This is a genomic window from Neobacillus sp. NPDC097160 (genome assembly GCF_044762155.1).
GTDB lineage: Bacteria > Bacillota > Bacilli > Bacillales > Cytobacillaceae > Neobacillus.
On record NZ_JBIWDU010000013.1, the window covers coordinates 1 to 186,396 of the forward strand.

General features: G+C 39.0%; 182 protein-coding genes, 1 tRNA gene, 1 rRNA gene, 1 pseudogene, 3 riboswitches and 1 other annotated feature. Of the genes and pseudogenes, 41 read left to right on the forward strand and 144 right to left on the reverse strand.

Annotation, left to right across the window (positions count from 1 at the left end; all coding sequences use genetic code 11):
* Positions 1–168 (reverse strand): 16S ribosomal RNA (locus ACIQXV_RS18275); the annotation flags it as partial.
* A 419-nt stretch (positions 169–587) separates the two neighbouring features.
* On the opposite strand from ACIQXV_RS18275, the gene ACIQXV_RS18280 reads away from it, so the two are divergent.
* The 4 genes from ACIQXV_RS18280 (at position 588) to ACIQXV_RS18295 (ending at position 3,644) form a co-directional block, all read left to right on the forward strand.
* On the forward strand, positions 588–1,283 hold the full coding sequence (locus tag ACIQXV_RS18280; protein WP_402960806.1) for an MgtC/SapB family protein: 696 nt from the start codon (positions 588–590) through the stop codon (positions 1,281–1,283).
* An 86-nt stretch (positions 1,284–1,369) separates the two neighbouring features.
* Positions 1,370–1,442, forward strand: a tRNA-Ala gene (locus ACIQXV_RS18285).
* Positions 1,443–1,779: 337 nt separating this feature from the next.
* Complete coding sequence (locus tag ACIQXV_RS18290; protein WP_402960808.1) at positions 1,780–2,106, forward strand: DUF485 domain-containing protein; 327 nt, start codon at positions 1,780–1,782, stop codon at positions 2,104–2,106.
* The gene (locus ACIQXV_RS18295) at positions 2,106–3,644 is read left to right on the forward strand and encodes a solute symporter family protein (protein ID WP_402960810.1); all 1,539 of its coding nucleotides are present in this window, start codon (positions 2,106–2,108) and stop codon (positions 3,642–3,644) included. Before ACIQXV_RS18290 ends, ACIQXV_RS18295 begins: the two co-directional genes overlap by 1 nt.
* A gap of 48 nt (positions 3,645–3,692) precedes the next feature.
* Here the strand turns inward: ACIQXV_RS18295 and ACIQXV_RS18300 are convergent, their stop codons facing one another.
* The gene (locus ACIQXV_RS18300) at positions 3,693–5,042 is read right to left on the reverse strand and encodes a DEAD/DEAH box helicase (RefSeq protein WP_402960812.1); all 1,350 of its coding nucleotides are present in this window, start codon (positions 5,040–5,042) and stop codon (positions 3,693–3,695) included.
* Positions 5,043–5,214: 172 nt separating this feature from the next.
* Here ACIQXV_RS18300 and ACIQXV_RS18305 point away from each other — a divergent pair, with 172 nt between their 5' ends.
* Complete coding sequence (locus tag ACIQXV_RS18305; RefSeq protein WP_402960814.1) at positions 5,215–5,790, forward strand: RBBP9/YdeN family alpha/beta hydrolase; 576 nt, start codon at positions 5,215–5,217, stop codon at positions 5,788–5,790.
* 41 nt (positions 5,791–5,831) lie between these two features.
* On the opposite strand, the gene ACIQXV_RS18310 is transcribed toward ACIQXV_RS18305, so the two are convergent.
* From ACIQXV_RS18310 to ACIQXV_RS18330, 5 genes are read right to left on the reverse strand one after another with little or no spacing between them, the layout of a single operon-like run.
* Positions 5,832–6,284 (reverse strand): OsmC family protein, encoded by a 453-nt coding sequence (locus ACIQXV_RS18310; RefSeq protein ID WP_402960816.1) that lies wholly within the window; start codon positions 6,282–6,284, stop codon positions 5,832–5,834.
* Between the two features lie 13 nt (positions 6,285–6,297).
* Positions 6,298–7,467, reverse strand: a complete 1,170-nt coding sequence (locus ACIQXV_RS18315) for a vitamin-B12 independent methionine synthase (protein WP_402960818.1) — start codon at positions 7,465–7,467, stop codon at positions 6,298–6,300.
* 18 nt (positions 7,468–7,485) lie between these two features.
* Positions 7,486–8,199, reverse strand: coding sequence for a sulfurtransferase TusA family protein (locus tag ACIQXV_RS18320; RefSeq protein WP_402960820.1), 714 nt, complete (start codon positions 8,197–8,199; stop codon positions 7,486–7,488).
* A gap of 15 nt (positions 8,200–8,214) precedes the next feature.
* Complete coding sequence (locus ACIQXV_RS18325; RefSeq protein ID WP_402960821.1) at positions 8,215–8,577, reverse strand: DsrE family protein; 363 nt, start codon at positions 8,575–8,577, stop codon at positions 8,215–8,217.
* A gap of 46 nt (positions 8,578–8,623) precedes the next feature.
* The gene (locus ACIQXV_RS18330; RefSeq protein ID WP_402960823.1) at positions 8,624–8,857 is read right to left on the reverse strand and encodes a sulfurtransferase TusA family protein; all 234 of its coding nucleotides are present in this window, start codon (positions 8,855–8,857) and stop codon (positions 8,624–8,626) included.
* A 152-nt stretch (positions 8,858–9,009) separates the two neighbouring features.
* Here ACIQXV_RS18330 and ACIQXV_RS18335 point away from each other — a divergent pair, with 152 nt between their 5' ends.
* Positions 9,010–9,894: a selenium metabolism-associated LysR family transcriptional regulator gene (locus ACIQXV_RS18335; RefSeq protein ID WP_402960824.1), complete on the forward strand. Its 885-nt coding sequence runs from the start codon at positions 9,010–9,012 to the stop codon at positions 9,892–9,894.
* A gap of 80 nt (positions 9,895–9,974) precedes the next feature.
* Here ACIQXV_RS18335 and ACIQXV_RS18340 read toward each other — a convergent pair whose 3' ends face one another.
* The 11 genes from ACIQXV_RS18340 to ACIQXV_RS18390 all read right to left on the reverse strand — a co-directional run bounded on the left by ACIQXV_RS18340 (position 9,975) and on the right by ACIQXV_RS18390 (position 22,232).
* Complete coding sequence (locus tag ACIQXV_RS18340; protein ID WP_402960826.1) at positions 9,975–11,456, reverse strand: acyl-CoA synthetase; 1,482 nt, start codon at positions 11,454–11,456, stop codon at positions 9,975–9,977.
* Positions 11,457–11,914: 458 nt separating this feature from the next.
* The gene (locus ACIQXV_RS18345; protein WP_402960828.1) at positions 11,915–12,097 is read right to left on the reverse strand and encodes an SDR family NAD(P)-dependent oxidoreductase; all 183 of its coding nucleotides are present in this window, start codon (positions 12,095–12,097) and stop codon (positions 11,915–11,917) included.
* A gap of 4 nt (positions 12,098–12,101) precedes the next feature.
* The gene (gene phaZ, locus ACIQXV_RS18350; RefSeq protein ID WP_402961140.1) at positions 12,102–12,992 is read right to left on the reverse strand and encodes an intracellular short-chain-length polyhydroxyalkanoate depolymerase; all 891 of its coding nucleotides are present in this window, start codon (positions 12,990–12,992) and stop codon (positions 12,102–12,104) included.
* A gap of 1 nt (position 12,993) precedes the next feature.
* On the reverse strand, positions 12,994–14,007 hold the full coding sequence (locus ACIQXV_RS18355) for a 3-oxoacyl-ACP synthase (protein ID WP_402961142.1): 1,014 nt from the start codon (positions 14,005–14,007) through the stop codon (positions 12,994–12,996).
* 17 nt (positions 14,008–14,024) lie between these two features.
* A complete protein-coding gene (locus tag ACIQXV_RS18360; protein WP_402960830.1) occupies positions 14,025–14,204 on the reverse strand; it encodes a hypothetical protein in 180 nt (59 codons plus the stop codon).
* A gap of 12 nt (positions 14,205–14,216) precedes the next feature.
* Positions 14,217–15,215 carry a branched-chain amino acid ABC transporter permease gene (locus tag ACIQXV_RS18365; RefSeq protein WP_402960832.1) on the reverse strand — a complete coding sequence of 333 codons (999 nt, stop codon included), beginning with the start codon at positions 15,213–15,215 and terminating at the stop codon, positions 14,217–14,219.
* 4 nt (positions 15,216–15,219) lie between these two features.
* Positions 15,220–16,080, reverse strand: coding sequence for a branched-chain amino acid ABC transporter permease (locus ACIQXV_RS18370; RefSeq protein ID WP_402960834.1), 861 nt, complete (start codon positions 16,078–16,080; stop codon positions 15,220–15,222).
* A gap of 18 nt (positions 16,081–16,098) precedes the next feature.
* Positions 16,099–16,806 (reverse strand): ABC transporter ATP-binding protein, encoded by a 708-nt coding sequence (locus ACIQXV_RS18375; RefSeq protein WP_402960836.1) that lies wholly within the window; start codon positions 16,804–16,806, stop codon positions 16,099–16,101.
* Positions 16,784–17,557: an ABC transporter ATP-binding protein gene (locus ACIQXV_RS18380; RefSeq protein WP_402960838.1), complete on the reverse strand. Its 774-nt coding sequence runs from the start codon at positions 17,555–17,557 to the stop codon at positions 16,784–16,786. The genes ACIQXV_RS18375 and ACIQXV_RS18380 overlap by 23 nt, the downstream gene beginning before the upstream one ends.
* 85 nt (positions 17,558–17,642) lie before the next feature.
* A complete protein-coding gene (locus tag ACIQXV_RS18385; protein WP_402961143.1) occupies positions 17,643–18,854 on the reverse strand; it encodes a substrate-binding domain-containing protein in 1,212 nt (403 codons plus the stop codon).
* A gap of 135 nt (positions 18,855–18,989) precedes the next feature.
* Entirely contained in the window at positions 18,990–22,232 is a 3,243-nt protein-coding gene (locus ACIQXV_RS18390; RefSeq protein WP_402960840.1) for an AfsR/SARP family transcriptional regulator, read from the reverse strand.
* Positions 22,233–22,407: 175 nt separating this feature from the next.
* Between ACIQXV_RS18390 and ACIQXV_RS18395 the strand changes: the two genes are divergently transcribed.
* Positions 22,408–24,933 carry an EAL domain-containing protein gene (locus tag ACIQXV_RS18395; protein ID WP_402960842.1) on the forward strand — a complete coding sequence of 842 codons (2,526 nt, stop codon included), beginning with the start codon at positions 22,408–22,410 and terminating at the stop codon, positions 24,931–24,933.
* 18 nt (positions 24,934–24,951) lie between these two features.
* Here ACIQXV_RS18395 and thrB read toward each other — a convergent pair whose 3' ends face one another.
* From thrB to ACIQXV_RS18410, 3 genes are read right to left on the reverse strand one after another with little or no spacing between them, the layout of a single operon-like run.
* Entirely contained in the window at positions 24,952–25,869 is a 918-nt protein-coding gene (gene thrB / locus ACIQXV_RS18400) for a homoserine kinase (protein WP_402960844.1), read from the reverse strand.
* Positions 25,866–26,927 carry a threonine synthase gene (gene thrC, locus ACIQXV_RS18405; protein ID WP_402960846.1) on the reverse strand — a complete coding sequence of 354 codons (1,062 nt, stop codon included), beginning with the start codon at positions 26,925–26,927 and terminating at the stop codon, positions 25,866–25,868. The genes thrB and thrC overlap by 4 nt, the downstream gene beginning before the upstream one ends.
* Positions 26,924–28,219 carry a homoserine dehydrogenase gene (locus ACIQXV_RS18410; RefSeq protein WP_402960848.1) on the reverse strand — a complete coding sequence of 432 codons (1,296 nt, stop codon included), beginning with the start codon at positions 28,217–28,219 and terminating at the stop codon, positions 26,924–26,926. The genes thrC and ACIQXV_RS18410 overlap by 4 nt, the downstream gene beginning before the upstream one ends.
* Positions 28,220–28,509: 290 nt before the next feature.
* Positions 28,510–28,722, forward strand: a binding site (T-box leader).
* 172 nt (positions 28,723–28,894) lie between these two features.
* Here ACIQXV_RS18410 and serA point away from each other — a divergent pair.
* Positions 28,895–30,538: a phosphoglycerate dehydrogenase gene (gene serA, locus ACIQXV_RS18415; RefSeq protein WP_402960850.1), complete on the forward strand. Its 1,644-nt coding sequence runs from the start codon at positions 28,895–28,897 to the stop codon at positions 30,536–30,538.
* A 66-nt stretch (positions 30,539–30,604) separates the two neighbouring features.
* On the opposite strand, the gene ACIQXV_RS18420 is transcribed toward serA, so the two are convergent.
* The 14 genes from ACIQXV_RS18420 to ACIQXV_RS18485 form a co-directional block, all read right to left on the reverse strand.
* Positions 30,605–31,729: an HAD family hydrolase gene (locus ACIQXV_RS18420; protein ID WP_402960852.1), complete on the reverse strand. Its 1,125-nt coding sequence runs from the start codon at positions 31,727–31,729 to the stop codon at positions 30,605–30,607.
* 155 nt (positions 31,730–31,884) lie between these two features.
* A complete protein-coding gene (locus ACIQXV_RS18425) occupies positions 31,885–32,202 on the reverse strand; it encodes a DUF3870 domain-containing protein (protein ID WP_402960854.1) in 318 nt (105 codons plus the stop codon).
* Between the two features lie 123 nt (positions 32,203–32,325).
* Positions 32,326–33,534 carry an acyl-CoA dehydrogenase family protein gene (locus ACIQXV_RS18430; RefSeq protein ID WP_402960856.1) on the reverse strand — a complete coding sequence of 403 codons (1,209 nt, stop codon included), beginning with the start codon at positions 33,532–33,534 and terminating at the stop codon, positions 32,326–32,328.
* Between the two features lie 12 nt (positions 33,535–33,546).
* Positions 33,547–34,728, reverse strand: a complete 1,182-nt coding sequence (locus ACIQXV_RS18435) for a CaiB/BaiF CoA transferase family protein (RefSeq protein ID WP_402960858.1) — start codon at positions 34,726–34,728, stop codon at positions 33,547–33,549.
* A gap of 221 nt (positions 34,729–34,949) precedes the next feature.
* Entirely contained in the window at positions 34,950–36,371 is a 1,422-nt protein-coding gene (locus tag ACIQXV_RS18440; protein WP_402961145.1) for an NAD-dependent succinate-semialdehyde dehydrogenase, read from the reverse strand.
* Between the two features lie 38 nt (positions 36,372–36,409).
* Positions 36,410–37,780, reverse strand: a complete 1,371-nt coding sequence (gene gabT / locus ACIQXV_RS18445; RefSeq protein WP_402960860.1) for a 4-aminobutyrate--2-oxoglutarate transaminase — start codon at positions 37,778–37,780, stop codon at positions 36,410–36,412.
* A 156-nt stretch (positions 37,781–37,936) separates the two neighbouring features.
* Positions 37,937–39,298 (reverse strand): putrescine aminotransferase, encoded by a 1,362-nt coding sequence (locus tag ACIQXV_RS18450; protein ID WP_402960862.1) that lies wholly within the window; start codon positions 39,296–39,298, stop codon positions 37,937–37,939.
* A gap of 21 nt (positions 39,299–39,319) precedes the next feature.
* Positions 39,320–40,813, reverse strand: coding sequence for an aldehyde dehydrogenase family protein (locus ACIQXV_RS18455; RefSeq protein ID WP_402960864.1), 1,494 nt, complete (start codon positions 40,811–40,813; stop codon positions 39,320–39,322).
* Positions 40,814–40,996: 183 nt separating this feature from the next.
* On the reverse strand, positions 40,997–43,120 hold the full coding sequence (locus ACIQXV_RS18460; protein WP_402960866.1) for a sigma 54-interacting transcriptional regulator: 2,124 nt from the start codon (positions 43,118–43,120) through the stop codon (positions 40,997–40,999).
* 104 nt (positions 43,121–43,224) lie between these two features.
* Positions 43,225–43,473 carry a biotin/lipoyl attachment domain-containing protein gene (locus ACIQXV_RS18465; protein ID WP_402960868.1) on the reverse strand — a complete coding sequence of 83 codons (249 nt, stop codon included), beginning with the start codon at positions 43,471–43,473 and terminating at the stop codon, positions 43,225–43,227.
* 18 nt (positions 43,474–43,491) lie between these two features.
* The gene (locus ACIQXV_RS18470) at positions 43,492–43,782 is read right to left on the reverse strand and encodes an SAV0927 family protein (RefSeq protein ID WP_402960870.1); all 291 of its coding nucleotides are present in this window, start codon (positions 43,780–43,782) and stop codon (positions 43,492–43,494) included.
* Positions 43,783–43,803: 21 nt separating this feature from the next.
* The gene (locus ACIQXV_RS18475; RefSeq protein ID WP_402960871.1) at positions 43,804–45,087 is read right to left on the reverse strand and encodes a Glu/Leu/Phe/Val family dehydrogenase; all 1,284 of its coding nucleotides are present in this window, start codon (positions 45,085–45,087) and stop codon (positions 43,804–43,806) included.
* 189 nt (positions 45,088–45,276) lie between these two features.
* Complete coding sequence (locus ACIQXV_RS18480) at positions 45,277–46,629, reverse strand: APC family permease (RefSeq protein WP_402960873.1); 1,353 nt, start codon at positions 46,627–46,629, stop codon at positions 45,277–45,279.
* A gap of 406 nt (positions 46,630–47,035) precedes the next feature.
* Positions 47,036–47,638, reverse strand: coding sequence for a cell wall hydrolase (locus tag ACIQXV_RS18485; protein WP_402960874.1), 603 nt, complete (start codon positions 47,636–47,638; stop codon positions 47,036–47,038).
* Positions 47,639–47,994: 356 nt separating this feature from the next.
* Here ACIQXV_RS18485 and ACIQXV_RS18490 point away from each other — a divergent pair, with 356 nt between their 5' ends.
* The 3 genes from ACIQXV_RS18490 (at position 47,995) to ACIQXV_RS18500 (ending at position 50,863) form a co-directional block, all read left to right on the forward strand.
* The gene (locus ACIQXV_RS18490) at positions 47,995–48,441 is read left to right on the forward strand and encodes a Dps family protein (protein ID WP_402960876.1); all 447 of its coding nucleotides are present in this window, start codon (positions 47,995–47,997) and stop codon (positions 48,439–48,441) included.
* A gap of 137 nt (positions 48,442–48,578) precedes the next feature.
* On the forward strand, positions 48,579–49,874 hold the full coding sequence (locus tag ACIQXV_RS18495; protein ID WP_402960878.1) for an FAD-dependent oxidoreductase: 1,296 nt from the start codon (positions 48,579–48,581) through the stop codon (positions 49,872–49,874).
* 134 nt (positions 49,875–50,008) lie between these two features.
* Complete coding sequence (locus ACIQXV_RS18500; RefSeq protein WP_402960880.1) at positions 50,009–50,863, forward strand: tetratricopeptide repeat protein; 855 nt, start codon at positions 50,009–50,011, stop codon at positions 50,861–50,863.
* Positions 50,864–50,950: 87 nt separating this feature from the next.
* On the opposite strand, the gene ACIQXV_RS18505 is transcribed toward ACIQXV_RS18500, so the two are convergent.
* The 7 genes and pseudogenes from ACIQXV_RS18505 to ACIQXV_RS18535 form a co-directional block, all read right to left on the reverse strand.
* Entirely contained in the window at positions 50,951–51,655 is a 705-nt protein-coding gene (locus tag ACIQXV_RS18505) for a response regulator transcription factor (RefSeq protein WP_402960882.1), read from the reverse strand.
* Between the two features lies 1 nt (position 51,656).
* Positions 51,657–54,308: an ATP-binding protein gene (locus tag ACIQXV_RS18510; protein ID WP_402960884.1), complete on the reverse strand. Its 2,652-nt coding sequence runs from the start codon at positions 54,306–54,308 to the stop codon at positions 51,657–51,659.
* Positions 54,309–54,443: 135 nt separating this feature from the next.
* Positions 54,444–55,382, reverse strand: coding sequence for a carbamate kinase (gene arcC / locus ACIQXV_RS18515; RefSeq protein ID WP_402961146.1), 939 nt, complete (start codon positions 55,380–55,382; stop codon positions 54,444–54,446).
* Positions 55,383–55,424: 42 nt separating this feature from the next.
* A pseudogene (locus ACIQXV_RS18520) lies at positions 55,425–56,285 on the reverse strand (oxamate carbamoyltransferase subunit AllH family protein); the annotation flags it as partial.
* Between the two features lie 10 nt (positions 56,286–56,295).
* Positions 56,296–57,558: a YlbE family protein gene (locus ACIQXV_RS18525; RefSeq protein WP_402960886.1), complete on the reverse strand. Its 1,263-nt coding sequence runs from the start codon at positions 57,556–57,558 to the stop codon at positions 56,296–56,298.
* A 78-nt stretch (positions 57,559–57,636) separates the two neighbouring features.
* Positions 57,637–59,385 carry an acyl-CoA synthetase FdrA gene (gene fdrA, locus ACIQXV_RS18530; RefSeq protein WP_402960888.1) on the reverse strand — a complete coding sequence of 583 codons (1,749 nt, stop codon included), beginning with the start codon at positions 59,383–59,385 and terminating at the stop codon, positions 57,637–57,639.
* A gap of 109 nt (positions 59,386–59,494) precedes the next feature.
* Positions 59,495–60,763 carry an MFS transporter gene (locus ACIQXV_RS18535; protein ID WP_402960890.1) on the reverse strand — a complete coding sequence of 423 codons (1,269 nt, stop codon included), beginning with the start codon at positions 60,761–60,763 and terminating at the stop codon, positions 59,495–59,497.
* Positions 60,764–60,992: 229 nt separating this feature from the next.
* Here ACIQXV_RS18535 and ACIQXV_RS18540 point away from each other — a divergent pair, with 229 nt between their 5' ends.
* Complete coding sequence (locus ACIQXV_RS18540; RefSeq protein WP_402960892.1) at positions 60,993–61,862, forward strand: alpha/beta hydrolase; 870 nt, start codon at positions 60,993–60,995, stop codon at positions 61,860–61,862.
* 176 nt (positions 61,863–62,038) lie between these two features.
* On the forward strand, positions 62,039–62,134 hold the full coding sequence (locus ACIQXV_RS18545) for a YjcZ family sporulation protein (protein ID WP_402960894.1): 96 nt from the start codon (positions 62,039–62,041) through the stop codon (positions 62,132–62,134).
* Between the two features lie 149 nt (positions 62,135–62,283).
* Here the strand turns inward: ACIQXV_RS18545 and ACIQXV_RS18550 are convergent, their stop codons facing one another.
* The gene (locus tag ACIQXV_RS18550; RefSeq protein ID WP_402960896.1) at positions 62,284–63,876 is read right to left on the reverse strand and encodes an acetolactate synthase large subunit; all 1,593 of its coding nucleotides are present in this window, start codon (positions 63,874–63,876) and stop codon (positions 62,284–62,286) included.
* 131 nt (positions 63,877–64,007) lie between these two features.
* Here ACIQXV_RS18550 and ACIQXV_RS18555 point away from each other — a divergent pair, with 131 nt between their 5' ends.
* Complete coding sequence (locus ACIQXV_RS18555; protein WP_402960898.1) at positions 64,008–64,901, forward strand: DUF2935 domain-containing protein; 894 nt, start codon at positions 64,008–64,010, stop codon at positions 64,899–64,901.
* Positions 64,902–64,918: 17 nt separating this feature from the next.
* Here ACIQXV_RS18555 and ACIQXV_RS18560 read toward each other — a convergent pair whose 3' ends face one another.
* Both ACIQXV_RS18560 and ACIQXV_RS18565 read right to left on the reverse strand, forming a co-directional pair.
* A complete protein-coding gene (locus ACIQXV_RS18560) occupies positions 64,919–65,344 on the reverse strand; it encodes a disulfide oxidoreductase (protein WP_402960900.1) in 426 nt (141 codons plus the stop codon).
* 1 nt (position 65,345) lies between these two features.
* A complete protein-coding gene (locus ACIQXV_RS18565) occupies positions 65,346–66,050 on the reverse strand; it encodes a DsbA family protein (protein WP_402960902.1) in 705 nt (234 codons plus the stop codon).
* Positions 66,051–66,212: 162 nt separating this feature from the next.
* Between ACIQXV_RS18565 and ACIQXV_RS18570 the strand changes: the two genes are divergently transcribed.
* The 3 genes from ACIQXV_RS18570 (at position 66,213) to ACIQXV_RS18580 (ending at position 68,781) form a co-directional block, all read left to right on the forward strand.
* On the forward strand, positions 66,213–67,271 hold the full coding sequence (locus tag ACIQXV_RS18570) for a lactonase family protein (RefSeq protein WP_402960904.1): 1,059 nt from the start codon (positions 66,213–66,215) through the stop codon (positions 67,269–67,271).
* 159 nt (positions 67,272–67,430) lie between these two features.
* Positions 67,431–67,895 carry a VanZ family protein gene (locus tag ACIQXV_RS18575; protein WP_402960906.1) on the forward strand — a complete coding sequence of 155 codons (465 nt, stop codon included), beginning with the start codon at positions 67,431–67,433 and terminating at the stop codon, positions 67,893–67,895.
* A 181-nt stretch (positions 67,896–68,076) separates the two neighbouring features.
* On the forward strand, positions 68,077–68,781 hold the full coding sequence (locus ACIQXV_RS18580) for a DUF421 domain-containing protein (RefSeq protein ID WP_483874207.1): 705 nt from the start codon (positions 68,077–68,079) through the stop codon (positions 68,779–68,781).
* A 121-nt stretch (positions 68,782–68,902) separates the two neighbouring features.
* Here ACIQXV_RS18580 and ACIQXV_RS18585 read toward each other — a convergent pair whose 3' ends face one another.
* The 40 genes from ACIQXV_RS18585 to ACIQXV_RS18780 form a co-directional block, all read right to left on the reverse strand.
* Positions 68,903–69,619 (reverse strand): metallophosphoesterase family protein, encoded by a 717-nt coding sequence (locus tag ACIQXV_RS18585; protein ID WP_402961148.1) that lies wholly within the window; start codon positions 69,617–69,619, stop codon positions 68,903–68,905.
* Positions 69,620–69,651: 32 nt separating this feature from the next.
* The gene (locus ACIQXV_RS18590) at positions 69,652–71,859 is read right to left on the reverse strand and encodes a right-handed parallel beta-helix repeat-containing protein (protein ID WP_402960910.1); all 2,208 of its coding nucleotides are present in this window, start codon (positions 71,857–71,859) and stop codon (positions 69,652–69,654) included.
* Between the two features lie 72 nt (positions 71,860–71,931).
* On the reverse strand, positions 71,932–72,750 hold the full coding sequence (locus ACIQXV_RS18595; protein WP_402961150.1) for an acyltransferase family protein: 819 nt from the start codon (positions 72,748–72,750) through the stop codon (positions 71,932–71,934).
* A gap of 130 nt (positions 72,751–72,880) precedes the next feature.
* A complete protein-coding gene (locus tag ACIQXV_RS18600) occupies positions 72,881–73,414 on the reverse strand; it encodes a KdsC family phosphatase (protein ID WP_402960912.1) in 534 nt (177 codons plus the stop codon).
* Entirely contained in the window at positions 73,415–74,398 is a 984-nt protein-coding gene (locus tag ACIQXV_RS18605) for a KpsF/GutQ family sugar-phosphate isomerase (RefSeq protein ID WP_402960914.1), read from the reverse strand.
* A gap of 19 nt (positions 74,399–74,417) precedes the next feature.
* On the reverse strand, positions 74,418–75,245 hold the full coding sequence (kdsA, locus tag ACIQXV_RS18610) for a 3-deoxy-8-phosphooctulonate synthase (RefSeq protein WP_402960916.1): 828 nt from the start codon (positions 75,243–75,245) through the stop codon (positions 74,418–74,420).
* A gap of 24 nt (positions 75,246–75,269) precedes the next feature.
* On the reverse strand, positions 75,270–75,935 hold the full coding sequence (locus ACIQXV_RS18615; RefSeq protein ID WP_402960918.1) for an acylneuraminate cytidylyltransferase family protein: 666 nt from the start codon (positions 75,933–75,935) through the stop codon (positions 75,270–75,272).
* Between the two features lie 282 nt (positions 75,936–76,217).
* Positions 76,218–77,378, reverse strand: a complete 1,161-nt coding sequence (locus ACIQXV_RS18620; protein ID WP_402960920.1) for an acyltransferase family protein — start codon at positions 77,376–77,378, stop codon at positions 76,218–76,220.
* Positions 77,379–77,407: 29 nt separating this feature from the next.
* Complete coding sequence (locus ACIQXV_RS18625) at positions 77,408–78,616, reverse strand: leucine-rich repeat domain-containing protein (protein ID WP_402960922.1); 1,209 nt, start codon at positions 78,614–78,616, stop codon at positions 77,408–77,410.
* A gap of 178 nt (positions 78,617–78,794) precedes the next feature.
* Complete coding sequence (locus ACIQXV_RS18630) at positions 78,795–79,694, reverse strand: SP_1767 family glycosyltransferase (RefSeq protein WP_402960924.1); 900 nt, start codon at positions 79,692–79,694, stop codon at positions 78,795–78,797.
* A 35-nt stretch (positions 79,695–79,729) separates the two neighbouring features.
* A complete protein-coding gene (locus ACIQXV_RS18635; protein WP_402960926.1) occupies positions 79,730–80,779 on the reverse strand; it encodes a glycosyltransferase in 1,050 nt (349 codons plus the stop codon).
* Positions 80,780–80,866: 87 nt separating this feature from the next.
* Complete coding sequence (locus ACIQXV_RS18640; RefSeq protein WP_402960928.1) at positions 80,867–81,712, reverse strand: 6-hydroxymethylpterin diphosphokinase MptE-like protein; 846 nt, start codon at positions 81,710–81,712, stop codon at positions 80,867–80,869.
* A 90-nt stretch (positions 81,713–81,802) separates the two neighbouring features.
* Positions 81,803–82,972, reverse strand: a complete 1,170-nt coding sequence (locus ACIQXV_RS18645; protein ID WP_402960930.1) for a protein kinase family protein — start codon at positions 82,970–82,972, stop codon at positions 81,803–81,805.
* 105 nt (positions 82,973–83,077) lie between these two features.
* A complete protein-coding gene (locus ACIQXV_RS18650) occupies positions 83,078–83,992 on the reverse strand; it encodes a PIG-L deacetylase family protein (protein WP_402960932.1) in 915 nt (304 codons plus the stop codon).
* A gap of 43 nt (positions 83,993–84,035) precedes the next feature.
* Positions 84,036–85,202 (reverse strand): glycosyltransferase, encoded by a 1,167-nt coding sequence (locus ACIQXV_RS18655; RefSeq protein WP_402960934.1) that lies wholly within the window; start codon positions 85,200–85,202, stop codon positions 84,036–84,038.
* A gap of 27 nt (positions 85,203–85,229) precedes the next feature.
* The gene (locus ACIQXV_RS18660) at positions 85,230–87,011 is read right to left on the reverse strand and encodes an ABC transporter ATP-binding protein (protein WP_402960936.1); all 1,782 of its coding nucleotides are present in this window, start codon (positions 87,009–87,011) and stop codon (positions 85,230–85,232) included.
* A gap of 31 nt (positions 87,012–87,042) precedes the next feature.
* Positions 87,043–88,218, reverse strand: coding sequence for a polysaccharide deacetylase family protein (locus tag ACIQXV_RS18665; RefSeq protein ID WP_402960938.1), 1,176 nt, complete (start codon positions 88,216–88,218; stop codon positions 87,043–87,045).
* 120 nt (positions 88,219–88,338) lie between these two features.
* The gene (locus ACIQXV_RS18670; RefSeq protein ID WP_402960940.1) at positions 88,339–89,301 is read right to left on the reverse strand and encodes a glucosamine inositolphosphorylceramide transferase family protein; all 963 of its coding nucleotides are present in this window, start codon (positions 89,299–89,301) and stop codon (positions 88,339–88,341) included.
* Positions 89,302–89,339: 38 nt separating this feature from the next.
* Positions 89,340–90,524: a glycosyltransferase gene (locus tag ACIQXV_RS18675; RefSeq protein WP_402960942.1), complete on the reverse strand. Its 1,185-nt coding sequence runs from the start codon at positions 90,522–90,524 to the stop codon at positions 89,340–89,342.
* A 27-nt stretch (positions 90,525–90,551) separates the two neighbouring features.
* The gene (locus ACIQXV_RS18680; protein WP_402960944.1) at positions 90,552–91,742 is read right to left on the reverse strand and encodes a glycosyltransferase; all 1,191 of its coding nucleotides are present in this window, start codon (positions 91,740–91,742) and stop codon (positions 90,552–90,554) included.
* A gap of 21 nt (positions 91,743–91,763) precedes the next feature.
* Positions 91,764–92,792 carry a glycosyltransferase family 2 protein gene (locus tag ACIQXV_RS18685; protein ID WP_402960946.1) on the reverse strand — a complete coding sequence of 343 codons (1,029 nt, stop codon included), beginning with the start codon at positions 92,790–92,792 and terminating at the stop codon, positions 91,764–91,766.
* Positions 92,789–93,775, reverse strand: coding sequence for a glycosyltransferase family 2 protein (locus ACIQXV_RS18690; RefSeq protein ID WP_402960947.1), 987 nt, complete (start codon positions 93,773–93,775; stop codon positions 92,789–92,791). Before ACIQXV_RS18690 ends, ACIQXV_RS18685 begins: the two co-directional genes overlap by 4 nt.
* Positions 93,776–93,794: 19 nt before the next feature.
* Positions 93,795–94,217 carry an FAD synthase family protein gene (locus ACIQXV_RS18695; protein ID WP_402960949.1) on the reverse strand — a complete coding sequence of 141 codons (423 nt, stop codon included), beginning with the start codon at positions 94,215–94,217 and terminating at the stop codon, positions 93,795–93,797.
* Positions 94,198–95,397, reverse strand: a complete 1,200-nt coding sequence (locus ACIQXV_RS18700) for a CDP-glycerol glycerophosphotransferase family protein (RefSeq protein ID WP_402960950.1) — start codon at positions 95,395–95,397, stop codon at positions 94,198–94,200. Before ACIQXV_RS18700 ends, ACIQXV_RS18695 begins: the two co-directional genes overlap by 20 nt.
* 76 nt (positions 95,398–95,473) lie before the next feature.
* A complete protein-coding gene (locus ACIQXV_RS18705; protein WP_402960952.1) occupies positions 95,474–96,505 on the reverse strand; it encodes a glycosyltransferase family 2 protein in 1,032 nt (343 codons plus the stop codon).
* A 1-nt stretch (position 96,506) separates the two neighbouring features.
* Positions 96,507–96,857 carry a helix-turn-helix domain-containing protein gene (locus ACIQXV_RS18710; RefSeq protein WP_402960954.1) on the reverse strand — a complete coding sequence of 117 codons (351 nt, stop codon included), beginning with the start codon at positions 96,855–96,857 and terminating at the stop codon, positions 96,507–96,509.
* Between the two features lie 30 nt (positions 96,858–96,887).
* On the reverse strand, positions 96,888–98,027 hold the full coding sequence (locus ACIQXV_RS18715) for a DegT/DnrJ/EryC1/StrS family aminotransferase (protein ID WP_402961152.1): 1,140 nt from the start codon (positions 98,025–98,027) through the stop codon (positions 96,888–96,890).
* Positions 98,028–98,075: 48 nt separating this feature from the next.
* Entirely contained in the window at positions 98,076–98,726 is a 651-nt protein-coding gene (locus tag ACIQXV_RS18720; RefSeq protein WP_402960956.1) for an acetyltransferase, read from the reverse strand.
* On the reverse strand, positions 98,723–99,337 hold the full coding sequence (locus ACIQXV_RS18725) for a sugar transferase (protein WP_402960958.1): 615 nt from the start codon (positions 99,335–99,337) through the stop codon (positions 98,723–98,725). Before ACIQXV_RS18725 ends, ACIQXV_RS18720 begins: the two co-directional genes overlap by 4 nt.
* Positions 99,338–99,350: 13 nt before the next feature.
* Positions 99,351–99,506 carry a YwzD family small protein gene (locus ACIQXV_RS18730; protein WP_402960960.1) on the reverse strand — a complete coding sequence of 52 codons (156 nt, stop codon included), beginning with the start codon at positions 99,504–99,506 and terminating at the stop codon, positions 99,351–99,353.
* Between the two features lie 24 nt (positions 99,507–99,530).
* A complete protein-coding gene (gene galE, locus ACIQXV_RS18735) occupies positions 99,531–100,604 on the reverse strand; it encodes a UDP-glucose 4-epimerase GalE (RefSeq protein WP_402960962.1) in 1,074 nt (357 codons plus the stop codon).
* A 25-nt stretch (positions 100,605–100,629) separates the two neighbouring features.
* Entirely contained in the window at positions 100,630–101,826 is a 1,197-nt protein-coding gene (locus ACIQXV_RS18740) for a glycosyltransferase (RefSeq protein WP_402960964.1), read from the reverse strand.
* A gap of 5 nt (positions 101,827–101,831) precedes the next feature.
* Positions 101,832–103,013 (reverse strand): glycosyltransferase family 1 protein, encoded by a 1,182-nt coding sequence (locus ACIQXV_RS18745; RefSeq protein ID WP_402960966.1) that lies wholly within the window; start codon positions 103,011–103,013, stop codon positions 101,832–101,834.
* A 13-nt stretch (positions 103,014–103,026) separates the two neighbouring features.
* The gene (locus ACIQXV_RS18750; RefSeq protein WP_402960968.1) at positions 103,027–104,109 is read right to left on the reverse strand and encodes an EpsG family protein; all 1,083 of its coding nucleotides are present in this window, start codon (positions 104,107–104,109) and stop codon (positions 103,027–103,029) included.
* 74 nt (positions 104,110–104,183) lie between these two features.
* Entirely contained in the window at positions 104,184–105,083 is a 900-nt protein-coding gene (locus tag ACIQXV_RS18755) for a glycosyltransferase family 2 protein (protein WP_402960970.1), read from the reverse strand.
* A 5-nt stretch (positions 105,084–105,088) separates the two neighbouring features.
* Positions 105,089–106,198 carry a glycosyltransferase family 1 protein gene (locus tag ACIQXV_RS18760; protein ID WP_402960973.1) on the reverse strand — a complete coding sequence of 370 codons (1,110 nt, stop codon included), beginning with the start codon at positions 106,196–106,198 and terminating at the stop codon, positions 105,089–105,091.
* A complete protein-coding gene (locus ACIQXV_RS18765) occupies positions 106,183–107,334 on the reverse strand; it encodes a glycosyltransferase family 4 protein (protein WP_402960975.1) in 1,152 nt (383 codons plus the stop codon). Before ACIQXV_RS18765 ends, ACIQXV_RS18760 begins: the two co-directional genes overlap by 16 nt.
* Before the next feature lie 39 nt (positions 107,335–107,373).
* On the reverse strand, positions 107,374–109,200 hold the full coding sequence (locus ACIQXV_RS18770) for a polysaccharide biosynthesis protein (protein ID WP_402960977.1): 1,827 nt from the start codon (positions 109,198–109,200) through the stop codon (positions 107,374–107,376).
* 265 nt (positions 109,201–109,465) lie between these two features.
* Entirely contained in the window at positions 109,466–110,125 is a 660-nt protein-coding gene (locus ACIQXV_RS18775) for a CpsD/CapB family tyrosine-protein kinase (RefSeq protein ID WP_402960979.1), read from the reverse strand.
* The gene (locus ACIQXV_RS18780; protein WP_402960981.1) at positions 110,112–110,846 is read right to left on the reverse strand and encodes a YveK family protein; all 735 of its coding nucleotides are present in this window, start codon (positions 110,844–110,846) and stop codon (positions 110,112–110,114) included. The genes ACIQXV_RS18775 and ACIQXV_RS18780 overlap by 14 nt, the downstream gene beginning before the upstream one ends.
* A 323-nt stretch (positions 110,847–111,169) precedes the next feature.
* Positions 111,170–111,286, forward strand: a riboswitch (SAM riboswitch).
* Positions 111,287–111,426: 140 nt separating this feature from the next.
* Here ACIQXV_RS18780 and ACIQXV_RS18785 point away from each other — a divergent pair.
* The 9 genes from ACIQXV_RS18785 (at position 111,427) to ACIQXV_RS18825 (ending at position 123,789) form a co-directional block, all read left to right on the forward strand.
* The gene (locus ACIQXV_RS18785; protein ID WP_402960983.1) at positions 111,427–112,539 is read left to right on the forward strand and encodes a methionine biosynthesis PLP-dependent protein; all 1,113 of its coding nucleotides are present in this window, start codon (positions 111,427–111,429) and stop codon (positions 112,537–112,539) included.
* Complete coding sequence (gene metC, locus ACIQXV_RS18790; protein ID WP_402960985.1) at positions 112,539–113,729, forward strand: cystathionine beta-lyase; 1,191 nt, start codon at positions 112,539–112,541, stop codon at positions 113,727–113,729. Before ACIQXV_RS18785 ends, metC begins: the two co-directional genes overlap by 1 nt.
* Entirely contained in the window at positions 113,729–115,591 is a 1,863-nt protein-coding gene (locus ACIQXV_RS18795) for a bifunctional homocysteine S-methyltransferase/methylenetetrahydrofolate reductase (protein ID WP_402960987.1), read from the forward strand. The genes metC and ACIQXV_RS18795 overlap by 1 nt, the downstream gene beginning before the upstream one ends.
* Entirely contained in the window at positions 115,569–119,018 is a 3,450-nt protein-coding gene (gene metH / locus ACIQXV_RS18800; RefSeq protein ID WP_402960989.1) for a methionine synthase, read from the forward strand. Before ACIQXV_RS18795 ends, metH begins: the two co-directional genes overlap by 23 nt.
* Positions 119,019–119,490: 472 nt before the next feature.
* Positions 119,491–119,904, forward strand: coding sequence for a MarR family winged helix-turn-helix transcriptional regulator (locus tag ACIQXV_RS18805; RefSeq protein WP_402960991.1), 414 nt, complete (start codon positions 119,491–119,493; stop codon positions 119,902–119,904).
* 14 nt (positions 119,905–119,918) lie between these two features.
* A complete protein-coding gene (locus tag ACIQXV_RS18810) occupies positions 119,919–121,133 on the forward strand; it encodes an MFS transporter (RefSeq protein WP_402960993.1) in 1,215 nt (404 codons plus the stop codon).
* Between the two features lie 66 nt (positions 121,134–121,199).
* A complete protein-coding gene (locus tag ACIQXV_RS18815; protein WP_402960995.1) occupies positions 121,200–121,409 on the forward strand; it encodes a hypothetical protein in 210 nt (69 codons plus the stop codon).
* 128 nt (positions 121,410–121,537) lie between these two features.
* Positions 121,538–122,101, forward strand: coding sequence for an NAD(P)/FAD-dependent oxidoreductase (locus ACIQXV_RS18820; RefSeq protein WP_402960997.1), 564 nt, complete (start codon positions 121,538–121,540; stop codon positions 122,099–122,101).
* A 173-nt stretch (positions 122,102–122,274) separates the two neighbouring features.
* Positions 122,275–123,789: an MDR family MFS transporter gene (locus ACIQXV_RS18825; RefSeq protein ID WP_402960999.1), complete on the forward strand. Its 1,515-nt coding sequence runs from the start codon at positions 122,275–122,277 to the stop codon at positions 123,787–123,789.
* A gap of 265 nt (positions 123,790–124,054) precedes the next feature.
* Here ACIQXV_RS18825 and ACIQXV_RS18830 read toward each other — a convergent pair whose 3' ends face one another.
* From ACIQXV_RS18830 to ACIQXV_RS18855, 6 genes are all read right to left on the reverse strand, one after another.
* A complete protein-coding gene (locus tag ACIQXV_RS18830; RefSeq protein ID WP_402961001.1) occupies positions 124,055–124,450 on the reverse strand; it encodes a cytosolic protein in 396 nt (131 codons plus the stop codon).
* A gap of 164 nt (positions 124,451–124,614) precedes the next feature.
* On the reverse strand, positions 124,615–124,761 hold the full coding sequence (locus ACIQXV_RS18835; protein WP_402961003.1) for a hypothetical protein: 147 nt from the start codon (positions 124,759–124,761) through the stop codon (positions 124,615–124,617).
* Entirely contained in the window at positions 124,758–125,990 is a 1,233-nt protein-coding gene (locus ACIQXV_RS18840; protein ID WP_402961005.1) for a tetratricopeptide repeat protein, read from the reverse strand. Before ACIQXV_RS18840 ends, ACIQXV_RS18835 begins: the two co-directional genes overlap by 4 nt.
* Positions 125,991–126,205: 215 nt before the next feature.
* A complete protein-coding gene (locus tag ACIQXV_RS18845; RefSeq protein WP_402961007.1) occupies positions 126,206–127,144 on the reverse strand; it encodes a magnesium transporter CorA family protein in 939 nt (312 codons plus the stop codon).
* A gap of 216 nt (positions 127,145–127,360) precedes the next feature.
* Positions 127,361–128,266: a cation diffusion facilitator family transporter gene (locus ACIQXV_RS18850; protein WP_402961008.1), complete on the reverse strand. Its 906-nt coding sequence runs from the start codon at positions 128,264–128,266 to the stop codon at positions 127,361–127,363.
* Between the two features lie 114 nt (positions 128,267–128,380).
* Positions 128,381–128,518 (reverse strand): hypothetical protein, encoded by a 138-nt coding sequence (locus tag ACIQXV_RS18855; protein ID WP_402961010.1) that lies wholly within the window; start codon positions 128,516–128,518, stop codon positions 128,381–128,383.
* 93 nt (positions 128,519–128,611) lie between these two features.
* Between ACIQXV_RS18855 and ACIQXV_RS18860 the strand changes: the two genes are divergently transcribed.
* Complete coding sequence (locus tag ACIQXV_RS18860; RefSeq protein WP_402961011.1) at positions 128,612–128,818, forward strand: YozQ family protein; 207 nt, start codon at positions 128,612–128,614, stop codon at positions 128,816–128,818.
* A 56-nt stretch (positions 128,819–128,874) separates the two neighbouring features.
* Here ACIQXV_RS18860 and ACIQXV_RS18865 read toward each other — a convergent pair whose 3' ends face one another.
* Positions 128,875–129,633, reverse strand: coding sequence for a TraR/DksA C4-type zinc finger protein (locus tag ACIQXV_RS18865; RefSeq protein ID WP_402961013.1), 759 nt, complete (start codon positions 129,631–129,633; stop codon positions 128,875–128,877).
* Positions 129,634–130,035: 402 nt separating this feature from the next.
* On the opposite strand from ACIQXV_RS18865, the gene ACIQXV_RS18870 reads away from it, so the two are divergent.
* Positions 130,036–131,352: an amino acid permease gene (locus ACIQXV_RS18870; RefSeq protein ID WP_402961015.1), complete on the forward strand. Its 1,317-nt coding sequence runs from the start codon at positions 130,036–130,038 to the stop codon at positions 131,350–131,352.
* Between the two features lie 33 nt (positions 131,353–131,385).
* Here the strand turns inward: ACIQXV_RS18870 and ACIQXV_RS18875 are convergent, their stop codons facing one another.
* The 4 genes from ACIQXV_RS18875 to ACIQXV_RS18890 all read right to left on the reverse strand — a co-directional run bounded on the left by ACIQXV_RS18875 (position 131,386) and on the right by ACIQXV_RS18890 (position 135,182).
* Positions 131,386–132,012 (reverse strand): LysE family translocator, encoded by a 627-nt coding sequence (locus tag ACIQXV_RS18875; RefSeq protein ID WP_402961017.1) that lies wholly within the window; start codon positions 132,010–132,012, stop codon positions 131,386–131,388.
* 110 nt (positions 132,013–132,122) lie between these two features.
* On the reverse strand, positions 132,123–133,163 hold the full coding sequence (locus ACIQXV_RS18880; protein ID WP_402961019.1) for a glycosyltransferase family 2 protein: 1,041 nt from the start codon (positions 133,161–133,163) through the stop codon (positions 132,123–132,125).
* Between the two features lie 19 nt (positions 133,164–133,182).
* Positions 133,183–134,859, reverse strand: coding sequence for a DUF6044 family protein (locus tag ACIQXV_RS18885; RefSeq protein WP_402961021.1), 1,677 nt, complete (start codon positions 134,857–134,859; stop codon positions 133,183–133,185).
* Between the two features lie 158 nt (positions 134,860–135,017).
* Positions 135,018–135,182: a Spo0E family sporulation regulatory protein-aspartic acid phosphatase gene (locus tag ACIQXV_RS18890; protein WP_402961023.1), complete on the reverse strand. Its 165-nt coding sequence runs from the start codon at positions 135,180–135,182 to the stop codon at positions 135,018–135,020.
* 185 nt (positions 135,183–135,367) lie between these two features.
* Here ACIQXV_RS18890 and ACIQXV_RS18895 point away from each other — a divergent pair, with 185 nt between their 5' ends.
* Positions 135,368–136,360 carry a potassium channel family protein gene (locus ACIQXV_RS18895; protein ID WP_402961025.1) on the forward strand — a complete coding sequence of 331 codons (993 nt, stop codon included), beginning with the start codon at positions 135,368–135,370 and terminating at the stop codon, positions 136,358–136,360.
* Between the two features lie 286 nt (positions 136,361–136,646).
* Here ACIQXV_RS18895 and ACIQXV_RS18900 read toward each other — a convergent pair whose 3' ends face one another.
* The 5 genes from ACIQXV_RS18900 to yugI all read right to left on the reverse strand — a co-directional run bounded on the left by ACIQXV_RS18900 (position 136,647) and on the right by yugI (position 142,478).
* A complete protein-coding gene (locus ACIQXV_RS18900; protein WP_402961027.1) occupies positions 136,647–137,993 on the reverse strand; it encodes a glucose-6-phosphate isomerase in 1,347 nt (448 codons plus the stop codon).
* A 112-nt stretch (positions 137,994–138,105) separates the two neighbouring features.
* The gene (locus ACIQXV_RS18905; protein WP_402961029.1) at positions 138,106–139,269 is read right to left on the reverse strand and encodes an iron-containing alcohol dehydrogenase; all 1,164 of its coding nucleotides are present in this window, start codon (positions 139,267–139,269) and stop codon (positions 138,106–138,108) included.
* Between the two features lie 167 nt (positions 139,270–139,436).
* Positions 139,437–140,708, reverse strand: a complete 1,272-nt coding sequence (locus ACIQXV_RS18910; RefSeq protein WP_402961031.1) for a Glu/Leu/Phe/Val family dehydrogenase — start codon at positions 140,706–140,708, stop codon at positions 139,437–139,439.
* A 27-nt stretch (positions 140,709–140,735) separates the two neighbouring features.
* Positions 140,736–141,935, reverse strand: a complete 1,200-nt coding sequence (locus tag ACIQXV_RS18915) for an ornithine--oxo-acid transaminase (protein WP_402961033.1) — start codon at positions 141,933–141,935, stop codon at positions 140,736–140,738.
* 144 nt (positions 141,936–142,079) lie between these two features.
* Complete coding sequence (gene yugI, locus ACIQXV_RS18920) at positions 142,080–142,478, reverse strand: S1 domain-containing post-transcriptional regulator GSP13 (RefSeq protein WP_402961035.1); 399 nt, start codon at positions 142,476–142,478, stop codon at positions 142,080–142,082.
* Positions 142,479–142,702: 224 nt separating this feature from the next.
* Between yugI and ACIQXV_RS18925 the strand changes: the two genes are divergently transcribed.
* The gene (locus ACIQXV_RS18925) at positions 142,703–142,936 is read left to right on the forward strand and encodes a helix-turn-helix domain-containing protein (protein WP_402961037.1); all 234 of its coding nucleotides are present in this window, start codon (positions 142,703–142,705) and stop codon (positions 142,934–142,936) included.
* A 162-nt stretch (positions 142,937–143,098) separates the two neighbouring features.
* Here ACIQXV_RS18925 and ACIQXV_RS18930 read toward each other — a convergent pair whose 3' ends face one another.
* Positions 143,099–143,362 (reverse strand): DUF1871 family protein, encoded by a 264-nt coding sequence (locus ACIQXV_RS18930; protein WP_402961039.1) that lies wholly within the window; start codon positions 143,360–143,362, stop codon positions 143,099–143,101.
* An 88-nt stretch (positions 143,363–143,450) separates the two neighbouring features.
* On the opposite strand from ACIQXV_RS18930, the gene ACIQXV_RS18935 reads away from it, so the two are divergent.
* Positions 143,451–144,614 (forward strand): MalY/PatB family protein, encoded by a 1,164-nt coding sequence (locus tag ACIQXV_RS18935; RefSeq protein ID WP_402961041.1) that lies wholly within the window; start codon positions 143,451–143,453, stop codon positions 144,612–144,614.
* A 170-nt stretch (positions 144,615–144,784) separates the two neighbouring features.
* On the opposite strand, the gene ACIQXV_RS18940 is transcribed toward ACIQXV_RS18935, so the two are convergent.
* The 5 genes from ACIQXV_RS18940 to ACIQXV_RS18960 form a co-directional block, all read right to left on the reverse strand.
* Positions 144,785–145,969, reverse strand: coding sequence for an alanyl-tRNA editing protein (locus ACIQXV_RS18940; protein WP_402961043.1), 1,185 nt, complete (start codon positions 145,967–145,969; stop codon positions 144,785–144,787).
* Between the two features lie 135 nt (positions 145,970–146,104).
* Positions 146,105–146,464 (reverse strand): hypothetical protein, encoded by a 360-nt coding sequence (locus ACIQXV_RS18945; RefSeq protein ID WP_402961045.1) that lies wholly within the window; start codon positions 146,462–146,464, stop codon positions 146,105–146,107.
* 135 nt (positions 146,465–146,599) lie between these two features.
* Positions 146,600–147,151 carry a superoxide dismutase family protein gene (locus ACIQXV_RS18950; protein ID WP_402961047.1) on the reverse strand — a complete coding sequence of 184 codons (552 nt, stop codon included), beginning with the start codon at positions 147,149–147,151 and terminating at the stop codon, positions 146,600–146,602.
* Between the two features lie 105 nt (positions 147,152–147,256).
* Positions 147,257–147,466, reverse strand: a complete 210-nt coding sequence (locus tag ACIQXV_RS18955; RefSeq protein WP_402961049.1) for a hypothetical protein — start codon at positions 147,464–147,466, stop codon at positions 147,257–147,259.
* Between the two features lie 92 nt (positions 147,467–147,558).
* Positions 147,559–148,305 carry a peptidylprolyl isomerase gene (locus tag ACIQXV_RS18960; protein ID WP_402961051.1) on the reverse strand — a complete coding sequence of 249 codons (747 nt, stop codon included), beginning with the start codon at positions 148,303–148,305 and terminating at the stop codon, positions 147,559–147,561.
* A 123-nt stretch (positions 148,306–148,428) separates the two neighbouring features.
* On the opposite strand from ACIQXV_RS18960, the gene kapB reads away from it, so the two are divergent.
* Positions 148,429–148,809: a kinase-associated lipoprotein KapB gene (kapB, locus tag ACIQXV_RS18965; protein WP_402961053.1), complete on the forward strand. Its 381-nt coding sequence runs from the start codon at positions 148,429–148,431 to the stop codon at positions 148,807–148,809.
* Between the two features lie 39 nt (positions 148,810–148,848).
* Here the strand turns inward: kapB and kapD are convergent, their stop codons facing one another.
* The 10 genes from kapD to ACIQXV_RS19015 all read right to left on the reverse strand — a co-directional run bounded on the left by kapD (position 148,849) and on the right by ACIQXV_RS19015 (position 155,812).
* Positions 148,849–149,472 carry a 3'-5' exonuclease KapD gene (kapD, locus tag ACIQXV_RS18970; protein ID WP_402961154.1) on the reverse strand — a complete coding sequence of 208 codons (624 nt, stop codon included), beginning with the start codon at positions 149,470–149,472 and terminating at the stop codon, positions 148,849–148,851.
* Positions 149,473–149,652: 180 nt separating this feature from the next.
* Positions 149,653–150,036 (reverse strand): hotdog fold thioesterase, encoded by a 384-nt coding sequence (locus ACIQXV_RS18975; protein ID WP_402961055.1) that lies wholly within the window; start codon positions 150,034–150,036, stop codon positions 149,653–149,655.
* 155 nt (positions 150,037–150,191) lie between these two features.
* A complete protein-coding gene (locus ACIQXV_RS18980; protein ID WP_402961057.1) occupies positions 150,192–150,422 on the reverse strand; it encodes a hypothetical protein in 231 nt (76 codons plus the stop codon).
* 121 nt (positions 150,423–150,543) lie between these two features.
* Positions 150,544–152,055 carry a leucyl aminopeptidase gene (locus ACIQXV_RS18985; protein WP_402961059.1) on the reverse strand — a complete coding sequence of 504 codons (1,512 nt, stop codon included), beginning with the start codon at positions 152,053–152,055 and terminating at the stop codon, positions 150,544–150,546.
* A 63-nt stretch (positions 152,056–152,118) separates the two neighbouring features.
* The gene (locus ACIQXV_RS18990; RefSeq protein WP_402961156.1) at positions 152,119–152,499 is read right to left on the reverse strand and encodes a DUF309 domain-containing protein; all 381 of its coding nucleotides are present in this window, start codon (positions 152,497–152,499) and stop codon (positions 152,119–152,121) included.
* Positions 152,500–152,588: 89 nt separating this feature from the next.
* Positions 152,589–153,200, reverse strand: coding sequence for a 3D domain-containing protein (locus ACIQXV_RS18995; protein WP_402961061.1), 612 nt, complete (start codon positions 153,198–153,200; stop codon positions 152,589–152,591).
* 95 nt (positions 153,201–153,295) lie between these two features.
* Positions 153,296–153,619, reverse strand: coding sequence for a YuiB family protein (locus tag ACIQXV_RS19000; RefSeq protein WP_402961063.1), 324 nt, complete (start codon positions 153,617–153,619; stop codon positions 153,296–153,298).
* 130 nt (positions 153,620–153,749) lie between these two features.
* Positions 153,750–153,875, reverse strand: coding sequence for a YuiA family protein (locus ACIQXV_RS19005; protein ID WP_402961065.1), 126 nt, complete (start codon positions 153,873–153,875; stop codon positions 153,750–153,752).
* A gap of 157 nt (positions 153,876–154,032) precedes the next feature.
* On the reverse strand, positions 154,033–154,524 hold the full coding sequence (locus tag ACIQXV_RS19010) for an NUDIX domain-containing protein (protein WP_402961067.1): 492 nt from the start codon (positions 154,522–154,524) through the stop codon (positions 154,033–154,035).
* 70 nt (positions 154,525–154,594) lie between these two features.
* The gene (locus tag ACIQXV_RS19015) at positions 154,595–155,812 is read right to left on the reverse strand and encodes an NAD(P)/FAD-dependent oxidoreductase (RefSeq protein ID WP_402961069.1); all 1,218 of its coding nucleotides are present in this window, start codon (positions 155,810–155,812) and stop codon (positions 154,595–154,597) included.
* Positions 155,813–156,280: 468 nt separating this feature from the next.
* Between ACIQXV_RS19015 and ACIQXV_RS19020 the strand changes: the two genes are divergently transcribed.
* A complete protein-coding gene (locus ACIQXV_RS19020) occupies positions 156,281–157,279 on the forward strand; it encodes an NAD(P)/FAD-dependent oxidoreductase (protein ID WP_402961070.1) in 999 nt (332 codons plus the stop codon).
* 41 nt (positions 157,280–157,320) lie between these two features.
* On the opposite strand, the gene ACIQXV_RS19025 is transcribed toward ACIQXV_RS19020, so the two are convergent.
* Both ACIQXV_RS19025 and ACIQXV_RS19030 read right to left on the reverse strand, forming a co-directional pair.
* Positions 157,321–157,686 carry a HesB/IscA family protein gene (locus tag ACIQXV_RS19025; protein WP_402961072.1) on the reverse strand — a complete coding sequence of 122 codons (366 nt, stop codon included), beginning with the start codon at positions 157,684–157,686 and terminating at the stop codon, positions 157,321–157,323.
* Positions 157,687–157,850: 164 nt separating this feature from the next.
* Entirely contained in the window at positions 157,851–158,090 is a 240-nt protein-coding gene (locus ACIQXV_RS19030) for a YuzB family protein (RefSeq protein ID WP_402961074.1), read from the reverse strand.
* Between the two features lie 214 nt (positions 158,091–158,304).
* Between ACIQXV_RS19030 and ACIQXV_RS19035 the strand changes: the two genes are divergently transcribed.
* Positions 158,305–159,372 (forward strand): NAD(P)/FAD-dependent oxidoreductase, encoded by a 1,068-nt coding sequence (locus ACIQXV_RS19035; RefSeq protein ID WP_402961076.1) that lies wholly within the window; start codon positions 158,305–158,307, stop codon positions 159,370–159,372.
* A gap of 43 nt (positions 159,373–159,415) precedes the next feature.
* Here the strand turns inward: ACIQXV_RS19035 and ACIQXV_RS19040 are convergent, their stop codons facing one another.
* Positions 159,416–159,742, reverse strand: a complete 327-nt coding sequence (locus ACIQXV_RS19040) for a YuzD family protein (protein WP_402961078.1) — start codon at positions 159,740–159,742, stop codon at positions 159,416–159,418.
* A 140-nt stretch (positions 159,743–159,882) separates the two neighbouring features.
* Here ACIQXV_RS19040 and ACIQXV_RS19045 point away from each other — a divergent pair, with 140 nt between their 5' ends.
* Positions 159,883–160,116: a NifU family protein gene (locus tag ACIQXV_RS19045; protein WP_402961080.1), complete on the forward strand. Its 234-nt coding sequence runs from the start codon at positions 159,883–159,885 to the stop codon at positions 160,114–160,116.
* A 53-nt stretch (positions 160,117–160,169) separates the two neighbouring features.
* Here the strand turns inward: ACIQXV_RS19045 and ACIQXV_RS19050 are convergent, their stop codons facing one another.
* Together ACIQXV_RS19050 and yutH are read right to left on the reverse strand one after the other, a co-directional pair.
* Positions 160,170–161,159, reverse strand: a complete 990-nt coding sequence (locus tag ACIQXV_RS19050) for a 2-hydroxyacid dehydrogenase (protein ID WP_402961082.1) — start codon at positions 161,157–161,159, stop codon at positions 160,170–160,172.
* Between the two features lie 82 nt (positions 161,160–161,241).
* Entirely contained in the window at positions 161,242–162,255 is a 1,014-nt protein-coding gene (gene yutH / locus ACIQXV_RS19055) for a spore coat putative kinase YutH (RefSeq protein WP_402961083.1), read from the reverse strand.
* Between the two features lie 189 nt (positions 162,256–162,444).
* Between yutH and ACIQXV_RS19060 the strand changes: the two genes are divergently transcribed.
* Positions 162,445–162,957, forward strand: a complete 513-nt coding sequence (locus ACIQXV_RS19060) for a phosphatidylglycerophosphatase A family protein (protein ID WP_402961085.1) — start codon at positions 162,445–162,447, stop codon at positions 162,955–162,957.
* Between the two features lie 36 nt (positions 162,958–162,993).
* Here the strand turns inward: ACIQXV_RS19060 and ACIQXV_RS19065 are convergent, their stop codons facing one another.
* Both ACIQXV_RS19065 and ACIQXV_RS19070 read right to left on the reverse strand, forming a co-directional pair.
* Positions 162,994–163,758, reverse strand: a complete 765-nt coding sequence (locus ACIQXV_RS19065) for a TIGR01457 family HAD-type hydrolase (protein WP_402961086.1) — start codon at positions 163,756–163,758, stop codon at positions 162,994–162,996.
* Positions 163,759–163,798: 40 nt separating this feature from the next.
* The gene (locus tag ACIQXV_RS19070; RefSeq protein WP_402961088.1) at positions 163,799–164,236 is read right to left on the reverse strand and encodes a DUF86 domain-containing protein; all 438 of its coding nucleotides are present in this window, start codon (positions 164,234–164,236) and stop codon (positions 163,799–163,801) included.
* Between the two features lie 171 nt (positions 164,237–164,407).
* Here ACIQXV_RS19070 and ACIQXV_RS19075 point away from each other — a divergent pair, with 171 nt between their 5' ends.
* Complete coding sequence (locus ACIQXV_RS19075; protein WP_402961090.1) at positions 164,408–164,674, forward strand: DUF3055 domain-containing protein; 267 nt, start codon at positions 164,408–164,410, stop codon at positions 164,672–164,674.
* Positions 164,675–164,728: 54 nt separating this feature from the next.
* Positions 164,729–165,025 carry a cytosolic protein gene (locus ACIQXV_RS19080; protein ID WP_402961092.1) on the forward strand — a complete coding sequence of 99 codons (297 nt, stop codon included), beginning with the start codon at positions 164,729–164,731 and terminating at the stop codon, positions 165,023–165,025.
* Between the two features lie 23 nt (positions 165,026–165,048).
* Here the strand turns inward: ACIQXV_RS19080 and ACIQXV_RS19085 are convergent, their stop codons facing one another.
* Positions 165,049–165,324 carry a YutD family protein gene (locus ACIQXV_RS19085; protein WP_402961094.1) on the reverse strand — a complete coding sequence of 92 codons (276 nt, stop codon included), beginning with the start codon at positions 165,322–165,324 and terminating at the stop codon, positions 165,049–165,051.
* A gap of 117 nt (positions 165,325–165,441) precedes the next feature.
* On the opposite strand from ACIQXV_RS19085, the gene ACIQXV_RS19090 reads away from it, so the two are divergent.
* On the forward strand, positions 165,442–166,083 hold the full coding sequence (locus ACIQXV_RS19090) for a YhcN/YlaJ family sporulation lipoprotein (protein WP_402961096.1): 642 nt from the start codon (positions 165,442–165,444) through the stop codon (positions 166,081–166,083).
* 39 nt (positions 166,084–166,122) lie between these two features.
* On the opposite strand, the gene lipA is transcribed toward ACIQXV_RS19090, so the two are convergent.
* Positions 166,123–167,043 carry a lipoyl synthase gene (gene lipA / locus ACIQXV_RS19095; protein WP_402961098.1) on the reverse strand — a complete coding sequence of 307 codons (921 nt, stop codon included), beginning with the start codon at positions 167,041–167,043 and terminating at the stop codon, positions 166,123–166,125.
* A gap of 48 nt (positions 167,044–167,091) precedes the next feature.
* On the opposite strand from lipA, the gene ACIQXV_RS19100 reads away from it, so the two are divergent.
* Both ACIQXV_RS19100 and ACIQXV_RS19105 read left to right on the forward strand, forming a co-directional pair.
* Positions 167,092–167,235 carry a hypothetical protein gene (locus ACIQXV_RS19100; protein WP_402961100.1) on the forward strand — a complete coding sequence of 48 codons (144 nt, stop codon included), beginning with the start codon at positions 167,092–167,094 and terminating at the stop codon, positions 167,233–167,235.
* Between the two features lie 135 nt (positions 167,236–167,370).
* Positions 167,371–168,366: a M23 family metallopeptidase gene (locus tag ACIQXV_RS19105; RefSeq protein ID WP_402961102.1), complete on the forward strand. Its 996-nt coding sequence runs from the start codon at positions 167,371–167,373 to the stop codon at positions 168,364–168,366.
* A 26-nt stretch (positions 168,367–168,392) separates the two neighbouring features.
* Here the strand turns inward: ACIQXV_RS19105 and yunB are convergent, their stop codons facing one another.
* From yunB to ACIQXV_RS19195, 18 genes are all read right to left on the reverse strand, one after another.
* On the reverse strand, positions 168,393–169,172 hold the full coding sequence (yunB, locus tag ACIQXV_RS19110) for a sporulation protein YunB (protein WP_402961104.1): 780 nt from the start codon (positions 169,170–169,172) through the stop codon (positions 168,393–168,395).
* Positions 169,173–169,300: 128 nt separating this feature from the next.
* Complete coding sequence (locus ACIQXV_RS19115) at positions 169,301–169,603, reverse strand: YunC family protein (protein WP_402961106.1); 303 nt, start codon at positions 169,601–169,603, stop codon at positions 169,301–169,303.
* Between the two features lie 49 nt (positions 169,604–169,652).
* Positions 169,653–171,017 carry a bifunctional metallophosphatase/5'-nucleotidase gene (locus ACIQXV_RS19120; RefSeq protein ID WP_402961108.1) on the reverse strand — a complete coding sequence of 455 codons (1,365 nt, stop codon included), beginning with the start codon at positions 171,015–171,017 and terminating at the stop codon, positions 169,653–169,655.
* A 3-nt stretch (positions 171,018–171,020) separates the two neighbouring features.
* A complete protein-coding gene (locus tag ACIQXV_RS19125; RefSeq protein WP_402961110.1) occupies positions 171,021–171,842 on the reverse strand; it encodes a sulfite exporter TauE/SafE family protein in 822 nt (273 codons plus the stop codon).
* Positions 171,843–171,925: 83 nt separating this feature from the next.
* Positions 171,926–172,771: a DUF72 domain-containing protein gene (locus ACIQXV_RS19130; protein ID WP_402961112.1), complete on the reverse strand. Its 846-nt coding sequence runs from the start codon at positions 172,769–172,771 to the stop codon at positions 171,926–171,928.
* 284 nt (positions 172,772–173,055) lie between these two features.
* Positions 173,056–174,453 (reverse strand): Fe-S cluster assembly protein SufB, encoded by a 1,398-nt coding sequence (sufB, locus tag ACIQXV_RS19135; protein ID WP_402961114.1) that lies wholly within the window; start codon positions 174,451–174,453, stop codon positions 173,056–173,058.
* A 50-nt stretch (positions 174,454–174,503) separates the two neighbouring features.
* Complete coding sequence (gene sufU, locus ACIQXV_RS19140) at positions 174,504–174,941, reverse strand: Fe-S cluster assembly sulfur transfer protein SufU (RefSeq protein WP_402961116.1); 438 nt, start codon at positions 174,939–174,941, stop codon at positions 174,504–174,506.
* Entirely contained in the window at positions 174,931–176,160 is a 1,230-nt protein-coding gene (locus ACIQXV_RS19145; protein WP_402961118.1) for a cysteine desulfurase, read from the reverse strand. Before ACIQXV_RS19145 ends, sufU begins: the two co-directional genes overlap by 11 nt.
* The gene (sufD, locus tag ACIQXV_RS19150) at positions 176,160–177,464 is read right to left on the reverse strand and encodes a Fe-S cluster assembly protein SufD (RefSeq protein ID WP_402961120.1); all 1,305 of its coding nucleotides are present in this window, start codon (positions 177,462–177,464) and stop codon (positions 176,160–176,162) included. The genes ACIQXV_RS19145 and sufD overlap by 1 nt, the downstream gene beginning before the upstream one ends.
* A gap of 21 nt (positions 177,465–177,485) precedes the next feature.
* Positions 177,486–178,271 carry a Fe-S cluster assembly ATPase SufC gene (sufC, locus tag ACIQXV_RS19155; RefSeq protein WP_402961122.1) on the reverse strand — a complete coding sequence of 262 codons (786 nt, stop codon included), beginning with the start codon at positions 178,269–178,271 and terminating at the stop codon, positions 177,486–177,488.
* 389 nt (positions 178,272–178,660) lie between these two features.
* Positions 178,661–179,488: a MetQ/NlpA family ABC transporter substrate-binding protein gene (locus tag ACIQXV_RS19160; protein ID WP_402961124.1), complete on the reverse strand. Its 828-nt coding sequence runs from the start codon at positions 179,486–179,488 to the stop codon at positions 178,661–178,663.
* Positions 179,489–179,504: 16 nt separating this feature from the next.
* Positions 179,505–180,170, reverse strand: a complete 666-nt coding sequence (locus ACIQXV_RS19165) for a methionine ABC transporter permease (RefSeq protein WP_402961126.1) — start codon at positions 180,168–180,170, stop codon at positions 179,505–179,507.
* Positions 180,163–181,188, reverse strand: a complete 1,026-nt coding sequence (locus ACIQXV_RS19170; protein WP_402961128.1) for a methionine ABC transporter ATP-binding protein — start codon at positions 181,186–181,188, stop codon at positions 180,163–180,165. Before ACIQXV_RS19170 ends, ACIQXV_RS19165 begins: the two co-directional genes overlap by 8 nt.
* Before the next feature lie 194 nt (positions 181,189–181,382).
* Positions 181,383–181,492, reverse strand: a riboswitch (SAM riboswitch).
* Between the two features lie 133 nt (positions 181,493–181,625).
* On the reverse strand, positions 181,626–182,942 hold the full coding sequence (locus tag ACIQXV_RS19175; protein WP_402961130.1) for an O-acetylhomoserine aminocarboxypropyltransferase/cysteine synthase family protein: 1,317 nt from the start codon (positions 182,940–182,942) through the stop codon (positions 181,626–181,628).
* A gap of 61 nt (positions 182,943–183,003) precedes the next feature.
* A riboswitch (SAM riboswitch) is annotated at positions 183,004–183,105 on the reverse strand.
* Positions 183,106–183,185: 80 nt separating this feature from the next.
* Positions 183,186–183,542 (reverse strand): hypothetical protein, encoded by a 357-nt coding sequence (locus ACIQXV_RS19180; protein WP_402961132.1) that lies wholly within the window; start codon positions 183,540–183,542, stop codon positions 183,186–183,188.
* A 124-nt stretch (positions 183,543–183,666) separates the two neighbouring features.
* Positions 183,667–184,923 (reverse strand): MFS transporter, encoded by a 1,257-nt coding sequence (locus ACIQXV_RS19185; RefSeq protein WP_402961134.1) that lies wholly within the window; start codon positions 184,921–184,923, stop codon positions 183,667–183,669.
* Between the two features lie 476 nt (positions 184,924–185,399).
* Complete coding sequence (locus ACIQXV_RS19190) at positions 185,400–185,708, reverse strand: thioredoxin family protein (protein ID WP_402961136.1); 309 nt, start codon at positions 185,706–185,708, stop codon at positions 185,400–185,402.
* Positions 185,709–185,714: 6 nt separating this feature from the next.
* On the reverse strand, positions 185,715–186,071 hold the full coding sequence (locus tag ACIQXV_RS19195) for a toprim domain-containing protein (protein ID WP_402961138.1): 357 nt from the start codon (positions 186,069–186,071) through the stop codon (positions 185,715–185,717).
* Positions 186,072–186,396: the final 325 nt, after the last annotated feature.

Below are 186,396 nucleotides of genomic sequence, written 5' to 3' on the forward strand. Positions count from 1 at the left end.
TAGCTCCGGTTTCCCGAAGTTATCCCAGTCTTACAGGCAGGTTGCCCACGTGTTACTCACCCGTCCGCCGCTAACCAATGGGAGCAAGCTCCCAATGATTCGCTCGACTTGCATGTATTAGGCACGCCGCCAGCGTTCGTCCTGAGCCAGGATCAAACTCTCCAAGAAAGTTGAGTAGCTCATTTGTTACGTTGGCTTAGCTTCATAAGAAGCTAATAATTTATTGTTTGTTGACGTTTTTGTTTGTTTAGTTTTCAAAGAGCAAATGTCTCTGCCGCTCAAAAGCGACTTCTTTAATTTATCATATCCAACATCATAATGTCAAAAACTTTTTAAAATAATTTTTATCATTGTTTGACGCTCTCGATGAGGACGAGATTTAATATAACATGATAAATAAATGATTGCAATATAATTTATAAAGATTTTTTAATTTATATTTTCTTTTTTTCTAATCAAGGATAAATTAATAAGGAGTGTTAAATTCATAAAACAAACTAGATATGTATATGTAATATGAGTAAAGTATTTTTTATCACTTTAACAAAGCTTTCATTAACTGACTATATAATTGGACGTGAATTGATATGAGCAATGCGGATGTAGATATTTTAATTAAGTTAGGCATTTCTGCCATCTTCGGGCTGATCATTGGACTTGAACGCGAATTAAAAAGAAAGCCGGTTGGTCTTAAGACAAGTCTCGTTATATCAGTTGTAAGCTGTTTGCTAACGATTGTATCCATTCAATCGGCGTATATGTTTCCAAACTCAGATGAAGTAAAAATCACAATGGACCCGCTCAGGCTGGCAGCACAGATTGTCTCGGGAATTGGTTTTTTAGGTGCCGGTGTTATTTTAAGAAGAGGAAATGACAGTATTTCAGGTTTAACAACGGCTGCCATGATTTGGGGGGCCGCTGGAATTGGCATTGCAGTGGGTGCAGGCTTTTATTTAGAAGCGTTTGCCGGTGTAGCCTTACTTATTATTAGTGTAGAACTAATTCCTTTTTTAATGAAACTCTTTGGACCTAAACAATTACGAGAAAAGGAAATTACGTTGCAACTATTTATTAGAGACCAAGCGCAAATCGAAACAGCTATTTCTTTTTTACTGGAGAAAAAATATATTATTCGCAGGCTTCGAATTAAAGATTTAGACAACGGAGATCATTTAGTTCAAATAGTAGTAGCAGTAGATTATCGTGAAAAAACTACTGAAGTTTATATGGCTGTATCTGAAATAGACGGTGTAAAAAAGGTAGAAATTGAAAGTATGAGCTAACAGAAAAATATATATCAACTTTCCCGAAATTTCCTCTTGCAAGAATTTTATAATACAGATATAATTCTTCTTGTAACAAATTATTTGGGGGCTTAGCTCAGCTGGGAGAGTGCTTGCATGGCATGCAAGAGGTCAGGGGTTCGATCCCCCTAGTCTCCATAATCCGAAAACCTTTGCGTAGCATGGGTTTTCTTTTTTTGTTTCTGAATATTTTTGTAAACTTCAAATTTTTTGTAAAAAGGTAATCGAATTTTCCTATTTTTAGTATTTCCTCTTGCACATTTTATTTTCTTATTACTATAATTAAAAAATAAAGTTTAAAAATTTAGAAAAATCTGCATACAAGGAGATAATAGGGCAGGAGAAATTTTATATTCCTGTACATCGTACATCCTCCTGTACACATGTTTTTCTTCATCATTGACCCATCAGCATTGTCTTTTCTTTTTACCTCATGTTTAGCAAAAGGTTTTTTATATGAGAGGGGGAGCTTCCATTGGAGGCACGAAAAACTAAGGCATATTCTGAAAGCGATTACAGCCGCATTGTTCAATCATCATCATTTCAAACATTACTATCTGAAAAGAAAAAATTTATTATTCCCATCACAATCTTCTTTTTTTGCTTTTATTTTGCACTTCCAATATTAACTTCCTATTCAACGATATTAAATCATAAGTTTATCGGCAGTATTACATGGGCATGGGTTTTTGCATTCTTACAATTCGTTATGACATGGGGATTATGTATGCTTTACTCAAAGAAAGCGGCTAGGTTTGATGAATTAGCAAATAAAGTTGTCCAAGAAGGGGGGAATAACTGATGAACACTCCTGCTTTTATCATGTTTCTTGGAATCGTTTTTGTAACGTTAATCATTACATATTACGCCTCTAAAAAAACCAAAAATGCCAGTGAATTTTATACGGCTGGCGGCGGGCTGACGGGCTGGCAAAATGGACTGGCCATCGCTGGGGATTATATGTCTGCTGCATCATTCCTGGGTATTGCCGGTGCCGTGGCCTTAACAGGTTTTGATGGATTCTTTTATAGTATTGGGTTTCTTGTTGCCTATCTAGTTGTCCTTTATTTAGTGGCTGAGCCACTTAGAAATCTCGGAAAATATACATTTGCTGATATGATTGCTGCCCGTTTCAATGCCAAAAAGATTCGCGGGTTTGCAGCAATGAATACGGTGACAATCTCGATCTTTTATATGATTGCGCAGCTTGTCGGGGCCGGTGCACTTATTAAATTATTATTGGGTCTATCCTACACCACATCCGTTCTGATTGTTGGAGTCTTGATGACTGTATATGTTATTTTTGGCGGTATGCATGCTACAAGCTGGGTGCAAATCATTAAAGCAGTACTTTTAATGGGTGGGACTTTCATCATTTCGATGATTGTGTTTGCTAAGTTTAATTGGAGTATTACCGATATGTTTGCTCAAATGAAAACCGCAACACCATTGAAGGAATCGTTCTTAAATCCTGGTGTTAAATACAAGATCGGCCTTGATACGATTTCATTAAACATGGGACTGGTACTGGGAACAGCAGGTTTGCCGCACATTCTTGTTCGCTTCTTTACGGTAAAGGATGCGAAAACAGCTCGTTCTTCCGTTGTGTATGCGACATGGGTTATCGGAATCTTTTATGTTATGACCATTTTTCTTGGCTTTGGTGCCGCAGCCTTTGTAGGAAATTCTGAAATTATAGCTGCAAATCCTGCCGGGAATATGGCTGCACCACTTTTAGCACAAGCGATTGGTGGCAATATGTTATTTGCCTTTATTTCCGCAGTGGCTTTTGCAACTATTTTAGCAGTTGTAGCAGGGCTGGTTCTTACAGCGGCATCTGCATTTGCCCATGATTTCTATAATGAAATCTTACGAAAAGGAAAAGCTACGGAAAAGCAGCAAGTTAGTATGGCACGGTGGGCAGCTATTGGGGTTTCTGTCATTTCGATTATTTTAGCATTAGGGGCACAAACACTTAATGTTGCCTTCCTTGTTTCACTTGCCTTTGCTGTTGCTGCCAGTGCGAACCTTCCAGTCATTATTTACACAATCTACTGGAAACGCTTTAATACAACCGGTGCCGTATGGGCGATGGTGGTTGGACTTATCTCGGCAATTGGGTTAGTTCTCATCAGTCCAAACGTTTTTAGTCCGGAAGTTGGAAAGGCTATTTTTGTCGGGAATCCCATTTTCCCATATACAACACCGGGAATCGTTTCCATCCCGATTGGTTTCCTTGCCGGTTATCTTGGAACCATCTTCTCCAGCCAAAAAGCTGATTTGAAAAAATTTGAGGAAGTATTGGTTAAGTCAAATACTGGAATTGGAATAAATAGCTAAACTGCAAAATGGGACTGAAATCAACCTCAGTCCCATTTTCCTATTCGTCTATTTGTGTCTTCCTGAACTTGTATTTTTTCTCCCGGACTTAAAGGTTGGTTTCTTTGCGCTTGTTCGTTTTCCTTGCGCCGGTTTGAAGCTCCCTTTTCGTTCATCCCTGCTATCTGTTTTGCTCCGATTACGATCATCTCTACCTTGTTTTTCTCTTCCCGCACCGCGTTTGTCGTTTTGACCATGTGGACGAACCTTCTTAGCATCCCGCGAATTTTCTTTTTCCTGATTTGTATTTTCTTGATTTTGTTTTTGAATCGTAATCTTAAGGTCTTTTTCAATTAACTGAAGGGCTGGCTGGTCCTTCGCTGAGTATAATGTTATCGCCAAGCCGGTCATCCCCGCCCTGCCTGTTCTTCCAATACGATGGATATAACTTTCTGAATCCTCAGGAATATCATAGTTGAACACATGTGTAACACCTTCAACATCAAGTCCCCTAGCAGCCACATCGGTTGCAACCAGTAACTGGATCTCGGCATCCCTAAAACGCTTCATCACTTGTTCCCTTTTTGACTGTGACAGGTCTCCATGTAATTCATCACTAGGAAATCCGTGCGCTTTTAGTGCATCATAAAGTTTACTCACTCTTCGTTTTGTTCGGCAAAAGATTACCGCTAAAAAAGGGCGATGCGTTTCAATGAGGTCAATAAGTGTTCCTTGCTTTGCCCGGTCTGTCGTATGGATTGCCAGCTGCTTTACATTTTCAGCAGGGCCTTGTGTTTTTTCGATTTGAATATATTCCGGAGCGCGCATATGTTTTGCTGCTAACTTCCGAATTTCCGGCGGCATTGTGGCCGAGAACAACATGGTTTGCCGGTTTGCAGGTGTTTCCCTAATGATATCTTCTACTTCGCCCAGAAACCCAATGTGAAGCATTTGATCCGCTTCATCTAACACAAGGAATGAAATTTCCGATAATCGAACCGTTTCTCTTCTTATATGATCTAGCAGCCGACCAGGAGTCCCAACGACAATTTGCGGATTCCTTTTTAATTTTTTCAACTGTTTTTCAACGTCCTGCCCACCGTATGCAGCTAAAACAGCTACTCCCGGTAGATCTGCAATCAATTTTTCAACTTCTTCTGTAATTTGCAACGCTAATTCTCGTGTTGGCGTAACAATAAGCGCTTGAATATGTGCTGCTTCCGGATTAATTTTTTCTAAGATCGGCAGGATAAAGGCAAATGTCTTCCCTGTACCAGTTTGTGCCTGTGCAATAATATCGTTACCATTCATCACAAGTGGAATGGCTTGTTCTTGAATTGGTGTTGGGTTTGCGACTCCATAGCCGCGTAATTTATCCACTACTGTTTCCGAAATACCTAATGATAAAAAATCTGCCAAAAAAACCCCTACTTTCTAAATAACCTATCCATTCATATTGATGGTTTATCGCTGCAATTGCAAATGTATATTTCGACCATTTGTTGCTTTGTTTGTTAAAAACGATTATAATCTTATTAATACCAACTTAATCAATCGGAATAGTTAAATTAAAATAGGAAGGCGGGATTATATGAACGGACAGAGTTATTTAATACTCCACGGATTAGGGGGCAGCGGGCCAGATCATTGGCAAACTTGGCTGGCTAATGAATTAGCACAAAGAAACTTTCATGTTTCCTATCCAACCTTCTCACAGTTCGATTCACCAGATAAAGATGTTTGGCTCGAGGAATTACATTCGGTGGTTAAAGCCATCCCAACAGATCATCAACTCACCGTAATTACCCATAGTCTTGGCTGCTTACTTTGGCTTCATTACGCAGCGATCCAACCGAAAAGGATTGCAGAGCAAGTCATTCTCGTTGCACCGCCATCTCCGAAAGTTATAATCCCGGAGGCGAAAACTTTTTATCCTGTTCCTTTGAAAAAAAATAATCTATCGAGATCTGCTGCGGAGACTCTGTTTGTCCATTCATCTAATGACCCTTACTGCAGTATGGAGGATGCCAAAAACTATCAAAACTTAGCTCATCCTTCTATTGTAATACCTAATGCTGGTCATATTAATTCAAATTCCAGGCACGGAAAATGGCCTTGGATGTTGGATCAATGCCTTACTAACGAAAAAATTTCTCTAAATATATAAAAAGAAGGAGTGAGTTTTTAATCCATCACTCCTTCTTTTTATTATACTGATATGACAGCTTTCACCCATTGATTTTCAACCCGAATTCCTGCATCTTTTAAAGTTCTAAAAACAGGGCATCTTTGGTCAACTGCTTTTTGCAATTCATCAATTCTTTCTTGTTGTTCGGATGTTTCTACAACCGCCTTTACTTTGACATGCTGGAAGTAAGGTTTGACTGTTGGATCTCCCATTAACCCGGCCATATCTAAATCGCCTTCAACATCAAAGGAAATCCCTTGAAGATCAAACTTCATTTCCTGCGATATTAGTTGGGCCATGACATTTTCACAGGCAATCAGAGAGGATAGAAATGCTGACAGTGGATCTATCGCTGAGTCCTTCCCGCCCAATGATACCGGTTCATCAATTGCGATGGTATGCTTGCCTGCAGCCGCATCAAGGCGCATTCCAGTTCCTTTGCCTTCTACTTTAAAGTTCATTATTTGTCCCATTTAAAAATTCCTCCTATGCCAAAACCATTTCTCTAAGCTTCTTTGCTGCCTCTGACATTACTTTTAATTTTTCAAAAGCGATCTCTTCACTATTCATTGGTCTCTGTGCGAACGTACCAAAGCCGCAATCCGGGTTTAAAAAGATTTTTTCATCCGGCAAATACTTTCTGACCTCTTGAACACGCTCTATGATTGTCTGAGCAGTTTCGATTGTTTCTGTCCGAGGATTGACTACGCCGAAGCCAAGCTCTTTGCCGCCAAAATCACGGATCACATCTAGCTCTCCGGCACGAGGGGTGGCATATTCAAGAATTAGCTGATCAACCTTTACATGTGCAAGATAAGGAATTAACGGATCATATGGCCCGCGAAGCAGAACTTGCTCCTGTGTGCTCCAATTACCGCGACAGACATGAACACCGATTCTTGACCCTCTGCCTAACATGCCATCTGTTACTTGATTCATTAAATCAAGTGCAAAGGCAATTTCTTCATCAGCATCAGCTTTTGCCGTTAATGCACCGCACATAAACGTACGGTTGGCATTTTTTTGCGTGAAAACAAGCTCCGTTAGAACAGGCTCGTCGAATTGAACAAAGTCTACACCAGCGGCGATTAAGTCTTCCAGTTCCTCACGCAGGACTCTAATAATGTCTACAGATAAATCCTCTTTAGTCGGGTATGCGTCCTTGGATAGGCCTTCTACCCACATTGCCCGGGTTAATAGGTACGGGCCCGGTAATGTCACTTTAATCGCTTTGTCCGTATGCTTTTTCAAAAATAAATAATCATCAAGTGCCAGCGGCTTCTTACGGCTGATTTTTCCGGCAGCTGCAGGATTTGACATCGAGAATGCTGGCACATCTAATGTTCCGAGGATTTCCTCAAAGCTTGCTTTATCCTCGACATATTCAAGCAGCTCTGACACCATCAACATCCGGACATTGTTTAAATGTTCGGCTACAAAGGAAATAAAATTATCACGGCGCTGTTCGCCGTCACAAACAATATCAATGCCGGCTTCCTCCTGCCATTTCAAACATTGTAAGACGGCTTGATCAGCAATTACTTGGAACTCTTCTTCATTAATCCTTCCAGCACGTTTATCGCGCATGGCCCTTTTTACTTCATTCGACCGTGGCCAGCTGCCAATAACGGTGGTGGGGAATATTAGTAAATTCATATCGGTAAGTACCCCCTGTTAAAATACAATCGAGAGCTTAATATCAATTTTGACTGTTTGGTTAAGAGTTTGAAAGATTGGCGACCGTTCGAGCGTATTTTCCCATAAATCTGTGAGTGCCGCTTCTGATTCGGGTGATGACACATAAAAGGTTCCGAAGATCTGGTTCAGTTTTGGATTCCCCTCATCTTCTAGTTCCATATGGTACAACACATTGTCCAATCCGCCTTTTAAAGCTAGTTCAAGATTATCAATCTCGATATTACGCTTAGAAGCTTGTGCCTTATAGCCAACTGTCAAACAGGATCCCAGCGATGCCAGCAGATAATCGATTGCACTCGGCGCATTGACCTTTGGACTAAAATCAGCAGGCTGTCCCGCTAAAAAGGTTTGGTTTCTTGAATGGACTTTTGCAGTGAGATCCCTTTCGCCCCGAACACGTACACTCCATTGATAGCCCTTCGCCCCCTCTAAATCCTGCTCTAATTCAGCCTGTGCAGATCCTTTGCGAATAAAGTACCGTGTTGTATTTTCACCAGGTTCCGAACCTAAAAATCCATGTTCAACCATCCGGCACCATGCCGGCAGATCCTCAGCCACTGTTCTCTCCCTGCTGCGGACTTCAAGAATTTGACCATCTAACAAAGGATCCATTGCTTTTTTAATAATCAATAACAAGCCCGATCCGCAATCTAAATCTCCGCCATCACAGACTGCATGTGGTATTTCCACTTTGTTCACCAACTATTAGTACGTAATGGAAACTGCACCTTGGCTAAGGAACTCTACTAATTTTGCTCCGCCCACAATGGTTGCACCTTCAATTAATTGTTCTTCTTCCAATCCGCGTTTTTTAAAGCATGGGCTGCACACCCAAAGAGTTCCGCCTGCCTCAACAAATTGATCCATTAATTGTTTTAATGGGGCAAAGCCTTCTTCATGAATCTCCTCTGCATATCCTTTTGATGCAAGGTAAGCACCTTCAACATTTAAAAATACAACGGTTTCTTGTCCAGATGCTACTGCAGCGTTTGCAACCACAAATCCAACCGTTGCTTTATCAGGATCATTCTTTGCATTTGTTAAGCTTACTAAAAATTTGCCAGCCATTATTCATTCCTCCATTATTTTGGTTTTTATATGTAAAAGGTTATGATTAACCTTTTTCAATAAAGTAGTGGCTTGTTTTACCGGAATCACTGCGTTCAAGAAGAGTATGTTTTTGCATTCTGCACCATGCCGGCAGATCTTCTCTAGCACCGGGGTCATAAGAAATCACTTCAATGATTTGACCACTTTCCAACTTTTTCATGGTTAGAAATAGATTCATAATCAATTCTCCACAGCCAGTTGGTCCTGCATCATAAAGGAAATCTGGTTCATATGACATAAATTCCTCTCCCTTTGGCAAATCTGTCAAAAATATTTCATTTAGTTGAGTCAATTTCATTATAGAGAAGTGGTACGCTTAGATAAATTCAATTTATCTATTTTATCAATGGCTATTAATCGATTTTATGAATACTCAAGGAGAGGATTCCGATGGATTTACACCAACTCTATGTTTTTACAAAGGTGGTTGAACATAAGAGCTTTTCTAAGGCAGCAGAGGATGTTTTTCTTAGTCAATCCACGGTTAGCTCCCATATTCAAGCATTGGAGAAATTGCTGGGGCTTAGACTTTTTGACCGAGTTGGCAGAGAAAGCATTCTTACCCCACATGGAGAAAGGTTATATCAGTGGGCTCTTCAACTGTTACTCCTAAAAGATCAAGCATTGCTAGATTTAAAGCAAGGGATGACAGAGCTAAGAGGAACGATTCGAGTTGAGACAAGTTCTGTACCCGGCCAGTTTATGATTCCAAAAATGGTCAAACATTTTAGAGAGCAATATCCTGAGGTCATGTTTCATATTAGCCAGTCTTCATCAAGACAGGTTGCTGAAAAGGTGCTGAATGGTTCTGTTGATATCGGGATATTGGGTGAAAAATACGTGGATGATAAACTCTGCTATATTCCTTTGATAAAAGAAAAGTTGGTACTGATTACTTCGAATCAGATCGAATTATCAGGAAGTGTTAATCTCGAAGATATATTGAAGTATCCTTTTGTGATGCGAAATTCTGATTCTGGAACGAATGCGATTCTTGAGCGGTTTCTGAAAAAAAATAACATTACGAAAGACAAATTAAATATCATTTCGTACATAGAGGATGGGCAGAGTTTAATTCAGTTTGTGATGCAGGATGTAGGTATCTCAATTGTTTCGGAAATAGCCGCAAGGGGATATGCCGCAAAAAACATGCTTAAGATGTATGATATTAATAGGTTCGACGATGATAGATATTTCTATCTTGTTTACAACATTAATAAAACGCAATCGCTTCTTTCAACATTATTTATTGATAGTGCCAGTGATTTGATTTAGCTATAGATTACCTTTCTCTTTTATTTTTAACGGTTCTTCCCGAAAAAAGCTAAAAGGGAGAACGACACCTGTTCTCCCTTTTACATTTGAATACTCATTTCTTTTAATTTCTTTTTATCTATTTTTCCTACATGAGTTTTTGGCAGTTCCTCTAAGCGAATGAACTGTTTTGGAATTTTGTATCGGCCTAATTTTGACTCACAATATTTTTTCAATTCCTCTTCTGATAGCGTGTATGTTTGCTTTAAAACAATGAACGCGGCCACGATTTCACCCCATTTTTCATCCGGCAATCCGAGGACTGCCACTTCGTCAATCTCCGGGTGTGCAGCCAGCCACTGCTCTACTTCAAGTGGGTAGACATTCTCTCCGCCTGTAATGATCATATCTTTTTTCCGGCCGACGATATAATAGAAACCTTGTTCATCCCTTTTCGCTAAATCACCCGTATGAATCCAGCCATCCTTAATCGTTTCTCTTGTTTCCTGTTCCTGGTTCCAATAAAACGAAAAGCCATGCTTCCCTTTTAATAAAAGTTCTCCGACCTCATTGGCCTTTGTCTCGCAACCGCCTGTTTTTATTAGTTTTATTGAATTAAACAGCATCGGCTTGCCGACAGATCCTCGTTTCGTTTGCGCATCTTCCGGATATATATAAAAATTATTCGGCCCAGCCTCGGTAAGACCATACCCCTCTTTAAAGGCTAACCCCTTTTTCTGAAAAGCCTCGTAGATTGGCAATGGGCAAGGTGCTGCACCTGATAAAAAGATTTTCATCGAAGGAAAGTCGCTGTTTTGAAATTCGTCTGTTTGAATAAGCATATGATACATGGTTGGGACAAGGAGAATCGTTGTACAATGATAGCGATTCAGGGATTCCACCGCATTTTTCCCTGTAAATGGCTTACCTATTACAACTGTCCCGCCAATCATTAGGATTGGAATGCTCAGTGCATTTAGTCCGCCGGTATGAAACATAGGCATATAGTTTACCGTCACATCATCCTCCGCCAAACTCCAGCTTACGATGGTGTTAATGGCATTCCAGAGAATGGATTCATGACTTAACACAACACCCTTTGGTTTCCCGGTCGTTCCGCCGGTATAAATCATCGCCAGCGGGTCAGTTTCTAAGATGTCCTCTTTAATTGTGTAGGAAACCTGCGCTTCGTAATGGACATCCTCTATAAAAAAAGTACTTATATTATTTAGTTGTGGACGTATCGCTTCGAATTGCTGATGGATTCCGATTAAAACAGGTGTACAATCCGCCAATATCTCGTTTATTTCATGCGGTGATAAGCGCCAATTAATCGGAACGAAGATGGCACCTATTTTTCCGCAGGCAAACAATAAGTCAAAATAGCTAATATCGTTTGGCGATAATAAGGCCACCCGATCGCCTTTTTTTACGCCCTTGTCTTGAAGCCAGCACGCAGTCAAGCTTGCCCGCTTATTCAATTGTTCAAATGTCCAGGCTTTGTTTGTCTTTTCATCTATAATTGCATCCTTATTTGGCGATAATCGTGCCCGATTTTCCAGCCAATCCAGTTCCCACCTCACCGACCAATCGCTCCTTCGCTACTAGATGGAACTATCGTACTCAATTTTAGTTACTGGGCAGTTACAGATGAGGATTTTGACAAAATTATTGCTGTTTTCATTTAAATTTTTGTTTCCAATTAAGTTCCAAGTGAAAAAGACGTAATTTTAGTGTAAATTTACACTGGATTATTAAATTCCCATGATTTATTTAACGCCTCATCCATTTTATCGGCGAATTTTAGGGTTTTATCGGCGAATCTGAGTGATATATCGGCGAATTTAACAGTTATATCGGCGAATTTATCAATTTATCGGCGAATCTAAAAAAGTTACATTTTTTAAGAATATCCTCAACAAAAAAACGACCCTAAAAAAAGGCCGCTTCAACCATTACATCATAATTCCACCATCAACATGGAGTACTGTCCCATTAACATAATTCGATTCATCTGAAGTACTCTGACGGTCAGCAACGTTTACTTGAAAAAAAGTAACTTCAAGCCTTTCTGCCGCAGCTCACGAGCCCGTTCTTCCCCTTGCTCCACATTAAAATCGGCCATCGCCACCTTCGCGCCTTCTCGGGTAAACGCCTCAGCAGCAGTTAACCCGATTCCACCCGCCGCGCCGGTTATAATCGCCACTTTATCTTGTAATCTCATCCACTTAACCCTCCAAAAATTGCGTAATAGCCTTCAATAATTGTGGAAGATCATCCACTAATGGTGAATGTCCACAATCTTTTAATTCGATAAAGGCCGCTTTTTCTCCTAGGTCCTCAACAAGCTCTTCCGTCATCTCTTTTATAATCACCAGATCGCGATCCCCTTGCAGCACAAGGACAGGCACATCGATCAAATCCACTTTCCAATTCCCCTCAACAAGTCCATTATGGTGACGGCTAATATTAAAGGTATTATTACAATGGTGGATCTCTGCCAAATTCCGTTGGGTTCGCATGTCCTGAACATATTCATCATAAAGCTCAGGCGATGGTTGATTATGCGTATAAATAACAGCATTCCAAATGAGTTTTAATAATGCCGCATCATTTGTGTCATAAGCAGTTTGCACTGGAATCGTTCGAATCAAATCCCTTTTAATCTCCGAATGTAAGGCAAACCGCCGCGTCTCATCGTTTTCATTTATTTTTCCATCAAATGGATAGCCTCGTGTCGATTCTGACGCTAATAAGATCAGTTTATTACAATACCCCGGGTAATCAGCAGCAAATTGCATCGCAACCGCACCGCCCGTTGACCAGCCAACCACCGCGAAATCCTTTAAGCCAATTTCATCAACAAACAACTTCACATCGTCGGAAAAATCCTTAATCGACATTACTAGATTGTTATAGCTAGAACCACCAAAGCCGCGTAAATCAACCGCATATAGCTTATATTTCGGATCCATATTGTCAAGCACCAGATCCCAATGCTTCGATGATGTCATATTTCCATGGATTAATAATACTTTGACGTCGCCGCCTTCTCTCTCCCTGTAAGCCAATGTTTCTCCATTCGGCAAAAGTACTTCCTTCATTGAAACGTTAACCATTTCACTCACCCTTTCCCCACTTAATCGTTGTTGCTCCCCATGCATACCCAATTCCGGCACTGACAAGAACGACGACATCACCGTCTTTGATTTTCCCTTCCTTTAAGGCAAGCTCCAAGGACAAAATTTGATCGATTTGGCCAATATGACCGTAGTCTTCTAGATAAATAGATTGCGCTGCGGACAAACCTAACTCTTTTAAAACATATTCATGGGCTGATTTTTTCATGTGAAGTATTGCCAAATAGACAAGATCTTCCTCACTATAGCCGCTTTTTCTTAATGATTCGCGAATCACCTTTAAAAAGTTATCCATCGATTTTTGTTCTAACCTCTGTTTCATGCCTTCCAGGTCAAGCACATCGAGCTTATTAAGACGCTGGTCAAGCGCCTCTTTCGTAATCGGGTTCTTTGTTCCGCCGGCAACAACCACGACATCCTCAGAAAAAGAACCGTCCGTAATCAGTTCTGTTTCTAATAGAAGGTTTTCGTTATGCCCTTTACGTAAAAGAATCGCTCCGCCCCCTGCACCAAGATTAAACATGAAACGAGTTCTCGGATTCTCGTAATCAATGAAATCAACGTTCCGATAACCGCCTGCGAGCAGGACGGTTCGAATCTTAGAATCACCCATCATCATACTTTTTGCTACTTTCAACGCCATAACGGTCGTCCCGCATCTTAACGCCACATCAAATGCCCAGGCATTTAACGCTCCCACTTCTTCTTGCAGCTTGATCCCTGCCGTCCAAAGTGGGTACTCCTTATGTTCTTCGCCAATATAAATGACGAGATCAATGTCCAATGGATCAATTTCTGCTTTATCAATTGCTTTTTTCGCGGCGATAATCCCCATTTCACATGTATGGTCACCAGATCCTGGGATGTGCTTTTTCTTGATTCCCATTTTCTCTTCGACAACAGGAACTGGGATACCTGCCAGTTCCGCGATCTCTTTTCCGGTCAAAAATTCCTCCGGTAAATACATACCGGTGCTCAGAATTCCAATTTGCATACCCATCACCTACTCACCTAAGCTTCATTTGCCATTTCCTGCATAAATTCCATCGCTTCCGCAATCGACTCAAATAATGTTTCACGTTCCTCCTGTACATGGGTAACTTTTATACGCCATTGTTTTCTGCCTGTTTCCTTGTCAACGGCGGCCAATTGAAACCGAACGACGAAGGAAGCAATTTGATGATGATCCACTCGTTCCACCTTCTATCCAGCCACTTTTTCTTCTTTTTTAACAGCCTGCTGTTTTTTTCGTTTCCAAGATCGTGTACTTAACGTTCCGACAATCCCTCTTGGGAAAAACATTACAACTAAAATATAAATAATGCCGAAGAAGATTATCCAGCGTTCAAAAATCACATGCTCTTTTGCCAGTTCCGTCAACCAATGATGGGCGAATTCAATTAGCCCTGCACCGATGATGGCACCGACTAATGTCCCAACACCGCCAATAATCGTCATTAATAATGCATCTAACGTGATATCCATGGCAAACACGCTCGTATTCACAAACCGGAGTGAGATTGCATACAAAATTCCCGCAATTCCTGCTAATATGCCGGAAACCACACTTGCAACAATTTTATAATGTAAAACATGAAACCCTAGTGATTCAGTTCGCTGCTCATTTTCCCTGATGGCCAGCAGCACCCGTCCAAGCGGGGAATTGGTAAACCGCTTCAAGAGCAGAAATACGGCAACCATGACAATAAGACAAAGGAGATAGAAGTTAGTCCGATCAATAAACATTTCCGGAACTCGAAAGGTAAATCCATCATTGCCATAGGTCATCGTTCGCCACTTTTCCGCTAAGACGAGAAATAATCCTGATAAGGACAGAGTCAACATGGCGTAAAAATGACTTTTTAACCGAAGCGTCAATAGACCAACAAAAAAGCTGACAATCGCTGTTAGCACAATTGTCGTTATCACTGCCAAGAGGAAATAACCAATCGTTGGTTCAAACCGTTTCATAAAAATCCCCATTGAGTAAGCGCCAATGCCGAAAAACATCGCATGACCAAACGATACAATTCCTGTAAACCCCAACAACAGATCATAACTCATCGCAAAAATCGAAAAAACAAACACCTGTGTTAATAAAATGAATAAGTTTCTTGATTCATAGACAAACGGCAAAAGGAGCAGAAATGCGGTAACGACTAAAATGATGGCTGTCATCCTATTTCCTTGTATCAATCGCATGATCTCACCCCTTCGCCCCAAATAGGCCCTGTGGCCGGATAATTAAAACAACTGCCATTAGGAGCATGTTCACTGCCAGTGACAGATCGGGGACATAATATGCCATAAAAGAACCGGAGAGCCCAACCAAGATAGCAGCTAACACAGACCCTTTGAAATTCCCCATTCCACCGATAACAACCACAATGAATGCAAGGATGGCGAATTCCATTCCCATACCGGCATGAATGACACCGGAATAAGGGCCGAGCAGCACACCACCCAGCGCAGCCATGCCTGAACCAATCATAAAAACAAACATAAATACCTTCTGAATATTGATTCCAAGCGCCTGCACCATTTCTTTATTCATCACACCCGCTCGGACAACAAGGCCGATTTTTGTTTTTTTGAGTACAAATTGCACCACACCGAAGATCAGGAACCCAACGAAAATGATAAATACTCGGTACTTGATAATAATGACATCTCCTAGCTCCCAGCTGCCCTTTAAATAATCCGGGGGTGATGCCGTAATTTGATTTGGTCCCCAAATGACCTTCAGCATTTCGGATAAAACAAGCATAAGACCAAGGGTGATTAAAATCTGCTGCACATGGTTGCCATAAACCGGTTTTATGATCCACCTTTCGGTTATAATCCCGAGCAGAAACCCAGTCAGGATTGCGACAACGATCCCAATAATAAAACTCTCAGTCTGTGAATAAATCCAAAGACCGCTGTACGCTCCCCAGGCAAATAATCCGCCATGGGCAAAATTCAGCACATCCATCAAGCCGAAAATTAGCGTTAAACCAGCGGCCAATAAAAAGATCAGCATCCCTGTCGCCAGGCCATTTAAGGTTAAGTTGATGATTAAATCCACTAGGACGCCCCTCCTTTCTTACGCAATTCCTAAATATTTTCGTTTCATTTCTTCATCTGCTTTTAATTGCTCCATCGTGCCATGGTTCACTGTTCTGCCATCGTCAATGATGTAAAATTGATCGCCAATCGTGCTCGCCATCATGAAATTTTGCTCTACTAACACAATGGTGGTTTGATCTTTCATTTGCAAAATCGATTCCATTACCTTTTCCACCAAAATGGGCGCCAAACCTTTACTCGGCTCGTCTATTAACAGCAGCTCGTTTTCGTTCACATAAGCTCTTGCGATGGAAAGCATTTGCTTTTGTCCGCCACTTAACAGGCCGCCAGGTTTTTTCCAAAACTTTTTCAAGTCCGGGAACAAATTTAGGATCCATTCCATCCGTTTTGTCGTTTCCTCATTTTCTGATTGAATGGCGACTCTTATATTTTCCTCAACCGTTAATCCGGCAAAAATGCCCTGGTCCTCGGGAACATAACCTATGCCCTTTTTGGCAATCGTATAGGTTGGCAGAGACTGAATCGATTCTCCTTTATACGTGACACTTCCTTTCGAGGTCGGGTTCAGGCCCATAATCGTACGTAAAGTAGTTGTTTTTCCGGCCCCGTTTCTTCCAAGCAGGACGGTTACTTCTCCTTTTTTCACTTCAAAGGAAACACCTTGGAGAATATGGTATTGACCGATATGGGTCTCTACTTTATCAAGTTTCAATAGGTCGTTCATCGAATTGACCTCCTAAATAGGCAGACTGCACTGTTTCATTTTTCATGATCTCTTCAGGGGTCCCGTCGGCCAGTAGTCTTCCATTAAATAAGACCATGACCGAATCTGATAAATCGAGAATCATATCCATCTTGTGCTCGATGAGGATAATTGTCCGGTTCCCCTGTTCCTTAATTCTTTTTATCACTTCTAAAATGGCCGGAACCTCTTCAAGTGACATGCCTGCTGTTGGTTCGTCTAATAAAAGAACTTCCGTTTCAAGCGCCAGCAGCATCGCGATTTCAAGCTTCCGCTTTTCGCCATGGGCAAGGTTGCTTGCCAGTGAATCATTTTTTTCGTCTAACAGGACAAGCTTGAGCCATTCTAATGCCTTTTCTTCAAATGCTTGATATTTTTTATAATGAAACAGCATCTGGTAGCGAATTCCCGCCTGCGATTGAACTGCCAATCTTACATTTTCTAATACCGTTAAATTAGGGAATACATTGGTGATTTGAAAGGAACGGCCGATCCCTTCTCGTGTGCGGTTTGTCGACGAAAATTTCGTGATATCCTTACCGCGAAAATAGATTTTTCCTTGGGTTGGCATTAATTGACCACTTAGAAGATTAAAAAAGGTTGTTTTTCCAGCACCGTTTGGCCCGATAATCGACTTAAAGTGCTTCTCTGGAACGGAAATACTGACAGCATCCACGGCAGTATGGCCGCCAAATGTAATCGTTAGGTCAGTTGTTTCAATAAGCGAAGACATTCTTTTCACCGCCTTATATATAGAAATAGGAAGAGGGTGACCGTGTTTTATTTGGTCGAACCCCCGTCTTTTTTAGATATTTTTCTTACTTGTTCCGGATTGGAGGTGCCGTTTCTTCAGGAGTTAGTTCCCTGATCAGGACCGGCACTGGGTACGAGACACCGTCTTTCTTCTCAAGCTTAATTGCATACAATGTCTGCAGTGCTTGGTGGTCTTCCGGACGGTAGGTCATTTTTCCTTTCGGTGTTTCAAAACTCATGCCTTCCATCGTTTTGATTAATTTTTCGGAATCCGCATCACCTTCCGTTTTCTTCAACGCTTCGACAATGGAAATGGCTGCACTCATCCCGCCAGGAGTGAAAAGATCGGGAACGTCGCCGTTAAAACGCTTCTTATGCTCCGCCACTAACCAGTCGTTGATTTTGTTTTTCGGCAGGTCATGATAATAAACGGTGAAGCCTTCCATGCCAATCAACGGCTCCATTGTTGATAAGGCCGCAATATCCGGGGCACCTGTAGAAATTTTGATTCCTTTATCTTGCACCTTCATGTCGGCAATTTGCTTCCAAGGAGAGTTTGCACCTGCCCAAACGACGAAGAGGTAGTCTGGTTTTGCATCGATGATTTTTTGAATATTAGACGTAAAGTCTGTTGCAGCAGGATCTGCATATTCTTCCTTTACTATCTCAGCCCCTAGTTTTTTAGCTGCTTCTTTAAAGGCAGCTACACCATCACGGCCAAAGGAATAATCCGGTGCGAGCGTGGCAATTTTTACACCTTTTTTGGCAATGGCCGCTGCACCAGCAACCGCATCCTGTGAAGAGTTACGTGCTGAATGGAAAATATACTTATTAAACTCTGAACCTGTAATACTATCAGCAGCCGCCGGTTCGACGACCATGACCTTTTGATATTCCTCTGCCAGTGGTAACACTGCGAGCGTGTCTGCCGAGCTGGAGGATCCGACTAGAAAATCAACCTTATCTTCTTCTAATAACTTCGTGGCTTTTTGGACGGCTACTTCCGGCTTTGTCTCTGTATCTTCAACAATGAATTCAATTTTTCTGCCGGCAACCTCCATCTTTCCTTCCGTTGCATAATCAAGTCCCAGTTCGAAGCCTCTTAATGTTTGTTTTCCATAGGCTTCGAGGGCTCCTGTCTTGGAGGCAAGCACCCCAATTTTAATCGGTTCTTTATTTTCCGTTTTCTTCCCGCCATCGTCTTTCGGCTCTGATGATGATGATTTGTCTGAGCTGCACGCACTGGCAAAGATCATCATCAACATAAGTAAACCCATTAATGCCCATTTTCCGTGGTACCCCTTCACACTTTTTCCCCCTTAAAATGTTTTACTCTAAAACTTGCAAAGCTTTGATTTTATGATAGGAAAAGGAAGTTACAGGGGAGTTACAAAATAAAAAGCAGCCCCAAACTAAGGCTGCTCAATTGGATTAATATAGCTTTCTGATTCAATGATCATCTCGTACATATGCCTTGTCGGCTCTAAAGGGGTTACACCCAGTTCTTCCTCTAATACCGCCGTGCATTTTTGATACCACTTCATCGCCTGGGGGCGGTTGTTTTTTCGATAATAACAATACATTAATAAGCGATATGCCTCTTCCCATGTGCGGTCCCGTTCGAGAATTTTTTCGCACCAGTAAATAGCCGTGTCGTAGTTTTCACGGCGAACCATTAGCTGTGCCATTTTTTCGGCACCACGTAGAAAATAAACGAGCAGACTCTCTCTTTTACTAATACACCAATCATCATAACGGCGGTCAGGCAAATAATCTCCTTGATAAAGCGTCAATCCCCTCTCAAGGAAATAAATAACCTTTTCACCATCTTCTTTTTCATTTAAGCCGTCTTGAATCAACGTCTGAAAATGGGTTATGTCCACTTCTATCACAGCATTTGGATTTAACCCATAAAACATTCCTTCGCGAATAATGAAGAAAGGTGCTGCTCTTGCTTTCCGCATCGGTTCTAATACATGCTGAAGACTATTTAGGGCAACCTTGAAATCGCGGTCAGCATTCTTTTTGTCTTGGTACGGCCAAAGAATTTGGATGATTTCATCTTTGGATATCGGCTCATTCACGGTAATCAATAACTGAAACAATTCCTTCGCTTTTTCCCTTTGCCACTCCTTTTCCCCTGCCTCTTTCTCACCAAGCCAAAGCCGGAATTGGCCGAGGGTTTGAACGCGAATCGAATACCCGGGATGGGAATCAAATGTGTTAATCCCCAGATCCTGCAAAGTTTTCATGACAAATGGCTTCTGAATTTCCTCTTTCATACACTCAATTAACAATGGCACAAACGCTTGCAAATCCCGTGGGCCGAATACTGATCTGTTATAAAAAAAGAATTCAAAGTCATGAATTTCCACGAGAGTTAAAAATTCATCCATTGTTTGCTTAAATAAATCTTCCTTTTTCTCAAGATAAAAAAGATTCGACAGCCAAAACTTGCTGAGCATTTGTCCAAAGGAGTCTTCGCACTGTTGGAAGAGGGAATCCGTTTTTTCTAAATATACAAGCGCCTTTGCCAGCCGTTCATTATAAATACAGGTAATCCCCATGCAAAGAGTGATTAGGGCAGACAGCCAAACATCATGCACCTTTTCTGTTTCTTGGAGTGCCTTTTTTCCTACCTCCAATGCCCGTTCCAGTTCTCCCCTTGTCCCGTATAAAATACAAAGTCCCATTAACGGCTCAGCCTTCCCTCTGTCGACACCCAGCTGGTCCATGATTTCTAACGCCGTTTGGTAGCAGTTTTCGGCTAAATGGGAATCATATTTATTCAAAATTTGCACGGCATGGCCCATGCGGATCCAGCCGCAGGCCTCGACGAACGGAGCTTTAACACTTATTCCTTGTTGAATTCCTCGCTGGGCAAGCTCCTTCGCCTTTATTCCCTCGCCAGTGAAGGCTTCGATTAAGGCAAGTAATAAATCGGTTTCACGATGGGCCTTCGGCAACGAGGCAGCGATTGTCCCATTCACCACATCTTTGTAAAGGATTTTCCTCGCTTCCTCAAATCGGCCGGTTCGCAAATACAATCTTGCTTCTAAATTTCCATCAAAATTTGCTGCCTTCGATTTTTGAATCCACTTCTCCGCCTCCGATGCTTTCCCTGAGTTCAACAGATTCTCAGATAGCAATTGATAGAGCTTACCCCTTTCTTCATCCGAACTCCTACATTTTTCCCTGTAGACAATGGCTTCATATAAAAGCCGTTCGGCCAGATGCGGTTGAATCGTATCTAAATAAATCTTTGCTTTCCCTTCTAGCGCCATACTCATTCCAAGATCATCTTGCTTTTTCTCCGCACCGATAAAGGCCTTTTCATAACAATCCTCGGCCTCTTGGTATTGCGAATGGTAACGCTGAATCTCTGCTTTTAGATACCAAAGAAAGTAATACTGTTCCATATCCGCTTCAAGAAGAATCGTCAATTGCTCATTTAGACTTTCTAATTTTCCGCTTTCAAGCATCTTTAAACCATTCTCTTGAAGGATGGAGGCGATCGCTTTGTGGTGGCGAATTTTTTTATAATGATACAGTGCTTCCTCCCATAATTGTCTTTTTTCATAAAAACGGGCACATCTTTCGTGGAGTATAGCGTATGTACTTGGATTATTTTTTTGAAACGTTTTTTCCAAAAACTCTTTAAACAGGGCGTGATACCGATAATGCGTTAAACCAACCTTTTGAATAAATAAATTCCGGTCTTTCAATTGCTCAAGCATCGTGGAGGCCCCGTTTAGCCCAATGACTTCCTCACATATTTCTTCTTCTATCTCTTCAAAAATCGACGTTTGCTCAAGGAACTGCTGAATGATGGGCGGTTGTTTCGAAAAAACTTCCATCACTAAATACTGAAAAAAGTCTTGCAGGGAGTGTGAGGAATGCTCAAAAAGCTCAGAAATATCCTTTTTTAATGGAATCTGCTGTGCGATCATGCATAAGGCGATGACCCAGCCCTCTGTCATCTTGTAGATCGTTTGTAAATGATGGGGTTCAATTTCTAAACCATAAAGATCAGTTAAAAGCAGCTCCATTTCATCTAGGGTAAGGACCAAATCTTCTCTCGTAATTTCTAATAATTGCCCGCAGGCTTTCATTTTCGTCAGATGCTTCCACCCTGGGCGGCTTCGGCTTGAAATGACCATATGTAAATTAGCAGGGATGTGTTCAAGCAATTTTTCCATCCAGCTATTTATCGTATAGGAATGCTCAATATGATGAAAGTCATCCAAAATCAATGTAATCTGCGAGTCGGCTGCAAGGATTTCATTTATAAAAAAAGAACATAATACATTCAGCTCCTCATCACGGATATAGCGGTCCATTGTCGCTATATAAGCAGCTAATTCTGTTCCAAATTCAGGTATAACCCGGCGAATGGCATGAATGATATAGGAAAGGAAGGGAAGGATGTCATCATCCATCGAGGAAAGAGAGTACCAGCAGCCTGGAATTTTTTCGTCCCTCATAAATAAAGCAAGTGCCGTACTTTTTCCAAAACCAGCCCCAGAATGAATAATGGACAACGGATAGTCAGGAATCTTCTTCATTTTCCTTGTGAGCTTTGCCCTTCTGATAAATTCATCCTTCACAACCGGAATCCGGAGTTTTGATTGAATAATCGGCTGTTTCATATTCATGGTTCCCCCCTTTCCTATTTTCATAATATTTACACTATTTTACCATATCAGAGGCGTTATGTGCTCGAGGGTGAAAAACAAACTAATACTTGCTGGCGGAATTTTCCAAGCAACTTAAAGATATACTCTGATAAAACTAAGTATACAAAGTGAAATTAATTGGAGTGTTGCCTCATTGTCAATCAAAAGGAAAATTCCGCTCATTTTTTGCCTATTGGTTTTTCTTATTTTATTTACGAATAACGCCTTCCATTATATTCGGTCAAAAAACCAACTGCTCAAGTATAACGAAATAGTGATCAAAATGATTGCTAAGGAGGTTTCTTTCCAAGTAAAAAATACGAAAAATAGCAGCTTGTATGTAGAAGACATTCTTGGCAGGGATTTACGAACGGCATCATTGGTAATAAAACATGCACTTCCGGCTCGCTATCAGGATATTACCATCGAGCAGCTGAAAGCTTTGGCAAAAGAAACCGGTGTCTCTCATATTACCTTATTGGCAAAAACAAGCGATGACATCATCGGGGTAAAATCCTCTGACTCTCAGGAAATAGGCATGTCCACGAAAGGCTGGGGGTACTGGTATGAAGCCTATAATCAGCTTTTTTCCTTACAACCCGTTTCTGTCGGAAAAGGAATCACTTTGCCACATTATTGGTCCGGCCCGATTGAAGTCGCTTCATCCAATCCCAATCATATTGATAAATGGGGCTACTATTATGATGGTTCAACGAATTATATGATCAATCCGTATTTTCGCGATAAAATAACAGACTACGAAAAACGATTTGGCCCATGGAAAATAATCCAAGACTTTACGAAAGAAGAAGGGATTTTGGAGTTAACCGTATTTAATCCGAAAAACTTTGGAAAAAAGAAGGAAGTTGTCCATTTAAACGGAAATAAATATATTCGAATTTCGGCCCAGCCTATTTGGTATGGAAAGTACACTTATCAAAACATCGCAACAGATGCGAGACAGATCAAAAAGGCCATCAAAACGAAAAACATACAAACTTATCGAGACTCGCTTAATTGCAAAATGATTATGAAAACATTCGTACCTGTCTTTTCAAAAAATGACCAGCCTTTCGTTATTGGACTTGTTTATGATTATGGACTTATTCAAGCAGAACTTGTCCATGAGTTAAAAGTACATATTTTACTCTCGATAGCGATTATGATTATCGTCCTAATTGTAAGCTTTATTTTTTCAAGATCCATTACCCAGCCAATTGGCTATATCGTTGAGCAGGTTAATGAAATTGCCCAGGGAAATTTCGGTAAAAACTTGAAGTTAAAACGAAAAGACGAATTTGGCATGCTGGCTGAAAACGTTAATGCGATGTCGAATCGACTGCATAGCTATGTTGAGGATTTAAATCAGAGTAAAGAACTGATTGAATACCAGGCCTACCATGACCCATTAACAGGTTTGTTAAACAGACGGTTTTTTCAGGAAAAATTAAACCCAATCATCGCCCATGCAAATGAAACGGGTGAAACAGTGTCTGTCTTATTCATTGATTTGGATCGCTTTAAACAGGTGAACGATTCTTTTGGACATAACAAAGGGGATGAAATCCTAAAAATTGTCGCCCATAGGATTAAGGAGTGTTTTCCTGTTGATGACCATACAATCATTACAAGGCAAGGCGGAGACGAATTTATTATTTTACTCCAGAATCTTACTCTTCATGACACAACGACTACAGCGGAAAGAATCGTCAATAATCTAAAAAAACCATACTCATTAAATGGACAAGAAATTTATCTCAGCGCTTGCTGCGGCATAAGTATGTATCCGGACCATACAAAAAATGCAGACACGCTCATCATATATTCAGACTTGGCCATGTATTCTGCTAAAAAAGCCGGAGGCAATCGAGTAACCGTTTATTCCAATAAATTAAATCAATCGAACATTGAGAGGCCTCGTTTAGAAGCCCATTTAAGAAAAGCGATTGAAAATGAGAAAATTGACGTTTTCTATCAACCGAAAATCAATGTGAAGTCAGGCATTATTTTTGGAGCAGAAGCACTAGTAAGATGGACAGATGAAGAATTTGGAGTTGTCTCACCGGAGCTTTTCATACCGATTGCAGAAGATACGGGGTTAATTCAGCCTTTATGGGAACTAGTCATGAAGTCAGCTTGTCAACAGGTTAGCAAATGGAACGCTGCCCGCTCCCTTCCATTATCCATTTCGGTTAATTTCTCCGCCCGCCAATTTCAAGAACCATGTAGCATGGTTCATCGGGTCAAAGAGATTCTTTCTGCAAGTCAATTGCCCCCGGAGAATTTTGAAATAGAAATTACAGAAAGTATTCTCTTAAATAATTCAACAGAAATCGTCCAATCACTCGAATCCTTACAAAAAATGGGGATTGCCGTTTCCATTGATGATTTTGGCACAGGATACTCTTCATTAAGCTATTTAAAGGATTTACCTATTAACACATTGAAAATAGATAAGTCATTCATCCAAAATATTGATCAGGATTATGGAAATTCTGAGATTCCGGAAGCGATTATTAATCTCGCCAGAAGCCTTCATCTCAATGTCATTGCAGAAGGCGTCGAAAAAGAGTATCAAAAGGAGTTTTTGCTTTCGAAGAACTGTGTAGAAATGCAGGGGTATTTGTTTAGTAATCCGTTAAGCAAGGAAGATTTTGAGGAGTATATATTTAAAAAATAGGGCAGCGATTTTGCTGCCCTATTTTGCCAATTCCTTTACCTCATTTACACTACTTCCTGAATAGTCGATAGAAAGCTGTTTCACGGTCATGTCAGGAAACTCCATATCCAATGCCTGCTTTAAATTCTGGACTTTTCCTTTTTCACTAAAGCAAATCACGGTAGGCCCCGCTCCACTTAATGCCACGCCGAATGCTCCATTCCTTTTCGCGAATGTTTCAATATCATTATAAGAATGAATGAGTGGTTCTCGATACGGCTGGTGAAAGCAGTCTTGTTCCATCATTTTTCCTGCCAGAGACCAATTTTGATTTAAAAGGGCCGCGATCAGAAGATTAGCTGTTGAAGAAGCCTGGATGGCCTTTTTTCGTGAATAGGCATCCGGCAGAACATCACGCGATTCCTTCGTCAATAAGATTTCTTTCGGTATGACTACAACCGTTTCAAAAGGAAGGTTGGTGAATGACAGCATATCTACCTCATTTTGCTGGTAACACCCGACAACAAGTCCTCCATAAAGGGAGGCGCCAACATTATCCGGATGTCCTTCCAACTTTGTTGCAAGCAGAAGCTTTTCGTCTCTTGTTAATTGTAAGCGGCCAACCGCATCTGCAAGCTCAATCCCTGCTACAATGGCTGCAGCACTTGAACCAAGACCTCTTGCTAAGGGAATATCACTAATGACCTTGATTTTACAAGGGGGTAATTCAATTCCATATTGTGCAGCCGTTTTAATGGCAACTTGGCAGATAAAATGACTCTCATCTGTTGGAAGATCCTTCAATTCCTCGCATGAAGAATAGCATTCCCACTGATCATGTTTCTCGATTTCTAATGTTAAATACAAATTTAGGGCAAGTCCAATCGAATCAAATCCTGGCCCAAGATTAGCAGTACTCGCAGGTACTTTAATCAAAAAGCGGTCATGTAAGGTCATCCGCGGACAACTCCCCGAATATGTTCGGCTACAGCTTTTTCATCGTTTGGTAATTGGGTCGGCGTAACAAGGCTGCTGTGGATGGCTGTATCAGGGTCCTTTAAACCATTTCCTGTTAGGACAGCAACAATTTTCGTGCCTTTGGCAATTTTTCCATTTTGAATACTCTTATAAACACCGGCAATCGATGCGCAAGAAGCAGGTTCGGCAAATACGCCTTCTGATGCAGCTAATTTTTTATAAGCGGCAACGATTTCCTCATCGCTAACTTCATCAAATTGACCATGTGATTCCTCTACGGCATTAACAGCCAAATCCCAGCTTGCCGGGTTTCCAATCCGAATCGCCGTTGCAATGGTTTCCGGATTTTCAAATACACGATTATGGACAAGTGCGGCAGCACCTGCAGCTTCAAAGCCAAACATTCTTGGCAGTCCTGTCTCTTTCTTCTCGTTATATTCTTTAAACCCTTTCCAATAGGCACTGATATTACCGGCATTCCCAACTGGAATCGCTAAAATCTCAGGTGCATTCCCAAGCTGATCACACACCTCAAAGGCCGCTGTTTTTTGCCCTTCAAGGCGGAAAGGGTTGACAGAATTGACAAGTGTGATTGGCTCTACTTCGCTGATGTTGCGAACCATCTGCAACGCTTGATCAAAATTCCCTTCAATCGAGATAATTTCTGCCCCGTACATCATCGCTTGAGCAAGTTTGCCCAGCGCAATTTTTCCTTCTGGAATGACGACGATACAATTAATACCTGCCCGTGCCGCATATGCCGCAGCGGCTGCAGATGTATTTCCTGTTGATGCGCAGATGACTGTTTTACTGCCTTCCTCTACTGCCTTCGCAACCGCCATGACCATACCTCTATCTTTGAAAGATCCTGTTGGGTTGGCCCCTTCCACTTTGACATAAAGCTCAACGCCCCATTCCTGAGAGAGTCTTTCAAGCTTTATTAACGGGGTATTCCCCTCATTTAATGTAAGTTTTGGCGTTTCTTGATTGATGGGTAAAAATTCTTTATATGCTTCTAATAATCCCGGCCATCTCATAATGATTTCCTCACCACTCTATATGCACTTTTTACTTCTTTAACTGCACTTAAATCGTATAATTCTAGTAAAATTTTATCATAATTGGTTTCTGAAGCTTTGTGGGTAACTAACACAATTTCTGATGTCTCATTTTTCTTGATTGGCAGCTGCAGTATTTTTTCAAAACTTACCCCGTATTTGGCAAAAATGGCTGTAATATCAGCAAATACGCCAACTTCATCTTGAACATGAATGCGCAAGAAGTATTTGGAGTACTTTTCTTCATTATCCTTTAACCGCTTAGGGTATTGCGGTGTAACAGCACTTCGGCCATTTACGCCAAGCCTCAAGTTTTTAATGACACCAACAAGGTCTGAAACGACGGCAGTTGCTGTCGGCAAGCTTCCTGCACCAGGGCCATAAAACATCGTTTCCCCAACAGCCTCACCATAAACGTAAACTGCATTATACTCATTTTGCACGGAGGCAAGCGGATGATTGTTTGATAGGAACGTAGGCGCGACACTTACCTCTACTTTTTCTCCCTCACGATGGGCATAGCCGATTAATTTCATCGTATAGCCTAATTGTTTGCCATAGCGTAAGTCTTCTTCGGTAATACTGGAAATACCGCTCACCTTCACATCGTCCAAATCGATATGCATCGAGAAGCCTAATGTAGCGAGAATGGTCATTTTTCGGGCTGCATCGAGCCCTTCAACATCTGCGGTTGGATCGGCTTCTGCAAAGCCAAGCGCCTGGGCTTCTTTAAGGACCTCTTCATATGATCGACCTTCATCACTCATTTTGGTTAAAATATAATTAGTTGTTCCATTTACGATTCCCATCATTTGTGTAATCCGGTCTGAAGCAAGGCCATCGACAAGGCCTCTTAAAATGGGAATACCACCAGCCACACTTGCTTCATAAAACAAGTCGCAGCCATGTTCTGAGGCAACCGTTAACAACTCTGATCCATGGAGAGCCATCAAATCTTTATTGGCTGTTACTACATGCTTACCTTGACGGAGTGCAGTAATCAAATAGTCCTTTGTATCATTTACCCCGCCCATTACCTCAATAACGACATCAATTTCCTTGTCAAAAAGGATATCATCCGGGCTGGATGTTAATAACTTTGAATCTATTTCAACCGGTCTGCTTTTATGTAAGTCCTGAACCAGGATCTTTTTGATGACAACCGGACACCCCACTTGGTGGATTAATTTATCTTGATGATTTTCAATAATTTTTACAACACCTGTACCTACAGTGCCTAAACCTAATAACCCAATCGAGATTGCTTTCATGAATTCCCCTCCTGTGAATGTCCACCCACGGCACACAATTGTTTTTCCCTTGTAGACATTATATGATTCTCTTTATTTTTTTACAATAGATTTATTTCACTGTTTTAGTAGTGAAACCGCTTACTACCGCGCCATAAAAGGATTGCTTTTATGAGCTAAAATTTCTCTGAATAAAAAGATAAATATTTTCTACTTTATCCCTTTACAATCGTGAAGGTATGGTTGTAGAATAGTCCCTATATTCTACTATTTTTTGAAATTTCGAGCAAATGAGATTTATTATACTGTTGAAAAAAGTGTTGATGAAGACGGCAGTAAGAAAAAGCCTCAGAGAGCCGGTGGGTGCTGTGAACCGGTGCAATTTCTTATAATGCCCAGCCCTTCTGAACTGGCAGCTGAAACTTTCAGTAGGTATGCCCGGTAAAAACCGTTAACATGTAGAGGCTGCTTTTATTTTTCCGGCAGCAAAAGAGGGTGGCACCACGTTCATTCACGTCCCTTATAACATGACCATTAGTCTGTTATGAGGGGCGTTTTCTATTTTAGAAGAAAGGAGAAATTTCCGAAACTGAGACATTGGGTATTACACCACATTTGATGACATAAACGTATTTAGGAAGCATTGGAATTTAGAATTGGATCGCTTTTAAAAGAGCTGAGGAGGTTAGATGGAGCATGTATAAAGTACTTGTAACCGATGGAATTAGCAGCACAGGTTTAGTTACGCTTATTGAACATCCCCATTTTATTGTTGAGAGGCAGCCGACACTGCCAACAGAGGAGTTAAAAAAGATTATTGGTGATTACGATGCCTTAATTGTGAGAAGTCAAACAAAGGTAACCGAAGAACTGCTTTTGGCTGCAGACCGGCTTCGGGTCATTGCCCGAGCAGGTGTCGGAGTTGATAATATTGATGTCAATGCAGCAACAAGAAAAGGAATCATCGTCATTAACGCGCCAGGCGCCAATACGATTGCCGCAACAGAGCATACTTTAGCAATGATGCTGTCACTAGCGAGGAAAATTCCACAGGCACATCAAAAAACTTCTGCTGGCGAATGGGATCGCAACTCCTTTAAAGGGGTGGAATTGTACAAAAAAACGCTTGGCGTTATCGGTATGGGTAAGATTGGAACGGAAGTAGCGAAAAGGGCGAAAAGCTTTGGCATGAACATACTAGGGTTTGACCCCTATCTAACTGAAGAGCGGGCAAAGAAATTAGGAATGACGAAGGCAAGTCTGGATTTAATTGCCCAGGAATCCGATTTCATTACGGTTCATACCCCGCTGACTAATGATACCCGTGGACTCATAAATGATGACTACTTAAGCAAAACAAAAAAAGGTGTCCGCATTGTTAACTGTGCCCGCGGCGGTGTAATTGACGAGCGTGCTTTGGTTAGAGCGATCAAGGCTGGTCATGTGGCAGGCGCTGCCCTTGATGTGTTTGAAAAAGAACCGGTTGCAGATGTAGAATTGCTGCAAAATCCAAATATCATTGTGACGCCGCATCTCGGTGCCTCCACTGTAGAAGCACAGGAAAAAGTTGCACAAGAAGTGAGTGCCGAAATTATTGAGATATTTGAAACGCAGTCAATCCAGAACGCGGTTAATATGCCGCAAATGTCTGGAGAAACACAGGCAAAGCTGCAGCCATATTTACTCCTAGGCGATCAAATGGGGCAGCTTGTGATCCAATTATTAAACAAGCAGGCTCCTGCTAAAATCGAAATCAATTATTATGGCGATTTAATTGATGAGGATACGGAATTACTGACTCGTACTCTCTTAAAAGGCATCCTATCCTATCATTTAAGTGATTCTGTCAATCTGATTAATGCCCTTCATCTTTTGAAGGAGCAGGGTGTTTCCTATAATGTGGTGAAAAATGCTACCAATAAAGGATTTGCGAATTATATGGAGCTGACTGTCTCCAACGGGCAAGAAACTGCACGAATTGGTGCAACAGTCCTAAACGGTTACGGTGCGCGAATTTTAAAAATAAACCAATACCGCATTGATGTGAAACCGGAAAAATTCCTTTTATATATTAAGCACCGTGACGTACCAGGTATGATTGGCAGGGTTGGCTCTCTGCTTGGTGACTATCAGATCAACATTGGAACGATGCAGGTTGGTCGGACCGAGGTCGGCGGGGAAGCAATCATGGTGTTAACACTTGATAAAGCCTTAGGCGCGGAGGTCATTCGTGAGCTAACCTTAATCGAAGGTTTAGATGAAGCGCAATTGCTGGAGCTGACGAATATTGATTCATTCGTACCGGGGCGCATAGAGCCTGAGAAGGTGGAGAGTATTTAGTTTAGTTGTGTTGTGTTCAAGGAAAGAGGGCTTGTGCGGTTGTCTGCGAAGCCCTCTTTCCTTGTTTTATAAAATACCCTTAAGATCTAAAACGGAATCAAGGATATAATCTGCTTCATACTGTTCAAATTCATTTCGTGCATCTTTTCCAGAAAGGCCGGTTAATACAGCGGCAAACTGACAGCCTAGTTGTCTTGCTGCTAAAAGGTCTGCCAAAGAATCTCCGACCACAAGCACCTCTTCACCAGTTTCGATTGGCAGCACCGTATTTAAACATTCCTGTACAGATGTCCCCTTACTTTTAAGGCCCATTACGTATGTATATGGATGTGGCTTGGATAAGGATTTCCATTCTGGAAGCTCCTTTTCCGCTGCTAACACCTCATCAGCCGTCACAATCCGCTTTTCATCAAAATACTTTAACCAATCTAAATGCTGAAAGGGCTGAATTGTTTCTAAAGCCGGACGGCCTGTTCCGATTCCAATCATAAATCCGGCACTTTTTAGAAATTGAAACAGATCAGCAATTTTATCCCTAGGGGCTAATGTTGTTTCGTTTGCCAGGAAGCCTTGTTTGCCGGTTTGTACAGATGGACTCCCGGTAGAAGCAAGGACATGTTCATCGCCCACATACCATTCCTGTGAAACATGCTCACAAATGGACCAAAGCTCACCTTTTTCAAAAATAGATGTTTCTACCCCAAGCTTCTCCTTCGCAAGGACATTCAAATAACTCAGCAATTCCTGCTTCATTGCCTCCGACCGCGCAAAATCCTCTAAAAACAAGCTAAAATCCAATTCCACATGATAATTACTTAACACCCTGCCCATCTCAAGCAATGTTTCACGATTAATTGGTGCCTGACACCATTTGGTAATTTTTTCAATTTCATTTTCTTTGATTTGTGACAACAGATGGATGAGTTGGTGGCTGAATGATAGATGGATCATGTCCCAGTTAGCGTTTAGGCCGCGAGATTTCATAAATTTAAGGACTTGATCGTTTTCAAAAACTTTTTCTCTTATTGTTTTCATTTCAGCTTCACTATAGTCCGTTTTAAATTTTTCAGGTGCCAGTGCTAAGTAATTGCAGCTAATCAGCATCTCCCAAACCGTTAAGGCAGATGCATCAAAATAATGCTCTTCACTCAATAAAACTCCATCAACGTCAAACAAAATGGTTTTAATCAATGTCCTTCCCCACTTTCCAAGTCTGCTTTTATACTTTATCGTACCACAGTGAGACAACCTAATTGAAGTAAATTTAATTAATACAATTTTACCTATTTTAAATAAATATTAAAAAGCCGTGCGCTGGAATTTTCACCAGCAACACGGCATGTTTTTTAGTTCTCGTGATTTACATACTGCCCATATAAATCCTTTACAGCGGCAATTAGGGCATTTACCGCTTTTCCACGGTAGCCTTCTCTTAAATCCTCTAAAATATCATCAATCCCGTCCTGCAGGCTGTGCCCTTTTAAAATTTGCTTGACGTATGCCTTTCCGTGGTCGGTTGCCAGCGTACAAGAGGATTCAATGATGACACCGTATTTTTTATCCACCTCAACCGTTATCGTAAGTGAATCAAAAACACTTTGGGCCGCCATTCCCTGAGGCAGACGTGAGTGACCTGCAAGGAAATAAGTTTTAATGTTCGTCATGTAATTTCCTCGCTTTAAAATTGTTTATTTTCACCTGAAATTTGTTCATATCTCTCAGAATTTGTTCATAAATCAATAAAGTTTGTCCATATCGTTCCAATATTTGTTCATATCACACCTGTATCAGCATTTAATAGAGCTTTCTTCAAACGGCCATGCCGGAAGCATTTTTCGCAACGGTTTATCCTCTCTAAGCCCGAGTGCATATTCCCCTTGCATTATGGTATGAATTTCTCTTGTGCCTTCATAAATGACAGGGGCCTTGGCATTTCGTAAATAACGCTCGACCGGGAATTCATTTGAGAAGCCGTAGGCCCCGTGAATTTGGACGGCATCGTTGGCTGCCTCATAGGCGGCATCACAGGAAATCCATTTTGCCAAGGATGTTTCCTGCGTGTTGCGTTTGCCGTTATTTTTTAACCAGCCGGCTTTAAAAACAAGTAAGCGCGAAATCTCAAGGTTTGCTGACATTTTCGCAATCATTTGCTGAACGAGCTGGTGCCTGCCGATCTCCTTGCCAAATGTTTTTCGTTCTTCACAGTATTTGACACTTGCTTCAAGCGAGGCCATAATTGTGCCGCAGGCGCCTGCTGCTACGGTAAAACGGCCATTGTCAAGGGCAGACATCGCAATCTTAAAGCCCTCTCCTTCATATCCTAACAAGTTCTCAGCCGGCACTTTTACATTGTCTAAAAATACTTCTCCCGTATTTCCGGCGCGGATGCCGAGCTTTCCTTTTATCGCCTTTGAAGAAAATCCTTCGCATGTTCGTTCGACAATGAAGCAGGAAATACCGTGGTGACCTGCTTTCGGATCTGTTTTGGCAAAAATCAAGAAATGATCGGCCACATCACAAAGGGAAATCCAGGTTTTTGATCCATTTAAAATATAGTAATCTCCATCCTTAACAGCAGTTGTTTCCATTGCCGCTACATCTGAGCCGGCATTCGGTTCCGTTAGTCCAAAGGCGCCCACCTTTTCACCCTTTGCCTGTGGAACAAGGTATTTGTGTTTCTGCTCCTCTGTCCCCCATTGTAAAAGAGTCATACTGTTTAAACCTGTATGAACAGAAACAGCGGTCCTGAAGGCGGTATCCCCGCGTTCAAGCTCCTCGCAAACAATCGCAAGGGTATTGTAATCCATGCCAACGCCGCCATACTCCTCCGGGATACATACGCCCATGAGCTCCAGATCGGCTAAGCGTTTCAGGATATTTGTTGCAAAATGACCTTTTTCATCCCACTCCTTAATATAAGGAATAATTTCACGATCAACGAAGGCTCTGACTACCTTTCTTACACTCTTTTGTTCTTCTGTTAATGAAAAATTCATCTTACTTCCCCCTCAAATCATTTCTTGTTGCTTCATTTGAGCAATTTCCTGTTTCGAATAACCAAGCTTCATTAAAACTTCCTCAGTGTGTTCCCCGTGCATCGGCGGGTGTTTATCGATGGTAACCGGTGATTTTGAAAATTTTAGTGGTGAACCGACAAGCCTTAAATCCTGGATGACGGGATGCTTTACACTAACGACCATTTCCCTTGCGCTCGCCTGTTCCGATTCTAGGGCCTCTTTCACATTATTAATCGGCCCATTAGGGATTCCAGCTTCATCAAGCAATTGCTTCCACTCAGCCCTTGATTTTATTTTTATTTTCGCCGCGATGATGTTTTCAAGTTCGTCCTTATTGAGCAGCCGATCTGAATTTTTTTCGTATTTTAAAAGGGCTGGTTCTTCAAGTAAGATTGCTAGTTTTTGATATTGCCGGTCATTACCGACTGCGATAATAAAATCACCATCGTTTGCGGTAAAAACCCGGTATGGCACAATATTTGGGTGGGCATTACCGAGCCGTTCGGGAACCTTTCCTGAACAAAGATAATTGCTGGCAACATTCACTAAGGCAGCCAGCTGCGAGTCAAATAAGGAGATATCTACTTCCTGTCCCTCCCCCGTTCTGCTGCGATGCTGTATCGCCCCTAAAATGCCGATGCAAGTAAATAGTCCAGTGAGAACGTCTGCTATGGCTACACCGACCTTTGCAGGCTGTGCTTCTTTTTCACCGGTAATACTCATTAAGCCCGACATTGCTTGAATAATATAATCGTAGCCCGGCAGATGGGAGTAGGGCCCATCTGAAGACCCAAATCCGCTAATAGATGCTAAAATAATTCCTTCATTGACCTTTTTCATTTCCTGATAGCCGAAGCCTATCCTTTCGAGTGTTCCCGGCTTAAAATTTTGGACGACGACATCCGCATCCATCATAAGCTTCCGTAAAATTTCCTTGCCTTGCTGCGATTTCAAGTTTAAGGTGATCCCTTGTTTATTTCGATTGGCACATAGGTAATAGGCGCTCTCTCCTTCCACAAACGGCGGTCCCCAGCCCCTTGTTTCATCCCCGGAATCGACACTTTCAATTTTAATCACTTCTGCCCCCATATCGCCTAAAATCATCGTGCAATAGGGACCAGCCAACACACGGGATAAATCGATTATTTTGATACCATGGAGCGGACCTGTCATTGGGATTCTCCTTTCCATAAAGATTTCTATTAAAATTTGGTTTATCCTCCGTATGAAAGGGATGTAATTTGAAAAAAGCCAGCAAAAACAAACAATGACAAATAATGGCATTGAGTGTTTCACTGGCTTTTATTCGTGGTTTCTCCTCTGGATGGAGGATGAAGCGAATTAGGCAGCTACTTTTTCAAAATATGCTAGATTTAGTTTTCTTATACTAATTTTCAAATATCCAACCCAATGGATATATACTTCACTTCTAAAAACTCTTCAATCCCATAATGCCCGCCTTCACGGCCAAGGCCGCTCTCTTTATATCCGCCGAATGGAGCCTGAACGACTGATGGCAGGGCATCATTCAGGCCAATGATTCCATACTCAAGCTGCTCTGTGATTCTGAAGGAGCGGCTTAAATTTTCCGTATAGACATAGGCAGCTAAGCCGTAACAGGAATTGTTTGCCCGCTCAATGGCTTCTTCTTCCGTTTTGAAGGTTGAGATCGGCGCAAGCGGGCCGAAAATCTCATCTCTCATACATTCCATATCGTCCTGAATATCGGTCAAAATGGTCGGGGCATAGAAATAGCCGTTGTCTACATCAGGTTTAAGCCCGCTGTACGTGACCTTTCCACCCTTTTTCAGCGCATCCTTGACAAGTCCATCAACTTTTTTATATGCAGCTTTATCAATTAATGGTCCAATGTCTGTTCCTTCTTCAAGCCCATTGCCAACCTTTAGCTTTTCTAATTCCGCTTGAAAAAGCTTAATAAATTCGTCAGCTACACTTTCTTGCACATAAACGCGATTCGTGCAAATACAGGTTTGACCGGCATTACGGAACTTCGATTGAACAAGTCCCACTGCAGCCTTTGCTAAGTTTGCATCATCCATGACAATAAACGGGGCATTACCGCCAAGTTCTAGCGATACCTTTTTTACATTTTCAGCAGCGCCGCGCATCAATGTTTTTCCGACCTCAGTTGAACCTGTAAACGTAATTTTCGTTACGCGCGGGTCCTTCAGCCATACCTCGCCAATTTCGGAGGATCTTCCGGTGATCACGTTTAGTACACCCGCAGGAATTCCTGCCTCATGGGCAAGCTCAGCTATTTTTAAAGCTGTTAGCGGCGTTTGATTCGCCGGTTTGACTACCGCCGTACACCCGGCTGCAAGGGCAGGTGCTACTTTCCTCGTAATCATTGCTGCCGGAAAATTCCACGGTGTAATCGCTGCGATTACACCCACAGGCTCTTTCCTAACAAGTAACCTTTTATTAGGATGGGAAGCCGGAATCGTTTCACCATACACCCGTTTACCCTCTTCAGCATACCAGGAGATAAAACCATTTGCGTACTGGACCTCTCCTAGTGCTTCTTTTAGCGGTTTTCCTTGCTCAATCGTCATAATCCGAGCGATTTCATGCTTGTTTTTTTCTATTAAATAGAACCATTTCATCAAAAGGTGATAGCGCTCTTCCGCTGTCTTTTTCGACCAGATTTTGAAGGCTTTATGGGCAGCATCGACTGCCTGCTCTGCTTCAAAAGCACCGCCCGTTGGCACAGCAGCAATTATTTCCTTTGTCGCCGGATTGATGATTTCCGTAAAAACTTCATAATCACTGCCAACCCAGGTGCCATTCAGATACATTGGATAGATTTGATAATTTTGCTTGATGACATCCATTTTTATTCCCCCCCAACCGATAATGCCGGATCCTGTAGATATACTGCTTCCATTGCTTCCTCAAGAATTTGTAATCCTTCTTCAAGCTGGTCATCTGTGATGGTTAATGGCATAAGGAGGCGGATAACATTGCTGTAAAGCCCTGCGCTAAGTAACATGAGACCACGCTCAGTTGCCGCTTTTACAATTTTTCCAACCGCTTCTTTATCAGGGGTTTTAGACTGTCTGTCCTTGACGATTTCCATTGCGCACATCGCCCCAAGGCCGCGCACATCGCCAATTCCATCAAAACGGTCAGCGAGAAGCTGCATTTTTTCAAATACCCGTTCGCCTATCTTTTCGGCCCGATCATTAAGATTTTCACTTTCGATGATATCTAAAACTGTCAAGGCGGCCCTGCATCCAAGCGGGCTTCCAGAGTAGGTTCCACCGATTTCGCCCACCTCAGCAGTATTCATAATTTCCGCCCTGCCAATGACACCGCTGATTGGAACACCAGCCCCCATCGATTTTGAAATCGTTATTAAATCAGGCACAACATCAAAATGATCAATCGCAAAATACTTCCCAGTCCGGGCAAACCCCGTTTGGATTTCATCCGCAACGAATAGGATTCCATATTGCGTGCAGATTTCTCTTACCCGTTTAACAAAAGCGGCATCAGGCACGATAAATCCGCCTTCCCCTTGGACAGGTTCCATTACGACTGCAGCGATCGTTTCCGGGGCGACTTCCGCAAGAAGAAACTGTTCGAATTGCTCGATGATCATCGTGCTGTATTGCTGCTCGCTCATTCCATCTGGGCGGCGGTATACATATGGATATGGTGCCTTGTAAACCTCTGGAGCAAATGGCCCAAAGCCGAATTTATACGGCTTCACTTTGCTTGTCATTGTCATCGTCATTAACGTTCTGCCGTGGAAACCCCTTGTAAAAGAGACAATCCCTTGGCGCCCCGTGTATTTCCTGGCAATCTTGACGGCGTTTTCTACGGCTTCAGCACCGCTGTTAAAAAAAGCAGCCTGTTTATCGAAGTCACCAGGAGCAAGCTCGCAAAGCCGCTCAGCCAAAGTTATATAGGATTCATACATCATTACATTAAAGCCAGTATGGATAAATTGACTAGCTTGTTCTTGCAGAGCCCTGACCACTCTTGGGTGAGAATGGCCGACGTTTAGCGTTCCAATAGCACCAGCAAAATCAAGATAATGATTACCGTCCACATCTTCAACCATTGCTCCTTGTGCTTTTTTTACAAAGGAGTGGCAATTATTGCTGATTCCTTTTGGGACATATTTTTTTCTTCGCTCCAATATTTCTTTCGATTTTGGCCCGGGTATCTCTGTTTGGAGCTTAACATACTTCTTTTCCAATTCCGTGCTCCCCCCTTTTTTATAATTGCTCTATATAAGTAACCTGGCTACGTTGGATCTGTATCAATGCACAGTGACCATGCGTAGCGTTTTTTGTCCTCGATGGGTACCCTGGACTCCCTAAGCGCCCCCATCACTGAGAACCTATTAATATATCTATGCTTTCACATGCTCCAATACTTCTTTAAAAGTGCTGACCACTTTATCAATCTCATCATAAGCAATCGTCAGCGCAGGTTCAATTCGAATCGTTTTCGAGTTAATCAATGTACCTGCCACAAGAACCCCACGGTCAAACATACCTTTTGACACTTCATAGCCAATTTCATCCTGATGGAACTCGATGCCAATCATCAAACCTTGGCCGCGGATTTCCTGCACCTTATCTTCATGACCTTTTGAAGCCTTTTTCAATTCCTCTAGGAAATACGCGCCAACTTCTCCGGCTCTCTCAGGTAAATTTTCTTCAATTAATACACCAATCGTCGCAATCGCCGCGGCACATGCCAGTGGATTGCCGCCAAAAGTAGTCGTGTGCATAAATGGATTCGGGAACCAGCTCTTGAATACATCCTCTCTTGCGACAATTGCCCCAGCAGGCATCACTCCGCCGCCAAACGCCTTCGCTAGACAGATGATATCAGGAACCACATCATACAACTCAGCTGCGAACATTTTTCCAGTCCGTCCCATACCTGTTTGTACTTCATCAAAAATTAACAAGGTTCCGTATTGGTCACAAAGCTCGCGCACTTGATTTAAATACCCCTCTGGCGGAAGGATGATTCCCCCTTCACCTTGAATCGGCTCTAAAATAACAGCCGCTACATCTTCGCCAACAGCAGCGCAAACCTCAAACGTTTTTCGCATCATGTCGATATCGCCGAATGGCACGTGGCGGAAGCCTGGGATTAATGGCAGGAATGGTTTACGGAACATTCCTTTCGCCGTTCCGGACAAGGAACCTAAGCTTTTTCCATGGAATGCACGAGTTGTCGAAATAAATGTTGTCCGCTCACTGTACATTTTTGCCAGTTTAAGAGCAGCCTCAACACTTTCCGTTCCGCTGTTTGTAAAAAAGGCATACTTCAAGTCGCCAGGTGTAATATCTGCTAAAATTTTTGCCAGCATTGCCCTTAGAGGATCAAGTAAGTCTTGGCTATGAAGAGCCTGACGTTTTAACTGGTCGGTTACCGCTTTAACCACCTTCGGATTGCGGTGTCCAACATTATAAATACCGAATCCGCCAAGGCAGTCGATATACTCTTTGCCATTGACATCCTTAAAACATGAACCATTATCCGACCATTCGACTGCCGCAAATTGACCACCTTCCGTAACTGTTTTGCGGTATTCCAGGAATCCTGGGTTTACGTGCTCACGGAAGCCATCCACCGTTTCCTTCGTAATCCAGGCCGCTTCCGCCTCGTTAATTTCCTCTTTTTCTATTAAATCTAGAACCTTATTAATATATTCACTTACTTGTAGATTTTGCTTATTATTTATATCGATACTCATAATTTCATACCTCCAAATATATTAGTTTGAAAACCAACCTACTGGTTCGACTTGCAAATTGATGTTAATCTGTTTAATCTCCTGGAATTCCTCAAGTCCAAATGTTCCAAGGCTGCGGCCAATACCGCTTTGCTTATAACCGCCCCATGGTGCTTCGTTATAAGTAGGATGATAAGCATTTACCCAAGTAATTCCGGCGCGCAGCTTTTTAATTACCCGCAATCCCTTGGCGCCATCTTTCGTAAACACAGCACCGGCCAATCCATAAACCGTTCCATTTGCTAGCTTAAGAGCTTCTTCTTCATCCTTAAATTTCTGAATGACGACAACAGGACCGAAGATTTCCTCCTGCACGATTCTCATTTCTTGCTTCACATCGACAAAAACGGTCGGTTCAACAAAGTAACCCTGATCCAATCCTTCACGTACGATTCGATTTCCACCACAAGCAATCGTGGCGCCTTCCTGTTTTCCAAGTTCAATATAGTGGAGTACTTTTTCCAAATGCTGTTCGCTAACAAGCGGACCCATTTCTGTGGAAGATTCTTGACCAGGCCCTACTTGAATTTTCTTTGCCCGTTCAACAAATCGTTCAAGAAATTTGTCGTATATGCTCTCTTCAACAAGAATTCTTGATCCCGCTGAACACACCTGACCGGAACCGGCATAGATCCCGAATAAGGCATAATCGACAGCGGTTTCAAAATCAGCGTCCGCAAAAATAATATTCGGTGATTTTCCGCCTAACTCGAGCGATACCTTTTTCATCGTATCGGCAGCTTGTTTCATAATATGCTTGCCTGTTTTCGTACCGCCGGTAAACGAGACCATGTCAACTTCCGAATGGGAAGCGATTTCATTTCCAACCACTGGACCTGCGCCCATCACCATATTGGCGACCCCTCGTGGCAAACCTATTTCTTCGAAAATTTCAAACAGCTTTTTCGGTGTAACTGGTGTTACTTCTGATGGTTTAAACACAATCGTATTTCCTGCAGCAAGTGCCGGCGCGATTTTCCAAACACTCATTAACAGCGGATAGTTCCAAGGAACAATTAGACCGCAAACCCCAACAGGCTCGCGAACCACCATGGCCTGCATCGGATCCGCGACATGATAGGTCTGGCCATCAGGCTTCGTAATCAGTCCTGCATAATAGCGGAAGCATGCGGCCGCATCCGCGACATCAAAGCCTGCTTCCCTTAACGGTTTCCCGTTATCCATCGTTTCAAGCTCGGTTAACTCCGAAGCATATTCATCAATTTTGTCAGCAATTTTTAATAAATAGGAGGCTCGTTCCTGAGCAGAAATATCCGACCAAACACCTTCTTCAAAAGCTCGGCGTGCCGCATAAATTGCCGCGCGGGCATCGGCGACTGTTCCTTCAGGGGCATAGGAAATCACTTCTCCATTTGCAGGATTTATCACTGGGCGTGTTTCTTGATTTTCAGCATCTTTCCACTCACCATCAATAAACATCTTTAGGTTTACAACACGGTTCTTGACCTCGACCATTTTCAATTCCTCCTTTATTCACCCTCAATAACTATTATTGCAAGAAGCGTGCCAACACTAATAGCATAGTAAAATAGCAACTCTTGAAAAAATAACAATCGAAGCTATTCATTTTTGCATAACCTTATTTCAATTTGCATAATAAAAACTGATCCAGACAATTTAATCTGAATCAGCTTCAATTTAAAGCGTAGATAAGTTTTCAAGCTTAATATTTTTCTCTGTCAATATTTTTTGATATTTCCGGCTGACGGAGGATTGGCTGATTCCTAAAGCTTTCGCCGCCTTTGTCGTGGTCTTGTATTGCTTCATTGCCATGATGATTAGCTGTTCTTCTACATGATCGATGGCATCCTGCAATGGAATCACTCGGGTAATCACCGGTTTCATTTTTTTATGTTCATAGCCTAATGATAAAAATTGGCTGACGAACTCAGCGTCAATGGCCGGATGATCCGCCGTCACCACTAATCTTTCAATGATGTTTTGCAATTCCCTAACGTTACCCGGCCATGAATAAAATTCAAGGACATTGATGGCATCCGGTGTTAGATGATAATTTCGGTCATATTTTTCATTCAGTTGCTGGAGGAAATGGAAAGCCAACAATGATATATCCTCTGTCCGCTCTCTTAGTGCAGGAATTTGGATCGGGATGACATTTAAGCGATAATATAAATCCTCACGAAATCTTCCTTCCTCCACCATTTTCGCTAAATTTTTATTTGTGGCAGCGATGATTTGCACATTTACCGTAGTAGGTGTTGTGCTGCCTACAGGGATGATCTCCTGCTCTTGTAGCACCCGGAGCAGTTTTACCTGCAAGTGAACGGGCATCTCGCCGATTTCATCGAGAAACAGAATGCCACCATCAGCCTGTTTGAAGTAACCGTCTTTTCCATTTTTATCAGCACCAGTAAAAGCGCCCTTCGCATAGCCGAAAAGTTCACTCTCAAGTAGATTTTCCGGAATCGCACCGCAGTTTAATTTAAGGAACGGTTTTTTAGAGCGCCTTCCTAATTGATGAATGGCTTGGGCGATCACTTCTTTTCCTACCCCAGATTCCCCATGGAGCAGGACTGTCGAGGAAAAGTCGGCAATTTTCTTTACTTGGTTCATGATCTTTTCCATCTTGGGACTGCAATAAATCAACTTTTTCAAAAAGCGATCCTTGCTCTTAAAATCATCTAATTCCTTCTTATATTGTTCGGATATTTTTCGCATTTCCTGCAATTCACTTTTCAGCCGGGTTGTTTCGGTAATATCGCGTGAGGCAATAATAATCCGGTCAAGTTCCTTTTTTTCATTAAAAACAGGATTACCAACAGCGAGAATTTTTCTGCCGTTATGTGTTTCTTGCACAACGGAAACCTTTTTCTTTTTTTCCATGACGAGCCTTGTGACAGATGGAGTAAATAAACCACGATCCTCAAGTTCAAGAATGTTTTTTCCAATCAGCTCTTTTAAATCAACATTCCAAAAATCTTGAATGATATTTTCACTAAAACGGATCAATTCTCCTTTCGCATTCACCACGAGAATTTCATCATAAATACTTGAAAGAATCGCATTTAGGTCTTTATTCAAGTCTTTAATATATTCAATTTCCATTGCCATTTCCTCAACCATTGGCAAATCCTGAACAACGATAATGATCCCATCCACTTCGTTATCGTAGTTCAAAATCGGGCTATAGTCGACGAGAACGCCCATTTCGTTTGTGATTTCAAGATGGTTGAGAAGTGTCTTCCCCGTTGAAAACACTTTGTTAATGTGAGAGCTGCTAAAAATATTTTCAGCAGGAAAGTTTAACACCTTCTCTGCATTCGATTTGATCATTTTTATACCAGCTTCATTGCAATTAATGATGCGTTTTTCTTTATCTAAAATAAAAACTCCCATCGGAATCGAGGTCAGGATAATTTTAAGCAAGTCGACACTTTGATTTTCTTGTTTAAAAAGTTCTGCCAGGACATCTTCTCTTCGAATGTAACCCGATGGTTTTCCATCCTCACCCTTGATGATTGCAAACGGTTCGCCGATAATTTGGAACAATATGGGCAAGGAAATATGTTCACTCAAATGACAGATACTTTCAAGCGGTTTGGCATGTTCAAGCAGGAGTTCGACCGATGAAGCCTCTTTTTCCAGATTCCCAATTACCACATAGGCAAATAGTTGATTTTCCTTTTTTAAAAATAAAAAAGGTTCTTTAAGGTTACTTAAGGTCGAGCGAAATATTTCTTTTCTTTCTTCAACTGCAACTGAAATAATCGGTTTCAGTTTTTCTTTTGACACGGAAAACATCGTTACCTTCCCCCCTACAACCTTATCACTCTAATAGTACCACCTATTTCAGAATTTTTTAAATAATATTCCAAAAAAAGAGGATGTGAGAGTTGCCCCACATCCTAATCACTTCCGGTAATAAACAAATCTTCTTTAACATAGGCAAGAACCATCCCCGGAATAACATCATCGCCCTCTTGTACTTCCAGTGATTCTACTTCTCCGCTGACACTCGTTTGAATCATTTCCAGATTGCCATCTTTTGTTTTGATCGCAAACAATGGTTCCCATTCATAAAATCTTGACTCACTTTGTATGGAAATCTCCTCCACCTTCCCGTAGCACGGGCTAAGCACAACGCCAAAACACATGAAAATCACCCCCAAATTTTAGTATTGCTCTTGAAACGGCCGTGTTTGTAAAACAAGACGAAAGAATTCCTGAAATTCCGGGATATCTTCTTTTTCAATTCCAAGATAATCAGCCCAATAATCATCTGTATCCGTATCCTCCTGGCAAAGTAACACCATTTTTCCAGATTGTATCGAGGTCACCATTGCTTTCCCATAAAAATGATTGGAGTAGCCAATCGTCAAATCATAGCGATGGTTATTGGAAATGAGACAAAAATAATGCAAGAGCTGATTTTCCTTTTCTTCCGACAAAATTTCGAGCTTCATTCAAATTCCTCCTTTTATGTTTTAGTACTTTAACCATCCTCTCAGCCTTGAAGCTTCAGCTAATTTTTGAATGCCTTCGATATAAGCAGCAATTTTCATATTGACGCCATACCTTTTCGCTGTGTTATAGACATTTAAAAAGCTGGAAGTCATTTTTTCCTTTAGTCTTTCATCGACTAATTCCTCGGTCCAGTAATAACCTTGGTTGTTCTGGCACCATTCAAAATAGGAGACAATCACACCGCCGGAATTGGCGAGGATATCCGGGACAACAAGAATTTCACGTTCATCAAGTATCTTAAGCGCATCCTTGGTTGTTGGGCCATTGGCCGCTTCGATAACAAACTTGCAGTTAATCCGGCTGGCATTTTGTTTATTGATGACGCCTGAGATGGCTGCAGGAATGAGGACGTCGCATTCTTTTTCTAAAAGTTCTTGGTTGCTGATGGAGCTTTTAAAACGATTGGAAACAATGCCAAAGGAGTCTCTGCTTTCCAGCAGGTTCGGAATATCTAAACCGCCTTCATTGTATAAACCGCCAAGCACATCACTAATTCCAATGACCTTTGCCCCTAAATCATATAAATATTTCGCCAAATAACTGCCGACATTGCCAAATCCCTGAACGATTATGCGGGTATCCTTTAACTGCATCTTTTTTAATTCGCATACCATTTGCAGCGTATAAAGAACACCTTTAGATGTGGCTGTTTCTCTGCCCTTCGATCCGCCAAGGGCAATCGGTTTCCCTGTGATAAATCCCGGGGAATCAAATTCGCGGATATGGTCATATTCATCCAGCATCCAGGCCATGATTTGTGAGTTTGTATACATATCGGGCGCCGGGATATCTTTTGTTGGGCCGACAAGCTGGCTCACCGCTCTTACATAACCCCTGCTTAACCGTTCTAATTCATCTAAGCTCATATTGCGGGGGTCACAGACAATGCCGCCTTTTGCACCGCCATAAGGGAGGTCGGTAATCCCACACTTTAGGCTCATCCAGCCTGCCAGAGCCTTTACCTCCTCAGGTGTGACATCCGGATGGAAGCGAATTCCGCCTTTTGTCGGCCCTGACGCATCGTTATGCTGGGCACGGTAGCCTTGGAAAATCTCTGTTTTTCCGTTATCCATCCTTATTGGAATACTTACCTCTAAAAATCTCATTGGCTTTTTCAAAAATTCATATACCTGCACGGGATAGTTTAGAATGGTAACAGCTTCCTTAAGTGTCTCCTGAAACTCAATCAGCGAATTATCCTGTTCCTTTTCTTTCGTATTCATGTTTAGCGATTCAACCGCCATTACTAACACCTCATTTATTTTTGTTACTTAAGGTAATAGCAATTTCCGTGCCAACTTAAGAATGCGGATTCTCGGCGTTCTCTTATCATAAGATTGCAGGATTTATGATAATTTGACGGTTTTATTCACTTTTGCATAATTGGGAGAGGTAAAAAAACACATCCCAGATTGGAATGTGTTTTTTGCTCATTAAAGTGAAGAAGTTCTTTCCGCATCATCAATATTTAAATCTGTAATTTTTATTTTAAAGAATCTTGTTTGGAAAACCATATAGATTACTCCAATTACTATCCAAACGATCCCCCCGATGAGGGCATCTGCTTGTAAGTTATACCACAAGATTCCCGTTAAGCCTGCACCAAGGATTGGCATGATGAGGTAGGAGAAGATGTCCCTTGTTGTTTTAAATTTTTTTAAGCGGAAGACGAAATGTGCAATTACGGATAAGTTAACGAATGTAAACGCAATTAACGCGCCAAAATTAATAAAAGAAGAAATTAGCTCTAAGCTTGGTGCAATAGCAAGCAGTGAAACGACGCCAACGAGGACGACATTAAAAACCGGTGTCCGGAATTTTGGATGGACATAACCGAAAGCCTTTTTTGGCAGGACGCCATTTCGTCCCATAACATACAAAAGCCTTGATACACTTGCATGAGAGGCAAGTCCGGAAGCCACTGTTGCAGCAAAAGCACCTGAGAGGAAAATCAGCTTAAAGATTGTTCCACCGACAAACAAGCCAATTTCCGGTAACGTATCATCGGTAACCTTGAAGCCTGAAATATCTGGAAATAAGGCTTGGGCGAAATAACTGCAAACGAAAAAGATTGCGCCGCCGATAAAGACCGTTAACATAATCGCTCTCGGCATCGTTTTATGATCAATCGCTTCCTCTGCATACATAGTGACAGCATCAAAGCCAATAAACGAGAAACAAACCACGGTTGCTCCGGTCAAAATGGCGCCCAGGTGGACATTAGAGTGAAAAATCGGTTCCGTTGTGAAAATCGTTCCTTGTCCCATTCCCTTGGAAAGCTGGAGAAAGGCAAGCACGATAAATGCTGCAATTAAGACAACTTCAAAAATAACAAGCAGTGAATTTAGACTGGATGTTTTCCCCATACTCCAGGCATTAATGGCCGTGACGACAGCGACATACCCGACAACCCAAATCCATGCTGGAACATCCGGAAATACAGACACCATATAAATACGAATAATTAATGCATTTACCATTGGTAACAAGATGTAATCAAGCAGCGCTGCCCAGCCGACAATGAATCCAAGATGCGGGCTCATCGTCTCCCTTGTATACGTATAGGCCGATCCTGCACTTGGGAATACCTGTACCATTTTTCCATAGCTAATTGCCGTAAACAACATCACAACCAATGCGGCAAGATAGGCTAGCGGTACCACACCATTTGTTTCTTCAGACACAATGCCAAAGGTGTCAAACACTATGGTTGGTGTCATATAACCTAAACCAAGCATAACGATAGCCCATAGCCCAAGTGAGCGCTTAAGAGTAGTATTCTCCAATTTTATCAACTCTCCTTTAGTCACTATATTCGTTTATCAACTCCAATTGAAAGCATTTACATTTATTTATAATCATTTATGAATTAATCGTTTTTTGTAGTAGTTCCCCCTCTCATTTTAATTTAAAGTCCAATTATTTTAAATAGTTGCAATTTTCATACCAATTTTTATTTATAACTTCTATAAAAATTTATCAGCGTCATCTCTTTCTTCTTTCATCCTATTCGCTATCGATAAAACGTAAATTTTATGTAAATATGCATAAGCTACTCAGAATTGCATAAGACAACTGGCAAAATAGAAAAGTATAAAACACCACATAAAAAAAAGCAGCGGAATTCCATTTTCAGGAATCCACTGCTTTTTTGTTTAAAAATTTCATTTTTTGAAAAGCTATAATGAAAGCTTATTTTGCAAAACGGTGGTTACCGATTGTTACGGTAACTTCACGTGAAGTAATCCACTGACTTGTAGAAGTTTTTGGATTGTAGAAAAATAATGAACCATTCCCCTGACCTCTGAATGCTAAAGCTTCATTCACGGCTTGCTTTGAAGCAGCATCGGCAGGTTGATTAATCTGACCATTTTGCACAGGTGTAAATGCATAGTGTCCGTTAGCTATTTGATAAATAACTTCCCTAATAGAATTCGGAAAATCAGGACTAGATACTCTGTTCAAGATTACAGTAGCAACGGCTACTTTCCCAGCATAAGGTTCTCCAACTGCCTCTGCACGAACGAGACGTGCCATTAAATCTTTTTCTGCAGCAGTAATAGTAGAATTAGGGATTACTAGATTTTGACCGACATAAAGAGCACTGTTCGTTGCATTGTTTGTTTTCATTAAACTATTAACTGGAACTCCGAAATTGGTTGCGATTTTCCAATACGTCTCACCAGATTTTACTTTATGCGTAGTTGTTGCCGCTTCAGTTGTTCCATTTAACGTAAAAGCTGACATCGATAGGATCATTCCCGTTGCAATCACTAGTTTTTTTAGTTTATTCATATTATTACCTCCAAATTTAGTGTGCCGTTTCTCTAGTACTAAGGCTAACAGGTGTAACATTCTTATTCATCGTCCAATAAATGGAAATGGATAATCTACTAGATTCAGACCCGCCATAAATACTTTTCTCTACCTTTTGGAATTATCATCCAATTTTTGAGTGCTTCCACATAATTCCCTGTATGGATAGAAAAGGCCCCATTATTACACAATGTTGCATGCTTGTAACATAAGAACAACCACTTTTTCTGCGGCATCGTCACCAAATTGACAACAAATTCCCTAAATTGAAACAGGATTCCTCATTAAACTTTGGTAATAATATAAGAGAAGGCAAATTGAAGGAGGTTTTTTAAGTGAAAAATCAATTAGTCAGTGTATTGAACAAGCAAATTGCCAATTGGTCTGTCTTGTATATGAAGTTACATAACTATCATTGGTATGTGAAGGGCGGGCAATTTTTTACCCTGCACGCTAAATTTGAAGAATTTTATAATGAAGCTGGATTGCATGTTGATGAATTAGCAGAACGCCTGCTCTCAATCGGCGGAAATCCTGTTGCAACCATGAAAGAATGCCTTGAAATTTCCTCGATTCACGAAGCATCTGGTAATGAATCGGCGGATGAGATGGTGCAGTCAGTGATCAATGACTTTTCGATCATAATTGGTGAATTAAAGGAAGGTATGAGTTTTGCCGGTGAACTACATGATGAAACCACTGGAGATATGCTGCTTGCGATTCATTCCGGTCTTGAAAAACATGTTTGGATGTTAACTGCATTCCTAGGTAAATCAGTATAGCAATTAAAGTCCAACACTTCATGTTGGACTCTTTTCTATAATATTTTAATTAGAATAATTATTAAAAAAGTTTGACTTTTATTTAGTAATTATATTATTATTAATATTACAAAAGTGATAATTGGAGGTTTGAAAAAGTGTCCAAACATGAAGTAATCGTTTATAGCAGTACAGGCTGTCCGTATTGTGAAAAAGTTAAATCATTCCTAAAGGATCGCGGAATTGAATTTGAAGAGCGTAATGCTTCCGTACATAAAGAATATTTTGATCAACTAAAAGAACGGAAAATATATGGAACACCTGCAACCCTTATTAACGGAAAACTAGTCCTAGGCTTCCAAGAGAAAAAACTAAACAAACTCCTCGGACTCGATGAGGAAAACACTGCAGCCATAGGAGTAATGGTGCCTGTCACCAATAACACTACTGCCGCAGTGGCAACGGTGCCTGACACCCTTGATGCGGTTTTCCAGACTGTTGATGAAAAGGTGCTTTCGGATGTGTATGATTTTGTGACGATTGGCGGCGGGCCTGCCGGTGCTTCTGCTGCTGTTTATGCTGCCCGTGGGAAATTAAAAACACTTGTCATTGATAAGGCTCCTAAAGCAGGAACGCTGGCGATTACCCATAAGATTGCAAACTATCCGGGTGTCCGTGAAGAATTAACCGGTCTTGAACTCTTAATGAGAATGCAGGCACAAGCAAAAGACTTTGGAGCCGAGTTTATTCGCTCAACAGTCCTATCCGTTGACTTTTCAGATGAAATAAAAAAAATTGAGGTAGCTGAAGGTACCATCAAAGCGAAAAGCGTCTTTATTGGTGTTGGTGCAAAAGCCCCGTCCAATAAAATAAAAGGTGAAGAGGAGTTCACAGGCCGAGGTGTAAGCTATTGTTCAACCTGTGATGCTGCCTTCTATCAGGATCAAATCGTTGCTGTTGTCGGGGATAATGATGAAGCCATTCATGAAGCAGAAACATTGGCTAAATATTGTAAAACGGTAAAACTGTTAATCCCAACTGAACAATTAAAAGGTGATGCCGACCTTTCTTCACTAGAGGAAAATCCAAACGTAGAAATCTATCGTCGTCATCGTGTTAGAGAAATCGTGGGAACGGACAGTGTCGAGAAAATTGTCATCCTTAATGATAGAAAAGAAGAACAAGAATGGAATGTTGACGGTATTTTCTTATACCTTGGCGGCATGAAACCAGGTACAGACTTCTTAAAAGGCACAGTAATAAGAGATGAAGAAGGCTATGTAATGGTCGATGATCTCTTGCGTACGAATGTAGATGGTGTTTTTGCCGGCGGAGATGCCAGAAGAACACCAATTAAACAGGCAGTCATTTCTGCTGCCGATGGTGCGATTGCTGCATTAAGTGCCGAGCAGCATGTCAATAAACGCTCAAAACTGCGCCCACAATACAGTTAATACATTGAAAGGACACCAGCCCAGTCTGTCGATCTGGGCTGGTGCCCTTTTTTAATATTGTCAGAATCTGTCGGAAACTGTACAATTTTAACTATCAACTATCCTATCAAAAGGATCAACGAGGGGGAATTACAATGAAAAGGCTCACTCTTCTAATTCTGACTGCTCTTGTCCTTTCGGCATGTACGCCAAAAGCCTACACCGAGAGTTTCGATGCTGGAAAAGCAGCACTGCAAAAAGGAGACTTCGATCAAGCAATCAATAAATTTGAAAATGCTATAGAAGAGAAAGAAACGACCGAAGCGAAAGATTATCTTCATTTTGCTAAAAGCTTACAAGAAAGCCGCACACTCTACCATGATGGAGACTTTGATGCTGCCATCTATTCGATTAAGAAGCTGTTAAAAGAAACTTCTACTGAAAAATTAGAAGGAAAAGTCACTATACAAGCTAATGAACTTTTAAAAGATATTCAACAAGCCAAAACAGTTTCGGAAAAAATGAAGGAAAAAATGATCAAAGGAAAAACCCTTTTAGAAGACAATCAGTTTGACCAAGCTGCTGCAGCTTTCAAAGAAGTAGCAGAAACTACTGATTTACCGGATGTCACAGCTATCGAAACAATGGCTAAAGATGCCTCAAAGCTTCTTGAAGAAACGACGAAAAAGAAAAATTCCGCTGAGCAGAAAAAACAAAAGCAAACAGAAGAGAATACCAAAAACAAAGAAGAAGAAAAGCAGAAACAGGAAGAAGCAAACAAACCAATCACACAAGAACAAGCGGTGGATTTAGTAAGGCAGCATCTTAACATTTCATCTGAACAAAATGTAAAAGTTGTGTATGACCACGATGCTGCTAATGGGGACTACGTAATCCATGTATACGAATTTGTTGTCGATAATCCAAGTACAGGTGAAGGTCATACTGCGACTTGGGGCTGGTACGGTGTAAACAAACAAACAAAAGCTGTTTATGATGCGATGCAATAATATAAAATGAGAATTCTTTAATTTATCACAGTTCTAAAAACAAAAGGGATATCTCCATTTTTCGAGATATCCCTTTTTTCTACTTATCTAAAAACTGCGCAACATATAGCCCAGACCCGGGTACGTAACGATATAATCTTCTTTATCTCGTGACAGCTCTTTAATCTTTCGGCGGATTCTGGCAATACCGACCCGTAAATATTCAACATCATCCTGGTACTGAGTGCCCCAAACCTCTGACAATAATGTTTTATGCGGCACAATTTTATCCAAATTAAGCGCTAATATTTCCATAACCGAATACTCGGTTTGAGTAAGCTTCAATTCCTCATCATGAACCCAGCAGCGTTTACTGCCAAGATCAATTGTAACCTCGCCTGTGCGAATAACGGGACTATTCGCTAAATGTGTATCAATCAGATTAGCCTGGCTCCTTCTTAAGACAGCATTTACTCTGGCAAACAGCTCATCTAAGGAAAAAGGCTTCGTTAAATAATCATCTGCCCCGACATTTAACCCCTGAACTTTATCCTTTGGATTGCTGCGAGCCGTAAGCATGATGACGGGGACATTAGAAAATTTCCGTAGCTTCTCTAAGACTTGAAACCCGTCCTGCCCCGGCATCATAATATCAAGCAAAATTAGGTCTGGTGAAAACAGGTCAAATTTATCAAATAATTCTTCACCTGATCCTACTTTAGTCACTTCATAGCCAATCGATTTTAAGTTTGCTGAAACAAATCGTAAAATCTTTGGTTCATCATCAACGACACAAATCTTTTGTTTTTTCATATTACTCCCTTCCCTTCTTTACAGGAAAATAGAGGGTAAAGGTACTGCTTTTTCCCGGATCACTTTCCACTTCTATTCTTCCTTCATGCGCTTCCATAATCCCAATGCATATTGCCAGACCTAAACCGGTGCCACCTCTTCTTCTTGTTGCCGTGACATCAACCTGGTAAAAGCGATTAAATATTTTATTAATGTGATCCTTAGAAATGCCAATACCGTTATCAGAGACAGAAATACTAACGAATTCCTGTGCCTTATCCAAGGTAACATCAATTTCCTTCGTTTCCGCATCATTATAGCGCAAGGCATTCGTAAATAAATTGACCAAAACCTGCTGGACGCGCATTTTATCAGCATAAAAAAGAAAGTCTTTCTTTAGATAACTATGAAAGCGGAAAACAGCATCTTTTCGAAGTGCTAATGGAATTTGCTCCATTGATTTTTCAATGACATGATCAGCAGAAACCATTTCCCGTTCAACATGCATCGAACCGGATTCAATTTTTGAAATATCCATCCAGTCATTAACTAGATGCTGAATTCTTTCAATATCTTCATGAACCCCTTCCAAAAGCTCCAGCTGAAATTCAGGTTCCCACTCCACCTCAGGCCGCAGCAAGGTTTCAACACTGCCCTTAATATTGGTAATCGGTGTCTTAAACTCATGAGAAGTAAGAGAAATTAAATTATTCTTTAAAGTATCGATTTCTTCTTCCTTCGTAATATCTCGTAGCATTAAGCCTTCCCCGATGATGTCTTCATCAAGCATAACGGAAAATTTATGGAGGATATAGTATTTTGGCTTCTTGAACCTCTGCTTATATTCTAATTTTAAATCACCGTTTTTATCTGAAAAGAAAGCTGACAGTTCGTCCTTATCGACATCAAATAACTTAATAAATCGCCTGAACACATCATCTAGGTTAAATAACTCAAAGTTTTCAAGCTCCTGATCCGAAGCATCCGTCATATCCGGGATTCGGTCCCTAGCCGTAACAACATTGAGGAAAAATTCATTCACATACTCAACCTCTTTTTGATTGTTTACGAGCATCAGGCCTTCTGACATACTTTCTAAAACAGCCTCGAGGATGGCATGCTTATTACGGATTTGTTCAAATAAAAACTTATTTTGCAGCATGACGGCTAAAGAGCCGGCAAATGTATTTAGGAACTCCTGATCGCTAGCCGTAATGGATTGTTCGCCCTGGAGATCTACAATTAAAAAACCTTTATGATTCTTTTCAATTTGAATCGGCTCAATATGCTGTTGAACGCCAACCATATGCTTATTTAGATAGTCCAATAAATTTTGTTTTGTATAAATCATTTCGTTTGTAACAGCTAAGTCTTGGAAGTAGACATGGATTGAATAGCCAATAAACGGTTTAATTTTCCTTAAGCAATGCTGAATAAAATGAGCAAAATCCTTATCGGAAGAAACAGAGGTGATTAATTTATTTACTGCTTTTAGCTCGAGGTTTTTATTTTCCAAAACCGCAGTCCTTTCCTGTACTCTTCCTTCTAGCTCCATATTTAGTTCAATTAAACCCTTTCGATTCTTTTCCACCTCATCAATCATCCGATTAAAGTGAAAGTATAGTTCCTCCAATTCCTGCGGGCCTTGTTTCCTCTTCGTGATTGTCCGCTTTTCTTTAAAATCCTTCGTATAATCCTTGATATAATTTAGCAAATAGAGAATGGTCTTCTCCAATCGGTTCGTCAAGAAAAGACTGACGATCACCATTACAATTGCAGTCAACAGTAAAAAAACAGCAATTAGAATAATGGCACTTTTATACCTATTTGTAATAACCTCTGTAGGTTTACTAACCCAAACGGTCCAGTCAAGAACATTTACCTTTTCGATGGTACTAAATACATTTCTATGAGGATCTTCTAGCGTAAAATAACCGCTTCCTTTTCCTCTTTGCTGTTTTTTAAAATACTGGACAACTTCTGAATTAGAAAGGTTCACCAGTTCTCTTTTCGTATCCACAAATGGACTGACAACCACATTATTTTCTTGATCGACTACGACCGCATAACCTTCTTTACCAAAGCTGCGATCTCTAAGATGTTCACCCAACGTATTCAAATCTAAGGCACCAAGAACATAGCCTATCATATCACCTTTATTGTTAAGAATCGGGGAAACAATTGCGACCAGCAATGTATCTGTTCCGCCCCTGCCGTGAAATACAGGGGAAATAACTGTGGTCCGGGTGTTTACTAGTTCCTTATAATAGGAGCGATCACTAAAATTTAGATTGTCTCTTCTTTCTCCATCAGTATAAACTTCAGGGTAGAAAACAAGTGATTGCCCCATATTATTCCCTACGTACAAATTGACGAAGCCGGGGAAATTTGTTTTTATATCTTTTAACTGCTTCTGAATACTAGCAGTATCTTCCTTTTCAAACGGCTCCTTTACATTGAGCGCTTCTGTTTGAATCATCTTTTTATGCTCTAGCACATAATTACCGATATAATCCGAAAGATATTTCGTAGTCTGCGCCTGACTGCTTTGATTTTCTTTGATTAAAGAAGATATTTGGTAAATTTGAAAGCAGCCAAGAAAAGCAATAGAAAAGAAAGCAATGGTCAAAAAGGAATAAATGAGTTCTTTTTTAAAGGAACGAGCCTTTTTCATTTCAAAACCTCCTTCCCGTAAAAAATCCTAATATTATATAAATATATTAAACTAAAAAATAGGAAAAAGGTATCCAATCTAGCTTATAGTCAAATAAAGCCGGAACGGATACCAATGGAAATTACACTATCTATATTATTTTGTAATTTGTGTTCCAGCCTGGCCCTCTAAAGCAAGATCGGCTTGATCTAGTGAGCAGATGATGGCCCTGCCTCCTTGTTCAGCAAATTTAATTGCCGCCTCCATTTTAGGTCCCATGCTCCCTGCAGAAAATTGCCCTTCGTTCACATATTGCCATGCTTCATCTAGAGACACATTTGTTAAGGCCTTTTGATCCGGCTTCCCGTAATTCACATACACATTTTGCACATCTGTTAAAACCATGAAGACATCAGCCTTTACTTCTTCAGCTAATTTGAAGGCACTCCGGTCCTTATCAATAACCGCTTCGATCCCGGTAATCGTACCGTCAGTATTTTTCACGACAGGTATCCCGCCGCCGCCAGCAGCAATCACAATCCCCTGTTCATCTGTCAATTTCTTCACGATATCGGATCCAAGGATAGATTTAGGCATTGGTGAAGCAACGACACGTCTCCAGCCGCGTCCTGCGTCCTCCTTCACAACCCAATTGTTTTCTTCTGCTAGCTTCTTAGCCTCGTCCTCTGAGAAAAATACACCAATTGGCTTTGTAGGATCCTCGAAGGCCGGATCATCCATGGCTACTTCTGTCTGTGTCAACAAGCTGACAACAGGATGGTCCAATTCTAGCTTTAATAGTTCATTTTTCAAGGTTTGATCCATCATATATCCGATGAATCCCTGTGATTCAGCACTGCATACATCTAATGGGAGTGGAGGAACAACTTCCTTTGCCTCCTCATTTTGCCTAAGAATATTGCCTACCTGCGGACCATTTCCATGCGTAACAATAACACTATGGCCATTTTTTACGATACGAGCAATGACTTCACTGCTTTTCCTTACATTTTCTAATTGGTTTTCATAGGTTGCTTCCTGTTTTGGTTGTAAAATTGCGTTTCCGCCTAAGGCGATAACCACTTTTTCTGACATAATTTTCTTCCCCCGATTCGTCATTGATAGTAAGCCGATTAACATTCCAAATGCAGTATCTACACCGGAACTATGTCCCATCGTCAGTAAATCTAATAGGTGTTTTTCTAATGCTTGAGGTTGATTGGCGATTATAGCATTTAAAATAGATACAATTGATAAGCTAAATTCACCGTTTAAGGCATGGAATAAATATTCTTTTCCAATATCAGTTGTAATCATTTCGCGTTCAAGAATATTTTGTAATGTCTGTAAAAATACCGGGTTAAATGCTTGGGAAATTTGCTGTATCGCTAATAACCCAACGAGATGGTCATCTCCAGATGGAGTCAGACCTTTGCCCCTTCCTAAAAAATAGCGGATAACCTTTTCTACTTCATTCGGATCTTCTGCATAAAGGGCAGCCATTAACCGATAAACCTGCTGGGCGGTAATCGTGTCCGGTTGGCGCTTTTCTAAATAATCAATTACAAATTGCCCAATATCCAAATCTAAACCCGTCGCTTCTCCATTACTAAGCAGCACTTGGATAAAATCTTTTACACTTTGAGCAGTTAGTTTTTGGGTTGATATTGGTAAAATTATATTGCGAAACGGTCTGCCATTTTTTAGACTGATGGCCACCCGCTCATTTTCAAATATTAATTGTTTCGATGCTTCATCCCATTCGACTTTTGAAGCAGTATGGATTGAAGCGATCAGTTCTTTCAGTTCATTCTTTTGCAGATGAATCCCAAAGGGAAGCCGGCCATTTTTCATCGCACCTATGAAAAATAATCGTTCGCCCATCCCGATGTTTACACCATTTTCAAAGACGCTGTGTACGATTCCGGTCTTATTTTTTATCAGGAAAAGAGGAATATTTTGCTGATATTCCTCTACAAAAAATATTTTGTTATCCATTATATTGAAATTAAATTAAACCTAATTTTTCCGCATATGCTTCAAGCGCTTTTTCAAAGCATTCTTTTGGTGCACGAACAGTACCTGCTCCAACTTGTCCGACACCCGCTTGTTTGTGGGCAATACCAGTGTTAATCACAGGCTCAATCCCTGTTTCAACAACTTTACGTGCATCAATGCCAAGGCAGGCTCCTTGAAAGTCCCAAGTTGGAATCGTGAAATTGCTGTTTTGGTCAATACAGATTTCCATCATTTCGTTGCTCGTTGAAAGAGCATCCTGGAAGCCGCCGGCGCCAACAAAACGGGTAACACCAGGTGCAGCAATCATTGCCATGCCGCCGACACCAAAGGTTTCAGTTATCGCACTGTCACCAATATCTGGATTGGCATCATCTTGAGAATAACCGGTAAAGAACAAACCTTTCGGAGTATTAACCGGTGCTGTAAACCATTGATCCCCCATGCCGCTGATGCGAATACCAAAGTCCCTACCATTACGGCACATCGCTGTTACCACTGTACCTTCCTCGATTTTTCTCGCACCATCAAGCACGGCTTTACTTGTAGCCATGGCAATATTCAGGAAAAATTGGTCTGTATCAGCAAGGAATTTAATGACATCTTTAAGATCGTCAGCATTCATATCTAATTGAACAATGTACGGGCTGATTTCTTTTAAGAATATTAACGATGCGGCGATATTACGTTGGTGGAATTCATCCCCCATTGTAATGGCTTTCGCAATCATAACATTTAAATTCAAGCCATCTTCTGTTAATTTAAGGGCACGAGAAATCGTTGGTCCTAAGACATCTTGCATCCATGAAAGGCGATTTACGACTTCTTCAGAGTAAGCACCAAAGCGAAGTACTTTTCCTATTCCCTCATTCATGATGCAGTAGGCTTCGTTTCCTTCACTGCGGTTTTCAACAACAAATACAGGCATATTGGCAGAAGTGATCCCACCCATTGGACCGACAGCATTGACATGGTGACAAGGGATAAAGGTTACTTCCCCATTTGCAAGCATTTCTTCCGCTTCTTCAGCTGTTTCTGCCCAGCCTTCAAAAAGACTTGCACCGATACATGAGCCTTGCATTGGTCCTGTCATGTCCTCCCATTTAATAGGCGGACCAGCATGAAGTAATACTTTACCTTCTGTTAGTTCTTTAATTTTCTCTTTTGCTGGAACAACATCGACAAGGAACGGTGCTGAACCGGAAATCTTTTCGATAACCGCTTTATTTGCTTCATCAATAGTGTTGTATAGCATGAAAATCCCCCTCAAGTTTTAGTAGAATTCTAATTTTGATTGGCACAGAGGGATATCCCTCCAGTGCCCTATTTCTGCTTACTTCAGTAAGCTTAGGATTTTTCTCATCTTTTCATTTCCGCCGGCAATTGGTCTCCAGTCATATTGGACAACGGAGGCACCATTCGCGACAAGTGCATCGGTAAAGCTCTTTAGCCCGACATTTATAATGCTAGGTTTTGAGTTTACGAACGCAGTGATTTGTTCAGAAACGGTTAAATCAAACTCCTTTGCAGGAGTATCAGTGACTTCATGCACTTTTTTCTCATCGGTAACATGAAGTCCGACAATATTTAAAGCTGTTCGTACTGCTTCATTATTATTATCTTTTACGATAATGCCTGCCTCTTGAAGACGATTAATATGACCTTGATAGTCTTGTGGATCATTTAACGTTCCGCAAACAGATGCGACAACGTATAAGTTTCGGTCATTTTCTTTTGCGTGTGCGACTGCTTTTTCAATTGATGGCAGTAAAGCACTTGCCATGTCATCATGAGACCCATAACCAAGGACAAAATCAAGGAGGATAACCGCTGTTTTTTCATCCTCGGCTGCCTTTTCAATGAATTTGGCTCGTGTTTCAGGGTCAATCATTGGGTGCGGTTTCCCTTGGGTATATTTATCATCACCAAGATCGACCACTTCCTGACCGTCACGTTTTAACACATATCCATCTTCATTGGTGATTTGTGTACCAAATCCAAGTGCGTCTGAAATTAACACAGCTGCTTCAGATGCCATTGTTCCACCCGAGAATAGACCTTTAATTGCTGTTTGCTCTGGTTTTAACGATACATATGGTGTCGTGTAATCCCCAGCATTGTAATCTTCTTTTATTTCATTGCCTCTTAATAGATCAACAGCAATTTTTGCTGTCTCTGCTAATGTATAAGCTTGATAGATATTTCCTTCATGTTTCGTTGGCTTTTCACCGAGAAAAATAGTCACAACCGGCTTCGATAGGCTGTGCAGTAGTTCGACAACCTGATTCCGCACCGCTTTTGCCGGCGGCTTCGAAATAACGACAATCACGTCTGTTTGTTGATGGTTTTCTAAAGCTTTAATTCCGTCCATCATCGTAATCGCGCCAATTGGTTCTTTCAGATCACGGCCGCCTGTTCCGATTGCATGACTAACCCCTTCACCTAGACGGTCAATAATCGTTGTTACTTCTTGAATCCCAGTTCCGGAAGCACCGACTATCCCAATACGTCCTTTGTTAACAACATTGGCGAAAGCTATTGGAGCGCCATCTAAAATACCAGTTCCACAGTCAGGACCCATAACAAGGAGCCCTTTCTCGTGTGCTTTTTGTTTAAGCTGCACTTCGTCGGCTACTGGAACGTTATCACTGAAAAGAAATACGTGAAGTCCTATATCCAAAGCCTTGTTGGCTTCTTCTGCGGCATATTGTCCTGGGACAGAAATTAATGCCATATTTGCATCTGGCAATGTTTTCTTCGCTCTGTCCCAAGTGCGGACAGTTTCAAATGCCTGACTTTTGCCGCTAATTGATTGATCTTTTAAATATTGCTCAATCTTTTCTAGCACTTCATCAACTTTACCGGCATCGTCTGTATCAATTACAATCGCCATATCATTTGATTCAGCAGAAGCTAAATCTTCTGTATAAAGGCCTGCATCCTTAAAAATATCTTTGTTTGCCGGTGTTGCCATCATGATTTGAACTTTGTTAATTCCTTCCGTAATCGCCACGGCATTCGTTAATAACATTAAGTTAATCGAATCCTGATACGAATTCTTATTAATAATTGTATGAAGCATGAATGATCACCTCGGTAGTATTTTTGTTGACAACTCTATTATTCTGAAAATCAAAAGGATTCGTTTCAAAACTTAAACGAATCCCTTATTAAATTTTTCAAAAACTCTCCTAGGCTGCTTTACTGCCTTCCACGTTTGGTCTGTTATCTTCTTTAATAAACATAACTGCAATTGTACCAACTAATAGAAGAGCGCCGGCGAAATAGAAACCAGTGTTTAAGCTGCCAGTGACATCTGTAAGGTATCCTGTAATGTATGGTGCCAAAATGGATCCGCACATACCAATAAAGTTATAGACACCAAATGATGTACTGTAAGCATGTTTCGGGGCGTTGTCAGCGATAACGGCAACCAATACTGGATTTGTACTGATTTTTCCAAATATCCCATAACCAATCAGGGCTACATATAAAACGGTCATACTATCGAAGAAAACGATTGAAACAAGCGCAATAATCGATAATGGAAGCATAACTAAGAGAACAGGCTTACGTTTACCCATTTTGTCAGCAATCCAGCTGAATAAAATCGAACCAGGAATGGCAGCCCATGGAACAAGTGAGGAAACAAATGCAACGCTTCCGCCAGTTATTCCACGTTCATGTTCTAGATAGTATGGAATCCAGGTGATAACAACAAAGAATGCATAAATGGCAGCAAAGATCGTAATATAAGCCGCAATCAAGTTTCGATTTTTGAATAATTCGCTAAGTTTTAGCTTTTGACCATTATTTTCAGCAGCCTTTTCAGCTTTTGTTTTTGGCTTATCCTTAACGACCCACCACATTGCCAATCCAATTAGAACGACCGGAATGGCAATGATGAAAAATGGTGCTCTCCAGCTCATGCCAAATTCATGAACGGTATAGCTGGAAATATAGTATCCAAGTGAAGTACCAAATGCCATACCACTATTAATTATTGCACTCCCTAATGTAATCCGGTGCTTCGGGATTGCTTCAGATGATAAACCATATGATGGTCCATAAAAGAACCCTTGGAAGATACCAACTAGCAACCAGCTGAACATAAAGAAAGTGAATGTCGGCATTATTCCAGTAATAGCGGCAAAAGCACCAAATAAGATAACACCGGGAACGAGAACACGTTTTTTACCGATTTTGTCTCCCATAATGCCAGATGGGATGTTAAGTCCTGCATATCCTAAAAAAAAGATACTCATGATCATGCCCAGAGTAGCATTGCTTAGTCCGAATTCGTTTTGAATATCCCCCATAATTGGATTCATAATCGTCCGAGTTGCGTAGAGCGCAACCCATCCTAAGAAGAACACCGTGACGATTTTGATCCAATACGGTATTTTTTCTTTTGGGGCCATACTTTGTGGCTCCATCACTTTTTCCAATGGTTTTGCCATCTTTTTTTCCTCCTAAAATTAGTTTTTGTGAATGCTGACAGCAAATGTAGTAAATGAATTATTTCAACCTCATTATGACTATAAGGGAAAGAGCATTAAGGAAGAATAAATTTGAAAAGGTTTACATTACAAAAACATTAAATCTCCGAAAATATTATTATATTTGTACTATAATTTAGGACAGAAATTGGATCAGTGTATGAATAACTATTGATGGAGGGTTAAAAGGATGGATATGTCAGGGAGAACTACATTCGTATATAAGGAAGTAAACGGCTGTGAGATAAAAGGAGATTTTTACGCTGCCGAAGAGAGACTGGCACCACTGGTGGTTTATTTTCATGGCGGCGGTCTCATCTGGGGAACACGGGGGGACATGAAAAGGGAACAGATTGCTCTATTTCACCAGGCGGGCTTTAATGTGTGTTCCATTGATTATCGACTTGCACCAGAGTCTAAGCTACCGTCGATTATTGAAGATGTTCAAGATGTCTTAATTTGGCTTAAGGAACAGGGCGCTGATCGATTTCACTTCGCCCCTGAGAGAATCGCTGTTACCGGCAGTTCGGCAGGCGGTTATCTTGCTCTCTTAACAGGTACATTCCAAGTCAGACCGAAAGCGATTGTTTCTTTTTACGGCTATGGTGATATTCTAGGTGACTGGTACCAGATGCCGAGCCCATATTTTTCGAAAATGACAGCTGTTCCAGAGGCGCTTGCTCACCAGCTCATCCAACAGAAAACCATTTCAGAGGCACCCATTGAGAGACGATTTGCCATTTATTTATATTGCAGGCAAAAAGGAAAATGGATTGATTATGTGACTAATGCAGATTCGGCGAAATCGCTGACAGAGTATTGCCCTGTGGAAAGCATCGATGCACATTACCCGACTACGATGCTTCTACACGGAGACATGGATGAAGATGTTCCTTTTGAGCAATCCCTCCAAATGAGCCAGGCACTAACCAAAGCAGGTATCTACAATAAACTGATCACCATTCCAAATGGGATACATAGCTTTGACAATGATATGGATGCCCCAGTAGTAATCAATGCGTTTAATCAAGTAATAAAATTTTTGAAAGAAACGTTATAAAGGATATTATAACAGAGCACTTTAGGTGTTCTGTTTTTATTTCACCTTAAAAATCTGGCGGAATGTGATGCATCTATAACACTTAAACCCTATTTTTTCCAACATATGCACTTGTCCATTTCAAATCTAATGAAACATACATACATTGTAATTATTAAACATAGGAGGTGATAAAAATGTCTGATCACCACGGCCATCACAACAACTTTGCGTTAATCGTTGTGTTGTTCATTTTATTGATCATTGTTGGAGCATCATTTATGATGTACTAATCGTAATATCACCAGCTCCAAAGCAAAGAAAGAGCGGAAAACCATTGGTTTCGCCGGTCTTTTTTATGCTTTTTAATGATGGTCTAGCTGAAATTGGTGAAGCTTCCTTTTAAATTAGGGTGGCTTGGTCATCATTCCTTAACTTTTTACTAAGCCTTTTGCACAATGGTATCAATCAGCACAATATCACCATGCGAATTCATTGCTTCTGTTAGCATGGCTTCAAACTCTTCCACATTCGTTGCTTTCATCCCTCTTACACCAAAGCTTTCTGCTAACTGGTTAAAATCCGGATTGGTAAACGTGACGCCGAAACTATCGCCAAACGTTTTCTTCATTGTATCCACCTCAAGCTTCAGCATCGAATTGTTTAAAAGGATGATGATAAAAGAAAGGCCCAGTCTTTTGGCTGTCTCTAGCTCGGCAAAATTCATTAATGCCCCGCCGTCTCCGGTAATACAGACCACAGTTTTATTAGGGGCAGCTAATTTTGCCCCGATAGCGCCCGGAATTGCAATGCCCATCGAGGCAAAGCCATTAGAAATAATCAGTTGTTTCGCGTGCATCGGTTGATAGGTTCTTGCAATCGCAACTTTATGTGAGCCTACATCTGAAATAACAATTGTGTTCTCAGTCTGAACTTTTTCAAGTACATGCAAGATGGTTTCAATCGTTAGGGTGGAATTGGTCCTTACTTTTTCAACAATGGAATAGGATTCCTCTATTCGATTCTTTAACTTCCCTGAAGGCTGCCAGGGTTTTGGGTTTAGATTATTGAGTAGAAGAAGTGGCACCGTTTCTTTAAGGTTTCCTACTAACTCCGCCTGAACAAGATAATATTCATCAACATCAGCTGCTGTTGCAGCCATATGGATAACCGGAACCTTTTTCTTATTCCATTCCGACGGAAGCTTTTCGATCATGTCAAAACCAATCACGATGAGTAAATCGGCTTCTTCAAATCCCCGAAGGACATAATCCTTTTCCATAAACCCAAAGGTGTAAAAATTTTGCGGGTGATCTTTAGGTAAAATTCCTTTTGCCATAAAGCTTGTTGCAGATGGAGAGCCCAGCTGCGCCATAAAGGATTGAACTTCCATGATAGCATCTTGGCGAATGACTCCATTTCCGACAATAATAAAGGGACGTTGGCTTTTGTTTATCACCTGAGCGGCCTGCACCAGTGTTTCAGCTGCAGGCACACTTTTTGGCAGTCCAGAAACAGCTAATGGCTCGGTGGTCACATTTTCGGCAGAGATAGTTTCAGGTAATTCGATTACAACAGCCCCCGGTTTTTCTTCACATGCGATCCTAAAGGATTTTCTGATGATTTCAGGAATCGTGTTCGCGGATTTTATTTGTATCGCCCATTTTGTTACTGGTTCGTATACCTTTTGGATATCAATATACTGATGAGAATTTTTATGTTGATCTTCCAGCGCTTTTTGACCAGTCAATGCGATGACAGGAGAATGATCCAAATTGGCACTTGCTATTCCCGTTACTAGATTTGTTGCCCCAGGGCCAAGCGTTGCCAAACAAACTCCTGGTTTTCCGGAGATTCGCCCATAAACATCTGCCATGAAGGCCGCCCCCTGCTCATGACGAACAGGTATGTAAGTAATTTTTTCTGAAGCCGATAACGAATCACCTAAATCAATCACTTCCTTGCCAATAATCCCAAAAACATATTCCACACTTTCATTTTCTAAACAACTCACGACCACATCTGATGCCTTCATTTCTGCCTCCATATAAATAGTTTTACTACCCCTATTCTTTGCCAAATTTTCATATTCATGAAAGGCAGCCTGTAACATAAATAAAAATATCTTCAATATAATTAGATAGGCGGCATAAAGGAGGGCGTCATATGGTACAGCAAGGATTTGACGGAATCGATGCCAATAATCAAATGTTAATTGCCCCAGAAACGTTTGCAGCACCACCTGAATCATTAACAGAGCAAATGTTTATTGAACGTTCGTTAACAGAGAATAAATTTTGGCTGCGAATTATGAAGGAGCATTCCTATTTTTTAGGAGAAGGCTTTAATCACAAGGATAAGCATCTTATTCAGCAAACTGACCGTTTTTATCATTATTTTGAAGAACAGGAAAAAAGGGCTTATCAAACACCTAATAATGTCACGGCCGTCCGCAAGTTAAATGAGGATTCGATTCAGCTCGTGTTAGGGTTGAGGAATTTCAAACGAAATCTCCTTATCTTAATTATCAATTGTAAGGTCATGGGCTTTAACTTCCCGCTTCTTGTCGACCATATTGCCCGTGAAGCGGAATATTTTATGAGAACGTTGAAAAAATTTAATGAGGGGATTCTCGATCCGATTCAAGACGCGATTATCAAAGAAAATGTTTTTTGGTTGAAGATCATGATGGAGCATTCCCGGTTTATTGCTTCCCTGCTTGATCAATCGGAACGTAATTTAGTTAGAACCGCACTAAAATTTGGTGACGATTTTGAAGTGCTTCTTAACCAGGCGAGAGACGTAGAATCGATGTTATATAGGAAAAGCCCAACCTATCCAATCATCGGTAAGCTGAATAAAGACAGTGAAAATGCCGCTCAAGAAATTCGGGCATTCAAGCAGGCAGGGCTGGATTTCATTAAAAACTGTCAAATCAGAAACGTGATAGACCCGTTGTTAGCTGACCATGTTGTGAGAGAGGCCGATCATTTCCTATACATGGTTCGTGTTTTGGAAGAAAGGTTAAAAGTTAAGCAGCAGGAACAACAAAGACTATAAAGGCAGAAAAGAAGAGACTATCCGCGAATAGTCTCTTCTTCTTTCTGGCTGCGGGCTAATACAACCATACCTATCGTAATAATGATAAATGCAATCAACGCCAGCATTGGAATTGTAATAAACCCAAGCCAATTGATGTAATCCTTCGAACAGGGTACCCCGCTTGTACACATTTCAAATTGCTGCAGGTAGGTGATTTTTTGTAATAATGTATGATACCCAGATATCAGGATCCCGATTATTGACAACGGCAGAACATATTTATAAATTCCCCTATCATTCCGGTAGGCTGCAACTCCTAATATAATCGCTAGTGGATACATGAAAATCCGCTGATACCAACAAAGCGTGCATGGAATGAAATGCATGACTTCACTAAAGTATAAGCTGCCAAGTGTAGCGATGATAGCAGCTGTCCAGGCGAGAAGTAAGGACTTATTCATGCTATTCACCCTTTGCTGCTTTATCTACCATATCTTTTAAATGATCAATCGTTTGTCCATCGAAAGGTTGACCATTTACATAGATAGCTGGTGTTCCAGTGGCACCTAGTTTTTCGGCAAGGTCCATATCCTTTTGAAAAGATTCCTTTGATTTATCGTCATTAAAGTGTTTAACAACCTTGTTTACATCAGCATCGCTAGCAACTTCTTTTAATGTGTCAGATAAGAATTTTTCGGTAAAAAGATCGATTTTTTCATATTTTGTATCTTCAGGTTGTTTTTTATAGATTAAATCATGAAATTTCCAAAACGTATCATTTCCAAGCACTTGATATACAGATTCCGCAAATTTAGCTGTTCGTGTCGAGTCAACATTAATAAACGCATAATTCATAAAATAAAGTTTAGCCTTCCCAGTGTCTACTAGCTCTTTTTCGATAATGGGGATGACATTTTCATTGAAGTTTTTACAATTAGGGCATTTATAATCACCAAACTCAATAATAGACACTGGAGCATCATTTTTACCTAAGTAAGGTTCGTTACTATAGTCAATTTCATTTCCTTTTGATTTCTCTTGGTCCTTTGAATGATTGCCAAAGAAAATGAGTGCCAAAATGCCAATAGCAACCAAACCAATGATCCAGAAAATGAACTTGGAAGATGATTTCGATTGTGTGTTATTATTCTTTTTATTATTTGCCATAAACAAACTCCTTTTTAGTTCTAGATAGTATAAATATCACTTATCAAGCACAATAATGCAAATAAAAGGCTTCTGTCACAATGTTTAAATTTCATATGATTAGCTTTTAAATTTTTATAAGATATTATTATAATGGATACTATTTTTAAGGAGGATAGAAACATGAAAAACACGAATAAGTACATTGGTTATATTGGAACGTATACTAAAGGAGAAAGTAAAGGGGTCTATTCTTTTACACTTGATACAAACGCAGCGAAAATAATAGATGTGAAGCTGGCGGCCGAATTAGATAATCCTACATATGTAAATATCAGTAAGGATAATCAATTCCTTTATGCAGTTAAAAAAGAAGGAGAAACAGGGGGAGTAGCTGCTTTCTCCATTCATGAGTCTGGAGAGTTGTCACCAATAAATTCCCAACTAACAGCTGGTTCATCACCTTGTCACGTAAGTTTAGATAGTAAATCGAGGGTGTTATTCAGTGCAAATTATCATAAAGGCGAAGTAGTATCTTATTTACTTAATGCTGAAACTGGCTCAATTTCACCTGCTGTTTCAGTGATTGAACATGAGGGAACAGGTCCTGATCCACGCCAGGAAAAACCACATACCCATTATGCCGGCCTTACACCTGATGAGAACTATCTTGCCGTCGTTGAATTGGGGATCGATGCCCTTATTACCTATTCCGTTGGGAGTGACGGGACCCTTACAAAGGCAAATCTATTACCTTTAAAAGGCGGTAGCGGACCAAGGCATTTAGTTTTTCATCCAAATGGTACATTCGCCTATATTATGACCGAATTTAGTTCAGAAGTAATTGTCCTTACCTATTATCCGGAAGATGGCCATTTCACCGAGAAGCAATATATTTCCACTTTGCCTGATGATTTTTCGGAAAATAATCAAGGAAGTGCGATTCATATTTCTTCGGATGGAAGATTCGTCTATGCGGGAAACCGCGGTCATAATAGTATCGCTGTATTTCGTGTGGATGCATTTTCGGGGGAACTTAGCTTTGTAGAGCATGTATTCACCGGAGGCGATTGGCCGCGGGATTTTGCATTAGATCCAAGTGAGAACTTTATTGTTGCATCAAATCAGGAGTCCAGTAACCTCGTTTTATTTTCGCGGGATGGTGCATCAGGAAGGTTAACTCTTATTGAGTCGGATATTACGGTACCATATCCGGTTTGTGTGAAGTTTTTGCATGATTAGTAATATGCTAAAAAAGCTGATTGCGTTCGATTCAATCAGCTTTTTTCGGCATGTTGGAGTTCGTTACCTTCTTTTATTCGACAACCTAAATTGACAAACTTCATATCATTGGTCTTTTATAATCGAAATAGAATTACTAGTAGGACGAGGAGATAGAATATGGAGCATCGCCAATTACAAAGTTGTAGAATGAATAAAAAAAGGAAGCCTCAGAAACATAAGCTATTTGTAAACATGGTCATTGTCATCTTATGGGGATTATTTTTATCGCTAAATACGTGGACAGAAAGCATTGAAAAACTAATGTATTTACATACATTCGGGTTTAAATGGATATCAAATCCGGATTTTTTGTCATTCTTTTATTTCAATGATATTACATTAATCCATCCTGAATTTATCAAGGTGAAGTTGGGCCATTTTATCGGTTTTGCGATCATGGATGTTCTCATCTTCAATTTATTAAGAAGTCATAAATATTCTATTGGAATATCAATTATTTTTGCGTTTCTAACAGAATTACTCCAATTGTTTTTTGGCAGGGATGGACGGTTTTATGACCTAATTATTGATTCATTGGGGGTTTTATCGGTATTCTTTATTTTAAAAAGGCTTAAGATTTAAGGGGTTTTAGGGTCCAGCAATTGCCATAAAATCAAATGATGGCTACATCATTGGCATTTCTTGCATACTTAATAATGAAACAGAAGACACCACCGGCTCCTTCTGTTTTTTTACTGCGTAAAAATAACGAATTCGTGACAATACTAAGGAAGAAAGTTTATAACTTAAGGACGTGACCTCATTGAATTTTTTCCATGGCCAAGAAACACTTTCAGTAATAGAGTGGATTTTACGATCTGTAGTCACTTTTATCTTTTTGCTCTTTGCGGTCAAAGTAATGGGTTCCCGTGCCATTTCTCAATTAAGATTACTTGATTTTGTGATGGCTTTAATGTTAGGAAACATTATTGCCCACCCACTGTCAGACCATAGAATCGGATTAAAGGGTTCAGTGATCTCTACGGTTGTACTCATTATTCTATATTTGATTGGTATATTCTTAAATTTAAAGTGGACTTGGCTAAGGAACACAATTGAAACAATGCCTATTCCACTTATTAAGGAAGGGGAAATCATTTATAAAGGGCTAAAAAAGGCAAGAATCTCGATTGATTTATTATTAGCGGAGTTAAGAAAAGAAAAAATCGCGGATATAAAAAAAGTTGCATTGGCTATGTGGGAGTCTGATGGGAAGATTTCAATATTTTTGGATCCCCAGTATGAAGCAATCACACCTTCTACGTATCAATTACAAACAGAACCTTTTGAATTGCCGAAAACCATTATAAAGGAGGGCAAGATAGATTTTCATACGTTGAAACAAATCAACAAAGATGAAGAGTGGCTCGTTGATGCACTTAGGAGCCACCATCAAACTGAGGTGAATAGTGTTTTACTTGCTACGATTGATTGTAAAAATGAATTGAAAGTGTTTTTGTATAAATAAATTCACTATTACTCAATAATGTCAGGAATTTCTGAAGAATCCGTTAGAACCATATACTAAGCTAATCGAGGTAAAAACGGAATCTCCCATCTTTTATCTTTTTTCATGGCAAAAAATTAGGTTAAATCTTTGCATTTAATAGAACTCTTATCATATGTTCATAATTGGGGTAGTCCGATTCACAAAACTTGTTTATTGTCCCTTCAACATCATAATTCACTCTGACAATTGTGGTTTGAAAGGTCTCGTCCTTTATTTCAACTAAAGCATATGACGATTTACCTAGTCCATCAAATGGTAGGCCAATGCTTCCTATATTAATAATACATTTTCCATCTAAATATCTGATAAATGGTTTGTGAATATGAGCGTAAATATATATGTCAGATTCCCTCACCATCAATTTCTCTTTCAATACTTCATCATTTTCGGATGGTTGAACCACTTCAAACAAACTTTTTGGAGTAGCATGGAATGCATGAATTTTTACTTTTTCAAATTCCAATATTAATTCCGTTGGGAGATTACTTAGATAGTTAATATCATTTTTATCTAGTTGTGAAAAGGTCCACTCCCGCTCGATACTCATCATTTCAATAGCACTTTCCGGTACCTCGCCAACATTTATGCCTCGGACCACCCATTCATCGGCATTTCCTTTAATTACTTCAGTATTTAAAGACCTCACTAACTCAAGCGATCGTTTTGGTTCAGGTCCCCGAAAGCACAAGTCCCCTAGGACAAAAATTTTATCCACTTCTTTAACTTTCAAATCTTTTAGCACTGCATCAAGGGCATTTGCATTGCCGTGGATATCAGAAATAAACGCTATTCTCATCATTTCACCTCAGATAAATTAATTTTCCAAGTCTATTTTTTGTTTAATAGTTGATTTTTTAAATTGATATCATTTTCTTTTAAGTCCAAGTTTGCATTGTATAAGGTGTTATTTTCTATTAGATATGGCGGTGCTCCAACGCCTCCATTCGTAGTATCAATTCCCACCCTTTTAATATTTGTAGATAGTTCATTATCTTTTACAGTTGCCCCCAATACCTTTGTTGGATTATGTACTGAAGCATCCCGGCCAATTTGAATGATAGCATGATCTTCGTTTTTTGTTGTTAAAACATTAAATCTATTATTTAACACTGTTAAGTTTTTAGCCTCCATCGCTAAAATGATTGGACCCGTAGCGTTCTTAACATTATCAAAGGTTGAATGTTGAATGGTTGCTTCCGTTTTTGGGTTATAGGTATAGAAAGTTGTATTTTTAAATTTGCACTTATTTAATTCGATTTTACCTGGAATATTTAATGAAAATTCTCCCCCATTTGTTGAACATTCATTATACGTACCTCGTGGTAAAATCATTTCAGGAGAATTAATAAAGGTTACATGTTCATAAACACTTTTGCTATTTCCATCTCCACCCATTTCATTATTTCCTTGTAGTACTATATTTGTCATGTAAATTGACTTTCCATAAACAGCGATACCTCCTTTTTCTTTTTGCTTTCCAGATGATTTAAGATTAACATTGGATACCTTGACCCCATTATTGTGTGTTTGCGAGAAGCTCAGATTAGAGTCTATTCCATCCACTTCATCTACAGTCACCTTAGAACCACCTTCAAAACTCGCTGAACTTGAGATTAACTTATTATTAAGGAATTTCGTATTGCCCCAAGTAACGAAACCAGTATGGTCAAACTTATTGTTGTCTACAATTGCACCAGAATATGAAGGATTAATTGAGAAACCGACACCATTAACTACATTAGGCCCAAAATAATTTCCCTCTACTGTTGCTTTTCCGCCGTATGAGAAAACCATATGAATCTTGTTGTTCAAAAACTGATTTCCTTTTATCAGCGTATTAATGGCTGGGTAAAATCCTGGTTCAATATCAATTCCGCTTTCAGGTGCAGTCCCTTTTGTATGGTGAATTTTGTTATTAATAATTTTTATGTCATCAGAAGCCCCAACGGTAATTCCTTGTCGGCGGTTATACCCAATATCACAATTTTTTATTGTCATATTTTTTGTAACCGCCACGGTCATCCTATTTACTTCTACATCCTTAGTGGAATTACTATTGAACACAACCCTAAAATAGTCTGCATCATCTGGAATTTCGGAGTACCCCCATGTAGAATTAAAATGTTGATTCTTATCAGCTTTGATAAAGCTGCCATCCTTACGATAAAAATATAAATCATAATTTCCTTCTACCTGTTTAGGAAGCCACATCATCACATTTCGATAATGTGGATTTTTATAAACGGGATTGCTAAAATTCTCTACTTTATGATTATTAGAACGAATTTTTCCTTTTTGTAAAATAGGCTCTCCTTTATCGTTAATACCTCCTAATTCAAGGTCTTTTTCGGTTATATAATCTCCGTAGATAGTGGAACCACCAATTTCTATTCCGTCGCCAGTAAACTTCTCAATTTTAACACCGTCAATTACAATATTTCTGGCACCAGCTGTATTAATTCCATTTCCCCATTCATGAGTTCCACCTGTATACTCCCCTTTTTGTGAAAAATCGTGGGTTTCTCTATCTCCTCGTAATGTACCGCCTTTAATCGTCACATTCTCAGCCTCTGAATCAAGAATCAAAGTAGAATAAATTTCAAATCCGTTTGTTTCCTTTTGGATAACTGTTTTTTCATCTAGAAGGAAAGTCATATTTGAAACCATATTGATTCTAGCATTGGGATCATCATCCGATTTTCCTTTTGAAACCAAATAGGTTCCAGCTGGAATATAAAACGTTGTATAACCCTTGTCTTGTGCCCATTTCAGTGCATTATTTATTCCTTTTGTTGTTTCTTTTGGATGGGTTCCATCATTGAAAATTCCCCATTTGGTCAGTTCCAGGATATAAGTATTTTTATTACTTTTTATCGAATCTGGTTTTCCTGTAGATTTTCGAGATGTCATTTGCACAATTTCGGATGATGCTTCTACTATAATGAACTTTTGAAAATCTAATGCGATTTTGCTTAAAAGTAAAATCGCCCCTAAAAAAAGGATTGCAAAAAGGAGGGTATCTCTCTGCTTTTTCATGTAATCATTCCTTTAAGTTACTGTCTTGAAACGTAACCCCATCAATCGGATTAATAATTTTTATTGATTTATTTACGCTATATTATCGATTTTATTTTTTTCTTTGATTGCAAGCCTTTTACTCATAGATGCTTCAACTTTATTAACTAGTCTTTTTCCATACCTCGATGAAGACCTTTCAATTAGCCTCCATGAAATATGGGCCAAAAATATAGCCAAAGGAATAGAAATAATAAAAATGACCAAAAGGGGGAGCACCTTATAAAAAACGTAAATCAGGCTAAATAGTACTGGCAAATGGTAAAGATATATACTGTATGAAAATCTCCCCAAAAATAATAAGGGCCCAATTAATAAAACCGACTGGGCTCTTTTCGATGCAATTGAAATTAAAATAACCATAATGGACCCTATACAGATAGAATAATCGCTCATAATTTCACCATACTGGTAAATTCCTAAATAATTTGCAACGATTGTTAAAATCTCACTGTAAATAAAAAAAAAAACAGTAAAAAGCAATAGAATGATTTTTTTATTTTTTGATAGGTTTACATAAGATTCAATCAATTGATGTAAGTGTTTGGCCAAAAGGCTTCCTAAAATAAACATTGATATGATTTGTAAGGAAGCAAAATATGAAGTATGGTATCCTAAGCTACTCCCCCAATTAAAGATATTATTAAGTCCACTGATAAATGATAAACAAAAGCATATAAATAACGAGAATTTCCATTTAACTCGAATTATTATATAGGCTAATACAGGAAAAATTAGGGAAACCCTCATTTCTTGCACCAACGACCATAAAACATTGTTATACAAATCGGTATTAAAGTTTCCAACCATCATAAAATGATCAAGTGTATCTTTCAAAGTGAGTGGTTCCATCCAGGATTGATTAAACCAGCCACTCAGCTCCTTTATCCCCCCTTTTGAAAAGCACAAAAGTTGGACCTATTGAAATATAGGTACAATCATTATTAACATATTTTTATAATAGTATTTTGTTTAAATTCTATTACTGAGCAATCTTTATTTTTGCACTCAGATAATTTGCAACTAAAACATCGTAATCTACATGTTGAGAAAGAATTAAATCAATCGCTTCACGAACAGCTCCGTTCCCACCATTAAAAATACACACATAATCTACTGATTTCTTAACAATTTCTACAGCATCTTTAGGAGCAGCCGAAAATCCTACTAATTTAATTGCTGATAAATCATTAATATCATCGCCTAAATAAAATACATTATTTAGATCAATATCAAGTAATTGAACAATTTCAAATAATACTTCTTCTTTATTGGTAATTCCCTCATATAAATAGTCAATATTCAACTCTCTTGAACGAATTTGAACAGATTCGGATTTTCTTCCAGTTATGATAGCAACCTTTATTCCGAAAAATCGAGCTAAACTAATACCCATGCCATCTTTTACATTAAAGCTCTTAAATTCAACGCCATTCGATCCAATTAATAATTTCCCGTCAGTTAATACGCCATCAACATCTAATACTATTAATTTTATTTCGGACTTTTTCATCATTTAAAACCCCAATTTTGTTATGTCATGTAAATGAATCATAGCTATCGGTTCATTCTGATCATTTACTACTGGCAATACATTTATCTTTAAATCTTCCATTATATTCAAAGCCTCAACTGCTAAAGACGTTGGTTTTATTGTTGTGGGATTTTCGTTATATAAATCTTCAATAGAAAGTTCAATAAATTTATTTCCTTTAGTTAAAGCTCTTCGTATGTCTCCATCAGTGATAATACCAACCAGCTTACCAGTATGGTCGATAATGCTAGTCGCACCTAAACCAGACTCAGTCATATTAAAGATAACGTCTTTGACTGTATTTGTTTTAATTGAAGTTGGGTTTTTTTTAGTAATATCTATAATGGTACTAACTGTAAGTAATAATCTTCTTCCAAGTGAACCACCTGGATGAAAAACGGCAAAATTTTCAGATGTAAAATTTCGAGCTTTTAATAGAGCGATTGCAATGGCATCACCTAAAGTAAGCATCAAAGTTGTACTTGATGTGGGGGTTAAGCCCAGAGGGCAAGCTTCCTTTACTTTTCCTATACAAAGAATGTGATCAGCTTTATTCGCTAAAGTAGAATTTGCATTCCCTACAAAAGCAATTAGTTTTGCACCAATGCGTTTAATGGAAGGGATAATACTTATAACTTCCTCTGACTCCCCGCTATTTGAAAGCGCTAATACAATATCGGAATTGGTGACCATACCTAGGTCGCCATGAAGCCCTTCGGCAGGATGTAAGAATAAAGAAGGGGTTCCAGTGCTAGCTAAAGTTGCTGTTATTTTCCGTCCAATAATTCCGGACTTCCCGACTCCAGTTACAATAACTCTACCATTACATTCAAGAATCATTTCGATTATTTGGGCAATTTCTTGATTCAAATTTTCAATAAATTTCAAAATAGCTTGGGCTTCTTCCGCCATGACTTCTTTAATGGTGGTGATATGCTTATTAGTTGTTAATAAACCTTTTACCATAAATGCCCTCTCCTCTATTCTACTTGCCTTTAATTAGTCGATCTATTTCCACGATAGGTTTAAGAAATTCCTCAAGATCATCCAGTTTTATCATGTTAGGACCATCTGATAAAGCTTGATCTGGATTAGGATGAACTTCTAAAAATAATGCGTCTATTCCGACTGCTGCTGCTGCACGTGCGAGATATGGGACAAACTCCCTTTTTCCACCCGTACTTGTGCCCAAGCCACCAGGTATTTGCACACTATGAGTTGCATCGAATACAACTGGAATATCAAATTCTCTCATTGTAGGGAGCGAACGCATATCAACAACTAGATTGTTATAACCAAACGAAGAACCTCTCTCAGTTAATAAAATCTTATCGTTTCCTGATTCTTCTATTTTAACGACAACATTTTTCATATCCCATGGGGCTAAAAATTGTCCTTTTTTGATGTTTACGATTTTATTAGTTTTTGCAGCATTTACTAAAATATCAGTTTGTCTACACAGAAAAGCAGGTATTTGAATAATGTCAACGACTCCCCCGACAATCTCTGCCTGAATAGCATCGTGGATGTCTGTTGTAATAGGAATATTTAAATCGCTTTTTACTTTATTTAGTATCTCTAATCCTTTATGAATACCCGGGCCCCTTTCTGAATAAATCGAGGAGCGATTAGCTTTGTCAAAAGATGCTTTAAAGACAAATGGTATGTTAAGTTTTTCGGTAAATTCTTTTATAACTGCAGCTGTGTCCATAACAAGTTTTTCACTTTCAATCATGCATGGACCGGCAATTAGTACAAAAGGACGGTTACCACCAAATATGATGTCATCCCGTAAAACAATTTCCTTCAACATTTGGGTCAACTCCAAATTATCTTTTTATATTTCTTGTAAAAGTTTATTATTTTTAATGACTTTTAAGGCAAATTCATAATCGTCTTTCGTATCAATATCAATTGCTTCGATATCATCTACCTCTTGAAAATACGGATTAAATCCAATCCTTCTTTCAAGTGTTAAAAAGTGATCCTTTTTAAAAATATAAAATCCACTTGTTTCTATATAGATAGGTTCGATATCTTGTGTCCTTGGAATATTGTTAGGTTCATAGTTAAGAGTTTGGCCTTTATACCAGACAAAAGTTTGTTTTTTCTGAACACTGAGTGCGGAATCAAAGTTTTCGCTTAAGACATGATTTAAAGCATTTTCAACTGATCTTTGAGTCATGAAGGGCGAGGTGGTGTGTGCAAGTAAATAGAAATCACTATCAATTGTCTTGATAAAAGATTGATAGATTTCATTACCTTTAACCAAATCACCATCAAGATAGGGATTGCGTTTAAGAAATTTCACTCCATTTGGTACATAGTTCATTATTTTTTCATCGCTACAAAAAACGTATACTTCATCAATTTTTCTTATTCTTAATAAATTGTTGAATACATACCAGCTCAATGAATATTCACCTAATGGCAGGATATTTTTATTTGCTAATCTTTGACTTTTTATTTTAATTGGGACAAATGCGACTACCTTTTTTCTCATTTTCTCAACATCCTCTTTAAGTAATCTGATTTTAATTTTGTACATTATAAAGAACAACAAAGATAAAAAAAATAAGTAATCTCTTCTCTTTTTATTTCCTTTAAGAAGCATCATTACAAAAAACAACTTTATTGACAACAGGAGTTCATTATAAAGAACGATTTATAAGAAAAATATCATTTTTGTCCGCCAGTGTCAACCACTTTGATAAAACATTTCCTAATTTATTTCATACCCTCAGGAGCCTCGACTTTAAAACACAATATTCCAAACACAGAAATGTTAGGAAACAGTTCGATTTGATTCATTCGGTATTTGGCGTATTTTTTGTTTGTTATAGATTTTTTTACCTAACTTTATAAAAGGCTCTTCCACAATAAAATAAGCTAATGTTGAAATACAGATTGACACTACAATAGTTAAAAGGAAGATTATCTCAATTGTGACTACATTATATAACAAGTAAATTAAACTTAAAAGAACAATAAGATGATATAGATATAAGCTATATGAAATCTTTCCCAAAAAATTTATCGGTTTTAACATTAGTAACTTTGTAACCTTACCAGATCCAATCGCAATAATAATAAACAAAACAGCTCCTATAACTGCAATATAATCCATAAGAACTCTTGCAGGATAAGGAAAATTAATGATGTTTAATATTCTAATACCTATACCAGGATAATTATAAAAACCAAAAGCAGATATAAACAATATCCATTTATTCAACTTTGATAATCCTTGATACATCTTAATGATTTCTTTTAAGTGTTTCGCAATCACTCCTCCAATAATAAACATTGAAGCATAGTGTAAAGAATCCCAATATGTAGTATAATAACCATTACTTACTTGAAAGCTAAAGTTATCATTAAGAGTGGAAAAAATAGATAAAAAGAAACCAATGAGAATACTATATTTCCAATCAAATTTCCTAACAATAAAAAAAACTAACGGGAATATTAGTGATATTCTCATTTCATGAACTAATGACCAAATGACGTTATTAAAAGCATCTGAATGAATATTGCCAATTAAAAGCAAATGTTCAAATAATAATGATATGCTAATTTTAGAAGTCCAAGTACGATTAAACCAATCACTTAAACCATCAATTCCACCTCTTGATAATATTAATGACAACAAAATTGACAAGATTATTGAAACTAAGTAAGGTATATAGATCCTTAGAATTCTTCTTCCTACAAATACTGGATAATTTATTTGCCGTCCATTTAATAACGGTAAGGACAAAACAAATCCACTTAAAACAAAAAAAAGAAGAACCGCAGATTGTCCATTAATTAACACTTTAAATGGTGACCTAGCGAAAATCACCGAAAATAAGTAAGTCGCCGTAACATCACTAAAATGAGAAAACATGACTGTAAATGCGGCTAATCCTCTTACAGAGTCAAGTTGCTCAAATCTTCTGTTCAAGTATTTTCCTCCTAATATAATATTCTATATTAAAGTATTTTTTTTGCTAACAACGAGTTGGATGAAATCGGTGAATTCGGATTATTGCTAATATTAATCACTTTTAACTTTCTTAGTCTCTCTAATAATCTAAAATCAGTTATATTATTATTAGTTAAATATAATCTTTCCAAGTTAGTTAAATACTGTATCCCATCTAAATTAGAGATGTATTTATTACTAAGATCCAATTCTTTAATTTTGCCTAATTCTGATATTGAAATCCAGCGTTCAAGCGGGTTCGAAATCTTTTCCCTTATACAATTCTCCAAATTTTGGTCAATAAAAGTAGCTACTCCCGCGATTTCAGAGGTTGTATAAAACTCCATCCCTATTTTCCTGGCTTCATTTATTATTTCTTGAATTACATGAGGTGAGGTCCTCCACTCTCCAGCAGCTCTTGATTCATTTCCCCATCCAAACTCATCCCAGTTAATATTTTCAGGTAATATTGAATGGCACATGAAGATTAAGTTACTTCCTACTTGTTTAGCGGCTCTCATTATTTTTTTTATATACTTTGTATTAGGTAAAAAGGTTTTGTCTACACAAAAAGAGGGCGCAAAACCAGTATGGTTGGATGGCAATAAATAATCTTCAGAAAATTGCCCTCTTACAATTTTAAAATATTCTGGTACCAATTCTTTAATTGTTTCTTCATTACTTACAGTAAATGGAAATGCGAAGGAAACCGGCTTTTTAAACTTCTCGTTTGTTTTAGAATGTTTTTGTTTTTTCATCCAATCAAGCATTGTTTCAATTTCATCTTCTACCCATTTCGACAAACCATTTTCCCTAGAGTACTGAACAGCTCTCTGGTGGTTAAAACCGTGGTGTGCTATTTCATGCCCATTAGACTGTAATTCCAATAACATATCAATTTCCTTTTGAGTATGCTCTCTATTACCTTCAAAATGATGGAATGCATTGATATTAAATGTTACTTTGACATCGTAATATCCAAACAATTCTTTCCCATATTTTTCCCAATGGTTTACTCTAAAACTATCATCAAAGGAAAAAGCAATACCAGGTTTATTTTTAAAAGGTAACCCGTGATCCGATTCGCACCCTTTACCGCTCTCTTCCAATTTTTTTATTAATTCACCATAGAACCTTTTCCAGTAAATTTTCCAATAAATATATTGATAAATAGTAGTAGACTTAATTTGTCCTATTGTTGTAGGAAACTTTCTCATTATTTATTCATCCTCATTTTTTTATACTTTATTATAAACGTGACTGAATGACTGTTCAGAATAGTCAATGATACATCCTTTCAAGCGTCCTATCACTCTACTTTGTAAACAGATACAATGATTGACAATTAAAGAGGGATTTACTGTCTTCCTATTCGTTATTATATGAACACTAAATTTAACTAATCCGTGAAATAATTTCACTTTCATACTTTGAGTCATTAATTGCTTGAACATTCGTTCCGTTTGGAACCTCACCAACATACTTATTTTTAACTGGTGCTTTATCGGTAGCTTTGTTCAAAAACCACTCATATTCGATATCGATATGGCCAATATCTATGGCGCGATAACCACTAACTGCCAAATCATAAGCTAATACAGTAGCAGTTGGACCAAGTGCAATCAAAATCAATTTTGATTTTGATTGTTTTTTTACTTCCGCTAAAATCTGATCATACTTAGCGAAAGCATTTATAGCTGGACATAGTATTCTTTTAATGGATTTTGCATTATCAAATAAATTATTGCCTATTCCTAACCTACTTTGTTCCCCTTCAACAATAATTATTTCTTGTTTATTCCACAACATTTTAAATAACCCGAAGCGCTTCTCCGTCATACTCTTGTCTTTATGGTCTATATATAAGCGCGTCACCAAAGAATCATAATATTCTTTGTTTTTTTCAAGCCGTTTATAGATTTTATACCGGTTGAAGTCTAAGTACCTTGACCAATACTTCTTTGACTTATCCGTGCACCATTCGAAACCTTCAAAAATATTCGGAATAAAAACTTCATGATTTTTATGGTTGCTTTTAATGATTTCCTTTAATCGGAAACTTAACTCCCTTGAAAATGGTTGAAATCGCAAACTATCACCGTTCATAAGATAAAACTCTCCATCGCCAAACCTGCTAATCGAACAATTATTATTAATTAATATATTTAGACTTTCATCAGTCGATTTTACTGAAGGAGGCGGCAATATAAAAAAAATTATCCTATTAAATAGGATAACTATATTGTCTTTTATTACAGGGATTTTATAATAAAATTTTAATAAATAGTTTTTCAATTTATCCTTTCCCTCCATTTTCCATCTTTAATGGTTCAACTATTTTCTTTAATTAGTTTTCTGAGGATAAATGAATTTTGACCTACCATTAACCTTAATAACATCCATCTAAAATATATTCTTCCTTTTATACTGAACCCTTTGGTCATTAAGTATTTTGAGTTTTCTCTATTAAAAATTGTTTTAAGGGAGTAAATTTTGAATTCTATACTATTAGTTAAATCTTTTAAACATTTTTCCACGTAATCTATATCTTTCGAATGGTAAAAGTAATCTAATGATGAAAGAACTTGCTCACAAAAAATAGAGGGAATTGTTATTCGCACGACGTCATTAAAATTATTATTATTTGCATAATTTTCAAATCTTTTTACCAACTTGGTTAATCTGGAGAGTAAGGCATTTGGAAATGAGCTTAATGAATTTGATCGTTTGAAGTAATTCACGAACACCTCAGGTGTTGTACTAATTAACCTGGTATGGCAAAAATAGTACAAATTAAATAATAAATCCTCAGCATAAATATCTTGATTAGGCTCAAATCTAATGTTGTGTCTTTTTATCAAATCATGTTTATATAACTTGTTCCAAACACAATACGCATGTTTAAATGGCAAAAAAAAGTCCAGAATATATCGTGATAATCCTATCTTACTTACATCTATTAATCCATCATCTAATGTCAGGCAGGCTTTTGAATTTTGTGGTTTTTCAAAACAATAGGCACTTCTGTAATTACATACAACAATATCACTATTATGAGTAGTTGCATTGTTTACTAAAACTTCAAACATCTGTTTCTCAACCCAATCATCAGCATCAATAAATCCTATATACGTACCATTTGCATTATTTAGCCCTGAATTTCTGGCCGATGACAACCCCTCATTCAGCTTATGAATTACTTTTATCCTACTGTCTTCCTTTGCAAATTTTTCACAAATTTCACCACACTTATCGTTTGAACCATCATTAACAAGAATAATCTCAATATCCTGGAGAGTTTGATTAAAAAGGGAAGTTATACATCTTTCTAGGTAAGCTTCAACATTATAAACTGGAACAATAATACTAACTATAGGCATAATTATTCCTTTCTTTAATGAAATATTGTCAATTTTTATAGACTATTTCAGAAGGTTATTCTAAACTGTTTTCTGTTTAAAAAAACCTCATCCTTTTACCACATCTTCTAAAAAAACATTATCCAGATTTACCCTATCAAACACTTCAAGCATCCCTCCTCTAGTAGCGTTATAAATTTTTATATTATTACAATCAGCATATTTCTTTGCTTCTTTATAGGCGCAAATCATTTTATCACCAGCTAATAAAAAGGATGGATCCATGTGATCATAGTCTTTAAAATGATGATTCATATTGCTTGAGTAATTACAATCCGTACCAAGTAAATAAATTTCCTCAAAACCCATATACACTGCTAATTGAATAAGAGAATATGTGATAGTATATCCATCGTAAACAACAGCAAAAGCATCATTGCTAAATTTTGTATAATACTTCCGATGTTGATGATTATGGTTAAGCAAATTTAGTGGGAAAATAAAATGATCATCTGGAATATTTTCCTTTTTAAAAATCGTATCACCTATAAATTTGCATTCGACATTTAAATTTTCTATATATTGCTTAAATTTTTTAAATACAGCTATATCCTGAATACCATAATATGTCGGCCGCCAATCTGTTTCATCAAAAGCTAAACAAATTGAGTTCATGCTAAAGCTAACTTCATTTTTTAATTTCTCAAGATCTTCAATAGTTAAACTTGGACCAGTGGCTACAATAAAACATCTTTCACCTTTATGTTTGTTTTTAATTTTCCTTAACTTTTCGTAAGGACTTTTTCTATTTAAACGGGTTACCCGTAAAAACTTCTTCAAATTATATACGCTTAAAGAAATAATTAAAGGTATTATTATATATTGTGATTTTCTTACTTTTTTAATAAAATAATAGGTAAATTTATTACTTCTTAACATGTACTTTAAGTTCATATTGTAATACCCCATTTTTCAAGTTATCCTATAAAGAACACTATCCAAAAACACAACTCCTTTCAGTAGTGTCATTCCTATTATTATTTATCACATAGATAATAAAGAAACCTCATTTTTATTGTTTTCATATAATGTGAAGAATTTAATCCAGGTCCCCAAAAAGTCCCAGTCATTTTGGTCTTCTTTTGGGTATTCTTGTAATCTAAGCAGAATAAACTCTAAATAAAATAGGTACCTATAAATATCCGATTGGTTTATTAAACTTGTCGTAAATTCCGAATTAAAATGAGTTTTTTCTATTAAATACAATTGAAAATACTTTAAAGCCGCGTCCATTTCTTTAATAATAATTACCCATTCAGTCTCTTTTATTTTAGAAGCTCTATCGAACATTATAAAATAAAAATCAAAATATAAACTTCTAATGTCAAGTGTATTCCAATCTATAACACTCGATGTTGTTTTACTTTTAAGGACATTTCCTTCCCAAAAATCACCATGAGATAGCACCAATAATATTTTTTTTGAGGAATAACTTTCTATTTTCTTTTTTATAAATGTAAAAAAGTCCAAGACGATATTATTGTTATCTTCAGGACTAGAATTTCCAATTAAATAAGTCTCTTTTAATAGATCGATACAATTAATCAGATTGTTTATATATTGTTTTACTAATATTACTTGTGGGTCAATACTTATCATAATATTTCCTAGTATTGGAAGGACATCTGAACAAAAGTGGTAGTTATTGTCATAATCAAAAGTTGGATTTTTTAAATTTATATAACACTCCTTTATGTACCGTCTATTGATATCCCAATCAATTATTTTAGGTGCTAATTTGCACTTTTGAGCCTCTATTAATTTATAAATATTTTTTTCAATCTCTGTAATTATAAAATCATTAGGAAAGACAGTTGTTACATCCTTTTTCCTGAAATTAATAATTTTGTACTCTCCAAGACGGAGGATGATTAAACAGTGTCCATTAAAAGTTGTTGTTATTGTTGGAAAAGAATCTTTTGACTTATAATGAATTTGTCTTCTCCTGTAAAATACATAGGTGAATTCCAACACTCGCATGAGCCTAACTAAGGGAATAAAAGAATTTAAAGCTTTATTAGTTGTTTTTCTTTCGAGAAAGGTAAACGGTTTAGCTCTAAAAAACAGAAGGTACATGAGATTTAATAGGTTTGTCTCTAAATTAATATATAAAGAATTATCAATTAGCAAATAGGTATGTTCTTGTATCATCATAAATTTCCCCTCAATTAGGCAGCCAAATGCTCAATATTAGCATTTGAAGGTCTTGAAAAATGATTGACAACGTTAATTACACAAATATCTTTGATTTTTAAGGATTTACTTTTTTTGCAACCTAATAATTGAATTATTTAATTCTTTTACTAAGGGTGATAATCTTCTAATAGGGAGTTTACAATGTTCATATAATTCCAACTCTAATTGTGAAAATTTTGCTTGACGGATAGCCTCACCTTGTAAAAAAAACTGTTCAACATCCTGGGAATAATGGGCTGCTAACATTTTTCTTTTTAGATTTCTCTCCTCTTCTGATATTTTTATTTGAAATTCTTTTAAGTCTTCTTTTGATTGAGTAGGCAAAAACTTTATATCTTTAGTTCCCAGGGGCTGAATTGGATTATACTCCGCCCATTCAAATACATCTGAAAATCCTATTTTATTACATATGGACCTAACAACAAAACTTGTCATATCATGATCATGATGTCCGCCCTCAATACAATGAACATAAATGCGTGAAGGATTCAGTATTTGTACTATCCTAAGAATGTCTACTGTCATATTTTTTAAATATCGTTGAGTTCCCCCATCTGGATAACCAAAACAATATATATTTTCTTCAGGTATATTGATTAGTGATAATGCTTGGACTGCCTCACGAAACCTTATTTCTGATTTCTTTTTAGCATCACTTAATCTAGTGTACCAACTTTCGCCATTCCTCCCTGATCCATTTGTAACAAAAATAACTTTTATGTTATCTTCATTCAAACTATGACGGTATAAAGTCGTACTTAAACCTAATATGTCATCATCAGGATGTGCAGCAAATACAAGTACATCGGTACTACTATAATTTAGGTTGTTAGTTTGAAATTTACGTCCTAGCATTTTATTTGGATACCTATATAGACCCCTTACATACTCTATCTTCTTAATCCTATTTTCATGTCCTTGGATAAATTGAATTAATTGAATAACTAGCTTTTTTAACAATTTACTTATAAATAACAAATTACCACTCACCTTGTAATCATATTCAGACTATAGTGAAGTATTAACCTACAATATCTAATAATTTCTTTATTTCATTTGCAGCATCAATATTTGATTTTTTTAAATTCTTTTCAAACTTAACACACAAATTTTGATTTTTAATAAGGGTATTGATTGCAGTATATATTTCATTTTCTTCGACATTAATAATAAGCCCATTCTGTCCACTTTCTATTTGCTCTCTTGCACCAACAGTATCTGTTGTTACGATTGGTTTATAAAATGCTCTTGCCTCAGCTAGCGAGATACAATATCCTTCATGCCGAGACGGTTGAACATAAATATCACATTCGTATATAAACCTATACGGATTTCTTTTTGTACCTAAAAGGATTAGATGTTCTTCTAAACCATATTTCTTTATTAAACTCTCAATTACTGACCTTCGTTCACCGTCTCCGATACAATACCACCTAATATTGTGCCCCTCTGACCTCAGCTTCATTAGTACGTTAGGTATTAGGTCATGCCCCTTTTCAAAGGTTAATCTTCCTACTGTTACCATCCGGATACCATTGAATTGGTCGTTGAAACCTTCACCATTTTTCGCCATTAATACTATTCGTTTCCTGTCAAGGATATTATTAAATACGGATGTTTTTTCTTTCAAATTAGGATATAAATCATTGAAATTTTCCATTGCATATTTCGAAACACAAAATATTTTATCGTATTTTTCATAAAATTGCTTGTAAGGTTTTAATTCCTCTTTAAACTGTGAAACATCTGCGTGTATCCAAGCAATTTTTGTTTTAGCCTTAATATTTTTCATTACAAATACAACCGGAAAAGAAGCTGGAACGTGATAAGCAATGGCTATGTCATATTCAGAATCAATCACCGGTATCATTTTGGAATGATACCATTCTTGTTTAAATACGCTTTTATCCATTTTTGCTTGAAGTGTATACCAGCCAATTTTAAAGGCTCGGATAAACTTACCCTTCTTTATAGAATTCCAAATCTTTTCGACTGTTGTCTTTTCATAACCGTATAAGCACTCAACCTTAACATGGTCAGGAATCTCATCCTCAAGCTCGCCACCATGGCCCATAACTAAAACAGTTACTTCAAACTGATCCTTCGGGATAGCATCTAGCATAGAAATCAATGCTTTTTCTATGCCTCCCATAATTAGTCGCCTCGTCACAATAACAATTTTCTTCATTTTATATCCTACCTAAATGGATTTACTTTACATAACAGATTTCTTAAATTTATTTTCGATTGCAACTAATCTACCGTTATTTATTCTAAAAACAATATCACAATTTTCTATCGTACTTAGTCTATGCGCGATAATGATCAAAGTTTTTTCCCCTTTTAACCCATCAATAGAATTCATAATTTCTCTTTCTGTTTCATTATCTAAGGCTGATGTGGCTTCATCCATAAATAAAATTTCTGGATTATGATACAATGCTCGAGCAATCCCGATCCGTTGGCGTTGCCCTCCTGAGAGTCTTACTCCTCGCTCTCCTACAGTTGTATTTAATTTATCAGGTAATTCTTCAACAAATTCTTTTAATTGTGCCTGCTCTAAAGCTTTCCAAACTGCATCATCATCTATTTGACCATCTTCTATCCCAAATGCTACATTACTACGGATTGTATCATCTGATAGAAATATAGATTGTGGGATATAGCCTATTTTTTGTTGCCATATTTCCTTTTGTTCTAATAAATTTTTACCGTCAACTAAAATACGTCCTTTTTCTGGTGGAAAAAGTCCAAGGATGATATCAACAAGAGTTGTTTTTCCAGCTCCTGATTCACCGATAAACGCTACCGACTGACCAATTGGTATAGTTAATGAAACATCCTTCACAGAATATTCCTTCTGGTTAGGATATCGAAACGATACTTCAGTTAATTTAATCGATTCATTAAATATTCTCTTTCCGTAATTTATTCTTCCAAGTTCATTTTTAAAATTTAGGTTGCCGCTTTGGCCCTGTTCTTTATTCAAAAATAAATCTTCGTAAACGACTGTTAAGGCTGGTTGGCTATAACGAATCGTTGTTATTAATGCTACTACACGAGTGATCGAAGGCATTAATCGAAAAGCAGCCATCGCAAAAAGCGCCATTGTTGAAACTAGATAATCTGTGCTCGTACCTTGAAAGACAATAATTAGCATGGTAATAAGAACTACAGCTACTAATAACGTTTCAATAAATAGTCTCGGCACTAGATTTAACATACTTAAATAACGGCTGTTGTTTACGCTAACTTGACTTTGAACAGTGTAAGCATTAATAAAAAAGTCTTCCTTACCCGATACTTTTACTTCTTTACTTGCTCCTAACCCTTGATTTACCCATTTAATCATTTTTCCATTTACCTTTTGTTGCTCTACGCCTAAATGACTAATCTTTTTTCGGAAGATTCTAAAAAAGACAAAAACACTTCCCCCTAATAAAATGGAAGCTGTTATCGTTGCAATTGGTGCTGTTTTTAATAGCAATAATAAAATACATGTAGTAACAAGAATTTCCGTAAATAACTGAAATCCTGATATAATAATTCCATTAAATACTCTAGATACTTCACCATTTACATTCCGAAGTAAATTTGCTGTATTTCGTTGCAAATGGAAAGTGTATGGTTTTGTTAAATATTCTTTGAACAATCTTCGAGATAATTTTACTTGTTGATTTAAAATAACCCTGATTTGCGCATAGTTAAAAAGAAGTAAATACAAATTTTTTAGAACAAACACGACTAGTAAAGTGATAACAGCAAATACAATAAATGATGATGTTGATTGAAAGTTAAATAATCTGTATAAAAAAGATAAAACTGCCTGCTCTTTGATAATACTAGGTTTGGTTAAGATCCCTACAATCGGAACAATCATCCCGATTCCTAGCGTTTCAAATATGGCAGCAACAATCATCATAAAAAATAAAATTAATAATCGTTTCTTTTCTTTTTTATTGAAGAGCATTAATAGGTTTTTTATTGTGACCTTCAATTTCTACAACCTCTTTCAACTTAATTTTCTTCTATATCCATTCTGGTAACTGGAGAAATTTAACAAATGGTGTTATCTTAAGTGATAAAAGCAGAAAGCTACTTTTTACTAGTGTAGAGTATCCTTTTACTTTTTTACTTTGCTCTAGAGGATTGTTTTCAGTGTTTACATGTTTAAGCTTTGGAAGTTTTTTTAATAATCTAAAGTCAGAAATAGAATTGTTACTTAAATTTAACTTTTCTAGATTTAAGAAATACTCTAACCCATTTAAATTAGAAATCCCCTTATTACTTAGTTCTAATTCCCTTACTTTGCCTAATTCTACAATTTCAATCCACCCTTCCGGCTTTGAAATTTTTTCTCTAACTGCCCTTTCAAAATTGGGATCGATAAAAGTAGCGATACCCGCTAACTCCGAAGTGGTATAGAACTCCATATCATGTTTCCTTGCTTCATTAATAATCGTCTGGATAAGCTTTGGAGATGTTCTCCATGTCCCCCATTTTTTAGCCTTTTCTCCTTCTCCATAAAGATTCTCGTTAACTTCTTCAGGTAATATCGAGTGACCTGTTAAAATTAAATTTTTACCTGTCTTCTTTGTCAATTTAATTATTTTTTTTAAATAGTAAGTATTACAAGAATAATAGTCATCTAAACAAATCGATGGAGCAAATCCAACATGATTAAATGGTGTTAAATTATCTTTATTCAAATGACCTCTCGCAATTTTGAAATATTTTGGAATTAACCTTTTTAAGGTTTCATTATTGTAAATAAAATGTGGAAATACAAAAGAAACTGGTTTTTTGAATCTTTCCTTTGTTTTAGAATGTGATTGTTTTTCCATCCAATTAATAAGTGTTTCAACTTCATCTTCAACCCATTTCTCATATCCATATTTTGCTGAGTACTCTGTAGACGGCTCATGTCCAAAACCATGATGTGCAATTTCGTGACCGTTTGATTGCAATTCCAGCAATTTATCAATTTCCTGCTGAATGTGTTCTCTTTTGCCATCTAAAGGATGAATTCCATTAATATTAAATGTTACCTTGACATTATAATATCCAAACATATCTTTTCCGTATTTATACCAATCATGAACTCTATAGCTATCATCGAAAGAAAATGCTATTCCTGGTTTATTAAGATATGGAATAGGTTCCTTTTTTGTATGATCATTATAGCCATCCATCTGCTTCACCATGTTTCTATATAACGTACTCCAGTACCTCCATTGGAAGTACTTTTTCTTAAGCGATATTATGTATTGTCTAAGAATTTTTACCATATATTCAAGCACCCCCAATAATGATCCACAAAGTATTTATTTAAAGACTCTTGCTAAAAGTCGGTCTGCCTTCCATAGTAAATAGTTTTCTTTTTGAAGTTTATGCCCATCTACTGCTATTAACCAATTATTTTCCGCCACCTTTAACTGGTCAATTGAATGCATTCCATCCCTGTTCCAATCATTAACCTTTTTAGATCCTTTTAAAATTAAGTCCATTTCTTCTTCTTCATATTCTCTTTCAGATAACACTGTTATTCTAAATACCCGAACCGCACTCCCATAGCTTGGTTGACCGTCTTGTGTATATCTGTAAATAGCATTCTCCTCAACAATTACTCTACCTCCAGGACGTGTAATGCTATAATTATTTGTGATTAGGGGGCTTTTAGGATGTTCCACCCAGTTCCTTTCAAGTGTATCAGAGAAAAATAAGTGCAATTTCCCGCTTTTACCTGCAAACATCCACCATTTATTGTTATATTGAAAAATGCTTGAATCAACATAATTCCCTTCAATTAATTCATTAACAACACTCCACTCATAAGGGAAATTTTTCGCCTTATATAACAATACTTTGTTTGCCTCACTTGATTCTGGGATCATATAAAAATCATCACCATACTTAAATACATATGGATAGGATAAATGGTAATTTTCTTTTAGTACGGCCCTATCGTAATTCCAATTTTCACCATTTATACTTGTTGCTAAGCCGATGATCCCTTTCCCTGATGTTTTATCAAGGATTTCAAAAAACATAAAAAATAAAGACTGATGAGAAATTATGAAAGGGTCTGCAATAAATTCTGCATGCACGTCTGAAATATCTGAAGCTTGAAGACTAGGTCTTCCGATTTTATTTTTATCTGGGTATTTAGAAATTAAGGTTTGAGAATTAAATACTGAAATTGACCAAATACCCACGATTATGTTTCTTTTGAGCAGCAACCCTATTAGTATTAGTAAAATAAAAGAACCAGCAGAGAATAAAAACATAAAACCACCTTAAAAGTTTATTTTTACATAACATTAAATTACACAATCAAGAATTTTTGTATCTCATCGTTATTTTGAAAATTTCCGCTGGTTAAATTTTCAGTAAATCTTTTACGCAAATCTTCATTATTTATTAACTCAACTAAAGCGTTGTAGATTTCATTTTCATTAATACTAACGATAAGTCCATTCTCCCTATTCTTAATCTGTTCTTGTGCTCCTGTGAAATTAGTTGTTACAATAGGTTTCTTTAAACATTTGGCTTCGGCAAGTGTTATACAAAAACCTTCATGCCTAGACGGTTGAACATAAATATCGCATTGGGCAATATAGGAGTAAGGGTTTGGATCTGAGCCTAATAAGATAAACTTATCCTTTAAATCGAACTGCTCTATTAGTCTTTCATAATTCTTCCGAGAGTTTCCCTCTCCAATACAATACCATTTCACTTTATAGCCATCGTTAACTAATCGTTTAAAGGTATGAATAGCAAGGTCTTGACCTTTTTCACCGGATAATCTGCCGACCGTTAAGATTCTTAATCCATCAAATTGATCAGTAAATCCCTTCCCTTTTTTTGATTGGCTTTTAATAGTCTTTGGTGTCGCAAGATTTAGGAAAATATCTGTCTTCTCTTTTATTCTTGGTACTCTATCAATTAATTTATTTCTCGCTTCATTTGATACAACAAAAACCTTTTCAAATTTGCTATAAACCTTCGAAGCAAACTTTGGATTGAAGCCGATTTTTGTAATATCAAAATGTATCCACTGGATTTTTTTATTAGCCTTTATTTTTTTTAAAACAAAATAGCTTATGAAGTCCATTGGGCCATCATAAGCTACAGCAATTTCATATTCCTCTTCAAGAGTTAAATATTTTCTTAAGAGATACCTAAAGTAAATACTTCTGTCTTTTAATAATTTTGTAATAATATGTAAGAACAATATGCATATTGCCTTTAAGATCTTGCCCTTTTTTAATAAGTGATAGGACATTAATTGTGGTGGCTTGTTTAGCAAATCTTTAATGCTTTCATAACCAATAAAATACTCTACTTTAACGTTAGAGGGTATATAATTTAGAAATCCACCATACTCCTCTAACATAAAAATGGTAACTTCATATTTATCTTTTGGAATTTCATTGATCATGTTAAGTAAGGCTTTTTCTGTACCGCCTATATTCATATTGATGAGCATAAATAACATTTTCTTTTTCATTTTAAGTGACTCACTTTCTCAGAAATGTTATCCTATTAATTCGTAAAATTTATTCAACTCTTCTACATTTCCTTTTTTTTCCCGTTTTAAATAATTCACAATACTTTCTCTAAGGTTATTATTGTCAATTAATTTTAATATTCCTTCACAAATGGCATCACTATTCATATCAACAACAAGCCCATTTTTACCATCCACCATTTGATTATATACTGCATCAAACCTTGTTGTTACTACCGGAATATTAAGCATTCGGGCTTCGGCAATTGCAAGTCCAAACCCTTCAAATCTTGATGTTTGAACATATATATCACAATTTTTTATAAAAGGATATGGATTTGAAGTGACACCTAGTAATACAAAATGATCAATTAACTCATTTTCTTTTATAAAATGTTGTATCTTTTCTAAAAGTGGGCCTTTACCTAGTACATACCACTTAAACTTAATTCCCATTTCCTTTAACTTTTTACATGCTTCTAAAGCAATATCATAACCTTTTTGATATGCAAATCGTCCAATTGTAAGTAACCTCAATCCATCAAAATTATCTGTATAATTTTCACCAAAGTACGCCATATCGGAAATAAATTGGGGATCATTAATATCATATATGATTTCAATTTTATGTTCGTAATTTGGGAATGTTTCTAATAGAATTTCTTTAGTTGAATCAGAAACTGCAATTATTTTATTATATTGATCGTAAAACTGTTTTTGAAAATTTGCTTCTTTCTGATCTAATCTGTAGGTTACATTTACCCAAGAGAATTTCTTATTTGCTTTTACCTTTTCCGCAACATAAAAGGTTGGTACTCCTTGTGCATAACTTATGGCTATATCATATTGTTTCGGATTTTTCTCAATTACACTCGACACATTCTCCCAAAATAATCTTGCTTTTTGAGCATTACTATATTGTTTCATACGAATATTTAACGAATATTTTAACCGTGAGTGAAGCATTTTAAAGTCAGCTTTCTTTAAAGAATATAGAAGAGCCTTCTTTAAATTTAACCTTGTAAAATTAGTATACTTTAATGGACTTAATATGTTCACCTCTTTGGGAACAAGTTCTTCAAGAAGTTCACCATGTGCAAACAACATTAAGTCTACTGAGTATTTTTTATAATCGAGTAATGATAATAATGTAATTAAACTTTTCTCTGCCCCGGCTCCCACTAATGAATCAATAACAAATAATAAGGATTTTTTCATTTTGAAGGGTCTCCTATACTTTTAAGTGGCTTTTAAATGCTGTCTCTCTTTTACATTTTTTACAAAACCGAATACAGAAGGATTTACAATAAATAACGCTACCATCACTTTTTGTCTCCAACTTATATAAGGATTTTTTATAAGAGATACTATATTTTTATTTAAAGTCCTCTTTAGCTGCTTTAATTCCTTATCCACACCAGAAAGTTGTGACTTTGCAACATAATAATTCCAAATAAGTACTTCCAAATAACACTTGAATGCCTTTTCGTGTAATTTATTTTGCCTTACTGTTTTAAAGAACTTAGCACGATCTTTTAGAGCATATACCCTATCAAACTTATTAATAGAAAAAGGTGAATACACAATACTATCTTGCCTTTGAACATAGTAATATAATTTAGCCGAAATAGAAGTAATCTTTTTACTTTGATAATAAATTTTGTGTATTATGAGTTCATCTTCGTAAATCACTCCTTCTTGATATTTTAAGGATTGAAATAAAGATCTTTTATACAACTTATTTACGGCGAAAATCCACCTTTCACCGCTTCTCCCCATAGGATCGAAAATATCTTCATTTGGTTGATATAATTGATTTAATGCCTGGATATTCGTAAAGTGCTCTGTTCTATATTCTGTATTAACATCTTGTTTTAAAATAATCCTATTTTCTTCATTTACTTTAATAACATCACAAACGACTACATCCGATGAATGTAATTCAATGCTATTGTATAAAATTTCATACATTTTCTTATCAATATAATCATCACTATCAACAAATCCGATATATTTACCTTTAGCAATCTTTATCCCGGCATTTCTTGCAGATGATAGTCCACCATTTTTTTTGTGAATGACCTTTATTCGTGGATCAATTATTGAATACTTATTACAAATTCCCCCACAATTATCTGGCGAACCGTCATTTACAAGGATCAGTTCGAAATTAGTAAACGTTTGGGCTAAAATTGAATCAATACATTTATTTAGATATTTTTCAACATTATATATTGGAACAATAATGCTGATTTTTGGATTCATCATGAAATTCCCAACCTCAAAATTTTTTTTGATTTACTTGAAAAGACCAATAAACTGGTACTACACTGTAATAATGTGATGGTTAGCTTATACTTTAATGAAAGTGTATTGTTCAACATAAGCTTGATATAAAACTTTCTTACAAGTTGCTGAATAATACTTAAATATTCTTTCCTAAGATCTCTGTTCTCCACTTGATTTAAAATATAGTGGATAATATCTACACATCCATATGCAAAACAAGAAATAAACTCTTTAGAGAGGTGGGGATAGTTTCGGCCCATAAATGATAATATTTCGCTCCAGCCAAGCAACGCATCCATTCGTTTTCCATGGAACTTGGATGTCAGTATACTTTCCTCTCGCTTAACATAAACATACCCTTCATAGTTTGTATAAACTGATTTACGGGCATTAGAAAACAATTTATAGGTAGTTGCTAAATCTTCGTGAATCCGCCCTTCTGGAAATTGGATATTTTCAAAGCAAGTTTTCTTAAATAATTTATTACAGACCGAAAATCTGTATAACACACCTTTAAATAGCTGCCTCATTGCTTCATCATGATCCATTTCTAATTTGCATTCTTCATTTTGTTCGTTTATCAGTTTTCCCTTAACCTCTCTACTAAACTTACATATCGAAATATCACTGTTCGTTTCCTTACATAAGTTATACAGAACTCTGTACATATCTTTATCAATATAATCATCACTGTCTACAAAGCCTAAGAAATCTCCTTTCGCAATTTTTATTCCTGCATTTCTTGCTGAGCTTAATCCTCCATTCTTCTTATGGATTACCCTGACCCGATTGTCTAAGTAAGCAATTTCATTGCAAATGCTTCCACTATTATCGATCGATCCATCGTTGACAATGATTACCTCAAAATCCTTGAAAGTTTGTGAAAGAATACTATCTAAGCATTTTTTAATATATTGTTCGAGATTATAAACAGGTACAATAATACTAATTGCAGGATTCATAAATTATTCTTCCATTTCTTTATATTTTAATTTTTTGTTTTACCAGTGTGGTCGAGACCCCTGCTGTATACGGAAAATATATAATTTCTACCCCTACCTCATTAAATTTTCTCTCTACTTCATTAAAAAGGTGGTTTCCTTTCCAATCGTCTCCAACAAACATCGCATCAAATTTCAAAATTTCCCATGCGGAAAATTTATCTCTATTCGTTTGTGGAATAACCATGTCGACATATTTTATTCCCTCAATAATCTCCATTCTTTCGTGAAAGGGAATCACTGTTTTCTTATTTTTATACGACATAACCAGCTCATCTGTACTTACTCCCACAATTAAGTATTCACAGTGTTCCTTTGCCTTTTTCAAAATATTAAGATGGCCTACATGAAATAAATCAAATACACCTGTTGTGTATCCTATTTTATATGGTTTCTGTACCATAACCTTTCTCCTTCCTATTCTCGCTATAGCAAACTTCATTTATTTGCTGCAGTAATTTTTCACTTGCCTTGCCATCTTCGAATGATCCAATACCTTCTAAAAATCTATTTAAATTAGCCTGGTATTCCTGATGATTAAAGTATTCAATTTTCTTCATCAATTCATCATTGCTATTCGCACTAATAAAAGGGAGTTCCTCTAAATCAAAATATAAATTTCTATCATTGATGATATAATCGAATTTATCAGGTACATACAAAAAGCAAGGACGCTGGGTAATTCCGAAATCAAAAATAAGTGATGAGTAATCTGAAATTAAAATATCTGTTATACTTAAAAGTTCTTGTGTATCATCAAATGATGTTACATCAATGATATTATTTCCCTTCATTAATTGATTAGATTTTGAGGCCAAATGCGGGTGTAACTTGACTAAAAATGTCCACTTGCCTCCAAACTTGTTCCTTAATTTTTCAGAAATCAATTGATAATCAATATTGTAAATAGCTAGACTTTCATTTTTTCGAAATGTTGGGGCATATAAAACTAGCTTTGAATCAAATGGTATGTTCAGCATTTTCAAAATGTCATTCCTCATTATCGAATTGTTTTGAAAGAAGATGTCATTTCTAGGTGTACCGTGTTCAAAAATATTCCCTTCATACCAGAATGCCCTTTTGAAAATTTCAGTACTGTATTTACATCCAGATAATAATAGGTCACATTTTTTAGAATCCCCTTTGGCCATCTGGACATATGCTGGTGGTAAGGAATTCTTAGCATCTTTTTCAATTTGTTTTAAGCGCAATGAACTATGCCATGTTTGAATGTAAAATTGATTTTTTCTTTTGACGAATAAATCAGTAGTTCTAAAATTAGTTATAATGACTTTGGATGTGCATAACTCATAAAAATATCGTAAGGACATTGTTTTAACTTTTCTGATACCAGTTAAATGCGGCTTATTAGTATCATTAAATGCCCAAACAACATCAAATCTTTCCTTTGGATAATTCTTGAGAATATATTCTGTAATATATTTTGGATTACAGCCATATTGAGTTCCATAGTAACTAAACATAAAGATTTTATTATTCTTTATTGGAAAATAATTAAATAAACAAATAATAGCCAAAGCACTATATTTTTTTATTGTTTCAATAACATTACCTAAAGACATAGAAAGAGCTTCCCCTTTCCTTAGAAGAAGCTCCAACCCTTTGTATAAAATTTTTCATTGATTTTGCTCCCATACATTAAAGATCGATTTTCTCTAACCCTAAAGGTGTTGGAACAATCTTAAACTTTCGTAATAACTTCTTTAAAAAAAGAAACAATATATTAAAATATGGGTGGATAGAAAACAAAATTAGCTGCATTTTTAAGTGATTATCATTTCCTACTGACTTTTCAAATTTGTGGTGGTTTTCTTTGATGTACACTCGTATTTCTTTCTTATACAAACCGATTTTATCTTCTTTTCTATTTATTAAAAGGAGGTTGTAATGGATTAACATCGTTTTTAAGAGCACTTTATAGGATTCATCAGAAAGACCCTTGTAAAATTCTTCAATAAAGCACTGTCTTTCTTTCAAACCCTTAATGATATCTAAGTTTTTAGGGTTATAAGATGAAACAATACTGTCACCTCGCTGAAAATAAAAGCATAATGGCTGGTTCAGGATTACATAGATATTTACTCTTTGAATGACTTGATGTGCCCAAAATACATCTTCAAACAATACTCCTTTTTTAAATGGGATTCCTTTAATTATTTCCGTTTTATAAAGCTTACCCCAGGCAAAATTTTTAACTCTCTCGTTTACAACTAATTCAGTCATTAGGGAGATGTTATCCAATACGATCGGAGGATCATCCTTTTGATAATACCGATTATCAAAGAGCAAATAATCCTCATACGCATAATAAAAAGCCGATTGAACAACATCAGCATTATACGATAGACTTATATTAATCATTTTCTCAATCATAGTTTTTTCTAACCAATCGTCACTATCAACGAAAAGAATAAATTCTCCGGTAACGTACTGTATCCCGAAATTTCTTGCATCGGATAATCCGCCATTCTTTTTGTGAAAGACTTTTATTCGGTCATCTGATACTGCGTATTCTTCCGCAATCATCCCGCACGCATCAGGTGAACCATCATCCACTAAAATGATCTCTAAATTTGAGTAGGTTTGATTAATTATGGAGTCTACACATCTATTAAGATATTTTTCCACCTTAAATATTGGAACAACAACACTTATTTTATGAGGTTCCATGTTACTTCTTTACTCCTATTTGTTCATTTTTCCACTTAATAAATTCAATCAAAGTTTTGAACTCTTGAATCTGTTCTTTTTCAACACCTGATTCTTTTAGTTCATTAATAAAATCAACCCATTCACTCTCGAGGTATTGATGAGTTTCTTCATTAAATTCTGTCTTTAACAATGCCTTTAAATCCACACCTAAAACTAATGCCAGTTTCTTAATAATATGAACCGATGGATTTTGATTTAGGTTCCGTTCGATATTACTTAGATAGGATTTAGATATATTCGCTCTTTCCGCCAGTTCGGATAATGTAAGTCCTCTCTGCATCCGAATCTCATAAATATTTTTTCCAATCATAATTTTACCTACCTTGTTATACCCGATTATTTAAATATGGATAACATCCCTTTCTTTCGAATTATTGTTTATCACATCTTTAATACAATTAATAATCTTCAACTGGTCTTCTTCCTCCAAATTTGATCCGGATGGTAAACATATTCCGCTATTAAATAAGTGCTCGGAAATATTTTCACTATTACTATGTTGATAATATCTTGTCCCTTGGAAGATGGGCTGCATGTGAAGTGGTTTCCAAACCGGCCGTGCCTCTATATTTTCATTTGCCAAGGCTTTTAAGACATCCCCTGCAGAAACCCCCGAGTCTGCTTCATTAATAATAAGAGCTGTAAGCCAACGATTGGACCGGGTATCTTCTAATTCTGGCATAAGGTGAAATCCGGGTAGATGGGCTAATTCCTGATGATAGCGTTTAAATACTACTCTTCTAGCCTCGACCCTATCGTGTAAAACCTCCAATTGAGCTCTTCCGATTCCTGCTAAAATATTACTTAATCTATAATTAAACCCAATAATGCTATGTTGATAATGTGGAGCAGGATCACGTGCCTGAGTGGCTAAAAAACGGGCTTTTTTTAATGCCTCGATATCATTTGAGATCAACATTCCTCCACCGGATGTGGTAATTATTTTATTGCCATTAAATGAAAAAATGCCAAACTTACCAAATGTTCCACTGGCTCTACCTTTATAAGTCGAACCCAGTGACTCTGCTGCGTCTTCAATGATCGGTACACGATAATGGTTGCAAATGGAGAGAATTTCATCCATTTTTGCACATTGTCCATATAAGTTAACAACAATGACAGCTTTAGGCAGTCTTCCTTCATTTGTTGCATCATGAAACGCTCTTTCAAGTGCTTGAGGTGACATATTCCATGTATCAGGTTCTGAATCGATAAAAACTGGGTCAGCGCCCTGGTAAATGATAGGATTTGCACTCGCCACAAAGGTAAGGCTCGAGCAAAAGACAATATCACCTTTGTTAACGTCTAATAAAGAAAGAGCCAAATGAATTGCTGCCGTTCCTGAACTCACAGCTACAGCATCATTGGCTCCTACATATTCAGCTATTTCTTTTTCAAAAGCATCGACATTCGGCCCAAGTGGTGCAATCCAGTTTGTTTCAAATGCTTCATTAATATATTTTTGTTCGTGACCACTCATATGTGGTGGAGAGAGGAAGACCTTTTTCTTATTTGTTTTATTTAACAATTATTTCACCTCCGCCCTTCTTTGGTTGTATTTTTTTACCGTGGCAGGGATTCCCATGGCAGTACAATAAGACGGAATATCATGAATGACAGTTGATCCAGCACCAATAATGGTCCATTCACCAATATGAATATTTGGTATAATCGTAGCTCCCGCTCCTATGAAGTCACCTTCACCTAGTTGAACAGCGCCAGTTAGCGTAGCTCCTGGACATACGTGGGAAAAGTCGCCTATTATACTGTCATGCTCGACTATAGAACCAGTGTTTAAAATAGAATGACTTCCGATATTCGTATTTGCATTTATTACCACGTTAGGCATAATCACGGTACCAAATCCTATCTTGGCACTAGGACTAATAATGGCCGATTTATGAATGATCGTAACGTAGTATTCATCAGCTAGGTTTAATTGCCGAACAATTAATTGCCTTGTTTTATTATCGCCGATTGCCATTACAAATTTTATGTCTTTAAAATGGCTAATCAATCTTTTGGCTGAAGAAATTGGACAACAAAAAGTATTCCCTATTAGTCTTATATGTTCGTATTTATCATCTAAATACCCAACAATATGATGATCCCCATTTGAAAAAATCATATCGGAAACCACCTTACTGTGACCGCCACGACCAATAACCGCGATATTCATCCATGCCCCCCTTTCACCGTGGATTTCGAACCTGTAAAACTTTCTATTGTCGCACTCCCCGGTTGATTTATTCCTTCTGTTTTTATTACTTTAAATATCGTAAGCAATAGGATTTTCATATCAAGGAAGAACGAACGATTGTTTACATACCAGACATCTAAGATAAACTTTTCTTCCCATGTTATCGCATTCCGGCCATTAACCTGTGCCCAGCCTGTTATACCTGGTCTAACATTGTGGCGTTTTTCCTGCTCATTTGTATAAAGGGGGAGATATTCCATTAATAAAGGCCTTGGGCCAACTAAACTAATATCACCCTTCATGACATTTATTAGCTGTGGGTATTCATCTAAACTATACCTTCTTAGAAATTCCCCAAATGGTGTCAACCTTTTATAGTCTGGCAGCAATTGCCCTTTATGATCTTTTTCGTCTGTCATTGTTCTTAATTTATAAAGGTAAAATGGCTTTCCATATAATCCAGGACGATGCTGTCTGAAAATAATTGGCGATCCTAATTTTAACTTTACCAACAAGGCGAAAATGACAAAGATGGGGAATAGTGAAAAAAATAACATCATTGAAATTAACAAATCAAACAGTCGTTTCACTACTAGTCATCCCCTACAATTTCTTAAATGATATATCCTGCAGTACATGCTGCTTAATTTCCTCTATTAATTCTATGACGTTAATGTTTTCTGATTCCTGTCCCTTTAAATAGATTTTTGTTAGAATATCTAAAAACTTCTGCTGTGTTAGTGTTCCTGAAATCGTCACTTTTCTAACCTCACTTAGATGGAGCTAACTTTTTATTAAAAAATCCCCACTAGTAGATAAGTGAGGACTTTCTATATTCGTTATATTGTCTTTATATCCATTTGGATTTTTCGCCTGCCATTCCCATGAATCCCTACACATTTCTTCAATGCCCTTTTCGGCACCCCAACCAAGTTCTTGTTTTGCTTTTATTGGATCAGCATAACATACAGCAACATCACCAGGCCGACGCTGTGCAATCGTGTACGGTATCTTTATTCCACATGTATTTTCAAAGGCATCAACCATTTCAAGGACGCTATAACCCTTACCGGTTCCAAGATTGTATGTATTGACACCTGTTGTTGATACACTTTTTTCGAGGGCCTTTAAATGTCCTAACGCTAAATCTACTACATGAATATAATCCCTAACTCCAGTCCCATCTTTTGTAGGGTAATCTCCTCCGAAAATGGTCAATTCCTTTAATTCCCCAACTGCTACCCTCGTTATAAAAGGAACTAAATTATTGGGAATACCTTTCGGATCTTCACCAATTCTTCCGCTGTTATGTGCGCCTATCGGATTAAAATATCTTAATATGGAGATGCTCCATTCGTTATCTGCAATAAAGAGATCACCAAGTATTTCTTCAATCATTAGCTTTGTACGTCCATAAGGGTTGGTTACTCTAAGTGGAAAATCTTCAGAAATTGGAACTGACTTAGGAAAACCATATACTGTTGCAGACGAACTAAATACCAGTCTTTTAACATTATATTTTTGCATTGTTTCAAGAAGATTAAGTGTACCAGTTATATTATTTTGATAATATTGGAGGGGTATGGCAACTGATTCCCCCACAGCTTTAAGTCCTGCAAAGTGGATGACTGCATGGATGTTATTTTCATTAAAAACTTTTTCAAGCCCATCCCTTTCCAGGATACTACTGTTATAAACCTTAATACGCTGGCCTGTAATTTCACTTACACGTCTTAATGATTCTGGATTACTATTCGAAAAATTGTCGATAACAATTACTTCATACCCGGAGTTTAATAGCTCAACAATTGTGTGGCTACCAATATATCCAGCCCCTCCTGTCACTAAAATCCCCATATGTTCCCCCTTCCTTGGATAATTATTATCCTTCAATTAAACTGTAAAGCTTCATTAACTGTTCTTTGTGTCTGTCTGAAGTAGTTTGTAAATTATTTGTTAATAACTCCCTTAATTCAGGTGACTGGATTAATCGCTTGATTCCTTCGGCAATTCCCGCTGCACTCAGATTAACTACTATTCCCGTCTCTTCATTTTGAATTTGATCATTAAAAGAAGGGATATCGGTAACAACAATTGGCTTTCTCAGCGCGATTGCTTCCTCAACAGCCACACAATGTGCCTCCGTTTTTGAAGGTTGAACGTATATGTCACATTTCCCCATAATGGGATAAGGATTTTCCTTCTCTCCAAGCAAAATAAAATTCTTTTCAATCCCTAATTCTGTTGTTTTTGTCCTCAGTTCCTCGTACAAGTGTCCATTTCCAACTAGATACCAGCTTATTTCAAATCCTTGTTCAACTAGAGATTTACATGCATCCAATGCAAAAAAGACTCCTTTTTCATCAACGAGTCTTGCAACGGTAACAATCTTTATTTCATCAGTTTGCTCAATTCCCTCCATTACCGATAAATCCTTCGATAGGGAGAGAACGGTATCGGACGATACTCTGTTATGGATCACATGCACTTTATCTACAAACTCCGGGAAGTACGATTCAAGTGATTTCTTAGCGGATTCTGCAACGGTTACGATAGAATCACATTCAGAAAAGGTTTTCCTTTCAAGCTTTGGACAAGTCCATCCTGCTTTTTGGCTGTAGGCATAGTCCATATGATTGTAGACGATTTTTCGGTCTGCACTTACTTTTTCAATGACATAGTAATTACAAAAAAAATCAATATAACTTATTGCTACATCATAATGTTTTGTTTGATTCCTGAGGACGTTCCGGTAAACGCCCCATCTAACACCAGTTCCAACACCCGAAGATAACTTTGAAAGACTAGCAGCTAGTACTTTACATATTAATAAACCATACTTGCCATTTTTTAAAAGTTCTGGTGTTGCTTGTATTAACGGAGTCGAAAAGGTTTCAAATAATGGCGGTAAAATATTTACTTCAGGTGGTATCAATTTGAATAGGACCCCGCTATGATCAAAAAGAAGCAAATCCACATCATACTGATCATAATCAAGTTCGGATAGAAGAGTTAATAGGCTTTTCTCAATCCCTCCTGTTTGAAGATATTGGGTGACAAATAGTAATTGTTTTTTCATTACTATTAACTCCTTATTGGAAGATCAACTGATTTAATATTAATATTTTTATTTTCATTTAAATATAGAGATAACCATTTTGGAACATTGTCTTGAATACTGAAGCCATTTTTTATAATTGTTTTATTAATAATTTCGTAATCAGGATTCTTTATTAAGAATGCATTTTTTAATTCTTGTGCCCAAAAAGCTATATCTTCTTCTAAACTGATAAATGATAGCAAATCGAGTCCCATATCTGTTGTTTTTGGTATTGCATCTGATACTACACAAGGTGTCCCCGCACATTGGGCCTCTAAGGTCACAATCCCGAATCCTTCGAATAAAGAAGGAAATATAAAAACATCGAATGCTTTCATTAGCCTTGGAATATCAGCCCGAACCCCTAAAAACCTTATACTCTTTATTAATCCTAGTTTTTCGGCCTCTTTTTCGATTTGTCCCTTTAATGGTCCGTCTCCAACAAAAAGAGCTATGAAGGATGGATCAGTTTCAATGACCTTCTTAAACACCTTTAAGATGAAATAGTGGTTCTTAGATTCCGAAAACCGTCCGACATGGCCAAGTATTTTCGCCTCTTTTGGTAAGCTAAACTCTTGAATCACGCTGTCCCTGCAATTTTTTTCATTTATAAATTGAGAAATATCAATTCCATTTTTCAAGATATCTACTTTCCCTTGATCGACCATCTTTCTACCAAATAAAAATTCAGCCGCATCAATGCTGCAACTACAATAATTTGTAGCTGTCATCTTTATTAATGTTTGCAGAAACTTCAGTGTAAGCCTTGCCTTGTAACTATTACCTTGTGGCCAATTATTACTATGTGAATGGCAAATTCTCTGTTTAATGCCACAGATCTTTGCTGCTAATGCGGGAAAACCACCTTGATAATCAGTATGTGAATGAATGGCTAGATACTTATTTGCGGACATTATTTTAGTTAATTCTTTTAAATACCTAATAGGTCCAAGTTCCCCGAGGCTAGGAATTTGAAATACTTTTCCGCCTAGTGAGATAATCTCATCATCAAAGTCCCCTTTTTTTGTTGAGTGTGTAATAAAATCAAACTGGACTTTTTCCCTATCCATTTTCCGATAAATATTCATGAGGAGAGTTTCAGCCCCTCCGCGGTCCATTGAGCTAACAATTTGTAAAACTCTTTTCGTGCATTCCTTATCCACCATTTAACCACCCCCTTTATTGAAAGAAAGGATCAAAAAAATCACTTCTATAAACGATATTCAAAGTTATGACACTATCATAGTAATGATAAGCTACATAAAATATTAGTATCGCAAAATAAATTAGTTTTTGATCTTTTTCCTTAAACAACTTAACAATCCAGGATATTAAGATAAATTGGTACAAGCTAAAATAAAGTGCAAACCTTGCAAAGATCCAATTTTGAGTAGAAATAATCATAAAGATAAACCCAAGCAGGGCCATATTTACAATATAGTCGCTATTCGGCATTATTCTTCTAAGTTTTTCGCGACCGAGGAAAGCTATAAAAAGCGGAGTGCCCTCGACCGCAACTCTAATTACATTTGCTCCACCTTCAGTAAAATCTTTATATCCCCCATATTGAGTATCCTTGATTGCCGCAAATAAAACTTCAGTAAATTGATTAAAGCCTACGACAATAATTATTGCCAAAAGGAAAAGCGTAAATGTTGCTTTTGTCCAAGCTTTTCTTCTAACTATAAAATAGATTGGAATTAGCATAAGTGTTGTTGCATGTATGGTAGAAGCGACCAGAACAACGAGCATGTATTTCTTCAAACTACCTTCAAATAGATACTTTGCTGCAGCAAAAACGATAGCTGCTGCTAAGCATTGCCGAATACCATTCATTGATATAATAAAAAAGCCACTTGTTATAAAAACATAAATACTTAATTCAAACTGCCTTGAATATTTGTATAATACAAGAATAATAAGTAAATTAGTTATGAATGCCGTTGTAAAAATCAAAATTTGGGGGTTATCCGAAAAATTTTTTAAAAACATCTGGAGTATCCCAAACCCAATATCCTTTTGAGATGTAACATATTCCCAAGTCATATTATTAGTTTCATAGATATGTTTATAGAAAAAAGTATCACCTATATTTGCTCTAAGTCCCGAAACTAAAACAAGTGATAATAAGACCCCAAAAATTAATATTTTGTTAGGTTTAATTAATATCATCGTGTTTTGAGCAATTGTAGCAGTCGCAAAATACCTTGCCAAAAATGCAAAAGTAAAAACGATGGCAAGATTCATCCAAAGAATAGTCATCCCTTATTTTCCTTTCAGTACATCCTTTTCAGCTTCTTTTGTATGAAATAAACCATAAACAAGGACCACTAAAGTTAGGATTTAGTTAACTTAAGCAGCCCTTGTTTTTGTTGAATATATAAAAATAATAAAAAGCCGAATGGAATTGCTAAAAATGTAAGGACTTTTTTTGGTGCCTCTCCTAAAAATTGTTTATTTTTTAGTAAGCAGCTACTGGATACATAATGTATCGCCTGTCGGAATTTAAATGTAGTACTGGCAAATGGCAGTTGCATTAACTCTTTTCGATAGAATGCAAAACCTCTTGGATTTTTGCGGTACTGATTAAACATATTTAGGGATGAGCCATCTGCAAGATACTCAACAATGCAAAGTACTTCATTCATCAGCAACATTTCATACTTTTTATCGAGCATATAATATTTATATGCCAGCCCTACATACTTTTCATTCTGAAAAATCGGGTATGGGTATTCCCTTGTTAAATCCGTTCGGTAGACCAACTTCTTATCACCCATTACACCATGTTTATGATACAAATTAAATAATGTCGAGGTTTTGAGTTTACTAGGTAATTGGGTACCGATTATTTTGTTATCATTATTTGAGTCAAGGCCAATCATTCCGCTGACTTTGTTGCTGCCATATTCTTTCCAAAAAGTGACAATCTTTTCTACTGCATGATCTGGCATATAGTCATCAGAATCGATGCACACATTTAATTCCGTATCAATGAGTTCATAGGCTGTATTATGTGCCCCATGCATTCCCAGATTTTCTTGCCAATGATATCGAATAGTAATCTTATTTTCCTTAATCCAGCTTTCTACTAATTCCTTTGTCTGATCTGTTGAGCCATCATCAATGATTAACCACACAAAATCAGTGCTAGTCTGGCGAAGAAGGCTTTGATAACAGTTATTCAGACAATAGGCTCGATTATATGTCGGAGTAAAAATAGTTAACATCTTCATCTGCATCACCCTGATATCGTTAAGTAAAAATCTTCAATATAATCAGCAGTGTTTTTGATATCGTATCCTTGCAAAGTTATTGAATTTGTCAAATTTCCTCTTTTCCCTCTTTTAGTTGCTATTCCTTTTAATTTTTGCACCCATTGATTTGTTGCAGTTAAGGGAATAAATTCAACTAAATGATCTCCAAGATCTACTTCTTTAGAAATAGTATCAGATATTAGACAAGGTAAACCTGATCCCTGCGCCTCAATAAGTGAAACAGGTAACCCTTCATGGATAGACGGAAACACAAATACATCAAACGCTTGAAGCATTCGATGGATATCACTGCGTATTCCAATAAACCTGACTTTATCTAGAAGATTCAATTCCATCACTTGTTTCTCAATATTCATACGTAATGGCCCGTCACCAGCTAGAATCAGTACGGAGTCCTTTTTTATCTTGTTAAATTTTTCAAATACAGTAATCAAGAACTCATGGTTTTTTTGATGTGCAAATCTTCCTACATGTCCAAGTACAAATATATTTTTGTCAAGTTGTAATTCTTCTCTCACTTCTTTTCTAGTTTGTGGAGAAAACGCAAACTTTTCACATTCTATCCCATTTTTTAAAATCTCACTAGAAGTTGCCCCTTCCTTAAATAGCCATTCAGCCGCACTACTTGAACAGGCAAACATAGTTGTTGAATTTGAGGAAATAAAATTTCCTGCATACCATTTATAGATTTTTGCTGCCAATCCTCCTTCACTGCTCGTATTATGACTATGTGAAATTCGAAATGGGACTCCAGCTCTTTTAGCAGAGCGAAGAACTAAACCACTCATCTTATCCAGATGGGAGTGAACAATCTTATATTGACTATTACTCTTAAAAAATTGATTTAGTTCTTTAACATATTTGAAATGTCCCACATCCGAAATGTAAGGGATCCTATGGATCTTTCCACCCATATTCAGGATTTCTGAATCAAATACCCCCTCCTTACATGTTAAAAAGTCAAATTGAACCTTTGATCTGTCGATATTCCGATATAAGTTCATAATTAAAGTTTCGGCACCGCCACGGTTCATATTAACTACAACATGTAATATTCTTAATGGACTGCCCACAATATTTCCTCCATCTCATCCATATAATATCTATAGATATTGCTTTTTTCTTCAAGAACCCTATTGACGCTATACCTTGCTAGTATATCGTTACGCCCCTGTAACCCAAGCTCCGATTTTAAATCATCATTTCTTGCAAGAATTTTCATTGCATTTGAAAACTTGATTGGGTCATTTTCGACAAGCCAGCCATTTTTATTATTTTTAATCAGTTCTCTGTGACCACGATTATCAATTGCTATAACTGGTAAACCACAGGCCATAGCTTCCATGACATTAACAGGAAGTCCTTCTCGCAGACTTGAAGCGACTGCAATATCACTCATTTTTAATAATATTTCAATATCATTGCGGTACCCAAGGAAGTCAGCCATATCCTGAACACCTAGCCTAATGGCAATGTCCTGACATTTCCGTATTAGAGGTCCATCTCCGGCAAATACTAGCCTTGCGTTCGGTATTTCCTCTTTTATTAGAGCTAATGATTCAAGCAGTACTTTTTGATTTTTATTTTTATTAAATTCGGCAGCATAAAACATCAAGAAATCATTTCGGTTATACCCAAGCATTTTTCGATAATTATTTCTTAGCTTTTCTTCAACTGGCTTAAAAATCTCCGTATTTACCCCAACGCCATGCACATGTTTAATCAATTCCGGCTTAAATCTATGCTCTTTTACAAGAGTAAAGTCCTCCTCGTTTATAGTAATGAGACAATCTGTGAACCGAGAAAGAAGTCTTTCAATCGGATAATAAAGCAGCCAGTTCGTTAAAGGAGCTCCTTTACAAAAGTGAAATCCGTGTGCCGTATAAAGCACCTTCGTTCCATGTTTTCTTGCCTTTCTTGCAGCCAAACGTGTAATTACCCCACCCACTGGTGTATGGCAATGGATAATTTTAAACTGATTTTGTTCAATAATATCTTTTAACTCTTTGTAAGCTCCCAGATTCATTTTGTTAAATGGGGACCTTTGAATGGGGATATTATATTTTTTATCCACATATGGAAGATCCATGGTTCCGGATGCAGCTACATGAACCTCCCATCCCTGTTCTTTAAACCATTTCAAGTATGGTAAATGAAAGGCTTTAAAATGAATATCAACCGTTGCACAAAACAATACCCTTCTATTCATATTAATCATCCACCCATTATCCTTTTCTATGAATCTTCGTTAAACTGAAACTGATATTCTAGGCTCTGGCGCCACTTTGTTATTGGCAATATCTAAGAGTTTTTCACGTATTTCTTCTTTAGAAAGATTGGAATAAGTTGAGAGTATCTCTTCTATTTCTTGCAAATATAGATCAGATGTTTTTCCGACATAAATCTTTGGATATATTTGCTCTTCGTGTACTTCATCATCTTTTAATAACTCCTCAAACAGCTTTTCCCCTGGCCTCATTCCTGTGTATTCGATTCCGATTTCGTCAATTGAATTACCTGAAAGTTTTATCAAGTTCTTTGCCAAATCAACTATTTTCACTGGTTCCCCCATATCCAAGACGAATATCTCTCCTCCCTTGGCAAGCGAACCCGCCTGAAGAACTAACCTTGATGCTTCTGGAATCGTCATAAAATAACGAACCATTTCCGGATGTGTAACCGTGACTGGCCCCCCTTTTTCAATCTGTCTTTTAAATAACGGGATTACACTGCCCCTACTTCCTAAAACATTCCCAAAGCGGACAGCGACAAATTTTGTATCACTTTCACCGTCCATATACTGAATAATCATTTCAGCTAGCCTTTTTGTTGCACCCATAACACTCGTTGGATTTACGGCTTTATCCGTGGAGATCATGACGAAAGTCTTAACACCATTCCAACTTGCTGCTTTAGCCGCATTCATTGTTCCGATTAAGTTATTTTTGACTGCTTCTTCTGGGTTAGCTTCCATTAGTGGAACATGTTTATGTGCTGCAGCGTGATAGACGGTATCTGGCTGATAGGTACTCATAACGAGTAGCATTTTCTTTTCGTCCTGCAAATCCGCAATCACAGGAATAAATTTAATTTTTGTATTCTTGTAGGTTTCTTTTAACTCCATCTCAATGGAGTAGATACTATTTTCCCCATGCCCTAATAAGATAAGCTGTTGGGGATTGAAATTTGAAATTTGACGGCAAATTTCAGATCCAATGGAACCGCCCGCTCCAGTAACTAATACCACTTTATTTGTAATATTCTCGGAAATACTATCGATATCTAATTCTACAGGCTCGCGGCCAAGCAAATCCTCAACTTGGACATCACGAAATTGATTAACTGATATTTTTCCTGTCATTAAGTCTTCTATTAATGGAAGAATTTGTGTTTTCGCATTAGTCTTAGCACATTCCTGAAAAATGGTGTTTAATTCCTTCTTACTAAGCGATGGAATTGCAATTACAATGTTTTCAATTTCAAATCCATTAACAGTGCTTTCGATATCCTTAATTCCACCAATGACTGGAATCCCTAAAATATCTAGCTTCTGTTTTTTTTCATCGTCATCAATAAATCCAAACGGTAATAGATCAGCCTCATTATTTTTATTCAACTGTCTTACAACCATCGTTCCTGCTGATCCCGCACCGATAATGAGAGTCCTTTTTTTGTTACCTGATTTAATCAGATAAGAGTCTCGAAACATTCGCCAGCCAAAACGGGCGCCACCAATAAAAGACATATTAAGGAGCCAGGTTACAATCAATAATCGAAATTGCGTTTCTTGAATAACCAGTTGCTGAACAATTGCTGCAACTAGTATTGAAAAAGTTACCGCCTTTAAAATACTTATTAATTCTCCAACACTGGCATACTCCCAGGCCTTTTTATACAGATGGAATAAAAATGAGAAAAAATGATAACTAAGTAATATGACAATAGAACTTAAGATGATTGGAAAAGTAATAACATTAAATGTTGCATTTACCAAAAATCGGCTAAAAAATATTGCAGTCAAAACAATGCATGAATCAATAAAAAGTAATAAAGAAAGTCTTTGCCGGTAAGTCATTCTTCCCCTTCCTTTCTCTTTCCTTAAAAAATTTTAATTATGTACTTTTGGAAAAAAAGCATATAATTAAAATTTTTTAAAAATGGGCATCAAACCCGTCCTCACATCACACTACCGACGACTTGCGTCTAAGGTCCTAGACCCACAGCATGACCGAGTGCCTCCATCGATAAAGGAGAGGAGACATCACCAAATAATTACTATCCTATTCTTTTAAAACACAATTAATTCTTTATAAAGAACAATAATATTAAAATTTTTTCTGCTAACAATCATTAATAACGACACCAATTAGTGTGGCTTTCGCAAATTCTAATACCTTTTTCGCTTCAATCGCTTTATCAATCATGGTTTTCCCCTTCTGAATAACTAACACTACCCCGTCACATTGATTTGCTAAAAGCTTTGTATCCGTTAACTCCAAGACGGAGTGTGAATCAATTAATACTAAATCATAAGATTTTAAAGAAGCAGCTAAGGTCTCATGCAACAATGGAGAGGATAGTAATTCACCAGGGTTCATTGGGATAGGACCACTCGTTAGGACGTCAAGCCTGCCAACTTCCGTATTATGAATAGCATCATAAAAGCTTGTTCTGCCAATAAGAATATCTGTTAAACCAACTGAGTTTTGAATTTTAAAGATAGAGTGCAGCTCAGGATTACGTAAATTGGCATCAATTATTAGGACTTTTTCTTTTTGCTGGGACATGGAAATAGCTAAATTAGCAGCAGTGGTTGATTTTCCTTCCCCTTTACTAGGAGAAGTGATTAAGAAGGTTCTACTTCTTTTATCAATCATTGCAAATTTAATATTTGCTTGAATCATGCGGTATTGTTCAGAAATAATAGACTCTGGATGGGTATAAGCAACTAATGGCCTTTTTTTTGTCACTGCACTGTCTTTTACTTTACTTATAGCCAATCGTCTCACCCCTTCCTTCTAATCCAATCTGCTTAAAGTTTTTCTTTTTCAAATTCCTTTTATGCATTTTCGGAACTCTTCCCAAAACAGGAAGTCCTAGCATTTCTTCCACTTCACGTTCAGACCTTAAAGAATCATCCAAGGAATCTAACAAAAACACTAAACCAATTCCGATGACTAATCCGGCAATAAAGCCGATTATGATCAACTTATTTTGACTTTGATTTATTGGCCATGGATTTACCTTGGCATCAGATAATATGCGAACATTATCAAAATTCATAATTGTTTTAATTTCCTGTTTAAAAACCCTCGCAGTTTTATTAGCAATATCCGCCGCCCTATTCGGATCTGTATCCGTGACACTAATACTTACAACTTGTGAATTATCAACACTTGAAACAGTAATTTGCCCAGCTAACCCTTCAGCTGACTGAGCTAATCCTAGTTCCTTGACTACTTTATCTAAAATGGTTGAATCTTTAATAATTACCTGCATGGTATTTCTATCTTCCGGATTTGCTCCGATAATAATCCTTGAAGAGGATTGGTATATTGGTGTGTTATTTGAATGACTGTAATAAGTACCTAATCCTGTTGTGATTATGGTTATGACAATAATTAACCAAAGTCTTCTTTTTATTACGAGAAAAAGTTCTTTTAAATCTATGTCCTTGGCTTTTCTTTTCGGCAAATTGTTCATTACATCGATACGATTCATAAAAGCCTCCCAATTATATGCAGTAAATACTACTGTTGATACAACGAATAACGTTTCAAATAAAGAACATTTTCATGCTAAAAAGACTATGGGTCTACTTAAATTAGCGGTCAACTTTCCATTATTTATTAAATACTGCTTTATATCCATAATATTAGTTCTTTATAAAGAACATGTCAATATAACTAGATAAATTTTCTAAAAATAATCTGAATATTAACAATTGCGATGTCGCCACATTTTAAACATATCCGAAAGTTAGAAAAACAAGTTGACACTTCCGCCAAACTGTAGTAAATTTTATAAATAATCTAAATATTAATTTCTTATCAAGAGAGGTTGAGGGAATGGCCCTGCGACGCCTCAGCAACCATCAATGGTTTCACCCATTGAAAAGGTGCTAAGTCCTGCAAATTAGCTGCTAATTTGCAAGATAAGAAGAATGACACTTTGGTCGTGCTTACAAAAGTCTTCTTCTTATAGAAGACTTTTTTTATTTATCTAAAGGCTTTAGCACCTTGTAGCGCTAAAGTAAAACAGAAAACCAATATTTATAGTTTACTAATAAGGAGAGTGCATCATGTACAAAATTGATACGAAACTTGCCCAAATTGGAAATCGCAGTGACACTGCAACAGGAACGGTGAATCCGCCTGTCTATTTTTCAACGGCTTACAGGCACAATGGAATTGGGCAATCAACTGGGTTTGACTATTCACGGACAGGGAATCCAACGCGCCAGCTCCTTGAAAAAACCATTGCTGATTTGGAATGCGGTGACCAGGGATTTGCTTGCAGCTCAGGGATGGCGGCCATTTTTACGATCCTCTCCTTATTCCAGTCGGGTGATGAATGGTTAGTAAGTGAAGATTTATATGGCGGCACTTACCGCTTATTAGAACAAGGCTATAAAAAATGGGGCTTGAAGTGTCAATATGTTAATACGTGTTGTCCGGATGAGGTGGAAAGCAAGATTACACCGCAAACGAAGGCGATCTTTCTCGAGACTCCAACCAATCCCCTTATGCAGGAATCTGATATTGCCGCTATTTCCGCCATTGCCAAGAAACACGGCATATTGCTAATTGTTGACAATACCTTCTATACTCCACTATTACAGCAGCCAATCGCTCTTGGTGCCGACATTGTCATCCATAGCGCGACAAAATACTTAGGCGGTCATAATGACGTTTTAGCTGGGCTGATTGTCGCGAAGGGAAAAGAACTGTGTGAAGCCGTGGCCTTTCATCATAACGGGGCCGGCGGTGTCCTAAGTGCCTTTGACTCTTGGCTGTTAATGCGCGGCATGAAAACCTTGTCGCTTCGCATGAAACAACATGAGAAAAATGCGCAGGAAATCGTGGAATACCTCTCCCGACATGATGCTGTGACGGATGTGCTTTACCCGGGCCGCGGCGGAATGGTTTCTTTCCGGCTAAAAGAAGAATCATGGATTAATCCATTTTTACAAGGCTTACAGCTGATTACGTTTGCGGAAAGTCTGGGTGGAACGGAAAGCTTTATTACGTACCCGGCGACACAGACGCATGCCGATATTCCAGAAGAAATCAGGATTCAATCAGGCGTGGACAATCGCTTATTGCGTTTTTCCGTTGGGATTGAAGATGCACAGGATATAATTTTTGACCTTGAGGGTGCTTTTACCCATCTCAATGAAGGAGTGATTGCATAATGGCACATGAAGAATTTAGCTTTGAAACCAGGCTCCTTCATAATAAGCATAAAGTTGATCCAACAACTGGAGCGGTTAGTGTGCCGATTCAGCATGCATCCACCTTCCACCAGTCTGATTTCGATCAATTTGGGAAGTACGATTATGGCCGCAGTTTAAATCCGACAAGGGAAGCACTTGAAGACGTAATTGCTGAGCTCGAAGGCGGGTTAAAAGGATTTGCCTTTTCATCAGGTATGGCCGCGATTTCAACGGCATTTCTCCTCCTTTCTGCCGGTGATCATATTGTCATTACCGAGGATGTATACGGCGGTACGTTCCGGATGGTGACAGAGGTTCTTTCACGGCTTAGCATTGACCATACGTTTGTCGATATGACCAATATTGATGAAGTGAAACAAGCGATTCAGCATAATACAAAAGCCTTTTATGTGGAAACACCTTCGAATCCATTGATGAAGGTAACCGACATTAAGGCAATCAGCCTTATTGCAAAGGAAACGGGCGCATTAACCTTTGTCGATAACACGTTCCTGACTCCTTCTTATCAAAAACCATTGGAATTAGGGGCAGATGTTGTCCTCCATAGTGCGACAAAATTTTTATCAGGTCACAGTGATGTCGTTGCCGGACTTGCTGTTGTCAATGACGAAGACTTAGCGAAAAGATTAGGCTTTTTGCAAAATGGGTTTGGTGCCATCTTAGGTGTTCAAGATGCATGGCTTGTATTAAGAGGCATTAAGACGCTGCACGTTCGTCTGGAACAATCACAAAAATCAGCTATGAAACTAGCGGAATATTTAGATGCTCATCCGCTTGTTGAAAAAGTTCATTATCCAGGGCTTGAAAGCCATCCGCAATATCAAATCCAGAAAGACCAAGCTGGTGGCCCGGGAGCTGTCTTATCCTTCGAATTGGCGAATGAAGATGCACTAAGAACCTTTCTTGCGAATGTAAAAATCCCTGTATTCGCTGTCAGCCTTGGCGCGGTTGAGTCAATTCTTTCTTATCCGGCAAAGATGTCGCATGCGGCAATGCCACAAGCGGAGCGAGAAAAACGCGGCATTACCAATAGCCTTGTCCGCTTATCTGTTGGACTCGAAAATTCCGATGATTTGATCAAGGATTTTTCACAGGCCTTCCGCCATGTAGAACAAAAACAATTGGTGTTACAACAAGGAGATTCATAATGAGCTTTTTAGAAAAATTAAACAATCAAATCTTAATTGCAGATGGAGCCATAGGTACTCTCCTCTATTCATACGGAACGGATTGCTGTTTTGAGGAACTGAATCTGTCGCAGGCTGAACAAATTCAATCCATCCATAAAGCCTATATTGATGCCGGTGCCGACGTTATTCAAACAAATACCTATGCAGGGAATTATTTAAAGCTGCAGCGGTATGGACTAGAAGACTCGGTGAAGGAAATTAACAGTGCTGCTGTAAAGAATGCAAAACAAGCCGCACAAAATAATGCCTATGTGCTTGGGACGATGGGCGGCAATCGCGGTGTTAAACCTAACTCCATTTCAATCGAGGAGTTAAAGCGCAGCTTCCGCGAACAATTATATTGTTTATTACTCGAAGGCGTCGATGGCTTGTTATTGGAAACCTTTTACGACTTTGAAGAGCTTGAAACCATTCTCACGATAGCCCGAAAAGAAACGAAGCTGCCGATTATCGCCCAAGTTTCCCTCCAGGAGCCGGGAATTTTGCAAAATCAAATGCCAGTTAACGAGGCATTAACGAGGCTTGAAGGCCTTGGGGCAGATGTCATTGGTCTCAATTGCCGGCTCGGGCCGCATCATATGCTGCTCACACTTGAACAGATTGAACTTCCGAAGCATGCCTTTCTCTCCGCATATCCAAATGCCAGTCTTCCTGCCTATACGGACGGGAAATTTCACTATGAGGGCGATGCCGATTATTTTCGCCAGTCAGCACGTGCATTTCGAAATGAAGGGGTCCGCCTTCTCGGCGGCTGCTGCGGCACAACACCAGCGCACATTAGCGCCTTTGCATCAGAATTAAAGAATAGTGTCCCAATTACTGAAAAAATAGTAAAATTGAAACCAAAGAAGATTGTGGTTGAACCTTCTGCTGCTAAAAGGGATTATGCCCCACTTCAGGATATCGTGAAAGAAAGACCGTCTGTGATTGTAGAATTAGATCCGCCGCGGAAGCTGGATACAACGAAGTTTTTCGAAGGGGCTAAAGCGTTAAAAGAGGCTGGAATTGATTCGATCACACTTGCAGACAATTCGCTTGCGACCGTACGGATTTCAAATGAATCCCTCGGATACTTGGTGAAACAGGAATTGGGGGTTAGGCCGCTCATTCATATTTCCTGCCGCGACCGTAATATTATCGGCTTACAGTCCCATTTAATGGGATTGCACACACTTGGCTTGAATGATGTCCTTGCGATTACCGGTGATCCGGCAAGGGTCGGCGATTTTCCTGGTGCATCTTCCGTTTACGATGTGTCCTCATTTGAATTGATTCAAATGATTAGGCAGTTAAATGAAGGTCTTTCTTTTTCCGGAAAAGATTTGGGGCAAAAAACAGCCTTTAGCATTGCCGCTGCCTTTAACCCCAATGTCCGCTCGGTTGAAAAAGCGGTCAAACGGCTTGAGAAGAAAATCCATTATGGTGCCGATTACTTTATCTCCCAGCCTGTTTTTTCAGAGGAAAAATTGCTGGAAGTCTATGAACATACGAAACATTTAGATGCACCGATTTATATCGGCCTAATGCCGCTGATCAGCAGTAAAAATGCCGAGTTCCTTCATAATGAGGTACCAGGTATAAAAATCTCCGATTCGATTCGGGAGCGAATGGCGGGTTTGAATGATAACCCGCTTCAGGCTGCAAGAGAAGGAATTGAAATTACGAAGTCACTCATTGATGCAGCATTGGATTTATTTAACGGGATTTATTTAATTACACCATTTTTACGCTATGAGCTAACAACTGAACTGGCACTTTATGCTAGGAAGCGCGCTAGTGAACTGAGGGGGAACAGCTATGCCGAAAACACCATTTATTGATCAATTGAAAAAACGCATCCTTGTCATGGACGGTGCAATGGGAACGATGCTGCAGCGGGCAGAGCTTACGCCTGAAGATTTCGGCGGGGAACAATTTGATGGATGCAACGAAAACCTGAATTTAACCGCTCCTGCTGTAATTGCAAACATTCACCGGGAATACCTAGAAGCCGGTGCCGATATTATTGAGACGAATACGTTTGGGGCAACAAGCATTGTCCTTGATGAATATGAGTTAGGATTTAAAGCCTATGAGATTAATAAAATTGCTGCGATGATTGCGGTCAGGGAAGCGATGAAGGTGTCTAACGATGTTTGGCCCCGCTATGTCGCAGGATCAATGGGCCCGACAACGAAAACATTAAGTGTCACTGGCGGAACTACCTTTGACGCCCTTTCCGCTTCTTACGAAGAACAGGCGATTGGTTTGATTGACGGCGGTGTTGATTTGCTCCTGCTAGAAACGAGCCAAGACATGCTAAATGTGAAAGCGGGCTTTGTTGGGATTCAAAAGGCTTTTGAAAAAACAGGCAAAACGCTGCCGCTGTTCATTTCGGGAACAATCGAGCCGATGGGGACAACACTCGCGGGGCAGACGATCGAATCGTTTTATATTTCTATCGAGCATATGAATCCTGTGGCAGTTGGCTTGAACTGTGCAACAGGTCCGGAGTTCATGCAGGATCATGTCCGTTCGCTCGCGGGCCTCGCCTCCACTGCGGTTAGCTGCTATCCAAATGCGGGGCTGCCTGATGAAGAAGGACATTATCACGAAACACCGGAAACGCTTGCGAAAAAGCTTTCTGACTTTGCCGCACATGGCTGGCTGAACATTGTCGGCGGCTGCTGTGGTACGACACCTGAACATATTAAGGCAATTGCTGAAGCGATGAAAGATTTTCAGCCAAGGGAAGTCCGGCAATCCACTGCTCATATGGTTTCCGGTATTGAACCATTCATCTACGATGATCCAACTTTAAGACCAATCATGGTTGGAGAACGTACAAATGTGATCGGTTCACGGAAATTCAAACGGTTAATAACAGAGGGGAAATTTGAAGAGGCAGCAGAGGTTGCCCGGGCACAGGTCAAAGGCGGAGCACATGTAATTGATCTTTGCCTAGCAGATCCAGACCGGGAAGAGCTTGTGGATATGGAAAATTTCATTAAAGAAGTCGTCAAGAAAATTAAGGTACCACTTGTCATTGATTCAACAGATGAAAAAGTCATTGAAAGAGCACTGAAATATTCTCAAGGAAAAGCAATCATCAATTCAATAAATCTCGAAGATGGCGAGGAACGGTTTGAAGCGGTTGTACCTTTAATTCACCGCTACGGGGCAGCAGTTGTCGTTGGCACCATTGATGAAGTAGGGATGGGCGTTACCGCCGAGCGAAAACTGGAGATTGCCAAACGTTCTCGTGACCTGTTAGTAAATAAATATAAGCTTAAACCACAGGATTTGATTTTTGACCCATTAGTTTTTCCAGTCGGTACTGGTGATGAACAATATATCGGTTCCGCGAAAGCCACCGTCGAAGGAATCAGGCTCATTAAGGAACAGCTTCCGGGGGTACAAACGATCCTTGGGATTAGTAATGTATCTTTCGGACTGCCGCCAGTTGGACGGGAAATTTTGAATTCCGTGTTTCTTTATCATTGTACACAGGCCGGACTTGATTATGCGATTGTCAATACCGAGAAATTGGAGCGGTTTGCCTCAATTTCTAAGGAAGAAGTTCAATTAGCGGAAGCCCTGTTGTTTGAAACAACGGATGAAACGCTCGCGACCTTTACTGAATTTTATCGCGGCAAAAAGAAAGAGCCGAAAGTAACCGTTCCAAATATGAGCTTAGAAGAACGGCTTGCCTACTATGTCGTGGAGGGTACAAAAGAAGGCTTGCTGCCTGATTTAGACCTTGCGCTTGCGTCCTACCCTGCCCCGCTAGATATTATTAACGGACCGCTTATGGATGGTATGAAAGAGGTCGGCCGTCTATTCAATGACAATCAATTAATTGTCGCAGAAGTTCTTCAAAGTGCGGAAGTAATGAAAGCAGCTGTGTCTCATTTAGAGCCGCATATGGAAAAAGGCGATTTGTCTGCATCAAAGGGAAAAGTGATTTTAGCAACGGTAAAGGGCGACGTTCATGACATCGGAAAAAACCTAGTGGATATCATTCTTAGCAATAATGGCTATGATGTACATGATTTAGGAATTAAGGTTACCCCCACCGAGCTGGTGCAAGCAATTCGTGAGGAAAAACCTGATTTTGTCGGTCTTTCCGGTCTGCTGGTGAAATCGGCCCAGCAAATGGTTTTAACCGCACAGGATATGAAGGAAGCGGGAATCTCCTTGCCAATTTTAGTCGGCGGCGCTGCCCTTTCCCGAAAATTTACTGATACGAAAATTTCGAGGGAATATGATGGGCTTGTCCTTTATGCGAAGGATGCGATGACAGGACTATCACTTGCTAATCAACTGCAGTCACCTGAGGAACATCAAAAGCTGCTCGATGACCGAGAGGAAAGGCTTGCAGCTTTAGAAATCCCAAGGGAATTGCCAATCCGGCCAAGCGGGTCAGTGGCAGTGAAAGTGAAGCCTGCCATTTCCACTGAGGTGCCTGTCTTTACACCATTGGATACGAAAAGGCATATTTTGAGGTCCTATTCCCTTTCACATATTGAGCCGTATATCAATATGCAAATGCTTCTTGGGCACCATCTTGGCGTAAAAGGAAAAATTGCAAAATTACTCGCTGAACGGGACGAAAAGGCGGTAAAAATAAAAGAGGTTGTTGATCAATTGTTAGCGGATGCCACTGCGAATAATTGGATTACACCTGCGGCAGCTTATCAGTTTTTCCCGGCACAATCGGACGGAAACAAGGTTCATATCTATGACCCGGAAAATCCGGATGTCATTATTGAGACTTTTGATTTTCCACGGCAGGAATCCGCACCACATCTGTGTTTAGCAGATTTTTTAAAGTCGGTTGATAGCGGTGTGAAAGATTATGTTGGTTTCTTTACTGTAACCGCTGGAAGAGGCATTCGCGAAAAAGCCGACCAGTTGAAGGCTGAAGGTCGCTTTCTCGAATGTCACGCCCTCCAGTCTCTGGCATTAGAGACGGCTGAAGGCTTCGCGGAGTTGATTCACCGGCAAATGCGTGACCGCTGGGGCTTCCCGGATCCGCTTGATTTTTCGATGCAGGATCGTTTCGCCGCTCATTATCAAGGACAACGCTTTTCATTTGGTTACCCGGCATGTCCTGAATTAGAAGATCAGAAAAAGCTGTTCAAGCTCATTGGGCCTGAGGAAATTGGGATCCAGTTAACAGAGGGCTGTATGATGGAGCCGGAAGCATCCGTATCGGCGATTGTGTTTGCACATCCGGAAGCTAGGTATTTTAATGTGTTGAGATAAGTATTGATTATTCCGCGGAATTGGATTGTGAGATTCCGCGGACTTTTTTTGTTTGGGTATGGTTTTGGTGGGAATTAGTTTAGAGTTAAATGGATTTCCGCGGGTTTTGGTGATTATTCCGCGGACTTTTCCGTTTTTTCCGCGGGTTTTCCGATTTATTCCGCGAACTTTCCTATTTATTCCGCGGAAAGTCATGATAATTCCGCCAACTTTTAGATTTATTCCGCCAAACTTCATTTTTTCAGCACAAATACTATATTTCCTGATCTAATTCCATCAAATGTTTAACCGATTCCGCGGGATTTTCAATTAATTCCGCGGACTTTCTCATTTATTCCGCGGAAAATCATGGTATTCCCGCGAACATTTCTATTTATTCCGCAAGCGCCTCTATTTGTAAAGATTCCTTGACATTTTTCACTATATTCCTTATAGTTACCTAGGTAACTAATTATAGGAATTGGAGTGCACTATGATACGCCACGAATTATTTCATACTCTTCATCAGCTTTCACGTCAACTAACCAACAAGCTAAATGAAGCCTTAAAACCATTGGGACTATACAGTGCCCAGTGGGCAGTCATCTTTGTTCTCAAAAAAAGAGGGTCGCTTACCCAAAAAGAACTTTGTGATTATTTATTTGTTGAAGCCCCGCCAATGACCCGAACTATCCAACGGCTCGTCAAACAAGGCTATGTGAAGCAGGTTCCAGGTAAAGACAAACGGGAAAAACATGTTCAATTAACGGATGAAGCATTAAGGGAATACCCAAGGTGGGAAAATATAGTAAATGAAGTGAATCAAGGGTTACTGAAGGATTTTCCAGAGGCGTCACAAAAAGAACTTCTTAAACTACAAAACAGCTGGTTACAGCAAATTTTATAATAGGGGTGCATTGTATGAACAAACCAAAACTATGGACAAAGGATTTTATCAGTGTTTCCTTAAGTAACTTTTTTCTATTTTTAACTTTTTATATCCTGCTTGTAACACTTCCATCCTACGCAATGGATGAATTACATAGCAGTTCTTCTCTAGCAGGGCTCATGACAACAGTATTTTTACTTTCCGCCATCGTTTCACGCCCACTTGCCGGGCAATGGCTTGAACGTGGAAATCATAAAAAAGTATTGTTAACGGCGCTTATTCTTTTTGCAGGTGCCTCCCTTTTTTATTTTTTCCCAAAAACAATTAGTGGTTATCTTGTAGTCCGTCTATTACATGGGGTTGGCTTTGGTGTGGCAACAACGGCTGTGGGTACAATCGTAGCTGATATTATTCCAGCATCACGCAGGGGTGAAGGAATGGGCTATTTTGTTATGTCAACAAATATGGCAATGGTAATAGGACCATTTGTTGGCTTGTTGGCCATCCAACAGTGGGGATCCCAAATATTATTTATCCTCAGTGTCATTGTTGCTATTGGATCTTTAATTACCGGGCTAAGTGTTAAGCTCACGAAAACAGAACAACCTAATGAGATTAAGGTTTCTTCTTCTTTTTCATTCCGCAATCTTTTCGAAGCTTCTGCCGTTCCTATTGCAATTGTAGGCAGCTTCATGGCAATTGTTTATTCGGCACTTCTTTCATTTGTTTCCATTTATGCAAATGAAATTCACTTGGCAAACGTTGCTAGTCTGTTCTTTGTGGTCTATGCCATTGTATTATTACTTTCAAGACCATTTACAGGAAAATGGCTCGATCAATATGGACCAAATGTAATCAGCTTTCCGTGCATTGCCCTCTTTGCCATTGGGATGTTTGTTTTAAGTCAGAGCAACGGGGCAGTCACATTCCTTCTTTCAGCGGGAATGATTGGCTTGGGCTGGGGAACACTTTTTCCTACCTTTCAAACGATTGCCATTCAAGATGCAGAACCTAGAAAAAGAGGGCTGGCAACAGCAACCTTTTTATCCATCTATGATACCGGTATTGCACTAGGTTCTTTCATTGTCGGTATTATCGCAGTAAAAATGGATTATAGTACGCTATACTTCTTTTGTTCCTTCTATATTTTAATTGGAATGGTACTATATTATTTCCTTCATACAAAGAAGCGGAATTCTACAGTAACCGAAAAAAATCAACAGCAATCCAAAATACAAGAGATTTAACATTTAGTAAACAAACTCCTCCAAATGTTATATAATGGAATGAAACCAAATGGAGGAGTGATTTTCATGGCGAAATCCAATGCCAAGAAATTAAGAGAAAAACTCGCACGCGAAGGAAAAATCAATCCGGAAGCGAAGCGGAGTGAGTTTGTTTTTACAGACATGCGCACACGAATGACCAAGACGAAAAAGGATCATTTATTTCAGTTTAAACACAAGAACCATCATTCCCAGGACGGAAGTGATGGTTCTTTTTATTTTGCTGCTCATTTTTAATAAGCTGAAAATAATGCTTAATTGTTGCGCATTCCCAAAGTCTCAAAACAAGCAGTTCATTTTACATTCAACTTTTGTTAAGTTACGATGAAACTGTTAAATTACAAATGAATATGGAGGTTTTAGGGATGTTTGATGTTGTAGTGATTGGTGCTGGACCTACTGGTGCAAGCGCTGCCTTGTTTACGGCAAAAGCTGGAAAGCAGACATTGGTCATTGATAATGACAAGAGTGTTACAAAAAGGGCTTGGATTGAAAATCATTATGGTGTAGCAGAAATCAGCGGCCCAGACCTTATTGAAACTGGAAAAAAACAAGCTAGTAAATTTGGCGCCGAAATCGTTCAAGCGACTGTTACAAATGTTAGCAAAACAGACAATGGATTTAAAGTTGAAACCGATCAAAACGAGATTGAAGCAAAGCATGTCATTATGGCAACAGGCATGATGGCTGATCTAGCTGAAAAAATCGGCCTAACCACTAAGCCTGGCACAGAACCAAGAATTAAAACGATCCTTGATGTCGATGCTGCCGGAAAAACAAATATTGAAGGAATTTGGGCAGCCGGAACTATTGCAGGTGTGAGCATGCACACTATCATTACCGCAGGAGATGGTGCTAAGGTGGCCATCAATGTGATTAGTGAATTGAACGGTGAACGCTACGTCGATCATGATATTTTGAAATCGTAGAGAAGAATTTCACCAATATCTAAAAGAGACTCATTTGTAGTCTCTTTTTTTTACATAAAAACTATTAATTGACAAGGTCTTATCCTTCCTTTTAAAATTGCTTTATCTTGAATATAGAGAAAGGATCATGTAAACCGGTATTATCATTACAGGAACTACTAAGGAGAAATTTTATGATCAAACAAGACAATAATCTTAAGCTTGTTGTGACTGGTATCCTATTGGCCATTTTAATGTCGGCCATGGATAATACGATAGTCGCAACAGCGATGGGAACCATCGTTTCCGACCTGGGCGGCTTTGACAAATTTATTTGGGTAACATCTGCCTATATGGTAGCTGTTATGGCCGGAATGCCCATTTTTGGTAAACTCTCCGATATGTATGGACGGAAACGTTTTTTTATTTTTGGATTAGTCGTATTCCTCGTTGGTTCGGCCCTTTGCGGAATTGCCCAAACCATTATTCAATTAAGTGTCTTCCGTGCGATTCAGGGGATTGGCGGAGGGGCCCTCATGCCGATTGCCTTTACCATCGTTTTTGATATTTTCCCTCCAGAAAAACGAGGGAAGATGACTGGCTTACTTGGTGCTGTATTCGGGGCATCCAGTGTATTAGGACCGTTACTTGGTGCCTACATAACAGACTATATTAGCTGGCATTGGATTTTCTATGTAAATGTTCCGATTGGAATCATTTCGCTCATATTAATTGTTCGTTTTTATCATGAATCATTAAGCCATTCTAAGCAAAAGATTGACTGGGTTGGTGCTATTACGCTTATTATTTCTGTTGTCAGTTTAATGTTTGCCCTAGAACTCGGTGGAAAAGAATACGCTTGGGGCTCCGCTCAAATTCTGGCGTTATTCGCAAGCTTCTTCGTCTTTATTATTGCCTTTTTCATCGCGGAAATAAAGGCAGCCGAACCGATCTTGCCGCTTTGGCTGTTTAAGAAAAGATTGTTTGCGACCTCGCAAATCTTGGCCTTCCTTTACGGTGGTACCTTTATTATCCTTACCGTGTTTATTCCCATTTTTGTTCAGGGAGTTTACGGTGGTACCGCCAAAAATGCAGGGTTGATTTTGACACCAATGATGTTGGGATCTGTTGCAGGAAGTTCCGTTGGTGGAATCTTTTTAACCAAGACTTCATACCGTAACCTAATGTTGATTTCGATTGTTTCCTACGTTGTTGGGATGTTTTTCCTTGGTACTATGACAGTTGATACTGCCCGCTGGCTATTGACGCTATATATGATTCTTGTTGGCTTCGGGGTAGGTTTTTCATTTTCTTTATTACCTACTGCATCGATTCATAATTTGGAGCCGCAATATCGAGGCACAGCTAACTCTACCAACTCTTTCCTGCGTTCGTTTGGAATGACGCTTGGGGTGACGATATTCGGGACGATCCAGGGAAATGTATTTCAGGATAAATTGAAGGCCGCTTTCGCAGGCATGCAGGGTGGAGGTAATTTTAAGATGGGGGATCCGCGCGAAATTTTCCAAGCTAGCGAGCGCGCGAAGATTCCTGATTTTATTTTATCTAAAATTGTTCATGCGATGTCCGATTCGATTACCCATGCCTTCCTGCTGGCTTTGATACCTATAGCACTTGCTGCGGTAACGATCTTTTTTATGGGTAATGCCCGGGTTGTAGTTACTAAAAAGGAATCTTCTAAAAACTAAAATGAAATGCGGATGGCTTCTTGAGCTGGTCAATTCTCAAAGTCGAAATTTATACCTTCTTAATTCTTCAAGAATGCACCGGTCCATAAGTGGTCCGGTGCATTTATTTATTCTGCAAACTTTCCATCCAAAGTATAAAAAAAAGAACAAAAATTACTTAAAAAACCGAAAAAGGACGCCATAATCTGGTGTCCTTTCCCTTTAAAATAAAATTCCGATCGAAAAAAGCAGTTTTTTCGCAAAAAACTTACTAAATTACCACTTTTTATACCTCAAGATCCTTGCCTTCCTCAACGATATGGAACAGGAGGTGGGCTAAATGGTGAATCGGGCCGTATTCTTCTTCCTCTTCGTTTGTTTCCTCATTGAATTCCAGGTCATTTAGGAATAGTGCCATGAATTCGTAAAAATCCTTCAGCTGGAAAGAGTAGCAGGCAACCGGCTCTTCATTGTCCTCTTCATATTGCAAGACCATGTAGGAGAGGTCCCCATCAGCATCCTCCGCATCAAAAAAGACAAACAAGCCAATATTGGTGTCGAGCTCAAATAGATGTCTCGTTCCGCCTTCTGTTGCTTTATCAAACTCCTCCTGGTTGAGTTTCTGAATTTGCATGCTATCAACATTATCTTCTTGATGAAAACCTACGACAAATGATTTCATAATTCCTCCTTAAATCTCTTCCGAAATGAACAACACATGTCATTAGGATATCCATTATCATGTTGGTTTCATTCGTTTTAAATAAAAAATCACTATCAAGGAACAAATAATTTACATTCCAAGGGTATAAAAAAAACCCCTGACAATCAGGGATTTTTTTACTATCAACCTACAGGTGGGTAAATTGGCCGATCAGCTTGCGTATCGGAATAGGCTACATCATTAGAGACCTTTTGGCTTTTTACACCTGCATTTGCGGAAAAAACAACTAGCATTGAAACGGAAAATAATAATATAGCTAACTTTTTCATAGTAGACCTCCGGTTATTTTATTTAAATATTGAATTGCCTCATTCACCATTCCGTTTTCATGGTAATAATCTGAAAGCATTTTATAAAAACGGGTAAGTTCATCAGAGTTTTCATTTGTCTCTTCTAAATAAGGAATAACTTTTGTTTCTAAATATTTCAACGCCTTTTGCGGTGTTGCCATATGAAGTAAATAAAAGTCTGCCAAAAGTCGATATTCTTTATTTCCCAGCTCTTTTGATAAAGAATTTACTTCTTGAAGACACTCTTTTGCCTTCTCGAATGATTGAAGTGAATAATGGATCACCCCAATCGAGTATAAGGTTACAAGATAATGCTGGTTAAGGTTCGGCTGCAAAGCCAAACTTTTTTCATAATAATAAAGTGCTTCCTTTACATTCTTCATTTTGTTTTGCAAAAACCCCATGTTATGGTAAATTTGCGGCAACATTTTTTCTTCTTTTAATAATTCTGCATTTCGGATTAAATGCTGAAAACATCCTTCCGCTTCTTCGGAAATATTGGATTGAGTATAATTAATCCCTAGCATCATCAGTGTGTGAAGAATTCGCAGGAAGTTGTGCTGATTCATAAAGATTTGCAGGGCCATTTTCCCAAAATGAATCGCATGACCTGTTTGCTCGAGTGAGCTTTTTACAAGTGCTCGATGATAAAGAAATTCCCCACTTGTCGTTTCATGATCATTTTCTGTATATAAGGTATCAAGTATGTCATCTGCATTTTTATACTGACCTTTTAAGATTAAGAATATCGCATTATAGTAGCGAAATAAATAGTTCTCATGTTGGGAAAAATTTTTCTTTTGCTTGTATAATAAATCTCTTTGAGCAGCTGCTTCTTCAAATAAACCCTTGAATAATAGATATCTATACTTATATAATTCGCAAATATAAAAATGTTTTGAGAAGGGGATGAGATGTTCAATATTCTTTAATTTCTGATAGGTTTCATCTATTTCATCCTTCAGATAAAAATTGATATTACCGTTAAGTTCTCTTAAGAGGATTTTGATCTGTTCCTCCTTTTCTTCCATCTCTTCTATGCTGATCCTTAACCGTTCTAGTAATAACGAAATCGTTTCCTCGTTGGCTTCCTTTGAGTTGTTCTCTATTTTGCTTAAATGTGGGACAGAACAGATCCCTTTTGCCAGCTCCGTCTGTGTCATGCCTTTTTGTGTCCGATAGAATTTGATCAAAGCTCCGAATTCCATAATCCCACCAGCTAGCCTTTCGTTTTTTACCATTTTACTACAATAGATTTTTTTTACAATATTTTCTGAATATTTTTCCATATACTTAGTACAATCTACTCAATTAAGCAGGAGAAAATTCCCGTTTGCTAGTTGGGAAAATTTTTGATTTTTATGAAAAAAACGATTAACTTATTTAAAAAAAGAAAAACCAGCCCCATTAAAAGGCTGGTAATCTAGAAATATTTCTTTTTCCAAAAAATGAATGCTGTTAAACTTGTTAAAAATGCAGAAATGACAAGCGGTATTGCATAGGAATGTGTCGCATGCTGGAAGGGAATATCGACGTTCATTCCGTAAAAGCTCGCCACCATCGTTGGGAAAGACAAAATAATCGTGATCGAGGTTAAAAACTTCATGACAATGTTCAAGTTATTGGAAATGATTGAGGCAAAGGCGTTCATCATCCCGCTTAAGATGGAACGATAGGTTTCGGCCATCTCAATTGCCTGTGTGATTTCAATAATAACATCCTCTAATAATTCCTTGTCTTCCTCATACATTTTTAAATAGTTAAAGCGGAGAATTTTATCGAGTACAACCTTATTTGACCGTAAAGAGGTTGTAAAATAAACTAAACTTTTCTCTAACGCAAGAAACGCATATAGTTCTTTATTTTTCAAGGATTGGTGAACTTCACGTTCAATTTCATTCGTTTTCTTATTGATTTGCTTTAAATATCGTAGGTAAAAGGATGAAATGACAAACAGAATCTGGAGAGCAAATCTTGTCTTTTTAAATGTAAAGAACTCTTTGACTCGGTTTTTTCGGAATTCTTCTAAAATAGGTGTATCTTTTAATGAAACAGTAATAATACATTCATCTGTCAAAATAATGCCAATTGGTATTGTCTCATAAACGGTGAGTCCTGATTCGTCTTGGACGGTATATGGAAAGTCGACAATTATATAGATCCTTCCGTCATCCCGTTCAATCCTTGGACGTTCTTCATCATCCAGGGCATCTTTTATAATATCAACATCGACTTGCGCATCATTGGATACTTTATTAATTTCTTCTGACGTTGGAGCATACATGTTGACCCAGCAGCCTTTTGAAATCACATCAACTTTTTCTAACACCCTTACCTCGGTGCTTTTATAAATTTCTAACATGGCAATACCTCCTCACTACTTTGTTCGAGGAAGCCAACAACCTTTTCTAGAGTTGATATTCTTGCTATTCAATTCAATCCATTCAAAGACATTGACTTCCCTTCGCCTCTTGGGGTCCGGGTCTACGGAATAACTCAAAAATATCAACTCCCTCTTCGCTTTTTTTTATCCTACCCTATCATAACCTCAATTTACCGAAAGTACAAAGGAGTTTTTTTAGAATTTATTTGTATCTTCAGGGAAATAGGGATTCAAATGAATTAATACTTCATGGATATTATCATTTTTATCCATCAGTTTTTGTTTGATGGTTTTCGCCAGATCATGCCCCTGCTTGATTGTGTTAAAATGATCGATGGAAATACGTAAATCAACTAATACATAATGACCATGCTCTCTTGCCCGAATGCGGTCAATCCGCTTTACTTCTTGAAACTCGTTAACAATGGCAATGTACTCCTGCAGTGTCTCTGTATTAATATTACGCTCAAGTAAGATATCAAATGCCTCTGTCAGCATTTCCTTCGCAATTTTAAAAATAAGAAAGGCGACAAAAATACTCGCGGCCTTGTCTCCGTATAGTAAGTATTGGATATCAAACCGGTCCCCGATAATTGAAATGAGTACCCCGATTGCTGCGGCAATGGATGCAACAATGTCTGCTTTATGGTCAAAAGCTATTGCCTCGATGGCCTTACTTTGATTTTGTTTGGCCACCCGGAGAGAGCTTCGGTATAAAATAATCTTGGTAATAAACGAGAATAGCGCGACCCACATCGCTAAGAAACTGGGTGATTCCACCTTGTGAAAGAGACCACTGACCCCTTCGTACGCAACATAAATGGCAACAAGTAAAAGCAGAATCCCGATAATTTCAGAAACGATTACCTCTGCCTTTCCATGTCCATATGGATGTTCTTTGTCAGCCGGTTTATTGGCAATTTTTATCACCAGCAAAACAATAACAGAAGCGAAAACATCGGCAGCAGAATGAATCCCGTCCGCGAAGACTGCATCACTCCGCCCATACCAGCCAATGATGATTTTTCCTAATGTAAGGATGATGTTACTAATTACACTAATCCAGGCCACCTTTTTAGCCAGCATTTCTCTCATTTCCATCGTAAATCACCCCTAAAAATCCCTCTAGAAATCATAGCAAATACAAACTAGATGGGTCTAGAGAAAAAGTCTTGCGCTGTCTAAGCAATGTTGACTACATACAAAAAAACTTCTTCATTCTTCATCCATGCTATTTTCTTTTTTCCTCATTTCTACTTCTTCCACAACAGAAATTCTGTTTATTTGGTCATGTAGATAATGGAATGCCTGATCTAATTCTTCACGTGTCGGAAATTCATTTTTTCGTTTCATAAATGTTTCACCTTTCAAATTTTATAGGAGTAATAATTTGAAAATAAGAAAAAATACCGTTGTAATGCTTATATTCAAAAGGAGGATGACATGATGGACAAAAAACGCGCAAATCCCAAGAAAGAATTAGCTGGAAGTTTTTATCATCCAAGTTATTATCAAGAAAAGGATACCTTATCCTCAGGACTTGCAACTACACATGAGCAGGTTAGCGACACGTATGCAGAAGGAGAAATAGGTGCCGTCATTGATGATGTAAATGGAAATGATATTACGATTCCGCAAAAAGGCTTTGAATGAGATAATTCATTAGGAAAACAGCTCTCAACCGAAAGCTGTTTTCTTTTTTTCCACTATCATTTCTCATCCTGATCAACATAAGGGTCGTGTTCATAGGCCGGCAGATCGCCAAAGCTTGTCATAATACCTTCTTCGTCTAGGGCATCCTCATACTTTTCATGCTGTGGATTTGGATATACCTTGATATCTTTTCCATACATATCATTACCGACAAAATTTTCATAGTCCTCAACATACCCGATATTTTCATCTGCTTCCACATACATATCTTGATAATCATCCTGTGGAAAGGCTAAATCTGATGGTGTATCAGATGTTCCCCATGCTGCCACGGTCTGCCAGGAGTCTTCGGCATCAAAACCAACGTTCTCATCCTTTTCGTCCATATCAAATTTTCCGAATGGCGGCATCAATACCCCCTCTTCCACCGGCCGATTATGAGAGGTAATTTGATCCTGGCTGTGCTCGATACAAAAGGTGGTATTAGGAAGGGCCTGTAACCGTTCTACAGGAATGTCTTTTCCGCACACATCACATTTCCCATATGTTCCATTTTCCATTGCCTCTAAAGCCCTGTTTATATTCCCCAACTGTGTTACATAATGCTCGTTTAAGGCAATATCCTTTTCACGTTCATATAATTCGGTGGCTTCATCGGCCGGATGGTTATCATAGCTCGATAACTCGCCCATTGATTCATGTGCATGTCCACGTTCCAATCCAAAATGGTCATTTTGTTCCAACCGTTCCTCCACTTCACCTTTTTCCTGCAACAATTGCAACCGTAACTCAGCTAACTGCTGTGTCGATAACATGCGCTAAACCCCTTTCATGGAAAAAGCGTAATCTATCTCACCATTTATTTTGATTTATTGTTTTTATCGTACCCTTATATTTTCATTTGTTTCACGCTTGATTATGTAATAAAGTGAAACTTCTATCGGTGGATGTTTTTCCCACCGATGGTTAGTTGAACCAATCAGGCTTTTACCGGCAGTTGATCACCCAATTATCCTTTTTAACAACAACGTCTTTAAGTGGGGGGCTTACTGCCCGTTAATGCGGGGAGAAAATTTAATTAATTCCATCAAAATCCTATCACATGTATCACAAGGAACCTGTATAAGAATTGCTTAGGCGTATATCTTAAGGATAATCACGACGATTAGAAACGAGGCGATTAGTGTGGTTAAAAGGCTGGTCCAGGGGAAAATAACATGAAATGGTGGCAGCTTTCTTTATTTGGCGTAGGCTGCACAATTGGCACAGGTTTCTTTCTTGGCTCGAGTTTAGCCATAAAAATGACAGGTCCAGCCATTTTAATTGCCTTCCTCCTTGCAGCCATTGGCACCTATTTTGTATTTGATGCCCTTTCCAAAATGACCTCACAAGAGCCGTTGGAGGGTGGTTTTCGGTCGTATGCAAAAAAAGCTTATGGACGCTGGGCGGGCTTTAGCTGCGGCTGGGTCTACTGGTGCTCAGAAGTGCTCATTATGGGCAGTCAGATGACTGCGCTCTCGATATTTTCACGTTTCTGGTTTCCCAAAATCCCTTTATGGATCTTTGCGACGATCTATGGGGTACTGGGAATAGCCGTTATTCTCATCGGTGTAAATCTATTGAACAAAATGGAAAATATTCTGGCCATCTTAAAAATTTCTGCGATCGTCATGTTTGTTATTATTGCTTCACTTGCTATTTTTGGCATCATTGATGGCGACAGGCCAATTCAATACCCAAACAGTAAAAAGGAATTAATTCCTGGCGGGATAAAAGGGCTATGGTCCGCGGTCATTTTTGCGTTCTATGCTTTTGGGGGAATCGAAATTTTGGGATTAATGGCCACGAAATTAAAGGACCCAAAAGAAGCACCAAAGGCCGGAAGGGTCATGTTGCTTATGCTCACAATCATCTATGTCCTTTCAATCGGTCTGGCTGTCATGATGGTGTCTTGGCATACATTCAATGCTAAAGAAAGCCCGTTTGTCATTGCCCTGGATGCCTACCATCTTTCGTTTGTGCCCCATTTTTTTAATGCTGCTTTAATCATTGCCGGTTTTTCGACGATGACTGCCTCCCTATATGGTGTTACAAGCGTTCTTGTAACCTTAGGGAAAGAAGGTGACGCCCCGGCCAGTTTTTCAAGGAAAGGGAAATTAAAGGTTCCCCTGCCAACATTAATCATGACGTTGTTAGGAATCACGGCATCTATTGTGTCAGCATTGGTTATGCCAAATCGAATTTATGAATATATCACGACAGCCGCTGGATTAATGCTGCTTTACAATTGGATCTTTATTCTTGCCTCTTCTAGAAAAATTCTAAAGTTAAGACTGAAGGAGAAATTGATGTATTCCACCGGGGCCATTTTTATCTTAATTGCCGTAACCGGAACATTGTTTCATGACACGAGCAGGCCGGGATTCTTTATTAGTTTAGCTTTTCTCGGCATAATTGGGATTATTACCTTTATCATGAACTTTAAATGGAAAAAGAAAAAGAGTAAAGTACTCAAGCCATGGCCGACGGCATGAAAAATCCGGCGAATGTCCCGCCGGATTTTTTTATTACCCAAATAGATTTTGAAATGCCTGCATCCCAAAGTAAATGCCGAAGCCAATCAAGGAAAGTCCGGATAAAAGAGAAATTCCAACAAGCCAATGGGAGGTTAAATAGTTGCGGGAACTGCTTGCCACACCTGCCATGGCAATATCCCATACCAAGAGCCCAATAAAAATAGCACTGCTATATAGCACCAATTGACTGGTATCATAGACCGCAGCTGTCTTCGCCAGAACTGAGCCGTAAATACCCAACCAAAAAAGGATGGTAAGTGGATTTGAGATGGACATCAAGAAGCCTGAAAAAAATGATTTGATCAACGGCTCCTTGCTCCTTGCGTACTCTAAATGGATCTTTCCTGCATTCATGAATGTTTCTACACCGGTGTACATCAAAACAAAACAGCCAAAAAACCAGAGAAAGGTTTGCATAAATGCCGTTTCAAGAAACTGGACAACCCCTATGTAAACGATAAGCATATAGATCCCGTCGGCGACCACTGCCCCTACCCCAATAAGCCAGGAGTGCATAAACCCATTTCTGATTCCCCTATCAATTTGGGCCGCATTAATCGGGCCAATCGGAGCCGCCAGCGACAACCCAAGTAAAATATAGCTTAAAAATACATTCATGATTATCTCTCCCCAAACCGTAAATAGGTGCTTGTCTATTCATTTCTATTCAGCTAGGGGAGTTTGTACCACAAAAAAAGAGCTTTCCGATTAGGAAAACTCAGGGAAAATTATTTGTTTGGTTCCGATACTTTTCTAAAATCAAGGCTGAACCCATCATCCTCCAGCGTATGATTAAGCAAATGGTGCCTTGTGATCGGCAGATTAAATGAATCAATATCGACAATATACTTAGGACGCTGTTTCGTTTCTTTATAAATCTTGCCGATATATTCGCCAATTAATCCGATTGCAATTAATTGCAGGCCGCCGATTAACCAAATAGAAGTAATCAAGGACGTCCAGCCCGTCTCGGTATTACCAAAAAATTTAAGTGCTAAAAAGTACCCACCGAAGACAAGACTCATGAAAAAGGAAACAAAACCCGTGACCAATACAAAACGGATTGGTGATATAGAAAAGGAGGTAATGCCATCAAAGGCAAAGCCGACCATTTTTTTAAAAGGATACTTCGTGACACCAGCATGCCTTTCTAAGCGATCGTAATACACCACATCCGAGCGAAAGCCCAACAGTGGAACAATCCCTCTTAAAAAAAGATTTACCTCACTAAACCGCTCTAATTCTTCCACTGCTCTTTTGCTCATTAACCGGAAATCCGCATGATTATAGACAAGGTCAACCCCCATCTTTTTCATTATTTTGTAAAACCCCTGGGCTGTGCTTCGTTTAAACAGCGTATCCGTGTCACGTCCTTTTCGGACACCATAAACAATTTCATATCCTTTATTGAACTTCAGGATAAACTCCCTGATGACGCTAATATCATCCTGCAGGTCAGCATCAATCGAAATCATACAATCGGATCGCTCTTTTGCTGTAAACAAACCAGCTAGTAAGGCATTTTGATGCCCCACATTCCGCGATAATTTTAAGCCGCGGACATATTCGTTCCGCAAGCCTTCTTTGTAAATCAACTCCCATGTACGATCCTTACTTCCGTCATCAACAAACAGGATTTTGCTTTGCCTCGAAACTAGCTCCTCAACCATCAGTTCTTTTAACAGCACCTGAAGCTGGTCGATAGTCTCTGGCAAAACGTCTTCCTCGTTATAGCATGGAACAACAATCGTAAGGACTGGTTCTATCATTGCTTACTACCCCCGATGTTTACAATGTCTTATATAAATAAATTTTCCATGCCGCCGTTTTCGATACAAACACTTTATCAAGCAATAATTTATTTTGCTCAGCATTGTCGATTGGTATCGCCGAAAATATATAACGGCCGCCCATATCCTTAAAAACTTCCATATTCAGTTCTAAATTTTTTAAGTGGCGTTTGGAATCCTTCTTGAGCATATATCTTTTCCCAAGCTGCGCTGTAAAAATATAACAGCGGCCGCCCCATTGATCAAAATATTTTCGAATGGTTTTATTTTTGGCTAATTCCTTTTCAATTATTTTCCTAAATTGATGTTTATAGCTTAATGGATAAAAATTATTGTAGGTATCAATTGTGTAAAAGCCGTTGTATTGGGCGACAGCTGGATGGAGTCCAATACTTGCAATCCGGTATTCGTCCTCCGGGAGAGCAATATGTTCTTTTATTTCGTAAAATAAATCCTCAGCGAAAAACGCTTTGACGGTTGGCTTGTCGTGATAAATGATTTCGTCATTACTTAACACTAAAAAAAAGATTTGCAAAACAATAAACCATTTCGCCATTTTCCCCCAGTCTACTCCCTGCATTGTAATAATTTTTAATGCAAGGGCAAAACCTGCATATATGACAAGCGGCCTTAAAAAATGGTAGCGGGCAAAATTAAACGTATCCATAAAGTGGAACTTTTTCGTTACTGGCAGCCAGCCTTCATAAAACCAAAAGGCATACCATAACGACAACAGAATATTAAGGAAGAATAAAAAGACGTATAATTTTTCCTGCCGCCAAAGTTTTTTCGAAAAAACAAAGTAAAGCGCAATAAAGGCTGTGGGCACAATGATGAAAGTATGTACCGTCATCACATGGTTGTGTCCAAGCAGGTAATTTTTTATAAAAAGTCGCACCGCGTGCCAAAAAGGCAATTGCGCATGAAAATATTCATCACGGCTATTTGGTTCACCTGAAAACAAGAACGAATAAACGAGCCTGTACTCCACCAGCATAAAAATGACTGTCATATATCCAATGGCTAGCAAAAAGCGAAGATTCCACCCCCTGCCCCTCAAAACATCCCAAAGCCATACTATCCCGATTGCACTTAGGAAAAAGAAAAATCCTAACACGATGCTCGCATAAAACGGTATGATCGTGAATATTACATAATCCTTCCACGTTCCCTTTCCACTACGAATGTTAAGAAAGGCCCAAAGTACTAACGGCATTCCTAACGTGCTCAACATCCCTGAGGGCCAAAACGGTGTTAACGCAAATGCTAGGGCACTCCCGATCCGTATGATGAGCCATTTGTCACCGGAAAGCCAATGGTCCTTTAGCAGTAAATACATACCGAAGAATGCTACAATCCTTGTCAGTGCTTGGCTTAAGCCATAGGCAATCATGGTTGGGAATAGTGCATACAACCAGACAATAATGCTGTATTCTGTCCCAAAGGCATTTCTTGACAATTGTCCATTGATAATTTGTGGAATAACAGCATTTACGCTGCCGAATATTTCTCCACTTTTTGCTAACACCTTATACCACGCCAGGTTGGAATCTAAATTATCATGAACCCGGATATGGGCATTTTCCTGCAAAATAAATAGTGGAGAGAGATAGACCGCTAGAACAAGTAAAGCGAATAGGATCATTCTTCGCTCTTTTTTCTTTTCAATAACCACTCTTCTACACCTCATAATTCTTTTCTCAAAAGGGCATTCATTTTACATTTTGCAAATGGGCTGAAAATTATTCGTAATTTTGGCTGAAATCATGAAAGCACCAATATTATTAACGATCAAAAAAACCTTCCGGGAAGCCGGAAGGTTTTTTCATATTACTATTGCTTTGCAGTTGTATTGTTATAAACATTTAATAGTAGATCAAGTCTCTGGCTGCATTGAACAACGCTTGGATTAGAATACCCGTATTGGTGTGCTAAATAAATCATTTCCAATCTCGTCTTTTCGATATTCGACAATAGTGAATTCATACCAATATTCATGTTCTACCCCTCCTCCAATGTTGCACCTATAGATATGTTAATAACCATAATTTATTTGTTTTTCAAAAAAAAAACAAGTAAAAATATACGAATCTTTTGTGAACATTGACCTAGTCAAAAAAAACCATTCAAAAATCATGATTGTCAATACTTTTGTCAATAATAGGTAGTAAAAGAAAGGGGTGATGGTCGTGCCGAATAGAGTTTTTATAAGCTTTTTGCGATTGCCTCTTCTAGCTCGTATCCTATTAATCGCTTTACTTGTATTTTTGTCATTTGGTGTCTCTATTCACTTTTTAGAGCCTGAAACCTTTCCAACTATTTTTGATGGCATTTGGTGGGCGATTATTACGGCCTCCACAGTGGGGTATGGTGATTATGTACCAAATTCTTTTTTGGGCAGGCTGACAGCGTTAATTTTAATATTATTGGGGGTTGGATTTGTTTCCTCTTATTTTGGTACGCTGGCAGCAGCGGCTGTAACAAAACAAGATGCCTTTGCTGAAGGAAGAATCCCTTTTAAAGGCAACGGCCATATTATTATTATTGGCTGGAATGAGAGGTCAAAAGAGCTTATTAATAGACTGACAAATATGAATTATCCGCAAATGATTGTTTTAATTGATGAAACACTTGAAGCAAATCCGGTAAAGTCAAGATTTGTTCATTTTATTCAAGGAAAAGGCCATGTTGATGAAACGATTATCAAAAGTGATATTGAAAAGGCAGAAAAGGTGTTAATTACCGCTGACCGAGGAAATGATGAGCTGCAGGCTGATATGAATAGTATTCTAACCTTACTGACAATTAAAGGATTATGCACCCAGGTTAAATGCATCGTTGAAATTTTAACAGCTGAGCAGGTTGTCAATGCAATGAGGGCTGGTGCAGATGAAGTGATTCAATCCAATAAATTGACGAGTGTTTTTATGATTAACAGCCTGCATTCTAATGGGGATGGACTGCTATCAAATGTCATTCATCAATTACAGGAAAGCAGATTGACTTCTTCTTCTGTTACTGAAGATGTAATTGGAAAGACCTTTGGTGATCTATGCCAGGTATTATTATCAAACGGTTTCCTCTTGATAGGGATCAAGAGAGGGGAAGATACCATTCTGAATCCTGCTCTTACGTTTAAAATTGAAGAAAGCGATGAACTTTTAACTTTTAAATAACATTGTGTCTAAAATTTTTCAAATAGCCAGGCGGTGAGCCTGGCTTAGGTAACTTTGCTCTATTTTTGTGAAGATTTCCTTCAATGATTCCTTATTTAGTTACCTTTTCGAAAGGGCATCTAATTTTACTCGTCACTTTGAACGAAATACTCGTCTAATTATGAGATTTACTCGTCTATTATGACATTTTACTCGCATTTTACTCGTCAATCGCATTAACCGCCCATTTTTTTATCAAAAAAAGAGTGCGGACACCGCAAATGCGTCCGCACTCTTTTCACCTATATTACAGCCGTTTTTCAAGTTCTGCTTTCTTTTCTTCATATCCAGGCTTGCCTAATAATGCAAACATATTGACTTTATAAGCCTCTACCCCTGGCTGGTCAAATGGATTAACTCCAAGGAGGTAGCCGCTCATTGCACAGGCTTTCTCAAAGAAATAGACAAGGTAACCAAATGTATACTCATCCATCGCAGGAATCGTTACAATTAAGTTTGGCACACCGCCGTCTGTGTGGGCGAGCATGGTCCCTTCAAATGCTTTGTTATTCACAAAGTCAACTGTTTGTCCGGCTAAGTAATTCAAGCCATCTAAGTCATTCTCAACCGCTTCAATTTTCAGCTCATGACGAGGCTTTTCCACCTTAATAATGGTTTCAAACAAATCGCGGCGTCCTTCTTGAACATATTGTCCAAGTGAGTGAAGGTCTGTCGAAAAGTTTGCGGAAGAAGGATAAATTCCTTTTTGGTCCTTTCCTTCACTTTCCCCAAATAGCTGCTTCCACCATTCAGAAAAATATTGAAGTCCTGGCTCATAGTTGATCAGCATTTCAATCGTTTTTCCTTTATTGTAAAGCGCATTTCTAACAGCAGCATATTGGTAAGCAGCATTCTCTTCAAGCTCAGATGAACTATAGTCCTCCTGTGCCTGCCTAGCGCCATTCATCATCTTTTCAATGTCAGCGCCGCAAACGGCGATTGGCAGTAAGCCAACTGCTGTTAAAACAGAATAACGACCGCCGACATCATCCGGAATCACGAACGTTTCGTAGCCTTCTTCGTTTGATAGTGTTTTTAAAGCACCTCTTGCTTTATCCGTTGTTGCGTAAATGCGTTTGCGCGCTTCCTCAACGCCGTATTTTTCCTCAAGAAGCTTACGGAAAATACGGAAAGCAATCGCCGGTTCCGTTGTTGTTCCCGATTTAGAGATGACGTTAACAGAGAAATCCTTTCCATCAAGGAGTTCAATTACATCGTGCATATAGCTGGAACTAATATTGTTGCCGACAAAAATGATTTGTGGTGTACTGCGTTTTTCTTTTGGAAGGGCATTGTAAAAGCTGTGTGACAGCATTTCAATCGCAGCCTTTGCTCCCAGGTAGGAACCGCCAATTCCAATCACAAGGAGGACATCAGAATCTTCCTTAATTTTCGCAGCTGATTTTTGAATCCGAGAAAATTCCTCTTTGTCATAGTTGGTTGGAAGCTCGATCCAGCCCAAAAAGTCACTGCCGGCCCCAGTACCCTCGTTTAGAGAATGGTGGGCAACTTTTACAGCATCGCGTAGGTATGTAAGTTCATGTTCACCAAAAAAAGTGAGTGCTTTCGAGTAATCAAAACGAACATGTGTCATGAAATGATCCTCCAATTTTTTATTTACATTAACCACTTTAACGAATGACGGACAGATTATCAAGAAGGGCACCCTATTGTAAGCGCGCCCATTTTCGACAATTTTCTACTCTTTATAATGATGCCCGATAAATGGCTAAAACATCGTCACGATTTAACTTTGTAAAGTTACCAAACTCTCCATTTGCCATCGCGCGATCAGCCATTAAATCAAGCTTAGCATCATCAATATCATAATCAGCTAAACGGGAAGGTGCTTCAATCCTATTCCAAAATTCACGCAGCTTCCGGATTCCTTCGAGACCTGCTTCCACCAAACTCATACCCTCAGCCTTTACGCCGAATACCCTAACTGCTAGCTGTTTAAAGCGCTCAGGTTTCACGTGAAGGTTATGCTCCATCCAGTGTGGGAAAAGAATAGCCAGCCCGCCGCCATGCGGAATGTCATAGACTGCAGATACTGCATGCTCAAGATTGTGGGTTGCCCAGTCGCCGCGATAACCCATATTTAAAATACCGTTTAATGCCATGGTGCCGCTGTAGAGAATCGTTGCCCGGTGATCATAGTTTTCTAGATCTGCCAGCAATTTCGGCGCGGTTTCCATCACCGTGGTAAGCAACGATTCGCACATCCGATCCTGAAAGTCTGTATTTTCTTCAAGGTGAAAATAATGTTCCAGCACATGGGACATCATATCCACAATCCCATAAATCGTTTGATTTCTTGGTACAGTGAATGTATTAACAGGATCTAAAATAGAGAATTTCGGGAATGTCACGGCACTTCCCCAGCCATGTTTTTCATTTGTTTCCCAATTGGTGATGACCGAGCCGGCATTCATTTCTGAACCGGTTGCTGCGAGCGTCAATACCGTACCAAATGGAAGAGCTTCCTTGGCAAATGCTTTTTTCACGACAATATCCCAAGCATCGCCATCATATTTTGCTCCGGCTGCAATTAGCTTGGTGCAGTCAATAACACTGCCGCCGCCAACGGCTAAAAGGAATTCAATGCCTTCCTTTTTACAAATCTCCACCCCTTTACGGGCAGTAGAAATGCGGGGATTTGGCTCCACTCCGGAAAGTTCAAAAACTTCAGCACCGATTTCTTGTAAAAGCGAGGTTACTTTTTCATAAAGACCGCTTCGTTTAATGCTGCCGCCGCCATAAACGAGCAATACTTTCTTCCCATATTGAGGAATTTCTGTTTTTAACTGTTCGAGCTGACCTGTTCCAAAAATTAATTTTGTCGGATTCCAAAAAGTAAAATTTTGCACAACTAAACACCATCCTTTTCATTTTCCATTATTATTTATTATGCTTTTTTTTGCAAAAAGCAAGGTCTGAAAAAAAGTCCTTGCATCAAAATTAAAATTCAAGGACTTTTTTAAATGATAATAAATTTCGACTTTGAGATTTGTCCAGCTTCACGCTTGCGCTTTTTTTAAACCCAACCTCTAAATAACGACGCCTCAGCCAGTTTTCTTACTCCTACCATGTAGGCGGCTAACCGCATATTTACATGACATGATTGTGCGAGATCATAAATCTCATTGAAGGATTTGACAAGCTTTTCTTGTAATTTATCGGCTATCTCTTCTTCACTCCAATAATACCCTTGCTTATTTTGCACCCATTCAAAGTAAGAAACTGTGACACCGCCTGCTCCTGCCAATACATCAGGCACAAGCAATATTCCACGTTCTGTGAGAATGTTCGTTGCCTCAAGTGTCGTGGGCCCATTCGCTGCTTCGACCACAATACTTGCTTTAATGCTGCGGGCATTTTCAGCTGTAATTTGATTAGAAATCGCAGCAGGTACCAAAATATCACATTCTAATTCCAGTAGTTCTTGATTGGTAAGGACACCCTCAAATAAAGTGGTCACAGTCCCAAAGCTATCACGTCGATCCAATAGGTAATTAATATTTAAACCGTCCGGGTCATACAGGGCGCCATAAACATCGGAAATTCCAATGATAATCGCGCCTGCCTCATGCAAAAACTTTGCGATGTTGCTCCCGGCGTTACCAAATCCCTGAATAATCACACGAGCCCCTTTGATCGAAATACCGCGCTTTTTTGCCGCTTCTTCGATACAAATGGTTACACCCTTTGCGCCTGCTTTTTCCCGACCTTCTGATCCCCCCAGCACAAGTGGTTTCCCCGTGATAAAACCGGGGGAGTCATTCTGCCGTAGACGACTGTATTCATCTAACATCCATGCCATAATTTGCGAATTGGTATACATATCCGGTGCCGGGATATCTTTAGTGGGACCGACAATTTGGCTAATAGCCCGAACATAACCCCGGCTTAACCGTTCCAGTTCACCAAATGACATCGTTCTTGGGTTACAAATAATACCGCCCTTTCCTCCCCCGAAAGGTAAATCCGCAATTCCGCATTTCATGCTCATCCACATCGATAATGCCTTGACTTCCTCTTCACTTACCCGAGGATGAAAGCGGACACCGCCCATTGTTGGTCCAATTGCATCATTATGCTGGGCGCGAAAACCAGAGAAGACTTTCGTTGAACCATCATCCATGCGAACAGGAATCCTGACACTGACTGTTTTCAAAGGTTCTTTTAATAAATGATACATATCTAGGTTATACCCTAGTTTTTTTAATGCATCATGAATCACAATCTGCGTTGATGTAAGAAGGTTTACTATTTCTTTTTTCTTTCCATCTCCATCAGTACTCCCCATTTTTGCACCCCTAGTTATTATGAAAATTTATCCCAATACTTTATTAATCCGCTCAATGGCCCAATCTAATTCCTCTTTGCTGATGACAAGCGGTGGCGCAAAACGAATCACCGTGTCATGCGTTTCTTTACACAATAGCCCATAGTCTTTTAATTGTTCGCAATATTCGCGGGCAGGCTCAGTCAGTTCAACTCCAATAAACAATCCTCGTCCGCGGACTTCCCTGATTTTAGGGTTTTTGATTTCTTTTAATTTACTGATAAAATACTCCCCAAGCTCTAGGGACCTTTCAGCAAGCTTTTCATTTACAAGTACATCAAGAGCGGCGATGGAAACGGCGCAGGCCATTGGATTTCCTCCAAATGTAGAACCGTGGGAACCCGGATTAAATACGCCTAAAATGTCCTTGTTGGCAACCACACAAGAGATTGGGAACACACCTCCGCCAAGTGCCTTTCCAAGGATATACATATCCGGCTCAATACCTTCCCACTCACAGGCAAACATTTTTCCAGTACGTGCCAAACCTGCTTGGATTTCATCGGCAATAAAGAGGACATTGTTCTCTTTACATAGATCCAATGCTGCCTTGATAAAGCCTTCAGGCGGAATGACAATCCCCGCTTCCCCTTGAATGGGCTCAATTAAAAAGGCCGCCGTGTTAGGCGTAATCGCTGCCTTCAATGCCTCTAAATCACCGTACGGAATGAGCTTAATGCCTGGAAGCATCGGGCCAAATCCCCGTTTATATTCTGCATCGGATGATAACGAAACCGCTGTCATTGTCCGTCCATGGAAATTTCCAACACAAGCGATAATTTCTGCCTGGTCCTCAGCCACACCTTTAACGTCATAACTCCAGCGACGTGCTGCCTTAACAGCTGTTTCAACAGCCTCTGCACCAGTATTCATCGGTAATACCATTTCTTTCTTCGCTAATTGACAGACCTTTTCATACCAAGGGCCAAGCTGGTCATTATGAAATGCACGTGAAGTTAACGTAACCTTATCTGCTTGATCCTTTAATGCTTGAATAATTTTGGGATGGCGGTGTCCTTGGTTAACAGCGGAGTACGCACTAAGCATGTCCATGTATTTGCTGCCTTCAGGATCTTCTACCCAAACACCTTCAGCACGTGAGATGACAATTGGCAGTGGATGATAATTATTGGCACCATATTTTTCCGTTTTTTTAATTAATTCGTTTGTATTAATATTGGTCGGCATGAATGTTTTCTCCATTTCATTCCTTGGATTTATGTATTGTCAATACTATTGTAGCCGAGCTAGAAAAAAGAATGAACACTTCGACCAAACTTTTTTTTGAAATAAAAAAAGCCTGCACCTAACAGGTCACAGGCTTCAATTTTATTATTTTTTAATTTCTTCACGTTGTGATTGATCAATCCACTCTTGAAGCTTATCTTTTAATGTGTTAAATCCTTGTTGGCCTTCTGCTTCAGGAATAATCGCTGCCGCAATGCGTTTACGAGGCTTCTTTGGTTTTGCAGCCTGTTGAACAGGAGCTTCTTCAGTTGCACGGATAGAAAGGCCAATTTTTCCAGCACCTTCATCGATAGATAAGACCTTAACTTTAATTTCATCGCCAACTTTTAGGTGTTCATTAATATCTTTAACATATCCGTGCGTGATTTCTGAAATATGGACAAGACCTTGTGTATTTTCGTCAAGTGCAACAAACGCACCGTACGGCTGAATTCCTGTTACTTTACCTGTTAATATACTTCCTGTTTCGATATTTTCTGTCATGAAAACACTCCTAAGTAAATAAATTATTTATCCCTAATATACGCATTAAAAGATTATATCATAATACATAGCTTTAATCAAAAAAGGATTTTTAATTAAAAAGGAACTACATTCGAATATTTCAAAAAACCTTAACATAATGTTCATAAAAGGAATAAAAGTAGGGGATTTTATCATGATATATTAATAGTGAGAAATTATCTTTTCAAATAGAGGTGAACAGTATGAATTCAATCGGCCACATCATTAAATCTAGCCGTGAAATGCTCAATATGACCCAAGAGGAATTGGCTCAAAAGGTAAGAGTAGGAGCGCATACAATCGAGAAGTATGAATCTGGAGAACAAATTCCAAGTACTCAGACAATCTTAAAGTTGTCCACTGTTCTAGATATCCCTGCTTCTGAGTTATTACAGCAAAACCATGTTCATACAAATTCCTCCATTAAGAATCCGTAAATTAATCCTAAGATGTAAAAGCGGTAAAATGTACCGATTTTTTATTTTTTAACTTTTTCTGTATAAAAGGGGGAAATTGTGGCAATCCTTAAGGTATAAGGCTTTCTAGTATTCCCCCTTTTTGAAGAGGACAACCAAATCGGTTTGTCCTCTTTTTTTTGTTTAGAATGTACAAGATTCATTCGCTTTGATTGCTAATAATTCTATTGCTATTTTTAGGCAGCTTTCCAATGGAATCACTTTTTCAAAAGAAAATTCGTAAATCGCTTGAATTCTCTTTGCCAGCTTAGTCGGATTATCTAATTCATGCAATGCCTGAATTGTATCCGCTATTTCCGTGTCATAGCCCCCATTTTTCAAGTGAAAGGGATCCCATTCATTTAAAACATCCACATACTGCAAATTAGTTTGAAGCTCTTTTCTCATTTTTTTATCTCCTATTATTTTTACATTTGATAAAAATATTTTATCATAAGAGTAAGCAAGTATGAAAATTGAGAAAGAAGGTGGGCGAATGACAATTTTTAATGAGAAGATTGACCGATTAAAAACATCATCAGTCAAATGGGAACTAACAAAGGAAATCTTTGGGGAAGCTGATTTGTGGCCAATGTGGGTAGCCGATATGGACTTTAAACCACCACAGGCCGTCATAGATGCCATCAAGAATCGGGTCGATCATGGGGTGTTCGGCTATACTTTTGTCCCGCCATCTGCAGCAGGGGCGCTTGTGGACTGGCTGTTAAAAAGACATCAATGGAAGGTAAACCAGTCATGGTTATTATATTGCAGCGGAGTGGTTCAAGCGATCAGTGCGGCCATCCAGTCGTTTACAGAAGAGGGGGATCGGGTGTTGCTTCAATCTCCAGTCTACACTCCTTTTTTCGAAATGATTAAAAAAAATAACAGAATAGTGGTAAATTCACCGTTAACACTTGTAAATGAAAAATACGAGATTGATTTTGCCAGCTTTGAAGAGTCATTACAACAGGGCTGTAAGCTGTTCTTGCTATGCAGCCCGCACAATCCCAGCGGCAGGGTTTGGACGAGAGAGGAGCTGTTGAAAATTGGCGAGCTTTGCCTAAAATATAATTGTCTCATTCTTTCAGATGAAATTCACTCTGATATCATCTACAAGGATTTTAAGCATATCCCGATTGCATCGTTAAGTTCCGATTTGTCTGAACGGGTAATTACCCTTATGGCACCGAGCAAAACCTTTAATCTTGCGGGGCTGCAGGCTTCGGCTGTCATTACTAAAAACGAAGGATTACGAAATCAATTTCATGAAACCTTATCGAGGCAAGGTGTTTTCTCATTAAATACTTTTGGGATGATCGGGATGGAAGCGGCCTACAGGGAAGGGGAGGCATGGCTAGAGGAGCTGATCGATTACTTGCAGGAAAACAAAGAATTTGTCCTTGATTTTCTAAAAGAGCACCTGCCAGAGATTAGCTGCGTCAAATCTGAAGGAACTTACCTCCTATGGCTTGATTGCCGGAAGCTGAATGTTACGGATGATGAACTACGTCAATTATTAATCGAGAAGGGAAAACTGGCACTCGAGCCAGGCACGAAATACGGCCCCGGTGGAGAAGGATTCGTCCGAATGAATATTGCCTGCCCAAGTGAAGATGTAAAAGAAGGGCTTGTTCGATTGAAGAGGGCACTGGAATAGGTGAGTTGATGCAACCCTCTTGAGGACAGTTTTCTTTGTGTCATTGAGATTTCTGTCCTCATGGGGCCTTCATGAGGACAGTTTGCTTGGTTTCTTCACTCTTTCTGTCCTCATGGGCCATTCATGAGGACAGTTTTTTAGAATTCTTCACTCTCATTGTCCTCATGATTCTATCTAATAATGGTTAACAGCTGTTGCAGAATTTGCTCTGCTGGCATTAGCGCATCCCCGCCTCCTTGGGCAAAAGAACCGTTTCCCCCGCCCTTGCCGTTTATTAAAGGCAAAACTTCCCCAATAAGTTTTTTCATATTTTCCGTTCTAGCGGCACCTCGGGCACCGACTAGCTGCAATCGGGTTTCATTTGTCGATACAAACATTACCATCGCTGCATCATCTTCAGCGATGACGAGCCGGGCCAGCTTCTGAAGCTCTTGAATGGTCCGATTATGAAATACCTCAGCCACAATTTGATTACTTCTTGCCAACAACTCCTTAGCCTCATATTGGAGCAAACTTTCTTTTGTTTGCTCAAGTGCCTTCTCTAAGCGTTTTCCATTTTCCAGCAGCCTTATTACCGCCTGCTCCATTTCCTTTTCTGGGGCATTGAGCAGCTTCGTTAATCCAAGTAGTAACCTTTGCTTGTCCCCTAAAAGGTTACTCACCCGATTGCCACAGGCAAATTGAACCCGAACCTTTTTCCTTTGTCTTTCCCAATCCAATATTTTTATCGCACGAACTTCACCGGTTGCTTTCGGGTGGGTCCCGCCGCATCCGTTATAATCGAAGTCAGGAATAATGACAAGCCGAATGTCCTCTTTTACCTTCGTTTCTTTTCTTAAGGCAAATTGGGATAACTCTTCCTCTGATACCCATTTAGTTTCAATCGGCCTGTTCTCTAAAATAATGGTGTTTGCCAGTTCCTCTACCTTCTCAACTTCTGAGGTTGTTAGATTTTCCGTTTCGAGATCTATGGTCAGGTTTTCTTCACCTAAATGAAAACCAACCGTATTGTAATCAAATAATTGCTCAAAGGCAGCTGATAAAATATGCTGTCCTGCGTGCTGCTGCATATGATCAAATCGTCGTTCCCAATCAATGATACCGGTTACCTCTATTTTGATGTCCGGTATCGGACTTTCAAGGTAATGGCGAATCTGCCCATCCATTTCTTCTACATTCACGACTTTTCTTTCCGCAATTGTGCCTGTATCATACGGCTGCCCACCACCCGTTGGATAGAAGGCGGTTTGGTCTAACACGACATAGCAATTGCCATCATCATCTTTTTCTTGCTTCAAGATGTGAGCTGTAAAAGTTCGTATGTAAGCATCCTGATAATACAGTTTGTTCTTCATTGCCAATCCACCTCGATTGCATTTTATGTGTTGAACATATTGTCCGAAAGATTTGTTATGAAATCAAGGTAAAAATAGAAAAACCCGTCCTTCTTTACAGAACAGGTTCTGAATATTTAAGTTTTACAGCATAAATTATTTCTTGTCTTTCTTCCGCTGACCGAAAGTCGTAGGTGTTTGTCCCTGTGGAAATCCGCCCATTCCTTGAGGGAAGCCAGTTTGTTGCTGTCCACCCATCATTTGCGGGAATCCTTGTTGCCCCATGCCTCCCATTTGTGGAAAACCGTGTTGGAATCCGCCCATCTGTGGATAGCCGCCCATCTGTGGATAGCCGCCCATTTGTGGATAGCCGTGTTGATAGCCGCCCATCGCTTGCGGGTAGCCATGGTATGGATATCCTCCCATTTGTGGATAGCCTGGCTGTTGGAGTCCGCCCATCATTTGCGGAAAGCCCATTTGTTGTCCAGGAAAACCGCCAAATTGTCTTTTTTCCATTTCATTCTCCTCCTTACATTCTCCCTGTTAGTGTATGTACCTCTTTTCGGATAAGCATAGATTCATACCCATGGGAATGAAAAAAATTATCAAAAAAGAAAAAGCCATCCCAATTAAATGGACGACCTTTGCATTTTATTCTTTTTCGTCTTGTGCCTTCTTTTGGCCTGCTTTTTTGTCTTTTGAAATTTCCCCGCAGGCGATTCTTTTTCCTGCATCCCCAGCCGGCTGGCTCATACCATCATCTTTCCCTTCATGAACCACAATTGAGGTGCCTTCTTTTGTAAAAAGTGATTTTTTCCCGTCCTTTAAGGTGACGTTGGGAGCCATTAAGTCTGCCTTAACCGACCCATCATCCCCGACAATTAAATTCGGCAGGTCTCCAGCATGGGCACCTTTAGGGTGAAGCAGGCCATGTTCTTTTTTTTCAGGGTTAAAATGGTTTCCCGCGGACTTAAAGTCAGGTGCCTCACATTTTCCAACTTCGTGAAAATGGATGGCATGTTCTCCAGCCGGGAGCCCCTTCAAATTCACTGTCATTTTAACACCGCTGGACTGCTCACCTAATGTTACGGTTCCTAGCGAATCACCTACAGCATTAAACATTTCTACATCCAATTTTTTAACTTCCTTTTCCATACACCCTGTAAGTATGAGAAGCGGAATAATTATCCAGCTTTTCTTCATATGTATTCCCCTTACTATAGACAATTTGCCTTTAGTATGGACAAACAAACAACCGCCTATTCAAAATCCTGAGGGAGAACAAATGAAAAAAAGGAACAGCTGTTGTTAACTGTCCCTTTGAGTAAAATGATTATTTTTTATTTGTTCCTCTAATTCTTTTGCCTTTAGCGCTTCCCGCTTAGAAATTTTTATGATGAAGCGCATGGTAAAAAAGGCGGCAATCATAAAAATAGTTAAGCTAATGACAGCCGGTATATATTCTGATTTATCTTCAGGAAAGTACAAAAACAAAGCAAGTACTGACGGTTGAAACATTTTTCTTCTCCCTTTCTTTTAAAGGAATTGCTCTAATTATTATAGCAACAAAAAACATTTCACACCAATGAAATCATTCAGAGTGGATTTGCTTATTTTAAAACTTTAACCTTTTTAATGATAACATCTGTTTCCGGTTTGTCTTGGGCACCTACAGGGGTGTCAGCAATCTTATCAACAATGTCCATCCCCTCAATTACCTGGCCAAACACTGTATGTCGGTGGTCAAGCCATGGTGTACCGCCATTTTGATCATAGGCATCAACGATTTCCTTCGGATAACCGGCTTTTTCCATTTCCGCCTTCATCGATGGATCGAGTGATGTTTTTTGAACAATAAAGAACTGACTGCCGTTCGTATTTGCACCCGAATTTGCCATTGACAAGGCACCGCGAAGATTAAAAAGGTTTTTTGAGAATTCATCTTCAAACGGCTTTCCCCATACACTTTCGCCGCCGGTTCCGTTTCCGTTCGGATCCCCGCCCTGAATCATGAAGTCTTTTATGACGCGATGAAAAATAAGACCATCATAATATCCTTCTTCACCATGCTTTACAAAGTTTTCAACGGCTTTTGGCGCATTTTCAGGAAATAATTTGATCTTAATCGTTCCCATGGATGTTTCCATTTCCACTAGTTTCTCATTTTCTGAAACCTCTGAAGATAGCTGCGGATAGACAGCATTTGTCACTGTTTTTTCTCCTTCCTTCTGCTCAGTTTTTGGCGCAGCAGTTTTTGTTTTCGATGTTGTTTCATCGTTCTTTGAGCTTGTCCCACATGCTGCCAATACTAGAACAATTGTTAATAAGGTAAATAGTATTTTCAAATTCTTTCTCATATATAATCCCTCCATTTTTACACTTTAACCGAAATTTCGTTTTTTTGCACTTTGTTTTTCATTTAGACTTTTTTCTTATAAAATGAAAGATAGAAAAAAATAAATGCAGGCAGGAGTGGTTTTGTGGCAGAATTACAGGTTGGTCAAGTTGTAACTGCGATTTATAAAACAGGAAAATATATCGGTGAAATAACTGAGGAACGCCCGCAGCATTACCTAGTTAGAGTGTTGGCAGTCATGAAACATCCGATGCAAGGGGATTTGCACAGTCCAAAAGAGGCTGATGTGCTTATTTTTCATGAAAGGCGAGCCCTTAGCTTCAGGGAGCAAGCCAATATTCCAAAACAAATGGTTAAACCGTTTGAAAATAAAGTCCCGGATTATCTGGAATCACTAAAGGAAGCCGTGGACAAGATGAAAAAAGAGCTGGCAGAGACTCCTACACAATGGGCTGAAATGAGCATAAGATCATTGGAATCATTAGAGAAGGATTACAAATTTTAAGCAGATTTAAGGCCAAATCAGTCTGAATGATTTGGCCTTTTATGCTAATTCATTTAATAGCTTCGAAAAATCAATCCGATCACCAATCGTCGTTGGTTTTGGTTTTTCCAAATAGCGTTTATCCTTTTCAACGAGTTTGAATATATTATAGGTAGTCATGGCATCATCCAGTGCCCGGTGATGTCTGCCTGTCCCTTCCTTACCATATTCCTGTACAGCTTTCCAAAGACCTGTTTGATTTTGATCGCCAAAGAACCGTTTATATTCCATTGATAAATCTAATTCGGCACCATGAAACGGAAAATCAGCACCAGCCATCAAACAATTATGCCGGAGTACCTTCATATCCATATTTCCCCAAGTAACAATAGTCGTTTCAACATTATCTTTTTTGAACTCCGCTAATTTTTTTATCAGTTCATAAATAGATAACCCCTTGTCAACCTGCTGCTGTGATATATGTAGGAATGATTTGCAGCGTTCTGATAATTTCGGGAACTTTAATGGAGTAACATAGGATGAGAATTGTTCTGTTACCTGATCGTCAACGACTGCCACAATTCCAACCTCGATAATTTCCGCAAAAAAGTCTTTCATCCGAACATTTCGTTCAGGCATTGTGAACTCAAAATCAATAAATAAATATTGCCGCCTTGCTCTCATCATTTCACCACCTTTTCTTTTCCTTCTTACTACCATTATATAAAGAAACCTGTACAAAAAATTGTGCTTTTTTTCTATTTTTTTATATATAACATTATAACACGAAATCTATGTAAATTTTTTAAATTTTTGTACAATTAACTTAATAAAGGAATGGAAAAAATATCCCATTCCACTCACTTATTTTTTAAGTTTAATAACTGCTATTGTACATCTTGAAACACAGATAAGTCGATCTTGCTCATCGGTGATTTTAATATCCCAAACCATCGTTGATTTTCCTTGATGCAGGACAGTTCCTACTGCCGTGACAACCCCTTCTGTTTTTGGACGAACATGGTTGGCATTAATTTCTAACCCGGCAACGCCTTCCGTTTCTTTATCCACCAGTTCATATGCACCAACACTTGCAACCGTCTCCGCTAAGGCAACGGATGCACCACCGTGTAATAGGCCAAACGGTTGTTTCGTCCGTTCATCTACTGGCATTGCAGCAATGACCTTCCCTTTTTCTATATGGGTTATCTCAATCCCCAGTGCCTCAACTAAGGTATCCTTGATCATTTCCATCCCTCCGTTATGTATCTGTTTCCCTTTTAACCTATTCTCCACTTTTGGAGAATTTTCCTTTATTTATCTAAATTTTCACTTCTACTGGTTAAATCGACGCCACTTTTCCATAAAAAAAACAGCCGCAAGAGCTGTTTTTAACATTGTAGTTAATAGTATCCTGGATAACCCATTGGCGGGTATCCCATTGGTGGATAACCTATACCAGGGTAGCCGTAAAATGGCCGCGATGCAAAAGAAGCACCTAATCCGCCTCCAATTAAACCGCCTAGAAAGCTAAGCCCACCTATCGCTAACGGCCAACCAAGAAAACCAACAAACCTTTGATCCTGTACCGGGTACGAATTTCGATATGGATACGGGCTTTGATAAGGGTACATGCCGCACAACCTCCTTTTTTCTACGATACTTGCCTACACTATTTCATATGCAAGAATGATGGGTTTGGAGTGGGCTTTAAACGGTTTAAAAGCTTCCGGACAAGTCCGGAAGCTTTACTCATTATTTTTTCCCAATTGGCTCAAATCGTTCCACAAACAATGCTAGTGTGCGGGTCATAACCCCTGTGGCGCCTGCTGGGCCGAGATCGTACGCCTTTCCGGATGTGGCCGTTCCGGCAATATCTAAATGAACCCATGGTGTGCCTTCAGCAAACTCACCAATAAAGGCACCGGCAACAAGTGCATGACCTTCACTGCCCGGTGAATTATTTAAATCGGCGACTTTACTGTTTCTTACACGCTCTTTTTCCGTTTCAAACAATGGCAAAAGCCACATTTGCTCCCCTGCTTCCACCGCTGCACCATGAACTTGTTCATATAATGCTTCATGGTTTGTCATCGCACCAGTCGTATGCAGTCCAAGTGCCGTGATCACCCCGCCTGTTAAGGTCGCAACATCGACTAAATAATCAGCGCCATGATGCTTTGCATAGGTAACGGCATCAGCCAGTACGAGACGTCCTTCTGCATCGGTGTTTAACACCTCAATGGTCTTCCCGCTCATCGACGTAATCACGTCATCCGGCTTAAATGCGCCCCCGCTAATCATATTATCTGTTGACGGGATAACAGCGACCACATTTTGCTCAGGCCTTGTTTCGCCGATAATTTCCATGGCACCAAGAACAGCGGCCGCACCTCCCATATCTGTCTTCATGCCAACGATGCCGGCTTTTGTCTTAATAGAATAACCACCCGTATCAAAGGTAATCCCTTTTCCAACTAAACCGATAACATCTTTCCATTCATCTTTTCCTTGATATTTCAAAACAATCATCTTTGGCGGCTCAACAGATCCTTGGTTAACAGCAAGGAATGCACCCATCCCCAGCTTTTCGATTTCTGCTTTATCGAGAATTTCCACCTCAAAATCATACTTTGCCGCAAGCTCAGATGCATATTTGGCCATAGCTGTTGCCGTGAGCATGTTCCCCGGAATATTCACAAGGGTTCGTGCAGAATTCGTTCCCTTTCCAAAAACATAGCCAACCGACAGTGATATTTGAACATCCTCTACATCCATTGCCTCACTATAAACGGTCACTTGCTCAATTCTCTTTTCCGGCACATTCGATTTTTGCCGATAGCCATCGAATTGGTAGGTTGAAAGCGCAAATGATTCACCTATAGCGTGTGCTGCATCTAAGCCATCCAATTCCTCTGAAATGAAAGAATCTAAATAAATAGCTGTTTCTTCAAGCTTACTTGTTTTTACTTCCTTAAAAAGCTTGCCAAGTGCCTCTTTTAGTTTATCAAAGGATAATTCCTTTTCCTTACCAAGACCAACAAACCAAATTCGTTTTGCTCCGACTTTCCCAAAGCTATGTACTTTACTGATACTTTTGAACTTAGCGGATAGATCGCCCGATTTAACCAGTTCTGTCAGCTGCCCATCAAACTTCTCATCAAGCATAGCCAATGATCCTGAAAATTTTTCCGGCTTATCATAAAGTCCGATGATTAAGCCTTCATGTTGCGCCGCTAACTCCCAGTCTTTTTTTACATGAAACATATTTACCCCACCTTTGTGTTATTCTTCTACATTATATCGAAAAAGATTATTTATTTCGACATTCTAATGATCTTCCATGTATAGCAGCAAATGGGGGAGCTTTGGCAAGTCCTCAACCTGCTCAAATGGTACACGATCGATTCTTTTTGGAAAAGTAGCCAGACATTCTTCGATAAAAGGATACACCATTTCTAAATCCAGTCCCCAGAACTTTGGACGATAGGCTTGCAGATAATCATGCGCCGTTTGCATCATCACACGTGCTCCCTTTACATTCCCATACTCATAATGGTAAATTGCCACACTCATCTGCAATAAACCTTTTAAAAATAGATTATCTTTTTCCGTCATCCACATTTCTTCGAGTAAATCGTGGCATGTATAATAATCCCCTTCATTGAAGCTGACAAAGAATTCATAGTATTCGATTGGGTAGTCATTCAGCAAAAAGGGCCCCCCTCATGATTAAGTTTCCTTCCAACACAATCCTACCATTTAATATAACGAAAAAAACAGGCATGCGGCCTGTTTCTCTATCTTTTTTCGGAACTTATATATTGTTGGCGAAATACCTGCAGTGTTTTATCTTCGTTTAATGCCTGTAATTGCTCCTCTGTAAGTTTCCCATTCCCATTTTCAACGACATAGACATCGACCTGCTTTTTCCCCCAATGTTTATAAACATCTTCAACGGTTTGATAATAAAGGTCTAATTCGTTACCCTTTATGGCCCCACCCTTATCAGCAACCACCCCATAGCCATACCCCGGAATAAAGAGGATGGTACCGATTGGAAAAACGTTTAAATCTGCTGCGACGGTAGAAAATAAATCACGTTTCACTTTTACACCCGAGTAGGTAATCCCGTATTCAGGATGGCCTTGCCTCTTTCCTGTCGATTCAAAACCGGCTGTATAGCCTGTGGCTGTCACTGTATGTTTTGGGTATTTGGACCAATCAAAAGCATCCTCTAGCAATGGCTGCGTTGTCCCAGAAACGGTTTCAGTTGATGTGATTGTTGACGCAAATTGAATAATAAGTGATTTTGCATTTACGCCGGATATGGATTGGAAGGTCGCTCCTAATGCCAAAAGAAAAAGGCAGGTCATAGCAAACCGCTTTGTCCAATTTTTCAATTTATTCATTTGAATTTTTCACTCCTCCCAAAATATTCATTCCCAATGTGCAGGGAATTATACAAAGAAGGTTAAAAAAAAGACCTTTACCTATGGTAAAAGCCTTAAAACATTTGGTATCCATTTTTCCGCAGAAGCTTAATCGTAAACCCGGCGGCGATTGCCCCTGCAAATCCACTGACTAAAATGAGAATATCTGCTGTTGCGAGCGAGCTGAGCCTTTGCCCCAGGTCTTGGAAGGCCGCATTGCTGTTTGTAAAATATTCACTAAAACTTACCTTATCTACTATTAAAATTGCCACAATCGGGTACACTATCGCCATAACCCATGACATTCGCAGGAGCATATTCAGGATAAATCCTATACCAAAAAATAATACAAAAAATAGCACGATTGATATGATTAAGACAACGATGCTCATTTGCACCCGAAATTCCCCCTTTATACATCAACACTTAGTGTACTGAATGTTGAAAAGGGAGTCAATAATATATGCATTTAATCGACAAAAAAAGCCCCTCGAAATTCTTTTCGAAGAAGCACTGTGTAACTAAATCCTATTCCTTTTTCTTGCCAGTTCCACCGCAGCAAGCACAGGTTTCCGAACCACCAAGCACTAATTGGAAATATCCATTTCCAGAACAATAATCGCAATTTTTCGTATCCACACTTTTCACTTTCATCCCCATCATCCCCTTGGAATTATTAACTTAATTTTCTGATAATATAACAAGGATTCTGGAAAAAGAAAAGAGCTAAATTCACGCAAATTCCCTAAAGAAAACGGATACATATAAAGTTTTCTTTCATTTTCGAAGTGTTACTTAAATTTTCAAAAAATTACAAAAATAACTTATATGCTGTATAGCCAAACTGATCACCCGGGTTGATACCATCAATCCCTTGTCTTATTAACGAGGCATTTTCTGTAATCAAATAATGTAAAAGAATGGAGGCATCCTTTTCTAAGAGCAACTCCTCCGGTGCCATAAACCGAGCATCGTAAAGCTCATGTTCTTGATGGATGATTTTCCCTTCTTTAATTGGCTCAAGTAAAAACAGGATCATATTATCGCTAATTTCCTCTTTGATGACACCTGTCCTTAATCCGATTAGTCCCTTAACGGTACAATCAATCCCCGTTTCTTCCTTAACTTCCCGAATGACGGCTTCATCGGCCGTTTCACCCTCTTCCACAAAGCCTGCCGGCAATGACCATTTACCCTTTAAACCGCCATATCTTTTCTTCACGACAAGCCAGTGTCCCTCACTCGACTTAACTAAGCCTGAAACTGCTAACCAAACCTTCCCACGTTTTTCACGATTGCTCATTAAAACACCCCCATATATAATCATAGCAAAAAAGACAGGGACACCCTGTCTTTTTTGTGGATTGTTTAGTTTAAAAAACCTTAAATTTACCTTTTTTCATTACTAGTCCTGCGCCGCCAATCATGTAAAGCGCACGGTTGTCGACTACCTTTTTCATGAAAGATGCTTTAGCACCTGTTATCTTTTTACCAAATACAACACCAATGGCGTCATCTTCCCCAAGCGAGCAAACCGTTCCTTTATTGTCAAACGTAAAGGATTCAAGCTCTGACTTATTGCGAATGAGTGCTGCAATGTTACGAGCGACAAGCTCACCTTGCTGCATCGCAATTTGCGCTGTAGGTGGATATGGACGATTAATTTCTTCATTAATCACTAGTGAACTGTCACCAATAATGAAGACATTATCAAATCCAGGAGCACGAAGATCAGGATTTACCTTTACACGGCCGCGCATTGCTTCGAAGCCGGATTTTTCAATAATCGCATTCCCACGAACACCTGCTGCCCAAACAACCGTCTCAGCCTTAATTTCATACGGTTCTTCGTCACCTTTTCCTACGAGAATTGCACCAGGAGTAGCTTCCTTAATAGCAGTACCAATTAAAAACTCCACGCCTTTACGCTCTAGCGTTGAAACAGCATAGTTAACTAACTCCGGATCAAATCCAGGCAATACAGTTGGAGCGGCTTCCACACAGGTGATTTTTACTTTATGGAAATCAACATCATACTCATGGCATAATTCCGGGATTCGGTTTGTTAATTCGCCAAGGAATTCAATCCCAGTAAATCCTGCACCACCGACAACAATGGACAAACGATTGTCGTTCTTTTCTGCTTCCATATTATATGTGGCAAATTGGTATTCAATATGCTCACGCAATTGACGGGATGAATTAACATTGGTTATACCAAATGCGTATTCTTTTAACCCTTTAATGCCGAACGTTTCTGGTTCACCGCCAAGAGCGATGACAAGGTAGTCATAATTGACTTCCCCTTTTTCTAAAATAACTTTCTTTTCGTCTTTATTAATCTCAACTACAGTATCTTGAACAAAATCGACCTTGCTGCGCTCAATGACATTACTGATATCATAGCGCACTTTGTCGTGATGCAATGTGCCTGCAGATGCTTCATGTAACCATGTTGTTTCATAATGGTAGTCATTTTTATTTACTAATACAATATCCGCTTCATTTACTCCAATTAATTTTTGCAAACGAACTGATGTTAGAAGTCCGCCATATCCTGCTCCAAGAATAACGATTTTAGGCTTTCTCAAAGTGATCACTTCCACCTTTATAATATTTTTGAATAACCTCTTTTTCTTATCTTCCACTGCTTTAACCATTTTTATTTTGCAATAGGGGAAAATGTATGTGATATAATTCACGAATAGGAATAAGAAAAAGAACAGAATCATAAGCACACAGGGAATGACAGAGATTTAGTAGATTGATCAGCAGAAAGATGTTAGAACTTCTCAGTCATTCATAAAAATGTACTTTTTTTGTCACAAAATCTTAACAATATATCCACATTACATCTTATGCTATCTTTACTCTATTTTCAAGCGATTTATAGAAATTATTTAATAAAGATTATTGGAAACTTTACATTTTCATTACAATTAAGCAATTGTATTTAAATTTCTCCCATTCAGAATATTTACCATAAAGAAGTGAGGATTTTTTTATTTTGTGATATTATAGTGATTGGAGTTTGTTACTACTAGTTGGGGGGATACGGAGTGCAAGAAAATCAAAAAGTATATGACATTACGATCATCGGCGGCGGCCCTACCGGTCTGTTTACTGCCTTTTACGGGGGTATGAGACAAGCATCAGTGAAAATTATTGAGAGTCTGCCACAGTTAGGCGGTCAATTGTCAGCCCTATATCCAGAAAAATACATTTATGATGTTGCCGGTTTCCCAAAAATCCGCGCACAAGAATTGATAAATAATTTAAAAGAGCAAATGGCGAAGTTCGAACCTACTGTTGCTCTAGAGCAATCAGTTGAGAAGTTGGAAAAGCAGGAAGATGGCATTTTCAAATTAACGACCAATAGCGAAATCCACTATTCTAAAACGATTATTATTACTGCCGGAAATGGTGCCTTTCAACCGCGCCGCTTAGAACTCGAAAGTGCTGTTCAATATGAAAAGAAAAACCTTTACTATTTTATTGAAGATTTAAATCAGTTTGCCGGTCAAAAAGTGGTTGTGTTTGGCGGCGGGGATTCTGCGGTCGACTGGGCATTAATGCTCGAGCCAATTGCCGAAAAAGTAACGATTGTTCACCGTCGTGATAAATTCCGTGCCCATGAACATAGCGTCGAAAACTTATATAATTCCAAAGTGGATGTAAAAACTCCTTTTGTTCCTGCTGAATTAATTGGGGATGATAATGGAATTAAGCAAGTTGTCCTCGAAGCGGTTAACGGTGGAGAAAAAGAAGCAATTGATGTTGATGCCGTTATTTGTAACTACGGATTTGTTTCTTCCCTAGGACCAATTAAAGAATGGGGACTTGAGATCGAAAAGAATTCCATTGTTGTTAATTCTAAAATGGAAACGAATACACCGGGAATTTATGCTGCCGGAGATATTTGCACATACGACGGGAAAGTTAAATTGATTGCTTGCGGATTTGGTGAAGCACCAACTGCCGTAAACAATGCGAAGTCCTATATCGATCCAAAAGCAAAAGTACAACCGCTTCATAGCTCTTCTATGTTTAATAAATAAGGAAAAGGCGTCCATTTGGGCGCCTTTTCTTTTTTGAACCATTAACATTCTTCAGGTGTACCTGTTGCCGTAGCTGTTCTGAATGATGATCCACAGCCGCACGATGCGATGGCATTCGGATTATCAATCGTAAAGCCGCCGCCCATCATCGATTCTTTATAATCAATTTTTGTACCTTGAAGAATAGCTACACTTTCTTTATCAACTAGCACTTGGATGCCATACTGATCGAACTGAAGGTCATCTTCTTTTTTGTCATGGTCAAAACCCATTCCATAAGACAAACCGCTGCAGCCGCCGCCTTTTACACTAACTCGTAAAAAAGCACCCTCTTCTTCATTATGCTTCATCATTTCTTTTATGTGTAGTGACGCAGCTTCCGTTACGATTACAACTTCTTTACTCATCAAAACTCCCCCTTTTTGAGGCCTTTATTATAGTATATACACTTGTTTCCAAGGACTCAAATGTTTAGATTCTTATTATTAACATATGATCCAAATATAAAAAGGGAGCGCTATGCTCCCTTTTATTGTCTAGCGGAAGCGCCTAGACGCTTCCGCTTTTCTATTTAAAACATAGGATTCTCTTCTAAATATTGATAAATGTTATCGACCAGCTCATCAGGTGTGTTTCCCGTTACAACTTCACCATTAACAAGAGCATATAAGGTCATAGCACATTTCCCACAGTAGCCGAGGCATCCATATTCAATAATATCCAAATTAGGATCTTTTTGTAGTTTCTCAAGCGCCTTTTGAGCACCATTTGCCAGGTTGCTAATACAAAATTCAATGATCGGTTTAAACATTACTTTCACCTCTCCACAACTAATTATCCTACTCTATTTATAAGAACCCGTCAAATACCATGTTCATGGTATTCGTGTCAAGAATAGTATGAAAAAAGTTGTTATTTGGACACAATTTAGTTATACTCTTAGGTGGTTATTTAAACAGAAAATTATCTTAATATACTTACCATTTTGTCATGAAAACAGGTTAACACAAAGGGGAATATTAAAAATGAAAAACCTTGTCATTCTTGGTGGCGGATATGGTGGAATGAAGATTTTGAACGAACTTCTTCCCAACCATTTACCGGAAGACGTGACGATTACACTTGTAGACCGCGTCCCATACCACTGCTTAAAAACGGAGTACTACGCATTAGCTGCCGGAACAATTTCAGATAAAGAAGTACGCGTTGCTTTTCCTGAACATCCTCGTTTAAACGTTAAATACGGAGAAGTAACCGGCATCGATACGATGGATCGAAAAATTAACATAAAAGATGCTGAACCGCTTGTATATGATGACCTGATTATTGGCCTTGGCTGTGAGGATAAGTACCATGGGGTTCCAGGCGCAGACCAATTCACCTATAGTATCCAGAGCATTGAAAAAGCACGTCACACATACTCCGTCTTAAATAACCTCGGCCCAGGTTCCGTTGTCGGAATTATCGGCGCCGGTTTAAGTGGAGTTGAATTAGCGAGCGAATTAAGTGAAAGCCGCGAAGACCTGAATATCAAATTATTTGATCGCGGAAAACATATTCTTTCAGCGTTCCCGGAGCGTTTAAGTAAATATGTTGAAAATTGGTTTGTCAGAAATAATGTGGAGATTATTAATAATTCCAATATCACGAAGGTGGAAGAAAATCGGTTATATAATCATGATGAGCCAATTGAATGTGATGTCATCGTTTGGACTGCAGGAATTCAAGCCAATGAGCTTGTCCGCAATATGGACGGGGAAAAAGACCGTATGGGCAGGCTAATCGTCACTCCAATTCATCATCTGCCTGCAGATGAACATGTGTTTATTGTCGGCGACTGTGCAAGTTCTCCGCATGCCCCAAGTGCCCAACTGGCGGAGGGACAGGCAGAACAAATTGTGGAAGTTTTAAAGAAACGCTGGAATGGCGATGAATTACCGGCAAGCTTCCCTCCAATTAAATTAAAAGGCATTCTCGGCTCTCTCGGGAAAAAGCAAGGCTTTGGGATGATGGCAGACCGTGCCATCACAGGACGTGTCGCCCGAATGTTAAAGTCCGGAATACTGTGGATGTATAAATTTCATAACGGATAAAAAAAGAAAAGCATTCCAATTCAATATGGAATGCTTCTTCTTTTTAAATTGCTTTATATCCATATTTCTCGAGTTCAGTAAAAATGGTTTTTAAACGCGGGTTCCCTTCGCCAACGATTTTTTCTTTAATAACGACAACCGGATAAAACAGGTCCTCTTCGATTACTCTTTTGGCAAAGTTTAGTTTTTCACTCTCACCGGAAGGCTGATGAATATCCACATAAGTCATTTTAAATGGCTGTTCAGGGAATTTTCTAGCAATAGCCGCTTCCAGCCATTCAAAGGTTTCTTTGGAGGAAGGCAAATTCACACAGCTTGGGCATAAGGTTTCGGCCCCGTAAAGAACAATTTCCACTTCATTCGTATTCATAAAAATCATTCCTGTCTTTTTTCTTTAATTTTACTATAAAAACGAGGATAATGTCTTTAAATGTGTGTTTTCCTAATTTCTGAGAATGGATTTTTAACACAGATGACATTATAATATAGGTAGGAAAGGAGTCGATTAACATGGAAGAACAAATGTTTGAGCAAGTTCAAGAAGTATTAGATAAATTACGTCCATTTCTTCTTCGCGATGGCGGGGATTGCGAATTAGTAGATGTAGAGGATGGCATTGTTAAGCTCCGCTTGCTAGGTGCATGTGGCAGCTGCCCAAGTTCCACGATCACATTAAAAGCCGGCATTGAGAGAGCACTTTTAGAAGAAGTTCCCGGCGTTGTTGAAGTAGAACAAGTTTTTTAATGAATGCATGAATAGAAGCGATTGCCAATCATGGCAATCGCTTATTTATTTGGTTACGCCTTCACTAAGGGCATCCAATCTTTATTCACCAGCGTCTTTGGCTCTTTGCCTGACAATATTGCCTCGATATTATCGATACAGAGCTGCATCATGGCAACTCTCGTTTCGATGCTGGAGCTGCCGATATGCGGCAGTGCAACGACATTGGCAAGCTTAAGTAACGGGTGTCCGGCATTGATTGGTTCTTTTTCAAACACATCAAGCCCTGCCCCGGCAATTTCCCCTGCAACAAGGGCCTCATATAATGCCTGTTCATCGACAACAGGTCCTCTAGAGGCATTAATGAAAATAGCAGACTGTTTCATTTTTTTAAACACTTCACGGGTAAACATATTCTTTGTTTCGTCAGTAAGCGGTGTTAGGCAGACGATAAAATCAGACTTTTCCACGAGCTCATCAAAAGAGGAATACGCTAAGCCTAACCGCTGTTCGACCTCAGGCTTTCTCGACCGGTTATGATAGAGAATATTCATATCAAAACCTGTTGCTCGTTTGGCAACTGTTTCGCCGATATTCCCCATTCCCACAATACCAATAGTTTTATGGTGAATATCCTGCCCTGCTAATAGTAACGGGCTCCAGCTTTCCCATTTTCCCTCTTTCACGAACTCTGCAGCTTCAACAATCCTGCGCGCCGTTGCCATTAGCAAGCCAAAGGTTAAATCTGCGGTTGTATCCGTTAGCACATCTGGCGTATTGCAGACGGCAATCCCCTCTCTGCTTGCGGCCTTTAAGTCAATATTATCAAATCCGACAGCGAGGTTTGCCACAACCTTTAAATTTTTCCCTGCAGTTAAAATTCTCTCATCAATGGAATCCGACAGAACGGTCAGCAGCGCATCCGCTTTTTTTGCTTCTAACAATAAAATATCTTTTGGGACAGGGATATCCTCATGTTCCCACATATTTACTTCATATTTTTGCTGTAGTGGTTTTATTATCTCTTCTGGAAGCTTCCGGGTAATATAAACGTATGGCTTCATCCAATGTCACATCCTTGGCTGTTTCCTTTTATTTTACCATAAGTTTTATTACCAGCCTCCTCAGAAAGCTCGGAACGCTTAATTAAGGAAAAAGCCACTCCAGCTGCGGCAGGTTTAATCGTTTAATCGGCGCTCCCGATAGTTGAAAGAATCCCGCCAAAAACCGTTCATATTCACTTGATTGTCTTAATATTTTACTTAGCCGCTCTTCTAACACCTTCTTTTCCTGTTCGGAGCGTGTGATGTAATAACTTTCAATACAATCATAATAATGCAGCGGAAAGACTAATCGTGAATAAAGTAAGCGCCAGGAAAAGGCAGACAATGGCGCAATGCTTTGATATTCCTCAAAAAACTGTCTTAATTCCACATCGTATGTCTGGATATTACGAAAATACCGCTCCCTTGTCCATTCAGCCAGATCGCGGCTTCGATGGTCAAAAACCCAATCAAACGGATTTTTAATCATGTAATGGTTATGAGGGCCCCATGTTTTATTTGTAAAACGTTCATGACAAACCGTGCCGCTATCTGTTTCTACCGGTTCATCATCAAGCTCAGTATCGACTAAATATTGTATCGCATTCTCTGTTAATCCCAGATAATATGGAAAAGAATCGATAAACATGCGTTCAAATTCATCTTCGGGTGTTTGAAACAGAAGACCGTTCCACACCTTTTCCATCTGCTCAAGGCGCTTTTCCCACAAGGTCTTCCATTGCCCAATCCGGCTTGACCTTTCGATTTGAAAAGGAACCCTTCGGCCGCGCTCATGAAATTTTGCCAGCTTTCGCCCCAATTTTATTTTTCGAACCTCTTCGACTTGTGGGCTAGCTAACACACAATATTTATTTTCTTCCCACGTCGCAATTAACTGACCTTCCTTCGACGGTAAAAAGATCGGAACATTTTGATCTCCATAATTCCGTAAATGCTCAGCAATTTTCTCAAGTTCATTAATATCTGATTCTTCCTTACTAGCCGGATTCGAGATTAAATACAACCAGCCATTTCCTCTCAGCGCATCATAGGCATCTAATTTTACATACTCCTCCACCGTGATTCCATATTGGTTTTCAAGCATTTTCTGAAGCATCTTTCCACCCCGTCTCCAAACCTCTTCTTTACTTAATGTATATGTCATGGCAGTAAAAACTTGTTGTTTTTTAAAATGAGAATAGCGTGAAACATGTAGGGAATGATATATTTTAGTTTGTCAAAATTGCATAAAATAAAGATAATGAGTATATATATAGTGAAAATCCATAGAAAAGGTGATTAAGAAATGGCTGAAGACAAAAAAGTAGATCTAACCGAAGAAACCGCACGCAGATGGCTGAAAGAAAGAGGCGTTGAAATCCAGGACATGGCCGATTTAGTCTTCTTTTTGCAGGAAAAATATCATGATAATTTAAAAATGGAGGACTGTATCGCTAACGTAGAGCGAGTCCTTTCAAAACGCGAGGTACAGAACGCCATTATTACAGGAATCCAGCTTGATATGCTTGCCGAAAAAGGGATGTTAGAAGAGCCGCTTCAATCCATTATCGGGACAGATGAAAGCCTTTATGGTGTCGATGAAATACTCGCCTTTTCGATTGTGAATGTTTACGGCTCCATTGGATTTACTAATTATGGATACATTGATAAACTGAAGCCTGGGATTTTAGCACATTTAAATGATAAATCAACAGGTGAATGTCATACATTTTTAGATGATATTGTCGGGGCGATTGCAGCCGCTGCATCAAGCAGATTGGCACATAGGGCGGCTCGGGCTGAGAAGGAAAAAAATTAAACATCAAAAAGGATGGGTAAAGGGCCCATCCTTTTGTTATAGTTTCCACTCATCTAGAGTATCAATTGAGTAAGTCGGCATATTATCATAACCAGCAAGCAATTCCTTCGTTGTGACTCCAGTATGGACCAGCAATGTGTCCATCCCTGCATTCATTCCCGCTAATATATCAGTATCATAATAATCACCAACCATTAGCGTTTCTTCTTTCGCTGTTCCTAATACCTTTATGGCCTGCTCCATAATTATCGATTCAGGCTTGCCGATAAAAATCGGCTTTGTTTGGGTGGAAACGGTGATTACCGATGTCAGCGACCCATTCCCTGGAACAAGTCCTCTCTCCGTAGGAATCGCGATGTCACCATTTGTTGATATGAATGTTGCGCCGTTGCGAACTGCCAGGCAGGCAACCGTCAATTTTTCATAGCTAATTGAGCGGTCGATTCCGACCACGACAAAATCGGCATTTTCTCCGGCAAATGACAATCCCTTTTCTTCTATGGCAGTCCGAATTCCTTCTTCCCCAATCACATAGACGGAAGCATCATTCTTTTGCTCATATATGTAATTGGCAGTCGCCTGACTTGTCGTAAACACAAGTCTTTCTTCCGCTGGAATGTCAAAGCCAAGCAGTTTTTCGGCCACCTGTGCCGGTGTTCTTGACGAATTATTGGTCACAAATAAATAAGGGATACCATGTTCCCGAAGCTTTTTGACAAAATCGGATGCCGCTTCAATCCGCTCTGTTCCTTTATACATCGTTCCATCTAGGTCAATCAAATACCCTTTATACTTTTTCAAAAAATCACTCCTAAAAAGGATTAAAAACCGTAAGCACGGTTTAGTTTTTGAAAGCCGAAACTGGCCCTAATTCATTCGTGAGATAATGTCGGACATTCCCCGAAAAATTTACTAATTCAGGCAGGTATTTTGAAAGCCGTTCCCGGAGGGCGCTATGGTCAATCTCGAGGTAATCCTGGACAAGTATTTTTCTGCTTTGAATAAGGACTTTTAAACTATCTCCTGTTTGCGCGGTGATGACCTTCTCGTCGATTAAAATGTCGATTATGTCTTCATAGCTGCCTGGGTCGCGCATGATAAAGCCATCAATCATGGCATTTCCAACATCGAGAACTGACTCAATCATCATATGCCCCAAACGTTCTAATGCTGTCTTTTCAAGTGGTGTAGACCAATCCTTTTGGTCCCGGAAGAGATTGATTTGTCCTTCTAAATATCGTAACGTCGCTTCAATTTTTTCTCTGTCAACAAAATACATTCCAGTCCACTTCCTTCATATCGTCTTCACTATGTAGTCATTATTCCGTTATATTGTAACACAATCTGATGTCGTTCGTATTTTTCGGCAGCAGAAATCAGTGAAACATGGCCCAAAATTTGTTACTATAGAGGTGATGAAAAACAGTAAAGCCTTAAAGGAGACCATTTCATGACAGAACACTTTTTCTTATACGATGATACAGAGGATACAAAAACAAGATTTGTCAGCTTTGTTGGTGAAAACCAACGCTTTGATTTAGCGATTATTCAAACGAATCGCCATTATGGAAAGTCATTGGTGCTTGATATGCAGGGAAATCGCTTTGCTATTATTGGACAGGATGATTTGCAGGAAGAGGGCTATTTAGAATTTGCCTTTCAATTAAATGAAGAAGACGCTGAAGAACTGCGCTCCTTTTTAGCTGAAATCGTCTGATTCACACATGTTTTTCACACCGCCTTGCAATACTAAGGGAAAAGGAGTGACAGCATGGGAAATAAAGACGCTGAAAAATATACGGAATTATCAACGGTTGAGAAACAACACGATTTCCTCACTGCCCAGGAATTTCCGGAAGGCCCCTATGGTTCCACTATTCGGAAAGATGAGCCTGTCCAAAATAAGAGCACCCCTTGGGAAGATGGTCAGCGAAAATATAGTGCCTTTAATTACGAATTCAAATCACTTCATGAAGATTTACCGCGGCAAATGGAGGGTGCCCACCAACCCCATGATGATTCGGATACAGACATTCAGCCGCCCTATTCTGTCCAGAAAAAAAAATGAGAAGGTCAGTTTCTTGACCCTTCTCATTTTTTTGCCTTTTTTAAAACAAAATAGGCACAGCCGAAATTACAGTATTCATATAAGTACTCACTCAGTGTGCTTATTTTTGTATCAAATGTAGCCTTTTGGTTTTGATCATCGAAGAAACCCTTTAGACGCAGCTGGCCATAACCCCAATCGCCAACAATATAATCATACCTCGATAAAATATCACTATACCTTGCTTTAAAGGCTTCCTCATTATACGCATTCCGATATTCCTGCAGAATTTCATATGCGGTATTGTTGATCACAATCATCCTCATTCACCTCATCTAACCCAGTAAATACCTAATACCCATTATAACCGATTCCCCATCAATTACTAAGAAAAAAAATCCTACCTTTGGCTATTCTAATAAAAGGAGGTGTTGTAATTGAAAAAATTAATCATAATCGCTGGATTATGCACGATAACTGCGTTAACAGGATGCTCAAAGGATACTGCGAGCAACGATATTTATGATGAAAGCGGCAATACCATAAACGTCAATAACAAAAGGCATGAACTTTACAATGAAGGTGCAAGCCGAGGAGTTCGTAACGTCAGCAACAATTATGGCTTTGTCCGCCACCAAAAAAGTCCAGTGATGAATGATAATAAGGGAAATAATCATTACGCAGCTCTTGACCGTGAGCAGGTTGCTAACATTATTAGCAAGCAAAGCACAAGTATTCCTAACGTAAATGATGTTGCAACACTTATAACAGACCAAGAAGTGTTAATTGCCTACAGTACTGATTCAAAAGACCGCAATCTAACCGCTGACCAAGTAAAACAGACAGCGATGTCGGTTGTGCCAAGATATTACCATGTGTATGTAACAGACAATAAAGTGTTGATGCGTGATGTCGAAAACCTGGCTAACACTGATTCAACAAGCAGGAACGCCCGCAATTTGGTAAACGGGCTTATTACACAAATGAAAAAATCCCCACAAGGTACGCGAATGAGTTCGAATGAAGACGCGAATGGTGTGACACCGGATGACCAAAATATAAAACGGCTAAACCGCTAAAGAAAAAGTTCAGCCCCTAAGTAAAGGGCTGAACTCTTTTTACGCTTCTTTTTTTGCTTCTATTTCTCCAAGCAATTGTTTATGCTTCGCTGCTGCATTGACTTGTTCATCGGCATGATAGGATGAGCGAACAAGCGGGCCTGCTTGACAGTGGCTAAAGCCTTTGCTCATCGCGATTTGCTGCAATTCCGCAAATTCAGCAGGGCTATAGTATTTTTCAACCTTTAAATGACTTCTTGTTGGCTGCAGGTATTGGCCAATCGTCATAATATCAACATTGTTAGCCCTTAAATCATCCATTACTTCCAAAATTTCTTCTTTTGTTTCACCAAGACCAATCATTAAGCTTGATTTTGTTGGAATGCTCGGCTCCATTTCTTTTGCACGGCGGAGGAACTCCAGCGAGCGATCATATTTCGCACGAGCTCTGACTCTTGGTGTTAACCGTCTTGTCGTTTCAATATTATGATTCAAAATATCAGGTTTCGCATCCATTAATATCCGTAAATTTTCTTCCTTGCCGCCCATATCAGAAGGCAGTACCTCGATACTTGTAAATGGACTTTTCCGGCGAATCGCCCGAACCGTTTCAGCAAAAACAGCTGCCCCGCCATCCTTTAAATCATCGCGGGCTACTGCTGTAACAACGACATGCTTTAGGTTCATCAATTGTACAGAATCAGCGACTCTTTCCGGCTCTTGCCAATCAAGCTCTGTTGGCAGCCCTGTTTTAACCGCACAGAAGCGGCAGGCACGTGTACAAGTATCTCCTAGAATCATAAAGGTTGCCGTACGTCTTTCCGCCCAGCATTCGTGAATATTCGGGCATCGTGCTTCCTCACAAACCGTATGAAGATTTTTTTCACGCATCATTTTCTTTAAGCCTGTATAAGACTCATTCGTGTTGAGCTTTATTTTTAGCCATTCTGGCTTACGTAAAATTTCTTCTTTTTTACTCATTCTTACACCCCTTAACAATTCATTATGTATGATCAATGAGTTCTTCTGTTGTCACTTTATCATACTGGAATAGGAACGACAAGCCAACAAGATCAAGCTATTTCGAAGTTGTCCTACTTTTTTATTGGGATTCCGCCAACTTGGGAAGGATTTCCGCCAAACTACGATCTAATTCCGCCAACTGTTGCATGAGTTCCGTCGAACTGGGCATGGATTCCGTCAAACCTCAATTATTGCTGCTTTTTTAGATTACCAATTATTAACCCTAATGAAATGGTCTAATAATCATAAACTAACCTTGTACATTAATTGGAAGGAGGATTCCTGTTGCGGGCTGTTCTCATTATTGGAACTATCCTTTTACTCTTTACTTCTACATTGTCTGTCAGGGATGCTCATGCAAAAGAAGAACCTGATCCCTATCAGGAAAGAATGAAGCTTTATAAAAAAGTTGAAACGATTACTCAAATTCCTTGGTATTATTTAGCGGCTGTTGATCAATATGAAAGAAGCATCCGTTTTGCACGCAGGGATTTACCAAAGCCGGATAGTACCATTTCAATTTATTTCAAGCCTGAACAATGGTCCGGTTTGACAAACCCTAACCTTTCGGAAGAAAATCCAGCCATCATTCAGTTTTTTAATGGAATCGGTGTCGATGGAGATGGGGATGGAAAAGCGAGCTTAAAGAGTGATGAGGATGTTTTATATGCGTTTGCAAATCATCTTCTTTCATACGGAGTAGATCAAGATAATCTAAAAATCGGTTTATGGAATTATTATCATCGCGATAAAACGGTGGGAATTATCGCAGGAAAGGCAAAAATTTACCGTCATTTTGGCCGGATTGATCTAGATAAACAGGTCTTCCCCGTTCCACTTCACAGCAATCACAGCTACCGCAGCACCTGGGGAGATGCCCGGGGCTGGGGCGGAAGAAGGATCCATGAAGGTACCGACATTTTCGCCGGATACGGGGTCCCAGTGCGTGCCACAAGCTATGGGATTATTGAAATGAAGGGATGGAACAAATTTGGCGGCTGGAGAATCGGCATCCGCGACATTAATAACACCTATCATTACTTTGCCCATTTGAGCGGTTTTGCCAAAGATTTAAGAGTCGGCCAAATTGTTGAGCCCGGAATGGTTATTGGCGGTGTAGGGAGCTCGGGATACGGCCCTCCAGGAACTTCGGGGAAATTCCCGCCTCATTTACATTACGGAATGTATAAGGACAATGGCATTACAGAATGGTCCTTTGACCCCTATCCGCATTTAGCAAAATGGAAGCGCCTCGAGCGGATGAATATGAAAAGGAAATAGGACTATCCTCCCGAGGATAGTCCTTTTTAATTTCCTTTTTTCGTTTCGGTTTTCTTTTCCGGGATTTGAATGGAAGGTGTTAAGCTTCCGCCATGGTTATAAAATTGTGGAACTTCCCCTTCTACCAATCTTCCCCCAACCGGAATGCTTTGTTTTAACTTCGTAATTTTTGTTGCAAATGGAGTAATAATTTGAACAGATACTTCAATTTCAACAGAGACCTGGATCCAGACACTATTGATTCCCATTTCTTTAGGTTCAATATGAACATCCGGCTCCACTTCACCAATCGCATGGAATTTCACCGGAATTTTTGGTCCAATATTCCCTAATAATGAAATATTGGTGGCCTGGCCTAATGGCACATACCAGACAATTCCATCTTCTTTCCCGGTATTTTCTGTTTCAATTTCCACATCTGATTCTAATAAGGCAATATCCCCCTTCTTGGCTGTTTTTAAATTCTTTTGAATTTGGGCAGTGGTTTCCGCCAACACCCGATTGATTAAATCAGTATTTAATTCGGCGTTTTGTTTTTTTCCATCACTGCTTTCCGTTATTTTAATAACTTCATTATTTTCCCCCACATTGGTCGTCCGTTTTGTGATGGCTCTACTTATAACAAGGGAAGCAATATTACGGGTTTCGGATTCAGCATATCTCATTAAGGCCGGCTCAATTCCCTTGTTTACAAGCATTAAACTGGCAGCAGTAGAGAATAGGAAAAAAACAAAAGTCAGCAGCATCACATATCTAAATGGCAGCGGGCCCCGCTTGAAAAACCGCCGTCGTCGGAATTTCGCCAAAAAAATCCCCCCTTCAAGCTATGTGTATGCTTGAAAAAGAGGAACTAGCCCAATAAAAAATGCGCAAGCTTCTTAGGGATTGGGCGCTTACTCGGAATAAAAAAAGCCTGCTATTTAAAAGCAAGCTTTTACACCATTTTTAACAAGGCATCTTTCCCAATCATGCCTTGATGGATTCCTAATTCCTCTGCCTCTACGGTCACGGACTCTAAAGGGGCATTAAGGAGTTGATCAATGGTCCTCACTCCTACGGCACGGCCGGCAATGATTTTGCGATCCTTTAATTTTTCATTTAATAAGCCAACATCTAAAGCACCGCACATAATATATCCTTTATCATTTGACACCGTTAAAAGGGTGGTTTTTGGAAGTAAAACAGTTACAGCCACGAAAGTATGGCCGTTTATTTCAATTGGTGAAAGCTCAATCAAAGGGTCCCACACTCCTTTCCTCACTATCAAAGTATGATAACGAGGGAAATTACGTGATGGGCAAGGATTGCATCTCTAACTTCCATTTTAATAAATCCCGCAAAAATTCCGGCAGGAAATAGTTCTTCTGCTTAAAAGGAAGTACTTCTTTGAAAAAATGACCAAAGGTAAACATATCCGGCAAGGCGAATGTATAGTTTTTTCCATGATCAATTTCGCTGCCATTAATAAAAATGGTATCCTTCTCAAAACAAATACCATCATATACAAACACACCTAAAACGGTCCCTCTAAAACCGAGCCCTTTAATTTGCTTATGCGGTAAGCTTTCGTCTTTTGTCTCCGATAATACCGTCTGAAGCTCCAGCCCAGTCAGTTCCACCACACACGGATTAATCGGGTGTGGACAAACCTCGAGTAAATCGTAAATGGTTACTTCTCCGGATAATGTTCCTAACAGGAGCCCCGCATTGATCATGGCACAGTCAGCATTACACCATTCTCTTAATGTCCTCGAAAGCAAACGTGAAAAATTCGTTTCCTGAAATGGATCGTGAATAAGTGGTTCACTGAGAGTCGTAACTCTTTGATTTAATAAATCCTTACCCTTTTTAAAAAAAGTATCTATTCGCTCCTGTTCGTTTCTTGGTGCCGGAAGCTCCTTAACATCATAAAGAATCGCTTCCTTATGGGTCACAGCCTTTTTTTCATTAAGGTGAATGGCCACCTGACCAACATAATAGCCATACTTTCCCGCCGCACCAAGAAGTGTACTACCCACAAGCTCTCCTTTTTCAAAAAAATGATGGGTATGTGCACCTAAAATAACATCGATTTCAGGGAATTCCGCTGCAATGCGTTCATCATCATGGATGCCCAGATGGGACAGCAGGATGATGAAATCCGCTTCTTCCTTTAAGGGTGCAAGCCACCTCTGCAGCTCAGAAATCGGTTCTGTCAGCTTCCAGCCAAGCAATTCATATAGATGAGAGAAGTATGCAGTAAGGCCAATTACCCCCACCCGGGTTCCCTGTTTTGTATGATAAATCTTATATGGCTTTACCCAATCAGGATAAACGCCATTTTTTTGAAAAAGATTTGCGACAAGAACATCAAACTGGGCATTCTCATATAGCTGATTTAAATCTTCAAAGGGAAGGTTTACCCCTTCGTTATTCCCTATCGTTGCTGCCGTAAATTGGCACTCATTTAAGAGGGTGATATTTCCCTGTCCTTTCGTAGCCTCGGTAAACGGATGCCAACGATCGATGAAATCACCGATATCAAAGAGGAAGACATCCTCATCATGTTGTTGGTGAATTTCTCTTTTTTCCATGAGAAATTGCTGAATCCGCGGCCAATGTTCTAAGTGACTGTGAAGATCATTTGTATGGTAAATATAGATCGATTCCATTTTTCACCCTGCAAACCCTTGATAAATTAGGCGAATCGCTACCACAACAAGGATAATTCTGATAATCATGACAATCGTTTTGCTCTTTAGTTTTGAATTTAAAAATACGCCAACCTTTGCACCAATCCAGGCACCAGGGATCAAGGCCAATGCATATAGCCAATTGACATTTCCCAAGGTAATATGGGTGATGGAGCTTAAGATTGATGTTGGTAAAATCATGAACATAGACGTTGCCGTTGCCACATGTGGTGGAAAGAAAAACAGCAGGATCATCGTTGGGACCATTAGCGAGCCGCCGCCAATCCCAAAAATACCCGATAAAAATCCTACAATAAAGGAAATGATGACGGCGATGATTGGACTAAAACCATATTCGAAAGTTTTTCCGCTATTGTCGGTAAAAGTACGAATAATACCTTTATCCTTCCGATAGGGAAGTGGCTTTAATTTATCTTTGACCACCAATACAAGGGAAACAAAAAGAATAAAAATGCCGAAATAAATATTGAAGGAGTGCAAATCTAATTTTTCCGTTATCCACGCTCCCAGAATACTTCCCGGACCGCTACCGATCAGAAAGATAAATCCGCTTTTGTAATCCACCGTTTTAAGTTTCATATAGGCTAACGTCGAGGATAGCCCAGTAAAAATCATCGTGAAGAGGGAAGTTCCCACCACTACCTGTGGTGTAAGGTGGCTGAATGTTGACAATGTTGCTAAATAAAGCAACGCAGGGACAACAATAATGCCTCCCCCCATGCCAATCAGCGAACCCAATGAGCTCGCAGCCAGCCCTACTAAAACTAATATAATCCATTCCATTTATTTTCACCTTCTAGTGTCTGTGTGGTTAAGCAATAATCTGTTGTTTGAAAAATGTGGACTTCTCTCGATTAAGTCGATTTTTAAAATAAATCCAGCTGTCTTGGAGCGAGCCCCTCATATTCTATTTGTAATAGCTTCATCATTTCTTTGGCATTGTCAGCCGCATCGCCGCCAGAGTTGTTGTTGAACAGGAGATACACGTTTTCGCATTCCTTAGCTAGTCTTTCAACGTGATCAGCCCATTCTTGCAGCTCCTGTTGGTTATAGCGATATAGGTAGCGAACCTCTCGCCAGTTCTCGGCATTTCGCTTTTGCCAGCCATGTGCATTGCGGCCGTGAAATCTGACAAGGACTTTTTGTGGGTCAGTCACCTCAAGTACCATCGGAATCGATCCTTCGCCGGATTCCGGTTCGTCACAAATACTATGAATCCAGTTTTCTGTTTTCATAAAATCGAGCGTTTGTTGGCGGTATTGCGGTGTGAACCATGATTGATGCCTAAATTCTAAAGCACAGGGTATTTTCTCCATTTCACGTTTACACCATCTTAAATACTCAACATTTTCTCGTTTACAGGCAAACCATGGTGGAAATTGAAACAGGACCATAGCCAATTTGTTGTGCTGTATGTAGGGTTCTAGCGACTCTTTAAAGGCTTTGAACATCGCTTGTTTCGTTTCAAAAGGAATTTCGCCACGTTGATGGCCGGTCATCCCTTGATAGGTTTTTACGATAAACTGGAAGCTTGCCGGTGTTTCATTGACCCACTTTTCAGCATTTCGCTTCGGCTGTATCGCGTAAAAGGCCGCATCGACTTCGACTAGTGGGAAATGACCTGCATAAACTTTTAGCTTATCTCGTGGCGAAGTTTGTTTCGGGTATAAGCTATCATGGTCGCCCCAGCCTGTTACACCGATATAGTTCAAGAAACTCACCTCCATTTATTAATAATAGCATAACCATTTTTGCATCGTATGGTAGATTCTTCGAAAAGCGTAATTTTTTCATGTTGGCGATGCTCTATCGCTTATTGGCGGAGTTTATCCGCTGATTGGAGAGGCTTATCCGCTGATTGGCCTCGTTTATCCGCTGATTACAAGTGCTTCCGCCAATTGGCAACACTTATCCGCCAATTAACTTCACATATCCAAGTTTCCAACAGCAAAAACCCGCCTGCTAACGCAGCAAGCGGGTTAATTTTTCAAAAATATTAACCGATGGAGCCTTCCATCTCGAACTTAATCAAGCGATTCATCTCAACGGCGTATTCCATTGGTAATTCTTTTGTAAATGGCTCGATGAAGCCCATAACAATCATCTCTGTTGCTTCTTGCTCAGAGATACCGCGGCTCATCAAGTAGAAGAGCTGCTCTTCAGATACTTTAGAAACCTTTGCTTCGTGCTCAAGCGAGATATTGTCATTTAAGATTTCGTTGTATGGAATGGTATCAGATGTTGATTGATTATCCATAATCAGCGTATCACATTCGATATTGGAACGGGCACCATCAGCTTTACGTCCAAATGAAACCACGCCGCGATAGGTTACTTTACCGCCATGCTTCGAAATCGATTTTGACACAATGGTTGAAGATGTATTTGGAGCTAAATGAATCATTTTTGCTCCGGCATCCTGGTGCTGGCCTTTACCGGCAATCGCAATTGATAACGTCATTCCGCGGGCGCCTTCGCCTTTTAAAATAACTGCAGGATATTTCATTGTTAATTTGGAACCGATATTACCATCAATCCATTCCATCGTTGCGTTTTCTTCACAGACAGCGCGCTTAGTTACAAGGTTGTAAACGTTGTTTGCCCAGTTTTGAATCGTTGTATAACGGCAGTATGCATTCTTTTTAATAACGATTTCAACAACGGCACTGTGTAGTGAGTTTGTTGTATAAACCGGTGCCGTACAGCCTTCTACGTAATGGACACTTGCCCCTTCATCAACGATAATCAGTGTCCGTTCGAATTGACCCATGTTCTCGGAGTTAATCCGGAAATAGGCTTGTAACGGCGTATCCACTTTTATACCAGGAGGCACATAAATAAATGATCCACCGGACCAAACAGCTGAGTTAAGAGCCGCAAATTTGTTGTCAGTTGGCGGAATTGTTTTTCCAAAGTGCTCGCGGAAAATATCTTCATTTTCCTTTAAAGCGGAATCTGTATCCTTAAAGACAATTCCTAACTCTTCAAGGTCTTCCTTCATGTTATGGTAAACTACCTCTGATTCATATTGCGCAGAAACCCCGGCAAGGTACTTTTGCTCTGCTTCAGGAATTCCCAGTTTATCAAAGGTTGCTTTAATTTCTTCCGGTACTTCATCCCATGATTTCTCGGATTTCTCTGACGGCTTAACGTAATAAGTAATCTCGTCAAAGTTTAATGAATTTAAATCTCCGCCCCATTGTGGCATTGGCATTTTATAAAAATGCTCAAGTGACTTTAAGCGGAAGTCGAGCATCCATTGTGGTTCACTCTTCATTTTTGAAATTTCTTCAACAATCTCACGTGTTAAGCCACGTTTTGATCGGAATATGGAAACGTCTTTATCGGCAAAACCATATTTATAATCACCGATTTCAGGCATCTTTTTCGCCATCGTCGTGTTCCTCCTTCATCAACGAAGGGGCTATACGGCACCCCAACGTTTTATTTTTGTTCCTCTTCCTTCAACCCTTTTTCCATGGCCTTCCACGCTAATGTCGCGCATTTGATGCGAGCCGGAAATTTGGAGACACCCTGAAGTGCTTCGATATCGCCTAAATCGACGTCTTCATCGAACTCTTTTCCTTGCATCATATCGGAAAAGATTTTTGAGAGCATCAAAGCATCATCGACTTTTTTCCCTTTAATCGCCTGCGTCATCATCGAAGCAGATGACATGGAAATCGAACAGCCTTCGCCCTCAAACCTGGCATCCTCGACAACTCCATCCACAACTTTAAAAGTTAATTGAATCCTGTCGCCGCAGGTAGGGTTATTCATATTAATCGTATGGCTGCCATCTTCTAAAACGCCGCGATTGCGAGGTTTTTTATAATGGTCCATAATCACTCTTCGGTAAAGTGCATCTAAATTAGAAGACATCGCTGAAATACTCCTTTGTTTTGACAAGCCCTTCAACGAGTTTATCAATATCCTCTTCAGTATTGTATAAATAGAAGCTTGCACGCGCTGTTGCAGTGGCTTTAAGCCATCTCATCAACGGCTGGGCACAATGGTGTCCGGCGCGGACCGCAATTCCTTCCGCATCCAACACTGTTGCCACATCATGTGGATGAACATCATCAATATTAAAAGTAATAAGCCCTGCACGCTTGGCCGCATCAAGCGGTCCATAAATGGTCATTCCTTCAACCGTGGACAATTTTTCTAACGCATAGGCAGCAAGCATATGTTCATGCTCGGCAATATTGTCTAAGCCCACTTCATTTAAAAAGTCGATGGCGGCCCCAAGACCAACAGCACCGGCAATAATCGGTGTCCCGGCTTCGAATTTCCACGGAAGTTCTTTCCATGTCGATTCTTGTAAATGGACGAAATCGATCATTTCACCGCCAAATTCAATTGGCTCCATGTTTTCAAGCAGATGTTTTTTGCCATAAAGAACACCAATGCCGGTCGGGCCGCACATTTTGTGTCCGGAAAAAGCAAGGAAATCACAATCCAAATCTTGCACATCAATTTTCATATGCGGGGCACTTTGTGCACCATCGACAACCATGACTGCGCCGTTTTCGTGGGCAATCCGGGCAATTTCTTTAACAGGATTAATCACGCCAAGTACGTTCGATACCTGCATGACAGACACAATTTTTGTGTTTGGTGTAATGGTAGCACGAACATCATCAAGTGAAATCGTGCCATCTTCTTGCAGCGGGATGTACTTTAACTGGGCACCTGTCCGACGCGCTACCTGCTGCCAAGGAATGATATTACTATGGTGCTCCATAAAGGTAATAACAATTTCGTCGCCTTCTTTTACATTTTCGGCCGCATAGCTTGCTGCAACCGTATTAATCGAAGTCGTTGTCCCTCTGGTAAAAATAACTTCCTGTGTCGATTTCGCATTAATAAACTTACGAACCTTTTCCCGTGCCCCTTCGTACGCATCCGTTGCTCTTGTTCCGAGTGTATGCACACCGCGATGGACATTGGAATTAATTTCACGATAATATTTTTCAACCGCCTCGATGACTTGGAGCGGCTTCTGCGATGTTGCCGAACTGTCCAAGTACACGAGTGGCTTGCCATTAACTTCTTGATCTAGTATTGGAAACTGTTTGCGAATATCCTGGATATTCATTAGCGTACTTTCCTTTCAATCACTTCAGTCAGTTGTTTCTTTACTCCTTCAATCGGAAGTTGTTTAACAACTGGTGCAAGGAAGCCATGAATGACTAAACGTTCCGCTTCTGTTTTGGTTATACCGCGGCTCATGAGGTAATACAATTGAACTGGATCGACGCGGCCTACAGAGGCAGCATGACCAGCGACAACATCGTCTTCATCAATCAGCAAAATCGGATTAGCGTCGCCGCGTGCTTTTTCACTAAGCATTAGAACACGTGATGTTTGTTCTGCATCGGATTTAGATGCTCCATGTTCAATTTTGCCAATTCCGTTAAAAATCGATGTCGCACTGTCCTTTACAACACCATGATTTAAAATATTCCCTACTGTATGCTTTCCGAAATGAACCACTTTGGTGGTAAAGTTTTGAGTTTGATCCCCGCGTCCGACAACAACTGTTTTGGTATCGCCATTTGAACCATCACCAAGTAAATTTGTTGTGTTTTCCGAGATCGTATTTCCTTCGTTCATCAAACCAAGTGCCCATTCAATTCGGGAATCTCTGCCGGCAACACCGCGGCGATTCACATACGTGGTAATTCCTTTAGCCAAAGTATCAACAGCACCATATTGAACCCTTGCATTTACATTCGCAATGACTTCACTCAAGATATTAACCAAAGTATTAGAGGCTTCCATTGTGGAAATGTAGTTTTCTACGTATGTTACCGAACTATTGTCGTCTGCGACTACAATCACATGGTTAAACAGATTAGCTTCCACATCATCGTGTACATAAACAGCCTGAATAGGTTCAGTAATTTCCACATTTTTTGGAATGTACAAGAAAACCCCGCCATTTACAAGTGCCGCATGGAGCGCAGTTAAGCGATGCTCATCAACGTTAATGGCCTGCGTCATATAATACTTTTTCAACAAATCTCCATGTTCCCTTGCTGCTGTAAAAATATCTGTAAAAATAACACCTTTGCTCTTTAAGTCTTCTGATAAAGATAAAAAAGCAGGAGTTTGGTTGTGTTGAATATATAAATTCTTCATTTCGGCATTCACTAAAGCCTTCACATCTTCAGGAAGATCCGCAAGCGATGCATATACATCGCTTTTTACAGTATGCTGATTGAATTGGGTGAAATTCCATTTATCTATTTTCGTTTTATCTGGTCTAGGCATTGGCAGTTGTTCGAACTCAGTTAATGCCTTTAGACGAAACTCTTCAAACCACGCTGGCTCGTTCATTTCTTTTGAAAAAGAACTGACAAACCCCTGATCAAATGGTAATTTTGTTTCTGTTGTCATTTTAATCCTCCTAACACTCTCTTACGCTTCTTGCCCAACTGTTTCATCTTCAATTCCAAGCTCTTGCTTGATCCAGTCATATCCTTCTGCTTCTAAGCGTTGTGCCAGCTCCGGTCCGCCTGATTTCACAATACGGCCTTGCATCATAACGTGCACATGGTCAGGAGTGATATAGTCTAACAAACGTTGATAGTGGGTGATGACTAAGCAGCCGAACTCCTCGCCGCGCATTTCATTGATTCCCTTAGAAACAACCTTAAGGGCATCGATGTCTAAGCCGGAGTCGATTTCATCCAAGATAGCAATTTTGGGTTCTAACATCATTAATTGCAGGATTTCATTACGTTTTTTCTCTCCGCCTGAGAAACCTTCATTTAAATAGCGCTGTGCCATATCAAGATCCATTTCAAGGAATTCCATTTGCTTATCCATTTTACGAATGAACTTCATAAGCGAAATTTCATTTCCTTCGCCAAGGCGGCTATTGAGTGCTGAACGTAAAAAATCGGCATTTGTTACGCCGTTAATCTCACTTGGATATTGCATCGCCAAAAATAGACCTGCACGCGCGCGTTCATCTACTTCCATTTCAAGGACATTCTGTCCGTCTAACGTAATGTTTCCGCTAGTTACTTCATATTTTGGGTGCCCCATGATCGCCGATGATAACGTGGATTTACCAGTACCGTTTGGACCCATGATCGCGTGGATTTCGCCGCCCTTTATTTCAAGGTTTACACCTTTTAAAATTTCTTTCCCATCAATTTCTACATGTAAATCTTTGATCGTTAAAGTTGATCCAGCCATATCTATACCTCCGAAAAGAAAGTTTTGTATCTTGTAGACCCAATGGGTCTATGTTCTATTCTCATTTTATTCTCATTACAATCTTATAACAAATGAAATGTATTAGCAACTCCTAAACAGTAAAAACAATGTTATTATTTTCATTAAGCAGACTCTAAATGAGAATGAGAGTGTGTTTTTGGGAAAATTCAGTCAATAAACCATTATGTAAAATGGGCCCGTTTAAAATCATACCTCATTTTTTGGACATTTCCAACAGTATTCACGGGTAAAATCCTTTCTATTTTTACCCAATAAGAAGGATTCATGTATGTAATGGCCTGCTCCATTCGAAATAGGAAAAGCCAGTGAGGGGATCACTGGCTTCTGTCTTTCTACCTATTTATATATTACTCAGCAACCGTTACCGCACCTTTGTATTTATCTAGAATGAAATCTTGAATTTCTTTTGAATGCAGAACTTCTACAAGCGTTTTGATGTCTTTACGGTCTTTATCCTCTGAACGTACGACCACAAGGTTTGCCGGTACAACGTCATTGCCTTCAAAGGCAATTCCATACTTGCCGATATCAATACCGCCTTCTAATGCGTAGTTCGTATTAATGACGACCGCATCACCTTCACCACTTTCGAAAGAAGAGGCTAATAATTTTGCTTCAATTAAAGTGGAGAAATCAAGGTTCTTTGGATTTTCAACAATATCCTCAACTCTTGCGTTCGCGCCAACGCCTTCTTTAAGCTTAATTAAACCTTCTTTTTCAAAAATCGGTAAAATACGTCCGTGGTCACTAAGTGAATCACTCATAATAATTTTTGCGCCTTTTGGAAGGTCTTTTAAGCTTTTATATTTTTTAGAATAAATTCCGATTGGTTCCTTATGGATTTCACCAACACTTACAAATTTAAAATCCTTATTTTCTTTCATTTGTAGGTCTAAATACCCTGGTGTTTGAAAATAGTTTGCGTCGAGTTCTTTATCTCGTAACGCTACGTTTGGAAGGATATAGTCTTGGAAAACTTTGATTTCCAGGTCAATGCCTTTTTCTTTTAATAAAGGTTTTGCCGCTTCTAGCACTTCCGCATGCGGTACAGCAGATGCACCAACGACTAATTTCTTGTTACCATCCTTTTTAGCAGTATCATTTTTTTCCCCGCCGCACGCTGTTAGGGCAAACACTGCGAACGCAATAAAAAGAACACTTAGTAATTTTTTCATTATTTAACTCCTCCAGTTATCGTTTATCTGTTTTCTTTGTAAAATAATCTCCAACAAATTGGATGATAAAAACCAAAATTAATATCGCAATCGTTGCAACTAACGTAACAACTGGTCTATTGCGCTGAAAACCTTCAAGGTAGGCAAAATGCCCAAGTCCACCGGATCCAATGACCCCAGCCATCGCGGTAAAGCCGACTAGCGAAATAGCTGTGACGGTAATCCCTGAAATTAATGCCGGTAAAGATTCAGGTATCAATACTTTAAAAATGATATGACCATGTGTTGCTCCCATCGATTGCGATGCTTCAATAACACCTTTATCGATTTCCCTTAGGGCAATTTCTACCATACGAGCATAAAAAGGAGCTGCTCCAATAATAAGGGCTGGGAGCGCAGCATTTGCACCAAGCATAGTCCCAAGTAATAATTTTGTAAATGGAATTAATAAAACAATTAAGATAATAAAGGGGATAGACCTAAAAATATTAACAAAGCCGGCAATAACGACGTTAACAGGCCGATTAGCCCAAATATTACCTTTATCCGTTAAAAACAACAATAGACCCAGGAATAATCCTAAAATAAATGTCGCAAACACGGAAATGGAAGTCATATAAATGGTTTCACGTGTTGCTTCTATTAAATTTTCCCACTTTACCATTTCCATAAAATTAGCCATTACTGATCACCTCCACGCCAACTTGCTGGGAGTGAATATAATCGATGGCTTGCTGTATTTCGCTAGCTTGTCCATCCAAATGGATAAATAATGTTCCGTATGATCCGTTTTGCGTGTGCGAAATTTTCCCTTGAAGAATATTTACAACAACATCGAAATCCCGGATTATGTTTGTGATTAATGGCTGTTCAGCTGCTTCCCCGATGAACGAGAGCTGAACCACTTGTCCATACGGATAAAGTTTAAGTAAATGTTCGATTGTTTCTTTCGTTTCTTCCGGTTCTGTTACCTGCTGGACAAACCGTTTGGTGATTGGCTGCTGCGGATTTTTAAAGACATCAAGCACGGAACCAAGCTCTACCACTCGGCCGCTTTCCATCACTGCTACCCGGTGACAGATTTTACGAATGACATGCATTTCATGGGTAATTAAGACAATTGTTAACCCGAGCCGTTTATTGATATCAACTAACAATTCTAAAATCGAATCTGTCGTTTGCGGATCGAGGGCTGAAGTTGCCTCATCACATAACAATACTTTTGGATTATTTGCGAGAGCTCTAGCAATCCCAACCCGCTGCTTTTGTCCGCCGCTTAGCTGTGATGGATAAGCATTTTCTCGGCCTTCCAGTCCAACCAGCTTAATCAACTCTTCGACCCGTTCCTTTCTTTGTGGCCCCTTAACTCCGGCAATTTCTAGGGGAAAAGCAATATTTTCACTAACTGTTCTTGACCACAGCAAGTTAAAATGTTGGAAAATCATGCTAATTTCCTGACGCGCTTTTCGAAGTTCAGCTCCCTTGATTTTCGAAATCACTCGGCCGGCAACCGTGACACTTCCATCAGTCGGCAGCTCCAGGCCATTTAACATCCGAATCAGGGTACTTTTTCCGGCACCGCTATAACCAATCACACCGAAAATTTCTCCATTTTGTATTTCAAGGTTCACGTCATCGACGGCCTTTAGCTCCCCTTGCTTGGAGGGATATATCTTATGAACATCTTTTATTGAAATCACTTGAATCACCTGCTTCTTATCCTGATTACCAGTTACTTAAATATAGGTTTGACTGTTTAGGCGAAAATATTTTGGAAAAATAAAATGCGGGAGGCTTCTAGCTAGACAATTTCCAAAGTCGAAATTTATACTTTCCTATCCCAAAACAAAAAGCCTTTCTGCGCAGGCAGAAAGGCATCACGAACTAGACCTTTCTCCCATCTTCCAAAGCAAACGCTTTGTGTGAATTGGCACCATTTCAATAAATAATATTGACGGTTGCCGGGCTTCATCGGGCACATCCCTCCACCTCTCTTGATAAGAGCTAACAGCATTCTATATTCAATTAACACGTTAAATTGTTTAAGTGAATTATTTTACAAATGCTATCGTATCACGGATAAAAAGGGGTGTCAACGAAAAATTCTTTATTCTCGAAAAAATAGATTTAGGAAATTTTAGGCATTTGCCTTCACTGAAGCCAAGCCTGTTGCAGCTTCAATCGCTGATTCGAGATCCTCGATTAAATCCTCAACATTTTCAATTCCGATCGAAAGTCGAATTAAATCCTCTGATACACCTGCCGCTTTAAGTCCTTCCGCATCTAATTGCTGATGCGTCGTACTTGCCGGATGAATGATTAAGCTTTTTGCATCACCAACATTGGCCACATGCGCCCAAAGTGACAGCGAATCAATCAATTTAGCGCCTGCTTCTTTTCCACCCTTAATGCCAAAAATAACCATAGAACCCGCACCTTTAGGTAAATACTTTTTCGCGAGCTTCTGGTCTGGGTGTGATGGATGACCCGGATAGGAAACCCAGTCCACGGCAGGATGGTTTTCTAAATACTCAACCACTTGCTTTGTATTGGCCACATGCTCCTTCATCCGGACATGAAGTGTCTCGAGTCCAAGCGTGAATTGGAAGGCATTTTGCGGGCTTAGCGCAGGGCCAAGATCACGCAATAATTGCACGCGTGCTTTAATAATATAGGCAATGGCACCGAGCGCTTCCGCATAAACAAGATCATGATAGCTGGCATCCGGTGTCGTAAAGCCCGGGAATTTCGGTGAATTCCAATCAAACTTACCGCCATCCACAATGATGCCTCCTGTAGATGTCCCATTTCCCAACAGCCATTTTGTTGCCGAGTGCACGACAATATCGGCACCGAATTCGATTGGCCGGCAAAGATATGGAGTAGCAAAGGTGTTGTCAATAATTAATGGTACCCCTGCATCATGAGCGATTTCCGCTACTTTCTCAATATCGAGCACACGCAAGCTAGGATTACCAATCGTTTCCGCAAAAACAGCCTTTGTTTTTTCTGTAATCGCCGACCGGAAGTTTTCCGGATCATCCGGGTTGACAAACTTCACATTAATTCCATATTTAGGAAGGGTAACAGCAAATAGATTATACGTTCCGCCATAAAGGTTCGATGCAGAGACAATCTCATCCCCTGCCTCGGCAATGTTTAAAATCGCGAGCGTGATGGCAGCCATGCCGCTAGCAACAGCAAGTGCACCAACGCCTCCTTCTAATAACGATATTCTTTCTTCAAAAACCGTAGTGGTCGGATTGTGAATCCGAGTATATATGTACCCAGGTTCCGCTAAGCTGAAAAGGTTTGCCGCATGTTCGGTATTTTTGAATTGATAGGCGTTGTTTTGATAAATTGGAACTGCGCGAGCACCTGTTACCGGATCCGGAGCCAAACCACCATGAACACTCAATGTTTCAAAACGATACTTCTTTTGATTTTCTGCCATTTCTCTTCCTCCTCATTTGTAAAATAATTAAACCCCACTTCATAAGAAGAGGGGTTCTCTCTTCTCATCTTCCAGAGCTTGGAGGCTCTGCTGGAATTAGCACCGTGAACAAACCGGTTGCCGGGCTTCAAAGGGCCAGTCCCTCCGCCACTCTTGATAAGAATGCTTTATTGAATTGTTTTTATTGATAGAATATTTAAATAATACATTACAGGATATTTAATTCCGAGTCAATAGCTTTGTTTAAATTATTTTTGCATGCTGGTGGTCCTGTGCTTTTGTTAAAAAGAAGATGGATTCTAGTAAAAGAGTGGCTCTTAATGGTGCTGTAACTTTTAGCTGCCCCTTCTGTTCGAGAACCCGAAGCCTTTGGGTCCCTTCTAGCAACTTTTTCATAGCGTTTAGGGACCCGCTAATCTCGTATTTCACCGGTTGTGCTTCTGAATTTTGCATGCACATGATGCAGCCGTTTTTGATCAATAACTGAACGGTCTCTCCCTCACATCGAAGGTTAATTTGTAAATCCGCTTGATGAATCAAAGGAAGAACATGCCCCTGCTCTTTGATTTTCACAAGAAATGTATTTACTGCTTCAATCATTTCCACCACTCCGGTCTGCTTGCTTATAGATATCTAATTCAGCAAGAAGAGGCGGAATCCTTTTATTATCACTCGACAATATTATAGGGAGTTTTCGGTATTTCCTGAGAAATATGTCGTATCTTCATGAAATTTTGGCGGATGCTGACATTTCCTTTTTCACAGAGAAGCCTTTAAATACTAGGAAGAAATAAACGGAACCGACTAGGTATAATGTCGCAGTGATTGTAAATACATAGGCATAGCCCCAATACGAGCCATATTTGACAACAATCCCGGTGGAAACCGGCCCCATGAAGGCCCACCCCAAATTAAACACCATTTGGTTAACAGAATTCGCGAGGCCCTTCATCGAGTCGTTTACTTTCGACATCATTAACGACATTTGAATTGGGTTGCCGGCATTCATTAAGGCTTGGCGGAATAGGAAACCAAGTGCCGCCAGCCATAAATGTTCTGTATATGCAGTTAATAATAGGAATGGGAGGGATGCAAGCTGGAGATAGACCACTGCCTTGACATCGCCGACTTTTTTGACGACCTGCGGCCCGATAAACATCGCTAAGGCCGTTGCCGCCTGCCCAAGTGAGATGATTAAACCGATTGATGTTGTTGAAGCGCTAAATCGGTCAGCAAAATACAGATTTAAATATGGAATCACAAGCCCTGCTCCAAAGCCGATCAATAGCTGTGCAATCGCGAATAAGACAATCAACTTCATCCCATCATTTTTCCATGCAAGTGCTGAGGCCTTTTTTACTGTTGGCTTTGGTTTCGGAAGTTCATTAAATTTCGTTGTAGGAATAATCCCAAATAAATAAATGACAGCCCCGATGATCAGTGTATAACGAATGCTATTTATATCGCTGGCAAAGAAGGAAAATAGGTCTGTTAACATGCCTCCTAAAAGGTTACCGACAACATTCGCTGCTGTCATAAAAGCAAAATGAAGACTAAATAAATTCACTCTTTGTTCAGCAGTTGAATTTTCGGCGAGCCACGGGATGCCTGATACCTGCAGGAAAGCCATTGTCAGACCGCTGGTAAAGGCAAGCGAGATTAACACCCCTTGTGTGGAAAAAATACCCCTTAAAAGCAAAACTGCTCCGGAGACAAGGATACCGTAAAAGAAAATTTTCTTACGCCCGAAGCGATCACTTATGAGTCCTGCCGGTACTAAAATAATGGCTGTTGCCAGCGAAGTCATCGCAATGACCTGGCCATTAACCGCCTCTGTGTATCCGAGTTTACGAATATAAAAGTTGTATATGACCATAAAAATACCAAGACCAATTTGTGTGAAAATATTAGCCATGAAGCTTAACTTAATGTTTCGATTATATGTTTTAAATTGTGCTGCCCAGTTATGATAGAAGGCCATTTTGGTTTCGCCCCTTAGGTTATTTCGTATCCCTAAGTATCATAATGCAAGAGAGAATATTTTGTAAATGGGGAAGGTTTGAATTTTTCTAAAGAAATTTATTTTTCTTCAAAATCTTACGAATTCCGCCTATGGATTACTAAAAAGCCTGGCGATGAAGTCGGGCTTAGGTAATTTTCCTTTGTTTTTGTCGGGGATTTCCATCAATGGTTCCTTTTAAGTTACCTTTTTGGGGGTGGATGGGGGTTTACTCGTCACTTTGATCAAAATACTCGTCTAAATTCTGGTTTTACTCGTCACTTTAGACGATTTACTCGTCAACTTCTCCGTTTTACTCGTCACTTTAGACGATTTACTCGTCAACTTCTCCGATTTACTCGTCAACTTCCTCATTTTACTCGCCAATCGGATTTGACCGATTACTTTAATCAACGGCCTGATCTAAAATCAAAAAAGCAAATGCAATTTGCATCTGCTTAGGTTAGATGTTCTTTTATTTTTTCAAGCAAATATGGGACAGAATGAAACGCGTATAAGGTTTCAACAACTATGCCATTCCGAATTACTAACAGGCATGGTACGCTTTCAATCGCCAAATCCGCTGCTAAATCTGGATAAAAATTCAAATTCATTTTTCCCATTTTTACATCTATCAGTTCCTCAAGTACTAGTAGCATCCTTGAAGCAACCTGACAGGTGCCGCATAACGGTGTATAAAAATATAATAGCCCGCTTTCATCATGTTCGAGAAAAGCTGCCAGCTCATTTCGATTCCATTCATTCATAACCAATTATCCCATTTCTAAAAACTCAGTATGAACATCGATATTCGCCCCAAGGAGAACAGTCGCCAAGTGGTGCACTGGCGCAGTTGCTACCTCGCGATACATTCGGTCAATATATAAATGTTCAGCTTGTGGAAACTCCCGTTTAAACCGTTTGCGAAGCTTCTCACCGGCAGCATCAGCATCAACCAGAATATAGACATCCTTGTCTTCAAGAAAATCAATCAATTCATCCAATTTCGTGTGACTGATGGTACCATTTGTACAAATGATTTCAACCGGTTCCTTTACAATACTCTTTACCTTATTTTTATCCGATTTTCCTTCGACAATAAGAACTTTGTCAACATACGAATCATTCATATCCACATCACCTGTAATAGAAGTTGTTTATGTTAACATATTCTAAAATATTGATTTCGTGTGCCTCTTCTTACGAGGAACCACAGTATGTTAACTATAGCATTATTGTCATAATAAAAATAGGTTTTTGCTCCGCTCTAGGTTGCAGCCGTTGTACTCTTCATTTTATTATAGACTTCCCCATTTTAGTAGAAGAAAAAGTGGAAATTTAAGAGAAAAAGCACCCTTACTGAACTGCACCCCAATTGTTAGACACACTCTAACAATTGGAGGTGCAGTTTTTTTATGACTAAATTTACAACTGAAACTAAATTGGCCATTATTC

Excerpts from the sequence above, each read along its gene's own strand:
- ACIQXV_RS18280 (WP_402960806.1), top strand. The coding sequence starts at position 588 with ATGAGCAATGCGGATGTAGATATTTTAATTAAGTTAGGCATTTCTGCC.
- ACIQXV_RS18295 (WP_402960810.1), top strand. The coding sequence starts at position 2,106 with ATGAACACTCCTGCTTTTATCATGTTTCTTGGAATCGTTTTTGTAACG.
- ACIQXV_RS18305 (WP_402960814.1), top strand. The coding sequence starts at position 5,215 with ATGAACGGACAGAGTTATTTAATACTCCACGGATTAGGGGGCAGCGGG.
- ACIQXV_RS18310 (WP_402960816.1), bottom strand. The coding sequence starts at position 6,284 with ATGGGACAAATAATGAACTTTAAAGTAGAAGGCAAAGGAACTGGAATG.
- ACIQXV_RS18315 (WP_402960818.1), bottom strand. The coding sequence starts at position 7,467 with ATGAATTTACTAATATTCCCCACCACCGTTATTGGCAGCTGGCCACGG.
- ACIQXV_RS18325 (WP_402960821.1), bottom strand. The coding sequence starts at position 8,577 with ATGGCTGGCAAATTTTTAGTAAGCTTAACAAATGCAAAGAATGATCCT.
- ACIQXV_RS18330 (WP_402960823.1), bottom strand. The coding sequence starts at position 8,857 with ATGTCATATGAACCAGATTTCCTTTATGATGCAGGACCAACTGGCTGT.
- ACIQXV_RS18335 (WP_402960824.1), top strand. The coding sequence starts at position 9,010 with ATGGATTTACACCAACTCTATGTTTTTACAAAGGTGGTTGAACATAAG.
- ACIQXV_RS18345 (WP_402960828.1), bottom strand. The coding sequence starts at position 12,097 with ATGAGATTACAAGATAAAGTGGCGATTATAACCGGCGCGGCGGGTGGA.
- phaZ (WP_402961140.1), bottom strand. The coding sequence starts at position 12,992 with ATGGTTAACGTTTCAATGAAGGAAGTACTTTTGCCGAATGGAGAAACA.
- ACIQXV_RS18355 (WP_402961142.1), bottom strand. The coding sequence starts at position 14,007 with ATGCAAATTGGAATTCTGAGCACCGGTATGTATTTACCGGAGGAATTT.
- ACIQXV_RS18365 (WP_402960832.1), bottom strand. The coding sequence starts at position 15,215 with ATGCGATTGATACAAGGAAATAGGATGACAGCCATCATTTTAGTCGTT.
- ACIQXV_RS18375 (WP_402960836.1), bottom strand. The coding sequence starts at position 16,806 with ATGAACGACCTATTGAAACTTGATAAAGTAGAGACCCATATCGGTCAA.
- ACIQXV_RS18380 (WP_402960838.1), bottom strand. The coding sequence starts at position 17,557 with ATGTCTTCGCTTATTGAAACAACTGACCTAACGATTACATTTGGCGGC.
- ACIQXV_RS18385 (WP_402961143.1), bottom strand. The coding sequence starts at position 18,854 with ATGGGTTTACTTATGTTGATGATGATCTTTGCCAGTGCGTGCAGCTCA.
- ACIQXV_RS18390 (WP_402960840.1), bottom strand. The coding sequence starts at position 22,232 with ATGAATATGAAACAGCCGATTATTCAATCAAAACTCCGGATTCCGGTT.
- thrB (WP_402960844.1), bottom strand. The coding sequence starts at position 25,869 with ATGACCTTACATGACCGCTTTTTGATTAAAGTACCTGCGAGTACTGCT.
- thrC (WP_402960846.1), bottom strand. The coding sequence starts at position 26,927 with ATGAGATGGCCGGGATTATTAGAAGCATATAAAGAATTTTTACCCATC.
- ACIQXV_RS18410 (WP_402960848.1), bottom strand. The coding sequence starts at position 28,219 with ATGAAAGCAATCTCGATTGGGTTATTAGGTTTAGGCACTGTAGGTACA.
- serA (WP_402960850.1), top strand. The coding sequence starts at position 28,895 with ATGTATAAAGTACTTGTAACCGATGGAATTAGCAGCACAGGTTTAGTT.
- ACIQXV_RS18425 (WP_402960854.1), bottom strand. The coding sequence starts at position 32,202 with ATGACGAACATTAAAACTTATTTCCTTGCAGGTCACTCACGTCTGCCT.
- ACIQXV_RS18430 (WP_402960856.1), bottom strand. The coding sequence starts at position 33,534 with ATGAATTTTTCATTAACAGAAGAACAAAAGAGTGTAAGAAAGGTAGTC.
- ACIQXV_RS18435 (WP_402960858.1), bottom strand. The coding sequence starts at position 34,728 with ATGACAGGTCCGCTCCATGGTATCAAAATAATCGATTTATCCCGTGTG.
- ACIQXV_RS18440 (WP_402961145.1), bottom strand. The coding sequence starts at position 36,371 with ATGTATCTGAATGGCACCTGGGTTGGCAGTGATTATGAAGTTTTTACG.
- ACIQXV_RS18450 (WP_402960862.1), bottom strand. The coding sequence starts at position 39,298 with ATGAGTATCGATATAAATAATAAGCAAAATCTACAAGTAAGTGAATAT.
- ACIQXV_RS18455 (WP_402960864.1), bottom strand. The coding sequence starts at position 40,813 with ATGGTCGAGGTCAAGAACCGTGTTGTAAACCTAAAGATGTTTATTGAT.
- ACIQXV_RS18460 (WP_402960866.1), bottom strand. The coding sequence starts at position 43,120 with ATGTTTTCCGTGTCAAAAGAAAAACTGAAACCGATTATTTCAGTTGCA.
- ACIQXV_RS18465 (WP_402960868.1), bottom strand. The coding sequence starts at position 43,473 with ATGTGTTTTGGCGTTGTGCTTAGCCCGTGCTACGGGAAGGTGGAGGAG.
- ACIQXV_RS18470 (WP_402960870.1), bottom strand. The coding sequence starts at position 43,782 with ATGAAGCTCGAAATTTTGTCGGAAGAAAAGGAAAATCAGCTCTTGCAT.
- ACIQXV_RS18475 (WP_402960871.1), bottom strand. The coding sequence starts at position 45,087 with ATGGCGGTTGAATCGCTAAACATGAATACGAAAGAAAAGGAACAGGAT.
- ACIQXV_RS18485 (WP_402960874.1), bottom strand. The coding sequence starts at position 47,638 with ATGAATAAACTAAAAAAACTAGTGATTGCAACGGGAATGATCCTATCG.
- ACIQXV_RS18500 (WP_402960880.1), top strand. The coding sequence starts at position 50,009 with ATGAAAAGGCTCACTCTTCTAATTCTGACTGCTCTTGTCCTTTCGGCA.
- ACIQXV_RS18505 (WP_402960882.1), bottom strand. The coding sequence starts at position 51,655 with ATGAAAAAACAAAAGATTTGTGTCGTTGATGATGAACCAAAGATTTTA.
- ACIQXV_RS18510 (WP_402960884.1), bottom strand. The coding sequence starts at position 54,308 with ATGAAAAAGGCTCGTTCCTTTAAAAAAGAACTCATTTATTCCTTTTTG.
- arcC (WP_402961146.1), bottom strand. The coding sequence starts at position 55,382 with ATGTCAGAAAAAGTGGTTATCGCCTTAGGCGGAAACGCAATTTTACAA.
- ACIQXV_RS18525 (WP_402960886.1), bottom strand. The coding sequence starts at position 57,558 with ATGCTATACAACACTATTGATGAAGCAAATAAAGCGGTTATCGAAAAG.
- fdrA (WP_402960888.1), bottom strand. The coding sequence starts at position 59,385 with ATGCTTCATACAATTATTAATAAGAATTCGTATCAGGATTCGATTAAC.
- ACIQXV_RS18535 (WP_402960890.1), bottom strand. The coding sequence starts at position 60,763 with ATGGCAAAACCATTGGAAAAAGTGATGGAGCCACAAAGTATGGCCCCA.
- ACIQXV_RS18540 (WP_402960892.1), top strand. The coding sequence starts at position 60,993 with ATGGATATGTCAGGGAGAACTACATTCGTATATAAGGAAGTAAACGGC.
- ACIQXV_RS18545 (WP_402960894.1), top strand. The coding sequence starts at position 62,039 with ATGTCTGATCACCACGGCCATCACAACAACTTTGCGTTAATCGTTGTG.
- ACIQXV_RS18550 (WP_402960896.1), bottom strand. The coding sequence starts at position 63,876 with ATGAAGGCATCAGATGTGGTCGTGAGTTGTTTAGAAAATGAAAGTGTG.
- ACIQXV_RS18555 (WP_402960898.1), top strand. The coding sequence starts at position 64,008 with ATGGTACAGCAAGGATTTGACGGAATCGATGCCAATAATCAAATGTTA.
- ACIQXV_RS18560 (WP_402960900.1), bottom strand. The coding sequence starts at position 65,344 with ATGAATAAGTCCTTACTTCTCGCCTGGACAGCTGCTATCATCGCTACA.
- ACIQXV_RS18565 (WP_402960902.1), bottom strand. The coding sequence starts at position 66,050 with ATGGCAAATAATAAAAAGAATAATAACACACAATCGAAATCATCTTCC.
- ACIQXV_RS18570 (WP_402960904.1), top strand. The coding sequence starts at position 66,213 with ATGAAAAACACGAATAAGTACATTGGTTATATTGGAACGTATACTAAA.
- ACIQXV_RS18575 (WP_402960906.1), top strand. The coding sequence starts at position 67,431 with ATGGAGCATCGCCAATTACAAAGTTGTAGAATGAATAAAAAAAGGAAG.
- ACIQXV_RS18585 (WP_402961148.1), bottom strand. The coding sequence starts at position 69,619 with ATGAGAATAGCGTTTATTTCTGATATCCACGGCAATGCAAATGCCCTT.
- ACIQXV_RS18590 (WP_402960910.1), bottom strand. The coding sequence starts at position 71,859 with ATGAAAAAGCAGAGAGATACCCTCCTTTTTGCAATCCTTTTTTTAGGG.
- ACIQXV_RS18595 (WP_402961150.1), bottom strand. The coding sequence starts at position 72,750 with ATGGAACCACTCACTTTGAAAGATACACTTGATCATTTTATGATGGTT.
- ACIQXV_RS18600 (WP_402960912.1), bottom strand. The coding sequence starts at position 73,414 with ATGATGAAAAAGTCCGAAATAAAATTAATAGTATTAGATGTTGATGGC.
- ACIQXV_RS18605 (WP_402960914.1), bottom strand. The coding sequence starts at position 74,398 with ATGGTAAAAGGTTTATTAACAACTAATAAGCATATCACCACCATTAAA.
- kdsA (WP_402960916.1), bottom strand. The coding sequence starts at position 75,245 with ATGTTGAAGGAAATTGTTTTACGGGATGACATCATATTTGGTGGTAAC.
- ACIQXV_RS18615 (WP_402960918.1), bottom strand. The coding sequence starts at position 75,935 with ATGAGAAAAAAGGTAGTCGCATTTGTCCCAATTAAAATAAAAAGTCAA.
- ACIQXV_RS18625 (WP_402960922.1), bottom strand. The coding sequence starts at position 78,616 with ATGAGAAAGTTTCCTACAACAATAGGACAAATTAAGTCTACTACTATT.
- ACIQXV_RS18635 (WP_402960926.1), bottom strand. The coding sequence starts at position 80,779 with ATGCCTATAGTTAGTATTATTGTTCCAGTTTATAATGTTGAAGCTTAC.
- ACIQXV_RS18640 (WP_402960928.1), bottom strand. The coding sequence starts at position 81,712 with ATGAACTTAAAGTACATGTTAAGAAGTAATAAATTTACCTATTATTTT.
- ACIQXV_RS18645 (WP_402960930.1), bottom strand. The coding sequence starts at position 82,972 with ATGATGATACAAGAACATACCTATTTGCTAATTGATAATTCTTTATAT.
- ACIQXV_RS18655 (WP_402960934.1), bottom strand. The coding sequence starts at position 85,202 with ATGAAGAAAATTGTTATTGTGACGAGGCGACTAATTATGGGAGGCATA.
- ACIQXV_RS18665 (WP_402960938.1), bottom strand. The coding sequence starts at position 88,218 with ATGGTGAAGCAGATGGATGGCTATAATGATCATACAAAAAAGGAACCT.
- ACIQXV_RS18670 (WP_402960940.1), bottom strand. The coding sequence starts at position 89,301 with ATGTTTTTATTCTCTGCTGGTTCTTTTATTTTACTAATACTAATAGGG.
- ACIQXV_RS18675 (WP_402960942.1), bottom strand. The coding sequence starts at position 90,524 with ATGAAAAAGAAAATGTTATTTATGCTCATCAATATGAATATAGGCGGT.
- ACIQXV_RS18680 (WP_402960944.1), bottom strand. The coding sequence starts at position 91,742 with ATGAAAAAATCCTTATTATTTGTTATTGATTCATTAGTGGGAGCCGGG.
- ACIQXV_RS18685 (WP_402960946.1), bottom strand. The coding sequence starts at position 92,792 with ATGATGAATCCAAAAATCAGCATTATTGTTCCAATATATAATGTTGAA.
- ACIQXV_RS18690 (WP_402960947.1), bottom strand. The coding sequence starts at position 93,775 with ATGAATCCTGCAATTAGTATTATTGTACCTGTTTATAATCTCGAACAA.
- ACIQXV_RS18695 (WP_402960949.1), bottom strand. The coding sequence starts at position 94,217 with ATGGTACAGAAACCATATAAAATAGGATACACAACAGGTGTATTTGAT.
- ACIQXV_RS18700 (WP_402960950.1), bottom strand. The coding sequence starts at position 95,397 with ATGTCTTTAGGTAATGTTATTGAAACAATAAAAAAATATAGTGCTTTG.
- ACIQXV_RS18705 (WP_402960952.1), bottom strand. The coding sequence starts at position 96,505 with ATGGAACCTCATAAAATAAGTGTTGTTGTTCCAATATTTAAGGTGGAA.
- ACIQXV_RS18710 (WP_402960954.1), bottom strand. The coding sequence starts at position 96,857 with ATGATTGGAAAAAATATTTATGAGATTCGGATGCAGAGAGGACTTACA.
- ACIQXV_RS18715 (WP_402961152.1), bottom strand. The coding sequence starts at position 98,027 with ATGAGTGGTCACGAACAAAAATATATTAATGAAGCATTTGAAACAAAC.
- ACIQXV_RS18720 (WP_402960956.1), bottom strand. The coding sequence starts at position 98,726 with ATGAATATCGCGGTTATTGGTCGTGGCGGTCACAGTAAGGTGGTTTCC.
- galE (WP_402960962.1), bottom strand. The coding sequence starts at position 100,604 with ATGGGGATTTTAGTGACAGGAGGGGCTGGATATATTGGTAGCCACACA.
- ACIQXV_RS18740 (WP_402960964.1), bottom strand. The coding sequence starts at position 101,826 with ATGAAAAAACAATTACTATTTGTCACCCAATATCTTCAAACAGGAGGG.
- ACIQXV_RS18745 (WP_402960966.1), bottom strand. The coding sequence starts at position 103,013 with ATGGTGGATAAGGAATGCACGAAAAGAGTTTTACAAATTGTTAGCTCA.
- ACIQXV_RS18750 (WP_402960968.1), bottom strand. The coding sequence starts at position 104,109 with ATGACTATTCTTTGGATGAATCTTGCCATCGTTTTTACTTTTGCATTT.
- ACIQXV_RS18755 (WP_402960970.1), bottom strand. The coding sequence starts at position 105,083 with ATGAAGATGTTAACTATTTTTACTCCGACATATAATCGAGCCTATTGT.
- ACIQXV_RS18765 (WP_402960975.1), bottom strand. The coding sequence starts at position 107,334 with ATGAATAGAAGGGTATTGTTTTGTGCAACGGTTGATATTCATTTTAAA.
- ACIQXV_RS18770 (WP_402960977.1), bottom strand. The coding sequence starts at position 109,200 with ATGACTTACCGGCAAAGACTTTCTTTATTACTTTTTATTGATTCATGC.
- ACIQXV_RS18780 (WP_402960981.1), bottom strand. The coding sequence starts at position 110,846 with ATGAATCGTATCGATGTAATGAACAATTTGCCGAAAAGAAAAGCCAAG.
- ACIQXV_RS18785 (WP_402960983.1), top strand. The coding sequence starts at position 111,427 with ATGTACAAAATTGATACGAAACTTGCCCAAATTGGAAATCGCAGTGAC.
- metC (WP_402960985.1), top strand. The coding sequence starts at position 112,539 with ATGGCACATGAAGAATTTAGCTTTGAAACCAGGCTCCTTCATAATAAG.
- ACIQXV_RS18795 (WP_402960987.1), top strand. The coding sequence starts at position 113,729 with ATGAGCTTTTTAGAAAAATTAAACAATCAAATCTTAATTGCAGATGGA.
- metH (WP_402960989.1), top strand. The coding sequence starts at position 115,569 with ATGCCGAAAACACCATTTATTGATCAATTGAAAAAACGCATCCTTGTC.
- ACIQXV_RS18805 (WP_402960991.1), top strand. The coding sequence starts at position 119,491 with ATGATACGCCACGAATTATTTCATACTCTTCATCAGCTTTCACGTCAA.
- ACIQXV_RS18810 (WP_402960993.1), top strand. The coding sequence starts at position 119,919 with ATGAACAAACCAAAACTATGGACAAAGGATTTTATCAGTGTTTCCTTA.
- ACIQXV_RS18815 (WP_402960995.1), top strand. The coding sequence starts at position 121,200 with ATGGCGAAATCCAATGCCAAGAAATTAAGAGAAAAACTCGCACGCGAA.
- ACIQXV_RS18820 (WP_402960997.1), top strand. The coding sequence starts at position 121,538 with ATGTTTGATGTTGTAGTGATTGGTGCTGGACCTACTGGTGCAAGCGCT.
- ACIQXV_RS18825 (WP_402960999.1), top strand. The coding sequence starts at position 122,275 with ATGATCAAACAAGACAATAATCTTAAGCTTGTTGTGACTGGTATCCTA.
- ACIQXV_RS18830 (WP_402961001.1), bottom strand. The coding sequence starts at position 124,450 with ATGAAATCATTTGTCGTAGGTTTTCATCAAGAAGATAATGTTGATAGC.
- ACIQXV_RS18835 (WP_402961003.1), bottom strand. The coding sequence starts at position 124,761 with ATGAAAAAGTTAGCTATATTATTATTTTCCGTTTCAATGCTAGTTGTT.
- ACIQXV_RS18840 (WP_402961005.1), bottom strand. The coding sequence starts at position 125,990 with ATGGAATTCGGAGCTTTGATCAAATTCTATCGGACACAAAAAGGCATG.
- ACIQXV_RS18845 (WP_402961007.1), bottom strand. The coding sequence starts at position 127,144 with ATGTTAGAAATTTATAAAAGCACCGAGGTAAGGGTGTTAGAAAAAGTT.
- ACIQXV_RS18850 (WP_402961008.1), bottom strand. The coding sequence starts at position 128,266 with ATGGAAATGAGAGAAATGCTGGCTAAAAAGGTGGCCTGGATTAGTGTA.
- ACIQXV_RS18855 (WP_402961010.1), bottom strand. The coding sequence starts at position 128,518 with ATGAAACGAAAAAATGAATTTCCGACACGTGAAGAATTAGATCAGGCA.
- ACIQXV_RS18860 (WP_402961011.1), top strand. The coding sequence starts at position 128,612 with ATGGACAAAAAACGCGCAAATCCCAAGAAAGAATTAGCTGGAAGTTTT.
- ACIQXV_RS18865 (WP_402961013.1), bottom strand. The coding sequence starts at position 129,633 with ATGTTATCGACACAGCAGTTAGCTGAGTTACGGTTGCAATTGTTGCAG.
- ACIQXV_RS18870 (WP_402961015.1), top strand. The coding sequence starts at position 130,036 with ATGAAATGGTGGCAGCTTTCTTTATTTGGCGTAGGCTGCACAATTGGC.
- ACIQXV_RS18875 (WP_402961017.1), bottom strand. The coding sequence starts at position 132,012 with ATGAATGTATTTTTAAGCTATATTTTACTTGGGTTGTCGCTGGCGGCT.
- ACIQXV_RS18880 (WP_402961019.1), bottom strand. The coding sequence starts at position 133,163 with ATGATAGAACCAGTCCTTACGATTGTTGTTCCATGCTATAACGAGGAA.
- ACIQXV_RS18890 (WP_402961023.1), bottom strand. The coding sequence starts at position 135,182 with ATGAATATTGGTATGAATTCACTATTGTCGAATATCGAAAAGACGAGA.
- ACIQXV_RS18895 (WP_402961025.1), top strand. The coding sequence starts at position 135,368 with ATGGTCGTGCCGAATAGAGTTTTTATAAGCTTTTTGCGATTGCCTCTT.
- ACIQXV_RS18900 (WP_402961027.1), bottom strand. The coding sequence starts at position 137,993 with ATGACACATGTTCGTTTTGATTACTCGAAAGCACTCACTTTTTTTGGT.
- ACIQXV_RS18910 (WP_402961031.1), bottom strand. The coding sequence starts at position 140,708 with ATGGGGAGTACTGATGGAGATGGAAAGAAAAAAGAAATAGTAAACCTT.
- ACIQXV_RS18915 (WP_402961033.1), bottom strand. The coding sequence starts at position 141,935 with ATGCCGACCAATATTAATACAAACGAATTAATTAAAAAAACGGAAAAA.
- yugI (WP_402961035.1), bottom strand. The coding sequence starts at position 142,478 with ATGACAGAAAATATCGAAACAGGAAGTATATTAACAGGTAAAGTAACA.
- ACIQXV_RS18925 (WP_402961037.1), top strand. The coding sequence starts at position 142,703 with ATGAATTCAATCGGCCACATCATTAAATCTAGCCGTGAAATGCTCAAT.
- ACIQXV_RS18930 (WP_402961039.1), bottom strand. The coding sequence starts at position 143,362 with ATGAGAAAAGAGCTTCAAACTAATTTGCAGTATGTGGATGTTTTAAAT.
- ACIQXV_RS18935 (WP_402961041.1), top strand. The coding sequence starts at position 143,451 with ATGACAATTTTTAATGAGAAGATTGACCGATTAAAAACATCATCAGTC.
- ACIQXV_RS18940 (WP_402961043.1), bottom strand. The coding sequence starts at position 145,969 with ATGAAGAACAAACTGTATTATCAGGATGCTTACATACGAACTTTTACA.
- ACIQXV_RS18945 (WP_402961045.1), bottom strand. The coding sequence starts at position 146,464 with ATGGAAAAAAGACAATTTGGCGGTTTTCCTGGACAACAAATGGGCTTT.
- ACIQXV_RS18950 (WP_402961047.1), bottom strand. The coding sequence starts at position 147,151 with ATGAAGAAAAGCTGGATAATTATTCCGCTTCTCATACTTACAGGGTGT.
- ACIQXV_RS18955 (WP_402961049.1), bottom strand. The coding sequence starts at position 147,466 with ATGTTTCAACCGTCAGTACTTGCTTTGTTTTTGTACTTTCCTGAAGAT.
- ACIQXV_RS18960 (WP_402961051.1), bottom strand. The coding sequence starts at position 148,305 with ATGAGAAAGAATTTGAAAATACTATTTACCTTATTAACAATTGTTCTA.
- kapD (WP_402961154.1), bottom strand. The coding sequence starts at position 149,472 with ATGAGAGCAAGGCGGCAATATTTATTTATTGATTTTGAGTTCACAATG.
- ACIQXV_RS18975 (WP_402961055.1), bottom strand. The coding sequence starts at position 150,036 with ATGATCAAGGATACCTTAGTTGAGGCACTGGGGATTGAGATAACCCAT.
- ACIQXV_RS18980 (WP_402961057.1), bottom strand. The coding sequence starts at position 150,422 with ATGTACCCTTATCAAAGCCCGTATCCATATCGAAATTCGTACCCGGTA.
- ACIQXV_RS18985 (WP_402961059.1), bottom strand. The coding sequence starts at position 152,055 with ATGTTTCATGTAAAAAAAGACTGGGAGTTAGCGGCGCAACATGAAGGC.
- ACIQXV_RS18995 (WP_402961061.1), bottom strand. The coding sequence starts at position 153,200 with ATGAATAAATTGAAAAATTGGACAAAGCGGTTTGCTATGACCTGCCTT.
- ACIQXV_RS19005 (WP_402961065.1), bottom strand. The coding sequence starts at position 153,875 with ATGAAAGTGAAAAGTGTGGATACGAAAAATTGCGATTATTGTTCTGGA.
- ACIQXV_RS19010 (WP_402961067.1), bottom strand. The coding sequence starts at position 154,524 with ATGAGCAATCGTGAAAAACGTGGGAAGGTTTGGTTAGCAGTTTCAGGC.
- ACIQXV_RS19025 (WP_402961072.1), bottom strand. The coding sequence starts at position 157,686 with ATGAGTAAAGAAGTTGTAATCGTAACGGAAGCTGCGTCACTACACATA.
- ACIQXV_RS19030 (WP_402961074.1), bottom strand. The coding sequence starts at position 158,090 with ATGTTTAAACCGATCATTGAATTTTGTATTAGCAACCTGGCAAATGGT.
- ACIQXV_RS19035 (WP_402961076.1), top strand. The coding sequence starts at position 158,305 with ATGAAAAACCTTGTCATTCTTGGTGGCGGATATGGTGGAATGAAGATT.
- ACIQXV_RS19040 (WP_402961078.1), bottom strand. The coding sequence starts at position 159,742 with ATGAATACGAATGAAGTGGAAATTGTTCTTTACGGGGCCGAAACCTTA.
- ACIQXV_RS19045 (WP_402961080.1), top strand. The coding sequence starts at position 159,883 with ATGGAAGAACAAATGTTTGAGCAAGTTCAAGAAGTATTAGATAAATTA.
- ACIQXV_RS19050 (WP_402961082.1), bottom strand. The coding sequence starts at position 161,159 with ATGAAGCCATACGTTTATATTACCCGGAAGCTTCCAGAAGAGATAATA.
- yutH (WP_402961083.1), bottom strand. The coding sequence starts at position 162,255 with ATGCTTCAGAAAATGCTTGAAAACCAATATGGAATCACGGTGGAGGAG.
- ACIQXV_RS19060 (WP_402961085.1), top strand. The coding sequence starts at position 162,445 with ATGGCTGAAGACAAAAAAGTAGATCTAACCGAAGAAACCGCACGCAGA.
- ACIQXV_RS19070 (WP_402961088.1), bottom strand. The coding sequence starts at position 164,236 with ATGTATTTTGTTGACAGAGAAAAAATTGAAGCGACGTTACGATATTTA.
- ACIQXV_RS19075 (WP_402961090.1), top strand. The coding sequence starts at position 164,408 with ATGACAGAACACTTTTTCTTATACGATGATACAGAGGATACAAAAACA.
- ACIQXV_RS19080 (WP_402961092.1), top strand. The coding sequence starts at position 164,729 with ATGGGAAATAAAGACGCTGAAAAATATACGGAATTATCAACGGTTGAG.
- ACIQXV_RS19085 (WP_402961094.1), bottom strand. The coding sequence starts at position 165,324 with ATGATTGTGATCAACAATACCGCATATGAAATTCTGCAGGAATATCGG.
- lipA (WP_402961098.1), bottom strand. The coding sequence starts at position 167,043 with ATGAGTAAAAAAGAAGAAATTTTACGTAAGCCAGAATGGCTAAAAATA.
- ACIQXV_RS19120 (WP_402961108.1), bottom strand. The coding sequence starts at position 171,017 with ATGGAATCGATCTATATTTACCATACAAATGATCTTCACAGTCACTTA.
- ACIQXV_RS19125 (WP_402961110.1), bottom strand. The coding sequence starts at position 171,842 with ATGGAATGGATTATATTAGTTTTAGTAGGGCTGGCTGCGAGCTCATTG.
- sufB (WP_402961114.1), bottom strand. The coding sequence starts at position 174,453 with ATGGCGAAAAAGATGCCTGAAATCGGTGATTATAAATATGGTTTTGCC.
- sufU (WP_402961116.1), bottom strand. The coding sequence starts at position 174,941 with ATGTCTTCTAATTTAGATGCACTTTACCGAAGAGTGATTATGGACCAT.
- ACIQXV_RS19145 (WP_402961118.1), bottom strand. The coding sequence starts at position 176,160 with ATGAATATCCAGGATATTCGCAAACAGTTTCCAATACTAGATCAAGAA.
- sufD (WP_402961120.1), bottom strand. The coding sequence starts at position 177,464 with ATGACAACAGAAACAAAATTACCATTTGATCAGGGGTTTGTCAGTTCT.
- sufC (WP_402961122.1), bottom strand. The coding sequence starts at position 178,271 with ATGGCTGGATCAACTTTAACGATCAAAGATTTACATGTAGAAATTGAT.
- ACIQXV_RS19160 (WP_402961124.1), bottom strand. The coding sequence starts at position 179,488 with ATGAAAAAATTACTAAGTGTTCTTTTTATTGCGTTCGCAGTGTTTGCC.
- ACIQXV_RS19165 (WP_402961126.1), bottom strand. The coding sequence starts at position 180,170 with ATGGCTAATTTTATGGAAATGGTAAAGTGGGAAAATTTAATAGAAGCA.
- ACIQXV_RS19175 (WP_402961130.1), bottom strand. The coding sequence starts at position 182,942 with ATGGCAGAAAATCAAAAGAAGTATCGTTTTGAAACATTGAGTGTTCAT.
- ACIQXV_RS19180 (WP_402961132.1), bottom strand. The coding sequence starts at position 183,542 with ATGATTGAAGCAGTAAATACATTTCTTGTGAAAATCAAAGAGCAGGGG.
- ACIQXV_RS19185 (WP_402961134.1), bottom strand. The coding sequence starts at position 184,923 with ATGGCCTTCTATCATAACTGGGCAGCACAATTTAAAACATATAATCGA.
- ACIQXV_RS19190 (WP_402961136.1), bottom strand. The coding sequence starts at position 185,708 with ATGAATGAATGGAATCGAAATGAGCTGGCAGCTTTTCTCGAACATGAT.
- ACIQXV_RS19195 (WP_402961138.1), bottom strand. The coding sequence starts at position 186,071 with ATGAATGATTCGTATGTTGACAAAGTTCTTATTGTCGAAGGAAAATCG.